Origin of the sequence: Sorangium sp. So ce1335 (assembly GCF_051521615.1) — a bacterium.
Classification (GTDB): Bacteria; Myxococcota_A; Polyangia; order Polyangiales; family Polyangiaceae; genus Sorangium.
The window spans coordinates 7983931-8214616 of the sequence record NZ_CP150363.1 but is presented as its reverse complement, the minus strand read 5'-3'; the positions used below and the strand labels follow the sequence as shown (position 1 = coordinate 8214616).

Sequence of the window (230686 nt, the reverse complement as noted above, 5' to 3'; positions counted from 1 at the left end):
CCCGAGCTCTTCTCGGGAGGTCAGCTCGGACCTCGCGCGGACGTGTACGGCTTCGGCACGGTCATGTACGAGCTCTTGTGCAAACGCGCCCTCTCGCCGTGGGCCCGCCCGCCGAGCTTTCCCAGCGGGATCCCTCCGGTGCTTCAGGCGATGATGCAAAGGGCCCTCGAGGAGGACCCCGATCGACGACAGCCGTGCATCGACACGATGCTCTCTGTCCTGATTCCCTTTGCCCGCGCGTGGGAAGAGCATGGCGCACCGCCGGGCCCTGCCCACGCGGACATCTTCGCCGAGCCGTCCGGCGCTCGGCACAAGCCGGACGAGGTCGCGCCCGTCCTCGTGGAGCACGAGGCGAGCGCGTTCGCCTCGGGCGAAGAGGGAGGGCGAGCTGGAGAGCTCCCCACGCCGCGCCCTTCCGACGTTCCCGACTCGGTCAGGAGCGTGCCGCCGCGGGACACGGCGGACAGCGCCAACGACGTGTCTCCGGTCGCCATGCGGTGCCCTCCCGACACGCCCGCCACCCTCAGGAGCGCGATCCCGCCGCGGCACGCGCGGGATGACGTCACGCACGCGCCTGCGGTCGCGCTGCGGTCGCCTCCAGCGCCCGAGGTACCGGACCTCGAACCGATGCTGCCGGTTCCGCCGGTGCCCTCGACGCCTCCGCATTCTCCGGTGCTGCCCGTACCGCCGCTGCCATCGAGCCCGCCGCGTTCGAGCCGCACCCCGGGGCGACGCTCCCCCCCGCGCTGGTTCGGCGCGGTGCTCGCGCTGGCGTTCGTGGCGGGGAGCGTGGCCGCGGTGCTGAGGTGGGAGCCCCCGCGCCACGCAGTCCCGCGCGTGGGGCCAGCGGTCCAGGCCGCGGCGCGTCGAGCCATCCCGCCGCCCTCAGCTCGACCGATCGAGCGATGTCCTGAACCGATGCCAGAGGCCTCCCCCCCGCCCGTCGCGGCGCGGCCACGCACGAGCCGGCCCGCCGCTCCCACACCGCAGACCAGGAAGACGCCGGCGCAGGAGCCCGATCTCTGTGATGGTCTGCTCCCCTGTCAAAACGTCTTTTACTGAGCAGCGCGAGGGGGCCTCATGCGGTCGACATCTTGTTTTGCCTTCAGCATGGCTGCGCTGCTCGGTTGCGGGGAGGACCTCGAGATCCCCACGCCCCGGACCGATGACAACCCGGTGTTGCTGTGGGTGGGCGACACGCCAGATTTGCCCATCTGTCCGGGAGGTCGGCTCGACTACTGGGAGGGATGGGCCGCTGTGAGCACCGACCCTCAGTACCAGAACGAATGCGGGACGTGCGCGTGCAGCCCTGCGGCATGCGTCCTGCCGGACAGCGTGAACACGCACGAGGCGCCTCTCTGCGCTGACGAAGGGGTCAAGGCTCACTTCGCCGGTGCAGCCGACCCGCCGGGGCACTGCGTCAAGACCTCGCCCCTTGTCCCTGGCGACGCGTTCGCCTCGGTCACCATCAAGCCACCTACAATGGCTCCCAGTTGCGATCCCTCGAAGCAGCTCACTCCACCGCCCCTCAGCGGGCGCTTCGCACGAGCTTGCCCGTGGACCGGTGAGTACGTTGCCTCCTTCGATGGGCTAGTGTGTATCGCACCCGAGCACGACGGCTCGTGCCGGCCGGGCTTCTCCGCGCGCTTCGAATTTCAGGAGAAGATCAGAGACGCTCGTACCTGCACGCCATGCGAGTGCGGCGCCCCCGTCGGTGGAAGCTGCGTGGCGGATGTGCTGCTCTTCAGCGACACGAGCTGCTCGGACATGCTGATCTCGATCAATGGAATCGGTACAGAAGAGGAAATCTGCTACGGCGCACCTGCTGATTCGCCTCTGGCGGGCGTGCGCGTGGTGTTCGCACACGACGAACCGGGCACGTGCTCGCCAACAACTACCGTCTCTTTGGTGAACGGCACGATTGAGAGCGGCGAGACCCGAACATTCTTGCCAGTTCGCAGCCTCATGGGGCCACCTGACGGCGTTTTTCGCAGGGTCATGGGGCCACCCCAATCGCAGGAGGATGGGGCCACCCGCGCGGGGGCGTGACCCGGTTTTCGCAGGGTCATGGGGCCAGCTTCCGAGGTTTTTCGCAGCCTCATGGGGCCAGCTCGGGACGCCGCGGTCGGGATCTGAGACGGGCTCCTTCCGACGACGGCGCGGGTCGCCGTCGGAAGGAGGCCGATGCCCTACCGAGAGCTGATCATGGTTGACATCAAGGAAATGCTCCGCCGTCGTGCGGCGGGGCAGAGCGCGCGTCATGTGGCGCGCGAGACGGGGTTCGATCGCAAGACGGTCGGCAGGTACTTCGAGGCCGCAGCGACCCTGCCACTGCCACGCGACCGCGAGCCGACGGACGAGGAGGTTCACGCGATCGCCCAGCGCGTGCAGGCGCGCCCGGTGCCTGATGCGAGCGATGAGTGGAGGCAGGTCGACGCGCATCGAGCACGTATCGAGGCCTGGCTAGCCCAATCTCGCCCGCTGAAGCTGCGGAAGATCCACACGCTGCTCACGCGCGACTACGGCGTCACCGCGAGCTACGACACGCTCTGGCGTTTCGCCAGGGAGGAGCTCGCGTGGCGCAAGAAGATGCCGACGGTTCGCGTCGCGGACACCGAGCCCGGCGAGGTCGCGCAGATCGACTTCGGCCTGATGGGTAAGCTGTTCGACCCAGCGACACAGCGGGTTCGTAACCTGTGGGTGCTCGTGGTGACGCTCGCGTACAGCCGCTACCAGTTCGTGTGGCCGTCGTTCGAGCAGACCACCGCGGCGGTGTGCGCAGGCCTGGATGCGGCGTGGAGGTTCTTCGGCGCGATGGCGCGCGTGATCCTCCCGGACAACACGAAGGCCATCGTGCTTCGCGCTGACGAGCTCGCGCCCGTGCTCGTGCCGGCGTTCCTCGACTACACGCAGACGCGCGGGCTGTTCGTGGATGCCGCGCGAGTCAGGTCGCCAAAAGACAAGGCGCGTGTCGAGAATCAGGTCGCGTACGTGCGCGAGAGCTGGTTCGACGGCGAGTCGTTCACCAGCCTCGACGAGGCGCGCGCGTCCGCTGAGCGGTGGTGTCGCGACGTCGCCGGTGCGCGTGTCCACGGCACGACGCGCGAAGTGCCGCGCGAGGTGTTCGAGACGCGCGAGAGGAGCGCCATGAAGCCGGCGCCGACAGCGCCGTTCGACGTACCGCACTGGACTGACGCGAAGGTGCACCCCGACCATCACGTGCAGGTCCTCCGGTCGCTCTACAGCGTGCCGACGCGCTACGTCGGCAGCACGGTGCGCGTTCGCGCCGACAGCGTGTCCGTGAGGATCTACGCCGGCACGCAGCTCGTGAAGGTGCACGCGCGCGTTGCGCCGGGCAAGCGCTCCACCGACCCGAGCGACTACCCCGTGGGCAAGGACATCGCGGCCGAGCGCGATGTGGCTTCGCTCATCGCGAGCGCGAAGAAGTGCGGCGTGCACGTCGGCATCTACGCCGAGCGGCTGCTCGATGTGCCGCTACCGTGGACGCGCATGCGGCTCGTCTATGCGCTGCTGCGGCTGTGCAACAAGTTCGGCAACGGGCGCGTCGAGGCGATCTGCCAGAGCGCGCTCGCGTTCGATGTCGTCGACGTGCAGCGCGTGACGCGCATGCTCGAGACGGCGAAGACGCCCGCGTCACCGCCCACGGATGAGCGCAAGGTCGTTGCGCTCCCCACGCCGCGGTTCGCGCGCAGCACCGAGCACTTCGCGACACGCACGCTGGCGGCTGCCGCGACGAAGGAGGAGGCGTGATGAGCTCGAGCGAAGTCGACCCCGCGCTCGTCACGGCGCTCAAGCGCCTGCGCCTCGGCCGCATCGCAGCGACGTTGCGTGAGCGGCTGCTGCTGGCCGAGAAGCAGTCGATGGGGCACGAGGAGATGTTGCTCATGCTGCTCACCGACGAGATCGCGCGCCGCGAGGCGAGCGCGACGGAGAGCCGCGTACGCGACGCCGGGCTCGATCCCAACATGCGCCTGGAGCTCTGGGACAAGACCGCGAAGGTCAGCTTCGACAAGCGTCTGCTCGGTGGGTTCACGAGCCTGCGCTTCCTCGAAGAGCACAAGCACATCGTCATCCTCGGCTCGGTCGGCGTGGGCAAGACCTTCCTCGCGAACGCGCTCGGACACCTCGCGTGCCAGCACGGCTACAGCGTGCGTTTCCTGCGCGCCGACGCGATGCTGCGCAGGCTGCGCCAGAGCAGGCTCGACAACTCACGCGACGCCGAGATGGTCGCGCTCACGACCGTCGACCTGCTCATCCTCGACGACTTCGCGCTCGAGGCGATGAGCAAGGAAGAGAGCCGCGACGTCTACCAGCTCTTCCTCGAGCGCACGGGTCACGCGTCGATGATCGTCACGAGCAATCGCGACACGGCCGAGTGGCTCGCGATGTTCGACGACGTGCTGCTCGCGCAGAGCGCCGTCGATCGGTTCAAGAACGCGGCGTTCGACTTCATCGTCGAGGGCGAGTCGTACAGGCCACGGCTCAAGCCGAAGCTCGACGAGAGCAACACGGCCGCGCCGGTTCCCGCGCGCAGCAAGCCGCCCAGCCATCCACGCAGCAAACGGCGATGACCGCTGCCGCCCCGGCGAGGACGTCGATCCCGGGGCCGCGCCGCTGACCCCCTCGCTCCACTCGGCGCGCCTCGCCCACCCTCGTCAACGTGACCGTGAGGGGCGCCGGGGGCGGGGTGGACGTTCCTGCTGCTGAGCGTCGCGATCCCTGCGCCGGAGCTCTCAGGGGGCCCGGGTGGCCCCATGACCCTGCGAAAAGAGAGACGTCGCCGGTCGCTGCGCGCCCGGCTCCGGGGACCTCGACACGCTTCGCGGTCTCGGGCATGGTCGAGGCCGATCACGTCGTCTCCCCCTGGCCCCATGACCCTGCGACGGGGTGGCCCCATGACCCTGCGACGTGGCAATTCTGCTGCTCCAGCGCGGACGTGGTGGAGGTGATTCATGGCAATGCTGACGATTGACCAGGGCCGTGGGGTAGCTGCCGTGATGCGCTGGGTTGCACCCTCCGTGCTGGCCGCATGTGTGCTCATTGGCTGCTCTTCGCCGGTGCCCGACGACCTGCCAGATCCAGATCCAAGCCAGCTCATCCTGCTCTACGGCGGTCAACCGGAGTACGCTCCACGATGCGAGGGCAAGGTCTTGTGGGAAGGGTGGGCGGGGACGCCCGGGCCGGTCGAATGCGAGCCTTGCGAGTGTAGCCCATCCTCCTGCGTGCTCCCGCAGAGGGTGCTCCTGCACTCCTCGTCCCGTTGCTCCAGTAGCGACCTCGTCGATACGATCGATGCGGGCAGCAGCTGGGATGGGACATGCTTCCCTCTTACCCACCCCATTCCCAGCGATTCCTACGCTTTTGTGACGATCGAGCCGCCGCCGGTAAGTCACTGTGAGCCTGTCTCTCCGGTGCCTGCACTGCGGCGGACCAACATGGAATTCATCCGGGCGTGTGAACCGGATCTAGACTTCGTCCCCACGGCGTTCCTTTACTGTTACCCCCCGCAGGCGAACGGAGAATGCTGGGACTCCTACCGGAGGCGGCGGGAGATCCCCCTCTACAACGACACGCGCACGTGCAGCCCGTGCTCCTGTAGCGAGCCGAGCCGCGACAAGTGCCGCGTACAGACCACGGTGTACTATCAGGCAGACTGCTCCGAAGAGCTCGGAGCCGTTTTCATTTCCGGGCTGGATGGCCCGCTCTGCACGGATACGATCGACGGACAGATCGGTGCGATTCGGTCTATCCTCGTGAAGGACGAGCCTACCTGCACCCCCTCGACCGACTCCAAGGTGGTGAGCGGCGAGCTGGAGCCCGGCGACACGCACGTGCTCTGCTGCAACCGTTAGGACCGCCCCCTACTTCTGGACCCGGACGTTCACGTGACGGGGAAGCGGCCGAACCTGCGCTCGCGGTCCTCGTCGTCGGGGCCGCGACCGAGCTCGGCGAGGTGTAAACGGCGGCCGCGCCCGCGTGACGAGCACGGCGATCGCGCCGAGCTCGCGCGCTTCGAGCTCGCCCAGGTTGCCCGCCAGCGATGTGAGCGCTTGTACTTGGAGGAGACGACCCCTGGCCGAGGGGCGCCCCCATGGCGCGCCCCGTGCCGTAGGCGCCGAGCGCTCCGCGCTCGGCCAGCCTAGGGACTGCCGCTTTTCAGCCGATTCGCCAGGAAGCTCAAGCTCCAAGCGACCATGGATGCCGGCGGCTCGCCTTCACCGTCCCACGAAGCGGCCAGCGCTTCGAGCTCGCGCCTGGCAGCTTCGAGCTCGCGCCCGGCAGCGATGCCGCGGGGAGTCTTCAGCGATTCAATTTGCGGCCGAGCACTCGCAAGCGTCTCCAACAAATCTTCCTTGCGCAGCACGCCATCAACTGTCGCCACGAAGAAACCGCCCTGCCTCTCTCGATCCAGAATCGAAGGAGCGCACGCGATGTGGCAGAGCGCCGCAAGCACAGCAAGCACCGCAATGAACGGTTCTGTCAGGCTACTCGCATCGATCTTCACGCCAGGCGTACCCACCTCACACGGCGAAGGACGCATCCACTCAGAGCTGTCTGTGAACAGGCAGTCACACAATCTAGCGTTCCCGAGAGTACGCAGGTTCACTGCCACGTCCGGCACGAGCACGAGCCCGACCTCTGTCGGCATGCGTTCGCAACCGAAGGTCGTTTCGATGTCGCGCACGACCCACTCTGCGTATGGCGCCTCGTCGGCCGACAGATCGAAGTTGACACACGCCTCCGTGAACGTGGCATTGTTTAGCCTGTCATCGCACGGGTTGAGCAGAAACTTCGGATCGCGCGGACTTCCGGTAATATGAAAATGGACGCCGCCGAAATCAACCATGAATCGCTCTGGCCGCCTCACGACCTGAGCCAGGCGCCAGCTGTATACCCAGTAGTATGGGACCAGGAAGCCAATGTGAAACCACAGCGTTCGACTGTCGGCCACATCCGGCAGAGAGATCGAGAACGAATAGCAGGCGTCCAGGGATCCCGAAGGAAGATAAAGCGAGCCGTTCATCACCATCGACGAGAATCGATCATACATTCGTTGCAGCAGGGCATGCCAGCGCTCGTCCTTAGCCGCGCTCCGCCGCGCGGCTACCAGCCGGGCGTATTCTTCGGATTCATTGTAGCGATCGATATCAGCCTGTTCAATGAGATCGATCCCACGCGGATAATACCTGTAGACGACGTCCAGCAGCTCTTTGACGCTGTGCTTCATCGATTCATGATCCTCGCGCCCCGCCTCATGAGCGCCTGTTCCTGCCGCGACAGCTCCACCGGCGGCGACCATCGTTCCATCCGTGCACCTCCGGAAGCGGACGGGACCATGAACCGGCGAGACCGTCGAGCCTTACATCGGAGCGCCATGAATTGTCACAAAATCAACGTAAACGATGCTTACACCGGTTCCACCCAAGTCCAGACGCCCGAGAAGAGGCACACGTAGATCGTCGCCTCGCCCATCGACGCCCAGTCCATGGCCACATCCGGCACCACCTCGTTCCCGAGTTCCGGCGGGATCGACTGGTAGCCGGGGTACGTCGCCTCGATCTCCCGAGCGATCTCGCGCGCCACCGGCTCCTCCTCGGAGAGGCCGGGGAGGTGGATCCCATAGTATGGCCCGAGCAGGGACACGTGGAAGCTGAGCGCCGTTTCGTCGGTAAGCCAGATGCGGGCAGAGTACGCGGGGTCGCCCCCCCCCGACAACAGGTGGAGCGACTCGTTCTGAAGGCGGTATCGATCCCCCAGGCGGCGGATCATCATTTTCCACGTCGGGTACTCCGCCCGGCCGCGGTTTGCGGCTTCCACCAAGCGGCGGTGCTCCTCCGTGTCGTCGTAGAAGGGCTCATTGGGAGGTACGTGAACGCGCGCGAAGTTATGCACGCCCCGCGGGTAGAATCGGTAGACGACGTCGAGCAGCTCGGAGCGAGTTACCATCGTCATTTCGTCACCGTGGCCCCGAGCCCCTTGTACTTGGACTTGAACGCCGCCCGCGCCGCGAGGATGAACCTTTCGCAGAAGATCCCCGGCGGTAGCTCGTAATCCATGCGGTTTGCGACCTCCTCCGTAACATCCTCGCTGAAGCTGGCTGCAAGGCTTGGATCGATTCGCCCCATCAACACGGTCCGGAGCGGCATGCCGATGGTAAAAGCACAGGACCAGCTCGCGACCTTATGCGGGATATTGAGGCTCTTGAACTTCAACTTAGCTCTAGCCTCTTGCCACCCGCCGCCCTCATCCTGGCCGTCATCCTTGATAGTCGTGACAAAGTTGAAGTCCGACGGAACAAAATCTACGTAGATAAAGTGGGCCATTCCAGGCTTCGGGCACTTCGAGCTACATGCGCCGCTACAGCTCAAGAAGGTCGCTCCGTCTCCGGCGATGTCGCCGACTCCGGGACACTGGTCTCGCGGGCTCTCCGGGCTAGTTGTCGTCGGGGTCCCCGAGCTGTCGCTCGGTCTCTCCTCTTTGTCTTCGAGCTCCCACTCGTTGCAGGCGATCTTGCGCTCGCTGCCGTCGTTCGGGCCGTCCGGCGGCTCCGCCCCGAAGTCACCGGATCCCGCGGAGGTGTAGACCGGGCGGGGCTCCGAGCCTGGACCGGCACCTGCACCCGAAGTTCTTTCCCCGACGGGGTAGCAGTCTCCGATCGTCCAGTTGCACGCCGCCAACGCCCAGACCGATATTGCCACGATCAACAACAGAAATCTTTTCGCGTTCATTTAGCACTCCATCGAAGCACAGGGCCAGCGACAACGACGACGGACACGTAGCCCGGGAGCACCAGACTGCCCCGACCGACCCAATCCACGTTGGCGCTCACCGACACCCCCAGCGGTCCAGCAACGTACGCGTTGGTCTGCGCGTGGCCGCCTACGGTCAAGCCACCGACGCGGCCGCACAAGGTGGTGCCGCACGCCGGCATGAAGTAGAACGCGACCGAGGGCCCCGCGCTGACGTTGCCGTCCTCCCACGCGTACCCGAGATCAACCGAGGTCTGGTTGTAGAGCCCGGGCCCGTCCTCCTGGATCGGGGGTAGGATCGTGCACAGGTCGTGCACCGTGAACAGGACGTCTCGCTGGATGGGCCACGCGATGCCCGCGTGCGGCCCCACCGCGAGGCGCGGAACGGTACCGGCCTGGAGCCACCCGAGGCTCACACCGGCGCTCAGCTCGTACGCTTCTACGCGCCCCGGAACAACAAGGAGCGGGAGGACAACCCCTGCTGCCCATGAGATCCGCCGCTGTGACGCCCTCACCGTCTCCCCCCGGTTGGAAACCTTCGGCCGCTGCGCGATGAGCGCTGAGCACCGCGAGCCATTTCTCTGAGCGTGATGTGGGCGTCAAAGACAAATTTCGCGATGAAACCGGAATGTATGCGGGTCGCCCGTCCCGGGCGTGCGCAGGGGAGCACGCGGTTGCACGGCGCGGGGGGTCGCCAACGAACCGGTCGATGGCGGCCGGCCACCGGCGCCCGATGCATCCCTCGACCTTCGCGGCCGCGCCGCGCCCCGGCAAAGGTGACAACGACGGCCCCGCTGAGCGCCGGTGTCCAGTCACCAGGGCCCGACGTCGGCTCGAGCGCGAACGCCCGCTGACGGCCCGTCGAGAGCCCGGGCGCGCGTTCGCGCGTTTCGCGCGCTCAAGGGTCGGATCGATGGACACGGACGCTGCCCCCTTGCGTTCGGAGCGGCCGGGAACAAGGGAGAGGCCGTGGGCCTGGAGGATAGAAGATAGAACCGCCGTGTGAGCCCGCTGGTACGCGGGCGCTTCACAGGACCTGGCTCGGCGGTGCCCCTGGATTCGATGGGCCCAGAAACAAGGAATCGCGATGAACTTTCCGGATCGCTCCCTTCTCCCGGAGAACCAGGACAAGCTCGTCATCTCGGTGGCGCCGTACGGGCCGGAATGGGAGCCGGCCGATTATCCGGAAGACATCGCGGTGACGATGGAAGAACAGATCCAGAAGGCGGTGGACTGTTATTCCGCGGGCGCCACCGTGCTGCACGTGCACGCGCGCGAGGCGGACGGCAAGGGGTCCAAGCGGCTGTCCAGGTTCAACGAGCTCCTGGCGGGGCTGCGCGACGCGGTGCCCGAGATGATCCTGCAGGTCGGCGGCTCGATCTCCTTTTCTCCGGAGGGCGAGGGGGCGCAGGCCAAGTGGCTGAGCGACGACACGCGCCACATGCTGGCCGAGCTCTCGCCGAAGCCCGACCAGGTCACGATCGCCATCAACACCACCCAGATGAACGTCGTCGAGCTGATGACCGAGGACGACTATGCCGGCAGCTCGTTCGCGCGGCCGGAAGTCTACGAGGCGTACCGCGAGATGACCGTGCCGGCCGGCCCCGCCTGGGTCGAGGAGCACCTGAGGCGTCTGTCGGCAGCGGGCATCCAGCCCCACTTCCAGCTCGCGAACGTCCCCCAGCTCGAGACCGTGGAGCGCCTGATCCGCCGCGGCGTCTACACCGGACCGCTCAACCTCACGTGGGTCGCCATCGGCGGCGGGTTCGACGGGCCGAGCCCCTACAGCATGATGGAGTTCGTCCGCCGCGTGCCCGACGGCGCCTGCCTGACGGTGGAGTCCCTCATGCGCAACGTGCTGCCGATCAACACGATGGCGATCGCGATGGGGCTCCACGCCCGCTGCGGCATCGAGGACACGCTGTGGGGACGCAAGGGGCAGCACATGACCTCGGTGCAGCAGATCGAGCAGCTCGTCCGCATCGCGCGCGAGCTCGGCCGCGACGTGGCGGACGGCAGGGAGGCCCGCCGCATCTACAAGATCGGCGAGACGTACCGGGACGCCGACGAGACGCTGTCGAAGCTCGGTTACGCGCCCAACCGCAAGGCGGGCGAGCGCGGCGCCCCGCGGCGCGAGGCGGCCTAGCGCCGGCATGGGATCAGGGGGAATTCGATGGCACAGGTGATCCGGTTTCACCGGACCGGCGGGCCGGAGGTGCTGCGCCGGGAAGAGGCCGACGTCGGCAGCCCGGGTCCTGGCCAGGCGCGGGTCCGTCACGTCGCCGTCGGGCTCAACTTCGCCGACACCTATTTTCGCACCGGGCTCTATCCCGTGCCGCTCCCCAGCGGCATCGGGGTCGAGGCGGCCGGCGTGGTGGAGGCGGTCGGTGAGGGCGTGACGAGCGTCGCGCCGGGCGACCGGGTGACGTACACCGGCTTCCTGGACACGCTCGGGGCGTACTCCACCGAGCGGATCCTGCCCGCGGCGCCGCTGATCCGGCTGCCGGAGGGCATCGGCTGCGAGACCGCCGCGGCGATGACCATGCGGGGCCTCACGTCGGCCTACCTGCTGCGCCGCATCTGGCCTTTGAGGGCCGGCGACGGCATCCTGGTGCACGCGGCGGCGGGCGGCGTGGGCCTCATCCTGTCGCAGTGGGCGAAGCTCCTCGGCCTCACGGTGATCGGCACGGTGTCGACCGATGCCAAGGGGGACATCGCCCGCGCCCACGGCTGCGACCACATCATCCATCACGGCCGCGAGGACGTGGCCAGGCGCGTGCGCGAGCTGACGGGCGGAGCTGGCGTGGCGGTCGTCTACGACAGCATCGGCAGGGACACGTTCGCCGGCTCGCTCGGCTCGCTGAGGCGGCGCGGGCTGCTCGTGTGCATGGGCACGGCCTCAGGCCCGGTCCCGCCGCTCGACGTGGCAGCGCTCGCGGCCAGGGGATCGGTGTTCGTCACGCGCCCGGCGCTCGCCGACTACATCGCCGATCCAGCGGAGAAGGCCGAGCTCGCAGGCGAGCTGTTCGGCCACGTCGCCGCGGGGCGCATCCGCGTCGAGATCCACCAGCGCTACAGGCTCGAGGACGCGGCGCAGGCGCACCGTGATCTCGAGTCGCGCAGGACGACCGGCTCGTCGATCTTCGTCGTCTAGGGCGCGAGATCGGCCACAGCGCGCCGCTCCTGTGGCGGCGCAGCCAGGAGGACCAGAAGAATGACCAGCGCAGCACCTGCCCGATCGACGGCCGCCCGCGCGCCGACGCGCGGCTCCATCCAGGTCGAGCCGCTCACCTGCACCATCGGCGCCGAGCTCGGCGGCGTGAGCCTGGCCGACGCCGCGCGCGACAACGCGCTCTTCGCCGAGATCAAGGCGCTCTTGTTGAAGCACAGGGTCGTGTTCCTGCGCGACCAGGACATCTCGCGCGCGGATCACGTCGCCTTCGCGAGGCGCTGGGGCGAGCTCGAGGACCACCCCATGGCCGGCAGCGATCCCGATCATCCGGGGCTGGTGCGCATCTACAGGGATCTGAACAGCCCGCCGGAGCACTACGAGAACTCGTATCACTGCGACGCGACCTGGCGCGAGGCGCCGCCGATGGCCTGCGTCCTGCGCTGCGTGGAGACGCCGGAGGTCGGCGGCGACACGATCTGGGTCAACATGGTCGAGGCGTACAGCCGCCTGCCCGAGCACATCCAGCAGCGGATCGCCGGGCTCCGCGCGAGGCACAGCCTCGAGGCCACCTTCGGCGGCGGGATGGCGATGGAGAAGCGCCGCGCGCTCAGGGCCAGCTATCCCGACGCGGAGCACCCGGTCGTGCGCACCCATCCGGAGACCGGCGAGAAGATCCTGTTCGTCAACGCCTTCACCACGCACTTCGTCAACTTCCACACGCCGGACAACGTGCGCGTGGGCCAGGACTTCACGCCCGGCGCGAGCCACCTCCTGAGCTACCTGATCAGCCAGGCGGCGATCCCCGAGTACCAGGTGCGCTTTCGCTGGAAGAAGAACAGCGTCGCGATCTGGGACAACCGCTGCACCCAGCACTACGCTGTCCAGGATTACTGGCCTGCGGTGCGCAAGATGGAGCGCGCCACGATCGTCGGCGACCCGCCCTGCTGACGGGCTCGCGGCGACCGCGGCCCGCCCGGCTCAGCGCAGGATCAGGACATCCGACAGGTCATCGACGATCCCGAGGGCGTCGCCGACCTCGAGGTTGACGAGCACGGTGACGGAAGCGCCGCTGTCGACCGCGTGATAGGACGAGGACGTGAATCCCCAGATGCCGCCGTCGTGCCCGTACGCGGTGCCGAGCCGGGAGCGACGGCGGGACAGCCCGAGACCGTATCCGGTGCCCCCGCCCGGCCTCTCGTCCACCCAGGTGGTCATCTCCGCGAGCTCGGCCGGGTCGAGCAGCTCGCCGTCGAGCACCTTGCGGTAGAAGCGCGTGAGGTCATCGGTCGTCGAGACAAGGGCGCCCGCGGTGCCGGCCGCCGACGGATCCGCAGCGGAGGTCGTGTCGACGAGCTCCCCCCTGTCGATCCCGTAGCCGCGCACGAGGCCCGGCACGGCCGCCTGGGCGCCGTCGAGGTAGGTGTGCGCGAGCCCTGCCGGCTCGAGGATCCGCGCGCGGAGCAGCTCGCCGACGGGCTCCCCCGACGCGGCTTCGAGGATCAGACCGGCGATGATGTAGTTGGTGTTGGAGTAAGCGAAGCCCTGCCCGGGCTCGAAATAGGGCGGCTGCGACGCGGCGACCTCGATGAGCTCCCGGGGCGTCCACGCGCGCTCTGGATCGGAGAGGGCCGCGGACCAGAACGCGTCGCTCTGCGTGAAATCGTAGATACCGCTCGTGTGATTCAGGATCTGCCGGACGGAGATCTGCTCGCCGCCGGGGACGCCCTCCACGTACCTGGAGACGCCGACGTCGAGCGACAGGCGGCCCTCGGCGCGCAGCATCAGCGCCAGCGTGGCCATGAAGGTCTTCGTGATGCTCCCTACCCGAAAGAGGTCATCCGGTCGCAGGGGGACCTTCGCCCCTGCGTCCGCCATCCCGGAGGCGCCGCGCCAGCTGCACGCGCCGAGGCTCACGGCGGCGACTGCGCCGGGGAGCCGCTGATCCTCCACGGCCGCGTCGAGCGCGGCCTGGAGCTCGGCCGAGACTGCGTCGCAATCGACGCTCGTCCCGCCGCCCGCGCCCCCGGCGCCGGCCGTCGCCACGTCACCGCTCTCGATTCCATCGCTCCCGCCGCCATCTCCCACCGCGCTGGCCTCTGCCTGAAGCGACGCGGGCGAGGCGCTGCCGCACCCGGCGAGCAGAAAGGCCCCGGCGCAGGCGAACGAAGCGGTCCGCTGCAAGACACGGCTCATTTGTTCGATCTCCAAGATCCCCAACGAAGTTCACTGCTGCGCTCCGCCGTGCTGCTCCCGAGATCGCCTCAGGGCGGCCCTGCGAAGGGCGCGCATCAACGCGCAGGTGGTCCGAGGGTGTCAACGCGCGCGGACAGCGGCGGTGCTCTCCCCGACACGATCACAGCAATGCCAGCCGCGAGCGGCCTCGCCGCGGTAGGCCGCGTCACCTGGACGTCAATCCTCGTCCGCCGCGCCGCCCGCCAGCACCGTCTCTCCACCGTCCTTGTCGAGCTCGATGACCCGACAGGGCGTCGCCTTCCGGATCCGCTCTGCCAGCGGGCGGGAGTGCGTCGTGATCCACAGCTGACTCCGGGATGCCGCGTGCACAAGGAGATCCCCGAGCGGCCCGAGCAGATCCGGGTGCAGGCTCGTCTCCGGCTCGTTCAGCGCCATCAGCAGCGGAGGCCTCGGGCTCAGCAGCGCCGCCAGCAGGCAGAGATAGCGCGCCGTGCCGTCCGAGAACTCGCGGGCGTCGAGCGGCCGCGACATGCCTGGCAACGCGAGCTCGACGCGGAACCGCCCCTGCGCCGAGGAGACCTCGAGCGACGCGCCCGGGAACGCGCTGGCGACGGCGTCCTTCAAGGCGCCCCTGTCGCCGATATCGAGGATCGTCGCCAGCGCGGCGGCGAGATCGTGGCCATCGGTGCTGAGCACCGGCGTCCTCACCCCGACCTGCTCGACCCGGAGCGGCGCGCCCGCGTCCGTGCGGAAGTGGTGATAGAACCGGAAGTTCATCAGCTGTTGCCGCACCACCGACAGCAACGGAAAGCGGTGCGGCTCCACCACCTGCGACAGCACCGACTCCGAGCCCCAGAGCGAGAAGGGGAAGGTCACGCGGTGGCCGTCCACGTCGCGCGCGAAGGCCGAGCCCGCGGCCCGCTCCAGCATCGGCAGGCGGCGGCGCTTGTCGAGGAGCCAGAGATTCTCTTCCTTGATGTCCGGGTCCAGCGCGAACGGCCCCGCCGGCGGCGGCGTCAGCCCGCACTGAAGCTCGTAGACGAGCTGATCCAGCCGCACCCGCAGCGTCATCCGCACCGGGCCTTTGCTGCGCTGGCCGGCCCAGAGCACAGACGGCATCCCCCCCTCGTCGGCCAGGGTGCGCGCAAAGCTCCCGCTCGCCGCGGCGCCGAGCAGCACCATGGTGCGATAGAGGTTCGTCTTGCCGACGCCGTTCGGTCCGACGATGACATTGACCTGCGCGAGGGGGAGGGTCAGCTCGCGGATCGAGCGATATCCCGCGACGTGGAGCTCCTGGACCGTCATCCCGCCCAGGATAGCCCATCGCGGTCATCCGCCCTACGCGCCGCGATCAGGGGGCGCGGCAGCACGTGCGACGCCAGCGCGATCGCGCGCTTGCCGGCGCCCACTGCCGCTCCGCGGGCCGTGGCGCCCGTCGCCTCGGGGAGAGGTCGTGGGGGACTTCGGCCGAAGGTCGGGTCTCTCGAACCGCCAAGACGCCAGGAGACGCCAAGAAAACACAAACATCGTGGCGTCTTCTGGCGCCTTGGCGGTTCCATCATTCCGGCAGGGTGGGGGAACTCCCCCACCACCCGGGGAGAGCTCCTCGGCCGTCAACCCGGGCCATCCGGAAGGGGTCGCCCGGCTGGCGCCTTTCACCAGGATGTTTCAGGTTGCCCGCCCTGCCGAGGTCTCCATCCGGCGATCCCTGCGCTGGCCTTGCGGAAACCATCAACGTGGACAAAGCGTCCGAGATGCTCCGCCGGTCACGCCGGGCGGAATCGATCCCATCGAATGGACGTGACCTCTCCGAAGTACGAGCGCGACGCAGCGCGGCGCGGGATGGATCCACAGTTCCGCCTGCTCGCCGAGAGCATCCCTCAGCTCGTATGGGCCGCCTGCTGCGACGGCTCGCTCGAGTACGTCAACCGTCGGTTCCGCGAGTACACAGGCCTCTCCGCCGAGCAGGCGAGGCGGCTCGGGCTGGCCGGCGTCCTCCACCCGGAGGACGCGGCGCGGTACGCCGCGGCGTGGCGGGCGGCCGTCGCGGGGGGCGCGGCGCTCGAGCTGGAGGTCCGGCTGCGGCGGCATGATGGCGTCTACGGCTGGTTCCTCGGTCGCGCCGAGCCCAGCGAGGACGCCGGCGGCCGCGGAGAGCGCTGGATAGGCACGGCCACCGACATCGATGAGCGGAGGCGACGGGAAGGCGCGCCGCGCCGGCAGGTCGAGGGCGCGCCGCGCCGGCCGGTCGAGGGCGCGCCGCGCCGGCCGGTCGAGGGCGCGCCGCTCGCGAGGGGCGGGCGCAGGCGGCGGGTCCTGGAGACGGCGCGCGACATCACCGTCCGCAGGCGCGCCGAGGAGCGCCTGCGCCAGAGCGAGGCGCGCCTGCGGCTGGCCCTCGCGGGCGGCCAGCTCGGCGTCTGGGAGTGGGAGCTGGCGAGCAGCCGCCTCTTCCTGTCGAGCGAGGCGCTCGAGTGCGCGGGCCTCAGCGCGGCGCAATTCAGCGGCTCCCTGGACGATTTCGTGGGCCTCGTGCACCCCGACGACAGGGAGGCGGTCTGGGCGCGCGTCGAGAGCGCGCAGCGCGGCGAGACGGACTATTCCATGGAGTTCCGCCTCCTCCACGCCGACGGGCAGGTGCGCTGGGTCCACGCGCGCGCGATGGTGCTGCGGGATCGCGACGGGTGGCCGCTCCGGATGGTGGGCGTGGTCGGGGACATCACCGCCCGCAAGCTCGCCGAGCTGGCCCTCCGGGAGAGCGAGGCGCGCTTCCGCAAGATGGCCGATCAAGCGCCCGTGATGATCTGGGTCACGGGCCCCGACGGGCGCGCCACGTACGGGAACCGGCTGTGGTTGGAGTTCTCGGGCCAGGTCGAGGCCACCGCCGTGGGCCTCGGCTGGCTCGACGCGCTGCACCCCGAGGATCGTCTCGCGACCCTGCAGACGTTCCAGCGGGTCGAGGCGCGGCGCGAGCCCTTCCGGCTGGAGTACCGCCTGCGCCGGCAGGACGGCGCGTACCGCTGGTGCATCGCCTCGGGCACCCCCCGGCTCGGCCCGGACGGAGAGTTCCTTGGCTACGTCGGCTCGGTCATCGACATCACCGAGCGCAAGCAGGCGGAGCTCCTTGTGCAGGAGAGCGAGGAGCGATTCCGCCGCGCCGTGATGGCGACCCCGTTCCCCGTCATGATCCACGCCGACGACGGCCAGGTCGTCTGCGTCAACCGCGCGTGGACCGACATCGCCGGCTACGCTCCCGCGGACCTCCCCACCGTCGAGGCGTGGGTCGGCATGGCGCACGGGGCGAAGAAGGCCGAGGTCCTCGCCAGGATCAAGGCCCTGTACGCGCTGGAGGTGCCCACCAACGACGAGCTCGAGGCCACCATCACCACGGCGACCGGCGAGCCGCGCACGTGGCTGTTCCGCGGGGCGCCGCTCGGGAAGGACGCGGCCGGCAGGCGGCTCGCCGTCACCATCGCCCACGACATCACCGAGAGGAAGCGGGCCGACGACGCGCTCCGGGAGAGCGAGGCGAAGTTCCGGACGCTGGCCGACGCCATGCCGCAGATGAGCTGGACGTCTCGCCCCGACGGCAGCGTCGAGTACTACAACCGCAAGTGGTACGAGTTCACCACGGTGCGGGAGGGCGAGGCGACCGCCGAGACCTGGATATCCTTCCTGCACGAGGACGATCGCGGGCCGTGCGTGGACGCGTGGCGCCGCGCCGTCGCGACAGGCGAGCCCTGGGAGATCGAGTACCGCTTCTTCAGCCCTGCTGCGCGCGAGCACCGCTGGTTCCTCGGCCGCGCGCTGCCGGTCCGCGGGCCGTCGGGCGAGATCGTGCAGTGGTGTGGCACCGCCACGGACATCCACGATCAGAAGTGCGCGGAGGCGGCGCTGAAGGAGGCGGATCGGCGAAAGGACGAGTTCCTGGCGATGCTCGCCCACGAGCTGCGCAACCCGCTCGGGCCGCTCCGCAACGCCGCCGAGATCCTCCGGCGGTCCGGGCTGGAGCAGCCGTGGGCGGCGCAGGCGTGCGGCGTGCTCGAGCGGCAGGTCGCGCACATGGCCCGGCTCGTGGACGACCTGCTCGACGTCTCGCGCGTCGCCCGCGGCAGGATCACGCTGCGCAGGGAGCGCTGCGATCTGACGCAGGTGCTCCGGCACACCGCCGAGGACTACCGCAGCACGCTCGAGGCGAACGGCCTCGCGCTCGCGCTGGAGATCCCGGCCGAGCCGCTGTGGGTCCACGCCGACCCGACCCGCCTGTCGCAGGCCATCAGCAACGTGCTGCACAACGCGAACAAGTTCACCGACGCCGGCGGCCGGGTGACGGTCTCGCTGGCGGCGACGCCGGAGGGCTCCGCCGAGATCCGCGTCAGCGACACGGGTATCGGCATGGATGCGGCGATGCTGGCCCGCGCCTTCGACCCGTTCACCCAGGCCGACCGCAGCCTCGACCGCAGCCGGGGCGGGCTCGGGCTGGGCCTTGCGCTCGTGAGGGGCCTCGTCGAGATGCACGGCGGCGCCGTCTCGGCCGAGAGCGCGGGCATCGGCCGCGGGACGGCGGTGGTCGTCCGCCTCCCGCTGGAGCGCGGCGTCGCGCCGTCGGCCGCGCGCCCGGCGCCGGCGTCGGACGTCGCCGCGCGATCGCTGCGCATCCTTGTCATCGAGGACAACGAGGACGCCGCGGCGATGTTGCAGGCGCTGCTCACGATGGAGGGCTACCGGGTCGAGGTGGCCCTGTCCGGGCCCGCCGGCGTCGATGCGGCCCGCTCGTTCCTGCCGGAGGTGATCCTCTGCGACATCGGCCTCCCCGGCGGGATGGATGGGTACGGCGTGGCGCGGGCCCTGAAGGGCGGCGCGGGCGCCGCCCCCTGGCTCCTCGTCGCGCTGACCGGCTACGGCCGGGAGGAAGATCGCCGCCGGGCCCAGGAAGCCGGCTTCGACATGCACTTCACGAAGCCGATCGAGCCGAGCTCCCTGGAGAGCCTCCTCGCGTCCATCGCGGCGCGGGGGTGAGGCTCCGGCGGGCGCGGCCGGCCGCGCGGCGTGGCCCGGCGGCCGTGCGATGTGGCCCGCTCGCAGCGCGCGCGTTTCGGTTGACCGATCGACGGCGCTTTCGGCAGGCTGGCGTCGTCGCGCATGTCGAGGAAGCGATGAACGTCTCCATCATTGACGCATGGCGCACGCCGGAAGCGCGTGAGTTCTTCCGGAACGTCTGGCCGATGTACGTCCACGAGATCTCCGGCTTCGATACGAGCTTCTACGCTCTGGACGAGGCCGGTCGATGGCAGCCGGACATCGTCGACGACTGGATCTCCGGCGTGACGCCGCCCGGCAACCTGCGGTCTCCGCGGTCGGAGCAGGACCCGATGCAGCCGTTCCAGCGAGCGCACGTCATCACGAGCGACACCCGACCGGTCGGGTTCGCGTGCGTCGGCATGCGACCGTTCAGGTACATGCCGGACGACGTCGATTTCAGCATCGAGGAGCTCTTCTTGATCCACGGGAGCCGTGGCACCGGCGCGGGCCGTCATGCGCTCGAGCTGCTGCTCCATCGGTATCCAGGGCGGTGGCACCTCCGCGCCATCCATGACAACGCTCGAGCGATCCGATTCTGGACCAAGACGCTGCCGCTCCTCGGCGTGCGAGATCTCGAAGCACGGCGCGAGGGCGGCGATGTGGCGTGGCGGTTCGTGGCGGAGAGTTGAGATGCGCTGCCGTGTCGCGCCGCGCCGCAGGGCTACAAGCCCGTGTGCGTCCCCGTGATCCAGACGGTCGCGTGGGAGCCGTCGGGCTGCGTGGCCCAGGTGCGGACGCGGTACCTGTTCGTGGCGACCTGCTGCGCGGTCCCGTAGTTCTCGTGGAAGTAGGTGAACCTCGGCGTCGAGCAGTGCCCGCGGCCGGTCAGCGGGTTGTCCCAGACCCACGCGCCCGCCTGCTCCTTGTACGTGAGCTGCACGAGCTCGTTCGTGGCTGCGTCCCAGCGCTGCACGCGCGTGGCCATCTTGGTGTTCGCGCAGTCGCTCATCGCCTGCGACGCGTCGCTCCACGAGGTGGACGAGGAGCCCCAGAAGGAAGGCTGAACGTCGAAGCGGTAGGTCTCCGGGGTCTGGTGCTGGTAATAGCCGGGCACGGGGAAATCCACGATCGTCGTCGCTCGATCCTGCCCGATGTCCGGACAGATGCCGTCGATCCACTGGTAGGCACGGACGTAGCTCTCGCTTGCTCCGACCGCGGTGAGCTGCGCGCTCGTGAAGTTCGGGGCGGTCCCCATCGCGCAGGGGTCGGGGTTTCCCCCGAGCGCCTCGGCGCTCTCCGCCGTGTCTTCCTCGCCGGAGCTGCCGTCATCCGCCGCCAGGCAGCCCGTGACCATCGAGAGCGTGATGAGACCGAGACCGAGATGATATGCAGCGATCTTCATGATGCGACTCCCCTTGGTATGCCGGCCCCTCAGGCCGCGCTCGCGCCCGCACTCGCATTCAATGAAGAGCAGGGAGCATGCCCACGACGATCCCCTGAGCTCTCCTGTGCCTTCAACGTCCTCGCAGCGCAGAATCACGACGCCCGCCCCGGGGCCGACGCCCGTTCGCCCCGGCGATGGAGGCGGCAGCCTCCGCCATGGGCAGGGCGATGGAGGCTCGTGGCTCCACCTCGGCGCGCGAGCTGCTCGATGCTCGCGAGCTGAAGCCATCCGCCGAAGCTCGCGACCCGGCCGCCGGGCGGGCACGACGTTCTTCGCGGCGTGCGGACCGACGGCTCGGGCGCCTGTCTCCGCGGCGGTGGCGGGTGCTTCGGTGAGGTCGGCCCGTTCGTGCCGATCGAGCCGGCGCTCGATCCCGGCTGGTGAGCCTCGGCGCCGCGCTCGTGGCAACGGCGCGCGGGGGCGGCGGCGGCGTCAAGCCGTGAGCGCCGTCGCGCCCGGCCAGCGCACGAGCTCGGCCATTCGAGTGCCAGCGCATTCCATCGGGCGGTGGAGGGGCCTGGCCCCCGGCGCCGTGACCACCGGCGACGGCGCCTCGCCGCCGGCCAGGGGGCGGGGCTCCGCGCGGCGACGGGCCGGGGGCCGCCCGCGCAGCGCCAGCCAGCGCGCGCGAGGTCCGGCGTCGCCGGCCGGCGCGGGCGCGCGCCCGCAGGAATTCACCGGAACCGAAGGCGCACACGTGCTACGCACCGCGCCCCTGAGATGATCACGCTCGAAAAGCTCACCAAGCGGTATGGTCCAAAAATTCTCTTCGAGAACGTCTCGATGCGCTTCGATCCCGGCAAGCGCTACGTGCTCGTGGGCGCGAACGGCGCGGGGAAGTCGACGCTCCTCAAGGTCATCTCCGGCGAGGAGGAGTCGGATCAGGGCACGGTCGAGATCCCGAGGCAGCTCCGGGTCGGGGTGCTCAAGCAGGACCACTTCGCCTACGAGTCCTGCCGCATCATCGACACGGTCCTGATGGGCAACCGCGCCCTCTGGGACGCGATGCAAGAGCGCGACCGGCTGTACGAGGTCGAGATGACCGACGAGGTCGGCATGCGGCTGGCCGAGCTCGAGGGCACGATCGGCGAGGAGGACGGCTACACCGCCGAGGCGCGCGCGGCCGAGATCCTCGAGGGGCTCGGGATCGCGACCGCCCGGCACACGAGCGCGGTGAGCACGCTGGCGGGCGGGTACAAGCTCCGCGTCCTCATCGCCCAGACGCTCTTCGGGGGCGCCGACGTCCTGCTCCTCGACGAGCCGACGAACCACCTCGACCTCGACTCGATCCGCTGGCTCGAGGCGTACCTCACCGACACCTTCCGCGGCACGCTCCTCGTCGTGAGCCACGACCGGCACTTCATGAACGCGATCGCGACCCACGTCGCCGACGTGGACTACCAGACGGTCACGCTCTACACCGGCGACTACGACGACTTCATCGAGCAGAAGACGACGGGCAAGCGCCAGTCGGACGCCGACGCCGCGCAGAAGAAGAAGAAGATCGCGGAGCTCAAGGACTTCGTCGCCCGCTTCGGCGCGAGCGCGAGCCGGTCGAGCCAGGCGCAGTCGCGCGTGAAGGAGATCGAGAAGCTCGAGGCAGGCATCCAGGTGCGGCGCTCCAGCGTCGTCCGGCCCTACATCAAGTTCGAGATCGAGAAGCCCTCCGGCCGCGACGTGCTGCGCGTCGAGGGCCTCGCCAAGAGCTTCGGCGATCTGCGCGTCATCCAGAAGCTCGACTTCAACCTGAACCGCGGCGACAAGCTCGCCGTGATCGGGCCGAGCGGCATCGGCAAATCGACGCTGCTGAAGCTGCTCGTCGGCGAGCTGACGCCCGACGCCGGCAAGGTCACGTGGGGCCACGACACGAGCGTCGGCTACTTCGCGCAGGACCACCACGAGGCGATCGAGCCGGGGTACACGGCCTACGACTGGCTGTACCGCTTCGACCCGACGGCGCCGAAGGAGCACGTCCGCTCGGTGCTCGGCAAGCTGCTCTTCAGCGGCGAGGCCGGGCTCAAGAAGACGGAGAACCTCTCCGGCGGCGAGGCGGCGCGCCTGTTCCTCGCGAAGCTCATCCTGGTGAAGAACAACGTGGTTGTGCTCGACGAGCCGACGAACCACCTCGACGTGGAGAGCATCGACGCGCTGCTTCAGGCGCTCATCGAGTACAAGGGGACGGTCATCGTCACGAGCCACGACCGGCACTTCGTGGGCAAGCTCGGCACCCGCGTGCTCGAGCTGTCGTCCCGCGGGCCGCAGCTCTTCAACGGGACGTACGACGAGTACCTCGAGGGGCCGGGCAGGCCGGACGCCCAGCAGCAGGGCGCGAGGGCGTCGTAGCGCCGCGCCCGGCGGGGGCGCGGCGCCTCGGGGGGGGGGGCCGGGCCGCGACAGTCGATGATGGGCTCGCGTTACGCCGGTTCTGGGCGCGATATTACCCGACGCCAGGCAACTCCTCGAGATCGCCCGGACCGAGCTTCGCGCCGAGCTGCCGCCCCGGGCCGCCCACGGCCCGCGCGAGCGCCTGCTCGTGCAAGTGCCGCCGCTCTTCCGGCAGGCGGGCGCAGAGGCGCGCCTTGACCGTCGCGAGCTCGCTCTCCGGGTACGAGCGCTCGATCAGCGCAACGAGCGACCGCCCGGCGGCAGCGTGGCGCACCTCGTCGCGCAGCAGCGACTCGAAGGTCCGCCGGATCGAGGGCTCCCCGGCGGCGCGCACGTAGGCGCGCAGCGTCATCACCGATGCTTCTTCGACGAGCACGAGCTCGCGAGCGGCGATCTCGAGCGCCCTGGCCGCGGGAGGTTCGTCGGTGCGCGGCATCCGCTGTCCCCCGAGATCGAGGTGGAGCGACTCCCATCCTCCAAGCCAGCCAACGACCTCTGCGCACAGACGGGTGTGGCGGAGCTCGTCTCCGATGATCCGGTGGACGGCCGCGAGCGCCGGGTACGGCGCCTCCGCCTCGACGAGGGCCGAGAGGAGCTCGGTGTAGATCACCACCCCGCGGTACTCGCCCATGACACGGTGGCTCCAGGCGAGCTGGGCGTGCTCGATGTCCTCCGCGGTGAAGCGACCGAGATCGGGTCTCGCGCCGGGCCCGTCCTCGACACCGATCGAGGCCTGTGCGTCGAGATCGCGCGCGAAGCGGGCGAGGATCGGATCGTCCGTGGCGAGATCGATCATCTCTTCTCGAACCGGTTGTGCGCGCCCAGGGTGAAGAAGGCGCCCATGTGCTTGAAGTGGGGTCGGAGCTGCACGTCGAGCCTGTACCAGTCGCTCTCGTGCTCGGTGTTCAGGATGCACACCTTCACCTTGCGCAGGGGTCTCCGGGCGCGCGACGCCGCGGTCACCACGTCCCGATCCGCAACGTACTGAGCCAGCCAGTCGTTCAGCTCCTTCTCGGCCTCCTCCGGCGTCTCGAAGGCATGCTGGTAGGAACGATAGATGACCTTGAGGTAATGAACAATGCGGGCGACGATGAAGAAATAGGGGAGGCGGGTCCCGAGCATGTAATTCATCTCGGCGGCCCTGCCTTCCTCCGTGTCGCCGAAGGATCGGGGCGCACGGAGGGAGCTCGCCGAGAAGAAGCACGCTTGCCCGGGAGCGACCGCAACGAGCGGGATCAGCCCGCGCTCCGCGATCGCGGCCTCCTGGGAGAGGGACAGCCCCACCTCGGTTGGGGCTTCCATCACGCCCTCGCGCTCGGGCCGCGGCAGCCCCTCGATCAGCCCGCCACCGCCGGGACCGATGATGTTAGGACACCACCGGTAACGCGCGAAGCTGTCGGTGAGCCGCGTGGCGAAGGCGAAGATCGCGTTGCCCCAGCAGTAGCTCTCGTGGCCTTCGGTGCTCTCCTCGTACGCGAAGCTCGCCTCGGTGCGCTCGCCGCGCCCGAACGGCGCGCGCAGCAGGAAGCGGGGCAGAACCAGCCCGAGCGCGCGTGCGCCCTCTTCTTCGCGCAGCCGCTGCAGCACGTCGGGCTCCTGGCCACCGTCCGCGGCGCCGAGCGCGCGATAGCTCTCTATCCCGAGGAGACGCGGCGAGGCCGCCGCCACGAAGGGCGCCTGCGCGAGCAGCGCCACCGCCGCGCATCGCTGGAGCATGGCCATTTCCTCCGGCTCCGGGCCGAACTCGAAATTCGCGAGGATCGCTCCATAGGGCTCGTGCCCGCTCCCGATCGCGCTCGTGTAGACGATCGCGTGAAGCCCGCCCTTGTCGGCTGGGCCCGCGGCCTCGAGATCCACCCGCAGGTCCTCCTTGGAACAGTTGAGCAGGTCGATACGGATGTTCTCGTCGAAGAGCGTCCTCTCGACGACGAACCAGAGCCCGCGCCAGGCCCGCTCGAGCCGCTGAAAGAGCGGGTGATGGAGGATCAAGTCCACCTGCTCCGCGATACGCCGGTCGATGCCTGCGATTACGTCGTCGAGCCTCTCCGGGAGCAGCTGGAGGATCCGATCGTCGTCGATGGCGCGGTGAGGCATCGTGGGCATGGTGAACGAGTAGAGCCGCCTCCGTCGCGATCCGCAAGCGCGTGCTGGCGATCCGGGCGTGCTGGCGCCCTGCCTCCTCGGCGCCGTGGTGGCCGTCCGGGAGGGGCGCTACCGGCCGTCGCCGGGGCTCGATGCGAGGTACGCGCTCCAGCGCTCGCTGGTGGGTATCGCCAGCCACCAGGCTGCGAAGCACCACCAGAAGGCATACCGCCGAGGGAGATGGACGCACTTTGATCCGCACGATTTCGTGGCGGAGCAGGAGCGGTGCTTGCGGGCGTGGCAGGCGATTCTTCAGGTGACGAGGGAAGCACCAGGGACTTTTGGGCAGCAGTAGATAGCCTAGGTAGCCCACCAGCCTGATGGCGGCGAAGCTGCGTCTTGACGAGAGGAGCGCGTCAGACGAGCGCGAGCAGCTCGCCGAGGTCGTCGATCGCCGTGTGGGCGGCCTCCGGGGGTGGGAAGTGCGGCGTGCGGAGCCAGACGGCGTGGAGCCCGGCGTCGCGGGCGCCCTGCGCGTCCTTCATCGGGTGATCGCCCACGTAGCAGGCCTGCTCTGCGCGCACGCCGAGCCGCTCGAGCGCCCGGCGGAAGATCGCCGGGTCCGGCTTCCGGAGCTGCTCGCGCTCGGAGATGAGCACCACGTCGAGCGCGCCGAGGAGGTCGAGGGCGCGCAGCTTCCCCTCCTGCACGCGCACCCTGCCGTTCGTGACGACCCCCAGCCGACGGCCTCGGGCGCGCAGCGCGGCGAGGGTCGCGCGCGCGCCGGGCATCGCCGGCGCCACCTGCGCGTACGCGTCCCAGAAGTGCGCGTGGAGGCGCGCGGCGAGCGGCTCGGGCAGCCCGAGCTCCCGGACCAGGCGCGGGTAGATCTCCGATTTGTCGCCGTAGCCGTGCGCGTCGAGCTCCAGCATGCGGCCGACGAACCGCTCCCGCGTCACCCCGTCGAGCTCGCCCGAGAAGGCCGCGTGCTGGCCCGCGACGACCTCCCGCACCGCCGTCTCCCGGTCGAACAGCGTGCCGTCGAGATCGAACAGGACGGCCTGGATGTCCCGGAGACGCGGCGAGGTCATCGACAGGCTCCCGATCGCTGGCGGCGGAGCATCGCGGATCGCTGCCGGCGCAGCAAAGGGCGGCCGCCGCGTCAGCGGGCCGGCGGCGGGGCGAGGCGATCGATCTGCTGGAGCTCGTCCGCGGTCAGCCGCCAACCCACGGCCGCGGCGTTCGCGCGCACCTGCTCGGGCGACGTCGCGCCGGCGATCACGGAGGCGACCGCGGGCCGGCCGGCGAGCCACGAGAAGGCGAGCTCCAGCAGGGTGTGGCCCCGGGACGACGCGAAGGCGGCGAGCGCGGCGGCGGCGCTGCGGTTCTGGTCGGTGAGGAAGCGCGCGGTCAGCGGCGCGTCGGGCGTCGAGAGCCGCGAGCCGGCGGGGGCGGGGCCGTCGGGGAGGTACTTCCCGGAGAGCAGCCCGCTGGCGAGCGGGAAGTAGGGCAGGAAGGCGAGCCCGAGGCGCTCGCTCGTTGCGAGCACCTCTCGCTCCGGCTCGCGCTGGAGCAGGCTGTACTCGTTCTGGACGCTGACGAAGCGCGCCGCCCCCGGGCGCGTGGCCTCCGCGGCGCCGCGGAGCTGGGAGGCCGAGAAATTGGAGCTGCCGATCTCGCGCACCTTCCCGGCCCGGACCAGCGCGTCGAGCGCCTCCAGCGTCTCGCCGATCGGCGTCTCGGGATCGGGGCGGTGGATCTGGTAGAGGTCGATCCGGTCGGTGCCGAGCCGCCGCAGGCTGTCCTCCACGGCGCGCTGGATGTACGCCGGCTTGGCGCCGCCCTTGCGCTCGTCGTCGAGCGGGATACCGAACTTCGTCGCGATGATCACCCGGCTGCGCCGGCCGCCGAGCGCCCGGCCGAGCAGCTCCTCGCTGCGCGTGCCGCCGTAGACGTCGGCCGTATCGAAGAAGTTGATGCCCGCGTCGAGCGCCGCGTCGACGACCGCCGCCGTCCGCTGCTCGTCGATGCGCCCGCCGAAGTTGTTGCAGCCGATGCCGACGACCGACACCTCGAGCGAACCGATCCGTCTCTTCTCCATGGGGTCATCCTTCCATCCGAGAGATCATGAGTGCTCCGGCGGGCCGCCGGCGCCGCAGCCGGCGCGGGCGCTGCGGCGCGGTGAGGCGACGAGGGGCGCCGGCACGATGAGGGACAGCGCGCACTGCAGCGCGCGGGATCGCCGCGCGATGGCCAGCGACGCGTGCACGGCCTGTGCCGGCGCCGGCCGGCGGCGCGCCTGCGCGACGCCGGCCGGGGCGCAGCGAAAGGAGGGCCGCGCTGGCCGCCGCGCAACACAAGGGCAGCAGCGCTGCTCGTCCAGGAGCAGCGGTGAGCGCGAGCCGCCGAGCGGCTCGCCCGTCCGGCAGCTCCGCGCACTCGCCATGACCTGGTGGTCTGATGTGGTGGGCATTGCAGCCCTCGCGCCGCGCGCCGCGGGGCGCCCGGTCGAGGGGGTCGACGGCCCGCGGCGGAGGTGATAGCCATGCTCTTCACCATGCCTGAAGCCTCTCGGATCGACGACCTCGACCGCTTCTTCGAGCTCTCCGTCGACCTGGTGGGGATCGCCGGATTCGACGGCTACTTCAAGCGCGTCGGCCGGGCGTGGGAGCAGACGCTCGGCTTCTCGCGCGAAGAGATCCTGGCCAGGCCGTTCCTCGACTTCGTCCATCCCGAAGATCGCGAGCGCACGGTGACCGAATCGGCGAAGCTGCTGTCCGGCGACGACACCGCGACGTTCGTGAACCGATATCTGTGCCGTGACGGATCGTATCTGTGGATCGAGTGGAACTCGGCAATCTATCCGGACGCCGAGCTCGTCTATTTCGTCGCGCGCAACATCACCGATCGCAAGCGCGCCGAGGAGGCGCTCGTCGCGGCCGAGTCGCGGTACCGGGCGGCGATCGACGGGAGCCTCGACGGCTTCTGCGTGCTGCGCCGCACGGTCGGCGAGCCGGGGGAGGCCGTTGATTTCGTGTTCACCGAGGCCAACCTGCTGGTGAGCCAGGTGACGTCGATTCCGCGCGAGGCGATCATCGGCCGTCGGCTCGTCGATGTCTTTCCCACGGCTCGCGATCTCGGGCTCCTCGAGAAATACGAGCGCGCCTTTCAGACGCGCGAGCGGCTCCTCGACGAGGCGGAGACCGTGGTGCCCGGGGGCGGGACCCTGTGGCTGCAATACCAGATCATCCCGCTCGACGACGGCGTCGCGGTGACGGTCAAGGACGTCACGGCGTCCAGGCGGCTGGAGGCGGAGCTCCGGGAGGCGCTCCAGCGCCGGGAGCGCGACGCCGAGGAGCTCCAGCGGAAGAACCGCCAGCTCGCCGAGGAGAACGCCGAGCGCGAGCGCGCCGAGGCGCTGCTGCGGCAGCAGCAGGAGACGATGCTCGCGATGTCCACGCCGATCATCCAGGCGTGGGAGGGCGTGCTCGTGCTGCCGGTCATCGGCACCGTGGACACGGCGAGGGCGGCGCAGATCATGGAGCGGCTGCTCCCCGAGATCGTCCGGACACAGGCGCGCTTCGCCGTCCTCGACCTGACCGGCGTCAGCGCGGTGGACGCCTCGACCGTGTCGCACCTGCTCGCCGTGGTGCGCGCGGCGAGCCTCCTCGGCAGCCAGTGCCTCGTCTCCGGGATCTCGCCGGCGATCGCCCGGACGATGACCGAGATCGGCGTCACGGAGGGTGCGTTCCTGACGTTCGGGCTGCTCCAGAACGCCCTCCGCCACGCGCTCTCCCGCTGCGCCGCCTAGGTCTCGTGGGCGCGGCGCAGCAGCGGGTCAGCAGCGCTGCTGGTCCAGCAGCAGGCCGCGCGCCGTGGCGCGCCGGCGCCGAGCGGCCGCCCCGCGCCGCGGCCCGGCCGATCGCCGGGGTTCCGGCGCGGCACGGCCTCTGCTCGAACGGCCCCCATGACGACCATCAGCCTCGCGCTCGACACCCCGGAGCTCGCCCAGGCCTACGAGCACGGCAGCGACCGGCAGTTCAACCATGGCAAGCTCCTCATCGAAGCGCTGGGCGTGCGCCCCGGCCAGCGCGTGCTCGACGTGGGCGCGGGCACCGGCCGGCTCGCGGCGCACGTCGCGGAGATCGTCGGCCCGGAGGGCAGCGTCGTGGCCATCGATCCTCTGCCCTTGCGCGTGGACATCGCCCGGAAAAAGGCCCGCGACAACCTCACCACCGCCGTCGGCCACGCCGAGGACCTCTCCGCCTTCGCCGCGAGGAGCTTCGACGTCGTTTACCTGAACAGCGTCCTTCACTGGCTGGATGATCGCCAGAAGCGGCGCGCCCTGGGCGAGGCGGCGCGGGTGCTGAAGCCCGGCGGCCAGGTGGGGTTCAGCACCGGATCGCGCGAGAGGCCGCACCAGCTCGATCCGATCCAGCGCAAGGTGCTCGCCGAGCTCGGGAAAGAGGCGCCGGGGGGCGCGCCCTACAATCACAAGGTGACCATCGACGAGGCGCGGAGGCTGCTCGAGCGCGCCGGGTTCATCGTGAACACGCTGGAGATCCGCACCTTCGTCGACCACGCCGCGGACGTCGACGAGATCTTGCGGCAGACCCGGTCCGGGTCGTTCGGCAACCACCTCTCGCACCTGAGCCCCGAGGAGCAGCGCGAGGTGCGCGATCGGCTGGCGAAGGAGCTCGAGGCGTGGCGCACGCCGCAGGGGATCCGGCTCGAGCGGAACCTCATCTTCGCGATCGCCCACACGGCGGGCAACTAGCCTCGACGAGCGCTCCTCGCGCGTCTCTCTCCATCGCGCCGCCCCGTCAGCCAGCCCAGCCGCCGCCTGCCGGCGCGCCGTCTGGTAGGGTTGGGGCATGTTCTCCGCGAGGGCTCCTGGTCTCACCGCCGCCGAGCGCGCCCGCTTCGAGCGCGACGGCTTCCTCGCCGTCGAGGGCTTCGTGCTCCCGGCGCAGTGCGACGCCCTCAGGGCGCGCGCGGCCGAGCTCGTCGAGGGGTTCGAGCCGGCGGAGGTCTCCATCTTCTCGACGAAGGATCAGGCGCGCTCCACCGACGCCTATTTCCTCGGCTCCGGCGACGCGATCCGGTTCTTCTTCGAGGAGGAGGCGTTCTCGCCCGACGGCTCGCTGCGGCAGGCGAAGGCCTCGTCGATCAACAAGATCGGGCACGCGCTCCACGATCTCGATCCGGTCTTCGCCCGCTTCTCGCGGGCGCCGGCCCTCGCGTCCGTGGTCTCCGATCTCGGGCTCTCGCGCCCGCTCCTCCTCCAGTCGATGTACATCTTCAAGAACCCGTTCATCGGCGGCGACGTGGCCTGCCACCAGGACGCGACGTTCCTCTACACGGAGCCGGTCAGCGTGATCGGGCTATGGTTCGCGCTGGAGGACGCCACCGTGGACAACGGCTGCATGTGGGCCCTGCCCGGCGGCCACCGCGGCCCCCTGCGCCGGCGCTTCGCGCGCGACGGCGACGGCACGAGGATGATCGCGATGGACGACACCCCGCTCCCGGCGGTCGCGCCGCGCGCTCCCTACGCGCCGATCGAGGCGCCGAAAGGCACCCTGGTGCTCCTCCACGGCCTCCTGCCTCACTGGAGCGGCGCGAACCGGTCCGAGCGCTCCCGCCACGCCTACGCGATCCACGTGGTGGACGGCGCGTGCCGCTACCCCGACGACAACTGGCTGCGACGCGCCCCCGACCGCCCGGCGCGCGGGTTCGACACGTAGCGCGGCCTTCGCCGGGATGGGCGCCGGAGGGGCGCAGCCATCGCCTCTCGCGCCCGCCCGCGGGCCTCGCGGGTCCCCCTCCTGCCGGCGCGAGGCGCCGCGCTCGCCAGGATCGCCGGGATCGCCCCCGCCGGCTCGACTCTTCGCCCTCGGAGCGACGCTGTTCATCCGGGCAACGCGGAAGACTCCCACGTCTCTCGACTCCGTATCCCCACCTGAACAGGAAGGCGTCGGCACATCGCGCGCAGCGTCGCGTTCGAGCGCGAGCAGCGCGCATGTCAAGTCGGGCTGGCTCGCCGTTTCGCGCGCGTCGCCCCTCCGGCCCGGCGCGAGCGCCTCGAGCGGCTCATGGCGTTTGTTGAGCCCGCGTGCCACATACGGTGAGGGGTGACGCGCTGCGAGCGCCGCGATGCGACGCCGTGGCGCGTCGCTGGCAGTCCCGATACCGAGGATCCAGCGATCCGGTGATCACGAGCGCTCGTGAAGATCAGGCGCCGGAGGCCTCGATCCGCGCGAGCGCCGCGAGATCCCCGGTTGTCTCGGGAATCGCGCTCGGCATCGGCTCCGGCGCTCATCTGTCGCTCTCGCTGGTCAGTCCAGGTGTGGTTCCGTTGTTGAAGGGGAAGGACGATGGCTACAAAGACGAATCCCATCATCTCGCGCGGCCTCCTGTTGCCGATAGGCCTCCTGGCCCTCGCGGGCTGCAAGAAGCCCGCGCCGCGGCCGGGGCACGTCCTCGACGAAGCGCAGCGCGCTGGCCGGACAGCCGAGTCGTTCGTCGCCGCGGACGAGGACTATTTCCATGACATGGATGGCGGGATCGACCTGACGACGGCCGAGGCCAGGGGGCGCAACACCTGGATGGTCTGGTCGGCGGGCAACGACCGCATGTGGGACACCCTCGCGACGCTCAGCAAGGGCAACCTCGATTTCCTGAAGATCGTCTCGTCCCACCCGAGCCTCGAGTTCAGCCACGGCAACCGCTGGCGCTACCTCGGTGTTGTCAACGAGCCCTGCTTCGAGCGGGCGACGGGCCCCGATCCGGAGCGCTACGGATTATGGCTGGACAGGCGGCGCGCGGACTGCCCACCCGATCCGTTCGAGAACGCGGCGAAGTACCCGGGCGTGGCCATCGGCGCGCGCGGCAAGGGCGCCCACCCCGTCGGCTCCTTCTACGGCTATGCCACCGGCATCGTCGGCCTGCGGCTCTTTCCCAACCCCGACTTCGACGAGAAGGCCGCAAAGAACTGGGATCCGGTCCGCTATTACGAGGATCCGGACTATTACTATTCCAAGGACCTCGTGAGGCCCTACCGCGTCGGCATGTCGTGCGCGTTCTGCCACATCGGCCCGAGCCCGACCAACCCGCCCGCCGATCCAGAGAGCCCGGCGTGGGAGAACCTCAGCGCCATCGTCGGCTCGCAGTATTTCTGGTGGGACCGGATCTTTACCTGGAACGTGGAGCCGACGAGCTTCGTCTACCAGGTGTTCCACGCGTCGCCGCCGGGGACGCTGGACACCTCGCTCGTCTCCACGGACTACATCACGAACCCGCGCACGATGAACGCCATCTACGAGCTCGGCCCGCGCCTCGCGCAGGCCAGGCGCTGGGGCAAGGAGCACCTGGTCGGCGGCGAGCAGGACAACAAGCAGCTGAACGACTTCGTGAAGGAGGGGCCGCTGACCCAGTTCTACGTGCCGCCCGCCACCGTCTGGACGCCGCGCGTGCTCAAGGACGGCTCCGACGGCGTCGGCCCGCTCGGCGCGCTCAACCGCGTGTACCTGAACATCGGCGAGTTCAGCGAGGAGTGGCTGCTGCACTTCAATCCGCTCGTCGGCGGCAAGCCCAACTCCCCGCTCCACATCGCGGTCGCGCGGAAGAACTCGGCGTACTGGAGGGCGACCGAGCAGCAGACGTTCGATATGGCGCTGTACTTCCTCAAGAGCACCGCGCCGCACAAGCTGAAGGACGCGCCGGGCGGCGCGAGGTACCTGACCGGCGACGAGGCGACGCTCTGGCGCGGCAAGGAGGTGTTTGCCGATCGCTGCGCCAGGTGCCACTCGAGCAAGCTCCCCGCGCGGGCGCCGGGGCTGGACCCGCACGGCTGCGCCGGCCCCAATTACCTCGACTGCTTCAACGAGTACTGGGAGTGGACGAAGACCGACGCCTTCAAGAAGGAGATGCGCGCGATCGTCCTCCAGGACGACTTCCTCGAGGGCAACTACCTCTCGAGCGATCTGCGCATCCCCGTCACGCTGCTCCAGACGAACGCGTGCAGCCCGCTCGCGACGAACGCGCTCAAGGGCAACGTCTGGGAGGACTTCTCGTCGCAGTCGTACAAGCAGCTGCCCTCCGTCGGCACGATCAAGGTGCACCACCCGGTCACGGGCGAGGAGCGCGACTTCAAGATGCCCGCCGGCGGCCGGGGCTACGCGCGCGTTCCCTCGCTGATCAGCCTGTGGTCGACGGCGCCGTTCCTCCTGAACAACACCGTGGGCAAGTTCAACGAGCAGCCCTCGGTCGAGGCCCGGATGGACTCCTTCCAGGACTCGATCGAGCAGATGCTCTGGCCCGAGAGGCGCAAGATGGACAAGATCCTCGGCAACAAGGTGCCGGGCTACATCCACCGCACCAACGACAGGAGCTACCTCCGGGTGCCCGCGGGCTACCTGCCCGATGCGCTGCAGCCGCTCCTCGGCCCGCTCGAGCGCATCGCGCCCTGGCTCGTGGGCGAGGGCGGGATCGAGATCGGCCCCATCCCCGAGGATACGCCGGTGAGCCTGCTGGCCAACCTGGCCCTGCACTCGGAGAGCGAGAGCCCTGCGGAGCGCCTCGCCCACAGCAAGAAGCTCCTCGCCGTGCTGCTCAGGATCAATCGCGATCTGAAGTCCTTGCCCGAGAACGCGAGCGACGAGGAGGCGCGCCGGGTGTTCATGAACGTCGTGGAGCCCCTGATCGAGCTCAGCCAGTGCCCCGACTACGTGGTCAACCGCGGCCACTACTTCGGCACCTCGTGGTTCGATCAGGAGCCCGGGCTGAGCGATGAGGACAAGCGCGCGCTGATCGAGTTCCTGAAGACCCTCTGACGGTTCCACCAGAGAGACGGCCATCTGGCGCGCAGGGGCCCGGCTCATCGCGGCCGGGCCTCCGCGCGCGGCGAGAGAGGAGGGGGAGATGAACGGTCAACAGGCTGCTCGGATCGACTGCGAATATGTGGTCGTTGGCTCCGGGGCGGGGGGCGGGACGGTCGCGGCGCGCCTGGCCGAGGCGGGGCACACGGTGGTCCTGCTCGAGGCCGGGGGCGACCCGCGCGAGCTCACGGGCGGCAACCCCTACGAGCCCGACAAGAACCGCCTGCCCGACGACTACGACGTGCCCGTGTTCCACGCCCTGGCGTCGGAGAACGAGGCGCTCCGGTGGGATTTCTTCGTGCGCCATTACGAGGACGAGAAGCAGCAGCGGCGCGACATCAAGTACCGCGAGACCTGGCGAGGCAGGCCGACCCGCGGCGTGCTCTACCCCCGGGCGGGGACGCTGGGTGGCTGCACCGCGCACCACGCGATGATCCTCGTCTATCCGCACAACGCCGACTGGGACCACATCGCCGAGCTCACGGGCGATCCCTCGTGGCGGGCGGACAACATGCGCGGCTACTTCGAGCGCCTGGAGAACTGCCATCACCGGCCGCTGCACCGGCTGCTCAGCTACCTCGGGATCAACAGGACGCGGCACGGGTTCCGCGGCTGGCTGCACACGGAGAAGGCGATCCCGAGGGCGGGGCTGCGGGACAGGGATCTCGTGCGGTTCATCCTCGACTCGGCGCACTGGGCGTCCCACGAGGTGAACACGCCCGTGGAGCGGGTGCACAGCGTGCTCCAGAGCAAGGCCGATCCGAACGACTGGCGATCGGTGGAGGAGAGCGCGGTGGGGGTGCGCTACATCCCGCTCGCGACCCGCAACCACCAGCGGATGGGCCCCCGCGAGCGCGTCCTCGACGTCGCGCGGCGCTACCCCGACCGGCTCAGGATCGAGCTCAACGCGCTCGCGACGCGCGTGCTGTTCGACGAGCAGAACCGGGCGGTCGGCGTCGAGTACCAGAAGGGCGACAGGCTCTACCGCGCCGGCAGCAACCCCGCGGCGCAGGACGGCGAGCTGCGCGCGGTGCGCGCGTCGCGCGAGGTGATCCTGGCGGGCGGCGCGTTCAACACGCCGCAGCTGCTCATGCTCTCCGGCGTCGGCCCGCGCGACACCCTCACGCGCCACGGCATCGCGGTGCGCGTCGACCTGCCGGGCGTGGGCAAGAACCTGCAGGATCGCTACGAGGTGGGCGTCGTTCACCGCATGAACTTCGACCACTGGGACGTGCTCGAGGGGGCCCGCTTCTCCCCCGGCGACCCCCATTACGAGCAGTGGGCGGCCACGCGGACCGGCACGTACACGACGAACGCCTCGGTTCTCGCGATCATCAACCGATCGGCCCCCGAGCGACAGCTCCCCGACCTCTTCTACTTCGCCCTCCTGGGGAAGTTCTACGGCTACTTCCCGGGCTACTCGGCGGAGTTCCCGGAGCACCTCAACTACCTGACCTGGGCGATCCTCAAGGCGCACACGCAGAACCGGGCCGGCGAGGTGACGCTGCGCTCGGCCGATCCGCGCGACACCCCGGCGATCAACTTCCGCTATTTCGAGGAGGGCGACGACAAGGCGGGAGAGGATCTCGACTCCATGGTCGCGGGCATCCGGTTCGTCCGTCGCATGACGGAGCGCCTCAAGCAGGAGAAGCTCATCGCCCGGGAGGAGCTCCCGGGCGACGATCTCCAGTCGGACGAGGAGCTGAGGACCTTCGTCCGCGACAACGCCTGGGGCCACCACGCGTCGTGCACCTGTCCGATCGGGGCTCCGGACCAGGGCGGCGTCCTCACGAGCGATTTCCGGGTCCACGGGACGCAGGGGCTGCGCGTCGTGGACGCGTCGGTCTTCCCGCGGATCCCGGGGTTCTTCATCGTCAGCGCGATCTTCATGATCGCCGAGAAGGCCGCCGACGTCATCCTCGCGGACGCCGCCTGCGGCTGAACCGGCATCGCCGTCGACCGGGCTCCTCGCCGCGCTACTGGTTGGCCGTATCGCCGGAGCAGATGACGAACTGCGTCGCGCCGTCCAGCGCTTCCCCCTCGCCCGTGAACCGGATCTGCCGGCGCTCCGTGGACGGGCACATGGCGACGACCTCGTCCCGGCCGATGCCGAGCCCCGGATCGACATAGCACCACCCGTGGACCCGCTCCCCGCCCACCTCGACCGGCGCCGGCGGCACCGTGTCCTGGCAGGCCTTGAGCTCTTCGGGGTCGCTGAGCTGCTCGACCTCGCAGACGCAGTTCCAGCCGTTCGCCTTCGCGACCGGATCCTTCTGCACCATGTTCTTCGCGCCGAGGTGCTGCGGGGGGACCTCACGCCGCGCCGTGCCCTCATCGCACTTGCACTGGCCCTCGGGCACGCTGCGCGCCTCCAGGACCAGGCAGCTCACCTGGCCGCTGTCGGTGGGCTGGAGGGCGCGGGGCAGGCACTGCCCGCCGAGCCTCGTCTTCAGGCGATCGACGATCGCGCCGATCGCCGGCCGGTAGCCGAAGTCGGAGTCGCCCGGCCCCGCGTTCTTCGTCTGCGCCGGGCACACCGAGCCGACGATGCCCTGCTCCCCCAGGTCGCGGATGAGCTGGAGCTGGCGCAGGCCCGGATAGGCCTTCGCCTTGAGCTGGATGTTGCTGTCGGTGCCGTCGGGCCTGTCCTCGCACAGCGGGCTGTTCCGATCCGCCGGGTCTTCCGCCTTGTTGCAGTCCCCGTTCGTCACGCTCTCCCGCAGCGGAAACACGCAGGCGAACTGGAGATCTCCGAAGTCCGGCTTGGGGTTCCACTCGTGGCCGTTGATGACGTTGGCGTCGTCCGGCGAGTCCGGCCCGGCGATGCGCGTCCCGGTGATCGGGTTCTCGCCCTCCCGGGGGACCGGCGATTCGATCATGTGAGGATCCGCCGGAGGACGGCGCGTCTTTGGATCTCCGAGGATGATGTCCCAGGTGCTCGCGAAGCCGGCGATCTGGGCGCTCAGCTCCTCGGCGCTCTTGAAGCCGCCGACGGGGTTGCCGTCCTTGTCCTTGCCGCCCAGGAGGTCGGGCTGGCCCGCGTCGTTCTGGCGCGCGATGTCCTGCCAGGGGACGCCGACGAGCCCGGCGAAGAACACGAGCTCCGGCGTCCGCACGGTCTTGAGCTCGTCGGTCGGGTCGAGATCCGAGAAGATGGGGTTGTCGACGAGATGGCCCTCGTGATCCTCGATCCGCGGCTCCGTGAGCGCCTGCGTGTAGCGGCGGATCGGGTACAGCAGGTCGGCCCCGAACCGCCGCTTCTGGTCCCAGCAGCGCAGGTTGGGCGGGTCCTCCTCCACGGTGAGCAGCTCGATCGCGCCCGTGCCGCACGTCTCGTCGACCGGGCACTCGCCACGATCGACGGAGCACGACTTGCAGCACGGATCGTCCGGGCCCTTCTCCGCGCACTCCTTGCGCGGCCGGTAGAGCCGGCTCGGCTGCGCCGCCAGGTAGGTCCTCCCGCCCTCGCGGATGGAACAGTCGTTCTCGTCCGACAGCATGATGATCGCGAGGAGCGAGTCCGGCCGAAGGAACGCCTTCCGCTGCTCCAGCAGCTTCGTGTCGATGCCCCTCCGGACCGCCTGTTCGTCCACCAGCTCGATGGTCTCGTACGGCGCGGGATCCACGAGGAACCGGTACCAGCTCTCGAGCTGCGACTCGAAGCCGCACCCGGCGTCGCCCACGCCCTTCACCATGTTCGTCAGCGTCGGCACGAGGCCGCCGCCCTGTCGGTCGTCGAGGATCGACTCGCCGGCGGGGTTCAGCTTCTGCTCCGGGTCCCAGGCGAGGAACCCCTTCTGGTTGTAGGTCGGCGGGTCGTTGTCCTCGACGTTGTTGTCGTCCTCATGGCTGCGGGCGACGAGGTGACCCCGGTCGTTGTTGGAGAAGTGGGTGGTCGTCGGGCATGCGTTCGCGCCGTGGGCGCCGATGCTCGTGCTGATGATGCCGATGTGGATGTCGAGGACAGGCTCGAATTCGCGCTCCATGCCGCTCTGGCAGGGCTCGCTCGGCGACGTCGGCGTGGACGACCGCAGGGGATCCAGCGGGTCGATGCAGCGGGGGTTGACGAGGCGCTCTACGAGGTCGGGCACGGCCAGCGCGAGGATGTCCTGCTTGTCCTTCATCGACGCCGAGTTGTCGATCGTCAGCAGGAGATCGATCTTGTCGACGCGCTTCGTGAGCCGCTCGACGACGGTGCCCGTCGTGCGCGTATCCTGGCGTTCGATGGGACGGCTCAGGCACCCCGAGACGAGCGATGTCCCGACCACGACGAGAGAGCACATGATCGACGCGGCTGCGCGAGCAGCGCGGGACGGAGGGCGATCGGCCATGGATCCTTCCTTGCGCGAGAGATGGAGTGGGCCCGTTCGCGCGTCGCGAGCGACGCGCGCGCTGCGCCGGCGCGCCTGTCTCGCGCGGAGTGGATGACAGGCCGCCTGGCTATCGCGTATCAGACGCCCAGAGGGGGTGTTCTCTTGGCTGCGTGGCAGGATCGGCGCGGCGCCATCACAGAAAACGCACGACCGACGGAGTGCGCGGCGCGGCGGTCGCGTCGCACAGGTGCGGCGCGGCCGCCGGGGGCGACGACGGCGCGGGATCGCCTCGAGCGGAGGCGGCGCGGTATCGCCTCGAGGGGAGACGGCGCGGCATCGTCTCGAGCGGAGGCGGCGCGGCCGCAGGGGGCGAGGACGGCGCGGCGTCGTCTCGAGCGGAGGCGGCGCGGCATCGTCTCGAGCGGAGACGGCTCGCGCCGGCTTGCTACATCATCGTAAAATTACGGTGAAAAAGAATTCGAGGCGGGCTGGGCCAGGATGAGGACAGGCCGGGCGCCGTGGGGGCGCGCCATCCGACGGCGCGCCGGCGGCCAGCGCTCAGCTCTCGGCGGCGGCGGTCTCGGCGCCGGCGACGAGCGGCGCGTACTGCGTCAGGAACTTGTTCCAGCGCTTTGTCTTGCGGCCGGGCTTGCGGGAGCTCTGGGCGCTCCGCTCCTGCTTCTGGGTGACTTTGATGGTGAGGTGCTGGTGCTGGCGCGTAGGGCGATGCATGGCGGCGGATGCTGCTCGAAGCCGCCGCGGTCCGCAAGCCTCAACGCGAGGGCGCCCGCGCCCGCTCGTCGCGCTCAGGCCCCAGCCGGCCGAAGCTGTGGATGCCGTAGATGAGCATCAGGAGCGCGAGCACCGTGAGCCCCATGCCCGCGTCCGACGGCCCGACGCCCACGAGCGCGAGCCCGGCCACGAGGAGCATCCCCCCGCCGCCGAGCGCGCGGCGCGCCCGGGCCTCGGCCTCGCCCCGCTTGCTCGCCTTGCGCTTGCCCGGATCGCCTGCGCTCACTGGAACTTCTGCGTCCGCGCGTACGTGATGAAGTCCTGCACGTCGCGCGTGAGCTGGCGCTCGGCGCTGATCGTCGTGCGCTCGTGCGACTCGCCGACCAGGTCGTCGTAGCGGTAGTTGTTCTGGTAGAGGAGCACGATGCGGATCGACCCGTCCGCCCCGCCGCGGACGATGCGGAGCTTCTCGTCCTGGCCGTTCGGGGGCGGGATCGCGGCGCCGAGCGCCTGGGCGTCCTCCTCGGTCACGTAGGCGACGCCGTACGTGCGGTTCCGCACGCCGACGTCGATGCGCACCTTCCGCCCGCTGACGAGATCGACCTCGCGCCCGGGCACCGGCTGCGCCCCCTCCAGCACCATCGCCCGGCGGATCACCTCGATCGCCCTGCGCTCGTCGAGGGCGCGGGTCGGGTTCGGCGCGCGCGCCTCGCCGCCGCTGCAGCCGGCGAGCGCGAGCGCCGCGACCGCGACGCCGAGCGCGGCGCGCGCCGACTCACGCACGCCGGCGAGCGGACGGCGCGCGCTGCGGGCGTCGCCGGGCGCGCCCTCTGAAGGCCGATGCTGAAGGGGACCGCGAAGGCGGGGCCCCGACCCGCGAAGAAGCTTCCTCCACATGAGCGGGCATGAGAGTAGCCAACCGCCCGGAGCTTCGCTACTTCTGCCGACATGGCGCGGCTCGCAGCGATCGATATCGGCTCCAACGCGATACGTCTTCGCATCGTCGACGTCGACCCTCCGGCCCTCGGGGCGTTCGGCGCCGGCTGGGATCCGGCGCTCGCCGCGGGCTCGACAGGCGCGCCCGACGCGCCGCGCTTCCACCCGTTCCGCGACGTTCACGCGGATCGCGCGTCCGTGCGTCTCGGGCATGACGTGTTCACGAAGGGCCGGCTCGAGCCGGGGGTCATCGGCGCCGCGTGCGAGGCGCTCCGGCGCTTCCGCACGGCGATGGACGCGGCCAAGGTCGACCGCTACCGCGCCGTGGCGACGAGCGCCGCGCGCGAGGCGCAGAACGGCGACCTCTTCATCGAGCGGGCCGCGCGCGAGGCCGGCGTCCACATCGAGGTCATCGAGGGCGTCGAGGAGGCGCGCCTCGTCCAGATCGCCGTGCGCGAGCGCGTCCCGCTCGGCGATCGGACGGCGCTGCTCGTCGACATCGGCGGCGGCTCCACCGAGCTCACGCTGCTCCGCGGGCGCGAGGCGGTCTTCTCGCGCTCGCTCCCCGTGGGGACGGTGCGGATGGTCGAGACCTTCCTCGAGGAGCGCCGCCCCATGGACGCGGGGCACCGGCGGCTCATCGAGGAGTACGTCGACCGCGTCATGGTCGAGGCCACGCGCGAGATCGTCGAGCTGCTCGGCGAGCGCGCGGGCTCGGGCGTCGACCTGCTCGTCGGCACGGGCGGCAACATCGAGACGCTCGCGGAGCTCTGCCCCGTGCCGGGCGCGTCCGCGGAGGGGCGGGCGATCGACGTCGGCGCGATGTCCCGCCTGCTCGACGACATGGCGCCGAAGACGCCCGAGGAGCGCGCGCAGATCTACGGCCTGCGCCCGGATCGCGCCGACACGATCGTCCCCGCCGCGACGGTCCTGTGCCGCATCGCGCGGGCGTTCGCGCAGCCGCTCATCGTCGCGCCCGGGGTCGGGCTCAAGGAGGGCGTGCTCGTCGATCTCGCCCACACCCACTTCCTCGGGCCCGACTTCCGCGGCGAGGCCGCCGCCGTCAGCGACGCCTGCACGCGGCTCGGCCGCCGCTACCACTTCGACGAGCAGCACGGCGCGCTCGTGGCGCGCTTCGCCGAGCGGCTCTTCGACGACCTCGCGCCGCGCCACCGGCTCGGCCAGCGCGACCGGATCCTGCTGCGCGCGGCGGCCCTCCTCCACGACATCGGCGATTTCGTCCGGTACGAGGGGCACCACAAGCACAGCTACTACATCATCATCCACAGCGACCTCATGGGCCTCACCCCCGAGGAGCGCGCGATCGTCGCGAACATCGCGCGCTACCACCGGAAGTCGCCGCCGAGCATGGACCACGACAATTTCCGCGCGCTCTCGCGCGACGCGCGCGCCAAGGTGAAGGCGATGGCGTCGATCCTCCGCGTCGCCGACGCGCTCGATCGCGAGCACCGGGCCAAGGTCGCGGAGGTGACCGGCCGCATCGAGGGCGACACGCTGGTGCTCGAGGTGCAGGGCCGGGAGGACCGCTCGCTCGAGGAGTGGACGGTCGTCGCGAAGGCGGGGATGCTGCGCGACGCCCTCGGCCTGGACGTGCGGATGGTCGACGCCACGCCGCGATCGCTGCCGCCCCCAGCGGCGGCGTGAGCCGCGGCTGGGGTGTCGGGAGACGCGGCGTGAGCCGCGGCTGGGATGTCGGGAGACGCGGCGTGAGCCGCGGCTGGGATGTCGGGAGACGCGGCGTGAGCCGCGGCTGACACGGCGTGAGCCGCGGCTGACGCGGCGTGCGCCGCGGCTGACACGCCAGCGGACGCCGCGTCGGCAAGGGGCTGAAGGCCCGAAAAAGTCGCCTCGGCCTTTGCGCCGAGCCCTGCGCGCCACCATGAACCTCAGCACGGGGGCAGGTGCGCCTCCGTGGAGGAGCGCGGCGAGCCCGTGCCAGCGAACGCGGCCGTGCCGCGAGCGAGGCCGGCCGCGGCGCTGCGGAAAAGGAGGCGAGCGACCGTTGACGCTGAAATCGCCAAAGCTGATGGAGGCCCGCCGCGCCGCCGCAATCCTGGAGTCCGCCCTGCGTGGGCACACCGGCGATCTGACGCTCGCCGACGCGTCGGCGAAGAGCGGCCTGCCGCTGCGCGACGCCGAGAGCGGGCTGCACCTGCTCGTCAGCGAGTACCGCGGGCACCTCAAGGCGACGTCCGAGGGCGAGCTGCTCTTCCGCTTCCCGCACGGCTTCACGAAGCCGTGGGAGACCCGCACGCGCGTCGAGCGCGCGCTCGGGGCCGTCCTCCGCGGGCTCGCCGGCGTGGCCCGCTTCGTCGTGCGCGCGTGGATCGCGATCGTGCTGATCGCGTACGTCGTGATCTTCGTGGGGATCCTGATCGCCCAGCTCTTCGCCCGATCGAGCAGCGACTCGCGCGACCACGGCGGCTTCTCCGGATCGTTCGCTGGCTACGTCATGTTCCGCGTGGTCCTCGACGCCATCTTCTGGACGTTTCACCCCTTCTCGCCGTTCGTGTGGACGCCCGACCCGCCGTGGTCGTCGTCGCACGACCGCCGCGGGGCGTACGGGCAGGCGTACGGGCAGCGCCGCGACGAGACGCCGTTCTACGAGAAGGTGAACCGGTTCTTCTTCGGCCCGACGCCGGCGCCGCGCGACCCGCTCGAGAACGAGAAGCTCGTCCTCGCCGAGATCCGCGCGCAGCGGGGCCGGATCGGGCTCGCCGACGTGATGCGCGTGACGGGGCTGCCGCGCGACGAGGCCGATCCGCTGATGGCGCGGCTGATGCTCGACTACGACGGCACGGTCGACGTGTCGGAGGAGGGGGGCCTCGTGTACCGGTTCGAGGCGATCCGGCGGACCGCGGGCGAGGCGCCGCCGCGCGCGCCGGCGCCGGTCTGGGCGAAGCGCGAGGAGCTGCCGCCGCTCACCGGCAACGGCGCCGGGGTGAACGCGCTCATCGTGGCGCTCAACGGGTTCAACCTGATGATGAGCCTCTACGCGCTCGGCGCGCACCTCACGCTGGACAACCTCGGCCTGCTGGCCCGCGGGGTGCCGATGGCGGAGCTGCCCCCCACGGGCACGGCGATCGCGCTCGGGGTGGTGCCGCTCGTCTTCTCGCTCGCGCTCTTCGCGCTTCCCCTTGGCCGCGCGCTCCTGCGCCCGCTGAAGCGGCGCCGGCTCGCCCGCCGGAACGCCCGGCGGGCCGTGCTGCGGGCGATCCTTACCCGCGTCGGGGCGCGGCAGGGCCGCGAGCCGATCACGGAGGAGGCGCTCCAGCGGGCCTGGCAGGACGCCGCGGGCGAGCCGCCGCGCTCGCAGGAGATCACCCGCGAGGTGGTCGCGCTCGGCGGCGACGTCGACCTGGAGGCCGGCGAGGGCATCCGCTACCGCTTCCCCGATCTGGAGACCGAGGCGAAGGCGCTGGAGGCCGAGCGGGAGGCGGCCTCCGAGGAAGAGACGCGGGCCGGGAAGGTCATCTTCTCGTCGGACGCGTGAGCGCCGCGCGCGTCCGACGACGCGTCCGACGAGACATGAGCCGTCTCGGGCGGCCTCGTGTCTCCTGATGCGCTCGCCGACAAAACGTCGTCGACGTGTGCGCGCGTACGGGGCCACACCGCAAGGATTCGTCGTTGATTGACGCGCTCTGGCTCAAACGTCTACGGTAGGTTTAATTTCGCTCATGTACTCCGTTGACAACAAAGCCGGTCGACTCATCGAGGTGAGGCTCGCATCACCGCTCCCGGCTGGCGAGGTCGACGCGTGCATCGCCCGGATTCAGGGCATCGTGACCCAGAACCGGCACGGGGCTGTGATCTGCATCGAGCTGCTCCAGGTCGACGTGCTCGCGCCCGAGAGCGCGGAGAAGTTCCTGGAGATGATGCGCGTCCAGAACGCGACGGTGCACCGGACGGCCTACCTGCTGCCGGTGACGAACGCGATCCTGGGACTCCAGGTCGAGCGGTTGATCCGGGACGCGCACAACTCGAGCCGAAAGGCCTTTCGCGACACCACCTCGCTCGAGGCCTGGCTCGTCCCGGTGATGACGATGGTGGAGGCGCAGCAGCTCCGGAAGTTCCTTTCACAGCTCGGCTGAGGCGTCCGCTCACCGCCGCTCCGCGCGCCGCCCGCCCGATTCCAACCCTGCGGGTGGCCTCATGGTATAGAGGCGCGATGGGACGTATTGCCATCGTCGGGGCCGGCCTGGCCGGGTGCGTCGTCGCGTTCCGGCGGGCGGCGGCGGGCGACCGGGTGACGCTCGTCGAGGCGTCGCCGCGGCTCGGCGGGCAGCTCTGGACCGAGCGGGCCGACGGCTTCGTCGTGGAGCACGGCGCCGAGGGGTTCATCGCGCGGAGCGAGGCGGTCCCCGCGCTCGCGGGCGCGCTCGGCATCGCGGGCGATCTCGTCGGCCAGGAGACGCTGCGGTCGTTGGGCTTCGACGGCGCGCTGCGGGAGCTCGCGCCGGGCGAGGCGGCGTCGTTCCTCGGCTTCCAGGTGCCGCGCGACGAGCTCGGCAAGGGGATCCGGACCTTCCGCCTCGGGATGGCGCAGCTCACCGACGCGCTCGCGGGCGCGCTCGAGGCGGGCGGCCGCGTCGACGTGCGCCTCTCCGCCGCGGCCGCGTCGCTCGCGCGGGCGGGCGGCGGGCTGCGGCTCTCGCTCGCCGGCGGGGGCGAGATCGACGCCGACGCGGTGGTGATCGCCACGCACGCCGCCGGCGCGGCCGCGCTGCTCGGCGAGCCGGCGCGGCCGCTCCGCGAGGCCGAGACGCTCTCCAGCGTGACCGTCTCGCTGGCGTACCCGCGCGCCGCGATCGAGCACCCGCTCGACGGCACCGGCTTCATCGTCGCCGCCGCGCACCAGGCGCACGGCTTCCGCGCGTGTACCTTCACGACCTCGAAGTTCGCGGGCCGCGCCCCGGCCGGCCACGTCGCGCTCCGCCTCTTCTTCCGCCCCGCGCCGGCGGATCTCGCGGCGCTGGACGACGCCGCCTGGACGGCGCGCGCCGAGGCGTCGCTCGCGCGCGTGCTGCCCGTGCGCGGGCCCGCGGAGCGCGCGTGGGTCTCGCGCTGGCCGAGCGCGCTCCCGGTCTCCACCCCCGCCCACGCGGCGCGCGTGCGCGAGGTCGAGCAGGCGCTCGCCGGCAGCGGCGTGCTCCTCGCCGGCTCGGCGTTCCACGGCTCCGGGATCGACGCCGCCGTGCGCTCGGCCGAGGCGACGGCAGAGCGGATCGGCGCCCTGTAGTGCCCTGTCGGACCATGGACGACGCCTGCAGATCGCGCGCCCCGGGGGCGCGTATCCTCCTCGGCATCGCGGGCATCGCGGCGGCGTGCGCCGTCGCGGGGTGCCGCCGCGACGAGCCGCCGAGGCCGACCGCGGACGCCGCGCCGGCCGCCGCAGCGAGCTCGCCCGGCGCCGTCGCCTCCGCTGGCGCCGTCGCCTCCGCGAGCGGCGCCGCGCCGCCGCCGTCGGTGGGGCCGGCGTCGCCGTCCCCGACGGCGGCGGCGCGGCCGCTCGCGGAGAAGGAGAAGCAGGCGCTCGCCGCGTACAGGGCCGCTTTGGCGAGGGGCCGGCTCGCGACCCGGGAGCGGAGGTACCCCGCGGCCATCCAGGCGTTCACCGACGCCCTCGCCGTGGATCCGATCGACGCGCGGGCGCTCGCGGAGCGGGGCTTCGCGCACCTGGGCGACGGCAACAGCGACGCCGCGGAGGGCGATTTCACCGCGGCGCTGGCGGGCGCGGGCGACCCCGAGCTCCGCTCGCAGATCTGGTTCAACCTCGGGCTCCTCCGAGACAAGGCCAAGGACCCGGAGGCCGCCCGGGTCGCCTACGCGAACGCGCACGCGCTCAGGCCCTCCTCCGCGACGCGCGGCAAGCTCGCCGGCAGGTCGATGTGCGCCGTCGAGATCCGCAAGAGCGACATCGAGGGCGCCGTCGCCGTGCCGAGCTGGGTCGAGCTCCTCGCGCTCGTCGGCCCGGACAGGGAGGAGCCCGGCCCGCCGCCCGAGGTGACGAGCGAGGCCGCCGCGAGGGCGCGCGTGTGCGGCCCCGACGGGATGAGCGTGAGCGACCGCCCGTGCACCGGTGACCCGCCGTGGGTCTTCCCGCGCGAGTACGGGTCGTACACCTACTTCCGCAACCACGTGGTCTTCCCCCGCAAGCCCGCGGGGTTCGTCGTCGCCGACGGCGGTCACTCGGGCGGCTGGCCCGCGCGCTGCCAGGGGATCCGCAGCGTGAGCGGCTCGACCGAGGGGGCGCTGCTCGTTGTCGACGCCTACTTCAGCGGCGCCGGCGCGGTCTTCGACGGCGAGCCCAACGAGGAGCAGCGCTGCCGCGACGGCGTGAGCCACCGTGAGCGCACGTTCTACGACGCGCGCACCGGCCGCGCGATCGTGGCGCTGCGCTGGCCGGAGGGGAGCGCCTTCGACGTGAAGGTGGAGGGGGGCCACGTGGTGGTCTCCGGCGCCGAGTGCAACGAGCGATTCCGGCTCGACACCCACGCCCGATAGGGCACGAGGTGTGCTTCGCGCAGCCCCCCTTCCGCCGCCGTGCCCCACGACTCGTGGTCATCTGGCCGCCCCCGCCCGCGGCGACTCCCGGGCAGATCACCGGAAAGCCGCAGGATTCCTCGATTGCGCTGACCAGCGCCGGGGCCTGAAGCGCTCCGGAATCGTACGTGGCGAGGTGGCGGGATGGCGAGGTGGCGAGATGGCGAGAGGCGAGGTGGTAAAAAAGAATCGACTCGAGGAACTTTTCTGTTGCACGACCCGTCCAAGGGGAGTACTCATTCGGCACTCAAGGATTCGTTATGTTCAGCCGCCCCGACACCATGCAGCTCATCGCCATCCAGCCCAAGGCGGGTACGCCCGGCGCGGTCGTGGGATGGGGGCATCTGCTGGGTGGCGAATCCTTGGAGTACAATCCCGGCCATTCCTGCGGCCTCCGCCCGTCGCGGAAGCTCGGAAACCCGGAAGATAGCGCCTAGAGGCAGCCAAGCTCGCGTCGATCGACGACGTTTGCGAAGGCCGCCTCGGGAAACCCAGGCGGCCTTCGGCGTTCTGGGGATCCGTGAGCCGGTTGCCCGTTGTGGGCGGCAGGCCGCTGGTGGGCTGTACGCCCGTTGTGGGCGGCAGATCGGTGATGGGCCGTGCGCACCTCGCGGGCTGCGGGTTGCTGCTGGGTCGCAGGTGGATGGTGGGCTGTACGCCCCTCATTGGCTGTCGCCTCGCGGTGGGGTGCGGACAGCAGGGGTGTCGGGAGGTGGATTTTCTTGCTTGTCGCGCGCGACGATGTCGTCGCGTGAAGCGGGAGAGTTGCGCCCGGAGAAAGGAGGCGCAGTAGGCATGCACTGGAAGCATTCGAGTCGGAAGCGAATGGCCGCGGCCTGCATTCTCGGCGCCGGCGACGCGCGGCGCGGGACGGTCGGTCTGCATTGCGCCTGCCGGGCGCCGCGGCGCCTCTCCCCGTGCGCGCTGATGTCGCTCCGCATTCGCGGGGGCAAGGCGATCGTGCGGTGGAGGAGCAACCCCGGAGTCCCCCTCTCGCCGCGGCGGTGAGGCGCGGAGGCCGCCCGTGGGGGGCGGGCGGCCTCCGCTGGGTCGAGGGGGATGGCGCGCGCTCGTCGGGGCGCGTTCGGGATTCGTGTGTGTGGGCTCCGTCATGGGAGCCCGAGCGGCCGTGGTGGCGCGCTCTTTCGACAGGGAGGTTCGAGCGATCGAGATCAGGACGGCCTGCCCACGCGGCAGGCGATGCGGAGGTACGCCCTCCGCGCGGACCCGTAGCTCAAATGGTCAGAGCAGCCGCTTCTTGAGCGGACGGCTGGAGGTTCGACTCCTCCCGGATCCACCCGGCGCACCGGTCTCCTGAAGCGCCGCCCTCTCCACCCGGAGCGGGCGCGCGGGGAGGGGACCCCTGCGCCGACCCCCCGCCTGCGCCCGCAGCGCCGGCGGAGGGGTCGCTCGCTCTGTGACAACCCGGGTTGTGCAATGTAGATGGAGGCGCGCTGCGCCTTCATGTTCCGGTGTAGCTCAATGGTAGAGCGCCCGCCTGTTAAGCGGTTGGTTGGAGGTTCGATCCCTCCCGCCGGAGCCGGTCCCCGCCATTCCGGCGGTGGCTTGCGTGGGTGTTACTCTTCTGGTGAAGAGGGCAGGTTGTGACCCTGCGGAGACGGGTTCGATCCCCGTACGCCCACCCGGGACGGGTCGAAAGCGCTCGGTTATCTTGGGTAGATCAACCCGAGCGCGGTCTCTTTATCCGTCCTCTTTTTGCCCGGTTCCTCGGGCCGGAGGTGGTGTCATGGCCAATTATCTGAAGCACTTCGCCGCGCTGCTCACCCCGCAGCGGCAGCGGGCCCGCGCCGACCAGGTGAAGAACAGCGCCGGTGGCCACGCCTTCGCCCTCGACGAGTGGGCGAGGCTCGACCGCTGGCTCATCCTCGGCGCCGAGGGCGGGACGTACTACGCCACCGAGCGGAAGCTCACGGTGGAGAACGCCCGCGCCGTCGAGGCCTGCCTCGCCGCGGACGGCCCCCGCGCCGTGCAGCGCATCGCCGACGTCAGCGCCTCGGGGCGAGCGCCGAAGAACGCGCCTGCGATCTTCGCGCTCGCCATCGCCGCGGCCGACGCGAAGCTCGAGACCCGGAGGGCCGCCCTCGGGGCCTTGCCCGCGGTCTGCCGCACGGGGACGGATCTCTTCCACTTCGCCCGAGACGTGCAGGGGTTCCGCCGGTGGGGCCGCGCGCTCCGGTCCGCGATCGCTGCCTGGTACAACGAGAAGCCCGCCGACAGGCTCGCGGTTCAGGCGATCAAGTACCGGCAGCGCGACGGCTTCAGCCACCGCGACCTGCTCCGGCTCGCGCATCCTGTCGCGCCGAGCCCGCAGCACGACGCCCTGTACCGCTGGATCGTCGGCGGCACCGAGGCGCTCGGCAAGGAGTCGGCGCGCGGCAAGGCGCTGTCTCCGGAGGCGCTGCCCGAGGCGGTGCGCGGCTTCGAGTCGCTGCGCGCGGCGACGAACCGCAAGCAGGTCACGGCGCTGATCCGGCAGCACCGCTTCACGCACGAGATGCTCCAGACCGAGTGGAAGAACGACCCTGCGGTCTGGGAGGCGTTGCTCGAGCACATGCCCCAGACGGCGCTCCTCCGGAACCTGGGCAAGATGACCGCGGTCGGCCTGTTCGCGCCGATGAGCGACGCGTCCCGCAGGGCGGCGCGGCAGCTCACCGACGCGGCGCGCCTCGCCGCGGCCCGGGTCCACCCGGTCGCCGTGCTCTCGGCCCTCAAGGTCTACGAGCAGGGCCACGGCGAGCGCGCTCGTCGGCGCGAGAACGCGCTCTCGTGGACTCCGGTCCGCGAGATCGTCGACGCGCTGAACGAGGCGTTCCACCTCGCGTTCCGGGCTGTCGAGCCGACCGGGAAGAAGCACCTCCTGGCGCTCGACGTCTCCGGGTCGATGACGGGGGGCCAGATCGCCGGCGTCCCTGGCCTGACGCCGCGCGTGGCGAGCGCGGCCATGGCCATGGCGACGGCGAGGCTCGAGCGCGAGTACGCGGTCGTCGCCTTCACGTCGGCCGCCTCCGGCGGGAGCGGCGGCAGGTGGGGCGGGGGAGCTCCCGGCCTCACGCCGCTGTCGGTCTCGCCGAAGCAGCGGCTCGACGACGTGCTGCGCGCTGTGGATGGCCTTCCCTTCGGCGGCACGGACTGCGCTCTGCCGATGATCTGGGCGAAGCGGAACCGGGTAGAGGTCGACACGTTCGTCATCTACACGGACAACGAGACCTGGGCGGGGGACGTTCACCCGTTTCAGGCGCTCAGGGATTACCGGCAAGCGATGGGCCGGCCGGCCAGGCTCGTCGTCGTCGGCATGACGTCGACGGGCTTCTCGATCGCCGACCCGACGGACCCCGGCATGCTCGACGTCGTGGGGTTCGACGCGGCGGCCCCCCAGGTGATGGCGGACTTCACCCGGGGTGTTGCGTGACAGACAGCGTGACGGACGGGCTCCGCCGGCCCGTCCGTCACGCCCGGGGTCTCGCGCGGGGCCCCGTTTGCGGGACGTCGCCGAGATGTCCCCACCCGCCGCTGTAGCTCAGCCTGGTAGAGCACCTACACACCGTTCTCCACCCCTTTGCCCGTTCCGGGCCGAAGGAGGACGGTTATCCACCCTGGGATGACGCGGGTTCGAATCCCGTCAGCGGCTCTGTCGTTGCCCTCGTATGCATCTGGTGAGGCAGCCTGATTGTCGATCAGGTGAGGGGAGTTCGATCCTCCTCGGGGGCGCCCTGGCTCGTTCTTGAAGGAGAATGAGAAGAATTTTGAACCACAGAGGGCACAGAGGGCACAGAGGGGAGAGAAGAAAGAACAAGATTTGTTGATTTATTCTCTCTCTCTCTCTCCTCTGTGCCCTCTGTGCCTCTGTGGTTCATTTCTCTCATGAAATCAGGGGCGAGCCTTCGCGGCGCGGTGCCAGGGTCATGGCGGCCGCGAAGAAAATGATCAATCGAAGCCAATGTGATCGATGGACGGCCGTCCAAAGGTCGAGGAGATCGTGATGAAGATCTGACGCGCGCATCGTGGGTCGGGGCGATGGTTCAACCGGGAGAACACTGCCCTCGCCGGGCAGGGATCGAGGTTCGACCCCTCGTCGCCCCCCCGAACGGGCCGAAGACCGTGGGTTACCACCCTTGAACTGGACCCCCCACGGCGCTCCTTGTCCGTTCGTTTGTCTCGTTGCCGGGGCGGGCCGCCGTCCGGCGAGCCGCACGTCGTGCGGCCGCGCGGCGCCCGGCGGCCCGCCCCCTTTTTTCTGGTTCACGTCCCCATCTCGCTAGCGGCCCAGGCGGCCGGATTTTCGCTCCGGAGACGCGGGTTCGAATCCCGCTGGGGACACCGGGCCGCTCCGCTCGCCTGCGTGCTGCTTCGGGAGCCCGCGCCCGAGCGGGCGAGCCTGCCATCTTCGACCAGCGACCGTCGTCCCAGCACGGAGGTACCACCAGCAGAAACCCGACAGATCATCGAGAGAACCTGGGTGTGGCTCAACCTGGTAGAGCACCGGCTTCGGGAGCCGGGGACTGGGGGTTCGAATCCCCCCACCCAGACCGCGGCGAGGCGACGCCTCCGCCGCGACGCGCGACGAAGACCCTCTGGGTGTGGCTCAACCTGGTAGAGCACCGGCTCGGGGAGCCGGGGGGTGGAGGTTCGAATCCTCCCATCCAGACCGCGACGCGCGATCGTCACCGTGACGGAACGGCAACCGCGGCAGGCTGCGATCCTGCGCCCTTCGGGGCATGTGGGTTCGAGTCCCACCGGTGACACCCTGCCCGGGTGGCGAAATGGCAAACGCTGCTGGCTTAGAACCAGCCCACTGGGGGTTCGAGTCCCTCCCCGGGCACCGGTCGAACGTACGAGTCGAATGTGCGCGCCGCGCGCACCGGTCGCGCGTTCTGGGCGCGCGTTCCGGGCGAATGATTGCACGCAACCTGGAGTCACATCATGAAGAGAAAGAGACGTTCGAGGTGAGCCATGACCGCGCAGACGCTGCTCCTGACGCCATGGATGGTGCCCCACAAGATCATCCCGTGGCAGACCGCTGTCACGATGAGCTTCCTTGGCAAGGTGGAGGTCATCGAGGAATACGACGACGTCATCCGGTCGCCGTCGCTCTCCATCAGGGCGCCCGCGGTGGTGCGGCTGAAGCGGCCGACGCTGCAGATGAAGCGCGGGGTGCGGTTCACGAGGACCAACGTCCTCCTGCGCGATGGCTTTCGTTGCCAGTACTGCGGCGTGAAGAAGGAGGCCCGCGAGCTCAACTACGATCACGTCATCCCCCGCGTGCAGGGCGGCAAGACCGTCTGGGACAACATCGTCGCCTCCTGCTACGCGTGCAACGCGACGAAGCGGGGGCGGACGCCGGAGCAGGCCGGCATGAAGCTGCTCCGCGCGCCGGTGAAGCCGAAGTGGCTGCCGCCGGCGCCCGTCCTCGGTCTGAGCGAGCGGCGCATCCCGGAGGCGTGGGTGGGCTACTGCCCGGCCCCGGGATGAGCTGAGCACCGCGCGCGCCGGCGCGCCGAGGACCCACCCGCGTGGAGGTGGGCCGGCGCGCCGGCGCGCGTCGGGGGCCGGCGCGCCGGCGCGCGTCGGGGGCCGGCGCGCCGGCGCGCGTCGGGGCTTCCGCCGGCGGACCGGCGGGTGCAGGATGGCCGCGCATGGTCATGCATCCGGCCAGCGACGGCATCGAGGGCGAGCCCGCGCCGCTCCCGTCGGTCCTGCGCGGATGGCTGATCGAGGGCGAGCTCGGACGCGGCGGCATGGGGCGCGTGTTCCGGGCGCGGCACCCGAAGACGCGCGCGCGGGCGGCGATCAAGGTGCTGCTCGGCGACTACGCCCGCCGGCCGGACGTCGTGGCCCGCTTCCGGCAAGAGGCGATCGCCGTCAACATCATCAACCACCCCGGCATCGTCCGCGTCTTCGACTCCGGCGAGCTCGAGGACGGCTCTCCGTACATCGTGATGGAGTACCTCGACGGGCGCGGCCTTCGCGAGTGGGTGCATGCGGTGCCCGCCGCGGAGCGGCCGCGGCAGGTCGTGCGGCTCGGCTACCAGATCGCCTCGGCCATGGCCGCGGCCCACGCGTCCAGGGTCGTCCACCGCGATCTCAAGCCGGAGAACATCATGGTGGTCGACGACGAGCTCGCGCCCGGAGGCAGCCGCGTCAAGATCCTCGATTTCGGCATCGCGAAGGTCCTCTGGGGCGGCCTCCCCGAGGTCGTGGAGCTGGACGCGAGCGGCCCGGTCGCCTCCGTGTCCGCGACCGCGATCCGCACCGAGCTCTCGGCGCAGCCGGCGCCGACGATGGCGGCCGAGAGCGGCGTCGGGACCGCCCTGGCCGGCATCGACCCGCGCGCGGACGACGCGCTCCGGAGCCTGCCGCTCGTGAGCCTCGGCAGGCCCGCGATCCACCCCGCGCCCGTGGAGCTCCCGCCCGAGGCCGCGTCCTTCGCGGCGCGCGCGTCCGTCGAGCCTTGCGCGCCCGCGCCGCGCAGCGAGGGCGCGGGACAGCCCACGATGCCGTTCACGCAGGAGGGCGTGTGGGGGCTCGGCACGCGGAGCTACATGGCGCCCGAGCAGGAGCGCCACTCCGGCAGCGTCGACGTCAAGGCGGACGTCTACTCGCTCGGCGTCATCCTGTACGAGCTGCTCGAGGGAGAGACGCCCGACGCGTCGCGCGGGGCGTGGCCGCCGCCGATGAGCGCCGCGACGCCGCCGGATCTCGTGGCCCTCGTCCACGCGGTGCTGGCGTTCGATCCCGAGGCGCGGCCGCGCATGGCGGAGGTCGCGGCCGCGCTGCACCGGCTCGGCCGGGCGAAGCGGGAGTTCGACGAGGCGCTCTCGAGGTGGGCCCTCGGCGGTAAGGCGCCGAGGCTCCTGCCGCGCGGCAAGGCGCTGCACGAGCTGTCCGCGTGGGCGCGCGACATCGACGACCTCTCCGGCGTGGAGCGCAGCTTCCTCGACGCGGCCACCGCGGCGGAGGCGCGCCGCGAGCGCCTCACGCGGGCGCTCCTCGCGCTCGGCGTCGTCGTGCTGATGGGCATGGTCGCGACGAGCACCGTGTTCTGGATGCACGCGACGCGCGCGCGGAAGACGGCCGAGGCCGCGGAGCGCGCTGCGCGGGAGCACAGCCGGCTCGAGGCGTCCGCGAACGCGTCCGCGCAGGAGGCGCTCGCGAAGATGACCGAGGCGCAGCGCGCCACCGAGGAGGCGCTCGCCCTCGCGATGAGGGCGAGCGACGACGCGCGGAGCGCCAACTCCGCGAGGGACGCGATGACCGAGGCGAAGCTCCTGGCCGAGGGCGCCGAGCTCCGCGCCCGGCGCGCCGCCCAGGCCGCGTCCGCCGCGAAGGCGGAGGCGGACGCGCGCTACGAGCAGTCGAAGAGCGCCCTGGAGCGCGAGATCGCCGGCCTCCAGAGCGACCGCGAGCGCCTGCTCGCGCGGATCGAGCGGGCCGAGTGGGACGGCGAGCGGGCGAGGGCAGCCCTCCGCTCGAGAGAGGACGAGCTCAGGGCCGCGCTCTCGGAGCTGCGGCGCGAATCCGCGCGCGTGGGCTCGCTCGAGCGCAGGCTCGAGGCGGCCGCCGAGCGGATCGACGAGCTGAAGGAAGGGCGCGCGGCGTGCGAGGCAGAGCGCGCGTCGTGCGAGGCGAGGCGGCGCCGGGCGCCCCGGCAGCCCGAGCTCCCGGCGGACGGGAGCGAGGTCCCTGCCCGGGACGACGAGGAGAGCGCGACGCCGCCGGACGAGCCCCCGGCGGACCGGAGGCGACGGCGGCCGTGGCCCTTCCCGATGTCGCCTCGCGGCACGACGATATGAGCAGGGCGCCGCGCGTACCGCTGCGCGGCGCCCCGCCTCGTGCGCGAGGCTGCCTCGACTAGCTGAGGGTCGGGATCTCCTCGCGGCCGCGGTTGCCGCCGCGCGCGTCCACGATCCGCACCGTGCTCGCCTGAGGCCCCTTGTCGCCGTCCTCCTCGGTGTAGGCGACGCCCATGCCGATCTTCAGCTCGGAGAACGGGGCCGAGATCATGCTGCGCTCGTGGAAATAGATCTCCCGACCGTCGATCGTCGTGATGAAGCCGTAGTCGCTGAACAGCTTCGTGATCACGCCGGACGTGTCCTGCGCCGGGTGCGCCTTCACCTCGCTCCGCTGCTCGCTCGCGAGCTTCTTGAGCTGGCGACCCGCGCGCTGGAACACGTCGCGCACCGCCGTCGCCAGCATGTTCCTGGCGGCGCGCTCCTCGCTCACGATCTCCTGCTTGCCGGCCACGTGAAGGTCGACGCGCACGCGGTACTCTCCCCCCGTGCCCTGGCTCGCGTGGTCGCGCTCGACCACGACAGCGCAGCTGTTGATGTGGTCATTGAAGCGCTGAATCTTGTTCGCTTGCTCCCGGATCAGCTCCTCGAGCGAAGGGCTTTTGTCGATGTGTCGGAACGTGAGCTCCAGTTGCATTCTGGCTCCTTTCATCCCGCGTCGCTGGGACGCATCACTGCAGTCGCTGCGGGTCGCTGACCCGTACCAGCCGATTCCAGGCCAGTTGCGGTACGTGGGACCTGGGATCGGGTACTGTCCCGACCTCGCGACCCGCTGCGCGGCGGCCCGGAACGGGCCCCGCCCCGGGCTCGCCAGGTCGACGTGGACGGCATCCTGCAGCAGCCGGGCCACCTCCGGCAGAGCCGGGATCGCCCGCGGTTCGCCCGGGGTGGAACCCTGACGCCGGCACGTCAAACCGTTGATATCCGACCCGAATTTGACGCTCGGCTCCAGGGTGGAGGGGCCGCCCCCGAGGTTCTGCCCGGCCATGTGGTTCGGGTTCGAGTCTCGCTGTGCCTCATCAGGGTGCTTCTGGTTCGCCTCCGGCGCAGGTTCTGCGTGGTTGTCCTTCGCGACCATGAGACCCTCGTGTGTGCCCGCAAGAACGGTAGCAATTTCGCTGCCATGGTCGTTCTGCAGCACGACAGACACGGGCGCCCGCCGCTGCGGACGAGCGGCGCCGGGAGGAGAGGGGCGACGCGCGACGCGAGGGAAGGGCAGGAACTTTCGTCCTTTGCGAGTCTTCCTCCAGGCCACGGCGGTGCGGGGAGCGGCGGGGTGGCCTCGGATGAGGCATTTTGCGACACGCGGGGCGTCCCGCCATTCCGAGGGGGTCTTCGGGCCGGTGGCCCGCGGGAGCGGCGCAGCCGGCGACGGGCCGAGCTCCGCCGCGAGGGGGCAGGGGAGACGGTCGGCGACCGCGGCAGGCCTCCGCGCCGCTGTGCCGGGGGCTGCGCGCCGGCCGCCGCCGTGACGATCGGGAGCAGGTGCGCAGGGCGCGGGCCACCCAGCGGAGGACGGCGAGGGCGGCGCGAGCGCGGGGGGCCGATCGCGGCGGCGCGTCACCCCACACGTCCACGGCTGGCTCTCATCACGGTCGGCGCGGTCCATTCATGAGCTCGCCCTCGGGTCATCCCTGGGGGGATTCCTCTCGAGCTCGCCTCGCCGTCTCGCCGCCGCGCCGCCGCGCCGCCGCGCCGTCTCGCCGCCGCGCCGTCGCGCCGCCGCGCCGTCGCGCCGCCGCGCCGCCGCGCGCTGCATCGTGCTGTTTCGTCCGCGGCAGCTCTCGGCGCTTCGGCGCTGCGGCGCTGCGCGCTCCGTGACATAGCGCCTCGTTCCCGGGTCGCTGCCGGCGCGCTGGACCTGCGCCGGCCACGAGGGCGCAGGGCGCGCCGGCAGCAGGACCGACGCGCGCGGCGCTCTCGGAGCGCACGGCGCCCGCGTCGGGCGCGCGCACCCCTGCCGGACCGGGCGCCGCTTCAGCGGATATCGAAGACGTAATCCGTGTCGTAGGTGCGGACGAAGAGCTTGCCTTCCTTCTCGACGAGAAACTCAGGCCCGCTCTTGAGCGGGAGCTTCGAGACGACCTTGCCGGTGGCGCGCTCGAGGACATAGAGGAAATCGGGCTCCGCCGTGAAGCCGTATCCGCAGAGGAGGTGATCTCCGCGCAGCACGAAGTTCTCTGCATTGCAGACGAGCGGCGCGCTCTGCCAGAGGAGCTGCCCCGAGGCGAGATCGATGGCCGAGAGGAAGGCGTTCTTGCCCTTCGACGAGGCCGCGTACGTCCTGTGGCCCGACGAGACGTAGAGCACACCGTCCCTGGCGATGGCCCAGCCGACGTGCCCCCGCACGAACTCGGCCTCTCCGGGCGCGATGTCGGGCGGCGTGAGGAAGCTCGTGAAATCGAAGAACGCGACGACCTTGCGCGCGGCATCGACGATCGCGACGAAGCGCTCGTCGTCCAAGTCTTTTCCGTAGAACAGCGCGAGGTGATCGCCGTGATCGATCGCCTTGACGAGCGCATGAGCGCGGTAGCGGGTGGGAACGAAGGAGGGGAGGGCGCCGGCGTCGCTCTCGGGAGCGCCCGGCACCTGGAGGATCGGCAGCGACAGGCTGTTCCTGGCGAACCATGCCTCCGTGTCGGTGATCTCGTTCTTCTGCTCGGCGACCTTCACGAGGCGGGGCGCTGCCGAGCCTCCGGCCGGCGCGGGACGGACGAGCGTCTGGCCGAACGGCGGCGGCGCGAGCTTCACGGGAGGCCTTCGGTCGAGCGCGAGGCCGGCGGCGCCGTCGTCTGCGGCCGCCTGCGGCGGCTGGGCGGCGCTGTCGCCGCGGGGCGGCGGCGCGGGCTGCGGCGCCGGCCCGGCGGCGTCGCGGGCCGCGGGGGCGGCGTCGGCCGCGCTGGAGGGCGGCGGCGCGGCGTCCGGGGTGCGCGCGGGCGGCGCGCACGCCGGCTGGCAGGCGCACGCGGCGAGCGCCGCGGCGGCGAGCAGGAGCTTGCGGGGTGACGAGCGACGTGGGGGAGGGGCGGTGAGCACGCGCGCAGCGTAGCTCATCCGCGCTGGCGGGAGGGCGCACCAGGGCGCCGGGAGGCGGCGCCGGGGCTCAGGGGGCGGGCGTGAAGGCGAGGTTGAGCGTGTACGGTCCAGCGTCTGTCGTCCGGTACGTGTCGACGAAGATGAACAGGGGCGCGCCGCCGTCGACGTCGAGCGAGAGCGTCTCGTTGCGGCCGCCGCTGTAGCTGTCCGCGCACGCGAGCTGGGAGTCCTTGTCCGCGCAGCTCGTCCGTGCGTAGAGCCCGAGGTCGGTCTCGGAGGACAGCGTCACGATCAGCCTGCCGTCGCTCGGCGGCGTGAACGCGTGGATCCTCTCCGGCATTCCGCGGCTGACGCAGGAGCCATCGAACAACGTCGTGCCGGATGACGTGTTGCCCCGGTTGTCGCCGAGGACGGCCGGCAGCGCGGCGGCGCAGGCGTCGTCGAGCTCGAGGGTGCACTCGGCGGAGCAGCCGTCGCCGCCCGCGGTGTTGCCGTCGTCGCACTCCTCGGGCTTGCTGACGGCCCCGTCGCCGCAGATGGCCGGCACGAACACGAAGTCGAGCGTGTACGGCCCGGCGTCGAACGGGGTGTAGGCGTCGACGAAGATCGGCACCACCTCGCCCCTGTGCACGACGAGCTCGAGCTCCTCCTCCTCGAGCAGGGTGCTCGAGGCGGCGGATTCGTCGATGCAGGCGATCTCGGTGAGGCTGTCGGTGCACGCCGAGCGGGAGTAGAGGCCGTGATCGCTCTCCGACTGGAGCACGACGAGGAGCGTGCCCGACTGGCCGGCGGGCGGCGTGAACACGTGGAGTTGCTCCGGCCCGTGGCCCGTGCAGCTCGCCTCGAACAGGCTCGTGCCGCGCGACGTGTCGCCCGCGACCGTCGTCGTGGTCATGGGCGCGGCGCCCGCGCAGGCCGCGCTGGCGAGCGGGGCGCAGGTGGCGTTGCAGTCGTTGTCCGAGCAATCGGTGCGGCCGTCGCCCTCGTTGTCCACGCCGTCCGTACACTCCAGCTCGCCCATCTTGCAGAAACCGTCGGACGGGTCGCACACGCCGAGCTGGGTGCACTGCGCATTGGTGGTGCACGCCGGGGTACACGCCGTGACCCCGTCGCCGATGTCGCTGCACGTGTAGCCGTCGCGGCACTCGTCCGAGCTGCTGCACCGGAGGATGCACAGGCCGTGGCCCTCGCCGAAATCGACGCAGACGCCGCCCTCGGAGCACCCGCCGACGGCGGGATCACAGAGGCCCGAGCAGGAGCCGGACGGCCCTCCCCCCTCGGCCTCCGTGAGGCAGTACTCGCCGGGGCAGGCCTCATGGTCGGAGCACGCCGCGCCGTAAATGCTGGAGGTGCCTCCGCCGGAGCCGCCGGAGCCGGCGGTGGGGTCGGCGCCGCCGGCGCCGGTGGGGGCTGCGCCGCCGGAGCCGCCGGTGGGGTCGGCACCGCCGGAGCCGCCGGCGGGCGCTGCGCCGCCGGAGCCGCCGGCGGGCGGTGCGCCGCCGGAGCCGCCGGTGGGCTCAGCGCCGCCGGAGCCGGTGGGCTCAGCGCCACCAGTGCCGGTGGGCCCCGCGCCGCCGGAGCCGGTGGGCTCAGCGCCGCCAGTGCCGGTGGGCTCAGCGCCGCCGGAGCCGGTGGGCTCAGCGCCGCCAGTGCCGGTGGGCTCAGCGCCGCCGGAGCCGGTGGGCTCAGCGCCGCCGGAGCCGGTGGGCGCAGCGCCGCCAGTGCCGGTGGGCTCAGCGCCGCCAGTGCCCGTGGGCGCAGCGCCGCCGGAGCCGGTGGGCTCAGCGCCGCCAGTGCCCGTGGGCGCAGCGCCGCCGGTGCCGGTGGGCTCAGCGCCGCCAGTGCCGGTGGGCTCTGCGCCGCCAGTACCAGTGGGCTCAGCGCCGCCAGTGCCCGTGGGCGCAGCGCCGCCGGTGCCGGTGGGCTCAGCGCCGCCAGTGCCGGTGGGCTCTGCGCCGCCAGTGCCGGTGGGCTCTGCGCCGCCAGTGCCCGTGGGCGCAGCGCCGCCGGTGCCGGTGGGCTCAGCGCCGCCAGTGCCGGTGGGCGCAGCGCCACCGCTGCTGCACGTGCTGGTCGCGTCCGAGCCGCCGGTGCCGCTGCCCGTCACGCCGATACCGCCGGCACCGCCGGAGCCGTCACTGCCACCTTCGCCGCCATCGTCACCACACCCGGCGGTCGTCGAGAGCGCGAGCACAAAGAGACCTGCCACGAGTCGCACGTTCATCCACCCGCTCCACCAGAAAGAGATTGTCGAGACGCGAGGTGGACCCCACCCCACGGCGCAGCGCCACGCCATCTTCGGCGCAACAGCAGCGCTTGCCAATCCCTCTGTCGTGTCATCCACCATGGCATCCGCGCTCCCGCATCCGCGCCGCTCGCCGCCGTCAGCGCCGGGAGCTCGTGGAGAGCCGGTGCGCCGAGCGCGCCAGCGGACGCGGCCGAGGCAGCTGGCGCACCGTCGCGCTCGATGGAGCCCGAGAAAATACCGCTCCTCTCCCGGTCCGATGTGGCCTTCGCGGCGCACGGCTGCGGTGAGGCCTCGATGTCGCTGAAGGTGTACCTGGGGCTCCGGACCACGACGTCGATCTCCGTGCGACGCCGGCCTACGTCGACGGCTCACCCGGGGTGACGTGGGTCAACTCCCACCCGCGCGGGGACGGCGCTCGGCTGCTTCGCCAGAGCGCGGCCCGCTACGGCGTCCGCGCGCACCGGACGCCGATGCTGTAGTAGACGGTCGAGGGCGAGACGCTGACGCGCTCGGACGACAGCAGGTAGTTCGGCTCGGCAAAGGTGCTTCCGCCGCGAACCACCCGTTCCGCGGTGTCCGTCAAGTTCGCGCAATCGACGCACGGACTCGGGTAGGCGCCGAACCCGTCCAGCAGCCACTCCCGCATGCTCCCGCCGAGATCCGCCTGCGTCCACCGCCCGTCGCCCTTCGGCGACCGGGACCCGACAGGCACGATGTCCGAGAAGTCGCTCTGGAACGTGCACCCCGGCCCCGCGCTCTCCCTGCAATCGTACGACGCGTAGCTCGCGTCGATCTCCGTCGATTCCGGCGGGCTCGACCACGGATACTGCCGCTGCTCGCTCCCTCCTGCCGCCGCGTGGTTCCACTCGGCCTCCGTCGACAGCCGTCCGCCGTCCCACGCGCAGAACGCGACGGCGACGTACCAGCTCACGCAGTTCATCGGCAGGTGCTCGTGCGCGCCCGGCTCATCGGTCCACGCGGGCATGTCCGGGTTGTCCGGGCATTTGACCGCGGCCCGCAGCGCCGCCGCGTCCGCAGGCAGCTCGCCGCCCCAGGCGGGGTTCCACCCGCTCCCCGGGATGCCCGGGTGCGCTCCCGCGCCCGCGGCAGGCTGGCTCCCGGGATAGGCCTCCACGAACTTCCTGAACCTCCCCACGGTCGCCTCGAAGCGATCCAGCAAGAAGGCGCTCACCGTCGCAGGAGACGCCGGATCGTTGCTGCGGTGGAAGCTCCCCCCGGGCACCATCGCTGTCGCACAGCAGCTCTCGGCGCTCGCCGGCCCGCACGTGGAGGGCAGTCCATCGCAGCTCGGCGGCGCCGCGCACGTCCCGCCGCGGCACACGGGCGCCTCTGCTGGGCACGGCTCCGGCGGCTCCCACTCCCCGGGGTCGCTGCACCGCTGCACCTGGTTGTCCGCGCACCGCGCCTCGTCGGGCGTACACGCGCCGCCGCCGTGGCCGGCGGCGCCGGCACCCGGGCTATCGCCGCCGGAGCCGCCGCCGTCGCCGCCGTCGCCGCCGTCGCCGCCGCTGGAGCCGCTGGAGCCGCTGGAGCCGCTGGAGCCGCTGGAGCCGCCCGCGCTCTCCAGCGGATGATAGTCCTTGTCGAGCCCCACGAGCGCTGTACACCCGCTGGCCATGAAGGCCAGCGCCGCCCACCACCCTGCAGCGCGCTTGCTGAGCATGCCGATCACTCCTACAGCCGCCCGACGGGCGCTGTCCACAGCGCCGCGTCCGCGCGGCGCCACGGGCACGGGTGCGACGCCAGGCGCGGGAGGTCGAGCAGGTGAAGGAGCGCGAGCCGCCCTGGATGGGCGAGGAGCGCTGTTGTTCGTGGCGCTTCACATGCCGTCGTGGCTGCACGGCGGCGGGCGCTGGAGCCGGTCGCGCCCGGCTGTGGCTGCGTGGGGCCATCGGCGTTTCAGTTCTGTGGATCGCGGCCATGCAGTTGCGGGACGAGCCGGTGCCGTTCCTTGTCGCGCGCTCGGGACGGCCCCTGGGCTCCGAGCGCCCGCTCTCGCGCACTTGCGCGCAGGTACGCGAATCCATCTCTCTTTTTATCTATCGTGCAGAGCGATTGTTGGGCGTGCGTCACCGTGGGGGAGCTGATATCAACGCCGCCGCGGGCAAGCTGGACGGGTTCGCGAAGCTGACCTTCGCCGAGGTGACCCCGAGCGTCACTGCCGGCTCCGCCGCATGGCACCGGCCGCCCACATCCGCGGATCCGATCGGGGACGAGCGACGGTGAGATCCGCCATCCCGGGATCGCCCGCCGTCCGACTCGTGGGCTCGCGGGAGGCGGAGGCGGCGCCCCCCGGAGGCCAGCGTCAGAAGCGCCCTCTCGCGCCGATCATCGCCCCTTCAGGCCCGGCTTCCAGCACGCCCGCGCTGATCCACCTCGGGCTCGCGCTGACCGCCGGGGTGGTGGGCTTCGGCTCGGTGAGGTAGAGCGCCGCCGCCGTCCCGAGCCCGGCCAGCCCCACCGCGAACCCGATGGTGCTCACCGTAGCCAGCGTGATCGCGTTGGTCCCGGCGTCGTGCCCCGTCGTGTCACAGCCCCTCGGGTCCACGGCCCGGATCCCGCTGCCGCAGTGCTCGTCGATGGTGGCCTTCTTGCCGAGCACGAGCGCGCCCGTGACGCCGCCCAGCACGAGCCCCGCCGCGCCGAGCCCGCCCGCCACGTACGTGGCCGTCCGGCGGCCTCCCGGGCTCGCCGGGCTGTCCGGTCCGGCCGACGCGGGCGCCGGCACGAGCTCGGGCGCCGTCGCCAGCGGGGCGGCCGGCGGCGGCGCGGGCGCTGCCGGCGCGGGCGTCGGCGCTTCCTTCAGCGCCAGCGTGAGCTCCTTTGTCTCGCCCGCGGCGATGGTGATCCGCTGTTCCTGGAGGGGGCCTCCCGGGGGCTCGATCGAGACCACGTGCTCTCCCGGGTCCACCGGGAGCGCGACCCCCAGCGCGGCCTCGCCCTGCACCTGGCCGTCGCGCCTCACCACCGTCCCCGCCGGCGCTCCCGGAGGCAGGGAGAGCGCGAGCTTCGGGACCTGGGGCGAGAGCCTGTCGCGCTCCTGCCTCGCGACCCTCGACCGCTCGGCTTGACGGGCCCTCTCCGCCGGGGGCATCTGATCGAGCTGCGCCAGGTAGTCCTTGAAGTGCGCCACCGCGGTGGCGATCCGGCCCCATTGCGCCTCGCAGAAGGCCAGCGTGAAGAGCGTGCCGGGCTGAGGGTCGAGGCGCTCGCTCTCGGCGAGGGCCTTGCAGCCTGTCTCGTAACGGCCCGCCTGCATGTCGGCGAGCCCTCGCTCGAAGAGCGCCTCGGCGGCCGCGATGTCCTGCGCCGCCGCGGGGACGGAGAGGGAGAGCAGGCCAACGGCGGCGAGGAGCGGGGTGGCGCGGTGGAAACATGAATGGAACATGCTCTGTCACTCAGCAGGTAAGAGGAGCTCGGGATACGGGCGCTCGGGGGCGAGCAGGCGAGCGAACCGCGAGGGCGGCGCGATGACTTGCCCGTCCGCTCTCGTGCGCCTCGCCGGGCCGCAGCTCAGGCCACACGCGGTATCGGTGGGGAGCAAGGCGGGGTGATGATGGACACTCCAACGGACCCCCGGTTCATTTGCGTCCGAACAGCTCGGCGGGTATCGGCCGCGGCGACGGCGGCGGTTTCCTCTCGGTCGAAGACGGCCTGGACCCGGCCGGCCCGGGTGTGCGCGCGGCGCCCTGGGAGGTTGCGCTCGGGTAGCGCTCGGCGGGCGAGGAGGCCGTGGCGGCCCCGGCCCCCGGAGCGGCCGTTGCCCCGGAGCCGGAGGGAGAGGGCGCGGGCGGAGGCACGGCGTCCGGCGCCGCGACCGAGGGGAGCGGCTCCGGCGGGGCTGGTGGTGGTGCTGCCTGCGTCGCCTGCGGCGCCGGTAAGGGCGGCTCTGGCGCTGCCAGGACGGCGGCGGCGTCGAGGGCCACCGCCTGCTCGGCCGTGTGCCGGGGGCGCTGCGCGAGCCGGACCGAGGCGCCCAGCATCGCGCCGAGGCCCAGCAGGGCCACCCCGGCGACGAGCGGCGCCCGGCGGCGCCGCGCCGGGCCCGCCGGTACGGCGGACACCGCGGCGCCGGTCGAGGTGCCCGCGAGCCCCAGGCCGGACGGGCGCCCGTCCCGCGCCGGGACCGGGCTCCCGGCCAGCGCGGGCTCCGGCGCCGCGGGGCCGGGGGGCAGCGCCGTGGCGGCGGGGACGACGCCAGGCGAGGACGACGCGCTCAGAAACGTCCCCCGGCCGGCGGCGACGGGGACGCCGAGCACCTCGCCGAGGGCCTGCACCGCCTCGGTGGCCCGGCGGAACCGCGCCGCGGGATCGCCCGCCGTGGCCCGGGCGAACCACGCGTCGAAGCCGGGCGGCAGCGCCACGCCCATGGATCGCGCCCGCTGCACCGGCGGCTCCTCGGGGCCGCGGGCCGCCACCATCGCGAAGGCGAGCACGCTCTCCGCGCCGCTCGCCTCGGGGTGCCAGTATGAACCGCCAACGAGCAGCGTGTAGGCCAGCATGCCGAGCGCGAAGATGTCCGCGGCGCCGGTGAGCCTGGTGCCGCCGAGGAACTGCTCGGGCGGCATGTAGATCGGCGTGCCGAGGCTGCTCGTGGCGCCCGCCGCGGTGGCGCCCTCGGCGACGAGCTTGGCGACGCCGAAGTCGAGGATCTTCACGCGGACCGAGCCGTCGTCGCGCCAGGAGAGGAAGATGTTCGCGGGCTTGAGGTCGCGGTGCACGATGTTCGCCGCGTGGGTGCGGTCGAGGGCCAGCGCTGCCTGGTGGAGGTAGGTCATCGCCTCGGCCGGCGGGAGGCGGCCGACGCGCTTGAGGCGCTCGCCGAGCTCCTCGCCGCGGAGCAGCTCCATGACCAGGAAGGGCATACCGGTCGCCTCGTCGACGCCCGCGTCGAAGACATCGACGATGTGCTCGCTCTCGACCTTCGCCGCGATGCGCGCCTCGCGCTTGAAGCGCTCGCGCATCTCCTCACTCTGGAAGAGGTGCGGGTGCATGACCTTGAGCGCCCGGTGCCGCTCGGTCTCGAGGTGGACAACCTCGTGGACGGCGCCCATCGCGCCGGCGGCGATGAGGCGCACCACGCGATAGCGGCGCGCGAAGACGGTCCCCTCGGCGAGCACGACGGCCGACACGGGAGGACGGTCGGGCCGCGGGCCGGCGGCGTCAAGCATCTGCGAGGCGTGCGAGACCGCCGGCGAACGGCGGCGACCGCGTGTTGCCGGAGCGGGCCCGCGCTGGAGCTCGACGAGGAGCGGGCCAGGTCCTACGGCGATGTCGTGCTGAATGCCCTGGACGACTCGGCTCGGCGGGCGCTGGAGGCGATGATGAAGGGCTACGAGTACCAGAGCGATTTCGCCAAGAAGTACGTCGCGCAGGGTCGCCGGGAAGGTCGCCGAGAGGGAGAGCGTGCCATGCTGCTGCGGCAACTGCGCGCTCGTTTTGGCGAGCTGCCAGAAGCCGCCGTGGCCTGCGTCGAGGGGGCCGAGAGCGCGGTGCTCGAGCAGTGGGCCGCGCGGGTGCCCGGCGCGAAGACGCTCGCCGCGCTTGTCGCGGCGGTAGGAAGCCTCGATGAGGCGCTCGGTGACCTTGAGGCAGGCGTGGAGGAGGCGATCGCAGACTGTGAAGCGGTGATCGCGGGGAACTTGGCTGCGCGCTCGGCGACCCAGGCGAGCCGCGTTTCCATCCCGACGGCGATCACTGGCGCTGCAGTCGGTCCGGGGGCCGACCCCGGACACCGGCTCCCTGCGTTCCGGTTGCTGTCGCCCGACGTCGGCGACGATTCTTGTGTGCTTAAGGGTTCAAGGATCAAGTTTCAAGCGAAGTGCGTCGTGTGCGCAACAAATGTTCTATGCTACTGCAGCGCCCTCGCGCACCGGACCCCGATGCTGTAGTAGCGGGCCGACGGATCGTAGCTGCCGCGGCGGAAAGAGAGCAGGAACGACGCACCGTTGTTCCAGCTCCCGCCCCGGGCCAACCGGACTGAGCCGCTGGTTGATTCGGCACAATTGTGACAATTGTCTGGATAGGCTGCGTACCAGTCCAGGACCCATTCCCACATATTCCCGGCCAGGTCCGCGTGCCCCCACCTCCCATCTCCCTTCGTCGACCGCGATCCAACCGGCTGGATATCATCGAATGTACACGAGCCGGCAGGCTCACCGCCAGCGCAGTCATACACAGTGTAAGTGCCATCGATTGTGGTCGCGTCTGCCGGATTGGACCACGGATAGGCGCGCTGCTCTTTTCCTCCCGCCGCTGCGTAGTGCCACTCCGCCTCCGTCGGCAGCCGGCCCCCATCCCACGCGCAGAACGCAAATGCCACATACCAGCTCAGGCAGTTCATCGGCAAGTGCTCGGTACCTTCGTCTGTATCCCTCCATGTTTGCCAGGTTCCACTGCACTTCACCGCCGCCTTCAGCTCCGCCGTTCCCGCAGGTAGTTCGCTGTCCCACTTATCATTCCAGTCGCTTCTCTTGATCAGCGGGTGCCGCCCCGCGCCCGGTGAGGGCTTGCTCCCGGGGTACGCCTCGACGAACTTCCGGAACCGACCCACCGTCACCTCGAACCGATCCAGCACGAAATCATCCACCGTGGCTGGGTAGTCCTTGTTGCCGTCCCGACGCGTGAAACTCCCTCCGCGCACCGCCTCCGCTGTCGCGCAGCAGCTCTCATCCTCTCCAGGGCCGCACGTCGCAACCAGCCCGACACAGCTCGGCGGTGTCATGCACATACCCTCGCTGCACACCGGCGCCTCCTTCGGACACGGCGCCGCGTCCTGCCACTGCCCGCGCTCATCGCACCACTGCGGGCGGTTGTCCGAGCAGCGCACGTCCTCCGGGCCGCACTCCCCGGTGCACTTTCCCTCCACGCACGTCTGCCCGGCGCACTCCGTTCCCCCCGGCGTGCACTCTGCGTCACCGCCGCCGCCACCGGTTCCGCCACCGGCCTCTCCTCCGGTGCCAGCATCCCCTCCGGTCCCTGTCGTGGTGCCGCCGGCTTCCCCACCGGTTCCGGTCCCGCCGCTGCCTCCTGGCACCACGTAATAATCGTCCTCCAGCCCCGCCAGCGCCGCGCATCCGCCCGCGGTGAGCGCCCACGCCGCCCACAGCCATCTCGCGCGCTCCCCGTTCCTCTTCTCCATGTCTTCCCCTAGGCCGCCGCGCAGCCGCTGTCCACCGCCGCGCGTGACCGCGATCTCCCCCTGGCTGCGCGCGCCGGCGGCGCGCCCTCCCGCGGCGCGGCTTCCAGGGACCCGCGGCATGGCCGCCTCTCCGGCGCCCAGCAGGTCGGCCGGCCCGACGGCGCCCGCTCCGTCGTGGGCGTCCGTCGCGCGGCTTGAGGGCGCTCCGCGGCCGCTCCCTCGTGTCGAGCGGACCGAGCGTCGAGAATACCCGCGAGGCAATTCCGGAAGCACCGCTGGCCGGACGATCCGCCCGGCAGCAGGACGCGCAGACTCTCACCATTACACGCGAGCTGCCACAATCGTGTCTCCATTTCTGCTGCGTAGGGTCGATAATTCGAATGCTCTCCTCCCGGAGCGCTGATATCGCTCTGCCGTGGGGAACCTCGACGGGGGCGCGAAGCCGCCTTCGCCGAGAAGCCCCCGCGCACTCCTGGACTCGACCGCCTGCGAGCAACGTCGCGATGCCCTCCATGGCCCACGAGATCCTCGTGGATCTCTTCAAGAACCGCCCCTCGCTCGCCGCCGAGCTCCTCGTCGAGGCGCTGGGCGTCCCGCTGCCGCCCTACTCGGGAGCGCGCCTCACCTCGATCGACCTGACCGAGATCCAGCCTGCCGAGTACCGCGCCGACCTCGTCGTCGTCCTGCTCGACGTCGACGCGCCGATATGGGTGCTCATCGTCGAGGTCCAGCTCGGCATCGATCCGCGAAAGCGCTATAGCTGGCCCGACTACACCATGGGCGCGCGCGCCGCGCACCGCTGCCAGGTGGGCCTGCTCGTCGTCGCGCCCGACCCCGGCGTCGCCGCCTGGTGCGCAGCGCCCATCGAGACCGGCATCCCCGGCTTCGTGCTGCGCCCGCCGGTGCTCGGGCGCGAGGCGGTTCCGGTCGTGACGGACCCCGCGGAGGCGGCCCGCCGGCCCGAGCTGGCCGTGCTCTCCGCCATGGCGCACGGCAGCAGCGAGCGGGGGGCGAGCATCGCCGCCGCGGTGCTGCCCGCGATGCGGGAGCTCGACGAGGACAGGGCCAGGTTCTACGGCGATGTCGTGCTAAATTCCCTGAACGACGCGGCGCGCAGGGCGCTGGAGGCGATGATGAAGGGCTACGAGTACCAGAGCGATTTCGCCAAGAAGTACGTCGCGCAGGGACGCGATCTGGGGCGCCGGGAAGGCGAGCGTGCCATTCTGCTGCGGCTTTTGCGTGCTCGTTTCGGCGAGCTGCCGGATGCCGCCCTGGCCCGCGTCGAGGGGGCCGAGACCGCTGCTCTCGAGCGGTGGGCCGACCGGGTGCTCAGCGCGGAGACCCTCGCCGACGTGCTGGACGAGCCGAGCTGAGGAGGCCGCCCGGCGCCCATGGCCGCGCCACCGCCACGGATCGTGTCCTCGATCCGAGCGTCGGCCGCTTCGATGGCGGCGCGGGCATCCTCGCCTGCTGGCGCGGTCGCGCCGGCGTCGGTGACGGCCGTCGCCGCGCGGGCGGCGGGACCGGGCGCAGCGGCGCTGGCCATTGATTGAAGGGCGAGCACGGCCGTCGTTGCACCCTCTCTCCCTGTCGCCTCGGCTCGCGCCAGTCGCGTCATCACGAGCATGCCGCCGGATAGTGTCTCTATATCTGCCAGGTAGAGCGGTCATTGGCCATGCATCGCTGCTGGCGAGCTGGTCAGCTCTTCGACGTGGAGGTGCTCCTGCCGGCGCCCCGCGCGGCCGAGCCGCCGCGCTCGGGCCCCGCGCAGGTCGCCACCGACGCCTACCGCGCGAACTGGGAGGCGATCTTCGGCCCGCGCGAGGAAAACAAGCTCGTCGACTGAGCCGCTCTCGGCGGCGGCCGCCGGACGCCGCGCTCGCGAGCCGCGACGTGTCGCACGAGCTCGCCAGCCGGGCCGCGCTCAGCGCGGCTTGTCGCGGGACGCCACGCTCGTCAGCCGCGGCGCCTCGCCGGTCCTCCGGATCGCGTACTGCCTGGCGTGCTCCGAGCGCGCCGGTCGACGGTCCCTCGCTTGCCAGGGCTCGCGTCCGCCGCGCAGAGGGCGAGCGTGCAGGGCGCTGCCGCTGTCCGCGACCGACGACGAGACGCTCGCGCGCGCCGCGGCGCAGGGGTACCCCGGCGCGGCGCCTGTCGTCTGGCAGCGGTTCGCGCCGCTCGTGCGCCGCATCCTGAAGCGCACCCTGGGGCCGGGCGACGAGGTGGACGACCACGTGCAGGACACGTTCCTTCGCTTCTTCCGTATGGCGAAGGACCTGCGCGACCCGTCGCTGCTCTCGAGCTTCATCGTCGGCATCGCGGTGCGCGTGGCGCGCGCCGGGCCGCGGCGCGTAGGTAAAAGAAGCCGGATCGCAGCGCGAGGAAGTGCAGCGCGGCAAACCGAAAGGGGTGGGACCGCGAGCGTCGAGATGGCTCGGTCCTGGGTCGAAAGAGCGTGGTCCGGGCGTCTCGCGGTCCTGCGTGCGTCCTCCGCGTTGCGCGGCGGAGTAGGGCGCTCGGGGCCGGGGCCGGCGCGCCGCCACGCCACGCTCCACTGCACGGAGGCCGCGTACGAGGCCGAGGGCGCCGCCGCCCCGACGAGCGCCGAGAGAACCCGATCGGTAGAATGGCCATCAATCAGAGAGAGGGCACTGCTCGTAGCAGCGCCAGACCTCCGTGCTGCGGTCCGTGCCGCCGGCGAAAGACGCCTTGATCTCGTCGCAGGGCGCGTCGAGCACGCACGACGCGCGACACGCCTCGTGTTCGGAGCAGCCGGCGAGGTCGTCCTCGAGCTCGAGGTCGTCGACCCCGCAGGCAGCGGCGTGCTCGACGGCATCCGCGCATTTCCCCGTCTTGCAGCCGGCCGTGAGGAGCGCGGTCGCAATGAAAATCGACGCCATGAGATAACTCTTGCGCATAATCCAGCTCTGCACCTCGCAACGTGTGGATGGAGGGGAGCCGGCCGGCCCATGCAGCGCGGCGCCCCGGAAGCGGACCGCCGTTGCCGCTGGCCCCTTCACCCGATGGAGAACGTGGGGGAGCCGGTTTGGGCACGGGCCGATGTCGGTTTTTGGCTTCCAATCTTGCTGGAATCTGGCGAAGGTTGAACCGGGGGATCGGCCCGCTCGGATGGGAAGTGATCGCGTCTCGCGACGTTCGGCCGGGCGCATCGCGTACCGGCTCAAGTACCCGACGCGGGGCGCCCCCCACCGGATCATGACGCCGGTAAATTCATTGCTCGACCTGCCGCATTGATTCCTCCGCCTCGGCATCTATTGACGGGATACAGCAGCGCGCTCGCACCGCGCTCGAAACGGCACGGCGCCGTGACACCACGCGTCCCTTCGATACCACGGAAGGGCAACTCGGCAGCTACCCGGAGCGCCTGCGCGACCGCCCGGACCTCTGGCGCGACGCCCTGACGCCGCGCTCACGGGGGGTCGCAGGTGACCGAGTTCGTCCACCTGCATCGCTGGCCGGTGTTCAACGTCGCCGACATGGCTCAGCAATCACCGGAGCGTTGGAGCATCAGTCCTCTTCGCCATGGTAGACCACGAGCTCCTCGGCCCCGTCGCGTCGGATTCCACCTGTGCTTTGAGTGTGAGAGGCCTGCCACCCGATGACGTGGCCTTCAGGATGACGCGCCGACGGCCTACGTCGTCGGTTCCATCGTCGAACACTTCAGACGCCCGCCCAACGGTCGTTCGCAGTTCCTCCTCGGGCTCGGTCCAGGCTCGAAAACCAGTATGCCGCACCGCGTCGAGCAAAGCTGCCCGCGCCGTGTCACGGCAAGTTGGCGTCCATCCAGGCGAGTCGGGCCAGGAGGAAGTCGTGCATCACCTGGAGCTGCCCCTCCCACGTGGGCGCGGTGGGGCCGCCGAGGAAGCCGGTGCTCGACCTGATGATGCTCGACACCGGCCATCTGGCGAAATCGCGGACCACGGCCCGCCCGAGCGGCGCGCTCAGGGTATCCATGCGATGCTCGATCGCGGCATCGGACAGGAGCGTCTCGCGGAGCGCCGTGTAGCGCGTCCGCACCCGCGCCATGAACGCCGGGTCTCCGGTGAGCTTCTGATACCAGTTGTTGACGTTCCTCTGGCCGCTGAAGCGCCAGCCGGTGTCGCTCGCCGATTGCGGCGTCGCGCTCTGGGCGCCCACGCCGCCGAGCGCGAAGTTGTAGTCCCACAGCGGGCCGGCCTTGAGCTTCTCATCGCGATCCTTGTGGTAATAGGCGCTCCGCACGTAAGCGTCCACGTTGAGCGTCAGCTCGTTGATGATCAGGTAATCGATGAACGACGGCACGTCGATGTACGCCGCGTAATCACCGATGGGCGTCTGATGCAGGCCGTCGTGGAACTGCTGGATGTACTGCGTCAGCCAGGTCGCCTGCTCGGCGTTCAGCGGATCGGGATCCACCACCTCGAGATCGACCCAGCACGTGCCGACCGGACGACCGCCGCCGCCGAAGCCGAACCCCGGGAGGGGATCCGAGCCCGTGCACGTGAGCTTCGGCTCCTCGGCGGCCGCCTGGTCGAACTTGAAGATGTAGCCGCCGCTGATGTCGGGCAGCTCCCGGTCCTCCTCCTCGAGCTGCTTGAGATCGGTCCGGACCTTGTTGTTCTTGATCGTCTCCGAGACCCAGTAGATGCCCTGGTAATCCGCCTCGCCGATCGCGTGCGCCTCGTAGTTCAGGTAGACCTCGGCGAACTCGTTGCGCGGCGCCTGGAGGCCCATCTCCCGGCCGAGCGCGTAGGTGAACGGATTGCGGATCAGCGTGCGGTCGTAGTAGGGCGGGATGAGCGCCCAGTCCGAGTCGGCGGGCATGCCCAGCACCGCGTAGTCGAGGTCCTTGCCGCGGTTGTCCCACAGCTCGAGCTTGTACGGCGTCTGCGGAAAGGACCGCGACGACTGGCCACGCACGTGGTAGCCCGCGCGCATCGCCATCGTGGGCAGCGAGGCCATCGAGGCGACGCCGTCGACCGGCTCCCAGATCATCACCGCCGCGTCGAAGTAGACTTCTTTATCGGTCGGCTTGCCCTTGCCGTAACCGTCCACGACCATGATGGGAATGTCGGACGTCGCGTCGATGGTGCGCGCGATGTAGAGGCCCGTGCTCACCGAGCCGGCCGCGGCGCCCCCCACGAACGGCTGCGCGCGAACCTGCGTGGTGGCCGTGAGGATCACCGGTTCGCCCGTGTACAGCGTGGATTCCGCGGTCGGCAGCTGCCCGTCCACCGTGTAGCGGATCTCGGCCCCCTCGATGGTCGTGGTCATCCCGACCTGGATCTGGTCCCTGAATGTCTGGCTCGGCGTGGAAAACGCGACATCCCCGATCAAAGGATCAGTCTCTGACGGGGTATCCTCGCCACCCGAGCCGCCGGTCCCGGTCGTCGCGCCGCCCGAGCCGCCGGTCCCGGTCGTCGCGCCGCCCGAGCCGCCGGTCCCGGTCGTCGCGCCGCCCGAGCCGCCGGTCCCGGTCGCCTCACCGCCCGAGCCGCCGGTCCCGGTCGCCTCACCGCCCGAGCCGCCGGTCCCGGTCGTCTCGCCGCCCGAGCCGCCGGTTCCGGTCGCCTCACCGCCCGAGCCGCCGGTCCCGGTCGCCTCACCGCCCGAGCCGCCGGTCCCGGTCGTCTCGCCGGTCCCCGTCACACCCCCGCCGCCCGGGCCGCCAGCCGACGCGGAGCCGCCACCCACCGCGCCCGAGGCGCTCGATGAGCTTGCCACCGTCGCGCCTCCGGCGCCGTCCTGCGGTATTGCCTCCGGTGCTGGGGCACATGCAATGCCCAGCGCGAGGATCGCAACCGCGATGGATCCGTGAAGCCCGGCAAACCGCGCGCGTCTCACCAAGATGATATTTTCCACAGTTGGCCTCATCCAAATTTCAAGATCTCGTCATCCTACTGACGCACAGGGTTCCAGCGCTACCCGTTTCTCGCCCAGCGCAGGACGTGGCTGCTTCAATGCACGGAGAGTTATGGATACAGCGTCGCTTTCCCAGGAGGACGGAGAAACTCCCCTGCCGCCGGGCGAACGCGGGCGCAGGCGCCTGATGGCGCAGGCGCCTGATGGCGCAGGCGCCTGATGGCGGGAGGCTGGCCGAGGGCGCGTCCAGGATGCTTGTCGCCCTCAGCTCGGCTTCATGGGGAGGCGGGCCCATTCCGGGAACGTCGTGAAGCCGCCGGGGACGAGCGCGTTCGCCGCGGCGATGTGCGCCTCCCGATCCGGGCCGAGGTAGGTGCAAGGTTCTGGCGGCGGCAGCGCGCCTCTTCTGAGGTGGGCGTGCCCTTCGATCCCGGCGCTTGCGACGGAGAGCTCCTCCTCGAGTACCGCGCCGACCTCGTCGTCGTCCTGCTCGACGGCGACGCGCCGAGCTGGGTGCTCATCGTCGAGGTCCAGCTCGGAACGCTGAGACGGTACCCGCCGAGAAACGCCGCCCGGCAGCAGGACACGCAGACTCACGCCGTTACGCGCGAGCTGCCACGATCGTGTCTCTATTTCTGTTGTGCAGCGTCGATTGTTCGAATGCCGCTCCTCCCGGAGCGCTGATATCGCCGCCGCCGTGGGCGAGCTCGACGGGTGCGCCAAGCAGACCGCCCGCCGGGCGGAGGCGATGATGAAGGTCTACGAGCACTTGCGCGCAGGCTCGCGAATCGATCTCTCTTTATCTGCCATGCAGAGCGCTTATTCGAAGTGCATCGCCGCAGGTGAGCTGATATCAACACCGCCGTGGGCAAGCTGGACGGGTTCGCGAAGCTGACCTTCGCCGAGGTGACCCAGGGCGTCACCGCCGGCTCCGCCGCATGGCACCGGCCACCCGAGGTCCGGCTCGAGCGCGTCCAGGCCGACGGCCACCTCCGCGTGTTGCGGCCCGAAGGCCTCGCTCCGCTCGCCCATCCCTGGCCGGAGGCGTGCGACCATGACGAGGTGCTCGTCGAGATCAAGATGGCCGGCGACCATGTCGACATCGTGGAGCTCAAGCGCGCCACGCTCCGCCGGCTGGCGCGTGAGATCGAGCGCATCGAGGAGCGCTCTCCGCCGTGGATGGGCGAGGAGCCGCTCTGGGTCGTCGCTCCCCACCTGCCGTCGTGGTTGCACACGGTGCGGGCGCTGGAGCGGCTCGCCCCCGGTTGTTACCGCGTTGGTCCCTCGCCGTTTCAGTTCCTCTGGATCGCGGCCAACGAGCTGCCGCTGCGCGACGAGCTCGTGCCGTTCCTGACTGCTCGAGCAGGACAGGCCCTCGATGAGTTCGCCCGGTGGGTCGCACCGCGGCGGGATGTGGAATGGGTGATCTCCATGCTAGAATACCTGCCGATGTCACTGAAGACCCGTGAGGACTTGCTGCGACGGTTCGCCCGCGTCGACGACCCGGAGATCGAGGCGCGCAGGCAGTGGATCCTCCAGGCCCTGCTCGACCACAGTCCGGAGGTCAAGGCGGAGCTCATCGAGCAAGGCGTCGAGAAGGGGATCGAGAAGGGGATCGAGAAGGGCCAGCTCACCGAGGCGCGCGCGCTGCTGCGCAGGTTGCTGGCTCGCCGCGGCTTCGCGCCGACCGCGGCGATGGAGGCCCAGATCGACGCCTGCTCCGAGCTGGACACCCTGCACCGGTGGCTGGACCAGGCCATGACCGCGGACAGCGCAGAAGAGGCGCTGGCGTAGACGCCACGCGCGGCCTGCGGGCCTCCCTGCCGTCGCTCCGTCCCCGTCCGGCGGGCCAACGACGCCTCCGCCATGGGCTCGCCCGGAGGCGCATGAGCCTGCCGCCTTCGGCGACTCGCCCGCCCATGACCGCGCCGCCGCCGCGGATCGTGTCCTCGACCTGAGCGTCGGCCGCTTCGATGGCGGCGCGGGATCATGGCCTGCTGGCGCGGTCGCGCGGGCGTCGGTGACGGCCGTCGCCGCGCGGGCGTCGGAGCCGGGCGCGGCGGCGCAGGCCCGTGGCTGAAGGGTGAGCACGGCCGTCGTTGCACCCTCTCTCTATCTGGCGTCTCCGCCCGCGCCGGTCGCGCCATTACGAGCGCGCCGCTGGAATCGTGTCTCTATATCTGCCAGGCAGAGCGATTATTGGCCATGCATCGCTGCTGGCGAGCTGGTACCAGAGCGGCATGGGAAAGCTGGACGGGTTTCTGAAGCGGGCGTTCGCCGCGGCGACGGCGCACGTGGACGCCAGGCACGTCGCTCGGCAGGATACGCTCGCGCTGTGGCGTGAGCGCATGCAGGCCACCGGCTATCTGCAGGTGTCGCGGCCCGAAGGCCTGGCGCCCCTGGCGGCGCCCTGGCCGGAGGCTCGGGATCACGAGGAAGTGCTTGTCGAGCTGAAGCTCGCCGGCGATGTCGTCGACGTGGTGGCGGTCAAGAGGGCCCTGCTCCGGCGGCAGGTGCGCGAGGTCGAGCGCGTCGAGGAGCGCGAGCCGCCCTGGATGGGCGAGGAGCCGCTGTGGTTCGTCGCTCCCGACGTGCCATCGTGGCTGCACAGTGTGCGGGTGCTGGAGCGCTTCGCGCCTGGTTGCTACCGAGTCGGGCCCTCGCCGTTTCCGTTTCTGTGGATCGCCGCCAACGAGCTGCCCTTGTGCGACGACCTGATGCCCTTCCTGGTGGCGCGCTCGGGACAGGCCCTGGACGACTTCGCCCGGTGGGTCGCACCGCGGCGGGAAATGGAATGGGTGCTCAACATGGTACAGCACATGCCGATATCACCGGAGACACGTGAAGAGTTGATGCGCAAGTTCGGTCGCTCTGACGACCCGGAGATCGAGGCGCGCAGGCAGTGGATCCTCCAGGCCCTTCTCGCCGACAGCCCGGAGGTCAAGGACCAGCTCATCGAGAAAGGCCAGCTCACCGAGGCGCGCGCGGTGCTGCGCAGGGTGCTGGCTCGCCGCGGCTTCGCGCCGACCGCGGCGATCGAGACCCGGATCGACGCCTGCTCCGACTTGGACACCCTGCACCGATGGCTGGACCAGGCGGTGACCGCGGCCAGCGCAGAAAACGCGCTGGCATAATCCTCAGGCCGTTCGCGCCTTGCGGCCACCTGCGAGGTGTGCCGTGCCGTCGCCGTCCGGCATTGAAACGCGCTGGCATGATCCTCAGGCCGTTCGCGCCTTACGGCCACCTGCGAGGCGCGCCGCGCCGTCGCCGTCCGGCATCGCCCCCTCACGCCCTCACGGGGCCGGGCAACCTCGGAGCTGCCCTATACCGCCAGGAACTCCCTCGCGATCTCGTCGTCGAACTCCTCCACCTTCCCCCGCCGCACGATCCCCCCGTTATCCATGATGGAGTACTCGCTCGCCGTCGAGAGCGCGAAATCCAGGAACTGCTCCACGAGCAGGATCGCCATGTCCCCCTTCTTCCCGAGCCCTTTGATGACCTCCCCGATCTCCTGCATGATCGACGGCTGGATCCCCTCCGTCGGCTCGTCCAGCAAGAGGAGCTTCGGCTTCCTCAGCAGCACGCGCGCGAGCGAGAGCTGCTGTTGCTGCCCGCCGCTCAGCGTCCCCGCCGCCCGCGCCTGGAACTTCTTGAGGATGGGGAACATCCCCATCACCTCCTCCAGCGCCGCCGGGCTCGGCGTGGGGTCGCTCTTCGCCTCGAAGCCCATCAGCAGGTTCTCTCGCACGGTCAGGTACGGGAAGATCCCTCGCCCCTGCGGCACATAGCCGATCCCCGCGCGCGCCCTGTCGCTCGGCGACCTCGTCGTGAGGTCCGTCCCGTCGAGCGTCACCTTCCCGCGCCGCGGCTTCAGCACGCCCATGATCGCCTTGAGCAGCGTCGTCTTGCCGACCCCGTTGCGGCCCAGCAGGCACGACACCCGGCCGGGCGCGACGTCCAGGCTGACCTGCGACAGGATGCAGCTCTCCTCGTAATAGACCGCGAGATCCTCGACGACAAGCATGCTCTCTACCGCTCCTCCGCCGCAGCCGTGGCCGCCGCACCACCGCGCCCGCGCCCCGCGTCGTGCGCCCGACCGAGGTACACCTCGATCACCTTCGCGTTGCTCTGGACCTCCTCGACAGGCCCCTCGCACAGCCGCCTTCCCGCGTGCAGCACCGTCACCGTGCTCGCGTAGCGACGCACGAACTCCATGTCGTGCTCCACCACGAGCACCGACCGGTGCCGCGCGATCTCCTGCACGAGCTCCCCCGTCCGGTCCCGCTCACGCCGCGTCATCCCCGCCACCGGCTCGTCGAGCAGGAGCAGCTTCGGCTGCTGCACGAGCAGCATGCCGATCTCCAGCCACTGCCGCTCCCCGTGCGCCAGCACCGCCGCCCGCACGTCCGCGCGCCGCCGGAGCCCGATGCGGTCGAGCGTCTCCGAGATCTCCTTCTCCTGCGCCGACGACAGCCCGCGGAGCAGCCCCGGCGCGCTCTCCCTGAAGCCCAGCGCCGCCTCGAGGTTCTCCAGCACCGTGAGGCTGCCGAACACCGCCGGCGTCTGGAACTTCCGCCCGATCCCGAGCCGGACCAGCGCGTGCTCCGGCAGCCGATGCGCCTCGACAGCCTCGCTCCCGGACTCCCCACCTCCGTGGAACATCACCCGTCCGCTCGACGGCCGCGTCCTGCCGGTAAGGATGTCGAGCAGCGTCGTCTTCCCGGCGCCGTTCGGGCCGATCAGGAACCTGAGCTCTCCGCGCTGGATCGAGAAGTCGAGCCCGTCCAGCACCTTGAAGCCGTCGAAGCTCACCGTCACCTGCTGGACCTCGACGATGTTGCCGCGGCTCATCGGTTCGCTCCTCGCGTCGCCCCTCGCATGATTCCCGCTCATCTGCGCTCGTCTCCGCTCATGTTCCGCTCATGTTCCGCTCATGTGCCCATGTTCCGCAGGCCCCGCGCGTTCCGCTCAGCGCCCCGTCGTCGCCGGCGCCTCGGAGCGCCCCGCGTCGACCTCGGCCGCGGCCGCCGGCCCGGCCGCCGCGGCGTCGCCCCGCGCGGCCTCGCCGCCCGCGCCGCGGCGCGCCAGCCGCGCGGCGTGGCGCCGCAGGAAGCCGGCCACGCCCGTCGGGAGCAGCATCACCGACGCCGCGAACAGCGCGCCGAAGCCGAGCTGCCACACCTCGGGGTACGACTCGCTCAGCGCGCTCTTGCCGAGGCTCACGAGGATCGCCCCAAGGATCGCGCCGATCAGCGTGCCGCGCCCGCCGACGGCCACCCACGTCACCATCTCGACCGACGGGATCACCCCCATCGACGAGGGCGAGATGAGCCCGACCTGGCAGACGAACAGCGCCCCCGCGACGCCGGCCATGCCCGCCGACAGCGCGAACACGAGCGTCTTCAGGGTGACCGGGTTGTAGCCGAGGAAGCGCACCCGGTTCTCGTCGTCGCGCATCGCCACGAGCAGGCGCCCGAACCGCGACTGCGTGAGCCGCCGGCACAGGAGGTAGAGCGCCCCCAGGCAGAACAGCGTCACGAAGTAGAGCACCGTCTGCGTCGAGGCGCTCCCCCGCGCGAAGCCGAAGATCGTCTTCAGGTTCGTGATCCCGTTCGTGCCGCCGGTGATCGCCTGCTGGCCGATGAAGAGGATCGACGCGATCAGCGTGAGCCCCTGCGTGATCAGCGAGAAATACACCCCCTGGACGCGGCTCCGGAACACGAGGTATCCGACCGCCGCCGCGATCGCCATCGGTACGATCACGACGGCGCACAGCGCCACGACCGGCGAGCGGAACGGCTCCCAGAAGAGCGGCAGCGCCGTGAGGCCGCTCCAGCTCATGAAGTCGGGCAGCTTCGCGCCCGACGTCTCCAGCTTGAGGTACATCGCCATCGCGTAGCCGCCGAGCCCGAAGAAGAGCCCCTGGCCGAGGCTCAGCATGCCGCCGTAGCCCCAGATGAGGTCGAGCCCGAGCGCGACGATGGCGAACGTGAGGAACTTGCCGAGCAGGTTCAGGCGGAAATCCGAGAGCACGAGCGGCGCGGCGAGCAGCGGCAGCGCCAGCGCGAGGGGCGCTCCCCAGGTCCAGAGGAGGTGGCGAAGGGTGGAGTCTCGAGGGGCCATGTCCGTTTCCTCTTCTATCGGGTGCGCAGGGCGAGCAGGCCTGTCGGCCGCCATTGCAAGAAGGCGATCACCAGCGCGAACACGAGCGCCTTGCCGAGCGACGCCGTCGTCGAGAGCTCGAGCAGCGTGTTCGCCACGCCGATCACGAGCGCCGCCACCACCGTGCCGGGCAGCCGCCCGAGGCCCCCGAGGATGACCACCATGAAGGCGTCGACGATGTAGTTCGTCCCGAGCGACGGGCCGATCGAGCCGAGCTGCGTCAGCGCGCACCCCGCCACCCCGGCGAGCCCCGCGCCGAGCGCGAACGTCGCCGCGTCGACCCGGCGCGCGCGCACGCCGAGGCACGAGGCCATCTCCCGGTTCTGCATCACCGCCCGCAGCCGCCGGCCGCCGGCGGAGCGGTGCAGGTACGTGTAGACCGCGACGATGCACGCGATCACGAGCGCGATGAGGAAGACGCGCTTGTAGGGGAACTGCACCCCGTCCGAGAGCGCGACGCCGCCGCGCAGCCACGACGGGCTCGACACCTGCACGTTGGACGCGCCGAACAGGCTGCGCGCCGCCTGCTGCAGCACGAGCCCGACGCCCCACGTGGCGAGCAGCGTGTCGAGCGGCCTGCCGTAGAGGAAGCGCACGATCGAGAGCTCGAGCGCCAGCCCGAGCACGCCGGCCACGAGGAACGAGGCCGGCAGCGCAAGGAGGAACCAGACCCCGGCGTCCGTCCCCCCGACGAGCGGCGCAAGGTGCTGCCCGATGACGTACGTCGTGTAGGCCCCGGCCATGATGAACTCGCCGTGGGCCATGTTGATCACGTTCATCAGCCCGAACGAGAACGCGAGGCCCATCGAGATGAGCAGGAGGATCGAGCCCAGGCTCAGACCGTTGAAGGCGTGGAGGAGAACTTCGTTCATCGGGAGCACCGACCGTCGAGAGGCCTCGCCGCCGCGCTACTTCGCGGCCAGCTCCTTCGCCCAGGGGAACGCGGTGAGGTACGGGTCCGGCTGGACCGGCTTGCCCGTGCTCCACACCTCGTCGATGAGGCCGTCCTGCCGCACCTTGCCGATGCGCACCGTCTTCCAGGTGTGCTGGGTCTTGCCGTCGAGCCGGACGAGGCCCTCGGGCGCGGCGTGCTCGATGCCGCCGCCCTGCACGGCCTCCTTCACCTTGGCGACGTCGGTCGACTTCGCCTTCTCGACGGCCATCTTCCACAGGAAGACCCCGAAATAGCCCGCCTCGATGGGATCGTCCGTGACGCGCGCGGCGCCGTACTTGGCCTTGTACGCCTCGACGAACCTCTTGTTCTCGGGGGTGTCCGTCGTCTGGTAGTAGTTCCACGAGACGAGGTGTCCGGCGATGTTGTCGGCGCCGATGCCGCGCACCTCCTCCTCGGCGACGCTCACCGAGAGGACCGGCAGCTTGTCGGCGGTGTAGCCGGCGTCCTTGAACTGCTTGAAGAACGCCACGTTGCTGTCGCCGTTCAGCGTGTTGAAGATCGCGTCCGGCTTGGCCGCGCCGATCTTGCTGATGATGGTGCTGACCTCGGTCCCGCCGAGCGGCAGGTACTCCTCGCCGGCGAGCTCGCCGCCCTTCGACGCGAGCTGGGCCTTGATGATCTTGTTCGCCGTGCGCGGAAATACGTAGTCGGAGCCGAGCAGGTAAATGCGCTTCTTTCCCTGCTCGAGCAGGTAGTCGACCGCGGGGACGATCTGCTGGCTCGGCTCGGCGCCGGTGTAGAAGATGTTGGGCGACTGCTCGAGGCCCTCGTACTGGACGGGGTAGAACAGGAGGCCGTTCAGCTCCTCGAACGAGGGCAGCATCGCCTTGCGGCTCGCGCTCGTCCACCCGCCGAAGACGACCGCAACGCCGTCCTGCTGGATGAGCTTTCTGGCCTTCTCGTTGAACGTCGGCCAGTCGCTGGCGCCGTCCTCGACGACGGGCGTGATCTGCTTGCCGAGCACGCCGCCCGCCTTGTTGATCTCCTCGATCGCGAGGAGCGTCGCGTCCTTGACGGCCACCTCGCTGATCGACATGGTGCCGCTCAGCGAGTGGAGCACGCCGACCTTGATGGTGGCGCCGTCCGCCGCGGCCGCCGCGGGCGTCCCGGGCGAGGCCCCCGGCGCCGGCGCCTCCTCGCCCTCCTTGTCGCACGCGGAGAGCAGGGCCGCGCCGGCGAGGGCCGCCGCGATGCAGAGCGCCCGCCGTCTCGAGGAGCCCGCCGCCGGCCGCTCCTCAACAACGTCCATCCCAGACGTGAACTTGTTCAACGCATCCTCCTTGGGTGCCGGGAGCCCGTTCAATGCCCTGCATCGACGCGGCGCGGCGAACCGACTGCACAAGAGCCGTGATGAAGCTCGGGAGTCAGCGACAGCGCTGGAAGACTCCCGGCTGGACGCCGAAGGCGCGCTCTGCCCAGCAGAGATCGGCCCTCGGACACGGGGCCAACGACACGACGTCGTGGTGAAATGTCTTATGCCGAGCGCCATGTTTCCTCGAGGTTTCGTCGAGGTGAAATGTCGACCGGCCGGGCGGCGCCGCGCGCTTTCCGGGGGCTGTCTGGATTCCCGATCACAAAGCGCGTGTCGCGCTCCGTCGTCGTCGCCTCGACGTCGCTGTGCGCGGCGCCAGCCCGAGCTCCGTCCACGGCGCGGCGCGGGCGCGAGGCCGCGCAGGTCGCGCGCGGGGCGCGCCCGGACAGGAGCAGCGGAAGCGTCGTGTTGGTCGCGTCGCTCGCGGCGCGCCGGTGTGGGGAGCTCTCCCCGCCGCGCGCACGAGCGCTGAGCCCTCCGGCGCTGTCGTGACGAGGTGTGCTCTCCAGTGCTGCGAAAAACTTGTATCTGGGGCGGGAGATGCCGAGTAGAGTGGTGGATGCTGTCTGTGTCCTGTGCTGGGTCGGCACGGAGGGCAGGCGGGGTGGAGCGTATGGGAAGCACGAGTCATCTGCCCGGTGAGACGGATCGGCGATCTTCGGGGAACGGCGGCGGCGCGGCGCCGAGCGGCGCGGCGGCCGGGCCCCGGGACGAGAATTCGGTGGTGATCTCCCTGAGCGCGCTGCTCGCGGTGGAGGCGGCCGCCGAGAAGGGGGCCGACGCGCGGGCCGATCGCGGCGCGACGGGCTCCGGAATGGTGGATATCCACGGGCTGGCCTCCGGCGAGGGACAGGAGCGCAGCAGCTACCTGGATCTCTTCCCGTTCGGCGCCCCCGGCGCGGAGCTGCCCGCGTTCAGGCCACCCGAGCTCACGCCCGTGCCGTCCGAGGTCCCGATCGACCTGCGCCCCCCGCGCGCGCGGCGGGCAGCGGTCGTGCGGTATGGCGTGATGGGCCTCGTCGGCGCCGCCGTCGTCGCCAGCGCGGCGTGGCTCGGCGCCCCGCGCGAGACGCTCCGCGCCGCCGCGCAGGCTGGCGTGGGGCACGCTGCGGGCGCGGCGCTGGCGCAGCTGCCGAAGGCGGAGGCGAAGCCCGCGGCCCCGGAGCCGCCGCCGGCCAGGCAGGCCGACAAGGCGCGCGACGGCGCCGCGCGCGGCGCCAAGGCCAGGCCCGCCGCGCCCTCGGGCGGGGACAGGGCGGCCGCGAAGCGCCCCGCGGCGGTCCGCGCGGCGGCGGCGCCCGCGGCCGCCGCCGCGCCGCCGCCGGGCCAGGGCGGCGCGCGGGCGGCGGGCGACCCGTGCAAAGGCGATCTCGACTGCGCCATGCGGCGCGCCCTCGGCGGCTCGTAGCCGCCGCCACGAAGGCTCGTCACATCTCCTGTCGAGTTCGCCCCGGCGAGCTCTGCCGCTCAACGCCTCTCTTCTCGACCCAGGTCGTCGAGCGCGCCTGAGCTCGCCAGTCCCCTCGAGAGAGCAAGTACTCCGCGCAGCAGCGCTTGATCCCGCGCGAAACCGCTGTTGTGATGTCTGCTCCTGCTGCAAAAAGCCGCTGGTGAGAGAACTGTGTGCGCGCGCCTACCTCACGCACAGCTTGCGTGAACGTGCGCTCTTCGTGTCTCCCGGGCTGCACCTGGGCGAGGCGGTGAGCACGCAGCAGATACCATCACGAAAATTTATGGTGTAGGAACAGCACCCGGCGCCCATGGCGGCGCTGAAGTGCAGGGGAAGGGCTGCCGGGCGGCGTCGCTCGCCAGGCCCTTCATCACGAGCAGCGCAACCTTCTTGGTTGGAGGATGATCTCATGAAGATTCTTGGTTTCGCGTCGATCCTGGTCAGCGTGTGCGCGATGGCGGCCTGTACGGTCACGGACGGCAGCGGCGATGGCGGCGCCGGCGGCGAGGGCGGCGAGGGCGGCTCGGATACGACCACCACCACCTCCTCCTCCTCGGGCGGCGGTGAGGGCGGTGGCACGGGCGGCGAGGGCGGCGGGGACGTGACCAATGAGTGCTCCGAGCTGGAGTTCCAGGCGTGCGCGGACTGCTGTGCCGAGGCGAATCCCAGCGAGGCGGAGGCGTTCAAGAAGCTGACTTTCTTGCACTGCGGCTGCGACGCAGCAATCCGGTGCGCCGACATCTGCGACACCACGGATCCGACGACCGACGTCTGCGGGGAGGACGGGGAGGTCAACCTGGAGGTGAACAACCCCGACTGCGAGCTGTGCGTCGCCGAGGAGTCGAGCGGCTCGTGCTACGACGACGCGTACGACGCCTGCGCGGCCGCCGAGGACTGCCAGGCGCTCACCACGTGCTCCGACACCTGCGAGTGATCTCCCGCTCTCCGGCCTGACCGGGCACGACAGGCGGCCTCTCGCAGGTCGCCTGTCGCGCTTTGTGGGCCCGACCCGGAGGCGGCTCCGGGCTCCGCCGCCCTCCTGCGCGACCTGTCGGCGTGCTCCACGCTCCGGGGCCTCACGGCGCCAGCCGGACCAGCAGGACGTCGGCCGCCGCCGACCGCGCGACGACGCCGTCGAGATCGACGCTCCCCTCCACCGTCCCCGCGAGCACGACATGGCCGCGGTCGGCGGGGGCGCCAGGGTCAACGAACGCCGCCACGCCCGCCGCGGACCGGCTCCCCCCGGTCTCCCCGGCGCCCGGACCGAGCCGCTTGCTCCACACGTGGCGCCCCTCGGCGTCGAGCCGCGCCACGACGATGTCGCTGCCGCCGCCGGCGCCGCCGAGCGGGCCGCCGCCGAGGTCGGTCGGCCCCATCACGTCGCCGGCGAGGACGAGCCCGCCGTCGGCGGCGAACGCGACGCGCGGCGGCCGCTCCGCCGGGTAGGACCGGCTGAAGCGGTGCTCCCGCGCGGCCCCGAGCTCGACGACGAACGCCGACACGCCGTCCGAGAACAGCGTGCTGCTGCCCAGATCGAGCAGCCCCTCGAACGTCCCGGTCAGCGCGATCTCGCCGCCCGGCCCGGCCTCGATATCGCCCCCGTGCTGCTGGCGGCCGTCGCCGAAGGCCACCGACGCGACGTGATCGCCGCCCTCGTCGAGCTTGACGAGGAACACGTCGCTCATGCCCGCCGACGAGAGCCGGGGCGCCTCCTCGCCGAACTGGAGCTCTCCCTCGAAGCTCCCCGTCAGGACCACGTCCCCGCGCGCGTCCACGACGACGCCTGTCGGCTCCTGCGTTCCCGGGCCCCCGAACGCCCGGATCCAGAGCAGCTCGCCCGCCGCGTTGAGCCGGGTCACCGCCACGTCGCTCCCGCCGGGCTCGGCCACCGCGAGCGCCACGACGACGTCGCCCGCCGCCGAGAGCGCGATGTCCTGCGGCCTGCCGGGGGGGAGCACCGCGCTCCAGCGCAGCGCGCCCGACGCGGCGTCCAGCTTGAGCACGAACCCGCGCGGCGCGGACGCGGTGAGCCCGGCGTCGCTCATCACGCCCTCGAGCTCGCCCGCGACGGCGATCTCGCCCTCGAGGTCCACCGCGATCCCCCGCAGCCAGCCTTGCCCCTCGTCGACGAGCCGCCGCGCCCACGTCACGGCGCCGTCCGCCTCGACGCGCGCGATGAAGACGTCGCGGTCGGCGCCGGTCGCGATCGGCCCCGCGCCGAGGTCGAGGGAGCCCTGGAACTCGCCGCCGAGGATGGCGAACGCCCCGTTGCCGGCGATGAGCGCCCGCGCCCACTCCTGGCCGGCGCCGCCGAGGAGCCCGCCGCCGGGCGCGCCGGGGAGCACCGCGCCGCAGTCCCCTCCGCCGCTGCAGTCCTCGTCGGCCGGCGTCGCGCAGTCCTCGGCGCGCGGCGTGACCTCGCCGGCGCACGCGCCCCACCGGCCGTCGGCCCCGCACGTCCGCTGCCCGGCGCTGCACACGCCGACGCCGACGGTCCCCGGCGGCCCGCCGTAGGGGCACGCCTCGACCGCGCCGGGCGCGCAGGCGCAGACCTCGCCGCCATCGGCCGCGGCGCCGCTGCTGCCGGCGTCCGGCTCGTCCACCGCGCCGTCGCAGTCGTCGTCGGCCGCGTTGCCGCAGCGCTCCGGCGCGGGCGTTACCTCTCCCTCGCAGGGGCCGTAGCCGTCGCCGGCGGCGTTGCAGCGCCGGAGGCCGGTCAGGCAGGCGCCGACGCCCTCGGTCGCCGGCGGCCCGCTGTAGCAGACGACGGCGGAGAGCGGCTCGCAGGGCTCCTTCACGAGGATGCCGTCCTCGAGCCCGAGGAGCGCGTTGCACCCGGCGCAGCCGAGCGCCACGAGCGAGAGCTGCCTTCCCATCCGGAGCGGGCCGCGGGCGCGCATGTCAGTAGCTCCCCTTCACGACGAGCGAGAACGCGCCGGGGCCGACCGAGGCCGAGGCCGTGGCGCTGCGCGCGGGCGCGCCGGCGGGCCTCGACGGCGCGGTCCAGAACAGCACGCCGGCCGCGAGCAGCGCGGCGGCGCCGGCCGAGAACGCGATCGTCGACGCGTGGCCGGCCGCCTGCGCGTCCGCGCGCAGCGCGACGCCGGCCGCGTCGCAGCGGTTCTGCGCGTCGCAGTGGGACCTGTTCGAGGCGTCCCGGCGGGAGATCGCCTGCACGCCGAACACGGCGCCGAGGCCGAGCCCCACGAGGCCCGCGCCGCCGGTCGCCAGCGCGAGCACCCGCTGCCCGCGGCCGACGCCGTCGCCGCGATCGCCGCCGGCCTGGCCGGCGATCGCGACGACCGCGGGCGCTTGCTTCCGGGGGACCGGCGGCGCCGCGGCGAGCGCGCGCGGGGGCGGCTCCGGCTCGAGGGCGGGCACGTCGACGACGACGCGCGCCCCGTCCGGCGGCACGGCGCGCGCGAGCGACCAGCGCCTCCGGCCGGGGGCGCGGGCCTCTATCGTGTGCGTCCCGGGGTCGACCGGGAGCGCCTGCCCCCACTGCGCGGGCAGGACGAGCACGCCGTCGCGCCGGATCTCCAGCCCCGGCGCCGCCCCCGCGGCGGGCACCGCGATCTCCATCCGCGAGAGCCGCGGCTCGAGCGCCCCCGCGAGCGCTGCCGCGCGCGCGGCGCGGGGGTCGCCCGCGCTCTTCGCGATGGCCGCGGCCTCGCTGAAGACGTTCCAGGCGCTGGCGCTCCTGCCCGCGCGCGCAAGGCAGTCGCCGAGCCGCAGGAGGAGGTTGATCGCCGTGGGATCGAGCGTCCGCCCCTGCTCGAGCACGGCGCACGCCTCGGCGACGCGCCCCGAATCGAGCAGCTGCGTCGCGACCTGGTAGAGCGCGAGCACCTGCTCCTTGTGCCCCGCGCCGGGCGGCGTCGCGCCGGGCTCGCCGTGCGCCGCGCCGGGCGGCGCCGCGCCGGGCTCGCCGGCGGCGCCGCTCGCCGGCGCGACGGACAGCGATAGCGCCGCGAGGGCGCAGGCGATCCCGCGCGGGAGCGAGCAGCGGACCTTCGTTCGAGCTCGTCGGCGCATGGCGATCACCAGGGGCTGTCCGACGTGCCCGTCGGGGCGGCCTCCGCGCTGCGGCCGGGCGCGTCGACGGGCGCCGCGGTGCCGCCGGCGCGCGCCGCCGGCGACGCCGCGACCGCCGGCGCCGCTCCGGCCGCCGCCGCGGCGGCGACCGGGGCCTGCGAGGGAGCCTCCTGCGGCGCAGGGCGCCTCGGGGGCTCCTGGCGGGCCGCGATGGCCGCCGTGGGCGCGCCGCCCGCCGCGGGCGCGGGGCGCTCCGGCCCACCCGGCCCACCCGGCCCACCCGGCCCACCCGGCCCACCCGGCCCACCCGGCCGCGCCGGTCGCCCCCGCGGCGCCTCCGCCGCTCCCTGCGATGCCCCCGACGCGAGCGACGCGCGCGCTGGCGTGCGCGGCGTCCGCTCGGAGGCCGCCCGCGCGGGCTGCGCGGCCATCGCCGGCCGCACGAGGCCCGCCGTGTCGCACGCCGCCGCGGGCGCCTCCCCGGCGGCGGCCCCGAGGGGCGCGCCGACCGCGCTGCCGGCGCCGCTGTGCTGCGCGTCGCGGGACGCGAGCGGCCCGGCGGCGAGCGCCTGCGGCTCCCCGGCGAGCGCCTGCGGCTCCTCGGCGAGCGCCTGCGGCACCCCGGCGAGGCGATGCGCGCCGGCGCCGTCGACCCAGGTGGACCCGGCGCCGCCCGGCCACCCGGACGGCAGCACCGCCGCGGCCAGCGCGGCGCTCGCGGAGAAGGCGCCCGCAGCGGCCGCGACCCACGCCCGCCGCGGGCGGCGGGTCTCGGGCCGCTTCGTCTCGGGCGGCTCGGCCGGCCGGACGGCGGTCGGCGGCGCCTCCTCCAGCCACGTGAACGTCGGCTGGCTCCGGTGGACCGCCGTGGGCAGCGTCGCGTCGGGCGCCCCGCACAGCGCGAACGGCGCGAGCGCCGCGGCGAGCTCGCGGGCCGAGGCCGGGCGGCGGGCCCGGTTCTTCTCGAGGCAGCCCATCACGATCTCCTCGAACCCCTCGGGCAGATCGGCGCGCGCGCTCCGGAGCGGCCGCGGCGCCTGCTCCGTCACGACCAGCACGAGCTGCTCCAGCGTCTCCGCGCCGAACGGCAGCGCGCCGCTGACGAGCTGGTAGAGCACGACCCCGAGCGCCCAGAGATCCGCGCGCAGGTCGACGTCCTTGGGCGTGAGCATCTGCTCGGGCGCCATGTAGCGGCGCGAGCCCATGACCGACCGCGCCGTCGTCATCTCGAGCCCGTCGTCCTCGGGCCTCGCGGACGTGAACTTCGCGACGCCGAAGTCGAGCACCTTGACGAGCGGCGTGCCGTCGGTCCGGTACGTCAGGAACAGGTTCGCGGGCTTCAGGTCCCGGTGCACCATCCCGAGCGCGTGCGCCTCGGTGAGCGCCACGCACGCCTGACGGACGTACTCCGCCGCCTCGTCGATCGGGAGCCGCCCGCGGCGCTCCACGATCGAGCGCAGATCGTTGCCGGACAGGTGCTCCATCACGATGAACGGCACCGGCAGCCCGACCCCGTGCCGCGGCGGGAGCGCGCCCAGGTCGTAGACCCGCGGCACGTGCTCGGTCTTCAGCCGGAACATCCCGCGCGCTTCGCGCTGGAACCGACGGAGGAGCGCCGCGTTGTTGCAGTACTCCGCCCGCATGAACTTGATGGCCACGAGCTCGCCCAGCGACAGGTGCCGCGCCGCGACGACGGCCCCCATCCCGCCGATCCCGAGCAGCCGCTCGACCCGGTAGCGGTCCGCGATGACCTCGCCGCAGTGCACCGGCACCACTCCCTCTTCATCGCTCACCACGCGCCCCCCAACTCCGTCGCTCAGAGATTGCAGATCGGCCAGGCCACGATCTCGAACCGGATGTTCCTTGCAGGGCCACGCTCGACGCGCTTGCCGCAGGTGTCTGGCGAGATTCGATTCTCCGGACAGGCAAGGCGTCGCGTCGCCTGTCGAATTTTCCGGCGCTCCTGTGGGCGCGTGGAGGTGCCCTCCGTTCGTCGAGGGCGCTCCGCAGGGCGCCCCCGCCGCGCGCGTGCGGGTTTCTTTTCGGCATGCGCTGCGATAGAGGCGTGCCGTGTCCGCCTCTCCCGCCCTGGTCTGCCGCGGTCTGGTCAAGCGCTACGGCGACGTCGTGGCCGTGAACGGCCTCGACCTCGAGGTGCGGCGCGGCGAGTGCTTCGGCCTGCTCGGCCCGAACGGCGCGGGCAAGACGACCACGGTGGAGATCCTCGAGGGGCTCACGCGCCCCGACGCGGGCGAGGTCGAGGTGCTCGGCGAGCGCTGGGTCGGCGACGGGATCGCGCTGCGCCGGCGGCTCGGCATCCAGCTCCAGGAGACGCGCTTCCCGGACAAGCTGCGGGTGGGCGAGGTGATCGCCCTCTTCCGCAGCTTCTACCCGCGCGGGCTCGATCCGGCCGAGGCGCTGCGCTGCGTTTCCTTGCAGGAGAAGGCGGGCGCGTACGTGCGCGGGCTGTCGGGCGGGCAGAAGCAGCGGCTGTCGCTCGCGTGCGCGCTCGCCGGCGACCCGGAGGTGCTCTTCCTCGACGAGCCGAGCACCGGCCTCGACCCGGCGTCGCGCCGCGAGATCTGGGGCATCGTCGAGGACCTGAAGGCGCGCGGCCGCACCATCCTGCTGACGACGCACTACATGGAAGAAGCCGCGCGCCTCTGCGATCGGGTCGCGATCGTCGATCGCGGGCGGCTGCTCTCGCTCGGCACGCCGGCGTCGCTCGTCTCCTCGCTGGGCGCCGAGCACGTCGTGGAGGTCGAGGTGGACCGGGAGATCGCCGAGGCGGAGCTCGCGGAGCTGCCCGGGGTGGAGGCGGCGCGCGCCGCGCAGGGGACGCTCCGGCTCACGGTGCGCGACGTGGCGCGCGTGCTCCCGCCGCTGCTCGCGCTGTGCGCGGCGCGCGGGGTCGAGGTGAAGCGGCTCACGACGCAGCACGCGAGCCTGGAGGACGTGTTCATGGCGCTCGCCGGGCGGCGGCTCGAGGGCGAGGAGGCGGCGTGATGGAGTGGCTCCGTTCCCTGCGCGCGGCGCCGCTCGCGCTCCTCATCCGGGCGCGCGTCGTGGAGTTCCTGCGCGAGCCCGAGGCGCTCTTCTGGATGCTCGTGTTCCCGATCCTGATGTCGTCGGCGCTGGCCGTCGCGTTCAGGAGCCAGCCGGCGGAGCCGGTGCTGGTGGGCGTCGAGGCGGGGGCCCACGCCGAGCCGCGGCGCGCGGCCCTCGAGGCCGGCGGGCAGGTGGACGCCCGCGTGATCCCGCGGGATGAGGCGCACAAGGAGCTCCGGGCCGGCAAGGTGGCGCTCGTCGTGCTCGCCACGGATCCGCCCACGTACTGGTACGATCCGACGCGGCCGGAGAGCCGCATGGCGCGGCTCGAGGTGGACCAGGCGCTCCAGCGCGCGGCGGGGCGCGCGGACGCGTTCCAGCCGGCGGCGCTCGAGATGACCGAGAGGGGGTCGCGCTACATCGACTTCCTGGTGCCCGGGCTGCTCGGCATGAACCTGATGATGACCGGGCTCTGGGCGATCGGCTTCGCGATCGTGCAGCAGCGCATCGGCAAGCTCATGAAGCTGTTCGCCGCGGCGCCGGTGCGGCGCTGGCACCTGCTCGTGACGCACCTCGGGGCGCGGCTCGTGTTCCTTGCGATCGAGGTCGTGGCCCTGCTCCTGTTCGCGTGCCTCGTGCTCGGCGTCCCGATCGCCGGCTCGATCGCCGTGCTCGGGGTCGTCGTCGTCGTCGGGGCGCTGTCGTTCGTCGGCATGGGCCTGCTCATCGCGGCGCGGCCGCGCACCCTCGAGGGCGTCTCGGGGCTGACGAACCTGGCGCAGTTCCCGATGTGGATCTTCTCCGGCATCTTCTTCTCGACCGAGCGCTTCCCGGACGCGATCCAGCCGTTCATCCAGGCGCTGCCCCTCACCGCGCTGAACGACGCGCTCCGCGGCGTGATGCTCGAGGGCGCGACGCTCGCCGCGCTCGCGCCCGAGCTCGGGGTGATGGTCGCCTGGGGCGTCGTCTCCTTCGCGCTCGCGCTGAAGCTCTTCCGCTGGCAGTAGCCCGGCCTCGCCGGGGGGCGGCGGGCGCGCACCGAGGTCGCGGGGGCGCGCGCGGCGGGTGCTTCCCTGCCAGCACCGCGCCCGCAGCGCCGGCGCCCCGCTGCTGCCCTCGCAGCACGCCGCGCGCGGGGTGAAGGGGCGCACCGCCTGCGAGGGAGGGGCACGCCGCCCGCCGGGAAGGCGCGCGCCGCTGCGCCGGCAGGCGAGGTGCCTCGATCGCGGCCGCTGCGCCCCGCGGCTCCGCCGCCGGGCACGGCGCTTGCGGTCACGGCGGCGCGCGGAGCGAGCGGGGCGCGCCATGTCGACCGGCGGCGCGCCCTGCGCTGACGCGAGCACCGAGATCTGAGGACATCCATGAGCGACAAGCAGCGGAAGATCCGCCTGGGCGCCTTCTTGCCCGGCGCGGGACACCACGTGGCGGCCTGGCGGCACCCGGAGGCGCAGGCGGACGGCGGCATCAACTTCGGGCATTACAGGCGCATCACCCAGACGGCGGAGCGGGCCGGGTTCGACGCCGTGTTCCTCGCGGACGGGCTCGCGCTGCAGAGCCGGCCGGGGGCGAAGGGCCGCACCGCGTACGGGGCCAGCTTCGAGCCGGTCACGCTCTTCTCCGCGCTCGCGGCCGTCACCGAGCGCATCGGCTTCATCGCCACGGCGTCCACCACCTACGAGGAGCCCTACCTGCTGGCCCGCAAGTTCGCGTCGCTCGACCACCTCAGCCAGGGGCGGGCCGGGTGGAACGTCGTCACGACGGGCGGGGGCGAGGCGGCGGGGAACTTCGGCCTCGACGCCCACCCCGACCACGCGCAGCGGTACGCCCGGGCGCGCGAGTTCGTCGACGTTGTCTCCGGCCTCTGGGATAGCTGGGAGGACGACGCCTTCCTCCGCGACAAGGCGTCGGGGGTCTATTACAACCCGGAGAAGCTGCACACGCTCGATCACAAGGGGAAGTTCTTCTCCGTCCGGGGGCCGCTCAACATCCCGCGCCCGCCGCAGGGCCACCCGGTGATCGTGCAGGCGGGATCGTCGGAGGCGGGCAGGGAGCTCGCGGCGGAGACCGCGGAGGTGATCTTCACCGCGCAGCAGACGCTGGAGGACGCGCAGGCGTTCTACGCGGACGTCAAGGGCCGGATGGCCAGGTACGGTCGCCACCCCGACCAGCTCAAGATCATGCCGGGCGTGTTCCCGGTCGTGGCGAGGACCGAATCCGAGGCCAGGGCGAAGTACCAGCAGCTCCAGGACCTCATCTTGCCGGAGGTCGGCCTGTCGCTGCTCTCGGGGCTGGCGGGTGGGGTCGACCTGTCCGCGTATCCGGTGGACGGGCCGCTGCCCGATCTGCCGGAGACAAACAACAACAAGAGCCGTCAGGCGCTGATGTTCGACATCGCCCGCAAGCGCAACCTCACCATCCGGGAGCTCTACCTCTGGGTGGCCGGGGCGCGCGGCCACTGGACGATCGTGGGCTCGGCGGAGCAGATCGCGGACGAGCTCGAGGCCTGGTTCACGCAGGGCGGCGCCGACGGGTTCAACGTGATGCCGCCGTGGCTCCCGGGCGGGCTCGACGACTTCGTGGAGCTCGTGATCCCGGAGCTGCGGCGTCGCGGCCTGTTCCGTACGGAGTACGAGGGCCGCACGCTCCGGGAGAACCTCGGGCTGGCGCGACCGGAGAACCGCCACGCGCGCAGGGCGAGGCCGCGGGCGTCGGCGGCCTGACGATGATGCGGCCGGCAGCGCCGCCTCCGAGGCGGCGCTGCTCGACCGTGCGAGCTACCTCGGATCGGCCGCGGCGGTGCGCAGGCGCTCCTTGATGTCGTCGGACAGGCACATCCTCGAGACGAGGTCCTCGAACGTGTCGCGCCGCCGGATGAGCCGGCTCCGGCCGCCGTCGACGAGCACCTCGGCGGGCCGCAGCCTGCCGTTGTAGTCGTAGCTCATCACATGGCCGTACGCGCCGGCGTCCATCAGCACGACGACATCCCCCTCGGCGACGTCCGCGGGGAACTCGCGCTCGCTGATCCACATATCGGTGTTCTCGCAGACCTGGCCCGTCATCGCCATCGGCGCGGTCCGGCCGCGGCGGCCGTTGATCCGCACCTCGTGGTAAGCGCCGTACATCACCGGGCGCGCCATCGTGTTCATCGAGATGTCCGTGCCGATGATCGTCCTGTATCCCTGCTTGATCGAGATCACCCGCCCGAGCACGTAGCCCGCGTCGCCGACGAAGTACCGCCCCGGCTCCATCACGAGGCGAGGCGCCTTCAGGCCGTGCTCGGCGCACTTCTTCTGGACGACCGCGGCGATCGCGCGCGCGACGGCCTCCACGTCGAGCGGCGGCAGCTCCCGGCGGTAAGGGATGCCGAGCCCGCCGCCGATGTCCAGGAACGCGAGGTCGAAGCCGAGCTTCCGCGCCACCGGCCCGATCAGATCGAGCAGCTTGCCGGTGACGTGCGCGAAGCTCTCCGGCTTGTTCGCCTGCGAGTGAGGCATCATGTGCACCCCGAGCCGCTCCACCCCGTTCTCGAGCGCGGTGCGGTAGGCGTCCTCCACGTAGCGCGGGTGGATCCCGAACTTCGCCGACGGGCCCGCGAACGGCTTCAGATCAGGCGTGGCGATGTCCTCGCCGCTCGGGTTGATCCGGAACGACATACAGCGCGGCCGCCCGAGCGCGAACAGGCGCTTCAGGATCCCGTGGTCGTCCACGTTGAAGATGACCCCGGCGCGCAGCCCCGCGGCCAGGTCCTCGTCCGAGAGGCTGTTGCCCGTGTAGATGATCTGCTCGCCCGAGAGCCCGAGCGCCTGCGCCAGGCGGATCTCGTTCGGGCTCGCGGCGTCCACCCCCGAGCCCTGCTCGACGAGGAGCTTGGCGATCTCCAGGTTGTTGCACGCCTTGATGGCGTAGAAGACGGACACCTCCGGATAGCTGCTGCGGAGCGCCCGCGTGAGGCGACGGAAGTTCTCCCGGATGCGCTCGGCATCGTAGGCATAGAGCGGCGTCCCGTACTGCTCCGCGAGCTCGCGGACCGAAATGCCCCCGATCGTGATCTCTGCCTCTTGCATACTCCTCGTCGCGTCGACGCTCCAGCGTGAGAGACAACCTCGAGGAGCCATGTCGCCCGTCCTCGGTCGTGTCTCGGTCGCTCTCGTCAGGTATTCTCAATCATTCCGGGTCGTTCTCGGTCGTGCCGAGTGCACTAGCATACCATGTGCCACCGTCGTCCCGCAACGGCGGGGGCGGCGGGCCTCGCGCCCTCGGTCGGCGTCCCGCGCATCCCGCGCATCCCGCGCATCCCGCGCGTCCCGCGCGTCCCGCGCGGCGGGACGGCTCCCGCGGCGCTACTTCTCGGCGGCCCGGCTGCTGCTGCTGAAGAGGTGGCGCCAGAGCACGCCGAGGCCGCCCACGAAGAGCGAGCCGTGGCGCCTGTCGATGTCCTCGACCGCGGCGGGGTCGAACGGGAGCGCGTGCGGGTCGATGACCTCGAGCAGGACGCGCTCGTCCGCGGTGGGCGACGGGTGGATCCGCAGCCGGCACGAGGCCCCGGGCGCGCGCGGGCCGGTGGGGGGGCTCGCCATCGCGTCGAGGTACGCAACGAGGTCGTCCGCCCGATCGAACTCGAGATCGCCCAGGTGCTCGCCGATGAGCGACGCGCGCGCCCGCCGGATCGAGCGGCCGAGCGCGTCGTCCGGATCGTCGGCCTCGACCGAGGCGTTGATCTCCGTGTCGATCGAGAGGCTGCGGTTCGTCAGGTTGGCCGAGCCGATCGTGAGGAAGCGGTCGTCGACGATCATCACCTTCGAGTGGATGTACGTGGCGCGCTCGGCCGTCTCGTCCTCGCCGCACGCCGGCAGGGTGTAGTAGACGCCGAGGCGGTGGCCTGTCTCGGCCGCCGCCGCGCGCACCTGGGCGAGCACCTTGGCCTGGGAGAGGCCGACGGCGATCTGCTCCTTCATCGTCTCGGCCTCCATGTTCAGGATGAGCACGACGTCGATCAGCGGCCGGCCCTCGGCGCGCATCCGCCGCTCGATCCCGTCGGCGATGACCTTGGAGCTGAAATACTGTGTCTCGATGTAGATGAAGCGCTCGGCGGCGTCGATGGCGTCGAGGTAGAGGTCGCGGATCTCCGTGCAGTGCGGGGCGCCGGTGGGCGCGCCGTGCGGATCGGTGCGGCTCAGCGCGACGTGCTTCGCCGCGAGCGGGGTGCCCCCCTCGGGCCGGTAGTCGGCGAACGTCGGCTCGAGCCCCTCGACGTCCGGCAGCACCATGGGCGCGCCGCCGGCGCGCCGCCACCGGTCGGTGAAGATGTCGGTCAGCGCCCGGGCGACCTCGCGGCCGCGCAGGTAGGCCTGCACGTCGTGAAACGGCTTGTGCGGCTCGCCGCGGCTCACGCGGAACGGGTTCTTGTTCGTGTGGCTGCGATCGTCCCAGCGGTGGTCGCAGAGGTCGAGGCCGCCGAGGAACGAGAGCTCGCCGTCCGCGACGACGAACTTCTGGTGGTGCGAGGCGCGCTCGACGTGGGTCGAGTCGAACAGGAAGTGCAGCCGGTGGTTCGTCCACTCGAAGACGAGCTGCTGGAGCCACTCGCGCTCGAGCGCGAACACGAGGTGGAAGTCCCAGGCGAGGATGTAGATCTGGAGCTCCGGCTTGAGCTCGCAGAGGTGGTCCAGGAACTTGAGCAGCGTGATCGGGCTCGACACCTGCGCTTCCCTGCCGCCCCGGAGCAGGGCGACGTCGCTGTCGAACTGCCAGCCGGCGAGGAGCAGGTATCGCCGCGCCATGGACGCGACCCGGTAGAACTCGGGGTAGTACTCGTCGGCATCGATCAGCAGGCCGATGTCGTCCACCGGGGTGTCGCACCACGTGTGGCGTCGAGGGTCGATGATCTTCGCCATCGTCTACAATTCCGGATCCGATCTTTGCGTTCGTGGAAGTCGTGGCATCCGTGTCGCCTTGTCGGTCCTTCCGTCAGGAGGCTCCCCGAGACGCCCGCTGGCGCGCGTGCTCCTCGATGAGGCGCTTCAGGCTGGCCACGTCCGGCCGGGTGCCGCTCGCTTCACCGATCGTGGCGAGCCGCTCCGCCTCGTCCGTCGGGAGATCGGGGCATATCCACTCCAGCAATGCCGCCCAGTCCGGCTCACCGTCGCAGCTATAGCAGTCATCGGGGATCGGCGTATTGTCGGGGAAATCCCGGAAAACAAGGTACGGCATCGTAGCTAGTGTCGCTCCAGGTGACAGGTGAAGGTGTCGCTTCGGGTGAAGGTGCAGGCCGCCATCACGGCCGCGCCCCCGGCGCGGCCCCTGATCGCGGCTGTGGACGTGTCGCGCCTCGCGCTCGCTTCATGGTCTCTCGTCTCTCGTATCTCGTAGGTTTCCACGCGCGGCTCGATGGGCATGCCACGCCCACGCCGGCGCGCCCGGGGCCGCGGCGCGCCGGCCGCCTCGGCTATGGAGCCGGCGGCCCGGGGGGGCAAGCGCGCTCGTGGCCTCGGCGCCGCTTCCCGGCGATCGCGCCGGCGGGCGGCGGCGGAGCGGGCTCGTCGCGCCCCGGCGTCTGAGGGGCCGGCGGCGGCGCGTCGAGGACGGTGAATAAAAGCGCCGCGCGTGGCATCTCAGGTCGACAGCCCCCCTGCCGGCGGCGCGCGGCCCCGGCGGACGCCGGTGGACCCTGGGAAGAAAATTCCACCAGGCGCCCTCCGGCGGTCTGGGCCTCGATTTCTGGGCTTGTCCGCCGCGCTGTGCTGGGCTGAAACTCGACGCGACGATGAACCCTCTTGACTTGAAACGACTTGCTGCGTGCGCCGTGCTGACGCTGACCGCGGGCCTCGCGGCGGCGAGCTGTCAGCTCGTCTCGGGCATCGACGGGATGAGCGTCGACGTCGCGGCGGACGGCGTCGTCGCCTGGTGCGGTCCGGCCGGCACCCCGTGCGGCGGGACGTGCGAGGACGGCAAGCACACCCCGCCGGGCGTCTGCACGGAGGACGGCACGTGCTCCGCCCAGCCGAGGGACTGCGGGCTCTACGACTGCGACCCGAGCGGGACGGCGTGCGCCACGAGCTGCTTGCCGTCCGGCGCCGGCTGCATCGACAGCGCTGTTTGCCACACGCCCTCCGCGACGTGCGCGAAGTGCGACTCGGGCCCCGAGCAGGACGGCGACTGCAGCGGCAACAACAGCTTCCTCATCAGCAGCAGCGGCGAGAGGTCCCGCTGCGACTGCAACGGGCAGAGATGCGAGCTGACGTGCGACGCCGAGGGCGGGTGCGCCGGGCCCGTGCTCCTCGACACGCTGAAGTCCCCCGTGCTGCTCGAGTGCGGCGATCAGTGCAACGGCGCCGTCGTGACCTGCATGGGGCCCTATCCGTGCGAGGTCGTCTGCAACAGCGGCGGCTGCCGGGACCTGACGCTGCGGTGCAGCCAGGATGGCAGCTGCCTGCTCATGTGCAATGGCTCGGGGTGCTCGGGCAACGTCAAGGTTGAATGTGGGACGAATTTTTGCGCTGTCGCTTGCGGCGTCTCCAACGAATCCATCCACCAGGAGTGCGGGAGCTCGTGCCTCTGCAGGGACATCGGCTGCAAGTGATCTCCGCGCGCGGCGCGCGCGCCGCCCGAGCGCGCCGCGGCGACGCGGGGCGGGGAGGCCTCGGAGCGGCAGGGGGTAGCCAGGACCACGCGGGCCCGATACTCTCGGGCTTTGCATGACGACTTGCCCCGCGTGGGGCAGCAGGACCACGCGACCCCTTGCTTCATTGGCTCTGTATGGCGACGTGCCCCCGGTGTGGTGCGGTGTACGATGAGGACGTGGCTTCGTGCGCGGCGGACGGGACTCCGCTGTTGCCCGCGGAGATGTGCCTCCCCGCCGAGCCGCTCCTCGCGGCGAACACGATGGTGGGCGAGTACCGCATCGCGCGGAAGCTCGGGGCGGGCACGTTCGGAGAGGTGTATGCGGGGGAGCACCCGCTGATCGGCAAGAAGGTCGCGATCAAGGTGCTGAACCGGCGGTTCGCCGCCCAGCCGGAGGCGATCGCGCGGTTCGTCGCGGAGGCGCGCGCGGTGAACAGGATCCGCCAGCGCAACATCATCGATATCTTCGCCTTCGGCGTGCTGCCGGGGCTGCAGCGGCACTACTTCGTGATGGAGCTGCTCGACGGCATGACGCTGGGCGAGCTGTGCCGGCGGAGGCGGCGGCTGCCGTTTCCGACCATCGTCCCCATCGTGCGCGGCATCGCCGACGCGCTCGACGCCGTCCACGAGGCGGGGATCACGCACCGGGATCTGAAGCCCGACAACGTCTTCCTCGCGGCGGAGCGCGACGGGACGTGGTTCCCGAAGCTCCTCGACTTCGGGATCGCGAAGCTCGCGGACAGCGAGGGCTCGCACGTGACGAGCACGGGTGTCGTGCTGGGCACGCCGCAGTACATGGCGCCCGAGCAGGCGCGCGGCCAGAGGACCGGGCCGCCCGCGGACATCTACGCGCTGGGCGTGATGATCCACCGGATGCTGACCGGAAGGCCCCTGTTCACCGGGGCGTCCGCGGTGGATGTGATGTGCAAGCACTCCGCCGACCCGCCGCCGCGGATGTCGAGCGTCTGCCCCGACCTGCCGCGCGAGCTCGACCTGCCGGTGCTGGCGATGCTCGAGAAGCGCGCGGGCGACAGGCCGCCGAGCGCGAGCAAGGCGGTGGCCGATCTGCTGGAGGTCGCGCGGCGTGTCGGCCTCGCGCGGACCGGCCCGCAGGACGAGCCCGAAGCGGCGGCCGCGAGCGCGGCGCGGGCGTCGGGGCAGATGACGCTGGCGACGGGCGACGAGGGGCCCGCGAGCGCGGCGCGGGCGTCGGGGCAGATGACGCTGGCGACGGGCGACGAGGGGCCCGCGAGCGCGGCGCGGGCGTCGGGGCAGATGACGCTGGCGACGGGCGACGAGGGGCCCGCGAGCGCGGCGCGGGCGTCGGGGCAGATGACGCTGGCGACGGGCGACGAGGGGCCCGTGAGCGCGACGTGGACCCCCGGGCGGGTGAGCTTTGCAAGAGAGGACCCGGCCACCCTGACGATGGACTCCGCCATCGCGGCCGGGCCCGGGGCGACCGGGGAGAGCTGGGCTGCAGACCGCCGTTCGGACCCCGGCGCGGGCCCCGCGTCGGAGCCGTCGGGCGCGCCTCCGAGCTCCACCGTACCGGACACCGAGCGCGCGCCCGCGCCCGCGAGCGCTGGAGACGCGTCGACGGCGCCGTGGTCCGGGCCGCCCGCGGGCGCTGGAGACGCGCCGACGGCGTCGTGGTCCGGGCCGCCCGCGGGCGCTGGAGACGCGTCGACGGCGTCGTGGTCCGGGCCGCCCGCGGGCGCTGGAGACGCGTCGACGGCGCCGTGGTCCGGGCCGCCCGCGAGCGACGTGGGCGCGGGGCGCGGATCGGACGCGGACGGCCGGGCGTCCATGCGCGGGCTGGCCGCGATCGAGGCGCCCGGCGCGCGGGTGGCGGCGAGGCGACGGAAGCTGCTGATCGCGGCCGCCGCGGGGCTCCTCGCGGCGACGTCGATGTGGGCGGTCGGCCGTCCCTCGGGGCTCCGGCTGCTCGGCGGCACGGGCGCCGTGGCGCTCGCCTCCGCCCCCGCCGCGTCGCCGCCGCGCGAGGCGCCCCAGGGGCCCGCGGCCTCCCCGCCGCCCGCCGCGTCGAAGGAGCCGCTGCCGCCTGCGCCGGCGGAGACGGTCGCCGTGCGGCTCACGACCCGCCCCGCGGACGCGAGCGTCTGGATCGGCGACAGGAGGGTCGGGAGCTCCAGCGAGCCGATCGCGCTGCCGCGCGGGAGCGCTCCGGTCGAGCTGGTCCTGAGAAAGCCGGGCTTCGAGAATGCGAGCATCCACCTCATCCCGGACCGAGATCGCGAGATCGAGGTGAGCCTGCCGGCGTTGCCGGCGGCGCTGCGGCGCGGCGGCGCGGTGGCGAGCGGTCCTGCCGGCGCGGCGACCAGCGGCCCCGCCGGCGCGGCGGCGAGCGGCCCCGCCGGCGCGGCGGCGAGCGGCCCCGCCGGCGCGGCGGCGAGCGGCCCCGCCGGCGCGGCGGCGAGTGGCCCCGCCGGCGCGGCGGCGAGCGGCCCCGCCGGCGCGGCGGCGAGCGGCCCCGCCGGCGCGGCGGCGAGCGGCCCCGCCGGCGCGGCGGGGGGCGACGCGGGCGACGCGGCGCTGACCCAGGACCACGTGGACAGGATCCTCGATCAGCGGGAGTGAGTCCGACGTGGATGAGTCATGGAGATGAGGCGAGGGCTCCTGTTCCTCGGCGCCGGCGCGCTGCTCGGGGCCGTCACGCTCTCCGGCGCGGCGTCCGCGCAGCGCGCCCAGGACGCGGTGAAGCCCATGGCCGAGGCGCTCTTCTGGCAGGGGCGCGACCTCTTCAAGCGGGGGCAGTACCCCGAGGCCTGCGACAAGTTCGAGGAGAGCCAGCGCCTCGAGCCGAAGCCCGGGACCCTCCTCAACCTCGCCGTCTGTCACGAGCAGGTGGGGAAGCTCGCGACCGCCTGGGCCGAGCTCGGCTCGGTGGAGGAGGTCGCGCGGCGCGAGGGCCCGGCGGAGCGCGAGGCCTTCGCGCGCGCGCGGCGCGAGGCGCTGGAGCAGCGGCTCGCGCGGATCGAGATCAGGATGGATGCGCCCCCCGCGAGCCTGCGCCTCACGATCGACGGCGAGCCGCTGAACGGCGCCGCCCTGAGCGCGCCGTTCCCCATTGATCCGGGCCGACACCGCGTCGCTGCGGCGGCGCCGGGGAAGAAGGCGTGGTCCACGGCGGTCGATGTGCCGCCCGAGCGGGCCGCGATCGTCGTCACCATTCCGGCGCTGGAGGACGCGCCGCCGGCCACGGGGGCGCCGGCCACGGGGGCGCCGGCCACGGGGGCGCCGGCCACGGGGGCGCCGCTGGCCGCGCCGCGGGCCGCTGGGGCGCCGCAGCCGCAGGCCGCGCCCGCGGGGGTGCCGGCGGGGGCGCTCGCGCCGCGCGCGACGGGGGCGCCCCAGCGGCCGGAACCGCCGGCGGACGGCGCCGGGAAGGTGCTGATGGCGATGGGGTTCAGCGTCGGCGCGGTCGGCCTCATGGTCGGCGCTGTCGCGGGGGCCCTGACGCTCTCGCGGTCCGGCGCGCTCGCGGAGGTGTGCGAGAACGACCGCTGCCCTCCGAGCCGGCGCGGCGATCTGAGCACCGCCAAGGCGCTGGCCAACGTCTCCAATGCCGGCTTCGCGGTCCTCGCCGTCGGCGCCGGCGTCGGCGTCGCCGGTCTGCTGATGTTGCCCTCGCGGGCCGCGGCGGCGGGCCCGCGCGCGGCGCTGACCCCCGCGCTGGGCGCGGGGATCATGGGCCTCCAGGTCAGCTTCTAGAGCAACAAACGGGTTGAACCCGTCTGAAGCGAGCAGAGCTTGGAACCGCCAAGACACCAAGGACGCCAAGATATTGTCTTCTTCTTGGCGTCCTTGGCGTCTTGGCGGTTCATTTCTCGCTCGCTCAACGCGATCGTTGTTCTGGAGGGCGCGGCGATCGGGTGAGGAGGGTCGAGAGCCGCCAGGACGCCGTCGGCGCGCCGGCGCCCGGGCGCGTCAGGGGACGCAGCCGATCCGCTCCGGCGCGACCGCGACGTCGTCGTACCACATCGACCGCGCGGGGCCGTGGAAGCCGAGGTAGCCGAAGCTGAACGTCTTGAAGTCGAGCTTGTCCCAGCCGGTCTTGTCGATGATCTTGGTGCCGTTGGCGTAGACTTGGACGTCGCCTTGGGTGCCGTCGAAATAGGCCTCCATGCAGTGCCACTGGTCCTTCGGGAGGTTCGCGCCGCCGCTGCCGCACCGGAAGTCGCCGCCCTCGGGCAGGACGACGTCGTCATGAAGGTTCAGGACGATCTGGCAGTACTGCTCGGCGACCTCGACGTTGTGGCCCTCGTTCGGCTCGCCGCTGCCCGTCATCGCCTGGAAGTAAGCGTTGTGCTCGGACTGGCCGATATCCACGCTGCTGCGCACGTAGAGCCGGACCCAGAACTTCGGCCCGGGCGCCGGGACGGAGAGCATCCGCCAGTCGTAGCCGCCGCCGCCGGGCTTCACGTGCAGCGAGCTCGAGCCGGAGTGGAAGGTCGACGTGTCGATCTCCATGTTGTTCAAGGCGTCTGCCGCCTGGTACGACGGGCGGTACGTCGCGCCCTCGGGGAGCCCCGCTCCCTCGAAGTCCGAGCAGAACGTCGCGTCGGGCGGGCACGCGCCCGTCGGCGTCCCGGCGCCGGTGCTCGACGTGGCGCTCGTGCTGGGCGTGCCGGTGCTGGTGGTGCCGGAGTCGCCGCTGCTGGTGCTGGGATTGCCGCTGCTGCTGCCGGAGACGGGGGTGCCCGCGCCCGAGCTCACGCTCGAGGCGCCGCCGGTCCCCGCGCCGCTGCCGCCGGCGCCCCCCGGGTCCGAAGGGTCCTCCGCGCTGCCAGGGCAGCCCGCCGTCGCGGCGGCGAGCGCCAGGCAGGAGATCCCGACCAGAGCGAAGCGTGCGGTCTCGCGATGAAACGTCATGTTGACACTCTAGGGTAATCGGCCCGTTCGCCGGCGCTGCGCGCTGTCGCCGCGCCGTGGGTAGGCCTGTAATCTAAGAACATGCCGCTCGCGCCGGGGCGCGAAGGGCGCTCGGCGCAGCCGGCTCCTTCTAGCAGAACTCGCCGGGCCCCGGGAGCCGTTCTTCCGGGGCCAGGCTGCCTGCAGACTGGCCGGCTGTCAGCGCAGCGGGATCTCGCGCCGATCGCTCACGCGGCGAACGCGGCGTCGTGGCCTGCGTGGGTCTTGATGACAGCGTCGATCCAGCGGAGCAGCGCCGCGACGGGCGGCAGCGTCTGCGCCTCGCGGTGCCAGAGATCGAGCGTCGTCGGGCCTCGAGGTGTTGTCGCGGTGATGTGGAGAAAGCTCTCGCCGGGGATGCCCATGCGGGTCGAGCGCCGGGAAGGCAGCGAGGAGAGGCCATCGAGGGCGCTGGCGAGCGCGTGCCGCTCGCCGGGCGAGAGCGGCGCGGAGCCAGGCGCCACGTCGCGTCCGAGCACCTGACCGGCTATCGAGAGCGCCCCCGTCGCGTCGACGGTGACGGTCCACGCGCCGAAGATGCCGTTGGGGCCGTGGGCAGCGCCTCCCTCGAAGCGGAGGATGCAAGCCTCCGGCGATGTCTCGTTCACGCCGGCCAGCATAGCAGGCCCGGGGCGGCGCTGCGGATCCGCGCGCGGTCAGCCGGTCAGGGGAGCAGCGGCCCGGGGAGCGCGCGGCGCCTGCTCGCGTCGCGCAGGGCCTCGCGGACGCGCGTCATCGCGCGCTCGTGCTCGGGCGAGCGCGAAAGCGGCGCGGGGCGCGCCAGCCGCTCCGCGTCCGGTTCGCCCTCCCAGGCGTCCTCCGTGCCGAGATAGGCGGCGCTCAGGCCCGGATCGACGCTGAAATCCAGGGGCAGGATCCGCTCCGTGCACGACGTGTCGAGGGGCGCCTCGGGATCGGTGATGAACTGGAGCAGGAGCTCCATGTCGCACGAGCCGCCCTCGGCGTCGGTCGGGCTCCCGAGGGTGTGGGGGGCCCGCGGCAGCATCACGAAGGTCTGGTTCGGACCGGTGAAGTGACTCTCGACGGCCTCCGGTATCGCGCTCGGGATGAAGTCGAGCTCCCCGTGGAGGAGCAGCAGGGGGACGCTCGTCGTGGCCCACTGCCCCGCGTACGCGTCGGGGGTGTAGCGCGGCCAGCTCTCGTGGAGCGCGGCGGCGTCGTCCGTCAGCCCGAGGGCCACGTTGGCCTGCGCGAGGAACTCCTGCACCTCGGACACGGGCGGAGACGGGTCGGCCCAGAGCTCCGACAGCATGATGTTGTTGCGGAGCACCGTGGAGTTGAACCGCAGGGGCGGCGGGAGCGGCTCGGGGAGGGGCGCGAGCAGGACCCCCGCGAGGTGGGTGAAGGCGGCGACGTCGGCGGGAGAGCACCGGTCCAGCCGGTAGATCAGCGCCGGGATGAGCGGCCGCGGCGCCCATTGATAGAGGAACTGCGCGAACAGCGCCTGGAAGACCTGCCGCTCATAGCCGAGCGCGGCCACCTCCGGGCAGGCGCCTTCCTCGAACGCTTCAAGGGCCGCCGTCATCGTCGCCCACGGGTCGGCGCCGAGCTTGTCCGAGCAGGACGGGTCGGCGCCGCAGAGGCCCATGAACCGCTCGCCGAGGTCGTTGAGCCAGCGATCGATGTCCGAGAGGAGCGAGTTGACGGCCAGCCCGGTGAGCGACACGGCCGTCGGCTGGTCGGGGTAGAGCTGGAGGTAGCGGTGGCCCCAGATCGATCCGTAGGAGCCGCCGAAGACCATGACCTCGCCGCCCGGGGCGCGCGTCCGCGCGATGGTCTCGCCGACGTCGCGCGCGGCGTTCGTCACGGTGAACCCCTTCATGTCGTCCCCGAGCTCGGCCTTGATCGCCGGCAGGCAGGCGGCCAGCTCGGCGTCGGTGAGGTAGCTGCCGCCCTCGCTCTCCGGCGTCTCGCCGTCCGGGCAGCCGAGGCGGCTCGAGCGGCCCGTGCCGCGGTGATCCGGCATGTACATGTCGAGCGTCGGATCGATGGCGCTGAGGGCCTGCACGAGCGGCTCGAAATCGGCGCCCGAGCCCCCCGGCCCGCCGTTCAGGAGCCAGAGCTGCGCGCGGCTCGGCTGCGTCGCGGCGAGCTTCCGCTTGACGAAGAAGGTGATGGCCTTGCCTTCCGGCTGGTCCCAGTGGAGCGGGACGGGGATCTCGGCGCACTCGGCGTCCTCGCCGGTGCCGTCGGTGAGGAGCGGGCAGGGCGTCCACGCGATGGCGTCACCGCTGCCGCCATGGCCGCCGTCGCCGCCATGGCCGCCGTCGCCGTCATCGCCGCCGTCGCCGTCATCGCCGCCGTCGCCGCCATGGCCGCCGTCGCCGCCGCCACTGCCCGCCGAGGAGCTCGACGACGCCGTTGCACCGGGATCCGCATCATCACCGCACCCCAGCATGCCCTGGGCAAGCAAGATGAATATCGCTCCGCAAGCCAGACTCGATCTCATGCGCAACACCTCTGAAGGATGCATGCAGCCCTGCACGTCACGTGAAGGGCAACCGTTAACTTCTCGACACGCCACGGCGGCTCTGCCACCGGGCGGCCGCGTCGTAAGCAAGAACCGGTGCATCCGATGCGGCGCCGCGCTCGCGTCCTGCGGCCAGGATCTCCGCAGCGACAGCGCGCTGACGCGCGGCGTGTGAACTGGCGGCGACCGCGATCTGTAACGGACGACGGCTGCGCGACGGCTGCGCGACGACCGAGCGGCGACGGAACGACGCCATGACGGCGCGCCGGCGACGTGGCATGTACGCTGCGGCTCCGCCGCGGACGATCCCGGGCGGCACACAGCGAACCAAGGCACCCCCGTGCGAGCCCAACGCCCGAGCCTCACCGCCTCCCTCGTCGCTGCCCTGCGGGCGCTCTACACCGAGATGCCCGAGCCCTACCGCGTGGCGCCGGACCCGCTCGCGGCCCGCCTCGTCCCGTGGCCGCTCGCGCTCCCGGCGCGCGCGCTCGCGCGGGCGGCCGGCGTACCCGCCGCCGCCCGCGCCGTCCACCACGGGCTCGGCCGCGCCCTGTTCGGCCTGAGCTACCACGTCGCGCTCCGCACCCGCGCGATCGACGACGCCCTCCGGGAGGCCGTCGCGCGGGGCACGTCCCAGCTCGTCGTGCTCGGCGCCGGCCTGGACAGCCGCGCGATGCGCCTCCCGGAGCTCGCGGGCGTCCAGGTCTTCGAGGTCGATCACCCGGCCACGCAGCGTCACAAGGTCGAGCGGCTCGCATCGCTCGCGCGCCCCGGCGGCGGCGCTGCGACCGCGGCGCCCGGCGCGGTCGCGCCGTCGCTGAAGGCCGGCGGGCTCGCGCACGTCGGGGTGGACTTCGAGCGAGACCGGCTCGACGACGCGCTCCTCTCGGCCGGCTTCCGGCCCGCCGAGCCCGCGTTCTGGATCTGGGAGGGCGTGATCCCGTACCTCTCGCGCGACGCCGTCGAGGGAACATTGCGCCTCGTGGCGGCGCTCTCGGCGCCTGGCAGCCGCATCGCGCTCACCTACGGGATGTTCCCCGACGACCCTGTCCCCGCCTGGAAAGAGCGCCTGATGAGGCGCTCCTTTCGCTCGCTGGGCGAGCCCATCCGCGCGCCGCTCACCCGGGACGCCATGCACGAGCTCCTCGCGCGCGCCGGCTTCCGCGTGCTCTCCGATGAATCGGCGGTGGACTGGGCCGCGCGCTACTGGCCCCCGCAGCGCGGCGTCCGCGCCGTCGAGCGGCTCGCCCTCGCGGAGCGCTGACGCGGCCTCACCGAGGACGCCGGGCCACGCGACGCCGGATGCCCGGATGCGCTGGCCTCGAGTCAGCTCTTCTCGCCACCCTCCCTCCGGATCCCGAGCTTCCGCATCTTGCTCTGCAGCGTCGTCGGCTTCAGCCCGAGCGCCGCGGCCGCGCCGTCCTCCCCGTAGATCTTCCCGCCCGAGGCCCGCAGCGCCTCCTCGATGCAGCGCTGCGCCGCCTCCCGGTACGTCAGCACGCGCCCGGCCGCGCGGGGCGCCGCGGAGAGCGGCGCCGACAGGACGAGCTCGTCCCCGGTCGACATCACCATCGACCGCTCGATCACGTTCTCCAGCTCCCGCACGTTGCCCGGCCAGTCGTGCGCCCGGAGGCGCGCCATCGTCGCCGCGCTCACCCGCGGCGGCGCCCGGCCGAAGCTCGCCGCGACCTTGTCCACGATGACGCGCGTGAGCGTCTCCAGGTCCTCGGGCCGCTCCCGCAGCGGGGGGACGACGATCGGAAACACCTGCAACCGGTAGTACAGGTCCTCGCGGAACGCCCCGCGCGCCACCATGTCCTCGAGCGGCCGGTGCGTCGCGGCGATCACCCGCACCGAGACCCGCACCGTTCCCTCGCCGCCGACGCGCTCGACCTCGCCCTCCTGGAGCACGCGCAGGAGCTTCGCCTGCGCGGCCCTGGGCAGCTCGCCGACCTCGTCGAGCAGCAGCGTCCCGCCGCTCGCGCGCTCGAACATCCCGAGGTGCCGCGCCGCCGCGCCCGTGAACGCGCCGCGCTCGTGGCCGAAGAGCGCGCTCTCGACGAGCCCCTCGGGCAGCGCGCCGCAGTTCACCGCCAGGAACTGCCGCTCTGCGCGGCGCGAGAGCGCGTGGACGCGGCGCGCGATCACCTCCTTGCCCGTCCCCGTCTCGCCGCGCACCAGCACCGTCGTGTCCTGCCGGGCGACGAGCGGCACCATCTCGTGGAAGATCGCCCGCATCGCGGGGCTCGCCGCGACGACCCCCCGCGGCAGCGCGACGCGATCGAGCTCCTCCCGGAGCGCCCGCTTCTCGCCCTGCGCGCGGCGCGCGATCGCCGCGACGCGCCCGAGGACCTGCACCTGCCGGAGCGCCACGGCGAGCAGGCGGCCGATCGCCTCGATCAGGGCTGGCGACAGGTCGAGCGCCGCGCCCTCGCCGATCGCCATCGTGGCGCAGCCGACGGCGCCCTCCGCGTCGCGGAGCGCGAAGACGGCGACCGCCTCGCCGCCCGCGCCGCGCCGGACCTCCGGCGCGCCCGGCGCGCCCGCGCCGCGGCGCAGATCGAGCCGCCGGAGCGGGAGGTGGCGCGCGAGCACGGCGCTGACCGCGGGGACGAGCGTCGCCTCCGTGTGCGCGCGCGCCGAGGCCTCGCCGAGGTCGGCGAGCAGGAGCAGGGCGCGATCGGCGGGGGCGGTCATCGTGAGGAGCGAGGCCACCGAGATGGCGTTGCGCGGCACCGTAGGAGCGTTGCCGGGGCCGCACAAGGGTCGCGCGAGCGCCGGAAAACGCCGCTCCGGCCGCGGGCATGCGCCGTGCTGAGGCCCCGGTGACGACCGGACGTCGAGCGCCGGAACCCGAAGAGGAAGAAGCGGAAGGAGCGCGGCGACGACCGCGCCGCGGAAAGGAACCCTCATGGCCCATGTCATCGCCGAGCCCTGCGTCGCCACGTGCGACACCGCCTGCGTCTCCGTCTGCCCCGTGGAGTGCATCCACGGGCCGCTCCCGGTCGACGAGATCGCGCGCATCCCCGAGGGCGAGCGGAAGACGCGGCTCGCGCGCCTCCAGCTCTACATCGATCCGGAGTCGTGCATCGGCTGCGGCGCCTGCGAGAACGAGTGCCCGGTGGACGCCATCTTCGACGAGGACGAGCTGCCGGACGCGTGGCGTCACTACCGGGAGATCAACGCCCGCTTCTTCGCGCAGCCAGGCTGAGGCGCCGGGCGACCTCCTCGCGACAGCGCGCCTCGTGCGACCGGAGGCTTGACTTTTCCCCTCGCGGCTCACCTTGCTGCGCGCATGCGCCAACGCCCTGCGCGCCGCTTCGAGCCGGACGACCTCCTGTCCTTCAAGCTCGTCTCCGAGATGGTCCTCTCGCCCGACGGCCGCTGGATCGCCTATGTCCTCGAGGAGGTCGACCCCGGGGCGGACACCTACGTGTCCAACCTGTGGCTGATCCCGGCCGGCGGCGGCGCGCCCCGGCAGATCACGTTCGGCTCGGACAGGAACGAGAGCCCCCGCTTCTCTCCCGACGCTTCCCGGATCGCCTTCCTTTCGGACAGGGGCGGCGGGCCGGCGCAGCTCCACGTGATCCGGATCGACGGCGGCGAGGCGCGGCGGCTGACCGATCTCGAGTCCGGCGCCGGTCTGCCCGCCTGGTCGCCCGACGGCAGCGCCCTCGTCTTCCCGGCGCCTGTCGCCTCCGGCGCGTCGCCGGGGGCTCCCCGGGTGGTCACGAGGGCGCTGTACAAGAGCGACGGGGAGGGGTTCGTGCTGGACCGGCCGACGCACCTCTTCCTCGTCCCCGCCGAGGGGGGCGAGGCGCGGCAGATCACGCGCGGCGACGCGAACGAGAGCGACCCGGCGTGGTCACCCGACGGGCGCCACGTCGCGTTCAGCCGGACGCGGACGGGCCCGCGCGACGCCCACCGGAGCGACCTCTGGGTGATCGAGCCGTCGGGCGGAGGGCTGCGGCAGGTGACGCGGAGCTGCCCGCTGGCCACCATGCCCTCGTGGTCGCCCGACGGCCGGACGATCGCGTTCTACAGCCCGCGCGAGGACGGCGGCTCGCGGAGGCACGTCTGGATCGTCGGCGCGGCCGGCGCGCAGGAGCCGCGCATGATCAGCTCGGAGGACACGGAGGTCGCCGACTTCCCGCTCGGCAAGGCGATGCCCCCGGCATGGTCCGCGGACGGCCGCGAGCTCGCCGTCGTGCTCGCGACCGAGAGCACCTCGGAGGCGGCGCTCGTCTCCGTCGAGGGGGGCGCGCTCCGCAAGGTCCTCTCCGACGACCGGCAGATCACGCAGATCAGCGCGGCGCCCGCCGCCGGCACCCTCGCGTTCCTGTGGAGCACCATGCGCCTCTGCGGCCTCCTCGGGAGCGCCCGCTGGGACGGGTCGGGGGCGCAGCTCCTGATCGACGTCAACGAGGCGTGGGGCGAGGATCGCGCATGGCCCGAGGTGTCGCTGCGCGAGTTCCGCGGGGCCTCGGGGATGAGGAACGCCGGCCTGCTGATGCTGCCGCCGGGGCACAGGGGCGGGCCCGTGCCGCTGCTCATCAACGTGCACGGGGGCCCGCACGCGTACGTCGAGTTCGGCTTCACGTACCGGCCGTACTGGTACGTGCTGGTCTCCCGCGGCTGGGCCGTGCTCTCGCTCAACCCGGTCGGCTCGGGCGGGTACGGCAAGGACTTCGCCGATCGCCTGCGGGGGCGCTGGGGCGAGCGCGACCTCCCGGAGCACCTCGCCGCCATCGACGAGCTGGTCGCCGAGGGCATCGTCGACGGCGACCGCGTCGCCATCGCCGGCAAGTCGTACGGCGGGTTCATGGCGGCCTGGGCCATCGGCAAGACGAAGCGCTTCCGCGCCTCCGTCGCGAGCGCGCCGGTCGCGAACCTCGAATCGCATTTCGGGACGTCCGACACCGGCTATTACGTCGACCCGCACGACATGCGAGGAGAGCCGTTCGACAAGCGCGAGCTCTACCGCAAGCTCTCGCCCGTGTCCTGGGCCGGCGAGGCAACGACACCCACGTTGATCCTGTGCGGCGAGGACGACCATCGCTGTCCGATCGGCCAGTCCGAAGAGCTCTTCGCCGCGCTCGTGCGATCGGGCAAGGCGCCCGTCGAGTTCATCCGATTCCCCGGCGGCGACCACCACCTCGCCGAGCGCGGCAAGCCGAGCCACCGGGTGTTCTACAACGACCGCCTCGTCGCGTGGGTCGAGCGCTACTGCGCGGAGGAGAACGCGACGGAGGGGGCCTGACCGCGGCGGCGCGGTGGTAGGATGCGCCTCCCATCCCGGGAGGAGGCATCCATGAAGGCCGCGGCCGCGCTGGTGAAGGACATTCGCGAGGAGCTCCGGAGCATCGACGACGCGCTGAGGGCTCACCCCTATCCGCACGCCATCGAGCGGGGCGAGATCCCGGTCGAGGGGCTGAGGGCCTTTCCGGGCCACCAGCACCACGTGGCGCTCAGCGATCTGCGCTCGATGGCGATGATGCTCCAGCGCTTTGCGGACACGCCCTGGCGCGATTTCTGGAGCGGCGTCCTCCAAGGCGAGCTCGCGGCGCCGGGCGGGATCGCCGCCATGGGCCAGAAGCTCGGCATGACAAGGGACGATCTCGACCGGTACGAGGTCACCCCGGAGGGGTTCGCCTACGCCACGCAGATGGCCTGGGCGGCGGCCAACGCCTCTGCGGCCGAGATCGCGTGCGCCCTGCTCATCAACTTCCCTGCCTGGGGGTTCAACTGCGGCAGGATGGCGAGAGCGCTCCGCGAGCGGTACGGCTTCGGCGCGGAGCACACCGCCTTTCTGGACGCGTTCGCGGCGCTGCCCTCGTTCGAGGACACCGCGATCGCGATCGTGCAGGACGGGCTCGACCGCGGCGTGGAGCCCCGGGCGATCCGCCGCACGACGAGGCTCTTTCAGGCCTATGAAAAGATGTTCTGGGACGCCATGATGGCGCTCGGAGCGCGCAAGGCGAGCGCCTAGGGCCGCGCCGGCGTTGAGGAGCATCTCGAGGTGTCCGAGCGCCACCCCGGCCTTCGGCTGGACGACGTGAGCGTGGTTGTTCACCCAGAGCCTCCCGCGCGCCGGGAACGCCACCGCGCTGGTCCTCGACAGCAGGTTCGCGCCGTCCTCGGCGATGAGCAGGTAGTCTCCCTCGAACAGGTAACCGTCGACCGAGTCGATGATCCCCGACGTAGATCTCCCCGAGCACGGCGGGCGCCGCGTCGAGAGCCCGGAGGACCTCGGCGTGGCGGTCGAGCAGCGCCTGCCCGCTGGCCGCGCGCAGCGCAGGCCAGGAGCAGCCGGCCGCCTCGACAGCGCCGTCGGGCGTCCTGCGCTCGACGCGCGAGAGGTCGAGGCCCCGCTCGGCGGCCATCTTCAGGAAGAGCAGGTACGTGATCTGCTCGATGTCGTCCCCGTGGTCGATGCCGTCGTGGCGGAGCGTGTGGCAGAACCCCCAGAGCTTCCCAGCGACGTCGGTCATGCGGCGATGGTTCTTCGGGTCGCTTCGGGTCGTGGAGGTCGCCGACGCGCGGGAGGAGCCGCCCTGCGGCGGAGCCGCCTTACCACGGCCGGGCCCCTCGCTGCTCGCCGCGCGCCTCCACGGCGCTGGGACGCGCTGCCGCCGATGTACTACGCTCGGGGCCGTGCCGCGCGCCCTCACCTCGCTGCTCGCGCTCCTCGTGCCGCTCACCGGCCTCGCGTGCGCGTCGTCCTCGCTCCCCGACCCGAAGGAGGCGGTGCGGGCCTACGCCGACGCGGCGGCGCGCGGCGACGCCGACGCCATCTACGGAATGCTCAGCGAGCGCAGCCGCACCGCGATGTCGCGCGACGAGGTGCGGCGGCGCGTGGCCGAGGCGCGCGCCGAGCTGGCCGAGCAGGCCCGGAGCGTCACGGCGCCCGGGGTCGTCATCAAGACGCGCGCCCGCGTCCGCTACCCCGACGGCGAGATCGCGACGCTCGAGCTTGACGACCGCGAGCGCGCCTTCCGGATCTCGGCCGCCGACGCGCTGCCCGCGGGCGGCCGCACCCCCGAGCAGGCTCTGGAGCAGCTCCGCCGCGTCCTCGCGCGCCGCAGCTACGCCGGCCTGCTGCGCGTGCTCACGCCGGCCACGCGCAGCGCCATCGAGAGCGACCTCCGCTCCCTCGTCGAGGGGCTCGAGCAGCCCGAGGGCCTCGAGGTCAAGATTGCCGGCGACACGGCGACGGTTCAGATCCCTGGCGGGCACGAGGTGAAGCTCCGGCGCGAGGCGGGCGTATGGCGGGTCGAGGACTTCGATTGAACCTCTGGGTTGGCCGCGCGAGCGCGCTCCGGCCGCGCGGCCCCGGCGCCGCGTTGGCCTTCCGGCCGCGCCGCCTCGGCGCCGCGGCGCTCGTCGTTGTCGCGGCGCTGCTCCTCTCGGCGATCCCGCGCCCCGTGCGCGCGTTCGGCGAGGAGGGGGCGTGGAACCCGCGCCCGCTGCTCACGGGCAACGCGCGCTGGGAGGGCGTGCGCGCCACGGCGCCGGCGCGCTGGTCGTTCGAGCTGGAGCGCCGCACGAGCGCGCCCGCGCGCCGCAGCCCGACGACGGTGCGCGCCGACGACCCGGCGCTGCTCGCCGAGCCGTTCGCGCTCTGGGGCGGCGAGGGCGACATCCCGCCGCTCACCGAGCGCGAAGTCTTCGGCCTGCGCCGCTTCCTCGCGCTCGGCGGCGTCCTTTTCGTCGACGACTTCGCCCCGGGGAGCGGCGCGTTCGGCCGCGCCGCGCGGCGCGAGCTCGCCCGCGTCCTGCCGGAGGGCTCGCCGATCCCGATCGGCACGGAGAACGTCGTCTTCCGCTCGTTTTACCTCCTCCCGCGCGCCGTCGGCCGCGTCGAGGGGCCGACGAAGCTCTCGGCGATCGTGCGCGGCGGCCTGCCGCAGGTGATCTTCTCCGACCACGATCTCGCCGGCGCGCTGGCCCGCTCCGATGGCGGCGGCCCGAGCGTCGAGGTCACGCCCGGGGGCGAGGCGCAGCGCGAGCGCGCGTTCCGCCTCGCGGTCAACATCGCGATGTACGTGCTCTGCTCGAACTACAAGGACGACCAGGTCCACGCGCCGTTCCTGATGCGCCGCCGCGCCATGGACGACGCGCGGCCCCGTTCCGCGCCCGCGCTCCCCGGACCGCGGTGAGCCGACATGCCGGGTCGCCTCTCGCCCACGCCGAAGCTCGCCCCCGCGCCGAGGCCGGTCTGGCAGAACGACCATTACACGGTCCTTGTCGACGAGGTGATATCGTCTGGAAAGCTACCGCGTGGCTGCATCCTTGTCGCTGATTGATGATGAGGAAGAAGAGGAACCACAGAGGCACAGAGGGCACAGAGGGGAGAAGAGAGAAGGATTCTACTCTCTTCCTGTCTCCCCTCTCTCCTCTGTGCCCTCTGTGCCTCTGTGGTTCCCTCTCTCCTCTGTGCCCTCTGTGCCTCTGTGGTTCCCTCTCTCATGAATCCAGGGACAACCGGGCTCCCGACACGCGAGCTACCGCCCGGCGTGACGGAGCGCGTAGGCGATGCCGCTCTGGAGCGTGCTCAGCGTCGTGATGCCGGAGAGGTCCACGCCGAGCGTGACGAGCGTCTGCGCCACCTCGGGGCGGACGCCGGTCAGCACCACGCGCGTGCCGAGGAGCTGGGCCGCGCGCGCCGTCCGCGTCAGCGCGTTGGCGACGAGCGTGTCGACCGAGCGCACGCCGGTGATGTCGAGGATGGCGGTGTGAGCGCTCTGGCTGCTGATGCCGGCCAGCAGCGTCTCCATGATGAGCTCCGCGCGCGCGCCGTCGATCGCCCCCACCAGCGGCATCGCCACCACCCGATCGGCGAGCGGGATGAGCGGCGTGGACAGCTCCCGGAGGGCGGCCTGCTGCGCGGCGATGATCTCCTCCTGCAGCGCGGCCCGCTCGGCCTCCGTGCGCCGCAGCGTCGTGATCTCCGTCACGATGCCGCCCAGGCCGATCGGCTCGCCGCGCTCGTCGTGGATCGGGAATTTGACCGTGAAAAAATGATGGTGAACGCCGTCGACCGGCACCACCTCCTCGAACTGCATCACCTTCCCGCCCGCGATCACCTCTCGCTCTTTCGCCACGAGCATCTCGGCGACCCCGCGTTCCAGGGTGCTCAGCTCGATCTCATCCCTGCCGATGATCTCGATGACGTGCATCTCCATCGCCTGCGCGTGCGCGCGGTTGGCGAAGACGTAGCGCCCGGCGATGTCCTTGATGAAGATGTTGCTGAGCGCGTTGTCCACGAGCTGCAGGAGCATCTGGTACCGCCCCTGCACCGTCTGCTCTCGTCGCCGGCGGTCGCTCGTGTCGTCGACGATCGCCGCGATCTCGCTCGCCTCGCCGCGATCGTCGCGGAGCACGGCGTACGACCACCGGCAGACGAGCGCGTGCCCTTCCTTCGTCCTGCTCTCGCTCGTCCTCGTGGCGAACCGGCTCTCCAGGCGGGCGAAGTTGAACTCCCGCACCGCCCCGGGGGGCACGGGGTCCGCGGCCACGAGATCGGCCAGCTTGCGGCCGACCGCCTCGCTCGCGCGCCAGCCGAACAGGCGCTCCGCGGCGTCGTTCCAGCGCGTCACCGTGCCGTCCGGCCGCCAGTAGACGACCGCCGGCACCGCCGTCGGCAGCCACTCGGGCGCGGCGTCCCCGCCCGCATCCGGCGCGGCGCCGTTCTGCGCGCCTGTCGGCGCGGCGCCGTTCTGCGCGCCTGTCGGCGCGGCGCCGTTCTGCGCGCCTGTCGGCGCGGCGCCGTTCTGCGCGCCTGTCGGCGCGGCGCCGTCGAGGACGCGTAGCGGCGTCGCGCCGTCCAGCTGGCGCACCGGCGTCGCGCCGTCGGCCACGTCGCGCGCCGCGGCGCGGTCCGGATCCGGCGCGCGGCCGTCGGACCGGCTCGCCAGCGCCTTCTCCAGGGCCTCGACGCGGGCGCGCAGCGCCGCGTTCTCTGCCCTCAACCGATCCGCCTCCGTCTCACCCAGCTCTTCGCGCACCATGGGCCAGGTAACCGAGCGTACGCGGAGCGCTCTCGATGTTTCAAGGTTGCTGACCGGCCTGTCCAGGGTCGTCCGACGGTCGCAGAGACGGCGCTTTGCTGGGACAAGCGGCCCCGATGTGCCGAGTGAGCGCCGGGGTGGGACTCCCCGCCTCGATGTACTAGGCTCCGGCCCGTGCCGCGCGCCCTCGACTCGCTTCTCGCGCTGTTGCTCTCCCGCTCCGGCGCGGCCGGCGGGCGTCCCTCGTCTCCCTCGTTCCCTCCTGCTCCCGTACCCCCGGAGCGGCCGTGACCCGGAGCTTCGCGCCCTCGGGCGATCTCTCCTCGCCGCTCGTCGCCGTCGCGTGCGTCGTCGCGGCGCTGAGCTTCGGGCTGCTCGTGCTCGAGCTCGTCCGCGCGCGCGGACGCGCCGCCTCCGGGGCGGGCGCCGTGTCCGCGCGCGCGGCGCTCGGCACGGCGCTCACGGGCGCGCTCGCGGTGCTCGGCCTGCTCGCCGCCATCCTCCGCCCGGTCGCCGTCACCTCGCGCGGCAGCCTCGTCGGCCCGAAGGTCGTGGTGCTCGTCGACGGCTCCCGATCCATGGACCTGCCCGGCGTCGCGGGCACCCGCCGCGACAGCGCCGAGCAGGCGCTCGCCGAGCTCGGCAAGCGCGCCGACGTGCGGCTCTCGCGTTACCTGTTCGGCGAGGGCGCGCCTGTCCCGGCCGACGCTCAGACGCCGGACGAGTCCGCCGCGCCCGCGCCGGGCGCGAGCGCGGCGCCGGGCGCGACCGCTGCGCCGGGCTCGGGTGCAGCGGCGGCGCCGGCCGGGGGCGCGGACGCAGGCGCCGCGGCGCCCGCCGCGGCGCCGCCGCCGGCGCGGGCCCGCGCGCAGCGCCGCTCCGACCTCAGCGCCGCGCTCGAGGCGCTCGCCCGCGCCGCCGACGAGCGCCCGTCGGCGTTCGTCGTCGTCTCGGATGGCCGCCTCGACCGCCCGGGCCCCGACGACACCGCCGCGGCGACGCGGGCCGCGCTCGAGGGGCTCGACGTCCCGGTGCACACCGTCGCGGTGGCCACCGAGTCCGTGCGCGACGCCGGCGTCCGCGCGGTCCGCACCTCCGGCGCCGCGGTCGCCCACCAGCCGCTCTCGCTCCGTATCGACATCGGCTGCAGCGGCGGCCTCGAGTGCGACGCGGTCCCGGTCGTGGCCCGCGAGCTGCGCGAGCAGGGCGCGCCCACGACGCTCGCGACGGGCACGGCGCACGTCGAGGGCGGCGTCGGCACCGTCGAGCTCGGCGTGACGCTCGACCGCGCGGGCACGCGCATCCTGGAGGTCGCGATCGACGCGCCCGACGGCGACGAGCTCCCCGAGAACGACGTGCGGTACATCGCGCTCGACGTCGCGCGCGAGCGCATCCGCGTGCTCCACGTCGCGGGCCGGCCGACGTACGACGTGCGCGCGCTCCGGATGTGGCTCAAGGCTGACGCCTCGGTCGACGTCGTGGCGTTCTTCATCCTGCGCACGCCGGGCGACGAGGTGAACGCGGCCTCCGACGAGCTCGCGCTGATCCCTTTCCCGGTGGACGAGCTCTTCAGCGTCCACCTGTCGAGCTTCGACGCGGTGGTCCTCCAGGACTTCGACGCCGCGCCGTACGGCCTGACGAAGCACCTCCCGGCGCTGGCCCAGTACGTCGACAAGGGCGGGGGGCTCATCATGGTGGGCGGCCCGAACGCCTTCGTGCAGGGCAACTACGCGCGCACGCGGCTCGCCCGGGTGCTGCCGGTCGACCTCGACATCGGCCGCTCGCCCGCCGTGGATCTCGGCGCCTTCGCGCCGCGCATCACCGCCGCGGGCCGCGCGGCGCCGGTGCTCGCGCCGCTGCTCGCGCTGATCGGCGACGGGATGCCGGAGATGCCGGGCACCAACGTCGTCGGCGATCCGATGCCCGGGGCGACGGTGCTGATGACGCACCCGACGCGCACGACGGCCTCGGGCGCGCCCATGCCGGTGCTCGCGCTGGGCGAGCACGAGAGCGGCCGGACGATCGCGCTGACCATCGACGGCAGCCACCGCCTGCTGTTCAGCGCGTTCGCCTCGAGCTCCGCGGGGCGCGCGCACGGCGCGTTCTGGGACGCCCTGCTCGGCTGGCTCATGCGCGATCCGCGCTTCGAGCCCGCGTCGATCGAGGCGCGCGGCGGTTGCCTCGCGGGCGAGGAGACGACGCTCGTGCTGCGCCCGCTCGCCGGCCAGGCGGGCGAGGCCCGGGTGACGATCGCGCGCCTCGGCAGCGGCACGGTCGTGCGCACGCTCAAGGCCCGCGTCGGCGATGGCGGCGAGCCGGTCGAGCTCGCGGCCGGCCGCTTCGAGCCCGGCGGCTATGCGGCCACGGTGGAGATCGTCCCTGCGGAGGGCGCCGCCGGCGACGTGAAGGGGGCGACGACGCGGCGCGATTTCGCGTGCGAGCGCGGCGGCGACGAGTGGGCCGATCCGCGCCCCGACGTCGCCCGCCTCGAGGAGATCGCCCGTGCGACGGGCGGCGCGTCGGTCCTGCCGTCGGCCGCCGGCTCGCTGCCGCTGCCGGCCGCGACGCAGGTGGCGGCCGAGCGTCACGTCGCGCCGCTCCTGCCCCCGTGGGCCTGGACGCTGGCGGCGGCCGTGGCGCTCGGCGCGCACTGGATCGTGCGCCGGCGCGGCGGCCTCGCCTGAGGGCGGGCCGCCGTCCCTCCGGCGAAGCCGCCGCCGTTCGCGAGCTCACGCGCTCGCGGGCGGCGCGTCAGGGGAGCTTCAGGGGAGCCACGGCTTCTCGAGCGGATCCGCCTCGTCGCCGACGCGGACCTTGAGCACCGCGAAGTTGTCCGGGTTCCCGCTGAGGAGCGCGTGATTGACGATGAGCAGCGTGTCCTTCGCGTCGTTGAAGGCGACGTTGGCGGGGGCGTCGAGGGGAATCTCGTCGCACGGGGAGCTCTCGATGCGCGACGCCTCGCCCCCGTCCTCATCGAGCACCGAGATCGCGTTGGCGCCGGCGAGCGTCACATACAGCTTCCCCGACTTGCCGAACGCGAACCCGTCGGGCGCCTGGCCGCCGGCGTACTCGTGGACCAGCTCCAGATCGGCCTCCTCCGGCGCCTCGACGAGCGGGATCCGGTAGATGGCCCCCACGCTCGGATCCGCCAGCGAGAAGGTCACCGCGACGTAGACGTGCTCGCGCATCGGGTCGAGCCGGATCCCGTTCGCGCCGAACGGCTGGGGTCCTCCCCCGGCGAGCGCCTCGCTCTGGAACCAGATCTCCGGCGCCCCGCCTCCGGGCGCATAGCGGAAGATCGTCGCCTGGAACGAGTCTGTCACGTAGGCATAGCCGTCTTCGTCGAAGGCGATATCGTTCGGGATCGGCGGTAGATCGATGGGCGTCGGCGAGCACGCCTCTCCGGGCGCGGCCGCCGCGCACGTCGGCAGGTCCGGCAGCGGAGCGCCATAGCTCTCCTGGACATAGGTGTGTCCAGCCCTCGTGAAGCGCAGCAGCCCGAGCTGCGTGCTGAGCGCGTAGACCCGACCCGGGCCGTCGACCGCGATGCAGCTCAGCGCATGCTCGGCGTCGAGCGCCTCGCCCGCGACCGTGATCGTGCTCTTCAGGTCCTCGCTGTTCGTGCCATACACGAAGATCTTCGACGGGCCCTTGCCCGCGGTGCCGAAGGTCGCCGGGCCAGACACGTAGACGCGATTGCCGTGGACCGCGATCCCCTCAGGGAACCCGGGATCGGCCGGGGTCCTGGCGAATGTCCGGATCCCGCCGTGGCCGCTCCCCTCTGCCGGAGCCGGATGCGCGATCAGCATCGAGGTGGCGGAGAGGAGCACCAGGGCGCCTTGAACAAGCCCCTTTCCGCTGGAGTGCGACAGTTTTGACATCACGGAATGCAGCATCGATCCCTCCTGTGTCCGCGGTGCGCGGACCGGGGTTGCCGAAATGAACGTTGTTGGAGGCCAAGGTGCGAGTGTCTCGCCTCATCAAGCTCAAGCTGTGTTCGTGAGGGTGGGAGTATATGCCAATGAGTTAGTTAACTGTCGAGACAAATCACCCTGGCTCGCGAAAACCCCACGAGGATGTCGGCGCGCGCGGTTCGTGCCCGTGAATTGCGGTGTCCTGTCGCCTGGCCTCCAGCCTGCGTCCTTGTCGGATCGCGTATCGACACCCTGCTGGAGCGCGCGGCGGCGCGCTTGTTGCTCGGTTGTTGACATTCGTTTGTAACAGGCGGGGGCCGCCCTTTCATGGATCGTCATTGAAGCGCGCGCGGAACGGTGCTTGTCGCCGGCCGCGGGCTCGGCGCACCGGCGCGACCGCGCCGGGCGCCGGCGCGATCTCGCGCGCGCGTCGGCCGATCAGGAGAGCGGGAGCGCCGCCCCGAGCCTGGCCAGCTTGTCGGGATTGCGCATGATCCAGACCGCGTCGACGCCGGCGGGCGAGACGTCCAGGCCCATCGCGGTCACGAGCCGTGTCCCCTCGTAGACGAGGAGCGCAGGCCCGCCGTTGACCGACGCGATCCGGGTGGTCGCGCCAGCGCCCTTCTGGAAGAGGCCGATGAAGTAGCGCGTGACGCGCTCGCGGCCGCTCAGCACCCGGCGCGCCGCGCTGGCCTTGCCGCCGGAGTCGGGCGTCGCGCTCGCGCCCTCGGCGAGCATCGCGGCGAGCGCGCCGGCGTCGCCGCGCGCCGCGGCCTCGAGGAACGCCCCGAACAGACGCTGGCGCTCGGCCTCCGTCGCGCGGAACCTCGGCTGGCGCGCGGCCACGTGATCGCGCGCCCGGTGCACGAGCTGACGGCACGCCGCGGGCGAGCGGCCGAGCGCCGCCGCGATGGCGCCGAACTCCCAGTCGAACACGTCGCGCAGGATCAGCGCGGCCCGCTCGAGCGGCGACAGGCTCTCGAGCACGACGAGGAACGCCATCGAGATCGACTCGACCCGATCCATGCGCGCCGCCGGGCTCTCCACGCCTCCGAGCGCGCCGGGGTACTCCGCCGCGGCCCCGTCGAGCAGATCGGCGGTCGCCACGGGCTCGGGGAGCCACGGCCCCACGTACGTCTCGCGCCGCGCGCGCGCTGACTTGAGCACGTCGAGGCACAGGCGCGTCACGATCGTGGCGAGGTACGCCGCCGGCGCGTCGGGCGGCTCCGCGGCGGCGCGCGCGCGCAGGTAGGCCTCCTGGACCACGTCCTCGGCCTCGGCCGCGCTGCCGAGCATCCGGTAGGCCAGGCCGAACAGCGACCGCCGGTGCGCCGTGAAGCACTCGGCGCTCACCCCCGCCGCGGCGCTCATGTTGCCGCGCCGGACGGGAGCCGCTCGCCGTCCCCGGCGTCGAGGGCGCGGCGCGGCCGCGGCGCCTGCGCGGGCGAGCCGCCGCGGTGCGGGCGGAGCTGCTCGAAGCGGAGCGCCGCGATCGTGTAGCGGCAGACGAGCTCCTTCACCCACGCGCCGACGCGGCCGGTGAGCGCGCGCTCGATGGGGCGGTCCCTCGGATCGACGCGCTGGATGAGCCCGCGCCGCCGGCCGAGGCTGATGCACTGGACGGCGAACGCGAAGCGGAACGGCGGCGGCGGCGCGTCGCCGGCCAGGGCGGCGACGACGCTGTCCGCCGCGTACGCCGCCTGCGGCAACGCGGTGGCGCACCCCATGCGGAGCGGCGCGCCGTCGCCGTCGAGCGCGGCCGCGGCGTCGCCGGCGCCCCAGATCTCCGGGTGCGCGGGCGCGCGGAGCCGCCGGTCGACGGCGAGCCGTCCTCCGGCGACGGTGGCGAGCCCTGAGCTCCCGGCGAGCGCGGCCGGCCGGAAGCCCGCGGCGAGGACGACGAGGTCGGCGGCGAAGCGCTCCGGCGACGCCGCCCGCTCGACCGCACCGGCGCCGCGCGCGGCCGCCTCGCCGCCCTCGGGGGCGACGAGGAGGCCATGCGCGTCGACCCGGCTCGCGCGTGTGCGCTCGAGGGTCGTCACGCCGAGCTCGCGGAGCGCCCGGGCGACGTACGCGCGCCCGCGCTCGGACAGCCCCTCGCCGACGCGCCCGCGCGTCACGAGCGCGACGCGCAGCGCGGGGAACGCCTCGGCGATCTCCGCCGCTGCCTCGATCGCGGTGAGCCCGCCGCCGACAACGGCGACGGTGCCGCCGGGGCGCGCCGCGCGCAGCCGATCGCGCAGCGCCAGCGCGCTCGCGGCGTCCGCCACCGAGAGCGCGTGCTCGCCGCCGCCGGGCACGATCTCCGGGGCGGCGGCGCTGCCCGGCGCGTACACGAGCGCGTCGTAGTCGAGCCGCCGCGTCCTCGCCGCCGCGTCGGCCGCGGCGGCGCCCTGCGCGTCCGCCGCCAGCGCCGCCTCCTCGCCGGCGAGCTCCACCTCGACCGCCCGCGCCGCCGCGTCGATCCTTCGGGCCCGGCCGACCACGAGCTCGACCCTGCGCGCCCCGAGGAGCCGCGCGAGCTCGAGCCGGCGCGGCGCCCTGCCGGCGGCGAGCTCGTGCAACCGGATCCGCTCGACGAAGAGCGGCGACGGGTTCACCAGCGCGACCGACACCGGCACGCGCCGCCGCGCCGCCTTGCCGGCGATCCGGAGCGCCGCCGCCACGCCCGCGTACCCGCCGCCGATCACCACGACCCGGGCGCGACGGGGACCTTGTGCCCGCTCTGCTTCCTCTCGTCCATGAACGCCTCCCGCCCCGGAGCCGGGGCTCGGCGACAGGACGAGGTGGCCGCCCCGGTTGTGACATCGTCCTCGGGCAATACTTACTGCCGCGCCGGCCAGGCGACGGGCGTCGGCAGCAGCCGCGCCTCGACGGTCCCGTCGCCCAGCTCGCCGTTCCGGTTGTCGCCCCAGCAGAGCATCTCGCCCGTGCGCTTGAGCGCGCAGCCGTGGTCGTCGCCGAGCGCCAGCTCGACGACGTCGGCCAGCCCGATCGGCTGCGGGGTGAAGCCGGTATCCTGCGTCCCGTTGCCGAGCTGCCCCTTCGCGTTGTCGCCCCACAGGAGCGCCTCGCCGCTGGCCAGCACCGCGCCGGAGTGCCTCGCGCCGAGCGCGAGCCAGCGCACGTCCACGAGCTCGGGGATCTGCCGCGGCACCGCCTCGGTGTTCACGACGCCCGTGCCGAGGCGGTACTGCGCCCCCTTGCCCCAGCAGGACGCCACGCCCTGCGCCGGCGCAGCGCAGGTGTGCAAGGCGCCCGCCGCCGTCAGCGCGACGCTGGTGAGGCCCTGCACGGCCGTCGGGACGGCCACGGACTGGAAGCCGCCGACCCCGAGCTGGCCGTCCTGGTTATAGCCCCAGCAGCTCACGCGCTTGCCCTCCCGCTCGGTCCTGCCCGCGCAGGTGTGCGAGAGCCCGGCGCTCACCGACGCCACGTCGCCGAGGACCACCGCGGGCACGAACACATCGGCCTCGTCGCCGTACCCGAGCTGGCCGGAGCTGCCCTCGCCCCAGCACCAGAGCGCGTGCGATGCCGTCACCGCGCACGTGTGGGTCCCGCCGACGGCGACCTGCGTCGCGCCCGTGAGGTCCCGCGCGAGCACCGGGGTGAGGGCGTTCTCTGCCTCGCCATCGCCGAGCTGCCCGCTGTTGCCCGCGCCCCAGCAGGCCACCCCGCCGTCCGTCAGCACCGCGCAGGTGTGCGTGCGCGCCGACGAGAGGCTCGCCGCGACCCTCTCGGCGCCGCTGAGGCCGATCACCTGCCGCGGGAGCGGCCGATCTTGCTGGAGCGTGCCGTCGCCGAGGTTGCCCCAGGTGTTCCTGCCCCAGCACCAGACCGTGCCGTCGCTGAGCACCGCGCACGTGTAGTCCGTGCCGGCCGCGATGTGCTTCGGCACGACGCACGCGCCCTGCACGCACTGGCCGCTGCACGGCTTGTCGCAGCTCCCGCAGTGCGCGGTGCTCGTCAGGACGTCCACCTCGCAGCCGTTCTCCGGATCCTTGTCGCAGTCGCCGCGGTTCGCCTCGCACGCCGGCGACTGGCAGACGCCGGCGAGGCAGCTCGGCGCGCCGCCGAACGTCGAGCAGGCGACGTCGCACGCGCCGCAGTGCTCCGCGTCCGTCATCACGTCGACGCACGCCCCGTCGCACGCCACCTCGCCGCCCGGGCACCCGCCGCCGCTGCCGCCGCTGCCGCCGCTGCCGCCGCTGCCGCCGCCGCCGCCGGCGCTCGAGCTCGTCGACGTCGCGCCCGGCGGGCGGACCGTGAACTCGTCGCCGCACGCGCCGGAGGCGACGGCGCCGGCGACGGCGGCGGCCACGTACGCCGCCGCGATCGGCAGCGAGGCGAACGGGAGCCGGCTGGCCCGGCGTCGATGCGTGAAAGCCATGAAGGCGTTCTTCCCTGGGTTGTGGCGCGGCAGCGCCGTGGGCGCGCGACGGCGCGGGCCGCATTCTAGACGAATTCGCGCGGCGGGATCCCTCGCCCGCGCTCCCCGCGCCGCCCGCCCGCTGCCTCGATCACTGCGCGGCGACGAGCAGCTCGTCGATCGGCGGCGACTTCTCGAGCACGCCGAGATCCACGAGCTGCTTCGCCAGCGTCTCCCAGCGCTCGCGGGTCATCACGCCGAGCCCCTTCTCCTTGACCTCCGCGGTCTCGATGAGCGGCCGCTGCGCCTCCGCCGCGGCGACGAAGGTCTCCGCGTCCATCGACGTGTTGAGCTTCGCCATGACCGCGTTGGCCCGGGCGGGGTCCTGGAGGTACGCGCGCCAGCCCTCCCGCGTCGCGCGGATGAACGCGCGGACGCGCTCCGGGTTCTCCTTCCAGAGCGCCGCGCGCGTGATCACCACCACGACGTACGGGTTGAACCCCTCGTCGGCCACGAGGAACGTGGCGGGATCGCTCCCCTTGCGCCTCGCCGCGATCGGCTCGGCGGTGATGAAGCACTGCTGCGAGAAGTCCTTGTCGGCGACGAAGCGCGCGACGCCGCCGTCGTACGGCACGACCTTCACCTTGTCGAAGCCGTACTTCTTCTTGAGGTACGCGGCGTACGGCAGCCCCGGCTCGATGGCGAGCGTGCCCGACTTGAGGACGTCGGCGATGCCCTTCGCGCCGCGGCTCTCGTGGGTCATGATGGCCTGCGGCGAGGTCTGGAACACGGCGAACAGCGGGAGCACGTCCGCCCCGCGGGCGCGGGCGGTGAGCACCTCGTCGGCGCCGGAGAGGCCGAAGTCGACCTGCCCGCCGGCCACCATCTGGACGACCGGCACGCCGGCGCCGCCGCCGAGGATCTCGACGTCGAGCCCCTCCTTCGCGTACGCGCCCGACTCGCGCGCGGCGTAGAACCCGCCGAACTCGGGCTCCGGGACCCAGTTGAGGGCGAGCTTCACCTTCGCCGCCGGCGCGCCGTCCGCCGGCGCGCCGGGCGCGCCCTGGGCAGGCGTGGCCGGCGCGGAGGCGGCGGAGGCGGCCGGGGCGCGCCCGTCGCCTTCCGGGGCCTGCGAGCGCGAGCAGGCCGGGGCGAGGAGGGGGACGGCGACGAGCGAGGCGAGGCGCTGGAGGAACAGCCGGCGACTGTCGGTGGAGTGCATCAGCGATTGATCTCCGAAGGATGCCAGCGCCGCAAGAGCCGCTTGCCGGCGAGGTCGACGGCGCCGAACAGCGCGAGGCCGAGCCCGGAGGCGAGCAGCACGGCGGCGAAGAGCAGGTCGGTGCGAAGCTGGCGGTACGCCGAGAGCACCAGGATGCCGAGGCCGGCGGCGTCCTCCGAGAAGCCGGCGACGAACTCCCCGACGATGGCGCCGATGACGGCGAGGCCCGCCGCGATCCGGAGCCCCGTCACGATGTGGGGGAGCGCCGACGGCAGCTCGAGCTTGCGGAGCGTGGCGAGGCGCCGTGCGCCGTAGAGCCGGAAGAGGTCGCGCAGCGCGGGCTCGACGGAGCGCAGGCCGGTGAGCGTGTTCGCGATGACCGGGAACACGGAGACGATGAACGCCGAGACAGCGACCGCGCGCAGGCCGGGCCCGCACCAGAGCACGAGCAGCGGGGCGATGGCGACGATCGGGACGGTCTGGAGGAAGACGGTGTACGGATAGAGCGCCCGCTCGAGCGGGCGCGATGAGGCGAGCGCGATCGCCGCGAGCACGCCGACAGCGGCGCTGAGGCAGAAGCCGGCGAGCGCGGCCTTCGCCGTCGTGAGGGCGCCGGCGAGCAGGGTGGCGGCGTCGCCCGCGCCCGCGCGCGCCACGTCCGAGGGCGGCGGCAGGAGGTAGGCCGGGATGCTCAGGGCGCGGGCGAGCGCCTCCCAGAGCGCGAGCAGAAGGACGAGCGCGGCGAGCGGCGGCGCGACGGTCTGGAGGGGCGTGGATCGCACGGCTCGGGCCTTGTAGCGCGAGGCCGCCGCGCCAGGAAGGTGGGAGAGGCGCCGCGCGCGGCGGCGTCGGGACTGGCTACTTGCCCTTCTTCGCGGGCGCGGCCGGAGCCGGCGACGCCTTGGCGGTCGCGGCTGCCTTCTTCTGGTTCTTCTCCGCCGCGTCCTGCTTCTTCTGTCGCTCTTTGGCCTTCGGAGATTTGTCACCCATGGGAGCACCGCCTCGGTGGATGCGTCTGGTAAAAATCCACCTTGAGGGAGGCTATCACCACCTCCGGCGGCGAAGTCACGAACTTTGTGCTGCGCGATCGACGATACCTCGCCTCTCGCTCGCCGGCGACGGGCAGGGAATCGCGACCTCGGCGCGGTCCGCGTGATGTCCTGGGCGTTGCGAGTCCACGCGCCCGTGCGGCTGTCCACGGCGTGGACATGGATCGCCCACCGGCTGGGCGGCGACGGGGGCCAGGCCAGCCAAAGCCGCTGAAATCACGGCCTTTCCAGCCGGCATCGGCCTTGCTGAACGGACGGAGCGAAGGGCCCGGGAGGCCGCCGAGGTCTGCCGTCGTTCACGCCATTCGCGTCGTTCACGTCATTCACGTCATTCACGTCATTCACGTCATTCACGTCATTCACCGGGCCGAGAGGGAACCCGCCATGAAAGCCACGTACCGAAACGATGAGGACGTCGCCCGTTACCATATCGAGTCGCTCCTCGCGGGCCACCGAGAGCGCATCGAGGCCATTCAGGGGCGACTCGGGCGGATCTATGTCCGCCGCGCGGCCCGGTCGCTCGCCGGCCAGGTCGCCCTGGGCGGCGCCGCCCTCGTCGCCGTGGGCGCAGCGGCGACCGCGCCGTCCATCGTCGGCGCCCTCCATTTCGGCATCGCCACGACGGCGCTGCTCGGCGCGTGGGCGATGGCCGCTCTCGCGTACGTCGCGGGCCGTCGGCTCGCCGTCGCGCGCCTCCAGCGCGCGCTCTCGCGCGAGGTCGAGCGCAGCGGCGACGTGCACGCAGACCGCGCGCGGCTCGAGGCCGCCGCGCCCGAGGCGCGCGTGCGCGCCATGATCGACGCGGAGGAGCGCCGCAGCGTCGCGCTCCCGCTCGCCGGCTTCGCGGTGCTCGCGCCGCTCACGCTGCACTTCGCCGTTTACTGCGTGGCCCTCGGCGGGTCCCTCGAGTGGAGCGCGCGGATCGAGCTCTTCGACCGCTGGATCCGCATGAGCCTGGGCATCGTGGGCCACGTGCACGTCGTCGTCGCGTACCTGGCCTTCCGCTACGCGCGGAGGCTCCACGAGACGCCGACGCGCGTCCTCGTCGCCGATCCTCCGCCGGGCGCCCTGCGCGCGCTCGGCTACGCGACGCTCGCGAGCTTGATCCCGGGCGCGACCCTCTTCATGCTCCCGCCGATCGTCGTCGCCGTGACGGGCGCCTTCGTCGTGCCCTCGTTCGTCCTCGCCCGCCATCGCCTCCTCGAGGAGCGGCGCTCGCTCGACGCCTAGCCTCTCCCGCCTCGCTCATCCGCCGCGCGCTTGCCGGCGCGGAGGGGCGACGCTACGAAGGCTCCCGCCGTGTTCAAGGCCATCCTCTGGGACAACGACGGCGTCCTCGTCGACACCGAAGGTCTCTACTTCCAGGCCACGCGCGAGACGATCGCGTCGGTCGGGGTCGCGCTGACCGTCGAGGACTACCGCCGGCTGTTCCTCGTCGAGTCGCGCGGCGCCTGGCACCTCGCCAGCGCCCGCGGCGTCGACGAGGCCGGGCTGCGGGCCCTGGCCGACGCGAGGGATCGCCGCTACCTCGAGCTCATCGCGAGCAGCGACCCCCTGCTGCCCGGCGCGCGCGAGGTCGTCGCCGCGCTCGGCGCGCGCTTCCGCATGGCCATCGTCACGAGCAGCAAGCCCGAGCCCTTCCACCGCGCGCACGCGACCACGGGCCTCCTCCGGTGGTTCGAGTTCGCGCTCACGCGCGAGCAGTACGCGCGCGCCAAGCCCGATCCCGAGCCGTACACCGTCGCTCGCGAGCGGCTCGGGCTCGCCGCGGAGGACGTCCTCGTCATCGAGGACTCCGAGCGCGGGCTCCGCTCGGCCAAGGCGGCAGGCCTGACGTGCTGGGTGGTCCCGTCGCCGCTCACCGCGCCGTCGAACTTCACCGGCGCCGACGCGCAGCTCGGGTCGCTGCGCGACGTGCTCGCGCGGCTGGACGACACCCGGACGTGACCTCGGTCACCCGGACGCGAAGGGGGTGGCTCACGGCGCAGCGCTCGATCGCCGCGCGCCGCGCGATTTTTACACCGCCCGGGGCGCGGCGATGCAGGTGCGTCTGGCGGCGCAAGCACGGTTCGTGGCAACTTCGGCGCGTGGCTTCCGGTGGCGGCATCTCGTTCATCGAGCTCGTCGTCCTCGGTTGGTCCTCGGCCGCCGCGGCGCCGGCGCCGATCCCCGTGCGCATCGACTTCGACGCTCCGCGGGATTGCTCGACGGCGGAGCAGCTCTTCCAGGGCATCCGCGCCCGGTCCGATCGCGTGCAGATGGCGGCGGAGGGCCAGGAAGGCTGGGAGGTCCGCGTCCGGTTGAGGCGCGTCGGGACCCGCGTCCGCGGCGAGCTGCGCATCATCCACGAGCGCGGCGCCACGGACGTCCGGACCGTCGAGGGCAGCTCGTGCGACACCGTGGTCCAGGCGCTCTCGTTCACGGCGGCGCTCGCGCTCGACAAGGTCGCCGAGGAGACAGAGCCGGCTCCGCCGCCGACGGCCCCAGTCGTCCCCCCACCGTCGCCAACGGCGCCCCCGCGGCCGCCTCCGCCGCCCGCGGTCGTCACGCCGCCGCCGCCGTTCCGGTTCGAGCTCGGCGCGCAGATCCTGCTGACGCAGGTCGTCTCGCCCGGCGCGAACCTCGGCGGCGCGCTCGTCGCCCGGCTGACCCAGCGCACGGGCAGCGCGCTGAGCCCTTCCATCGGCCTGTCGCTGAGCCACGCGCGGGACGGCGTGCTTCCGGGCGCGGACCAGGCATCCGTCCAGTGGACGGCCGTCACGCTCACCGGCTGCCCGCTGCGCTGGGACATCGCCGAGGCCCTCAGCGCGGCGCCGTGCGTCACCGCGACCGGCGGCTGGCTCGCGGCGACGGGAGAGGGCGTCACCAGCCCGATGTCCGCCGTGCGATCGTGGTGGAGCGCCGGAATCCTCGCGCGCGCCGCCGTGTCGCTCGGCGCGAGCACGGCGCTCGAGATCGAGGCGGGCGCCAGTTTTCCACTCGTTCACCGGCGCTTCACCATCGCGCTTCCGGAGGTGACGGCCGCCGAAACTCCTGTGATCTCGCCGCTCACGAGCGTCGGGATCGTGCACACCTTCTGAGCCGGGCTCCCGGTGATCACTTTGACGCGGGCCGGGAATCTTAACGCATCATGGACGGCACCCCGACGCAGGGCCGCAAGCGCGATGACCCTCACGAACCACGGCATCCGCGCGGCTCTGGCTTTTGCTGGTCATTTTGCACTAAGATCCCTTGTTTCTCGATGTCATGCCCCGCCTCATGGTGAGCGGGTGCATGGGCGTCGGGGTGATGACGGCGGCTGCTTTGCCTGACACGGATCCGGCGGACAAGGCCCCATCGGCCGCGCGCGCGAGCCAGCGAGACGCGCGTCTGCGGCGGATGGTGGACGCTCATCTCGATTTCATCGGCCGGGTGCTCCGCAACGCGGGGACCCCCGCCGCCGAGATCGATGATGCGGTGCAGCGCACCTTCATCGCCGCCGCCCAGCGGCTGGATGACGTCCGGCCGGGTGCGGAGAAGAGTTTTCTGCTCCAGACGGCGCTCAACGTGGCCGCCCATGCCCGGCGGAGCGCGGCGCGCCGTCGGGAGGTCCCGGCGGCGGAGCCGCCGGAGGTCGTGGACGCTGCGACACCCGAGCAGCTCACGAGCCAGAAGCGGGCACGACAGATGCTAGATCAGGTCCTCGACCAGATGGAGCCGGACCTGCGGACGGTGTTCGTGCTGTATGAGTTCGAGGAGATGAGCATGGTGGAGATCGCCGGCGTGATCGGGATCCCGCAGGGCACCGTGGCCTCGCGGCTGCGGAGGGCCAGAGCAGATTTTCGCGAGCGCGTACGCGCGCTCGAGCTCGTCACGACGAGCGAGGTGAGACGATGACCGAACCACGTCGCCTGCTGGAAGAGAGCGACAGCCCGCTTGAGCGGGCGTTGCTGAGCGCCGGCACGTCCTATCCCACATCGCCGGAGACGCGCGCCAAGACGCTGGCCGCCCTGGGCCTCGCCGGCGCGGCTGCGCTGTCGAGCGCCGCGGCGCCCGCGGCGCTCTCCGCGGCGGGGACGGCCGCGGCGTCGTCCTCCTCGGTCGTCGCGAAGGTCGGCTGGAGCAAGATCCTCGTCGCGCTCTCGACGGTGGGCGCGCTCGCCGGGATCCCGGCCGGGTACCTCGCCTGGCGCGGGTACCAGGCGCCGCCGCCGGCCTCTGTCGATCGCTTCGCCGCCGCGCTCACGGGCCCGATCGAAAGGGCGGTGCCCGAGCCGCCGCCGCCGGCGGCCGTGGAGGCTGCCGCGGCGCCGAGCGAGGCCCCTGAGGCGCCGCGCAACGTCCGCGCCGCCGCCAGGAAGCCGGGCGCGCCGCCGTCCGAGGAGAGCGCGGCCCTCCAGGCCGAGCTCGACGCGCTCGACGCGGCGCGCTCGACGCTCTCCAGCGGGAACGCACAGAGTGCGCTGTCGCTGCTGGACGCCTACATGCGGGAGCACCCGCGCGGCCGGCTGAGGCTCGAGGCCGAGGTCCTGCGGATTGACGCGCTCGCGAAGAGCGGCCGGAGCGATGCCGCAGCGCAGCGCGCCGAGGCTTTTCTACGCAGGCACCCAAACAGCGTGCTTGCCTCCCGGGTTCGACGCTATGTAATCGATTAAGATTCGGGTCATGCGCTGCCCCGTTCCCCTCCGTCGGCTCCTCGGAGCATCCCGCATCGGCTGTGCGTGTGCGGCGCTCTGCGCGCTGCCGGCGTGCGGAATGTCGGTGGACTGGCTCGGCGGCAACGCCGCCGACGTCGCCGGCGGCGGCCTCGGCGGCAACGCAGCCGAGGCCGCCGCCGGCAGCGGGGGCAACGGCGGCAGCGGGGGCGACTCGAGCAGCGACGATCTTCGCCCGCTGACCGGACCGGAGACGTACCCCAACCCGCTTCGCGACGTGCTCCTCAAGACGGACGAGGAGATCGCGGCGAAGATCGAGGACAGGTTCAATCAGCTCTTCTACGGCGATCCGTACACCGAGGCGATCTACTACCCGTCGCACGGCGCTGCCGATCAGTCCTACATCTGGGATGTGCTGCACACGGATGTGCGCACCGAGGGCCTCGGCCTCGCGATGATCATCACGGTCCAGCTCAACAAACGCGTGGAGTTCGACCGGCTCTGGCGGTACGCCAAAACGGTGCACCGTTCCCGCTCCGGGCCCAACGAGGGCTACCTCACGTCGTGGTGCGACAACCCGGAGGGCAAGGCGTTCTGCGTCGACCCGTTCGGCCAGCAGCAGGCCGCGATGGCGCTGCTCTTCGCTCATGGCCGGTGGGGGAGCGATGGCGCGGACATCGATTACGGCGCGGAGGCGCTCGCCCTGCTCGACGTGATGCGGAACAAGGAGGAGCAGAACGGGGGCGTCGTCGCCGGCGTGACGAACACCTTCGACCCGGAGACGAAGCTCGTCTTCGACATTCCGCACACCTCCGCGGCGAACACCACCCGTCCTTCCATCCTGATGCCCGCGTACTACGAGCTCTGGGCGCAGGCCACGGGGGACCCGTTCTGGTCCGAGGCCGCGGCGAGCGCGCGCGCGTACTGGAAGCTCGTCGCCCACCCGCGCACCGGGCTCATGCCGGTGCGCGCCGACTTCGACGGAAAGCCGCTGCCCGGCTCGGACGACTTCGGGGCGGAGGCCTACCGGACGCCGCTGAACATGGCGCTCGACCACGTCTGGTTCGGGGTCGATCCGTGGCAGGTGGAGGAGGCGGACCGGCTGCTGGCGTTCTTCTCGGAGCAGGGCATCGACACCTACGGCGGGGCGTACACGCTCGACGGCGAGGCATCCAGCGAGCCCATGACCCGAGAGGCGGCGCTCATCGTCATGAACGGCGTCACGGGGCTCGTCGCGCAGAACGAAGAGCGCGCCGAGTTCATCGAGGCGGCGTGGTCGATGCCGCCGTCGGTCGGCATGCCGCGCTACTACTCGGGGCTGCTCCAGCTCCTGTCGCTGCTGACGCTCAGCGGGCAGTTCCGCGTGTACTGAGCTCATGCGCCCGCGCTCGCCGCGGCGCTCATTCGAAGCGGAGGTGGAGGATCGACGGCGCGTGCGCGCCGCGGAGCAGGCGCGACACCCGGCTCATGCCGCGCAGCGCGCGCTCCAGCGCCGGTGTCACCTCGCCGTCGCCGACCGGCCGTAGCCGCGGGTAGCGCGCCACGGCCCCGTCCGCCGCCGGGATCTCCAGGCACGCGCGCAGCCGAGGCGGCGTGCGCAGCGGCGGGTGCACCTCGTGATCGAGGATGAGCTCGGTTCCCTTCGCCAGGCGCGCGGAGGCGCGCGTGAAGAAGGCGTCGACGAGCTCGGGGGGCTCCCGCTCGAGCGCGCCCTCGGCGATGAGGAGCGTGGGCACGTCGCCGGCGCCGCGCAGGCAATCCATCCAGCCCGTGCAGGCGATCGAGCAGCACCGCGCGATCGCGTGGCGGTCGGACATCTGCCAGAGGCGGTGCGCGCACTTGAACTCGGCCACGTGCGGCGGATCGATGTCCACCCAGCGGAGCCTCCCGTTGTCGACGCGCGAGAAGCGCGTGCACAGCCCGGCGTTGAGCGCGATGGCGAGGCCGTCCGGGTTGCGCTCGAAGTAGTGCCTGACGAGCCCGTCGACGACCATGGTGCGCACCGTCGAGCTCCGGAGCGCGCGGTCGTCGAAGCCCTCCGGGTCGACGTCGAGCGTGGCCAGCATCGCCTCGGCCCACGGGTCGGCGAAGCCGAGATCGGGGAACCGCACGCGCGCCTCGGCGCGCCCGACGAGCGAGAGCACCGCGTCCCTGGGGACGGTCCTCGAGCTCGCGCTCCCTCCCTGCGGCGCGGGGCTCGAGGCCGCGCCGGCGAGCGCGTGGCCCGGCAGCCGGCGCGTCACGACGGCACCCCGCCGCTGCCTCGAACGACGTCGGCGATGAGCGCGCGCTCGAGGCGCAGCACAGCGGACGCGTCCGGGAGCCTCGCCGCGAACAGCCCGCCGAGGAGCGCCGCGAGCTTGTCGTAATCCGGCGCCTGCGCCTTCCAGTTCGCGATCGGGTACGCCTCGTAGAGCCCGCGCGTGAGCCGCGAGGGCGTCAGCACCGAGACGCGCGCCTCCGGGTGCCAGAGCTGGAGGTGCCAGAAGCCTCGCGCGACGAAGTACTCGAACTTCCGCCCGCCGAAGAGGCGCACCTCCCACCCCGCGACGACGAGCGCGAGCTCGCGCTCGCGGGGATCGTGCGGCGGCGGCGGCCAGCCGTCCTCGCGTGCAGGCTCGGCACGACGCGCGCGATCGGGCCGCGGCGCGGCATCCACGGGCAGAATTGTGCGCGAGCTCACGAGGCGTCTTCCTTGTGGACGGCGGACCAGGGGAGGGCGGCGAGCGCTGCGCCGCACGACGGGCTCGGGGCAGGGGGCATGGTTCGGCTCACTGGGTTCCGTTGTTGATATTGAAAGTGATGTTCAACTTCGATACGTGGGGCTCCTGGGGGAGTCAAGGGAAAACGGCGCGCAGGCGAGCGGCCTGGGCATTGGAGGACGTAGATAAGTCGGGCGCCGCCGGCGGGGCGAGCGCGGCCGGGGGTAGAATGCGCGTCCCATGAAGCCTCCTCGTGCGCTGTCTCCGCTCGCCGTCTCGCCGGGATCCGCCGCGGCCTTCCTCCTCGCGCTAGCGACGGTGAGCTGCGGTGTGGCGGACAGCGCGCCGAGCCCCGGCGTCGCGCAGGACGGCACGGGCGGCGGGAGCCCCGCCGGCGGCAGGACGGGGGGCGGCGGCTCAGGGGCGGACGGCGGCGTGGGCGGCGGCGCCGCGGGCCTGGGCGGCGTCGTCGGCTCCGCCGACGTGGGCAGCGTTGTCGACGCCCCCGCGCTGGATCTTCGCGTGATCCGGATCATCGCCATCGGCGACACCGGCGAGGGCAACGCCGCGCAGCACCAGGTCGCCGACCGGATGAGCGAGAAATGCATCGAGGTCGGGGGCTGCCACGCCGTGATGATGAACGGCGACAACTTCTATGATCACGGCGTCGTCGACACCAGCGATGCGCAGTGGGGGCCGAAATTCGAGCAGCCGTACGACAGACCGGGCCTGAACGGCCTGCCTTTCTATGCGGTGCTCGGCAACCACGATCACGGCCCGAGCAGCAGCGGCGTACGGCAGGCGCAGATCGACTACTCGCGGCTGCTCGTCGGAGGCGGGCCGGGCATGCGGGTGAGCGACAAGTGGCACATGCCCGCCTCGTACTACGATGTTCGCATCCGCCATGTTCACCTGTTCGGGATCGACACCGTCGACTTCACCTCCAGTGAACAGGCAGACGACATGAGCGCGCGGGTCGCCGCCTCGGACGCCACATGGAAGATCGTCTTCGGCCATCACCCCCGCTTCACGTCGGGAGCTCACTTCAGCGACAACGAGGTGATCGGGGGGGCAGGGATGTTCGCCATGCAGGAGGCGATCTACTGCGGGGCCGACATGTACATGGCCGGCCACGATCACCACCTCGAGCTCATCGACAAGGGGCGCGACGCGCGCTGCCCGGACACGTATTTCGCCATCAGCGGCGCCGGCTCGAAGACCCGGCCGGCGTCCGCCTTCGTCCCGCGCGACCCGCGGCAGCTCTTCTACACGGACGCGACCGAGGGCTTTGTCTACCTGCAGTTCGAGGGCGACAGGCTGCTCCTCCAGTTCATCGACAAGCACGGCGCGGTGCTCTACGCGAAGGGGATCACCAAGTAACCGAGCGTGAACCAGCGTGACGGCGTGTGACCGACCGCCGCGCGCAGGGCGCCCGGCCGGCGGGGGTCAGCGCCGCTCGGGGTCGCCGGGCCGCCTGCCGAACGAGATCGCGGGCTCGGCGCCGGCGAGCATCCGCCGGATGTTCGGGATGTGCTTGAGCCAGATGAAGGCGCCGAGGAGCACCGAGAGGCAGAGGACCGGAGCCTGCCGCTCGCCGAGCAGCCAGAGGAAGGCCGGCAGGGCGAGCGCGCCGGCGAGCGAGCCCGCGGAGACCCAGCGGGTCGCCCGCACGACGACCGCGAAGACCGCCAGCGCGGCGAGCGTGGACCGCGGCGCCAGCACGAGCAGCACGCCGCAGGACGTCGCGACGCCCTTGCCGCCCCGCATGCCGAGGAACACCGTGTAGTCGTGGCCGAGCACCGCGGCGAGGCCGCCGGCCGCCGCGACCCACCCGCCCGGCGCGGCGGTCAGCCACGACGCGAGCGGCCCGGCGACGAGCGCGCCCTTCGCCACGTCCGCGGCCAGGACGGCCAGGCCGGGCTTCCAGCCGAAGGCGCGAAGGACGTTCGTGGCGCCGATGTTGCCGGAGCCCACGGTGCGGATATCGAGCCCTTTGACGAAGCGCGCAAAGAGGTAGCCTGTCGGGATCGCTCCGAGGAGGTAGGCAAGGACGAGATAGATTGCCGTCATCGGGCGCCTCCGTGCCCGCGCGCACGGTGGATGTAGCATGGCGCCGCGCGAGGCGGCCAGAGCGCCCGCGTGCTCGCGAGGCCGCGCTCGAGAGAGCGACCATGGTACTCTGCGAGCATGGCCCACCTTCCGCCCGCTTCGACCCGGAACGGCCGCGCCCCCAAGATCGCGCTCGTGCTCGCCGGCGGCGCTGCCCGCGGCGCCTACGAGGTCGGCGTCGTGCAGCACATCCTCGAGGAGGTCTCTCGCGACATCGGCCGCGAGGTGCCGCTCGACATCCTGTGCGGCACCTCGGTCGGCGCCATCAACGTCTGCGGCCTCGCGGCGTTCGCGGACGAGGCGCGCAGCCGCGCCCGCCGGCTCGCCGCGGTGTGGACGCGCCTGCGGATCGACGACCTCGTGCGGCTCGACGTGCGCGGCGTGCTCGCGGTCGGGCACGATCTGCTCCGCGGCGGCGGGGCGAGCGCGCCCGCGAGCGGCGTCCGCGCCGCGCTCCTCGACACGTCCGGCCTCGAGCGGCAGATCGCGGAGGCCGTGCCGTTCGAGCGCATCGACGGCCACCTCGATCGGGGGCTCCTGTCGGCGGTGACCGTGTCGACGACCCTCGTGAAGAGCGGCCGCACGGTCGTCTTCGTCCACCGCCGCGAGCCCGGGCTGCCGCCCTGGAGCCACGATCCGACGATCTCCCCGCGCGCCACGGCGCTCCGCGCCCAGCACGCGCTCGCCTCGTCGGCGGTCCCCATCCTGTTCCGGCCGGTGAGCATCGACGGCGAGCTCTACTGCGACGGCGGGCTGCGCCAGAACGTCCCGCTGTCGCCGGCGCGGCGCCTCGGGGCCGACGGCGTGATCGTCGTCAACCCGCGGTACATCGAGCCCGCGTCGTCCACGGCCGATCGCGAGGCGCCGGGCCTCCCCGGGCCGCTGTTCCTGCTCGGAAAGACGCTGAACGCGCTGATGCTCGACCGGATCGACAACGACCTCGCGCGCCTCGAGAGCATCAACGGCATCCTCGAGGCGGGGCGGCGTCGGTACGGCGAGGGCTTCGTCGACGAGCTGAACGACGAGCTCGGACTCCCGCCGGGGCGCACGCTGCGGCCGCTCCGGTCGCTGCTCATCCGCGCTTCCAAGGACATCGGCAGCCTGGCGGCGGAGTTCGTGCGGTCCCCGGCCTTCCGCGCGCGGACGACGAGCGTGCTCGGCCGCGTGATGCGGCGCCTCGCCGAGGGGGACGAGCGGCGCGAGGCGGACTTCCTGTCGTATCTGCTGTTCGACGGGGAGTTCGCCGGAGCGCTCATCGAGATAGGACGCGCGGACGCGCGGGCGCGGCACGAGGAGCTGTGCGCGTTCTTCGAGAAGGCGCTGAGCCCGGGGGGGTTCGAGGCGCGGGCGCCGTGAGGGGGCCGAGAGACTCATCCGTCCATCTATCCATCGCGCTTTTCCGGGGCGCCCAGAGGCGTCCGGAGCTCGGGAGTCGAGATTGCCGGGCTCTCCGCGGCAACGCGCGAAAGACATGTTGGACGGGTTGCGAGCGTGCCTGCGGCGAAGGTCGATGATGGACGGGCGGCCGGCGGTGTAGACTCGCGCCGCGAGCATGGCACCTTCGGATCCCTTCGGCTGGGTGGGCGCGACGATCGGCGGCAAGTACCGGATCGACGCCGTGGTCGGGGAGGGGGGATTCGGCGTCGTCTACCGCGGCCATCACCTCGGCCTCGACGAGCCGGTCGCGGTCAAGTGCCTGAAGCAGCTCGGCTCCCTCGCGCCGGCCGAGCGCGCGTCGTTCCAGCGGATGCTCCTCGACGAGGGCAGGCTCCTCCACCGCCTCTCGCGGGCGAACGCCGGGATCGTGCAGGCGCTCGACGCGGGCGCCGGCGTGTCGCCGTCGGGCGAGTGGACGCCGTACCTCGTGCTCGAGTGGCTCGACGGCGCGCCGCTCGACCGCGACATCGCCGAGCGGCGCGCCCGCTGCGACGCGGCGCGGCCGCTCGCCGAGGCGGTCGCGCTGCTCGCGCCCGCGGCGCACGCGCTCGAGGCCGCGCACGCGCAGGGCGTCGCCCACCGCGACATCAAGCCGGCCAACCTGTTCCTCGCGGAGATCGGCGGCCGGCGCACGATGAAGGTCCTCGACTTCGGCATCGCCAAGGTGCTCGGCGAGCTCTCGAGCATGACCCAGGCGATGGCCCAGACGGGGAGCACGCTCCGGGCCTTCACGGTGCACTACGGCGCGCCGGAGCAGTTCCACCACCGCTTCGGGGCGACCGGGCCGTGGACCGATGTCTTCGCGCTCGCCCTGGTGCTCATCGAGGTCGCGTCGGGCAACCGCGCCCTGCTCGGGAGCGACGTCACGCAGCTCTACATCGCCGCGACCGACCCGGCCTTCCGCCCGAGCCTGCGCGCCGCGGGCGCGAGCGCGCCGGAGGCGGTCGAGGCGGTTGTGCGCCGCGCGCTCGCGGTCGACCCGCGCGAGCGCTACCGCACGGCGGGCGAGCTCTGGGCGGCGCTCGAGGCCGCGATGGCGGCGGCGTCCGCCGGCGACGCCGTCGCGGTGGGCGATCCGCCGGTCGGCCAGGCGCCGCCTGCGCCCGCGCCATCCCTCACGACCATGCGCGGCCTCACCGCGAGCGCCCCGCCCCCCGCAGCGTTGCCCCCGGCGCCGCCCCCGTCCGCGCACGCGGCCGTCGCGGGCGCTCCGCGGCGGCGCCTGCTGCTCGCGCTCGGCTCGGCGGCCGCGCTGGCCGCCGCCGGCGGGGCGGCCGTCGCGCTCGTCCGCCCCCAGGCTCAGGAAGCCGCGCTGCCGGCGCGCGCGCACGGCGGCCCGGCCGCGACGCCGGACGAGCCGGCGCCCTCGCCCGACATGGTGCGGATGCCGGCGGGCCGGTTCACGATGGGCAGCGCCAAGGGCGGCAAGTCCGAGCGACCGCCGCACGAGGTGACGCTGACGCGCGCCTTCGATCTCGACCGCACCGAGGTGACGGTCGCCGCATACGAGCGCTGCGTCGAGGCGGGCCGGTGCTCGCCGAGCGGCCTGCACGGCCCCCGCGCGACCGCCGCCGACGTCGCGCAGCGCGGCGCGCTCTGCACCGCAGCAGATCCCGCGAAGGCGCGGCACCCGGTCTCGTGCGTCGATCAGGCGCAGGCGGCGGCGTACTGCGCGTTCGTCGGCAAGCGGCTCCCGACCGAGGCCGAGTGGGAGTACGCCGCGCGCGGCACCGACGGCCGCGAGTACCCGTGGGGCAACGATCCACCGGGGTGCGCGCACGCCGTGGTGTCGCGGCCCGCCGGACAGGGCTGCGGCGCGCGCGGCACGCAGGACGTCGGCTCGGCGAAGGCCGGGGCGAGCCCGTCGGGCGCGCTCGACATGGCGGGCAACGTCTGGGAGTGGGTCGCCGACGGCTGGGACCCGGGCGCGTACGTGAAGGGCGCCCGGACCGATCCCCTCATCCCGGCGACCGGCAGCAAGGGCGTGCTCCGCGGCGGCTCGTGGGACTTCTCGGCGAGCTCCGCCCGGTCGACCTACCGGCTGGCGTTCGATAGCGAGGCAGGTGACGTCTCGACCGGCTTCCGCTGCGCTCGCTCGGTGGACTGATCGCAACCGAGCGCAACCGAGCGCAACCGAGCGCGAGCGAGCGCAACCGAGTGCAACCGAGCGCAACCGAGCGCGAGCGAGCGCAACCGAGCGCAACCAGCGCGAACGAGCGCAAACAGCGCGAGCGAGCGCGAGCCCCGGCCGAGAGGCCATCTTCCTGTCGCGCCGGGGATAGGCTATCTATAGGATCTTGGTCGAACGTGGAAACACACAGGTTGCTGCCACGTAGGATACCGAGGAGAAGTGTAGTCGCGCGTCCTGGCGCACGAGGTCGGATCTCACGAGCACGCCCCGGCGCGCAGGCCGCCCGTGATGGTGAGGCCGAGCCTGGGTCAGGGACAGCGCACCGAGCTCTCCCGGTCAACCCCCGCTGAGCGCACAGAAAGCCCATGCAAGAACCCGAGAACAAGATCGCTGTCGAGGAGAGCCGAATGCAGCGCGTCATCAACGCGGTCGCGCTCGCCTCCGCGGGAGAGATCGAGCTTGCCCTGAAGCACCTCGACGGTGTCGAGCAGGACTCCTTCGGGGTGGTCGAGGAGGCGCTGCGCGTCTTCCTCTCCGAGCTCTCCGAGGCGATGCTGCAGAGCTCCCAGGCGCTCACCGCGCTCGCCGCCTCCAAGCGCGAGCTCGAGAGCCAGCTCGACACGATCCAGCGCCAGGAGCGCGCGATCCGGGAGCTCTCCGTGCCGATCATCGACATCTGGCACGGCATCCTCACGCTCCCGCTCGTCGGGCTGTTCGACTCGATGCGGGCCGTCGAGGTCACCGAGCGGCTCCTCGCGCGCGTCGCGGACGACAGCGACGTCGAGTGGGTGATCCTCGACCTCACCGGCGTGACCGTCGTCGACACGATGACCGCGCAGCACCTCGTCAAGCTCGCGCAGGCCGTGCAGCTCCTCGGCGCGCGCTGCATCCTCACGGGGCTCGGCGGTCACGTCGCGGGCACGCTCGTCACGATCGGCGTCTCGCTCGACGAGCTGAGCCCGATGCGCAGCCTCCGGGAGGGGCTCAGGTTCTGCCTGGCGCAGCGCAAGACGTACGACCTCACCGAGGTGATCCGCCGGAGCGCCGAGCGGATGGACGCCTCGCGCGAGACGGACTCCTGACGGCGCAGACGTCCGATCGATAGCGCGCGCGCCGTGAGCGACACAACCGCTCACGCGCGCGCGGGCTCGTACCACCGCGCGCGGCGCGTCGCGGCTTTGCCGAACGCTGGCCGTGTGCCAAGGGATTCGACATCGCCGCATGAAGAACCCCACGATCCCTGCTCGTTTTCAGGACACCGCGGAGGCCCGCCGTCGCTTCGGCGACCAGCTCGATCGGCTGGCGCCCTTCCTGCGCCGCGTCGATCCCGTCGCCGACGCCGTCGTGGACGCGTTCGCGTCGATGCCGCCGGGCCAGGGGTTCCGCCAGCTCGAGGCCGCCCTCGCGCGCGGCATCGACGCGGTGCCCGACGCCCCGGCCGCGCTGCGCGCGCTCTTCGCGTCGGTCGATCACGTGCCGCTCTGGGTCGACTGGGACGCCGTGAACCGCGGCGGGACGACGTTCCTGCGCACGGGTATGCTCGGCGGCATCCTGCTCGCGATGCAGGCGCTCATCCTCGGCTACGCCTCGCCGGGCGGAAACAAGCCGCTCGTCTTCTCGGGGAGGCTCCGCGAGCAGGCCCCGCGCCGCCTCGGCGAGACGAGCCGGTTCGTCCACGCCGTGAGCCTCGTGGGCGGGATGCGCCGCTCCGGCGAGGGCTTCGCGATCACCGTGAAGGTGCGCATCATGCACGCGCAGGTGCGGCGCCTCATCCGCGCGAGCGGCCGGTGGAAGGCCGAGCTCTGGGGCGAGCCGATCAACCAGCACGACATGGTCGCGACGGCGCTGCTCTTCTCGGTCGCCGTGCTCGACGGCTTCGACAAGCTCGGCTACCACATCCCGCCCGCGCAGAAGGAGGACCTCGTCCACCTCTGGCGCTACGTTGCGTACGTCATCGGCGTCGAGCAGGAGCTCATCCCCGGGTCGTACGCCGACGCGAGGCGCCTGGCCGAGATGATCTTCGCCACGCAGGGCGCCCCGGACAACGACTCGCGCCTGCTCGTCAACGCGCTGCTCTCCCACGGCATCAACGGCTCGTGGACCGAGCGCCAGCGCCGGCGCGCCGAGCAGCTCCTGTCCGTCTTCTGCTGCGTCTCCCGCAGCGTGCTGGGCGAAGAGCTCGCCGACCAGCTCGGGGTGCCGAGGCAGAGCTCGCTCCTCACCGTCCCGCTCCTCCGCGCCATCGCCGCGGCCTCCAGCCGCGCGCACGCGCTGCCGTCCCTCCAGGACTTCGCGCTCGATCTCGGCGATCGCTACTGGCAGCGCTCCGTCGCGATTGCCCTGGGCGGCCGCCCCGCCGACTTCGCGCCTCCGGAGGGCTTCGCCGGCAGGAGGACGTGACGGATCGGCCGCTTCCCGGCCGGCCGAGCGCGAGGCGGATCCTCCCGAGGCCGCGTCCCGGGAGCGCGCCACGGGCGGTCGGGGTTGAAGCGCGCTCCGGTTCTGCGGTACGGACCACCGTCATGGAGATCATCCCTTACGGCGGTTGGAAGCGCGCTGCCCGGCTCGTCTGCGGCGACACCGAGGTCGTCGTCACGCTCGACATCGGCCCGCGGATCATCCGGTATGGCGTCATCGGCGGTCCGAACGAGCTCTTCGAGATCCCCGAGGACATGGGCGCGGTCGGCGGGGACAAGTACAGGTTCTATGGCGGCCACCGGCTGTGGATCGGCCCGGAGGACGCGAAGCGGACGCTGCAGCCCGACAACGATCCCGTGGAGCACCGGGAGGAGAACGGCGCGCACGTGTTCCGGTCCCCGCCGGACAGGCACGGAATGCAGAAGGAGATCCGCATCACGGCCGATCCCGCGGCGGGCAGGTTCGTCCTCGATCACGCGATCGAGAACCGCGGCGCCTTTGCGGTGGAGTTCACGCCGTGGGCGCTCACCGTGATGGCGGGCGGCGGCGAGTGCCTGTTCCCGCACGCCCCGTTCTTCCCGCACCCCGACCGCCTCCTGCCCGCGCGGCCCCTCGTGCTGTGGCCGTACACCGACATGGCCGACCCCCGGTGGACCTGGGGCAAGCGCGTGCTCCGCCTGCGGCAGGTCGCCGGCAAGGCCCCGCAGAAGGTGGGGATGCTCGTGAGCCAGGGCTACGCGGCGTACGCGAACCACGGCAACGTGTTCCTGAAGCGGTTCCCGTACGTCGAGGGCGCCACCTACCCGGACATGGGGGTCAATTTCGAGACCTTCACGAACCAGGACATGCTCGAGGTGGAGTCGCTCGGCCCGCTCCAGCGCGTGGAGCCCGGCGCCCGCGCGCAGCACCGCGAGGCGTGGTATCTCCTGAAGGGCGTGCAGCCGCCCGCCGAGGACGGCGCGTGCGCGGACTGGCTCGAGGCAACGGCGAAGGACAGGCCGCTTTGATCCACGCGAGGTGAGCCCGCCGCCGGCGGGCCCACCTCGGCTCAGCTCAGCGCCGCTCGGCGATCTTCACGTCGCCGAACATCACGCTCCGGGTCATCGGCCGCGCCAGGAAATCGTGCGGGAAGCCGAGCTCGACGGCGCTGGCCCGCTCGAGCCGGGCGCGCTGGCCGTCCGTCAGCCGCACGTCGAGGGCACCCAGGTTGTCCTCGAGCTGCTTCAGGGTCCGCGCGCCCAGGATGGGCGCGGTCACGGCCGGGTGGAGCAGCGTCCAGGCGAGCGCGATCTGCGCCGGCGTCTTGCCGCTCTCGGTCGCGACCGCCTTTACCACCTCGGCGATGCCGAGGCCCCGCTCCGTCAGCGCGCCGTTGGCGGCGGCGACGTTCTTGCGCGTGCCGGAGGCGTCGGCCGTCCCGCCGCCGGCCTCCAGGTCGGCCCTCGTGTACTTGCCGGTGAGCACGCCGCTGCCGAGCGGCGACCACGGGATGACCCCGAGGCCCATCTCCTGCGCCATCGGGATGAGCTCCCGCTCGACGGTGCGCTCGATCAGGCTGTATTCGATCTGCAGCGCGACGAGCGGCGCCCACCCGCGCAGATCGGCGATCGCCTGCATGCGGGCGACCTGCCAGGCGGGCGTGTCGGAGATGCCGACATAGAGCACCTTCCCCGCGCGGACGAGATCATCCATCGCGCGAAGGATCTCCTCCACGGGCGTGGTCCCGTCCCAGGCGTGCAGGTACAGGAGATCGATGTAATCGGTCCTCAGCCGCTCGAGGCTCGCCTCGACCGAGCGCACCATGCTCTTGCGGTGGTTGCCGCCCGAGTTCGGGTCTCCGGGGCGCATGGTGAGCGTGTACTTCGTTGCGATCACGAGGCGCTCGCGCCGGTCGCCGGCGAGCTCGCCGACGAGCCGCTCCGAGGTGCCGTTCGTGTACTTGTTGGCCGTGTCGATGAAGTTTCCGCCGCGGTCGAGGTAGGCATCGACGATGCGCCTCGTCTCGTCGCGGTCGCTGCCCCAGCCCCAGTCGGTGCCGAACGTCATCGCGCCGAGGGCGAGCGGGGAGACGCGCAGGCCCGAGCGGCCCAGCAGGCGGTAGGTGTCGAGAGAGAGGGCGTTGGTCATGGTGGCCTCCACAGGTGCGGCGGGCGCGTCGGGCGCCCTGCCTGGAACCGGACCTTACGGCGCTGGCGCTCCTCGCAAAATCCGACATGATCCAATCAACCTGTTTAGCCAGGGGTACACAATGCGCGGGAGAGATTTCGCCGACCTGAAGGCGTTCGCGGCCATCGTGGAGCACGGGAGCTTCGCCCGCGCCGCGGCGCACCTGCGCGTCTCGCCGTCGGCCCTGAGCCAGACGATCCGGGGGCTGGAGGAGCGGCTCGGCGTGCGCCTCCTGAACCGCACGACGCGCAGCGTGGCGCCGAGCGAGGCGGGGGCGCGGCTGCTCTCCCGGCTGGCCCCGGCGCTGACGGAGCTGGAGGCGGCGGTCGCCGACGTGAAGGCGCTGGGCGACAGGCCCGCGGGCGTGCTCCGGATCAACACGGCGCGGATCGCCGCGCTCTGGGCGCTCGCCCCGCTGTTCGGCCGGTTCCTCGAGGCGCACCCGGACATCGTGCTCGACGTGGTGGTCGAGGACGCGATCGCCGACATCGTCGCGCGCCGCTTCGACGCCGGCGTCCGGCTGGGCGAGCGCCTCGAGAAGGACATGGTGGCCGTGAAGCTGAGCGGCGATCTCTCGATGATGGCGGTCGCCTCGCCGGGCTACCTGGCGCGCCACGGGGTCCCCGCGACCCCGCGCGATCTGCACCGGCACCGCTGCATCAACACGCGCTGGCCGACGGACGGCAGCCTCTATCGATGGGAGTTCGAGAAGGGGAAGCAGTCGCTTGAGGTCGCCGTCGACGGCCCGCTCATCGTCAACGACGTGGACCTGGCGCTGCGCGCCGCGGTCGACGGCGTGGGCATCGCCTACGTGTTCGACCAGCAGGCGAGGCCGCTCGTCGAGGCCGGGAAGCTGACGCAGGTCCTCGCGTCGTGGTCGCCGTCGTTCCCCGGCTTCTATCTGTATTATCCGAGCCGCCGGCAGACGCCGCCGCCGCTGCGCGCCTTCGTCGACTTCGTCCGCCGCGCGGGCCCGCCGGAGGCGAGGGCGCGGCGCGCCCGCCCCGCCGCCGCGTCGAAGGGGTAGATGGACACAGACCGTCAGGCCCGAGGGAGCCGGCACCAGGATTCCGCGCGGCGGTGGACCGCGCCGGCGCGGCGGTGATAGGAGAGGACATGGGGAAGAGGCGCGCAGCGTGGGTGTGGGCGGCGTGGACGCTCGCAGCCGGCGGGTGCACGACGCTCGCGGGGCTGGACGACACCTATCACCCGGTGGAAGGAGCGGGCGGCGCGTCCGGCGCGACGGGCGGCGCGTCGTCGGCCACGGCCAGCGCGGGGCCGGGCGGCGGCGGGCCGGTCGTCCCCGCGGACGTCGAGCTGATCGACGACATGGAGGACGGTAACGGCGCCATCGAGGAGGCGGGGGGCAGGGTCGGCTACTGGTACAGCTTCAATGATGGAACGGGCACGCAGGCTCCCCCGGTCTACACGGAGGAGATGCCTGTCGGGTTCCTCCCCGAGGAGCTCATGCCTCCGCGCGGTCAGAGCACGATGGCGGTGCACACGCTCGGGTCCGGCTTCACGCAGTGGGGCGCCGGGGTCCGCTTCTCGCTGAACCGCCCCGACACGGCCGTGCTCCCCTACGACGCGTCGGCGTACGCCGGTATCGTGTTCTGGGCAAAGCTCGGCGACGCGGGCGCGGTGCCGACCATGACGGTCAGCATCTCGGACACGGTCTCGCAGCCCGCGGGCGGGATCTGCGACGAGTCGGCGGGAGAGGGCGATCCCGATCGGTGCTTCGACCACTGGTCCCACGTCGCGAGCCTCGGCGCGGAGTGGTCCCAGGTCGTGATCCCCTTCGAGGGGCTCGCGCGCGAGGGCTGGGGCGCCGAGCCCGCCGCGCAGGCCATCGACCTCGCGGCGCTCTACGCGATCGAGTTCCGGTTCGGGCAGGGCGAGGTCTTCGACGTCTACATCGACGATATCGGCTTCTACAGGTGACCGCCTGAGACCGGCCTCGAGCCGACGCCGCGCCCGGTCAGGGGGAGAAGCGGGCGATCACGTTCGCGAACTCCTGCGCGACCACCTGGCTCAGCGGATCGAAGGAGACCCCTTCCGACATGCGGAAGTTCCGCACCCAGACGAGCTCCGTGCGGTTGCCGCAGGCGCGGAGCGTCAATGTGGATTCGAGCTCCTCGATCCCGAGGGACGGCTCGATCAGCCGATACTCGAACCGGTGCTCGTGATGGTCGCGCGTCACGACGAGCAGCCGGATCAGGCCACCATCGAGGATGAAATTCAGCTCGTCGCCCACCGACTTGCCGTTGCCAACGACCCACTGCAGGTCCGTGGCATTCGGCAGCGCGATCTCGAAGAAGCGCTCGAGAGAGCCCAGCTTGGCCCAGACCTTCCCGACCGGAGCGTCGAGCAGGACCTGCTGCTCGGAACGATAGCGGTCCGGCCCGGTGACGGTGATGACCGATTGGGTGGGCACGTCGCAGTCGCACCCGAGCGCGAGCGACTGTTCAGCCGTCTCCTCCGCGGTCGCCTCCAGGGCGCACCCCGCGACAAGCAAGCTCCCGCCCACGATGCCCGCCACGCAAGCGGCGTTCTTCAGTCGTGAAATCACTGTGGTACTCCCTTCGATAGCGAGCCCCGGCGCCATCGTGCCCGCAAGGGTCACGCGTGCGCTCGTAGAGGGCACGACCCCTGGCCACATCGCGCGCCGACCGATGGCGAAGCGTGTGGACCGAGGTTTCCTGGATGTTCAAGAATCGGGTGAGAACGGTAACATATGGAAAGTATTGCGCAATAGCTGAACGTCTGCTCGGCGGTCCTCCTCCGGCTCCGGGCGCATGCGCGACAGCCGATCTCACGGCGGCGTCGGATTCGTGCCTGTCGAGGCGCCGTGACGCGCCATGGAGCGCCCGGACCGTCGGGCGCAGCGCTCCCCGGTCGAGCGGCCGGCGCGGCCGCCCCCGCCGGCGCGGTCGCCCGCAGGCAGGGGCGCGCGCCGGCGCGGCAGGCGGCGCGCCCCCGGCGCCTCGCGCGGGGCTTTGCTCGTCGGGCGCGCTCGACTATTGCGGAGGCCATGGCGCTCCACCCCCTCGCTGGCCGTAAAGCCCCGCCCGATGTGCTGATCGATCCCGACAAGCTGCGCGCGCAGTACTACAGCGAGCGCCCCGACCCGAGCGACCCGCAGCAGCGCGTCGCCTTCGGCACCTCCGGCCACCGCGGCTCGGCCGCGCGGCGCAGCTTCAACGAGGCGCACGTCCTCGCGGTGGCCCAGGCCATCTGCGAATACCGCGCGAAGCAGGGCACGACGGGCTCGCTCTACCTCGGCATGGACACGCACGCTCTCTCGGAGCCGGCGCAGCGCTCCGTCATCGAGGTCCTCGCGGCCAACGGCGTCGACGTCCTCATCGCCGAGCGCGACGGCGTCACGCCGACGCCGGTCATCTCGCACGCGATCCTCACCCAGAACCGCGGGCGCACCTCGGGGCTCGCGGACGGCGTGGTGATCACGCCCTCGCACAACCCGCCCGACGACGGCGGCATCAAGTACAACCCGCCGAACGGCGGGCCCGCCGACACCGCCGTCACCGGCTGGATCGAGGACCGCGCCAACGAGCTGCTCCGCGGCGGCAACGCAGACGTGAAGCGCATGCCCTACGAGGCCGCGCTCCGGGCGCCGACGACCCACCCGTACGACTACATCGGCTCCTACGTCGCCGACCTCGGCAACGTCGTCGATCTCGAGGCCGTGCGCGGCGCGAAGCTGCGCCTCGGCGTCGACCCGCTCGGCGGCTCGAACATCGCGTACTGGGGCCCGATCGCCGAGAAGTTCGGGCTCGATCTGACGGTGGTGAACCAGGCCGTCGACCCCACCTTCGGCTTCATGCCCCTCGATCACGACGGCAAGATCCGCATGGACTGCTCGTCGCCCCACGCGATGGCGAACCTCATCGCGCTCAAGGACGACTACGACATCGCCTTCGGCAACGACGCCGACTCGGATCGCCACGGCATCGTCACGCGCAGCGCCGGGCTGATGAACCCGAATCATTACCTCTCCGTGGCAATTTTTTATCTCTACCAGAACCGCCCGCACTGGCGGTCCGACGCGGCGGTGGGCAAGACGCTCGTGTCGAGCAGCATGATCGACCGGGTGGCGAAGCACCTCGGCCGGCCGCTGCGCGAGGTGCCGGTCGGCTTCAAGTGGTTCGTCGACGGGCTGCTCGACGGCTCGCTCGGCTTCGGCGGCGAGGAGAGCGCGGGGGCCTCGTTCCTGCGGCGCAACGGGCAGGTGTGGTCGACGGACAAGGACGGCATCATCCTCGACCTGCTCGCCGCCGAGATCCTCGCGCGCACGGGCCGCGACCCCGCGGAGCACTACCGCGACCTGACGGCGCGCTTCGGCGCGCCGCTCTACACGCGCATCGACGCGCCGGCCACGCCGGCCGAGAAGAGCGTGCTCAAGAAGCTCTCTCCCGACGCCGTGCGCGCCACGACGCTCGCGGGCGAGCCGATCGTCGCGAAGCTCACGCGCGCGCCCGGCAACGGCGGCGAGATCGGCGGGCTCAAGGTCGTCGCCGAGAACGGCTGGTTCGCCGCGCGGCCCTCGGGCACCGAGGACGTCTACAAGATCTACGCGGAGAGCTTCAAGGACCAGGCGCACCTCGACCGCGTGCTCGACGAGGCGCGCGCGATGGTCGCCGACGCGCTGTCGGCGAAGTGAGCGCGGGCGCGCCAGCGCGGCGCCGCGTGCGCCACGTGCGCCACGTGCGCCACGTGCGCCACGTCAAAAGCGCACCGCGCTGACGTGGCGCCGGCGCGGCGCGCTCAGAAGCGCTTGCCGAGCCCGGCGAGCGGCCGCACGGCGAACGCGGCGCGGATCGAGCCGCCCCCCTCGGCCCCGCGCTGCGCGCGCTGGAAGAAGTAGGTCTGGGCGTCGACCTGGCCGAGCAGATAGAACCCCGAAGGGAGATCGGCCGACAGGCCGAGCCCGGTGCCGAGGAAGCCCACGATGCTCGTCCGCGGCGCCGCGACGCCCCGCGTCTCGAACGCCTGGTGAAAGATCCCCGCGCCGGCGCCCACGCCGAGATCCAGGGTCACCCCGGGGAAGTCCCACGCGTGGGCGACCCGGACCTCGACGTCGAGCTGATCGCGGCGCGCCCGCAGCGCCTCGTTCTCGAAGCCGCCGCGGCAGGCGCTCAGGCGCGGCATCACGCTGAGCTGGCGGAGCTCCAGCGTGTAGCCCGCGAAGACCCCGTGACAGGGCGACTCGCCCTCGTCGAACGCCGTGCGCAGCCGGTAGCCCGCCTGCACGCCGTGCGCGGCGTCCGCGCCCTCCTGGCCCTTGCGCACGAGGCGCGCGTACTCCGCCCTGGAGAGCATCCCGTCCTCCACACGAAGGGTCTTTCCCGCCTCGACCGCGACCTCGCCCTCGAGGAGGAAATCCTGCCCGCGCCCCCGCACGAAATAGCGCCCTGACTTCACGCTGAGCCGGCGCGACACGTCGGTCGCTGCGACCTCGGCCACGACAGGGCCGTGGCTGCCGCCCGCCATGAGCAGGTACGTCCTGCCGGCGGGCAGCTCGATCGTGCCGCGGTGCGCGGCGCGCGCGGGCAGCGCGGTGAGGGCGAGCTTGCCCTGGCCGCGCAGCTCGTACCGGAACGTCGGGTGCTGCGTCCCGGCCAGCGTCCGGCTCGTCGCGCGGATGGTGGCCTCCGAGACGTGCCGATAGGCCTCGTCCAGCGTGACAACCTCGTTGCCGTCGTCGTCGGCCGCGCCCAGCAGCCCCGACGTGAGGTAGTGCGTGAAGAACGATCCTCCGAGCGCGTCCGACTCCTGCGCATCCTCGTTCGCCGAGCTGGAGGTCAAGAACACGACCCCCTCGCCGGCGAGGCGCGCCTCGGTCCTGACCGTCAACGGCGGCGCGACCGTCCCGCCCTTGACGCGCGTCAGGGCGCCCGAGCGGCAGGCGTCGAGGATGACGAGCCGGAAGTGCGCCGCCGAGCCGCGCGCGAGCTGCTCCAGCTCCGGAAGATCCATGAGCGTGTTGCCCAGGTGGAGCGCGCGGGCGTCGCCGTGGCCCGAGTAATAGACGACCAGCACCGCCTCGACGCCCCCGCCGGTGATGTCCTGGCGAATCCGGCTGTTCATCGAGATCAGGGCGCGGCGCAGCGCCCCGGCGTTGCCGCCGCGCAGGAGCGTCACGTTCGACGGCGGAAAGCCGCCGAGCCCCACGAGGACGTCGTGCATCTTGAGCGCGTCGGCCTCGGCATACCGCAGCTCGACCTCGCCCCGGAGGCCGGCGTTGTTGCCGGCGATGACCGCATACCGCTCGACGCGCGCGAGCGCGGGAGACGCCGCGAGCAGCGCCGCGCAGGCGAGGGCGAAGGCGACGAGCCTCGACGCGAGGGCGCGGATCACGGGGCCGCCCGCTTGTCGAGCGAGACGCGATCGACGCGGCAGCCCGCGGGCGCGGGCGGGCGCTCCGGCGCGGACTCCAGCGCGGCGCGGAGGGGCTCGAGGGCGACCGGGGCGTCGCAGAACAGGCCATAGAGGACCTCTGCGCCGAGCGTCCCGTCGAGCACGACGCTGCTCGGCAAAGGCACGCCCTCGCCGGGCTGGATCGGCGCCGCGACGTCGCCCGCCGGGTAGTAGATGCTCCCTTTGCCGGCGCCGTCGACGCTGAGCAGGGCGAAATACCCGGCCTCCGCGGCGGAGTAGGTGAACTGGAGCCGGTCATCCGGGTGGACCACCTCGCCCGGCCCGCCCGGCGAAACGACCTCTCCCCGCGCGACGTAGAACCCGATCCGGCCGCCGGCCCCCTTGGTGCGCGTGCCCTGCTCCGCGGGCGCGAGCGTGGCGCCCGGGGCGTCGCCGCGCGGCGGCGCGGGCGGCGCGGGCGGCTGATGGACGAACAGGGCGGCCGCGAGGACGGCCGCGGCGCCGAGCGCCGCCGTGACGGCAGGGAAAAGGGACCGCGCGAGGGGCCGCCGGGCCGCGGGCGCTGCCGCGGGGAGGCGCAGCGGGGGAGGATCGGCGAGGAACGCGGCGCGCCCCGCCTCGAGCGCGGCGAAGCGCGCGGCGCACCGCGCGCAGCCGTCGAGGTGCGCGCGCGTGGCTTGCTGCTCGGCCGACTCGAGCTCCCCGGCGAGCAGCCGGTCGAGGCGCAGGTCCGACGGACAGCCTTCGGGGCGAGATCTCTCGAAGGGGATCATGCAGGCCTCTTTACGTGGGATTCCGGGGCTTCCAGCGCTTCCGCCCACCGCTTCACGCGCGCGAGGAGGTCGCCCACATGCCGCCGCGAACAGCCCATGATCGTCGCGATCTCCTCGTGGGTGCTCTCATCGATGTAGTAGTAGATCGCCGCCTGAGCCAGCTCGTCCGGGAGCTCGGCGAGGAGCCGCGCGGCCTGCACGGTCTGCTCCGCGCGCGGGGCGTCGACGTCGCGCGGCGGCATGCCCGACCCGAGCAGGCGCGCGCGGTTCTTGCGGTCGCGGATGCGGTTGAGGCAGCGGTGCGTCGTGGCGCTGTAAAGCCATGTCGCCGGCGAGCTCCGCTGCTCGAACTGCCCGGGGGACTGGACGAGCGACAGGAACACCTCCTGCAGCACGTCGCGCGACTCCTCCTCCGAGCCGAGCAGCATGCGGGCCCTGCGGAGCACGTGGTGCCCGTGGGCCCGGTAAAGCCGCTCGACGTCCAGCCCGCTCTGCACGGCGGCCGACGCTACCATCGAAACCACATCCGCGACATGGCCTGACGCGCTGGGCGCTCACCAGAGGTTCGCGGCGGTGAACTGTCTGGGCGGCGCTATCCTGATGGTCACCTCGGAGTCGAACTCCTCCGGGTTGGGCACGAGGCGGTCGTCTGCGTCTCCGCCTTCTGCGACTCCGCAGCTCCTCGGGTCTGGCGTCGCCTTGCAGTCGTCGTAGGCCTGCAGCTCGGCCTCGGTCATGGGGGCCCACTTCATCAGGTGGTATCCGGCCGAGAGCGCGCCGCCAAGGAACCGCTCCGACTGGGTCCCCGGCTGGACGTCGGTCTCGACATAGACCAGCATGTACTCCTCGGCGAGGCCGGCAATGGAGGCGGGGTCGACGTTCGGGTCCAGGCCCTCCTTGACGACGGCGATGTACCCGGTGCTGAACCGGCTCTCCGAAGGCCGCGCGCCACCCAGCGTGAAGTCGTTCAGCACCTCGGCGGGGGGCGGCACGTTGAGGTCGATCCTGAACTCCGCTGGAAAGCTCCCGATCACGGGCGCGATGTCGATGTGCGAGAAGTCGTTGACCAGGAAGTTGTAGTTGAGGATGGCCGTGTACAGACCGCTCGTGTCCACGCCGCCCTCGTCGACGATGGCGCCCTGGATCGTGGCGAGCGGCTCGCCGCGGTACTCGGGATCGACCTGCGCATCGCAGGCCAGGAGAAGGAACGACGAGGCGGCGACGGCGGAGACGAAAGGCAACCTGTTCATGCTGGGACTCCCTTGTTGAAGGACCGCCGTTGGGACCGTGAGCCCCCCGTTTCGGGCACGCGGCGCGCGTCGAAATCTTGCTCCCCGCGCCGGCGGGGTTCCATCACCGCTGCAATATTTTAGCCCGGCTCGCCTCGTAGGCGCAGCGCCGGCTCAGAACAGCGAGAGCTGCCGCTTCGCGCCGGTCATCGCGTCGAAGTCGGGCCCGCCGAGCCACCGCAGCACCGAGTCCGCGATCGGCTTGAGCTGCTGCGACACGTAATGGTCGTAGTCCGGCGGCGCCGTCGTCTGGCCGACCGGCTCGGGGCCCGCGCGCGTGATCACGTACGCCACGATCCGCCCCGCCTCGCCGATCAGCTTGCGGGCCGCCTTCACGTGCGGCGGCGTCGTCTTCGTGTAGGCGCCGAGCGGCTTCCGCAGCGCCTTCTTGTAGACGAGCTCCGCGTCGAAGCGGCCCGCGCGCAGATCCGCCACGAAGGTCCGCACGAAGCCCTCGACCGGGCGGTCGTGGAACACGAGGTCGAGCAGCTCCCGCTGGAAGCGCCGCGCCACGGCGCTCGCGTCGCGCCGCACCGCCTCGAGCCCGACGATCTCGAGCTTGCCGCCGCCGTCCCCGGCGACCAGGCCCGCATACCGCTTCTTGCTGCCCTGCGCGGCGCCGCGCAGCTCGGGCAGGAGGAAGCGCGCGTAGACCTTCTCGAACTCGAGCTCCAGCCGGCTCTCGCACCCGAAGGTCCTCGCGATCTCGGCGGCGACGGACGCCGAGACGGCGTCGCGGAGCTCCTCGGCGCGGGCGACGGCGCGCGCGGCGTCCGGCTCGCCGATGTCGACGAAGAGCGAGTCGGTGTCCCCGTAGAGGACGCGGTGTCCGGCCTTGCGCACCGTCTCCGCCGTCAGCCGGATGACGTGCTGGCCGGCGCTCGTGATCGCGTTCGCGACGGCCGGGGAGAACAGGCGCGACGCCTGGGAGCCGAGCACGCCGAAGAGCGAGTTCATGAGGATCTTGATGGCCATCGCGCCCCGCTCGTCGCCCGCGCGCCGCGCCTCGGCCCGCTCGTCCCAGAGCCGCGCGACGAGCTCGGGGAGGATGCCCGGCTCGCCGCGCCGGAACGCCGCGCCCCCCGGCGTCACGATGAGCGCCTCGGGCGGCGCGCCGTCCCCGGCGACGAACGTCAGCGGGTCGATGTTGAAGGTGCGGATCAGGCTCGGATAGAGGCTCTTGTAATCGTAGACGACGATGTTCCGGTACAGCCCCGGCGCCGGATCGAGCACGAGGCCGCCGGCGATCTCGACCTCTCCGTCCGGCGCCTCGCTCGACACCGAGGGCGCCACCTTGCCGCGGGCGCGGAGCGCCGGCAGGTACAGCGAGTCGATCGCGGCGATCTGCGCGCCCACGCGGTCGAGCTGCATGCCCGTGAGCAGGCTCCTCCGCACCGAGAGCTCGACGAGGCCGGTCTTCTCCAGCAGATCCCGGACGAGGCGGGCGTCCTCGAGGTTGTACGCCGCGAGCAGCGCCGGGTCGTCGCGGTACGACGCCTCGATCTGCGCGCCCCGGTCGTCGGACCCGAACAGCTTGCCGCGCCCGAGGATCGTCTGCGCGGCGGTCTCCAGCCGGTAATCCTCGAGCCGCATGAAGGCGCTGCGGAGGAGCGCGAGCCCGTCGAGCACCACGCGCCCCGGGAGGATGGCGCGCGCCTCGCGCGTGAAGCCCGGATCGCGCAGGATCGCGATCTCGTCGGGGCCCCGCCCGAGCGCGCAGGGGAGCCCGGCGCGGCGGCAGTAGCGCTGGAGCGCGGGCAGATCGAAGTCCGGGATGTTCCAGCCGGTGAGGACGTCGGGATCCGCCTCGGCGACGTGCTCGAGGAACCGCTCGAGGACGGCCCGCTCGTCGGGGAGCTGCTCGACGTAGTCGGGCAGGCCGCCGGGCACGGGCTCGTCGCGGACGAGGAGGCAGCGCTCGCCGCCTGCGCCCGCGAGGCCGATGCAGAAGAGCTGCTCGCCGTCGAGGCTCGTCTCGATGTCGAGCGACAGCACGCGCAGCTCCGGTACGAACGTGGCGGGGGCGATCTCGGGGTTACGGTAGACGCGCCCGACGCCGGGGCGGAGCTCGAACGGCCCGGAGACCGCGAACGCCCCGCGGATGCCGCGATCGATGAGGAAGCGGTAGGCGAAGCGCACGTCCGCCTCGAGGCAGTCGGCGCCGGCCTCGGCCAGCCGGTCGCGCAGCGCCGCGGCGTCCCGGGGCAGCGCGACATCGATGCGCAGCACCGGCTCTCCGTCGAGCGTCGCGAGCGCGGCGGGGGAGACCCGGTTGCCCGCGATCCGCCGCGCGATCTCCTCGTCGCTCTCGCGCACGAAGAAGTACGGCCTGAACCTGTCCTCGATGACGAGCGCCGGTGTCCCGTCCTCCATCACCGCGTGGAGATGGATTTCCGGGCATCCGGCGACGACCCGGGTTGTGGGCGTGAGGATGAAGCCGCGGTCAGGCATGGTCGAGCGCGCGAGGGCCTCCGGACGAGCTCATCGCCAGCGCGCGGGGCGGACCGCACCGCGCCGAGCCGCACTTGACCACCGGGGCCGGCCTCCCGCAAGCCCTCCCGCCCCCGCGCGCGGGATTTCCGGAGGCGCGCGCGGCGCAGGTGGGCGGCGCCTGCGCCTCGCGTGCATCGTCGCGTGCCGGGATGAGCAGCGGGGTCCCGCCGATTCCGTCGAGAGCGGGTCCGTCGATTGCTTCACAGCTCCGACGTAGTGACCCGCGGGCGTCCATGGATTGCTCCGTGAAGCGCGCCGCGGAAACCAGGGAAGGGAAGCAACGATGATGCGCCATGATTTCAAGCATCGTGTCGCGGTGATCGCCGCGCTTGCCGCGAGCGTCGTCGGCAGCGCTGCGCACGCGTCCGGCCGGGGTGGGCACGCGCAGCAGATCGCGCAGTTCTCGCCGCAGCAGCAGGTGAGCCAGCAGCAGGTGAGCCAGCAGCAGGTGAGCCAGCAGCAGGTGAGCCAGCAGCAGGTGAGCCAGCAGCAGGTGAGCCAGCAGCAGGTGAGCCAGCAGCAGGTGAGCCAGCAGCAGGTGAGCCAGCAGGGCCAGGAAACCCAGGTGTCCGACGGCGCCCTGGCGGCGGTGATCTCGGCCTCCAACCAGCTCGAGATCACGCAGGCGATGATCGGGCGCAGGCAGGCGCGGTCGCGCGAGGTCAAGGATTTCGCGCGGGAGATGCTGGAGTCTCACAGTCAATCGGAGCGCCGCCTGGGCGCGCTCCTGGTGCGCCTCCGGATCAAGATGGAGTCGACGCGGGTGAGCTCGATGCTCGTCGACCATTCGTCCCTTGTTGCCGCCTATCTCCGCCGGCAGTCCGCCAGGAAGTTCGACGAGGCGTTCATGGCCACGCAGGTCACGACGCACCGATACACCCTGCGAATCCTGGACGAGCGCCTCATCCCGAATGCGAAGGATGGGGCCCTGAAGCAGGAGTTCCAGCGCATCCGCGGCGAGGTGGCCGGCCACCTGGAGCGCGCCCTGGCGATCCAGGCCTCCCTGGCCAAGCAGCAGACCTCCCTCGAGCAAGGCCGCTAGAGCAACAAACGGGTCGAGCCCGCCTGAAACGAGCAGCGCTTCGAACCGCCAAGGCGCCAAGGACGCCGAGATATCGTCTCCTTCTTGGCGTCCTTGGCGCCTTGGCGGTTCATTTCTCGCTCGATCAACGCAATCGTCGTTCTGGCCGCCACGTCCCCCTTTGATCCATCAATCACCGTAGGCCCCCGGCGAGGGACGTCGCCGAGGGCCGGGCGGCCTCAGGGGGCGAACACCGCCCGCATGCACCCCTCTGCGCGCTCCTCGAACAGCCGGTACCCTCGCGGCCCGTCGTCCAGGCACATCCGGTGCGTCAGGAGGTACGACGGATCGACGTCCCCCCGCTGCATCAGATCGAGCATCCTCGGGATGTACCGCGGCCCGTGCTGCTGCCCGGTCCTCACGACGAGCGCCTTGTTCATGAGCGCGCCGAGCGGGATCTTGTCGGCGAACCCGGAATAGACTCCGATGATCGACACCGTACCTCCCTTGCGGCACGCCATGATCGCCTCGCGAAGCACGAGCGGCCGGTCGTTCTGCAGCCGGAGCGCCTGCTTCACCCGGTCGTACGCGTACTGGAGCCCCGCCCCGTCGGCCTCCATCCCCACCGCGTCGATGCAGGCGTCCGGCCCGCGCCCGCCCGTCATCTCGGCGAGCGCCTCCAGGACGTCGACCTCGTCGTAGTTCAGGACCTCGGCCCCGCCGTGCGCCCTCGCCATCGCCAGGCGATCCGGGATCCGGTCGATCGCGATGACGCGCTCTGCCCCGAGCAGATAGGCGCTCTTGATCGCCATCTGACCCACGCCGCCGCACCCCCAGACGGCCACCACCTGACCCGGCCTGATATCGCAGAGCTCCGCCCCCATGAAGCCCGTCGTGAGCGCGTCGGACGCGAACAGCGCGCTCTCGTCGCGCACCCCGTCGGGCACCTTGAACCCGACGTGCTCCGCGAACGGCACGCGCACGTACTCCGCGTGACTCCCCGCGAACCCGCCGAACGCGTGCGAGTAGCCGAAGATCGCCGCCGTCGTGTCCCCGAAGACCCGATCCTCCACCGCGTGGTTCGGGTTCGAGTTGTCGCAGAGCGACCACAGCTCGCTCTGACAGTACACGCACTGCCCACAGCCGATGATCGACGACACCACGACCCGGTCGCCCCGCCGCAGCTTCTTCACCTCCGCGCCGGTCTCCACGACCTCGCCGAGGAACTCGTGACCGAGGATGTCGCCCGCCCTCATCGTCGGGACATACCCGTGGAGCAGGTGCAGGTCCGAGCCGCAGACCGACGACAGCGACACGCGGACGATGGCGTCGTGCGGGCTGAGGATCCTCGGCTCGGGCACCGACTCCACGACGACGTCATTCACCCCGTTCCAGCAGATCGCGCGCATGATCACGTCCTTTCACGGCCTGTCCGGCCGGACGGCTGCCCCACCGTCGTCGGGAGCTCGCCCACCTCGATCCATTGCCTCAGCCGCCGCAGGTCGCCCCGCAGCCGCCGCCTCGGCAGCTCGGAGAGGAGCCTCGCGGCGAGGCGCGCGAGCCGGCCCCTCGGCCGCGCGCCGGGCAGGACCGCCGTGACCTCCGTGCCCCGCTCTCCCGGCGCGGGCGTGAGCGACACGATGCCTTTCCTCGCGCGCGCCCGCCCGCCCGGGCCCGCCGCCCACAGCACCGTCGCGTCCCCCTCGCCCGCGCCCGCCTCCGCGCGATCCACGCCCTGCACGGCGCCCTGCATGAGGCGCCGGACGCCCTCGGCGTCGTGCAGCGCGCACAGCACCGCCGCGCGCTGCCTGCTCACCGTCACGCTGCTCGCGACCCGCGGCTCCGGCACCCCGAGCGCCCGCAGCACCGGCGCCGCGAGCTCCACCCCGAGCGCCGGCCGCTCCTCCGTCAGCCCGGTGAGCCGCTCGTAAACGCGGTAGGCCGCCGTCTCCGCCCGGCTCCAGAGCCGCCGCGCGATTGCCCTGCTCCTCGGCCGCGGCGCGCACGCCGCGCGCTGCCCGGCCGAGGAGCCCTGTCCTCCAGGCGAAGCCGCCTCCGGCTCCGCCGGCGGCGCGCCCTCGCCCCGCGCCCGGTCCGCGGCCTGCTCGCCCCGCTGCGCCGCCGCGCGCGCGCGCAGGTTCGCCTTCGCTCTTCCCATCTTTCCTCCTTCGAGCCTCGCCCCGAGTGCCCGCGGAGGCGTGTTGCAAGCAGGCGGCCAGTCGCGATGATCCAGCCGCTCACGTCGCTCACGCCGCTCACGCCGTTCACGCCGCTCACGCCCAACGATGCTCCGCGCCCTCCATCGCCGCTGCGAGCGGCCACAACGAGGACTTCGCGGCGAAGGCGCGCCCCACGGCACACGAGGAGCGAGATGGATTGCAGTGAGGAGAGAAGATCATTGCGGTGTCTGAACTTCCAGGCGATACTCCGCGCGCCAGGACGTTCTTCAACCCAGATCACATGATGTCCGGCATAAGGCGATACCTGATTAGCCTACGTGTACATACGGAGATGCGAACGTATGAAGACTAGAATTTTCCTGCATGGCTTGAACTTGGTGGTGTGTGGTCTGGCGGTCGCGGCGTTCGCCGCGTGCGGCGACGACGGCGACGGGGGAGCCGGCGGCGCGGGCGGCGGCACCGGCGCCGCCACCTCGGGCTCCGGGAGCCCGACGTCGACGTCCTCGGGGACGACGGACCCTGCCGGCTCGACCTCCGCGTCGACGAGCGCGTCGACCTCGGCCTCGGCGACGACGGGCGCGGGCGGCGGCCCTCAGTCGCTCGACATGATCGACGACATGGAGGACAACGACAACGCGATCAACGCCACCGACGGCAGGGTCGGCTACTGGTACACCTTCAATGACGGGACGGAGGGCGCCACGCAGGAGCCGCCGCCCGATCCGGAGGGCACCGGTGAGACGCCGTTCACGATGACGGCGCTGGAGCCGGCGCGCGGGCAGAGCATGTACGCGGCGCGCTCGTCGGGGTCCGGCTTCGAGGAGTGGGGCGCCGGGTTCGGCTTCGATCTGAACAGCCCCGAGGGGGAGAAGGCCACGTATGACGCCTCGGCGTACACGGGCATCACGTTCTGGGCCAAGGGCAACGCGCGGGGCGCGACCGTCATGATCTCGGACCCGGCCACGGACCCGGCCGGCGGCACCTGCACGGAGTGCGACAAGTGGGCAAAGTCGCTGACCCTCACCGAGGAGTGGCAGCAGTTCACCATTCCCTTCGCGGACCTGAAGCAGGGCGGCTGGGGCGATCCGGCGGGCACGGCGCAGATCGACGCGTCGAAGCTCTACGCGATCCAGTTCCAGGTCGGCATCGCGCCCGAGTTCGACTTCTACGTCGACGATCTCGCCTTCTACAACTGAGCGCCCTCGCGCCGGCCCCCCGAGGGCCCTCTCCCTGAGGGCCCTCATCGACCGAGGGCCCTCGCGTGACGGCCCTCATCCACTCGGGGGCCCTCGCCGTGAGGGCCCTCTTCCACTCTGCGCCTGCGGTCTCCCCGAGGCCGCTCGAGCGGCCGCCCGGGCCGCGCGGCTCCGCTGCGCCAGTGAAATAAGTGCTTGCATCTCGGGCGCGCCCCGGGCAAACGTGGCCGCGCGTCGCACCTCTGCCCAGGACAATGTCTCTCCTCGAGCTCGCATCGATAACGAAGCAGTTCCCGGGCGTGAAGGCCCTCGACGGCGTGTCGTTCGACCTCCGGGAGGGCGAGATTCACGCCCTCTGCGGCGAGAACGGCGCGGGCAAGAGCACGCTCATCAAGACCCTGTGCGGTTACTACCCGGCGGGCACCTACGGCGGCGAGATCCGCTTGAACGGCCGTGTCGTCGAGTTCAGCAACATGCGCAGCGCCGAGGAGCACCGGATCGCGCTCATCGCGCAGGAGCTCGCGCTCGTCCCCGAGCTCACCATCGCCGAGAACCTGATGCTCGGCCGCGAGCCGGTCCGCGGGGGGCTCATCGACTGGGACGCGGTGCGGAGCGAGGCGCGCAAGGCGCTCGATCGCGTGGGGCTCGACGTCGATCCCGAGCGCCCGATCAAGGACCTCGGCATCGGCCAGCAGCAGATGGTCGAGATCGCGAAGGCGCTGCTCAAGGACGCGAAGATCCTCGTCCTCGACGAGCCCACGGCGGCGCTCACCGACTCCGGCGTGAGGACGCTGCTCCGCCTGCTCGACGACCTCCGCGCCCGCGGCGTCTCCTGCATCTACATCAGCCACCGCCTCGAGGAGGTGTTCGAGATCGCCGACCGCATCACGGTGCTCCGCGACGGGCGGTCGATCACGACGCAGCCAAGGACCGACCTCACGCCCGACAAGGTGATCTCGTTCATGGTCGGCCGCGAGGTGACGAACCTCTACCCGTGCCCGCCGCCGCCGGAGGGCCCTGTCGCGCTCTCCGTCGAGCGCTGGTCGGTCGAGGACGCGGGCCACCCCGGGCGGTTCGTTCTTCGCGACGTGAGCTTCCAGGTGCGCGCCGGCGAGGTGCTGGGCATCGGCGGCCTCATGGGCGCCGGGCGCACCGCGCTCGTCTCGACGCTCTTCGGCGCGGCCACGAGCCGCGTCACGGGCTCGCTCTCCGTCCGCGGGGGGCCCCCCACGGCGCCGTTCAGGTCGCCCGCCGAGGCGATCGCCGCGGGCATCGCGCTCGTCAGCGAGGATCGCAAGCGGTTCGGCCTCGTCCTCGAGTCGACGCTCCTCGACAACATCACGCTCGCGACCCTGCGGCGGTTCGTGAAGGGGCTCTTCCTCGATCACGCCGAGCGGGAGGCCACGGCGGTCGAGCAGATGAGGGCGCTCAGGACGAAGACGCCGGGCCCGCTCGCGCTCGCCAACCAGCTCTCCGGCGGCAACCAGCAGAAGATCGTGATCGGCAAATGGCTGATGGCCGGGCCGCGCGTGCTCCTCCTGGACGAGCCGACGCGGGGTATCGACGTCGGCGCGAAGGCCGAGATCTATCAGCTCATCAACAAGCTCGCGATGGACGGGCTCGCGGTGGTGCTCGTCTCCTCCGATCTGCCGGAGCTGCTCGGCATGAGCCACCGCGTGCTGGTGCTCACCCAGGGAAGGATGACCGCCTGCCTCGATCGGCAGGACGCCACGGCCGAGCGCGTGATGGCCGCAGCAACGAGGAAGGTGACGGAATGAGCGAGGCGAAGCTTCGCGTGCGTATCCCCTGGCGTGCCCTCTCGATGGTGGGCTCCCTCATCGCGATCTGGGTCGCCTTCTCCATCACGACGGACGGGACGTTCGTGACGCCGCGCAACCTGACGTTGCTCGCGCGGCAGATGTCGGTGACCTCGATCCTGGCCGTCGGCATGGTGATGGTCATCGTCGCGGGGCAGATCGATCTCTCCGTCGGCGCGCTGGCCGGCCTGCTCGGCGGCGCGTCGGCCATGATCTACGTGAACCTCGGCTGGCCGCTGCCGGCCGCCTTCATCCTGCCGCTCGCGCTCGGCGCGCTGCTCGGGTTCGTGCAGGGCACGCTCGTGGCGCGGCTGCGCATTCCCCCCTTCATCGTCACGCTGGGCGGGATGCTCATCTTCCAGGGCGCGATGCTCGGCACGACGGGCGGCGTGTCCATCTCGCCGGCGCGTCCTTACCTGTTCGTCGGTCAGGCCTACGTGCCGCACGCGCTCGGCTGGGCCGGCGCCGGCCTCCTCTGCCTGGTGCTGCTCTACAAGGCCGCGCGCGCGAAGGGCCCTGCGCGTTTCCCCTGGATCGGGCTCGCCGCGTTCACCATCGCGTTTGCCGCCCTGATGAACTCGTACCAGGGTGTCCCGTTCCCTGTGCTCCTCGTGCTCGTGCTCGCGACAGCGTTCACGGTGCTGGCGAAGCACACGGCGTTCGGCCGGCACCTCTACGCGATCGGCGGCAACCGCGAGGCGGCCTTCTACTCCGGCATCAACATCAACCGTCACCTCATCGCCGTGTTCACGCTGATGGGCGTGATGTCGGCCATCGCGGGCATCGTCCTCACCGCCCGCGTCGGCTCGGCGACCTCGGACGCCGGCCGCATGATGGAGCTCGACGCCATCGCCGCCGCCGTCATCGGCGGCACGTCGCTCCTCGGCGGCCAGGGCACGATCTGGGGCGCGCTGCTCGGCGCGCTGGTGATGGCCTCGCTCGACAACGGCATGAGCCTCATGAACACCGAGAGCTTCTGGCAGCCGATCATCAAGGGCATCATCCTCATCCTCGCCGTCGGCATCGACATGGCGAGCCGCAAGACCCGCGGCCACTGAGCCACCGGGCCACCGCCGCCGGGGCGTCGGTGGGCCCCGGCGGAGGAGCGCGGTCTAGAGCTCGATGCCCGAGTTGATGGTGACCGTGTAGATGCCGTACTTGCCGAGCCCGAAGCCCATCGGCTGGTCGATCGCGAAGAGCACGCCGACGCGCACGAACATGGTGAATTCGACCGGATCGAGGTTGAAGAAGGGCTCCAGGGCGACCTGGGCCTTGTCCGGCTCGGTGAGGAGGAAGGCCTCCTGGACGCGCAGCCCGATGCCGACGCCCTGGTAGCCCACCTGCAGCTCGTTCCCCTGCTCGATGACCAGCTCGCTCGAGTCGCTGCTGAGCGAGAGCGCGAGCGACGCCGTCAGATCGCTGCGTATCTGGACTATCTCCTCGAACTCCATCTCGAGGCCGCCGCGGGCGCGCAGCGGCAGGTGGTTCAGGAATGTTCGGTGCGTATCGAAGAACGCCCGGGCCAGCAGGGAGATGTCCGAGATCTCGAGATCCCGCGCGTCGGGCCACCAGGTGAGCGGCAGCGACACCGACCCCCCGACATACGCGACGAGCCAGGGGCTCAGCTCCCGCGCGGCGTGGCCGCCGACCGTCAGGTTGGCCGCCACGAGCTCCTGTCGGGTGTCCGGGGTGGTCTGCCCGTACCTCAGCAGGGGCGCATAGCCGAGGATCACAGGGATCTCCATGTCGAGGTGGTATCCCTTCGTGAACTCGAACTGGCTGCCGAAGCTGATGATCTGGAGCAGGTGCCGCGGCTGTTCCTCGGTGAGCCCGCGGCTGCGCAGCCGGTTCAGGATGTCGAACCCGAAGGCGGCCCGGCTCGTCATCGATTTCGCCCAGTGTCCCTCGGTGCCCGACAGGCCCCGCTGGGCGTGCGCTTCCGGGCTGGCGGAGAGCGTGACGACGAGGGCCGCGACGGCGGCCGCTGCGGTGCGCATGTGCCGAGCGTATCCGCTTTTCCGGGCCGAGTCCCGCGACGCGCGCCCCCCTGATGCATCCAATCGCCACCTGCGCACGGCGGGAGCCGGCAGGTGGATGGGGAGGACGCATGGCCGAACAAGGCAAGAAGGGCGCGAGCCCGGGAAGCGGCGCGCATGACAAGGTCGAGAGCCTGGAGCCTCACCGCGAGGATCTGACGGGCACGGTCCTCTCGACCGACCAGGGCATCCGGATCGACAGCACCGACGACTCGCTCAAGGCGGGGGCCCGGGGGCCGACGCTGCTCGAGGACTTCCATCTTCGCGAAAAGATTACGCATTTCGACCACGAGCGCATCCCCGAGCGCGTCGTCCACGCGCGCGGCTCGGGGGCGCACGGTTACTTCCAGGTCTACGAGTCGATGGCCGAGTACACGAGGGCGGCGTTCCTGCAGGACCCGAGCGTCAAGACGCCGGTCTTCGTGCGGTTCTCCACCGTGGTCGGCTCGCGCGGGTCGGCGGACACGGTCCGCGACGTGCGCGGCTTCGCGACGAAGTTCTACACCCCGGAGGGCAATTTCGACCTCGTCGGCAACAACATCCCCGTCTTCTTCATTCAGGACGGCATCAAGTTCCCGGACGTCATCCACGCGATCAAGCCGGAGCCGGACCGCGAGATCCCACAGGCCTCGTCCGCGCACGACACCTTCTGGGACTTCATCTCGCTCATGCCGGAGTCGACCCACATGGCCATGTGGGTGCTGTCGGATCGCGCGATCCCGCGGAGCTTCCGCATGATGGAGGGCTTCGGCGTCCACACCTTCCGCTTCGTCAACGCGCAGGGCAAATCGCGCTTCGTCAAGCTGCACTGGAAGCCGCTGCTCGGCGTGCACGCCCACGTCTGGGACGAGGCGCAGCAGCTCGCCGGCAGGGATCCGGACTACCACCGTCGCGATCTCTGGGACGCGATCGAGCGGGGGGATTACCCCGAGTACGAGCTGGGCGTGCAGATCATCGAGGAAGAGGACGAGTTCGCCTTCGATTTCGATCTGCTCGACGCGACGAAGATCGTGCCCGAGGAGCTCGTGCCGGTGCGCCGCATCGGCAAGCTGACGCTGAACCGCAACCCGGACAACTTCTTCGCCGAGACCGAGCAGGTCGCGTTCCACACGGCCAACGTCGTGCCCGGGATCGACTTCACCGACGATCCGCTGCTCCACGTCCGGAACTTCTCGTACCTCGACACGCAGCTCTTGCGGCTCGGCGGCCCGAACTTCCCGCAGATCCCCATCAACCGCCCGCTGGCCCCGGTGCACAACCAGAACCGGGACGGCTTCATGCAGCAGCGGATCAAGCAGGGGCGCGCGCACTACGTCCCGAACTCGCTCGCCGGCGGCTGTCCGGTGATGGCGTCGTGGGAGGCCGGCGCCTTCGTTCACCACGCCCAGCGCGTCCTCGGGCTCAAGGCGCGAGAGCGGAGCGACACCTTCAAGGATCACATCACCCAGGCGAGGCTCTTCTGGAACAGCCTCTCGGCGCCCGAGAAGAAGCACCTGGTCCGCGCGGCGTGCTTCGAGCTCGGCAACGTCGCGACCCGGCACGTCCGCGAGCGCATGGCCGCGCGGCTCGCGGAGGTCGACAGCGATCTCGGCAGGCTCGTCGCCGAGGGAATCGGCGTCGCCCCGCCGGGGGTCCGGCCTCAGGTGCCCTCGAAGGGCAAGGCGGCGGGAAAGCGCTCGGTGGACGCCTCCCCGGCGCTCAGCATGGAGAACACGGTGAAGGACACGGTGAAGAGCCGGCTCATCGCCATCCTCGCGGCCGACGGCTTCAGCGGCGCCGAGCTCGCGGCGGTGAGGTCGGCGTTCGAGGCGGCCGGTGCGCACGCGCAGGTGGTGTCGACGCGCCTCGGACCGATCTCCGGCGACGACGGCAGCGCGGTGGAGGCGGACAGGACGCTGCTCACGGCGAAGTCCGTCATGTTCGACGCGGTCTACGTCCCCGGCGGGCGCGCCAGCGTCGAGGCGCTCTCTTCGATGGGCGAGGCGGTGCATTTCGTCAACGAGGCCTTCAAGCATTGCAAGGCGATCGGGGCGACGGGCGATGGCGTCGCGCTCCTCTCGTCGTCGCTCCTCCGGGGCGTCGCGCTGGCCGACGCGCAGTCCGCGGCGCCGCTCCAGTCCGACAAGGGCGTCGTCACGCTGCGCGATCCCGCGGGGCTCGCGCCGTTCAGCCAGGAGCTCCTCCGGGCGATCGCGCAGCACCGCCACTGGGACCGCGAGGACATCGCGCAGATCCCCGCCTGAAGGCGAGCGCGGCGGGGCCCCTCTAGGAGGGCGCCCCGAGCTCCGCGATCTCCTGCTCGAGCTGCTCCCACTCCGCCATGAGCGCGTCGATCCGCGGCCCGAGCCCCTCCTCCTCGGCCTTCAGCGCCGCGATCTCCGCCTTGCCCGTGCGCTCGAAGAACCCGTCGCTGCAATACATCTCGTGGATCGCCTTCTTCCGCGCCTCCGCCGCCTCGATGGCCGCGAGCACCTTGTCGCGCCGCGCGGGCAGCTCCTTCTGCCGGTTGCGCCGCCGCTTCTGCTCCTCCCACGAGCCGCCCGCCTCCGGCGCCGCCGCCGCCTTCTGGTGCTCGCGCTTCGCCTTGAGCACCACGGTGTCCGCGTCGAGGTGGTCGTCGCCGCAGCCGGCCAGGTACTCCTCGTACGTGCCGGGGAAATCGCGCGGCCCCGCAGGCGTGACCTCGAGGATGCGCGTCGCCAGCTCGGACACGAAGAAGCGGTCGTGCGAGACGAAGATCACCGTCCCCTCGAACGCCTTGAGCCCCTCGACGAGCCCGTGGATCGCCTCGAGATCGAGGTGGTTCGTCGGCTCGTCGAGCACGAGCACGTTGGGCCGCTCCACGATGATCCGGCAGAAGATGAGCCGCGCCGCCTCGCCGCCGGACAGCGAGCCGACGCTCTTCTCCACGTCGTCCCCCGAGAAGAGCGCCTTGCCGAGCTGGCCGCGCACGTAGCTCGGCGACTCGTCCGGGCACGCCGCCCACAGGAAGGAGAGCGGCGTCATCGCCCCGTCGACGAGCAGCTCGCGGTGGTCCTGCGCGAAGTAGCCGACGCGGACCTCGTGCCCCCACGACGCCCCGCCGGCGTCGGCCGAAAGCCGCCCCACGAGGATCTTGAGCAACGTCGACTTGCCGAGCCCGTTCGGCCCGATGACGGCGACCCGCTCGCCCCGCCGCACCGACAGCGACACGTCGCGCAGCACCTGCTTGTCGCCGTACGACTTCGAGATCCCCCGCGCCTCCAGCACGTCGCGCCCGCTCGGCCGCTGGATCGCGAACCGGAACGCCGGCGTGCGCCGCGACGTGTCGGCGAGCTCCTCGACCTCGATCTTCTCGATCTGCTTGAGCCGGCTCTGCGCCTGGCGCGCCTTCGTCGCCTTGGCGCCGAACCGCTCCACGAACGCGCGCTTGTCGGCGATGATCTTCTCCGCCCGCGCGATCTCGGCCTGCTTGCGCTCGCGGATCGCCTGCTTCTCGACGACGAAGGCGGCGTAGTTGCCCGTGTAGAGCGTGATGGTCTCGTAGTCGACGTCGAGGATGTGCGTGGCGACGTTGTCGAGGAAGCGCTGGTCGTGCGAGATGACCACCGCGCACCCCTTGTAGCCGGCGAGGAACTTCTCGAGCCAGCGGATCGACAGGATGTCGAGGTGGTTCGTCGGCTCGTCGAGCAGGAGCACGTCCGAGCCGCCGAGGAGCACCTGCGCGAGCAGCACGCGCAGCTTGAAGCCGCCCGACAGCGTGGAGAGCGGCCGCCGGTGCGCCTCCACCGGGATGCCGAGCCCCTCGAGGACGGCGCTCGCGCGCGCCTCGAGCGTGTAGCCGTCGTGGGCGCGGATGCGGTCCTCGAGGTCGGCGACCCGGCCGGGGTCGCCGCCGCCGTCCTCGGCGAGGCGGCGCGACTCGACGAGCGCCTCCCACACGACGCGATCGCCCATCATCGCGAGATCCAGGATGATCTGGTCGTCGCTGAGGAACCGGTCCTGCCGGAGCACGCCGACGCGGGCGTCCTTCGGCAGGCTGACGTTCCCGTCGGTCGGGGGCTCGTCGCCGGCCACGATCTTGAGGAACGTCGTCTTTCCCGAGCCGTTGGCGCCCACGAGGCCGTAGCGGGAGCCCGCGTTCAGCCTGAGCGAGACGCCCTCGAAGAGGGTCCGATCACCGAAGGATTTCGAGAGGTTCGATGTTCCGAGCATGGCGCTGTGGGGGGCTCTTGCCGCGCGCCGCGAGGGGGGGCGGCGCGCGGCACATGCATAGCACCGGCGCCCCCGGCGAGCGCCGGCGTTCGCGCGCGGCGCGGGGCGCAGGCATGGCACCGGCGCCCCCGGCGAGCGCCGGCGTTCGCGCGCGGCGCGGGGCACAGGCATGGCACCGGCGCCCCCGGCGAGCGCCGGCGTTCGCGCGCGGCCGCGGCGTCAGGGGCGCCGCCGGCGCGTCAGTTGATGCGCTGGCAGATGACCTTGTCCGAGGCGGCGTCCTCGTTGTTCCCGTCGTTGCACTCGTCGATCGCGCCGTCCGGGTCGACCACGCCGTAGATCAGGATCGACAGGTTCCACGGGAACTCGTCGATGGTGGGGGTGACGTCCACGCTCTCTCCCGGCGCGATCGGCCCCGGGACGACCTCCTCGTGGAGCACCGTCCCGCCCTGGCCCGGGTCGCCGGCGTAGTAGCGGACGCGCACGTCGCTGGCCGGCGCGGAGCCCACGTTGAGGATCGTCGTCGGGACGTCGACCTCCCGCATCTGGCACTTCACGTCGGTCACGCGGCCGATCTCGATCTGGAGGTCCGGCCGCGCGCTGCCCGCGTCGAGCGGCAGCGTGAGCTCGTTGTTGCCCTCCTCGCACTCGCGCTCGACGGCGCCCTCGTCGACGACCGCGCGCACGCGGGTGGGCAACGTCCCCTGCGGGTTGTTCGCGGCGCTGTAGCTCACCGTGAGGAGCAGCGAGCTGTGCGGCTCGATGCTCGCCTGGAGGACCGCCTGGAGCGGGTCGAGCGCCGCGTCGTAGAGCGGCTCGGAGACGGCCGGCGAGTCCCACTCCCCGTAGAAGCCGATGACGACGCCGGGGCCCACGCGGAGGTCGCCGAGGTTGTCGACGCGCACCGTGATGTCGACGTTGTCGGTGAGCTCGCCGCAGGCCGCGTCGGGCGACGAGACCTGGATGCCGCTCAGCGCGAGGTCCGGCGCGATCCCGTACGACCGCGGGTTCGAGCGGTAGGTGTTGTAGCCGCGGCCGCCGTACGTCTTCCAGCTCTCGGGCTCCCGCGCGGGGATGCCGCCGCTCTCGAGCACGTTCGTCACGTGGTAGCTGTGCTGGTTCCAGATGCGGCGGGCCGAGACCCAGAGGTCGTTCTGCGCGCCCCAGACCTCGAGGCCGTTGTTGTAGTCGGTGCCCGCCGAGCAGAAGGTCGACTCGTTGGACGTGGCGAACACGATCTCCGCGTTGCCGTCGTTGTCGACGTCGGCGACGATCGGGTACTCGGACCGGGTGCGGCTCGGCGAGTTCTCCCTGAACAGGACGCCGCCCGTCACGCCGTCGTAGATGCGGAAGTAGCACTCGTCGTTGTAGATGACCTCGGCGGCGCCGTCGCCGTTGAAGTCGAACACGCTCGATCCGGTGGCGCGGCTGGAGTTGTCCTCGGTCTCGCGCTGCCAGCCGTTGTGGTAGCAGACGCAGGTGTGCGCCTGCTGGTTGCACGTCGCCGCGCCGGGGGCGCCGCAGTCCTCGTCGGTCACGCAGGGCACCCCGTTCGGCGTCCGCGCGGGGTTCGGCGTCCCCGTACCGGCGTCGTTGAGCGGGTTGGGCCACGCGGGGCACGCCGCGGTGGGCTCCTGGAGGTCGAGCATCACGTAGCGAAGGCCGAACGCCGTGCCGATCTCGGGGAAGCCGTCGCCGTCGAAGTCGTCCACGTTCGGCGCCCCGCCGTCGCGCGTGGCGCCCGTGCCCATCACCGTGCGGCGCAGGATCGTGCCGTCCTGCCCGTTGAGCACGAAGAAGTACCCGTTGTTGAAGAGGATCACCTCCGGCTTCTCATCGAGCTCGTTGCCCGGGCCCGGCGCGGCCGTCTGGTCGGCGCCGAGCACGTCGGCCACGGCGCAGAACCCGTCGCGGCGTTCGTTCGGGATCTGGGCCGCGCCGTTGACGGTCTGCCCGTCCCAGACCACGCGGAGCTCCCCGTTGCAGAACGCCGTCGCCTCCTCGTCGTCGTAGGGGGGCGCGCACTCGGCCCGCTTCGTCACGCCGTCGGGCGGGCGGGGCAGGGCGTACGCGGTGCTGCCCGCGACGATCTCCAGCCGCTGGTCGTCGTTGAGGTTGGCGACGCACGTGATGGGCCCGAGCCGGTTCAGCGGGTTCATCGGGTCGATCCCCTGGATCCCGTGCATCAAGCTGCCCTTGAAGTGGTCGAGGATCGAGAGCGCGCGGGTCTCCGCGTCGACCTGGAGCGTGAGCACGTTCGCCCCGACGACGATCTCCGGGAGCCCCTGGCCGTCGATGTTGGCGATCGACGGCGACGGCTCGGTGTAACCGCTCCAGAGGTTGTTCGCGAGGAGCCGGGTCTCGCCCGTGTTGCTGAAGATCTGGAGCCCCTGCGACTCGGTGATCGCGACGATCTCCGGGACGCCGTCGTCGTCGAGATCGCCGATGGCGAGGCCGGCGGTCGGCATCAGCGTCGCGTCGTTGCAGCGGTAGGCCACGTCGGTGGCCTCGCCTTCGTGCCAGACCTGATCGCCGAGCACCGCGAAGTAGTCGCGCCCCTTGTTGGGTCCGCCGCCGTGGATCGCGCGGAGGACGCCGCTGTTGCTGTACGTCGAGCCGCAGAACGTCGTGAAGATGATCTCGGGGAAGTCGAGCTCGTTGATGCGCCCGTCGCCGTTGTCGTCGTCGAGGTTGGCGACGAGCGGCGTCATGACGGTCTGCGCCGAGGTCGGGAACGGGCTGCCGGCGGCGCTCGAGTTGGCGCGGTTCTGCCCGCCCCACTGGATCTCGATGTGCGGCAGGACGTTCGCGAACGGCTCTGGCTCCAGCAGGCACGTGGGCGCGGCGCCGGTGCCGGAGCAGGAGCCGACCTCGCACGCGGCGTGGGTGGGGCAGTCCCAGTCGTCCTCGCAGGGGCAGCTGGCGTTGCCCATGCCGTCGTCGGTGCACGTGCTCTCGTAGTAAGCCGCTCCGCCGCACGTGAAGAGCTCGCGCGAGTCGCTGCCGTTCGAGACGCACACGAGGAGGCTGTTGCCGTCGCAGGTGCGCTCGCCGGCGGTGCAGGTATCGGCGACGCAGAGGGTGCCATTGCAATGCCGGTCGATGGGACACTCGAGATCGCTGCGGCAGCCGATATCGACGCAGATGGCGCCCCCCTCCGGGGTCGTCTGGCATTCCTCGGTGGGGCCGCAGGAGAGGTCGTCGCACGTGTTGTCGACGCAGGTGGCCTGTCCGTCTTGCAGCTCACAGCGCTGGTCTGGCCGGCAGTCCGCGTCGCCACAGGCGTTGTCGACGCCGCCCGCGCCGCCCGAGCCGACCGTCGTGCCGACGAACACCCCGACGCTCTCGCTGGTGCTGCCGCCTTCCCCGCCCCCGCCGCCCTCTCCTGGGCGCGTCACGATCTCCGGATTGCTGCAGGCCGCTGCAGCGAGCAAAAGCGAAGGGAGTGCGAGGGGAAGCAACCGCCGGGGGCGCATGGGCATGGTGCGATTGTACGGGGGCGCAGTCGCCATGGAAGCGCGTTCGCGCGCGGCATCGTGCGCCGAGTGGGAGCTCTGCGCACGATGGGCGTCGCGCGCGGCGGAGGTCAGCGGCGAAGGGGAGGGGCCGCGCGGAATGGGCGCGGCGGGCAGGGGACGGGCTCAGCGGGCGTCGTGCTGGCGCGGTGCCCTCGCGCGGTCGGCGCCGCGCCTCGCGCGGTCGGCGCCGCGCTCGCGCCCGTGGTTCGGGGCGAGGCGGCCCGCTCGAGGAGGTGGACACCTCGGGGAGGCTGCTGGAGGGAGGCCGGCGCGAGCGGCGCGACGCGCGCGCTGGCGCGGCAGGGCTTCCTTCGCGGAGGTGTTCCTCCTACGCTTTTGCGCATGGCGGTGACCCTGCAGGACCTCGAGAACGAGCTCGCGCAGCTCAGCGACGCCGAGAAGGCGCAGCTCGCACGCACGCTGTTCCCCGCCATCACACGTGCGTTTGCCGGCATCGAGAAGAGGCCGGGCGTCTGCGGTGGCGACGCCTGCATCGTGCGCACCCGCATTCCCGTGTGGACGCTTGAACGGTATCGCCGTCTGGGCTGGAGCGAGGCCCGGATCCTGGACAACTTTCCGACCCTGCGCGCCGCGGATCTGGTGAATGCCTGGTCTTATGCCGACGCGCATCCGCAGGAGATCGAGAGGTCCATCCAGGAGCAGGAGAACGAGGACGCCTGATTCATGGCATCGTTTCATGCAAACGAGAACTTCCCGTGTCAGGTCGTGGAGGGGCTCCGGGCGCTGGGCCACGACGTGCTGACGACCCAGGAGGCAGGGAATGCGGGACAGGCCATCCCTGACGAGATGGTGCTCGAGTTCGCGACGCGCGCGGAGCGCGCCGTGCTCACGCTGAACCGCCGGGACTTCATCCGCCGCCACCGGCAGCGCGCCGACCACGCCGGCATCGTCGTGTGCGCCGAGGACCCGGACACCGATCGTCAGATCGCGCGTATCCACGATGCGATAGCGCCGCTCCCGTCGCTCGCAGGGCAGCTCGTCCGGGTCAACCGGCCCTGGCAGCCGTGACGCCCGAGCGGCGGTCGTGCCCTGCGAGGCGCGGCATCGCTGGACGCCCTGCCGCCCGTCCCGCGCCTCACGCCCCGCCGCTCTCCAGCGCCTCCTGCAGGGCGCGCACCTCGCGCGCGAACGCCGGCTCGGTGCGCAGCGCGGCCGTCCGCTCGTCCGGCAGCGCCAGCGCGCGGTCGGCGACGATGCGCGCCGGCCGCGGGGACAGCACGACGGCGCGCTGGGCGAGGTAGGCGGCCTCGGTGATCGAGTGGGTCACGAAGAGCACCGTCATGCCGAGCTCGGCCCACAGGCCGCGGAGCTGGTCGTCGAGGCGGCTCCTCGTGAGCTCGTCGAGCGCGGCGAACGGCTCGTCGAGCAGGAGCAGCCGCGGCCGCGTGATCATCGCGCGGGCCAGCGACACGCGCATGCGCATGCCGCCGGAGAGCTCGGCCGGGTACCGGCCGCCCGCGTCACCGAGGCCGACCTGGACGAGCGCGGCCCGCGCCGCGGCGTGGCGCTCCTCGAGCGGCGCGCCGGCGAGCTCGAGCGGCAGGGCGGCGTTCTCGAGGACGCTCCGCCAGGGCAGGAGGTGCGCGTCCTGGAAGACGTACGCAATCGGCGCGCGCGCGCGCGCGCGCGCGCCGCCCGGGCCGCCCGGCCCCTCGTCGGCCTCGACGACCGCCGCGCCGGCGTCGGCGCGGTCCAGCCCGGCGACGAGGCGCAGCAACGTCGATTTGCCGCACCCGGAGGGCCCGAGCAGCGCGACGAACGCGCCCGGCGCGATGTCGAGATCGATGCCGTCGAGCGCGACGACGCCGGCGCCCCCGCGCGCGCGGCCCGCGTCGTCGAGCACGGGGAAGACGCGCCGGATGCCGGTCAGCCGCACGCGGACGCCGCCGCTCGCCGTGGCCTTCTTCATCTGCGCCGGCGGTTCTATCCGCGCCGCCGCGGGTTGGCCAGGCGTTCGTGAGCCTCCGCCGCCGCGCCTGCGCCGCGCCGCCGCGCCTGCGCCGCGCCGCCGCGCCTGCGCCGCGCCGCCGCGCCCGCGAGCCGCGCCGCCACACCTGCGCCGCGCCGAGCCGCCGCGCCCGCGCCGCTCAGCTCGACGACGCCGTGCGCACGCAGCGGAAGCCGCCGTCGGCGAAGCGGTAGTGCGCCTCGAAGCTCGTGCGCGCCCAGGTGCGCAGCGACTGCGCGCCGTACATCCACGAGCCGCCGCGCATCACGAGCAGCGGCCTGTCCGGGGGCCGGGTGTTGCGCGGGTTGTGCGTCGGGCCGTCCGCGTAGAACAGCGCGTCGTCGTAGTCCTCGCACCACTCCCAGACGTTGCCGGCGAGGTCCAGGATGCCGTAGGGCGAGGCGCCCCCCGGCAGCGAGCCGACGGGCACCGTCCCGCCGTCGCGGTTGTCGTAGTTCGCGCGCGTGGGCCCCGGCTCGGCGCGCCCCCAGGGGTACTTGCGGCCGTCGGTGCCGCGCGCGGCCTTCTCCCACTCGGCCTCGGTCGGCAGGCGCTTGCCGGCCCAGTTGGCGTAGGCCCGCGCGTCGTCCCACGACACGTACACGACCGGGTGGTCCTCGAGCCCCGCGGGGATCTCGCCCCGCCGGAAGTGGGAGAGGAACCGGCTCGCGTCGGCGTCGTCGGGCCGGTACCCCGTCACGTCGACGAACGCCTTGAACTGCCGGTTCGTGACCGGCGTGCGGTCCATGTAGAACGCGTCGACGTGGACCCGCCGGCGCTGCTGCCCGCTGAGGAACGGCCCGCCGGGGACGAGGATCATCTGCTCGCCGGTCTTCTCGCGCACGGTCGGCGCGAGCTCGCGCGCGTCGGACGCGGGCCCCGCCGGAGCGGGCGAGAACGCCGCGAGCGCCTCGTCGAGCCGCGCCCGGAACTCCGCGCACGACGCCGGCCTCGCGGCCGGATCCTTCGCGAGCGCGTCCAGGATGAGCCGGTCGAGCGCCGGCGGCAGGTCGGGGCGGAGCGACGACGGCGGCGCCGGCGGATCGGCGACGTGGGCCATCATCACGGCGAAGTGGTTGGGGCTGTCGAACGGCACCTTCCCTGTCGACAGCTTGTAGAGCGTCACGCCGAGAGAGTAGATGTCCGAGCGCCGGTCGGCGGCGTGCGGGCTCTTCACCTGCTCGGGCGACATGTAACAGCAGGTCCCGAGGAACGCGCCGCTCAGGGTGTACGTCGTTCCCTCGAGGATCTTGGCGATGCCGAAGTCGACGATCTTGGGCGTCAGCCCGTCCTTGCCGGTCGTGACGAGGATGTTGTCGGGCTTGAGGTCGCGGTGGATGATGCCCATCCGGTGCCCCTCGTCCATGGCGTCGAGCACCCCGCCGAACAGCGCGCGGATCTCCTGGAACGGGATGCGCCCGCGCCACCGCTCGAGGTGCCGCACGAGCGTCGATCCGTCGACGTACTCCATGACGATCGCGAGCAGGTGATCGCGCTCGACGAAGTCGAAGACGGAGACGACGTTCTCGTGGCTCCAGGAGCGGAGCACCCGCGCTTCGCGCGCGAACCGCCGCCGGATCTCCGGGTTGCCGCAGAGGTTCGAGTGGAGGCATTTGACGGCCACGACGCGATCGCGCGCGCGGTCGTGGGCGCGGTAGACGACGCCCATGCCGCCCTCGCCGAGCGTCGACTCGATGCGATAGACGCTGATCTCCGTCCCCGGCAGGAGCCGCACGGGCGGCAGCGGTATCGAGGGCGGCGGCTGCCCCCCGGCGCCGAGCTGCGTCGGGGGGAACGCCGTCGGCGCGAAGCCGGGGCCGACCTCGGTGACGAGCTGGCCGCACGAGGGGCAGAAGCGGGCGTTCTCCGGGAGCGGAGCGCTGCAGCCGGCGCACCGGGGAGAGGTGTCCTGGCCCATCGGTCGCGGGGAGTCTCGCACAGGTCGGGGCGGCGGTGGGCGGCGATCTTGCGGCGCGTCGCCCGATGTGCTCGCGCGTGGTACGGTCGCGCCCACGGGCCGTGGGGGACGACGACATCGAGCCGCGCATGGGCGCGATTCACGCGGCGCTCGTCGCCGAGGGCGCGATCGAGCCGCTGGCGATGGACGACGCGGACACGCGCCTGTGGATGGACTGCGAGCTCGCGTCGCTCGTCGAGGGCCGCTTCTTCGAGCGCGTCGACCCTGCGGCGCGCGGCGCCGAGCTCCGCGCCGTGTGGGGGCCGCGGGCGACGCGCGACGGCATCCAGCTCGGCTCGCCTCACGCGGGCGCGCGCTACGTGGCCCCGTACTGGCTCGTGCGCGACGGCCGTCGGGTCGGGACCGTCGCGCTGTCGACGGGCGGCCTCGGCGGCGCGCTGCTGGAGGTCTCGAGCCTCTACGTGCTGCCCGCCCACCGCGGGCGCGGCGTCGCGGGCGCCGCGCTCCGCCGCGCGGACGGCGTCGCGCGCGCCCACGGCGCGCCCGGCCTGCGCGTGCGGACCCCGTGGGCGTGGCAGGGCGCGGTGCGGTTCTACCTCGGCCTGCGCCTGTGGGTCGCCGGCTGGGCGGACGCCATCGAGCTCACGTGGCGCCGCGGGCTGCCCGCGCACGACATCGCGATCGGCGACGCCGAGGCGACGTTCAGCGTCGTCGTCGACGGCCGGAAGGAGCTCCTCCTCCGCGCCTCGCGCGAGGGCGACCGGCTCGGATGGGCGGAGTCGCCGCGGATGGAGGCCCATCGCGGCGAGCGCTCCGACGTCGCGCGCCTCGCCCCGGCGACGTTCGCCGTCGCCCTGGCCACGCGCGGCTTCCCCCTCGTCCGCTCGGAAGACCGCTGGCGAGCGCGCCGCGCCCCCTCGTTCGCCGGCGAGCCCGAGGGGCTCGCGCGCGCGATCGAGCGCTTCGAGGCGGCCGACCGCAGCTTCGGGTTCGACGTGCGCACGCCGCGCATCCCGGGCCTGCGCTACCGAGCGCACGAGGACATCGACTGAGCTGGTGTAGGATCGCGCGCATGGACGACTGGCTCCACCGCGCGCCGGCCGCGTTCCGCGGCAAGCGCATCTTCCGGCTCGGCCTCGCGGCGAACTACGGCATCGACGAGGGCGGCGTGCGCGCGGCGATGGATCGCGGCGTCAACCTGTTCCTCTGGACGATGCGGTCCGGCGGGCTCGGCAACCCGCTTCGCCAGGCGCTGAAGCAGCGCCGCGACAGCGTGGCGGTGGTCGGCTTCGCGCAGGCCGGCTGGTTCGGCTGGGGCGTGCGCCGGGGGGCGGAGAAGCTCCTGCGCGAGCTCGGGACCGATCACCTCGACGTGTACCTGCTCGGCTGGCTCGGCGTCGGGTCCGCGTGGACGAGCGCGACCGAGCGCGAGCTCTTGCACCTGCGCGAGAGCGGCAAGGTGCGCGCGCTCGGCGTGAGCATCCACGACCGCCCGCGGGCGGGCGGGCTCGCGGCGTCGTCGCCGCTCGACCTGCTCATGATCCGCTACAACGCCGCGCACCCCGGGGCGGAGCGGGACATCTTCCCGCACGTGCAGGGCGGGAGGCCGAGCGTCCTCGCCTACACGGCGACGGCGTGGCGGCGCCTCTTGAAGAGGCCGAAGGGCTGGGACGGCCCGGCGATGACGGCGGGCGACTGCTATCGATTCCAGCTCTCGAGCCCGCACGTGGACATCGCGCTGACGGGGCCGAAGAGCCGCGTCGAGGTGGAGGCGAACCTCGACGCGCTCGCGAGGGGGCCGCTCACCGCGGAGGAGCAGACATGGATGCGCGATTTCGGGCGGGCGGTGCACGGATGAGCGGGGCGCCTGTGGGCCGGGTCGTCGTCGCCTGCACGATGGCGTTCCCTGCGGAGGCGGAGCGCCTGCTCGCCGCGGGCGTCGCGCCGCACGAGCTCGCGCTGGCCGGCGCGCGCTCGGCGGAGAACCTCGCCGTCGTCGGGCGCGACGAGGTGGTGCGGGGCGCCGACGTCGTCTTCGGCCAGCCGCACCCGGACGACGTGTGCGCGGCCCCGCGCCTGCGCTGGGTGCACCTCAGCACCGCGGGCTACACCCGTTACGACGTGCCGGCCGTGCGCGCGGCGCTCGCCGCCCGCGGCGCGGTCCTCACGACGAGCAGCGCCGTCTACGCCGACCCCTGCGCGGAGCACGCGCTCGCCTTCCTGCTGGCCGCGTCGCGGCGGCTGCCCGAGTGCCTCGACAACCAGCGGGGCGCGCGCGGCTGGCCCGACGCGCCGGTGCGGTCGCGGAGCGCGCTCCTCCGCGGCCGGCGGGTGCTCCTGCTCGGCTTCGGCGCCATCGGCCGCCGCCTCGCCGAGCTGCTCGCCCCGTTCGAGGTGGAGCTCTGCATCCTGCGCGCCCGCCCGCGCGGCGACGAGCCGGGGCGCGTCGTCGCGCCCGAGGCGCTCGGCGACGCGTTCGCGTGGGCGGATCACGTGGTCTCGAGCCTGCCCGCGGCCGAGGGCACGCGGGGCCTCGTGTCGCGCGCGCTGCTCGCGCGGATGCGGCCCGACGCGTGGTTCTTCAACGTCGGCCGGGGCGCCACGGTCGACCAGGCCGCGCTGCTCGAGGCGCTGGAGGCGAGGCGCCTCGGGGGCGCGTACCTCGACGTGACGGACCCCGAGCCGCTGCCGCCCGAACACCCGCTCTGGCGCGCGCCGGGCTGCTTCATCACGCCGCACACGGCCGGCGGGCGGCGCGAGGAGCCGGTGGCGCAGGTCGAGCATTTCCTGGCGAACCTGCGGCGGTTCGAGCGGGGGGAGGCGCTCGCGGACCGGGTGATCTGAGGCGGGCGGCGCAGGCCGGGCTGCCGGAGGGGCCACGAGCTCTCCAGGTCCTCACGTCCCCCCAGCAGCACCCGAACGGAGACGATTCGCCCGCATGACGGTCGGATCCGAACTCGGCGGGGCAGGGCTCCCGATGCGCCGCTCCGCTCGGAGCGGACCGCGAAGCGCCGTGCGGTACAGGGCCGCGCGCGCGCGGGGCCGCCGCTGGCTTCGGACCTTGTGCAACGCCCACGGGGACGTCGTTCGGTCAGCTCTCTGCGCCTGCCACACGCCGTCCGCGCCGTGAAGTTCGCCCCCGCGGGGCCCCGTCACCCGTCTCAAGGCTTGAAACGCCCAGCTCGGCCGCCCAGCCGGCGATTTCAAGCTTTGCAACGGCCCTCTGGGCCGCCCAGCCGGCCGTCTCAAGCCTTGATCCGCCCCGCTGCGCCCCCGAGTCGGCGGTCTCAAGCCTTGAAACGGCCGACTCGGTCCCCGAGACGCCCGTTGCAACGCTTGCATCAAGCGTTGCAACGGGACCGCCGCCTCACGCGTCCGGCGCGGCCGCCGGCGTGACCGGTGCGGGCGGCGCGGCCGCAGGCGCCCCCGGCGCGCCTGCCGGCGCGGCCGGCGCGGCCGGCGCGGCCGGCGCGGCCGGCGCGGCAGGCTGCCCCGGCGGGAGCGCGTCGCTCACGCCGCTCGCGCGGTGCACCTCGGCCAGGTCGTCGAAGATGAGCGGCAGCAGTTCGGGCTTGCCCAGGTGGGCGAGCAGCCCGCGCACGAGGGTCTTGTTGGCGTTGTAGACGGCCAGCCACGCCTCGCGCGCCGTCGACACCTCGGGGCCGAGCTCGATCCGCTCGACGCGCGTGGCGCGCTGCTGCCGCTCGACGATCCCGAGCTTCTCGTGCACCTCCCTGAGCTCGGCGAGCCACATCTCCGCGCCCCGGACCTTCTCGCGCTGCCTCTCGAGCTCGTCGGCGATGTGCCCGACCGCGGCGGTGAGCTTCGTGATCCGCCGGCGCGCGAGCACGCTCGGCGTCTCCCCGCGGAAGAACACCTTGGGATCGACCGGCCTGCCCTTCAGCGAGTCGAGGTACGAGGCGAACCGCACGATGACGTCCCGCGCCTCCTCGAGCACCGCGCCGCTGTCGAGCTCCGGCGCGGGCTTGGGCTGGCGATCCAGCACATCGGACATCGCCTGATCGGCCACGAGCTGCTTGCCGATCGCGAAATCCACCATGCCGTCGAGCGGCGGGAGCTTGCCCATCAGGACCGCGGCCATCTGCTCGCGCGCGAACTTGCCGTAAATCTTCGTCTCGAAAGGATCGATGTAGGGGTCTGCCACAGGCGCCTCCTTGGGTTGAGCAAAACGGGCCGATGTTGGCAGGGATCGGGCGACCATGGCAATGTCGGACGGCTTGAGCGGGCCGGAATGGCACGAATCGGGCGCCCTGCAGGCATGAGCAGCCCATTCGTTCCTCCATCGATGCTGATCTCTTTCTGCCTTCTTGTTGCGCCATCGCGCTCTGCGCTGCGCCGCTCACTGCGATCGTGACGGAATGCGGGCCACCGGCCCGGGTCGGTGTCCACCGCGGCCCACGTCCGCTCGCAGCCGCCGCAGGAGCTCCTCGCGGTCTCCTGCGTAGGCGCCTCGCGGGAAGTCGCGCTGGTGCCGCTCGAGCAGGCGCCGCGCGTCGACGGTTCGACCGGTGGCGAGCGTCGCGATGGCCTGCCGCATCAGCCGCTGCTCGGGCGTCGTTCGGGCGCCGTCGCCCCGAAGCCGCGCGGACGGAGGCCGCGCCATCGCCCGGTCATGGCTCGCCATGAAAACCCTGCCGCTCCACGTAGCGGCGAATGGCCTCCTGGTGCTCGGCCATGATCGCCTCCAGGGTGAGCGGTGTTCCCTCGGCGGTCTCGTCGATCTTGCGCGATGGTTTCCCCATACAAGTCCAGTTACCTGGCGCCAGCTCGACATTTGAAAAAGGTCGCGCCGGTTCGCGCCGAACCACGTCCGCAGTGATCGCGTGCGCGCGCCCTCTGCATCAGGCCGCGTCGGAGGTGGCGGAGCATTCCGGAATGCCATCGAAATTGCCTGGCAAATGCATCGACTTCGTTGCTCCCTCGGGGCCAAGGCGGCTTGACCATATCGGGCCTCCCCCGTAGGGTGCCGGAGAGATGGGCTCCACGGGCAGGTTGCTCCTCGCGGTGGCCGCCGCATCCGTCGTGTGGAGTCTCGCGGCGGTGTCTGCCGGCGAAGACTCCCCTGCTGGACCGTCCGGAGCGGCCGTGGCGCGCTCCGCCGAGGCGGACGAGGCGTTCGCGCGGGGCGAGAGGGCGCGGCGCGCCGGGCGGTGGGAGGAAGCCGAGGCGTCGTATCGCGCGGCGTGGGAGGCGGATCCGCGGCCGGAGCTCGCGGGGGAGCTCGGGCTGTGCGAGCTCGCGCTCGGGCGGTTCCGGGATGCGGCGGAGCACCTGAGGGAGTCGCTGCTGTACAAGGAGACGCTCGCACCGGCCGCGCGGCGGCGCTTCTCCGAGGGGCTGGCGCGGGCAGAGCGCGAGATCTCGTCCGCGACCATCGCCGTGAGCCGGCCAGAGGCCGAGGTGTTCATCGACGGCCGGCGGATCGGCCGCGGGCAGGCCATGTACTTCGTTCATCTCGATCCCGGTCGGCACGAGGCGCGCGCCAGGCTCGACGGGTATCTCGACGAGGTCTATCCGTTCGAGGCGCAGCGGGGCCGGGAGTCGATGATCGGCCTTCACCTGGAGCCCAGGCCCGCGCCGCGGGCTGCGGCGCCTGTCGCGCCGGTGCGGGCCGCTGCTGCGCCCGCACCCGCGAGCGGCCCGGCGGCGGGAACGGTGTTCCGCATTGGCGGGCTCGCGCTGGCGGTGGCCGGGGTCGCGCTGGGCGTGGGCCTCTCGATCGAGGCGTCGGCGCGCGGCGATGAGGCGTCGGCGCTCGCGGCGGAGACCCGCCGTCGCGGCGGGCCTGCGGCGTGCCTGTACCACGAGCACGCAGCGGCGTGCGGGGTGCTTGGCGACAGGCACCGCGAGCGCGACACGCTGGAAGCCGTTGCCTTGGCGAGCTTCGCGAGCGCCGGCGTCGTCGGCGCGGTCGCGCTGTCGTCGTTCTGGTGGGCCCCGGCGCCGGGCACGCGCGCCGTGCGCGCGGTGCCGCTCGCGACAGCGCAGGGCGGGGGCGTCCTTGTGATCGGCGCCTGGTAGGGCTGTGAGGGGGACCGGTGAGGAGGGGAGGATCATGAGAGGCATGCAGGGCTTGCTGTCGGGGCTCTTGCTCCTCGGCGCGGGCGGGCTGGCGGCGGTGGGCGGGTGCGGCGGCGGCGGGGAGCTCGGCTGTGCGGAGGACCTCGTCTGCGAGATCGTCGACGACGACGGCACGAGCAACGGGCACTGCTGGGGCCGGTGCGTGCCCGAGGCGCCCGAAGGACTGCCCGAGCCGGAGCTCGTCTGGACGGGGGCCGAGCCGCTGGCGCCGTCGTGCGACGATCTCGTCTGGGTCGTCCCCGGGACGGCGGGCGAGGTGGTGCGGCTCGCGTCCGAGCCCGCCGCGTTCCGGGGGCGGACGCTGCCGAGCGAGGCCCACGCGTGTCCTGTGTGCGCGTGCTCCCAGCCGTCCTGCGCGCTGCCGTCCGACGTGACGGCGAGCTCGCTGTACATGTGCGGGGAGGGGCCCGAGGAGACGCGGACGCCGTTCGCGCCCCCGGCAGGCTGGGACGGCGCGTGCGTGTCGCCGGGCTGGGTGGGGCCGGAGCAGCTCGGCTCGCTGGCGATCGGTCCGACCCGCGCGCAGCCGTGCGCGCCGGTGGTCGAGGAGGCGCCGGTGCCCCGCGATGCACCCGTTGTCGAGGTCGCTGTCGCGTGCCGGGGGCGGCTCGTCCATGACCTGTGCGCGCAACCCCGCCAGCTCTGCATGCTCTACCAGCAGCAGGAGCACCTGCCCGACGGGTGGCGACACTGCCGCCGCGTGCCGGGGGACGATGTCCCGTGCGAGGCGCCCGCGGCGCCGGGGGACCCCTGGCCGACCTACTCGGAGAAGCTCGGGGTGTTCTACGCCGAGGTGAACGACACGCGCGACTGCACGCCGTGCACCTGCAAGGCGGAGGAGGGCCGGTGCGAGGCGTTCGTGTCGGCGTACGAGGACCGCGCGTGCAGCGACATGCTCGTCGGCATCAGCGTTCTCCAGGCAGGGATCTGCGTGGATCCTGAGCCGGGTTCCACGCTCGGCAGCCTGAGCGCGACGTGGCTCGTCAACGAGCCCGGGCGGTGCGTGCCGGAGGGCGGCGTGAACGTGGGCGAGCTGAAGGGCGAGCGGGCGGAGACGATCTGCTGCCTGCCAGGCGAACGATGAACGAGAGATGCCGGGACGACTGCTCACCTCACCCGAATCGAGGTTCTGGGTCACGTGCTACACCGATGCCTCGTTCGGTCCTTCCGGCGCAGGCTGGGCTGTATGGGCCCGCTGCGTGGAAGGGCGCGTCGTCCGTCGTGGAGCCTGCCCGGCGTACGTGACCAGCTCGCTGGAGGCCGAGCTGGCGGCCATCTTCGCCGGCGTCTTCGTCGCATACCGGACCTGGGGGGCGCGGATCCGCGGCGTGGTCGTGCGCACGGACTGCCAGGCGGCGATTCACCTCCTGACGACCGACGCCGTGAGGCCACGCACGCAGAAGCGGTGGCCAGGCGCGATGCGCCTCCGGGAGAAGATCCTCGCCCTCGTCAAGGAGCGCGGCATCGGCCTCGATCTGCGGTGGGTCATGGGCCATCAGGCGAGCAACAGCGTCCAGGCCTACCTGAACCGCGCCTGCGACAAGCTCGCCGCGAAGGCGCGCAAGGGCGCCGGGGCGCCTGTGCACCCCCCGGCGTCCCCGGAGCCGACGGCGGCCGCGCCTCCGCGGCGAGCTCGTCGCAGGCGCAGGGCCTGAGCTAGAGCGGGCGGCCGATCCGGGCGCGGATCTGCGCCTGCACTCCCTCTGGAAGGGACCGGAGATAGTCGTCGGGCAGCAGCCGCAACGCCTCGTCGGGCGCGAGGAGGAGCCGCTGCTCGGGCGGCAGCCCGGCGAGCCGCTGCTCGGGCGGCAGCCCGGCGAGCCGCTGCTCGGGCGCCAGACCGGCGAGCCGCTGCTCGGGCGCCAGACCGGCGAGCCGCTGCTCGGGCGGGAGCGCCGCGACCAGCTCCTCCACCGGCAGCGCTGGCAGCAATGTCTCGATCGGCAGCTTCGTCAGCACCGTCCGCAACACCTCGTCAAAGCCTTCCAGCTCGCGCATCGCCATCGCGATCTCCTCTGCACCGACCTGCTCGGCCAACCACCGGCGGGCCTCGACCGTCCGCGCCTCGCCGTGACCAAGCAAGTGTAGCAGATCGTCGTCCTTGTCCTCGGCCACCGTGGCGAGCTCGACCACGTACAGCGCGAACGCTCCTCCCCGGAGCTGCCAGTAGCCGCCGGCGAGGTCGAGCCAGGCCAGCCCGAGCGCCGCGGCATCGGCGTCGAGGGAGCGGGTGCGCGACGGCAGCAGCACCACGCCGGCCAGGTCGGCGCGCGGGCCGAGCCGCCTCGCGGCGCCCGCGTAGTGCAGCGACAGGTAGCCCCAGAGCCGGTCGAGGTCGCGGCTGCGGTAGGTGCGCCGGACGCTCTTGAACTCGACGATCGTCTCCCTCGGCAAAAGCGGCCAGAGCCTACGCAACGTGCCGGCCGGCTCGCGGGCCTCGCCCGGCGCGTCGTTGCGCAGCAGGAGGTGATCGGCGCGGGGCGGCTCGGCCGAGAGGGGCACCTCGCTCTGGATCTGGAAGTGGCGCGGGCGGCGCTGGCGCAGCAGCGCCGTGAGCAGCACGTGCCAGGCGGTCCGGGTGGAGCCCATGACGCCCCTGTACTCGATGGCTCCGGCGCAGGACAAGAGAACAAGAGCTCTCGAGGCCCATGTTCTATCGCATTACGAAGATGCGTGATATTTCGTCTCGCAATCTTCAGGAGCAGGTGAGTCGTGTCGGCACCGGGCCGCGCGGGACCCTAGAACGTCACGAGGAGCTCGCCGCCGGCCGTGGCGTTGTTGCCCTCGAGGAGCTCGGGAACTCCGCCGTAGGCGTCCACGATGGCGCCGAGCGTGTAGGTGTCCACGGGGACATAGGCGTCGGCGGGGACGGCGAGGCTTTCGCACTGGCCGGCATCGAGGTTCGGCAGCCAGGTGCCCCCGGCGATGAAGTCGTCGGTCGTGATCGTCGCATCGGGGGACAGCACGACCTCCACGCCGGCATGGCTCGGGGCTGTCCCCTGATTGCAGACGGTGATCGAGGCGTCGAAGCGGCCGCCCGACGCGGCGCTCGGCGGGCCACTGACCGCCGAGACGACGAGATCGGGGCCGTGGCCGATGGCGATCGGGTCGCCGGTGGCGGCGTTGTTGGTCTCGATGAGCTCCTGGACCGAGCCGTTCAGGTCCACGAGCGCGCCGAGGTGGTAGACGCCGTCGGGGGCGTAGGCGCTGGCGGCCACGGTGAGGTGTTCGCACTGGCCAGGGCTCAGCCCGGGGACATCGCCGATGCCAACATGGATATCGGAGGGGGTGACGGACCGGTCCGACGACAGCAGCACATCGACGTTCGCGCCGCCGCTCGGAGCCGTGCCCTGGTTGCACACGGTGACGACGGCGTCGAAGCTGCTGCCCGGCATGGCGGTCGGTGGGCCGCTCACGACGGACACGAGGAGATCCGGCAGGTCGCCGACCCCGAACATGCTGCTCGAGGTGGCGTTGTTGGTCTCGATGAGCTCCGGCGTCCAGCCGTGGGGGTCCACGACGGCGCCGAAGTGATAGACGCCGTCGGGCACCGCGAAGTGGGTGGGGACGGTCACGACCGTGCACTGGCCAGGATTCAGGTACGGCACCGGCGCGCCCCCGGCGAGGAGACCGGTGCTGCCCGCCTGGTCGATGGACGCAAGGCGCAGCTCCACGTCGCTGCCGTAGCTCGGCTGCGTGCCCTGGTTGCAGACGGTGACCTGAGCGTCGAAGCTGCTGCCAGGCAGGGCGCTGGGCGGGCTGTCCACCGCGGAGACGATGAGGTCCGGTCGATGGCCGACGCCGAGCAGGGAGCCTGCCCCGGCGTTGTTCGTCTCGATGAGCTCGGGGACCCCGCCGTACGGATCGACGATCGCGCCCAGGTGATAGGCGCCTTCGGGCACGTAAGCGCTCGCCAGGAAGGTCACGGTGACGGTGGCGCACTGGCCCGGCGCCAGGTACGGCGCCGGGCCGTTGCCGGCGGACAAGTCGGCCGTCGTGACGGTCGCGTCGGAGGAGAGGTACAGCGCGATGTCGCCTCCATAGCTCGGCTGCGTGCCCTGGTTGCAGACGGTGACCGAGGCGTCGACGTTGTAGCCAAAGGCGGAGCTCGGCGGTCCGATCACGGTGGTGACGATGAGGTCCGGCCCAAAGCCGACGCCGATCACGCTGCCCGCCGAGGCGTTGTTGCTCTCGAGGAGCTCGGCGACGGAGTCGCCCGGGTCCACGATCGCGCCGAGGTGATATGCGCCGTCGGGCACATAGGCGCTCGCGGGCACGGCGACGGAGGCGCACTCACCAGGGCTCAGGCCGGGCACATGGCCGCTGCCGGCGTGGACGTCCGAGGGCGTGATCTCCTCGTCGCTCGACAGGAGCAGAGCGACGTCGGCGCCGTAGCTCGGGGTCGTGCCCTGGTTGCAGACGGTGACCTCGGCGCCGAAGCCGCTGCCCGGCGGGGCGCTGGGCGGACCGGCGACCGCCGAGACGACGAGGTCCGGTCGAGCGCCGACGCCGAGCAGGGGCCCCGACATGGCGTTGTTGGACTCGAACAGCTCTTCCCACTCGTCGTACGCATCGACGATCGCGCCGAGGCGATAGGTGCCGTCGGGAAGATAGAGCGTTGCGACGAAGGGCACCGCGGCGCACTGCCCAGGGCCCAGGTAGGGGACCACGGCGCCGCCGGCGGGCGTGTCCTCCACCGTGATCGCGGCGTCGGCGGACAGGTAGAGATGGACGACGCTGACGTGGCTCGGGGTCGTGCCCTGGTTGCAGACGGTGACGGCAGCGTTGAAGCCGGCGCCTGGTAGGACGCTGGGCGGGCCGCTCACCGAGGAGACGATGAGGTCGGGCGAGGAGCCGATGCCGATCACGGCGCTGGCCTCGGCGTTGTTCGTCTCGATGAGCTCGGGGACCCAGCCGTACCCGTCGACGATCGCGCCCAGGTGGTAGGCGCCGTCGGGCGCGTAGGCGGTCGACGGAAAGGTCACGGTGGCGCACTGGCCCGGATCCAGGTCCGGCACCGGACCGCCGCCGGCCGGGGAGTCGGCCGTCGTGAGGGTCGCGTCCGCGGACAGGAACAGCTCCACGTTGGTGCCATAGCTCGTCTGCGTGCCCTGGTTGCAGACCGTGACCGACGCGTCGAAGGGGCCGCCGGGGAGAACGCTCGGCGGCCCGCTCACGGCGGAGACGACGAGATCCGGCGCATGGCCGACGCCGATCGCGCGGCCCGCCGAGGCGTTGTTGGTCTCGATGAGCTCGGCGAGCGAGCCGCCCGGATCCACGATCGCGCCGAGGTGATAAGCGCCGTCGGGCACATAGGCGCTCGCGGGCACGGCGACGGAGGCGCACTGTCCGGGGCTCAGGCCGGGGACATAGGCGTTCCCGGCATGGAACTCCGAGGGCGCGATCGCCCCGTCGCTCGACAGGAGCAGAGCGACGTCGACGCCATAGCTCGGGGTCGTGCCCTGATTGCAGACGGTGACGGAGGCGTCGAAGCCGCTGCCGGGCATGAGGCTCGGCGGTCCGCTCACGGCGGAGATGATAAGGTCGGGCCGGCTGCCGATGCCGATCAGGTCGCCGGCGGTGGCATTGTTGGTCTCGATCAACTCCGGCTGTGAGCCGTACGGATCGACGATCGCGCCGAGGTGATAAGCGCCGTCGGCCACGTAGGCGCTCGCGTGGATGGTCACGGCCGCGCACTCGCCGGGATCCAGGTACGGCGCCTCGGCGCTGCCCGCGAGCGCATCGGCCGCCGTGCTCGCCGCGTCGGCGGACAGGCGCAGCTCCACCATGCTGGAGCCCGGGTTCGTGCCCTGGTTGCAGACGGTGACCTCCGCGTCGAAGCCGCTGCCCGGCAGGACGCTGGGCGGACCGCTGGCCGCGGAGATGATGAGATCGGGCCAGTAGCCGATGCCGAGCAGAGAGCCTGCCCCGGCGTTGTTGGTCTCGATGAGCTCGGGGACCCCGCCGTACGGATCGACGATCGCGCCCAGGTGGTAGGCGCCGTCGGGCACGTAAACGCTTGCCGGGAAGGTCACGGTGGCGCACTGGCCCGGATCGAGGTACGGCGCAGGGCCGCCGCCGGCGAGGAAGTCGGCCGTCGTGACGGTCGCGTCCGCGGAGAGGCGCAGCTCCACGTGGGTGCCATAGCTCGCCTGCGTGCCCTGGTTGCAGACGGTGACCGACGCGTCGAGGCCGCCGCCGGGGAAGGCGCTCGGCGGCCCGCTCACGGCGGAGACGATGAGGTCGGGCCCAAAGCCGACGCCGATTGCGCTGCCCGCCGAGGCGTTGTTGGCCTCGATGAGCTCGACGAGCGAGCCGGCCGGGTCGACGATCGCGCCGAGGTGATAGGCGCCGTCGGGCACGTAGGCGCTTGCGGGCACGGCGACGGAGGCGCACTGCCCGGGGCTCAGATCGGGCACGTGGCCGCTCCCGGCGGGCCCGTCGAGCGGCGTGATCGCCTGATCGGTCGAGAGCACCACGTCGACGCCGCTGCCGTAGCTCGGGGTCGTGCCCTGGTTGCAGACGGTGACGGAGGCGCTGAATCCGCTGCCCGGCACGAGGGTCGGCGGCCCGCTCACGGCCGAGACGACGAGATCCGGCGCGTGGCCGACGCCGAGGAGCCCGCCGGCCCGCGCGTTGTTGGACGTGATGAGCTCCTCGTTCCAGCCGTTCTCATGCGCGATCGCGCCGAGATAATAGACGCCTTCGGCGACATGGGCGCTGACCGGCACGGTGACCGGCGCGCACCCGCCAGGGTTCAACCAGGGAACCGGGGCGCCGCCGAAGAGGAGCTGATCGGAGGGCTCGATGGTGGTGTCCGGCGAGAGCAGCACATCCACGAGCGTGGTCTGATTCGGCGTCGTGCCCTGGTTGCACACCGTGACCTGGACGCCGAAGCCGCCACCGGGGAGCGCGCTCGGCGGGCCGCTCACGGCCGAGACGATGAGATCGGGGCCGTAGCCGATGCCGATGTCGCTTCCAGCAGCCGCGTTGTTGGTCTCCGAGAGCTCGATCTCCTCCTCGAACGCGTCGACCACGGCGCCGAGCGTGTACGTGCCGTCGGGCACGGCTGCGGCGGTCTCGACGCCGAGCTCCGCGCATTGCCCCGCGTCGAGGTATCCCAGCACGGCGAAGCCGGTGATGGGGTCCGACGGTGTGAAGACCCCGTCGTTCAACAGGCTCACCTCGACGTGGGTGCTGTAGCTCGCCGAGTTGCCCTGATTGCACACGGTGACGGTCGTCGTGAAATAGCCTCCCGGCAGGGCGCTCGGGGGCCCGCTGACGCTCGAGATGACGAGATCGGGCTCGTCGCCCGTGAGCGCCTCGGTCGCGGCCCCGAGAGGCTCGGGTTCGCCAGGGGCTCCGCCGCTCCCGCATCCCACGGGCATCGCAACCATGCAGAACACGAAGCACACCCATTGCACCAGGGATACTCTTGGTCCGAGCATAGAAAATCAGGAGAAGGTGGCGCCGCATCCACGTCAAGGAGGTCGCGATTCCCGCTGAATATCGGCGGGATAGGGGCCTTGCACGGCGCGGTTCACGCGGTGCGCGCCAAGCACGTTCACCTGGGAACATGCTTGAACATGCGCGAGAGGTGGTGGACGTTCATGCCCGCCGCGTCGGCGAGCTCGACCGCGTCGGCGTTGCGCTCCATGCCCTCGTGGAGCAGCTCAGCGCGCGTCGCTCGCGGTGAGCCACGCGGCGCCCAGGCGCCACGTGGCTCGCTGCCCGCCTACCGCGCGAACGTCGACCCGTTCCAGACGTACCGCACCGGCTGCGCTCCGCCCCAGGGCAGGAGCAGCGGCTCGAAGCCGCCGACAGGCCCCTTGTCCTGGTTGAACGGGTACGTCTGCTCCGTCCACTCGACGGCCCGCCCGGGGGCGAGCTCGATCCCCGGCTTGTCGCCCACGCGCACGAACCTGAGCTCGCCGGCGATCTTCTTGTCGCCGATGCTGCGCCCGACCTCGGCCGCGAAGGCGCGCTGGATGCTCTCGCCCTCCAGCCGGAAGATCAGCACCACGTCGCGGTCCACCGTCCCGCCGCCCGCCTCCTTGGGGGCCGCCGCGCGGACGGCGCCGTGGACGATGATCTCCGCCTTGCCGTCGCCGGTGAGATCGAGCGCGCGCACCGAGCGGATGTCGGCCGGGGACGCGAACTGCGCGAGCGTCATGAACGCGTACCCCGCGCCGCCCCGGAAGCCCTTGCCGAACACGACGATGTCGCGGTCGTGCAGGAGCACCCGCTCGGGCTCGCGGCCGCCGGCCACGTCGGCGCCGAGGTCGAACCGCGGCTTGCTCGACGACGCCCCGCGGTCGCGCCGGTAGAGCGCGTAGACCTTGTCGAGCATCTCGGCCGGCGAGAGCGCGGGCTTCGCCGCGGCCCGCGGCTCCTCGGCCCTCGCCGCCGCCGGGCGCGGCCCCGCGGTCGCCGCCTGCCGCTCCTCGCTGGCCTTCGTGAACGCGCCCCCGTTCAGCTTGTAGAGCTGCGACTTGATCGACCCCCACGGCAGGAGCAGCGGGTCGTACGTCTGCTCCACCGCCTCCGCGTAGTTGCTCGCGTCGTACCGGGTCGCCTTGCCCGGCTTCACGCGGATCGCCGTCTTGCCGCCGTCGGAGACGAAGTCGACCTCGTTGACGATCGAGCCCTTGTCGGTCGCGATCGCGACCTCGTGCTGGAAGATCGGCCGCGGCGTGTCGCCGGCGCCGAACTGCAGGACGTGCAGCACCTCGCGGTACCTGGCGCCGGTGCCCGTGCGCTTCCTCAGGATGAGCTCGGCCTGGCCGTCGCCCGTCAGGTCGCGCGCCGTGAGCGACGGGAGCATCCCCTGGCTGGCGTCGACCCCGAGGTCCTCGAAGTAGTACTGCGCGCCCTTCCGGAACCCGGGGCCGAGCACGACGAGGTACCGCTCGTACACGGTCACCCGCTCCCGCATCGCGTCGCCGGCGACGTCGGCGACGAGGTCGTACCTCGGGGCGCCGCGGATGCCCTTGCTCCTCAGCAGGCCGTCGATGACCGCGAGCTCGGGCTCTGTCGCGAGCGGCGACAGCGACCCGTACGCCTCCGAGGCGGCGCTGCCGACGACCGCGTCGACCCCGCCGCCGCCGTCGGCGTCGTGGACGAAGAGCCCCGCCCGCAGCCCGACCCGCGTCGTCGCCGCCTCGGGGAACGCCGACCACGGGATGCTCGCCTCCAGCGTGTAGCCGCCGCCGCGGGGCGCCTCGACCACCCTGGCCCCGGCCGCCGCCTTGCCGCCCGGGAGCCGGGCGCTCCCCGCGGTCTTGCCCGGCTCGCCGGGGTACAGCGCGACCTCCTGGACCTTGCCGCCCGGGAAGCCGAGGACGAGCTTCACGTGATCCGCCCCGCCGCGCAGCGCGTCGTCGGTCACGTCGGCCGCCACGTAGACCCGCGCCTCGTCGTACGCGATGGCCGCCTGCGCGGAGAGGTCGGCCTTGCCCGGCTTGCCCTTCACCCGGGTGCCCAGGGCGGTGAGCGCCACCGGCCACTCCTTCGGGACCCCGTCGAGCTTGAGCGACTTCGCCTCGACGAGCGGCGCCGCGAGCGGCGTCCCGGCGGCGAGGGCGGGGGAGGGCGCGGCGGCGGTCGTCAGCGCGGCCAGCACGGCCGGCGCGAGCGCGGCGAGGCGGGAACCGAGGGCGGTGGCCCCCGGCGCACGGAGGTAGGGGGTTCGAGGTCTCATGAGCTCGGGTTTGGACGCCTCTCCGCGCCCGCTTGTTCTTACCACGACCACTTTGTTTCCGGATCGTCCCGCGTGAGCGCGCCCTCCGCGGGCACGACGCGGTCACGGCGCGCCGCGGCGGCGCCCCGAGCGCGGCCGGGGGGGACACCTCGGCGCGGCGGAGGGAGGGCCGGCGACGCCGGCCCCCATCGGGCGGGTCAGCGGGGCTGAGCGGACGTGGTGAGGCGGGCGGGACCGCCGTCGGAGCGGATCCGGCGGTACACGAGCTTCGCGATCTCGACGGCCGGCACGATCATCGCCGACAGGACGAGCAGGAGCATCCACTCGTTCGACGACATCTCGTAGGTGCGGAAGACCGGGCGCAGCGCGGGCACGAGCAGCGCGATCAGGTGGATCGCCGCGCTCGCCGCGACGGCGAGGAGGAGCGGCAGGCTCACGAGCGGCTTCGACCCGAAGAGCGAGACCACAGGGCTCCGGCAGCTCCAGGCGTGGAAGAGCGGCGACAGCGCGAGCAGCGAGAAGGCGACGGCGCGCGTGCGGAGCAGCGCGTCCTCGGTCTGCTCGGACGTCGCGTAGAGCGCCACGGCCGCGAGCCCCATGAACGCGCCGACGTACAGGATGCCCAGGTAGTCGCGCTTCACGAGCAGGCCCTCGTCGCGCGGGCGCGGCGCCTCCTCCATGAGCTTCGGATCCGGCGGATCGATCCCGAGCGCGAGCGCCGGCAGGCCGTTCGTCACGAGGTTGATCCAGAGGATCATGAGCGGCGTCAGCGGGGGCCACTTGCCGAAGAACGAGACGACGAACACCGCCACGAGCAGGCCCATGTTCGACGAGAGCAGGAAGAAGATGAACTTCTGGATGTTGCGGTAGATGGCGCGCCCCTCGCGCACCGCCTCGACGATGGTCGCGAAGTTGTCGTCCGCCAGCACGAGGTCCGCCGCCTGCCGCGCCACGTCGGTGCCGCCGCGCCCCATCGCCACGCCGATGTGCGCCTCGCGGAGCGCGGGCGCGTCGTTCACGCCGTCGCCCGTCATCGCCACGATGTGGCCGTGCGCCTTGAACGCCCGCACGAGCCGGAGCTTCTGCTCCGCCGTCGTCCGGGCGAAGACGCGCAGGTGCATGATCCGCCGCGCGAGCTCCTCGTCGCTCATCGCCGCGAGCTCCGCGCCGCTGAGCGCCTCGTCGCCCTCGTCCCAGAGCCCGATCTCCTTCGCGATCGCCGTCGCCGTGAGCCGGTGGTCGCCGGTGATCATGACCGCGCGGATGCCGGCGCGGCGGCACTCGGCCACCGCCTCCTTCACCCCCTGCCGCGGCGGGTCCATCATCCCGACGAGGCCGAGGAACGTGAGCTCGCGCTCGACGTCGTCCTCGTCGCGGCTGACCCGCACGCGGCGGCAGATCGCGAGCACGCGCAGCGCCTGCTCGCTCATGCGGTCGGCCTCGGCGATGATCGCGCTCCGGTCGTCGTCGGTCAGGGCCCGCACGCCGGCGTCGGCGGCGAACTTCACGCAGAGCGGGAGGAGCACGTCGACGCTCCCCTTCACGTGCGCGATCTCGCGGCCGCGCTCGTCGCGCGTGATCACCGTCATCCGCTTGCGGTCGCTGTCGAAGGGCAGCTCGTGCACGAACGCGTGCGACGGCGCGACCGACTCGCGCGACTGGCCGCCCTTGGCGGCGAGCGTCAGCAGCGCGCCCTCGGTCGGGTCGCCGACGATGTTCCAGCGGCCCGCCGCCCGGTCCTCGTTGAGCGACGCGTTGTTGCAGAGCGCGACCGTCGCGAGCAGGTAGTTGAGCGGCGCCGACGGCTCGACGACCTCCGCGCCGCGCTCGTCGCGCAGCGCGCCGGCCGGGTTGTACCCCTCGCCGCTCACCGTGAACCGGTGGCCGCCCGCGTAGACGTTCCGGACGGTCATCTCGTTCTGCGTGAGCGTGCCCGTCTTGTCCGACGCGATGATCGTCGCGGCGCCGAGCGTCTCGACCGCGGGCAGCTTGCGCACGATGGCGCCGCGCTTCGCCATGCGCTGCATCCCGAGCGCGAGCGTGATCGTCGTGATCGCGGGCAGGCCCTCGGGGATGGCCGCGACGGCGAGGCTCACGCCCTCGAGCAGCAGCTCGTGCCACGGCCGCCCGCCCCGGATGAACCCCCAGCCGAGGAGCACCGCGGACAGCGCCAGGCACACCCGCAGGATGATCGCGCCGAAGCGGTCGAGGCGCTCCTCGAGCGGCGTCTTCTGCTCGCCGACCGAGCGGATCATCTCGCCGATGCGGCCGAGCTCGGTGTGCACGCCGGTCGCGGTCACGACGGCGCGCCCCTTGCCGCGCACGACGCTCGTGCCGGTGAAGACCATCGTGACCCGGTCGCCGAGCGGCGCGTCGCGCGCGACCGGGGAGAGGGCGTCCTTGACCGCGGCCGCGCTCTCGCCGGTCAGCGCCGCCTCCTCGGTGGCGAAGCTGATCGTCTGCACGAGCCGCGCGTCGGCCGGGACCGAGTCGCCCGCCTCGAGCTCGAGGATGTCGCCGGGCGCGACGTCCTCGGCGGCGATGACGATGGTCTTGCCGCCGCGGCGCACGCGCGCGTTCGGCGCGCTGAGCTTCTGGAGGGCCTCGAGGGCCGCCTCCGCGCGCCGCTCCTGGTAGTACCCGAGGAACGCGTTGAGGATCACGATCAGCAGGATCGCGATCGCGTCGCCGAACCGGTGGAGGAAGCTCTCCGTCTTGTCGGCGGTGAAGCCCACGACCACGGCGATCGCCGCGGCGGCGAGCAGCGTGAGCACGAGCGGGTTCGCGAACTGCTCGAGGATCCGGACGAGCGCGCTCTTCTTCTTCGTCTCGGGCAGGCGGTTCTTCCCGTGCTCGGCGAGGCGCCTCTGCGCCTCGTCCTCGGAGAGCCCGCCGGACGAGCTCACCCCGACGCGCTCGAGGAACGCGCCGACCTCTTCGGCGTGCACGGGGATGGGGGAGGAGGGGGGAGCGGCGTTCGACTCGGTCCGGCGGAGCGCCGTGGCAGCTTGGCTCATGGGCGGGCGTGCTCTAGCGCTTCATCCGGGCCTGTTCACGTTGTTCTTCGGCCTCGAGCTCCGCGATGGCCGCCGCGAGCTCGTCCTGCTCGGCCTGGGGCATGCCGGTCGGCGCGCCGCCCGTCCCGGCCACGCGCACCTGCTGCGGCGGCGGCGCGGGCGGCGGCTCGGGCGGCAGCACGCCCATCTTCCGCTTCAGCGCGAGCAGCTCGTCGTCCGCGCCTGCGGTCGCCTCGAGCTGCCCGAACCGCTGCGCCAGCGTGTCGCCCGTGTACTGCTCGGCGATCTCCCCCGCGGCCTCGGCCTCGGCCTCGATCTGGTCGATCTTGTTCGCCATCCGGTCGAACGTCTCGAACGCGGAGGCGTTGTTGAGACCGCTCATGGTCTCCTGGATCGCCTTCTGCGCCTCGGCCCGCTTCTTCCGGGCGATGAGCACGTTCTTCTTGCGCTTCGCCTCCTCGATCTTGTTGTTCAGGAGGCGCAGCGCCGTCTTGAGCTGGTCGACCGCCTGCTTCTGCTTCTGCCACTGGTCCTTGTAGGTGGCGGCGAGCTGGTCGTGCTCCTTCTTGCGGTTCAGCGCCTCCTTGGCGAGCGCGTCGTCCCCGGCCTTGATCGCGAGCATCGCCCTGCGCTCCCACTCGGCGGCGTTGGCGGCCTCCTGCTCGGCCTGCTTGGCCAGCCGCTTCTCGTCGGCGATCGAGACGGCGACCTGCTTCTTCGCCTCGATCAGCTGGTTCGACATGTCGATGACGACCTGGTTCAGCATCTTCTCGGGGTCCTCCGAGCGGCTGATGAGGTCGTTCAGGTTCGACTTGATGAGGGTCGCAAGGCGCGCGAAAATTCCCATAGATCAGCTCCAACTCTCGGGTAGCGCAGGGGTCGAGGGCGCGGCAGGTCTACTCAGCTCAGCGCGAGATCGTGCAGCACGGGGACGTGGCGGGCGAGCGCGAGATCGATGTCGCTGAGGATCGCCTCGAGCTCGTTCATGTCGAGGTTCTCGAGCTCCAGCGCCGCCGACAGGACGACGGTGCCCGCCTCGATCCCGTACGAGGCGTGCATGAGATCCGTCGCGTTGTACTCCAGCAGGCGGCGGAAGAGCCTGGTCTGGTGGGCGTCGTCCTTGGGCACGGGGCCGATCGTGACGCGCACCGCGACGATCGGCGGATCGACGCGGATCGCGATCGGCGGCGCGTCGGGGCCCCCCGAGACGAGGTAGGTACCGGCGTCGTTGTCGAACCGGCGATCGAGCTGCAGGAGGTAGGTTTCGACGTCCTCGGCTGTACGCGGCATGGCGCCGCGAGCCTACAGAATGATGCCGCCTCGGGCTAGTGCCGCGGCCCCGTCGTCCCGCGGTCCGGCACGTTCCTCCCGGGATTCCTCGTCGTGACGCAGACCACGGTCGCGCGATCACGACCCCGCGCCGCCTCGCGCGCGGCGCGCGTTGCCGTTCCCTCCGCGTCGCCCGCGTCGCCCGCGTCGCCCGCGTCGCCCGCGCCGCCCGCCGCCCGCCGCCCGCCGCCCGCCGCCCGCCGTGAGCGCGACGCGCCTCGCCGCCAGCGGCGCGCGCCTCTGAAGATCTCGGCTTTTGCCGGCGCTCTCGCTTTTTTCTCACCCGTTCGAAGATGGCGGTGGTACGGTCCCGATCCAGGTTACGTGGCGATCCACCCGGGCGACCTTGTTGCTGGCTACCGCGTCACCCGCCTGCTCGGGCGGGGCGGGATGGGCGAAGTCTGGGCCGCGACACGGGAATCGGACATGCAGCCGGTGGCCATCAAGGTGCTGCTCGCGCGCGCCGCGATGAAGCCGGACCTCGTGCGGCGCTTCGACCGGGAGGCGAAGATCGCCTCGGCCATCAAGAGCCCGTACGTCTGTCAGCTCCTCGAGGTCGGCGAGACGGAGGACGGCGCGCACCTGCTCGTGTTCGAGCAGCTCGACGGCGAGTCGCTGGCCGATCGGCTGAAGCGCGAGCAGTACCTGCCGTTCAGCGAGGTCGGCCCGATCATCGACGACGTGCTCCAGGGGCTCGTGGCCGCGCACGAGGCGGGCGTCATCCACCGCGACCTCAAGCCGGGCAACATCTACCTGGAGCACCTCGGCCTGCCCGACCGGCGCGAGCGCGCGAAGATCCTCGACTTCGGCATCTCCAAGCTCACGCGGCGCGAGAAGGAGGAGCCGACGCTCACCGCCTTCGACGCGACGCTCGGCTCGTTCGCGTACATGGCGCCGGAGCAGGTGCGGGGCGCGGCGCGGGCCGACGAGCGGGCCGACATCTACGCGGTCGGCGCGGTGGCCTTCCGGGCGCTGTCCGGGCGGCTGCCGTTCGAGGGCGCGACGGCCGCGGTGCTCGTCGCGATGAAGCTCGACCGACCGGCGCCGTCGCTCGCCGAGGCGACGGGCGAGAAGTGGCCGGTGGGCATCGAGCGCTTCCTCGAGCGGGCGCTCGATCGCCGGCGCGAGCGGCGCTTCAGCTCCGCGGCGGAGGCGCTCACGAGCTGGCGCGCCATCCAGCCGGCGAACATCACGCGCGCGGTGCGCCGCTCGCAGCGGAGCCGTCTCCCCTCGGAGCTGCCCGAGGCGTTCCTCGAGGACAACCCCACGGTGGTCGACGGTCCCCCGACGATGACCGAGAACGGCGGCTTCTCCGACGCCGCCCCGAGCGTGCCGCCGCCGCCGAGCCGGACGAGCGGCGCGCCGCCGCCGCCGCCGAGCCGGACGAGCGTGACGCCGCCGCCGCCGAGCCGGACGGGCGGCGCGCCGCCGCCGCCGCCGCCGAGCCGGACGAGCGTGACGCCGCCGCCGCCGAGCCGGACGGGCGGCGCGCCGCCGCCGCCGCCGAGCCGGACGAGCGTGACGCCGCCGCCGCCGAGCCGGACGGGCGGCCTGACACCGACGCCGGCGAGCCGGACGGGCGGCGCGCCGCCGCCGCCGCCGAGCCGGGCGGGCGTCGCCCCCCCGCCGCCGCCGAGCCGGGCGGGCGTCGCCCCCCCGCCGCCGCCGAGCCGGGCGGGCGTCGCCCCCCCGCCGCCGCCGAGCCGGGCGGGCGGCGTCCCCCCGCCGTTGCCGAGCAGGACGGGCGGCGTCCCCCCGCCGCCGCCCAGCAGGTCCGGCGCAGAGATCCCCCGGCCGGAGGGCCCCCCTTCGCGCCGCAAGACAGAGAGGCACTGAGTTGCTCGACGCCACGGTAGGCACGAAGAACAGGGTCGAGGTGCGTGGCGGGCGCATTCGCCCGACGAAGTCGTCGCCCGCGCGCGGCGGCGGCGGGTGGCTGGAGATCGGCACCGACCCCGTCATCGTGGGCCGCAACGCGGCCTGCCAGCTCGTGCTCGACGACGCCAAGGTGAGCGCGGTGCACGCCGAGTTCGTCGCGACCGAGCAGGGCGTGCGCGTGCGCGATCTCGACAGCAGGAACGGCACCTTCGTCGGCGGCGTTCGGGTCGGCGACATCTACCTGCTCACGAGCACGAAGCTCCGGCTCGGCGAGACGGAGATCCAGTTCGAGCCGCTGCGCCCCGAGCGCATCACGGTCTCGGCCATCCCCTCGTTCGGCCCGCTCGTGGCGAGCAGCGCCGGGATGCGCGCCATCTTCGAGCGCCTCTCCAAGATGGCGCCGACCGATCTCACGGTGCTCATCACGGGCGAGACAGGCACGGGCAAGGAGCTCGTCGCCCAGGCGCTGCACCTCGCGAGCGCCCGCTCGAAGAAGCCGTTCGTCGTCGTCGACTGCGGCTCGATCCCGCCGACCCTGGCCGAGGCGACGCTGTTCGGCCACGAGCGCGGCGCGTTCACCGGCGCGGTCGACAAGCGCCTCTCGCCGTTCATCGAGGCCGACGGCGGGACGATCTTCCTCGACGAGCTCGGCGAGCTGCCGCTCGAGGTGCAGCCGAAGCTCCTCCGCGCGCTCGCCGAGCGCCGCATCAAGAGCGTCGGCGGATCGAGCTACCGCGAGGTCGACGTGCGCGTGCTCGCGGCGACGCGCCGCGACCTCGTGCGGGCCGTCAACGCCGGGAACTTCCGGAGCGACCTCTACTTCCGCGTCGCGCAGATCAAGATCGAGCTGCCGGCGCTCCGGCAGCGCGTCGAGGACATCCCGGTGCTCGTCCGCCGGATGCTGAAGGATCTCGGCGACGAGAGCGCGTACGAGCGCGTCTCGAACAGCACGCTCGAGCGGCTGATGCGGCACGACTGGCCGGGCAACGTCCGCGAGCTGAGGAACGCGGTCGCCGTCGCGTTCGCGCTGGCGGGCGAGGGCGAGGAGATCGACATCGCGGCGCACCTCGGCGCGCTCACCGAGACGCCGGTGCACGGCAACTCGTCGCCGCCCATCGCCGCGGGCGGGGGCGGCGGCGGGGGCGGCAGCTTCAACGGGTCGTTCGCGTCGCTGAAGGGCCGGCAGTTCCAGGAGGCGAAGCGCGACGTGCTCGCGCGGTTCGAGCGCGACTACTTCGCCGCCCTGTCCGAGGAGGCGAAGGGCAACGTGAGCGAGATGGCGCGCCGCGCGGGCATGGAGCGGGCGCACGTCCGGGCGTACCTGCGCCGCCACGGCATCGGCGCGAAGCAAGAACCGGAGTGACCGGCGCGGCCCCGTGATAAGTACGATCTGCCATGCAGATCGAGCTCATCGCCACGGCAAGCGAAGATTCCGCCTACCTGCCCCGGGTGGGGCTCGGCACGCTCGCGGCGCTCACGCCCCCCGAGGACGAGGTCATCTACACCGATGACGTCGTGCAGCCGTTCGATCTCCAGCGCGACGTGAAGGACGTCGACCTCGTCGGCATCAGCGTCGACAGCAAGACCGCGCGCCGGAGCTACGATATCGCCGCCGCCTACCGCAGGCGCGGCGTGAAGGTGGTGCTCGGGGGCATCCACCCCACCGCGTGCCCGGACGAGGCGATGCAGCACGCGGACGCCGTCGTCGTCGGCGAGGCCGAGGACGCGTGGCCCGCCCTGCTCGCGGACGTGAAGCGCGGCGAGCTCAAGCCCATCTACCGCCCCGAGCTGCCGAACCTCGCGGGCCGCCCCGCCCCGCGGCGCGACCTGTTCACCTCGAAGAAGTACATCCCGTTCCAGGTCGTGCAGACGATGCGCGGCTGCCCGTATCCGTGCGAGTTCTGCAGCGTGTCGACGGCCAACGGCACCACGATGCGGTTCCGCCCGACCGACGAGGTGCTCGCCGAGCTGAGGTCGCTCGGCAAGCTCATCATGTTCGCGGACGACAACGTGATGATCCACCGGGCCTACTCGAAGGAGCTGTTCACCCGGATGGTCCCGCTGAAGAAGCACTGGATAGGCCAGTGCTCGCTCGCCGCGGTCAAGCGCCTCGAGAACGTCAAGCTCATGGCCGAGAGCGGGTGCAAGGCGCTCTTCATCGGCTTCGAGAGCATCGACGACGAGACCGTCAAGTTCACCGGCAAGCGGCAGAACCGTCCGTCCCAGTACAAGGAGACGATGGCGATGCTCCACGATCACGGGATCTCCGTCTGGGGGAGCTTCGTCTTCGGTTTCGATACGGACGATCCCGAGGTGTTCGATCGCACCGTGGAGTTCGGTATCGAGATGAAGCTGACGATGGCGCTGTACGCCATCCTGACCCCGTATCCGGCGACGCAGCTCTACCGCCGCCTCAAGGCGGAGGGGCGCCTCACCGACGAGCGCTGGTGGCTGCGCCGCGACCACGACGCCGGCTCACCCTACTTCGTGCCCAAGCAGATGTCCCGGGAGCGGCTCCGGGAGGGGTGGGTGTCCGCGTGGACGAAATTCTATTCGCCGTCGTCGATATGGCGTCGGTTCACCCTGACCCGGCAGTCGAGCTGGGTTCAGCTCGCCGGCTTCTTCCCGCTGAACTTCATGCAGCACACGCTGGCGCACCGCAAGATCGCGGGCGGCGAGCAGCGCTTCCGGTCCGGCGTCTACATCGAGGAGACGGCCTCTCCGCCCGCGGTGCAAGCGCAGGCGGAGCCGCCGCAGCCGGTGAAGGCCAGCGGCGGAAGGCATCTGCCGATCGTCGGTTGAAGCGCGCCGACCTCCGGGGCGCGCGCCCGCGTCGGCGGGCGTCGGCTGTGCGCTGCGGCGGGGCGCGCGACGTGGGCGCGCGCCCCGCCGGCCCGCGGTGACGCGGTGTTCTGCCGCACCGCACCTCGCCGCACGGCGCCCCGCGTCGGCGGTCAAAACCACGCAGCGCGCCGGGCAGGGCCCGCCATCGATCGCGCTCGGATCGGTCGCTGCGCCCGCGCGCGGGGCGCGCTCGCCCACCGCTACAGTACCGCTGTCTCTTGACGATTTTGCTACACTGGCAGGCGCTCCTGGAAGATGCCTGGGGGTGTCGGGCGGGGGGGTGAACCGGTTTTGTCCCCGCGTCGAGGTCCCTCGAAATGGAGGTCTCATGCGTCGACTTCGTTTCTCCTCCTCGCTCCTCCTCTTCGCGGGCGCTGCGGCGTCCAGCGCCGGCGTCGCGGCGAGCTGCAGCGCGACGGGCACGCCGGGCCCGTTCAACGTCGGCGGAGGTGGCAATGCCGGAGCTGGGGCGGGGGGCGAGAACGAGGCGGGAGGGCCGGGCGGCCTCCCCAACCCCGACGGCGGGCAGGAGCCGGCGGACGACGTGACCGTGAACCCGTGCGGCAGCGGGTGCGGCCGCGAAGAGCTGTGCACCGCGGCCCACCTCGGCCTCGACGACGACTGCGACGGCGAGATCGACGAGGAGTGCCCCTGCGTCCCGGGCCAGGCGCACTCGTGCTTCCGCGGCGACCCGTCGTTCCGGGACAGCGAGGGCTGCTTCCCCGGCACCCAGCTCTGCGACGAGACGGGCACGTGGGGCCCGTGCCTCGGCGGCGTTCACGCCGACGAGACCTGTTACGTGAACAGCTCCGTCGCCTGCCACCCCATCCAGGCGCTGCCCTTCGCCAGCGTCGACCTCAAGGCGGGCACCGGCATCTTCAGCGCGGATGCCGTCGCGGGCTCCGAGCGCTGGACGGTGGCCTGCCCGGACGGCGTCGACCCGTGCCCCGCCGTGAGCGGGTCGAACCCCGCGGACGATTTCAGGCCGCTGCAATCGGGCGAGTACATCGTCACGTACACGAAGCGCGTCGCGGGCGGCGAGACCCAAAGCTGCAAGTACCCGCTGTTCGTCGGCGCCGGCGGGCTGCGCGTCGAGCTCGAGTGGGAGCACGACTTCGGCCGGGTCGATCTCGACCTCCACCTCCACAAGCCGAACAACACGCAGCCCTGGAGCATGACGGGCTCTGCGGTGGACTGCGGCTGGAACAACTGCACCATCGCGCAGTTCGCGATCCCCTCCGAGCGCCAGGTCCGCTGGTTCAGCGACAGCGGGGAGCCGCCCGATCCGGTGAACTGGTTCCTGGATCCGGTGGACAGCAACAACACCTGCTTCTTTGCCCCCCGGGGCGTCGGGGACGCCTGGCGGGCGAACCGCATGGGCTGCCACAACCCGCGGCTCGACCTCGACAACAGGAGCTGCGACGCCGAGGTGACCGACCCCGAGCGCGAGGATTTCTGCGCGCCCGAGAACATCAACATCGACTTCCCGCCGAAGCGCCAGTGGATGCGCGTCGGCGTGCATTACTATGGTCACGGCGGGGTGCTGCCTGACGACGTCCACCCGCGGGTCAAGATCTACTGCAACAGCGCCCTGGGGGCCGATCTCGGGCCCACGGGGTTCTACAGCCCCGAGCGGCCCGTCGCCTTTGCCCCCGGGGACGCCGGCGACCGGTTCTGGCTCGTCGCCGACGTGCTCTTCCCCGAGCCCGACGAGTGCGGCCAGGCGACCTGCATCGTGCAGCCGATCTACGACAACCCCGACACGAAGACGCCCCTGCTCACCACGAGGGACCACGTCGAGACCGATTTCGGTCCCGCCTACCCGCCGCTCCCCTGACCGCGCGCGCGGCGCGCCCGCGCCGCCTTCCACCGCCGCGGCCGCTCGCGCCCTCGGGACGGCGCCGGCGGTCGGCGACACCCGCGCGCGGCGACACCCGCGCGCGGCGCGCCCGCCCTCCGGCAGGTAGAGAATCTGTAGTGATTTACCTGATGGTGGTTCGCCTGACTCCGTTTCTCGGGAACACGCGCATTGCGGGCGCGCGGCCGTCCGTTATCGACGGCGCCGGACGGCAGCCGTGCTAGGGAGTTCGGCGTAGCTCCCTGTTGAACCTGCAAATTCGTTTTGCCTCTTACCCATTGAGGGTTCGAGGCCCGGTGTCCTGCCATCCCGGCGCGCGGCCTCACGCGGACGCGCGCGTCGCGGGGCCGCAGCGCCGCCGTTTTGCTAAGCTAGGTGCGCTCCGCCGTGGCGCTGAGCGGAGGGGAGCTCGCCGCAACCTGCGCCGAGCCCCCTCACGTGGAGGTATCATGTTTCGTCTTCGTGTCCTGTCCGTGTTCCCTGTCGTGATCGCTGCCGCGTCGTCGGGCGCCGTCATCGCGGCCGGCTGCAGCGCCGAGGGCAAGCGGTTCGATCTTGTCGATCTGGCGACGGGCAGCGGCGCCGGGGTCGGCGGCTCGGGCGGCCTCGTCGGGTCGGGCGGCGCCGACGTGCCGGGGGCCGGGCCCGAGGCGCCCGGCGGCCCCGAGGACGACGGCTTCGGCGGCAACCTCAACATCGACGCAGGGCCGGCCGAGGAGACACCCGACGTGGCGGTCAACCCGTGCGGGAGCGCCTGCGGTCCGGAGGAGCTGTGCGGCGTGGATGAGTTCGGCGTCGACCACGACGGTCTGGACGACAACTGCAACGGCATGATCGACGAGACCTGCGCGTGCATCGCCGGCCAGGCCCACTCCTGCTTTCGCGGGGACCCGTCGTTCCGGCAGAGCGAGGGGTGCTTTCCCGGGACGCAGCTCTGCGACGAGACGGGCACGTGGGGCCCGTGCGTCGGCGGCGTGCACGCGGACCAGAACTGCCACATGAGCGACACGGCGGGCTGCCACCCCATCCAGTCGGCGCCCTTCGCCAAGGTCGATCTCAAGGAAGGGACGGGCACGTTCAGCGCGGATGCCGTCGCGGGCTCCGAGGAGTGGACGGTGGCCTGCCCCGCGGGCGTCGCCCCGTGCCCCGCGGTGGGCGGGACGGAACCGAAGGACGATTTCAAGCCGCTGCAGTCGGGCGAGTATACGGTCACGTACTCGAAGCGCGTGGAGGGCGGCGAGACGAAGACCTGCGTCTACCCGCTGTTCGTCGGCGCGCGGGGTCTGCGCGTCGAGCTCGAGTGGGAGCACGAGCCGCGCAGCGTCGACCTGGACCTCTACCTCCACAAGCCGAACAACACGCAGCCCTGGACGATCGGCGGCTCGAACGTCGTGTGCGGCTACCGCAACTGCACGATCAACACCCTCGCGGATGACGATGAGCCGAGCATCACCTGGTTCAGCGACACGGCGACGCCGCCCGACCCGGTGAACTGGTACCTGGATCCGGTGGATACAAACAACACCTGCTTCTACGCGCCCCGCGAGGTGGGGAACCGGTGGCGGCTCAACCGCAAAGGCTGCCACAACCCGCGGCTCGACCTCGACAACATCTCGTGCGCTGCCCGGGTGACCGATCCCGACGATTCGTCGTTCTGCGCGCCGGAGAACATCAACGTCGATTTCCCGCCGAAGTCCGGGTGGATGCGGATCGCCGTCCATTATTTCGGCGGCGCCGCGTCGTTCGACGTGCACCCGCGGGTCAAGGTCTACTGCAACGGCGAGCTCGGGGCCGACCTCGGGCCCACCGGGTTCTACGACCCGGAGGAGCCCGTGGCGTTCACCGAGGAGGACTCGGGCGAGCGGTTCTGGCTCGTCGCCGACGTGGCCTTCCCCGATCCGGGGGAGTGCGGAAGCAACAGGTGCATCGTCCAGCCGCTCTACGAGGACGCGACGATGAAGACGCCGGTCCTCGTGAACCAGCGGTCGGCCAGCAGGGACTTCGGCCCGCCCTACCCCAGGCTGCCGTCGCCCTGACGGGGCGGCGCAGGCGGCGCGGCAGAAGCGCCCGTCACGCCTCGACGCCGGCTCGCCTGAGGAAGGCGAGCGCCGGTCCGAGCGCGTAGGCGGGCGCTTTGCCGAGGCGGAGCTGCTCGCCGGTCGACAGGTGAAGGAGCAGCCACCGCGGCGCGAGGCCCGGCTCGTCGACCTCGACGTCCAGCGCCGGCGGGGTCGAGACGCGGGCGATCGACTGTACTGGAAAAATCCGCCGAAAGCCGCGACCTTCCTGCACGATCTCGGCGCGCTCGAAGTCGAGGCGGAAGAGGCCGTGGAGGCGGCGGCGCCGGCGGACGAACAGCAGCGCGGCGGTGGCGCCTGCGGTCCACATCGCCGCGATGAAGACGATGGGGAACGGGGCCGCGCGGGCGGCGACGATGCCCGCGATGATGAGCGAGGCGACCAGGGCGAAGGTGGCGACGCGGCGCACCGCGAGGTCGAGGCTGTCGCCGGGGCAGTCGCAGACGAGCACGTTGGGGCCGTGCGCCAGGATGGTGCCGTCGGCGTTCGAGAGCAGGACGTCTCCTTCAGGCACTGCGTTCCTCCCGATGGGGTGGGGTTCGATACCTCAATCCGGGGGGAGAGGCCGCTGATCTCGGGAGCGGGGCGCGGGGACGGGAGCGGAGGGCGGGGGGACGGGAAGGGGGCGAAGAGGGGAGGGGCGGGCGTCCCGAGCTGCCCGGCCCCCGGCGAGGGGGCTCGTGGGGCGGGGTGCCGCCTCGACCAGGGCAAATGGGGATAGCCCGTCAGTCTCCTAACGCTCTCCTGACGCTCGGGCGCGCGGCGCGGTCGAGCGAGGGGCGCAAGAGACCGCAAATGCAATGGATTCAGCGGCGGAGATGGGGAATGGCAGCGGTGGCACGCGATGTGCCGCTGTCGCGGGGGACAATCCGACACGCCGTTCGCGCGCGTGACGGTCTTCAGATCGCATGGGGACGCCGAGGTTCCCATGCGGGCATGCGCGCTCGTGACCGCGCCATGGGAGGACTCTGCGATGAGGTGGATTGGGAGAGCTGCAGGGCTCGCGACAGCCTTGTGCCTGGCCGCGGGCTGCGCCCAGGAACGGGCGGAGATCAACCAGGTCCAGGCAAACGCGCTGATGAAATCGTTCTTCGTCGGCGCCGATCTGCAGAGCAAGGAGGATGATCCGGAGTTCTGGGCGCGGACGACCGTCATCGACGTGGGGTACGGGGCGGCGCAGGACGGGCTCTTCTCGTCCTCGTACGCCCAGGCCGACGTCGCGCGCATCAAGTGGGTCATCCAGGAAGATCTCCTGATCGGACGGCTCACCTACGAGCGCGTGAACGACACCGACGGGAAGGGGGCCGGCAACGCCACGGACGATGGCGTCGTGGCCGCGGCATACAAGATCGTCTCGCACTTCGACATCCAGCGCGACTACAACCCGGCGACGGGGGAGCAGAGCAACGTCGTCGTCGAAAACACGACCGACCGCCCCTGGTACGAGCGGGAGTTCATGCGGGTCGACTGGTCGAAGAACCTGAACGTCGACTCGTACGACTTCGACACGCTGTCGCTGATCGGCGTCTACGGCGGCGTGCAGTACGAGCCGCTCGCCTACACGATCAACGACCCTGGGCACCCCGACGCGCCGCACTTCGACCCCGACGAGGGATATTTCGACGTCACCAACAAGGCGTTCGCGGTGCCCCAGCTCGTCGATCTGAGCCACCTCGGGTGGGGCATCGACCGCTTCCCGGCCTGCATGCTCGACGCGGATTTCTCGGGCGGCACGGCGCCGGTCGGGTCGTGCAACCCGGTCGAGATCACGCTGCGGCAGTCGTTCCGCCGCGTCGTCGACAGGGACTACGAGCCGGCGGAGTGGGACGGATACAGGTTCCAGGCCTACGGGCCCTTCCTGCGCGAGCGCCTCGGCTACGCCCGCAACTACGGCATGAGCGACGCCAGGTGGCACCGCATGATCAGCCGCTACAACCTCTGGGAACGCAGCCACTACTACGCCGATCCGGCGAGCATGACGGGCGAGATCCGGTGCTTCACGCCGGAGACCACGCCGTTCGGCGCGGATCCGCACCGCGATGAGGACGGGAACGGGACCGAGGACGAGTGCGAGGCCGTCACCGAGGCGACGCTCGCGGCAGAGGGCGGCGAGGTGAAGGTGGGCCCGGGATCCCGGTGCGACACCTTCAAGCAGCGATGCACCCTGCCGTACCAGCGGCGAAAGGTCGTGCCACAGCCGTGGTACGTGACGTCGAACAGCCACCCCGAGTATTTCGACGCCACCGACTGGGCTGCCCACGAGTGGGACGTCGCCCTGCGCAGCGCCGTCGTCACGGCCAGGTACGTCGAGTGTCGGCGGACGACGGGCACGACGGGCGACGCGGCGGGCTGCAGCGCGGCGTTCCCCGTCTACGACGGGCAGATGGACGACAACGCGGACGCCATCGCGCTCGCGCGCGAGGTCGACGCGTGCCGGCGCGGCAAGGCGCACGAGGGGCGGGACTGCAGCGCCGTCGCCGACGAGATCGGCGCGCGGCGCGGGTACGCGCCGGGCGTGGTGGCGCTCGCGAAGATGCCCGAGATGGTCGTGCTCTGCCATAGCCCGGTCGAGGCGGACGATCCGGAGGCGTGCGGCGGCCCGCGGCTGCCCGCCGGCGTGACGGCCAGGATGTGCGGCGACGAGCGCCGCAAGGACGCAGGGCGCGACGAGGCGCTGATGAGGGAATGCGGCGCGGCGCTGAGCGCGCGGATCGGCGACCTGCGCTACCACCAGATCAACAACTTCGAGGCGCCGCAGTCGCCCTCGGCGTGGGGCATCTACAGCGACGCGGAGGACCCGCTCACCGGCGAGAAGGTCGCGGCGAGCATCAACGTCTGGACGCACGTGAACGACCTGTGGAGCCAGGGCGTCGTCGACACGGCCCGCTACATCAAGGGAGAGCTCAGGACCGAGGACGTGACCGACGGCGACCACGTGCGCGACTGGGCCCAGGCGAGCGAGGGCGCGTCGAAGGGCGGCGCGCTGCCGCGGCTCACGCGGGAGGAGCTCGCCCGGCGCGTCGCCCGGGCGGCCGGGGGGGACGGCGACGCCGCCGCGGTTGGAGACCAGCTCGCGCGCGATCCCGGCCTGCGCGAGAGCCTGCGGCGGCTCGCGAAGGAGGTGCGCGCGATCGCGGCCGACGCGAAGGCGCCGGACAGCATGCGCGCGATCTACGAGGCGCGCCGCAGGGCCGCGGCGGGCACCGAGCTCGAGGCCGAGCTCACGACGAAGCGGATGCAGGAGCTCGCCGGCGTGGAGGGGCTGCCGCTCACGGACGAGGTGATGCGCTTCGCCTCGCCGCTCCGCGGGGCGAACCCGAGCGTGCAGCGCGAGCTCAGGAACCTGAGGGAGGTCGCGCTGGCCGAGCGCGGGGCGTGCGTGATGCACGAGGCGCCGGCGCCGCTCGCGACAGCCAACCTGGCGGACATCCTCGAGGAGAAATTCGCGGACGAGCACGGGCGGTTCGGCGAAGGGGACGCCAGCCAGAAGGCGCGGCGCGCCGAGGCCATGCGGCGCTACCTCGCGCAGCGGGCCCATTACGCGGTGGTCCTGCACGAGATGGGCCACTCCGTCGGCCTGCGCCACAACTTCGTGAGCTCGTCGGACGCATGGGGGTACCGGCCGCAATACTGGCAGCTCCGCACGAACAACGGCCGGGTCAAGGCGCTGTGCGAGACGCTCTCGGACGACGGCGCGTCGTGCGTCGGGCCTCGCTATTACGACCCGATGACCGAGGACGAGCAGAAGAACCTGCTCTGGATGTTCATGCAGTCGTCGACGATGGACTACGCTGGCGAGCCCACGCAGGACCTCATCGGGCTCGGCGCCTACGACTTCGCCGCGGTGCGCATGTTCTACGGGGACGCCGTCGCGGTGCACGCGGACCCAAGCTACAAGGCGACGACGCCGCGCGGCAAGGGGATGCTCGCCAAGGTCGACGACTTCGGCGGCGTCCTCGGCTTCCAGCCCGAGCACGGCGACGACGACATCCACTACTCCGACCTGCAGAACAAATACGCCCTGATCCGGCCGGAGAGCTGCGTCGAGGTCGACCCGAGCGCGTACAGGCCGTCGGACTGGAACGACGAGCGCGACGGCGTCTGGCACCCCGTGCTCGACGGCCAGATCGTGCCGATCGACGGGAAGTACACGCGCTGCCGGCAGCAGAAGGTCGATCATGTCGCGTGGCGCTCGCTCAGCACGCCGAAGGGCGCGAAGGGGCCCTCGGTGGACCCGGCGGGGCGCACCCGCGTGCCGTACGGCTTCGCGACGGACCGGTGGGCGGACCTCGGCAACCTGAGCGTGTACCGGCACGACAACGGCGCGGACGCCTACGAGCTCTTCAATTTCTTCATCACGCAGCAGGAGGTGAACCACATCTTCGACAACTACCGGCGCGGCCGGCAGTCCTTCAGCGTGCGCGCGGCCTCGGAGCGGACCCTGAACCGCTACAACGCGAAGATGCGCGACGCCGCCAAGGGCCTCGGGCTGCTCACGAACGTCTACCGCGAGTTCGCGCTGGAGCGCGGTTACGACTTCGACACCCTCTGGACGCAGGTCGCAGGCAGCCTCTTCAAGGAGAACATCCTCGCGGCCGGGGTCGCGTTCGATCACTTCGCGCTCCAGATGGCGCGCCCGCAGCCGGGGGATCACTACCTGCCGAAGGGGGACACGGTCCTCCGGTCGTCCGCGGATGTCTTCGGCGACGCCGGGGACACGCTGGTCGTCGTGCCGAACGGCGCGACCGGATATTTCGGCGACATCGCGGTGGGCGGCAAGCCGCTCGAGAACGCGCTCGCGGAGGACAAGGGCGAGTTCGACTCGTCGTACACGATGAACGTCGGGTCCTATTACGACAAGGCGTGGGTGGCGATGCTGATGACCGAATCCGTCGACAACTTCATCAGCGACTCGCGCCACGATTTCCTCGACGCGCGCTACCGCGCTGTCTCGCTCGCCGACGTCTTCCCGGAAGGATACCGCCGCTGGCTGGCCAACAACCTCACGGGGGACGACGCCATCAAGGGCGTGCGCATCGAGGCGGACCAGAGCGGCAAGCCCGTCAAGGACCGGAGCGGATACCCGGCCAGGGCCCTCGGCTGGACGTCATGGTGGAGCAGGAGCGGACCGGAGAGCTGCTTCCCCGGAGAGGGCAGCATCGTTTGCAGCGCCTACGGCGCGGTCGACAGCGCGCCGTGGAGCCCGCGGGCGCCGGCCAAGGTCGCCATCCTCGACCCGCAGATCGGCTGGGAACAGCAGAAGTTCCTCATCGCCTGGACGCTCCTCTACCTGCCCGAGAACCAGAAGCAGAAATGGTTGGACATGATGCACATCTGGGAGACGGGGGCAGACACAGATCCCAGCTTCCCGGGCCGGATCGAGCTCCACCATCCGTCCGGCAAGGTGTTCGTGGCCAAGGCGTACGGGACAGAGACCATCTTCGGCAAGGTCGTTCAGAAGGGCATCGGCGCGCGCGTCCTGGAATACGGAAATGAGCTCCTGGCCAGGGCCTATGTCACCGAGCCCGGTCCGGATCTCGACAGCGACGGCAAGGCGGACTGGCACAAGGTGAAGCTGAGCCCGGACAACGGGCAGCCGATCGTGCGGTGGGATCCGTCCATCGCCTCCATCGCGCCGGACGGCGAGGTCGAGCGCGAGGGCGTGCCCGGCTGCGAGGCCGACCCGGACGCGGACGACGACGACTTCAGCGCGTTCGCCAGGTGCACGTGCTCGTCGAACCGCGCCTGCGTGGCGCTCGAGAGTTACGTCTCGGTGCCGGTGTTCATTCGCCAGGCGCTGTCGGCGTTCGAGCTGGGTGATCCGAGCATGAGGGGCCTCCAGTGATCCGGCGGCGCCGCGTGGCGCGGCGCGGCGCAGAGGACAGGCGCCCACCTCTCATCCCCACACCCTGGGGTGCGAAGCCGCCTTCGCCGCACCGGAGAACACGAGAGCGCCGGGCTCATCGAGGAAGGCGCTGATATCCCCACGGACGATCCGGCGGCCATCCCGGGAAGAGCAGACAGGAGCAGACGCCTCCCGGAGGCGCGATGGTCGGGGCATCTTGCCGCAGGGGGGCGATTCGCCCCATGCGCTCACCCCATCTCGCCGCGTCGCCGGAGCGGGCCGGCGTGGCGCGGCTCTTGCTGAACTTTTCCAGTGAAATGACGTGCCGTTGGAGCTCACCCGCCCAGGTGTCTGCTGCGTCGACGACGCGGGGTGGCAGGGCAGGTCGCGGCTCCGACGAGCTGCCCCCTCAGCTTGCCATCGTGGAGCGCCGATCCGGCCGTGGCGCCGATACCGGGACACCGGGAGCGTCAAGAAGAGAGCCTTCCCTCGCGTGGTGAGCGCTGGAAGGTCGGTTGCCCGAGGGCACGGAAAGAGCCAGCCATGGACTTCGAGAACGGTACGCACGTCCAGAGAGCGCAGGCACGCGTGGGAACGGTGCTGAACGGCGCGTGGCGGCTGGATGCGTTGATCGGCCTCGGGGGGATGGCCGCCGTGTATGCGGCGACGCACCGCGGTGGCGCGCGGGTGGCGATCAAGCTGCTGCACCCGGAGCGGGCGAGGGACAAGGTCGATCGGGCGCGGTTCCTCCGCGAGAAGGCGATCGCGAACACCGTCAACCACCCCGGGATCGCCGCGGTGCTCGCGGACGACGTGACAGAGGACGGGTCGCCGTTCCTCGTGATGGATCTCCTCGAGGGGGAGACGCTCCTCCAGCGCTGGAAGGCGCAGCGGGGCCCGCTCCCGCCCGCCGAGGTGCTGTCGCTGAGCGAGCAGATCCTGGACGTGCTCGCCGCCGCGCACGAGAGGGGGGTCGTCCACCGGGACCTGAAGCCCGACAACATCTTCCTGACGCGCGATCGCGGGGTGAAGCTCCTCGATTTCGGCATCGCGCGGCTGCGGCTCCCCTCGGGGCAGACGTCGCTTGCGGGGCTTCGCGCGATGGGGACGCCGGCGTACATGCCGCCCGAGCAGGCCCGCGCGCGCTGGGATCTCGTCGACGCGCGGACGGACATCTGGGCGCTCGGCGCGACGATGTTCTCGCTGCTCACGAACCGGTATGTGCAGGAGGCGCCGACGGTCAACGAGCTCTTCTTCCTGAGGATGACGTGCCCGATCGCGTCGCTTGCGCGGGTCGAGCCGTCGATGCCCCCGGCCGTCGTGCGGGTGGTCGACCGCGCGCTCGAGTTCGCGCAGGCGGACCGCTGGCCGGACGCGCGAGCGATGCAGGCGGCCGTGCGCGAGGCGCTGGCCCTTGTGGCGGTCGCGCCGCCGCCGCCGCGGAGCACGCTGCATCCGCCGCCGCGGAGCACGCTGCATCCGCCGCCGCGGAGCACGGTGGCGCCGCCGCCGCCGCGGAGCGCGCTGGCGTCGCCGTCCACGCCACCGCCGCGGAGCACGCTGGTGCCGTCGAGGGACGTTCGCGAGCTCGGCGCGCTCGATGGACGGTCGCCCTCCGGGCGTCCTCAGACGCGGCCTTCCCGGACATCGGGGCTGACGGCGCCGGCGTCGCTCGCCACGATCCCCCGCGCAATCTCGACGATCCCTCGCGCGCCGTGAGGCGAGCGCCGCACGCCGACGGACCGCGCCCGCACGCCGACGGACCGCGCCCGCACGCCGACGGACCGCGCCCGCACGCCACGGCGGTCCGGCCGCGGCGCTCGAGCGCCGGAACCGCAAAAGCGCGGAGGGCGCAGAGATCGGGGGCGTTCTCTGCGTCTTCCGCGCTCTCGCGGTCCACGTCGATCCGGGGGCGCCGGGCGTGCAGGCGACCCGCGCGCGGCGGCCTCGCGCCGGTTATGCGTTGAAGCCGGCGAGCAGCTCGCTCGGCCGCAGGACGCCGCGGCGAGCCGACTCGCGCCGGGCGAGGAGCGCCTCGTAGATGTCCATGTAGCTCGCCATCATCCGCTCCGCGGAGTAACGCCCCAGCGCGAGCTTGCGGCCCTGCTTGCCCATCGCCCTCGCTTGCTCGGGATCCGCCTTGAGGGTGGCGAGCTTCGCGGCGAGCGCGTCGACGTCGCCCGACGGGACGAGGAAGCCCGTCTCCCCGTCGGCCACGAGGGCCGGGATGCCGCCCACGGCGGTCGAGATCACGGGCAGACCGGTGGCCATGGCCTCGACCATGGAGAGCGGCAGCCCCTCGGAGTCCGACGACAGGACGAAGACGTCGCTCGAGGAGAGCAGCTCCGGCACGTCGTGCCGCTCGCCGGCGAACACGACGCGATCGCGGATGCCGAGCTCCTCGGCGAGGGCGCGCAGCGGCGCGGCCTCCGGGCCGTCGCCGACGAGGAGGAGGCGCCCGTCGTCCGACAGCACCCCGGCCGCCGCGGCCGCGCGGAGCAGGAGCGCGTGGTTCTTCACCTGCGACAGGCGGCCGACCGCCCCGGCGACCCACGCGTCCTGGGGGATCCCGAGCTCGGCGCGGATGCGCGCCCGAGCGGCGGCGTCCGGCCTGAACCGGGAGAGGTCGATCCCGTTCAGCACCACGTGGAGCTTCGAGCGCGGGACCTCCTTGTGCTTCAGCATGAAATCGGCCGTCGACTGCGACACGGCCACGTGCGCGTCGGCGAGCTTGGCCGCCGCGTGCCGCAGCCACGCCCTGCGCCCCTGATCGAACATGGCGCCGTGCAGCGTGTGGCACACGGGCACGCGATGGAGCCGGCCCGCGGCCGTCGCGTAGATGAGCGGGAGCTGGTTGTGCGAGTGCACGATGGAGACGCCATGCTTCGCGAAGAACGCCGCCAGCTTGCCGGGGAGCTTGAGATCGAACCCGGGCCGCTTCGGCACCATGTGGACCGCGACGCCGCGCGCCCGGAGCTGGTCCGCGCGCGGGCCGTCGGGGTTCATGTCGATGCCCACGACCACCACCTCATGCCCCGCCTCGCGCTGCAGCCCGGCCAGATCCACGACGACCTGCTCGGCGCCTCCCACCTGAAAGGAGTTCAGCACGTGGGCGATCACCAGATGCCTCTGGTGCCCTCGGGTCATCGGTGCGTGTTCGCTGGTGTTCATAGCGTGATGGATCGTCATGGTTCCCCTCTAGGGTGCGCCCGGAGGCATGTAGTCTGACCTGAGAGAAACCCCTCCTTCGTGTTCTCGTCCCAAGGGGAATTTACCACAGAGGCCAGGGGCCAAGGAGATTTCTGTGAGGCTCTCCTCAATATGCCTCTTACCTCTGGGTTGAAGTGAGGGGGCGCCTTCACGGGCCGGTCTGTTGACCACGTGGAGTGACCGCTGTGGCACATGGCGACAGATGTGACAAATCGCGACGGCCAGGGCCGGACCCGCCGCGCTGTCTCAACGGGAACAACAGCCAGAGCGGCCCCGCGTTCCGGTGAAAGCAACGCAGACCGCGCAATCTTTTCGGCACCGTGGAAGAGCCCAGTGTTCACGAGGTCACCGCCCCCGCGCCTTGCGAGAATCGTGCGAGCCGTGTCGCGGCCGGGGAGGGGCTGCGTCGTCGTGCTCTCGCGAGGCGAAAGCGGCCACCTTGTGGGTCGCGGTTCCCGGGGGACGCACATCCCTGATCGTGCGCTTGGACACGTGCCGGTCCGTCGCGCTCACGACGTGTACGGCGTACGGCGACGGGGCTGCGCGCTCGTCGCTGGCGGCGGCGGGCGCCGTGGCGTGAGGGCCCCGGCGGCGCGAAGGGCTCGATTCATGGGCGAAATGGCGTGCGCAGCTCGGCTCCCGTGCGTGATGGCGTGCGCTGTCGGTGTAAAATGGTGATCGGGGTGAGCGCGCGTCCGTGCTCTTTGACGGCGTGGTCCCGCCGGGCTGAGCGCGGGGGCGCCGGATGGCGGCGACGCGTCTGGCGCCGTGCGGACGTGCGGTGTGCGGGGAGCCAGGATGAGGCTTCGAGTCAGCGGTCCCCTGTCCTCGGGGTCATGGTGGGAGGCCCAGGGGACCGCTGGTGGGGAGAGGGGCTCACGAGATCACGTGAGCCTGGCGCTGCTGTCGTTCGGGCTCAGCGCTCGGGCAGCTGGGCGCAGACGGCGTAGGTGGTCAGCGTGACGGACGTCGCCTTCTTGCCGTATCCACTCTCGAACACGGCGGTCGACGTCCAGCCCGCGCGGCCCTCCTCGGCGTCGTACGGCGAGTTCTCGACGACCCGGCTTGTCGCCTGCGCGCCGCCGGAGACCGCGAATCCGCCGCTGATCACGATCTCACCCGCGTTGCAGAGCGCCTTCACGTTGATGAACGAGCTGGTCGGCCCTGCCTCGCGCGTGACGGAGATCACGCGGATCTTGGTCAGCCCCGCCGGCCCCTGAGCACCGCGCTCGCCCCTGGGGCCCGCCGGCCCCTGGAGGCCCTGGGGGCCGCGCTCGCCCTTGGGCCCGGCCGGCCCCTGGGGACCCATCTCGCCCTTGGGGCCAGCGGGACCGCGCGCGCCGTCGGCGCCCTTGAGGCCCTGGGGACCCATCTCGCCCTTGGGACCCTGGAGACCCCTGGCACCGTCGGTGCCCTTGAGCCCCTGCGGGCCGACGAGCCCGACCGCTCCCGGCTCACCCTTCTCGCCCTTGGGCCCCTGCGGGCCTGCCGGTCCGCGCTCGCCCTTGGGACCCGCCGGCCCCTGGAGGCCCTGAGGACCGCGCTCGCCCTTGAGGCCCTGGGGACCCATCTCGCCCTTGAGGCCCTGCGGGCCGATGTCGCCCTTGGGACCCTGGAGACCCCTGGCACCGTCGGTGCCCTTGAGCCCCTGCGGGCCGACGAGCCCGACCGCTCCCGGCTCACCCTTCTCGCCCTTGGGCCCCTGCGGGCCTGCCGGTCCGCGCTCGCCCTTGGGACCCGCCGGCCCCTGGAGGCCCTGAGGACCGCGCTCGCCCTTGAGGCCCTGGGGACCCATCTCGCCCTTGAGGCCCTGCGGGCCGATGTCGCCCTTGGGACCCTGGAGACCCCTGGCACCGTCGGTGCCCTTGAGCCCCTGCGGGCCGACGAGCCCGACCGCTCCCGGCTCACCCTTCTCGCCCTTGGGCCCCTGCGGGCCTGCCGGTCCGCGCTCGCCCTTGGGGCCCGCCGGCCCCTGGAGGCCCTGAGGACCGCGCTCGCCCTTGATGCCCTGGGGACCCATCTCGCCCTTGATGCCCTGGAGACCCCTGGCACCGTCAGCGCCCTTGAGCCCCTGCGGGCCGACGAGCCCGACCGCTCCCGGCTCACCCTTCTCGCCCTTGGGCCCCTGCGGGCCTGCCGGTCCGCGCTCGCCCTTCGGACCCGCCGGCCCCTGCGGCCCCTGGAGGCCCTGAGGACCGCGCTCGCCCTTGTGGCCCTGCGGCCCCTGGAGGCCCTGGGGACCCATCTCGCCCTTGAGGCCCTGGGGACCCATCTCGCCCTTGAGGCCCTGGGGACCCATCTCGCCCTTGAGGCCCTGGGGACCCATCTCGCCCTTGAGGCCCTGGGGACCCATCTCGCCCTTGATGCCCTGGAGACCCCTGGCACCGTCAGCGCCCTTCAGCCCTTGCGGACCGACGAGCCCCGCCGTTCCCGGCTCACCCTTCTCGCCCTTGTCGCCCTTGGGCCCCTGCGGCCCCTGGAGGCCCTGGGGACCGCGCTCGCCCTTGGGTCCCTGCGGCCCCTGGAGGCCCTGGGGACCGCGCTCGCCCCTGGGCCCCTGAGGCCCCTGGAGGCCCTGGGGACCAGGCTCGCCCTTGAAGCCCTGGGGTCCGATCTCGCCCTTGGGACCCTGGAGACCCTTGGCGCCGTCGATGCCCTTCAGACCCTGAGGTCCGACGAGCCCCGCCGGCCCCGGCTCGCCCTTGGGCCCCTGCGGGCCCACCGGCCCCTGGGGACCGCGCTCGCCCCTGGGCCCCTGAGGCCCCTGGAGGCCCTGGGGACCAGGCTCGCCCTTGAAGCCCTGGGGCCCGATCTCGCCCTTGGGACCCTGGAGACCCTTGGCGCCGTCGATGCCCTTCAGACCCTGAGGTCCGACGAGCCCCGCCGTTCCCGGCTCGCCCTTGGGCCCCTGCGGGCCCGCCGGTCCCTGGGGTCCGCGCTCGCCCTTGGGCCCCTGCAGCCCTTGCGGTCCGCGCTCGCCCTTGGGCCCCTGCAGCCCTTGCGGTCCGCGCTCGCCCTTGGGCCCCTGCAGCCCTTGCGGTCCGCGCTCGCCCTTGTAGCCCTGCTGCGTCACGAATCCTTTGCTCACCTCGGCGCCAGGCTTGGCCTGATCTGCATCGGCAGCCCAGACCACACCTGCGCTGGCCATCACGCCCGCGAACCCGGCGAGGATTCCAGCAGAAACCGCGCTTGCTCGATACTTCCGCATGTGACTCCACCTTTCTCCCGATTCCGAGCTTCGATGAGCCCGTTTTCGCAAACAGTCGTGTTCAGACGAGGTGGAGCCCGGGAGGCGAGTTGTTCGGGCGAGGGCGACCTCGGGACAGAGCTCCCCCCGCGCCCCGTCCCGCCTCGCTCGACGAGAGTCCCACCAATTTCCGGCACGAAAAGCCAGGTCCAGGCGCCGATGCGACACCCGAAGAACCGCGCCACGACGCGGGCGCAGCCGGACGCCGCGAGAGCTCGAAGGCCCTGTCGCCAATTCGCTGTGTCTGGAGCGATCCTAGGTTGATGGGGGCGGTTCACCAAGCCCCATGTTGAGGGGTTGACAGACGCGATGGATGGCGGCCCTCCGCCGTCCATCGGGAGAGCGCCGTAGCCGCCGCGCCGCCCGCGACGAGAGGCTGACGCCACGCGTCCGGCGAGCGTCACCCGGGCTCGCCGGGGGCTTCACGAGATGAGATGAGAGAAGGAACCACAGAGGCGCAGAGGGCGCAGAGGAGAGAAGGGAATGAATGAGAGCTCGCCTGGGGCTTCATGAGACGAGAGAAGAGAAAGAACCACAGAGGCGCAGGGGCACAGAAGAGAGGAAGGGGATGGGCAAGAGATCGCCGAGGGCGTCGTGAGACGAGAGGAGAGAAGGAGCCACGGAGGCGCAGGGGCGCAGAAGAGAGGAAGGGATGAATGAAAACTCTCTGTTCTCGCTCTGTCCTCTGTGCCCTCTGTGCCTCTGTGGTTCGTCTTCTCCCCCGTCATGCTCGTCACGTCCCCGGTCACGGAAGCAGGACAGGGACACCGCGATGCGTCGGCGGCGTGGAGCGCGGCCGCGTCCGTCAGGGCGATGGCATCAAGAAAAACACCAGGAAGCCAGGGACGCCGGGAGGAGCCGGAGGGTTGAATCCCTGGCGTCCTCGGCGTCCCTGGCGCCCTGGCGGCGCGCCTCGATGTCGTCCGGGCGCCGCGCCGGAGCGGCGCGTTTCAGGACGACACGCGACAGGTCAAATTCGAGCCGGCGGGGGCGACGCGGCGAGCGCCTCGGCGAAGTGCCGCGTGAGCGTCCGCGACGCCTGCTCGTCGGGCAGCCCGGCGCAGAGCACGAGCTCCCTGTCGACGTCGCGGCGCGCGCCTTCCTCGAGGCCGGCGAGGGCTTCGCGCCGCGCCTCGTCCACGCGCCGCCGCTCGGCGGGCGAGAGCCGCGGGCGCAGCCAGGCGTCGAGCGCCCACGAGAGCTTCGCGTGCCGCGCCTCGTCGCGGGCAATGCGCGCCATCACGCGCCGGACGAGGGGATCCCGCGCGCAGCGCCCCTGCCACATGCCGACGAGCGCGCCGTAGGTCTCCCGCACGCACCCCTCCGCCGCATTGTCGATCGCGAGCTCCTCCAGCGAGCGGACCGGCCTCGGCTCGATCTGCGGCGGCTCCCAGCGGCCGCCGTGGCGCGCCGAGAGGCGCCGCATCAGCCGCGCGTGACGCACCTCGTCGCGGCCGGCGAGGCGCGCCCGCTCCACGAGCGGACGCGGCGCGCGGTGCTGCGCGAGCTCGCGCCCGAGCGCCTCGAACGCCCAGACGCTCGCCGCCTCGAGCTGCGCCACGCTCGCGAAGTAGGCGCCGACCCGCGTCGCGCCGCGGCCCGCCGTCCGCCCCAGCCCCGCCGGCCTCCGGCCGATGCAGACGCCAGGCTCCGACGCGATCACCTCGGACTCCAGCTCCTGCACGTCGCCGCCCGCGCCGACCGCGAGGACATAGAGCGTGCGCTCGACGGGATCACAGATCTGCGTATACCTCGTCGCGAGCACCTCGTACGCACCCCCGGAGGGCCGGACGCCGCCCTCGTCGGGGCGGTCGCACGGGACGGTGTACCCGTCGAGCGACGCGGCGAGCACCGCGTCTGCAGGCGTGTCCACAGGGCCGAGCCACGCCCTCACCTCGTCGCGCGTGTCGAGGACGAGCACCTCGTCGCGCGTGTTCACGATGAGGACGTGCGACGGGCAGAAATCGACGCAATTGCCCAGCGAGAACCCGCCGCCCGACGTGGCCGCCGCGATCTTCTGCTCGCACGCCGGCCTGTCCGCCGCCCCGGCGCACCTCACCCCCACGGACTCGCGCGTGCGCGTCGCCGTGCCCGCCGGACCCGTCAGCTCCCGCAGCTCGACGTAGTCGGCCGGATCCCTGGGAGCGATCCCCGAGAGGTACGGGGCGCCGCCGGCCCCCGCGCACGCGACGGCGGTGAAGCCGTCGGTGTCGATGCCGCACGCGCCGACGAGCGGCGCCAGCGAGAGCGACAGGACATGATGCAGGATCTCGTCAATCGGATTGAAAGAGGCCATGAGCGCCCGCACGAGACAAGTTCTATGCCGCTTCGAACAGCGCGCGTCGGTGGCGCGCTCCGCGCGGCAGCGGGCGCGCCGTGCCTGTCACCGCCGTCGCACCCGTGAACCTGGCGGCACAGCCCGACGCGGGCGGACGCCGCCGCGCCGCGCGATACCTCGCGCGCGAGCCGGCGGATCCGCTAGAATCGGAGGATGCCTGGCCCTGAAATGAAAGACATCGATGAGGCGGCCGCCGTCCTCTCGACAGAGCGCCTGAGCCTCCGCCCCCATCGGCCCTCCGACGTCCCGTTCATGATGGATCTGAACTCGGACCCGGAGGTGATCCGCTACACGGGGGATCCTGCGTTCGGGAGCGAGGGAGAGGCGCGCGCCGTGGTCGACCGGCTGATGCACCAGTTCCAGGCCTTCCGGATGGGTCGGTTCGTCGTCACCAGCCGGCAGACAGGGGAGAAGCTCGGGTGGTGCGGGCTGAGGTGGCACGAGGACCTCGCGTGCGCCGATCTCGGATACCGCTTCTTCCGGAAGCACTGGGGCAAGGGGTACGCCACCGAGGCGGGCGCGGCGTGCGTCTGCTATGCCTTCGAGGAGCTCGGGCTCCCGCGCCTCGTGGCGCACGCGATGCTCGAGAACGCGGGGTCGGTCCGGGTGCTGGAGAAGCTCGGATTCCGGCGGACGGGGCCGACCGTGTTCAAGGGGTTCGCGGCCGAGGGGTTCGAGCTCGCGAGGGCAGCGCCGCAGTCCGGCTGAGACAGGCTCACCCGGGGAGCAGGTAGTCGAACGGCTCTCCGACGTTGCCCACCCAGTCGGTCGGGCGCACGCAGAACCGGGCCGGCAGCTCGCTCGGGTCGAGGAAGATGGGGAACCGCCTGTACCGCTGCCACGCGGCGGCCGGATCGTCGCAGTCGGTCGTCTCCGGCGGGCCGAAGCGGTACTCGAAGTCGGCGTGCTCCGGCAGGGAGAAGATCGGCTCGACGCGCATGCCTTCCATCGCGTCGCCGCCGCGCGAGAGCTCGGGGCGGCGCGTGGGCGGGGTCGTGTCGATCGTCGTGAGGACGACCGTGGGGAGCGCGAGCGGCTGCCACGCGGCGTCCGGCGTCCCGGTCGGGCCGGCGACGACGCAGAGCAGGTGGACCCCTTCGAGCTCGGGCAGCGGCAGGCCGGACAGGTCCTGGGTGTCGAGCTTCATCGGCGTGGAATAGCCCTCCTGACGGCGGCAGTCGACCTCGCCGGCGCGCCCGAGCTTGTAGCGGAAGAACCTGAGCCCGTCCCGCTCGCCCAGCGTGACAGCCCAGGTGTTCGTAACGCCGGTCGCCGGATCGCTCGGCCGCTCGCGGGGCGCGGGGTAGGTGAGCACGTCGAGCGCCCGGCCGGCGTCGAGCGGGCAGCCCTCGCGATCGAGCGCGAAGCGGCCGTCGTCCCCGAAGCAGGCGCCCACGCCGGTCACGTCGACAGCGTAGCTCGCGCCCTCGGCCGACGCGCCGGGGGGCGCGCCGATCTCGCACGGCCTGCCGAGGAAGCAGTCGCCGTCCGGGGGGCTCCCGAGGGTCGTCGTGTTGACGACCGCATAGACCCGCTGCGCGTCGTCGAGCACCGGCGAGCCCGAGCTGCCGTTCGCGATGTCGGCGCAGCGATTCCGGTGCGCGCCGAACCAGTGCCAGCGGTACTCGACGAGCTCGAAGGTGCCCTCCTCGCTGCAGCGGGCGCGCCGCAGGAACTCGACGTCGAGCTGCGGGGCGCCCACCACCGACACGGGCGCTCCGGGGGGCGGCGCCGAGGGCGCCAGGCCGAGCGCGACGACGCCGCGCTCGGCGAGGGCGCCGACCGTGGCGTCGAGCTCGACCACCGCGAGGTCGGTGCCCTTCATCGTCGCGTAGCGGATGGTCTTCGCCGGGACGATCACCTGCGCGTCCTCGGTGTCGCCGAAGTAGTTGAAGATCATCTGCAGCTCCGGGGTCGCCGCGGTGTCGAGGTGCACCGCGTTGGCCGCGACCTCGACGGCCCAGTCGTGGGTGCAATGGGCGTTCGTCAGCACGTGCGCCGGCGCCTCGGGCCGCCCCGCCGGGTCGATGAGGAACGCCGTGCAGGCCCCGGAGCCGAGGCCGCCGCTCAGCCGGCCCACCGCCCGGAGGGGCGCGCTGGCCTCGTCGAGCCCGCGGAGGAGCTCGGACGCCCCCGGCTCCGGCTCACCGCCGCCGGCGCCGCCTCCGCCGGCGGAGGTGCCTGCGCCGCCGCCGGCGGTGCCTGCGCCGCCGCCGCCGTCCTCCGCACCGCCCGCACCGCCCGCGCCGCCTGTACCGCCCCCGTCGCCGCCGCCGGCCCCGGCGCCGCCGGCGCCACCCTGCCCGCCGGCGCCGGCCGGGGGCGACGACGGCCCGCAGGACGCGGTGGCGAGACCCGCGCAGGAGAGCAGCCCTGCGATCATCAGCGAGTGGAAACGCGGCGTCATCGATCGAGCTCCTTGGATGGCGAGGCACCGTAGTTTACCCGCCGCGCGCGCAACTCGCCCGGCACGATCCCGCCGCGAGCGCCGCGAGCCCTGCTTGACGGGCGGACGAGCCCGGTTCATAAGTTGGTTGTACGACCAACCAAAAAAACCGGCGGACCAGCAACGAAGGAACGGCAGCATGCCTCGCCCCTCCAACACCGCGGAACGTCGAGCCCAGATCGCGCGCGCTCTCCTGAAGGTCATGGCGGAGCGCGGGTACGAGGGCGCCTCCATCGCGGCCATCGCCGAGGCGGCGCGCATCGCGCCGGGGCTCGTGCATTATCACTTCGAGAGCAAGCGAGAGATCCTGCTCGCCGCCGTCGCGCTGCTCGCGCAGGACCACGGCGACAGGCTCGATCGGCTGCTCGCGGCGGCGGGGGACGACCCGGCGGCCGGGCTTCGCGCGTTCGTCGACGCGCACCTGCGGGTGGGCGCGCAGGCCGACCCCCAGGCGCTCGCCTGCTGGATCTGCGTGGGCGGCGAGGCGCTCCGGGACGACGGGGTGCGCGAGGCGTTCGCGGGGGCGCTCGAGGGCGCGGTGCGGCGGCTCGCGGCCATCGCGCGGCGCGGCGCGCGAGCGCGGGTGTTCTGCCTGCCGCGCGCGGAGATCGACGCCGCGGCGGCGGCCGTCGTCGCCACGATTCAGGGCTATTTCGTGCTCGCGGCCACGGCGCGCCACCTCATCCCCCCGGGGTCGGCCGCCGACGCGGCGTGGGCGATGGCGTCGGGGCTCTTCGGCCTCTCCCCGGCGACGAGGAAGGCAAGCCGATGACGCGCTTTTCCCACCTGTCCTGGCGGCGGCTCGGGCTCCTCGGGTCGCTCTACATGTGCCAGGGGCTCCCGTTCGGCTTCTTCACGCAGGCGCTCCCGGTCCTGCTCCGCAGACAGGGGATATCGCTCGAGGGGATCGGGCTCTCCTCGCTGCTCGCGCTCCCCTGGGCGCTCAAGTTCCTCTGGGCGCCGCTCGTCGATCGCTACTTTTTCCCGCGGCTCGGGCGCCGCCGCTCGTGGATCCTCCCCTTGCAGGGGCTCACGACGCTGGCGCTCGGGCTCCTGGCGCTGCGGGAGCCCGGCGAGGGGCTCTCCTCGGTGCTCGTGGCGGTGCTGATCGTCAACCTGCTCTCGGCGACCCAGGACATCGCGACGGACGGCCTGGCGGTCGACGTGCTGGAGCCCGGGGAGCGGGGCTGGGCCAACGGGATCCAGGTGGCCGGCTACCGGGCGGGGATGATCGTGGGCGGAGGAGTGTTGCTCGTCGCCTTCGACCGGCTGGGCTGGGGGCTCACGTTCTCGCTCATGGCGCTGCTCGTCGCGGTCCTGAGCGTCCCCACGCTGCTCGCCCGCGAGGCGGGGCGCGTGGTCGAGGCGGAGCGCGCCGCCTCGGTCGGGGCCATCGCCGTGTCGTTCTGGAGGCGTCCCCAGGCGAGGCAGGTGCTCGCGCTGCTCGTCGTGTACAAGCTCGGCGACGCCTTCGCGGTCGGGATGTTGCGGCCGTTCCTCAGCGATCTCGGCCTCTCCCTGTCGGACATCGGCTGGCTCCTCGGGACGGTGGGCTTCGTGGCGGGGCTCGTCGGCGCGCTTGTCGGCGGGGCGCTCGTGCCGCGGCTCGGGCGGCGAACGGCGCTCGTCGGCTTCGCGATGCTCCAGGCGGTGAGCGTGCTCGGGTATGCCTACGTCGCGCGCGTTCCGTCGGGGAGCTCGCTGCTGACGGCGCTCTGCGCGTTCGAGCACTTCGCGGGGGGCATGGCCACGGCTGCGCTGTTCACCTGCATGATGGACTGGGCCGATCGGCGGACGGCCGCCACGGACTACACGATCCAGGCGAGCGCGGTCGTCATCGCCACGGGGGTGGCCTCGGCCGCCAGCGGCTTCTCCGCGGGCAAGCTCGGCTATCCGCTGCACTTCGGTCTCGCGGCGGCGATGGCGGCGCTCTCGCCGATCCTGGCTTACCTGCTGTACCCGGGCGCGCGGCTCTCGGCGGAGCTCGCGATCGAGCAGGCGAGCTAGGGCGACGAGCGGGCGGAAAGGCGAGGAGAGAGCGAGAGTTCAACGCAGAGGCGCAAAGGCGCAAAGGCGCAAAAAAGAAAGATGTATTTATTGCGTCTTTGCGCCTTTGCGTCGATCTCCGGGCTTCCGGGCTGAGCGGTGTACTGGAGGAACGTCACTGCCCGGTGTACGCGATGCGGTAGATGACGCCGCTCGTGTCGTCGCTCACGAGGAGCGAGCCGTCCGGCAGCTGCACGAGGCCGGCGGGGCGGCCGAAGACGGCGCGGCCGTCCTCGATGAGCCAGCCGGTGACGAAATCCTCGAAGCCCTTCGGCTTGCGCGTCTCCTCGTCGAACAGGACGCGCACCACCTTGTAGCCGACCGGCGGATAACGGTTCCACGAGCCGCGCATCGCGACGAACGCGTCGTTCTTGTACTCGGCAGGGAACTGATCGCCCGTGTAGAAGCGGAAATCGATGGGCGCGCTGTGCGCGTCATAAATGAGCTCCGCGGGCTCGGTGGTCTCGGCGTAAGCCTCCTTCGTCGTTCCGGGGGGATCGTCCATGATCGGGTCGATCCCCCGCTCGCCCGGGGCGCTCGAGTAGACGTAAGGCCAGCCGTAATCGTTGCCGGCGACGAGCCGGTTGAGCTCCTCGGGCGGCACCACGTTGCCGCGCTGATCGCTGCCGTGATCCATGCCCCAGAGCTCGTCGGTGCCCGGGTACCAGTCGAAGCCGATCGTGTTGCGAAGGCCGCTGGCGAACACGGAGCGCTCCTTCTGCGTCTGCGGCCCGAGCGACGGGTCGATGAGCAGGATGGCGGCGTGCTCGGGGTTCGTCTCCGCGCACGCATTGCAGCTGCTGCCCACCGAGAAGAGGAGCGATTGACCGTCGGGGGCGAAGCGCATCGTGCGCTTGCCGTGCTGGCCGCCGTCGGGCAGATCGGTGATCAGCGCCGACGGGTCGCCGAGGCTGCCGTCCTCGTTGATGGGAGCCGCGTAAAGGGCCGTCGCCGTCGCCAGGTACATGGTGTCGCCGCCGGCGCTCAGCGCGATGCCGTGCAGGGTCTCGAAGCCCGCGCCCCCGGCGAACACCGTCGCCATCTCGTTCGCCACCCCGTCGTCGTCGGTGTCGCGCAGGAGCAGCACGTCGCCGGGGGTCGGCCTCGTGACGTACACGCCGCCGCTCGGGGCGAGCTCCATCATGCGCGCATTGCCGACGCCCCTCGCGAACCTGCTGATCGTGAACCCGGGCTTCGTCTCGAGCCGCTCGAGCAGCTCGTCGGAGAACGGCCGCTCCTCCGGCCTGAAGGTGTTGTCGTCCTCCGGGGTAAAGCCGCCTCCCCCCGCGCCGCCGGCGCCGTCGCCCTGGCCACCACCGGCCTCGCCCTGGCCACCGCCGCCCGATTGCGTTGTCTGGTCGTCCGGGGGCGCGCCGCCGCCCCCGGAGCCGGCCGTCGAGCCGGCGGGGCGCACGCCGCTTTCATCGGAGCACGAGGGGACGAGGGCGAGAAGGAGCAAGGTCGCAAGGTGTCGTCGCATGCGTGCGCTCAAGGCACGCGGCATACCGGCGCGCATTGCATTGAAACCGGTGCGCCTGGAGGCGCGCACGACGCGCCGCGCGCTGTAGCACAACGCGACGCGCGCCTTCCGGTGCGTGGCAGGATGGCGCCGGAGTGAGCGCGCCGCTATTCGGTCTCCGGCGGGCGCAGCGGGAGCTCCACGACGAACGTGGCGCCCGCGCCGGGCTTGCTCTCGACGCGGATGGCGCCGCCGTGCGCGGCGACGATCCAGCGCACGATGTAGAGCCCGAGGCCGAGGCCGCCGAAGTTCCGGACCGACACCGCGCGCTCGAAGCGCTCGAAGATCCGCGCCTGGTCGGACTCCGGGATGCCGATGCCGTGATCGCGGACGACGAGGATCGCGCGATCGGCCTGCCTGCGCACGCCGACGTGAATGAGGCTCCCCGCGCCGTACTTGGCCGCGTTCGACACGAGGTTGATGAGCACCTGCTCCACGCGGGACGGGTCCCAGTGCCCGACAACGGGCTCGTCCAGCGCGAGCTCGGTCGGGCAGCCGGCGTTCGTCAGCTGCTGGCTCATGCGCTCGACGACCTCGCGCGCCAGGGCCGCCAGATCGACCGGCGCGCGCGCGAGCGTCAGCCGGCCGGCGCTCATCCGGGTCACGTCGAGCAGCTCGTCGACGAGGCGCCCGAGCCGCGCGAGCTGGCGGTTCAGGACCTGAATCGTCCCCTCCAGCCGCTCGGGGGAGAGCTCCGCGCGCTCGCGGCGGCGGAGCTGCCGCTCGAGGAGCTGCGCCTGCATGAGCAGCGAGGTCAGCGGCGTCTTGAGCTCGTGGGAGGCGACGAGGAGGAACTCGTCCCGCCGCGCGATGGCCGCCTGCGCCTCGGCGTACAGGCGGGCGTTGTCGAGCGCGTAGGCCGCGCGGCGGCCGAGCTCCTCGGCCTGCCGCAGCTCGGCGGGGCCGTAGCGGCGGAGGGGCGCTGTCGCGAGCAGGGTCATGGCCCCGAAGTACCGCTCGCGCGCGAGGAGCGGGACCCGGAGGAACGCGTGGACGCCGAGCTGCTGCAGGGCGGGCACGGCGCGGCCGTCGCCCACCTCGGGTCGGGCCGGCGACGCCGACGCGAGGGAGCGCAGCGCGCTCTTCACCGCCTCGAGGCGATCGGCGGGCACGCCAGCGACGGCCGGGTCGCCCGGCCGGCCGTCGTCGAGGGGCGCGTCGACGACGCACTCGTCGGCCAGCTCGGGCACGACGAGCTGCGCCACGCTCTCGAGGGTGGCGCTGTAGCCCATCGTCATCAGCTTGCGGCTCGCGTCGGCCAGGAAGCGCTCGGCCTGCTCGGCCCGCTTGCGCTCGGTGATGTCGGTGGAGATGCCACAGAGGACGCCTGGCATCACGGCCTCGCCGAGCGGGAACTTGACCGACAGGAAGGTGTGCGGCCCGTCGTCCACCAGCACCTCCTCCTCGCACTCCAGCGGCTCGCCCGCGTCGAGCACCCGCCGATCGTTTCCCTGGAGGGTCTCGACGGTCGGCGCAGGGAAGCACTCGGCGTCGGTCCTTCCGATGAGCTCATGGCCCGACACGCCCAGGAGGCGGCCCGCCTGCCGGTTGGCGAGCAGGTACCGGCCCTCGCGATCCTTGAGGTAGATGGCCGTCGCCGAGTTGTCGACGATCGCCTGGAGCGTCGCCTGGTTGGTCCGGAGCTCCCGCTCCGCCCGCCGCCGCTCGGCGTTCTCCTGCTCGATCTCGGCGTACAGCATCGCGTTCTCCAGCGAGATCGCCGACTGCGAGGCGATCAGCTCGAGCACGCTGAGCCGCGCCGGGGTGAAGGCCCCCGTGACGAGCTTGTTCTCGAGGTAGAGCAGGCCGAGCAGCCGGGCCTGCCGCACGATGGGGAGGCACAGCACCGACCGCGACGTCCCCTGCTTGAAGTACGCGTCCTCCTGGAACGGGTGCCTGGCCGAGGCGTCGTCGAGGAGCACGCGCTCCTGGCTCCGGCGGACGTAGTTGAGGATCGTTCGCGGCAGCGCGGCCGCCGAGGCCTCCTCGGCGCCGAGCAGCCGCGCCACCCCGCCGCGCGCCGTGACCGCCGCCGCCGTCGACAGGCGATCCTCCCGGACGAGGAGCACATACCCCTCCTCGGCGCCCGCGTGCTCGACGACGATGCGCAGCAGCATCTCGAGGAGGCGCGGGAGCTTGAGCTCACCGGAGATGCTCTGGGCGGCCTTGACCACCGACAGGACGTCGAACTGCTCGGCCCGCACGGCGAAGGTGACGGTGGGGGCCATCGGCCTGCGCTCGACGAGGTCGGGGTGGCGCTGGTCGAGCTGCTCCACCTTGGCGTGGGCGCCCCAGCGGAAATAGCCGGCGCGCGCCTTCTGCAGGTAGGTGTCGGCGGGCGTCGTGAGGCCCCGCGCGCGGTAGAACCCCGCGGCGAGCTCGCAGGCGATCGCCTCGTGCTGGACGAAGCCGCCCTCCCGCGCCGACGAGATGGCCTGCTCGTAGAGCCGGATGGCCTCGGGCTCCTGCCCTCGGAGCCGGGCGATCTCCGCGCGGACAAGGAGGTTCTTGTGGAGGAAGTTGTCGGGGCAGCTCTCGGCCCACTCGCCGAGCTGCCGCTCGCACGCCTCGCACTCTTGCAGCCCGTCGGCGCGCGCCCGCTCCGGCGAGGGCGGCGCCTCGCCGGCGAGGGCGGCGAGCGCGAGCGCGCGGTAATAGACGCTCTCGGCGGTCAGCGCGTGCGCGTCGAACTTCCAGCGGCGGTCGACGAGCACGCGGTCCGTCGCCGCGAGCGCCTCGCGCGGCGACCCGAGCACGAAGAGGCCCTGCGCCTTCAGGCCGTTGTACAGGCCGTGAATGCCCCCGGCCTCCCCCGGCGGGAGGCGGGCCTCGAACTCCGTCTGGTCCAGCTCGGAGCCATCCAGCATCGAGAACCGGACCGGCCGCCCGCGCAGCGTCTGGACGAGGTGCCGGAGGCCGAGGAGGGTGTCGTGAGCGAACGCGTACCCGGCCTTGCGCACGAAGCCGAGGCGATCCTCGGTCTGGCGGAGCACGTCCTCCAGCGGCTCACCGCAGAGCAGCGGGAACAGCGGTGACCAGATGCAGTTGTAACAGGCGTTGTTCCAGTCGCCGCACTCCACGGTGGCGTTGAAGCCGATGCGAGCATAGGGAGCGGTCTCCCTGTAGTGGCGCGTCCAGAAGACGATCTGCTGTCCGAACAGGTTGTACACCGGACCCTTCGTGGTGAGGGTCTGGCTCCTGTCCGCCAGCTCGCAGGCGAGCTTGCCGAAGAGGTATGCCTCCTTGTACCGCCCGAACGACGGGCCGAGCACCCGCGCGAAGGCGGTGTACGCCTGGGCAGAGACCTCGGCGTTGCCGTGGCGCAGGCTGAGCCTGACCATGCGCGCGACGAGCAGGTAATGCAGGTTCTGATCCACGAAGTACGCAGGGATGGACACGCCCCGGAGGACGCTCATCGCGACCTTGATCTCCGGGTTCGTCGCGGGGGGCAGGTCGATCAGCTCCTCGAGCTTCCGGTCGCCAAGGGCCTGGAAGACGCCCTCGGTCTCCTCCTGGAGCTGCGCCTCGGTGACCGGGAGCGGCAGGTCGATGTCCCAGGCGCGCAGCCACGAGAGCCCGATCTCCACGGCGCGGTCGCACTGCCCGCGGGTCACGTTCAGCGCGACGGCGAGCTCCACGGCCAAGGCCCGCTCGATCGGGGTCCTCGCCCGCTCCATGAGCTCTCCGAGCAGTTGCTCGGCCTCGTCGAAGCTGCCGATGACGTATGTGGAGTGCGCGCGCTCGAAGGTCAGGCTGTAGGCGAGATCGTACTGCGCCTCCCAGCGATCGGGCGCGAGCAAGGCCATGCCGGTGGCGAAGAGGGCGGCGGCGGACTCGAAGGCCGCCGCCGCCTTGGCCCTCCTGCCGGCGCGGAGGTTCAGCGCGGCGAGCTCGTCCCGCTCCGCCGGTGAGCGGAGGAGCGCGGCGCCGCGGTTGAGGTGGTCCACGACGTCGAAGAGCGCCTCGTCGCGCTCGTCCCCGCGCCGCCCCTTGAGGAGCAGCCGGCCGATGCAGAGGTGCACCTCGGGGAGCTGCGCCGGCGGGATGAGCGCGTACGCGGCCTGCCGCACCCGGTCGTGGAGGAACTGGTAGGCGCCGTCCCGGCGGAGGAGCAGCCCCTCCTGCACGGCCTCGGCGAGCGCCTCGCCGAGCTCCTGGACCGGGCGGCTCGCGACCGTCGCGAGGGTGTCGACGGCGAGGCTGCCGCCGAGGCACGCGGCGAGCTTGAGCGCGTCCTGCGCGGCGGCCGAGAGCCGCTTCAGCTTGCCCGCCATCAGGTCGACGACGTTGTCGCTGAAGCCCTTCCGGCGGATCGCGTCGATGTCGTGGCGGAAGGTGCCGCGCTCCGCGTCGAAGGTGATGAGCCCCTCCTGGTGCAGCTCGATCAGGAACTGGAGCACGAAGAACGGGTTCCCGCCGGTCTTCTCGTGGACGAGCGCGGCGAGCGGCTCGACCTCCTCGGGCCGGGCGCGGACGGCCTCCGCGACGAGCGCGCCGACGTGGGCGGTGGAGAGCGGCGCGAGGACGATATCGGAGATCACGGCGCCGCGCTTGCGCGCGTCGTCGAGGAGCAGCGAGAGCGGGTGCGTCGGGCCGACCTCGTTGTCCCGGTAGGTGCCCACGAGCAGGAGGTGCCCGGCCTCGGTGTAGGTGACGAGCTGCTCGAGGAGCTGGAGGCTGCCGGCGTCGGCCCACTGGAGATCGTCGAGGAAGAGCACGACGGGGTGCTCCCGCTGGACGCACGCGGCGACGAAGCGCTGGAGCGTGGCGTGGAACCGGTGCCGGGCCTCGGCGGCCGGGAGCTCGGGCACGGGGGGCTGCGGCCCGACGAGCAGCTCGATCTCGGGGAGCACGTCGACGAGCAGCCGGCCGTTCGGGCCGAGGGCGTCGCAGAGGCGCTGCTTCCAGCGCGCGATCTGCTCCTCGCTCACGCAGAGGATCTCCTGCACGAGCCCCCGGAACGCCTGGAGGAACGCGAGGTACGGGACGTCGCGCCGGAGCTGATCGAACTTGCCGGACAGGAAGAAGCCGCGCTCCCGCGCCACCGGCCCGCGCAGCTCGGCGACGAGCGACGACTTGCCGATGCCCGAGTAGCCCGACACGAGCACGAGCTCCGGCCGGCCCTGCGCGACCACCCGGCCGAGCGCGGCGAGCAGCGCCTGCACCTCGCGCTCGCGCCCGTGGAGCCGCTGCGGGACCTGGAACCGGTCGGAGACGTCGCGCTGGCCGAGCGCGAACGGCTCGACGGCGCCGTCCTCCCGCCACCGGGCGAAGCACCGCTCCAGATCGTGCCGCAGGCCGCGCGCGCTCTGGTAGCGCTCGTCGGCGTCCTTGGCGAGCAGCTTGAGCACGATCTCGGACAGGAGCGGAGGGATCGAGGGCACGAGCGCCCGCGGCGGGCGCGGCCTCTGCGCGATGTGGCAATGCACCCACTCCACGGGATCACTGGCCTGGAAAGGCAGGGTGCCCGTCAGCATCTCGTAGAAGGTCACGCCGAGCGAGTACAGGTCGGCGCGCTCGTCGACCCAGCGGTTCATGCGGCCTGTCTGCTCGGGCGCCATGTACGCGAGCGTCCCCTCGATGAGCGCGTCGTGGGCGACCTCGCGCGCCGCGCGGGGCGCCAGGCAGGCGATCCCGAGATCGGTGATCTTCACCTCCCCGGTCTCGGGGTTGTAGATCAGGTTCTGAGGCTTGATGTCCTTGTGAATGACGTGCTGGCGGTGCAGCTCGGCGAGCGCGCCGGCGAGGCGGATGGCGAGGGGGAAGAATCGATCGAGCGGCGTCGGGCCGTCGAGGAGCTCGTCGAGCGAGCGGCCGCCAAAATCCTCGAGGATCAGCGCCACCTGGTCGCCGAACGCCTCGATGGCGTGGGGCTTCACGATGGCCGGCGTGTCGAGCGCTCCGGCGATCTCGTGCTCGTGGCGCAGCCGGCGGAGGGCGCGCGGGCTCGCGTGATCGCGCCGCAGCACCTTGAGCACCACCGGCCGACCGTCCTGCCGTTGCCGAGCTCGGTAGAGGACCGTGTCGGCCCCCTCGTGGAGGACCTCCAGGTCGACGTAAGTTGAACGGCCGGGCATACCGGTATCTCTGGACGACGTCGACGCGGTTTCCAATGAGTACGCGACAAGGGGTCATGTTGCCAAGCCCCCTGCGCTTCGCCAAGCTCAAATGGGCTTGCGCCCTCGCGTCGGGTCGCCTGTCGCGGCGCGCGCTGCGCCGAGGGCGAGCGGATCACCGGCGCGGCGCCGATCGCGCTCTGCCGCGGATCGAGCCTGTCTGCCCGCCGGCAGCGAGGGGGCGTGGACGATGTCGTGTCTGGACAGAATGCCAACCGTGCGAACCCGTGGAATTGCGCCCACAGGACATGTGGAGAAAGCCCTCTGAAGCAGGGTGTGGACGTCCAGGTTGTTCAGTCCAGGGACAGCGGCGCGGGTCGTCGGGATCAGCGCGACGGGAATCAGCGCGCCGGGAAGAGGACGCGCGCGCCGCGAGCGAGCGTCACGCCGTCCACGTGGCCCGTCAGCGGCCGCTCGGCCAGGACGACATGGAAGTGTGTGTTCGACCCCATGTGCGTGAAGACGCCGTGGTGGCGCTTCGAGAAGAAGCCCACGAGCGTCCCTTCGGCGGTGGGGAGCGTCCCGCTCACGGACACCCGGACGTGGTCCGCATGTCCGCCGCCGGGAGCGAGCTTTCTGCCGTCGATGACATGCCAGCTCAGATCGCGGAAGCTCCCGCGCACCTGGACCGGGACGGGGCCCTCCGCGTCGAGCCCGCGCTCCCGCAGCAGGGCCTCGATGCGCGCGTCGATCTGCCCGTCCGGCACGTCGGCGTCGAGCGTCGCTTCCTGCCATCGGGCGACGTTCGCCACCACGAAGAGCGCGGCCTGCTCCTCCGCCCCGGCGCGGCGGACATCGACGGTCCCGTCGTCGCGCGGATACGACGTCCAGATCGCGTCATCGACGACGGTCACCTCGCCGCGCAGCGCGCTGAGCGCGCCGACGCCGAACGCGTGCGGGCCCGGGACGACGTCGCCGATGCGCACGGCGGGCCCCGTCTGGCCCTCGTGCATGATCGCGCGGAGCGCGCCGAACGAGCGGACGTCCGCTGCCGCCGGCGCGCTCGGCGCGGGCTGCGTGGAGGCCTCTCCCGAGGGCGCGCAGGCGGCGAGCGACGACATGAGGAGGGCCAGGGCGGCAAGGCTAGAGAGCATCGCTTGAATCGCTCGCATGAGAAGGCTCCTCGGTCGCGCGCCGGAGCGCGCTGTTCAAGACGTGCAGGGCGCGCACCACGGCGGCGCGCTCCGCGCAGGGAATGGCGTCCAGGATCGCCTGGAACCGCAGCAGGCTCCGCTCTTCCAGCCGGCCCGCCAGGCGGCGCCCGGCCGCGGTGAGCCGCAGGCGGCGGACCCGCCCGTCCTCCTCGCTGACGTCCTGCGCCACGCGGCCATCGTCGCGGAGGCGCTGGATCAGCCGGGTGACGTTGCTCTTGTCGACCCCGAGCGCCCGCCGCAGGTCGCTCTGCGTGAGCGCGACGCCGGCCTGCTCGGCCTCCGCGAGGATCGCCAGCGCGTGCGCCTCGCGCGGCGCCACCTGGACGCCGCACGGCGTGCGCTGATCGTCGAGGAGGCCGAACGCGCGCACGAAGGCGCGGACCTCGG

General features: G+C 72.1%; 167 protein-coding genes and 11 tRNA genes (2 of these 178 running past the window's edge). 97 read left to right on the top strand and 81 right to left on the bottom strand.

Features of this window, described 5'->3' with window-relative positions:
* From WMF24_RS30250 to WMF24_RS30230, 5 genes are all read left to right on the top strand, one after another.
* On the top strand, nt 1-1062 hold the 3' portion of the coding sequence (locus WMF24_RS30250) for a protein kinase domain-containing protein (protein WP_437730883.1). The gene continues 513 nt to the left of window position 1, outside the view; 1062 of the gene's 1575 nt are visible here — the last part of the coding sequence; its start codon lies off the left edge, out of view; it ends in the stop codon at nt 1060-1062.
* A gap of 663 nt (nt 1063-1725) precedes the next feature.
* Complete coding sequence (locus WMF24_RS30245) at nt 1726-2049, top strand: hypothetical protein (RefSeq protein WP_437730882.1); 324 nt, start codon at nt 1726-1728, stop codon at nt 2047-2049.
* 156 nt (nt 2050-2205) lie between these two features.
* On the top strand, nt 2206-3771 hold the full coding sequence (gene istA / locus WMF24_RS30240; protein ID WP_437730881.1) for an IS21 family transposase: 1566 nt from the start codon (nt 2206-2208) through the stop codon (nt 3769-3771).
* Entirely contained in the window at nt 3771-4592 is an 822-nt protein-coding gene (locus WMF24_RS30235; protein WP_437730880.1) for an ATP-binding protein, read from the top strand. Before istA ends, WMF24_RS30235 begins: the two co-directional genes overlap by 1 nt.
* Before the next feature lie 864 nt (nt 4593-5456).
* Nucleotides 5457-5873 (top strand): hypothetical protein, encoded by a 417-nt coding sequence (locus tag WMF24_RS30230; protein ID WP_437730879.1) that lies wholly within the window; start codon nt 5457-5459, stop codon nt 5871-5873.
* 287 nt (nt 5874-6160) lie between these two features.
* Here WMF24_RS30230 and WMF24_RS30225 read toward each other — a convergent pair whose 3' ends face one another.
* From WMF24_RS30225 to WMF24_RS30210, 4 genes are all read right to left on the bottom strand, one after another.
* On the bottom strand, nt 6161-7249 hold the full coding sequence (locus tag WMF24_RS30225; RefSeq protein ID WP_437730878.1) for a hypothetical protein: 1089 nt from the start codon (nt 7247-7249) through the stop codon (nt 6161-6163).
* A gap of 179 nt (nt 7250-7428) precedes the next feature.
* Nucleotides 7429-7974: a hypothetical protein gene (locus tag WMF24_RS30220; protein WP_437730877.1), complete on the bottom strand. Its 546-nt coding sequence runs from the start codon at nt 7972-7974 to the stop codon at nt 7429-7431.
* The gene (locus tag WMF24_RS30215) at nt 7971-8750 is read right to left on the bottom strand and encodes a hypothetical protein (protein WP_437730876.1); all 780 of its coding nucleotides are present in this window, start codon (nt 8748-8750) and stop codon (nt 7971-7973) included. The genes WMF24_RS30220 and WMF24_RS30215 overlap by 4 nt, the downstream gene beginning before the upstream one ends.
* A complete protein-coding gene (locus WMF24_RS30210; protein WP_437730875.1) occupies nt 8747-9187 on the bottom strand; it encodes a hypothetical protein in 441 nt (146 codons plus the stop codon). Before WMF24_RS30210 ends, WMF24_RS30215 begins: the two co-directional genes overlap by 4 nt.
* Nucleotides 9188-9858: 671 nt before the next feature.
* On the opposite strand from WMF24_RS30210, the gene WMF24_RS30205 reads away from it, so the two are divergent.
* Genes WMF24_RS30205 through WMF24_RS30195 form a run of 3 tightly spaced genes read left to right on the top strand, consistent with a single transcriptional unit; the run spans nt 9859 to nt 12891 of the window.
* A complete protein-coding gene (locus WMF24_RS30205) occupies nt 9859-10917 on the top strand; it encodes a 3-keto-5-aminohexanoate cleavage protein (RefSeq protein WP_437730874.1) in 1059 nt (352 codons plus the stop codon).
* Between the two features lie 27 nt (nt 10918-10944).
* Nucleotides 10945-11925, top strand: coding sequence for a quinone oxidoreductase family protein (locus tag WMF24_RS30200; protein ID WP_437730873.1), 981 nt, complete (start codon nt 10945-10947; stop codon nt 11923-11925).
* A gap of 60 nt (nt 11926-11985) precedes the next feature.
* Nucleotides 11986-12891 carry a TauD/TfdA dioxygenase family protein gene (locus tag WMF24_RS30195; protein ID WP_437730872.1) on the top strand — a complete coding sequence of 302 codons (906 nt, stop codon included), beginning with the start codon at nt 11986-11988 and terminating at the stop codon, nt 12889-12891.
* A gap of 30 nt (nt 12892-12921) precedes the next feature.
* Here WMF24_RS30195 and WMF24_RS30190 read toward each other — a convergent pair whose 3' ends face one another.
* Nucleotides 12922-14136, bottom strand: coding sequence for a serine hydrolase domain-containing protein (locus WMF24_RS30190; protein ID WP_437730871.1), 1215 nt, complete (start codon nt 14134-14136; stop codon nt 12922-12924).
* A 216-nt stretch (nt 14137-14352) separates the two neighbouring features.
* Nucleotides 14353-15441, bottom strand: coding sequence for an AAA family ATPase (locus tag WMF24_RS30185; RefSeq protein ID WP_437730870.1), 1089 nt, complete (start codon nt 15439-15441; stop codon nt 14353-14355).
* Between the two features lie 489 nt (nt 15442-15930).
* Between WMF24_RS30185 and WMF24_RS30180 the strand changes: the two genes are divergently transcribed.
* On the top strand, nt 15931-19155 hold the full coding sequence (locus tag WMF24_RS30180; RefSeq protein WP_437730869.1) for a PAS domain S-box protein: 3225 nt from the start codon (nt 15931-15933) through the stop codon (nt 19153-19155).
* 137 nt (nt 19156-19292) lie between these two features.
* A complete protein-coding gene (locus WMF24_RS30175; protein ID WP_437730868.1) occupies nt 19293-19847 on the top strand; it encodes a GNAT family N-acetyltransferase in 555 nt (184 codons plus the stop codon).
* Nucleotides 19848-19879: 32 nt separating this feature from the next.
* Here the strand turns inward: WMF24_RS30175 and WMF24_RS30170 are convergent, their stop codons facing one another.
* Nucleotides 19880-20560: a hypothetical protein gene (locus WMF24_RS30170; RefSeq protein ID WP_437730867.1), complete on the bottom strand. Its 681-nt coding sequence runs from the start codon at nt 20558-20560 to the stop codon at nt 19880-19882.
* A 762-nt stretch (nt 20561-21322) separates the two neighbouring features.
* Here WMF24_RS30170 and WMF24_RS30165 point away from each other — a divergent pair.
* The gene (locus WMF24_RS30165) at nt 21323-22945 is read left to right on the top strand and encodes an ABC-F family ATP-binding cassette domain-containing protein (RefSeq protein ID WP_437730866.1); all 1623 of its coding nucleotides are present in this window, start codon (nt 21323-21325) and stop codon (nt 22943-22945) included.
* Nucleotides 22946-23039: 94 nt separating this feature from the next.
* On the opposite strand, the gene WMF24_RS30160 is transcribed toward WMF24_RS30165, so the two are convergent.
* The 4 genes from WMF24_RS30160 to WMF24_RS30145 form a co-directional block, all read right to left on the bottom strand.
* A complete protein-coding gene (locus WMF24_RS30160) occupies nt 23040-23783 on the bottom strand; it encodes a ferritin-like domain-containing protein (protein ID WP_437730865.1) in 744 nt (247 codons plus the stop codon).
* Nucleotides 23780-25090, bottom strand: coding sequence for a type VI secretion system contractile sheath large subunit (tssC, locus tag WMF24_RS30155; RefSeq protein WP_437730864.1), 1311 nt, complete (start codon nt 25088-25090; stop codon nt 23780-23782). Before tssC ends, WMF24_RS30160 begins: the two co-directional genes overlap by 4 nt.
* 395 nt (nt 25091-25485) lie before the next feature.
* Nucleotides 25486-26160, bottom strand: coding sequence for an HAD family hydrolase (locus tag WMF24_RS30150; RefSeq protein ID WP_437730863.1), 675 nt, complete (start codon nt 26158-26160; stop codon nt 25486-25488).
* Between the two features lie 71 nt (nt 26161-26231).
* On the bottom strand, nt 26232-27170 hold the full coding sequence (locus WMF24_RS30145; RefSeq protein ID WP_437730862.1) for an aldo/keto reductase: 939 nt from the start codon (nt 27168-27170) through the stop codon (nt 26232-26234).
* 456 nt (nt 27171-27626) lie between these two features.
* Here WMF24_RS30145 and WMF24_RS30140 point away from each other — a divergent pair, with 456 nt between their 5' ends.
* The 5 genes from WMF24_RS30140 to WMF24_RS30120 all read left to right on the top strand — a co-directional run bounded on the left by WMF24_RS30140 (nt 27627) and on the right by WMF24_RS30120 (nt 35887).
* The gene (locus WMF24_RS30140) at nt 27627-28880 is read left to right on the top strand and encodes a PAS domain S-box protein (RefSeq protein WP_437730861.1); all 1254 of its coding nucleotides are present in this window, start codon (nt 27627-27629) and stop codon (nt 28878-28880) included.
* A 156-nt stretch (nt 28881-29036) separates the two neighbouring features.
* The gene (locus tag WMF24_RS30135) at nt 29037-29846 is read left to right on the top strand and encodes a class I SAM-dependent methyltransferase (protein ID WP_437730860.1); all 810 of its coding nucleotides are present in this window, start codon (nt 29037-29039) and stop codon (nt 29844-29846) included.
* Between the two features lie 97 nt (nt 29847-29943).
* Complete coding sequence (locus tag WMF24_RS30130) at nt 29944-30813, top strand: phytanoyl-CoA dioxygenase family protein (protein ID WP_437730859.1); 870 nt, start codon at nt 29944-29946, stop codon at nt 30811-30813.
* Nucleotides 30814-31443: 630 nt separating this feature from the next.
* On the top strand, nt 31444-33900 hold the full coding sequence (locus WMF24_RS30125) for a hypothetical protein (protein ID WP_437730858.1): 2457 nt from the start codon (nt 31444-31446) through the stop codon (nt 33898-33900).
* A gap of 88 nt (nt 33901-33988) precedes the next feature.
* A complete protein-coding gene (locus tag WMF24_RS30120) occupies nt 33989-35887 on the top strand; it encodes a GMC family oxidoreductase (RefSeq protein ID WP_437730857.1) in 1899 nt (632 codons plus the stop codon).
* A gap of 34 nt (nt 35888-35921) precedes the next feature.
* Here the strand turns inward: WMF24_RS30120 and WMF24_RS30115 are convergent, their stop codons facing one another.
* The 4 genes from WMF24_RS30115 to WMF24_RS30100 form a co-directional block, all read right to left on the bottom strand.
* A complete protein-coding gene (locus WMF24_RS30115; RefSeq protein ID WP_437730856.1) occupies nt 35922-38276 on the bottom strand; it encodes a hypothetical protein in 2355 nt (784 codons plus the stop codon).
* A gap of 540 nt (nt 38277-38816) precedes the next feature.
* Entirely contained in the window at nt 38817-38990 is a 174-nt protein-coding gene (locus WMF24_RS30110) for a hypothetical protein (RefSeq protein ID WP_437730855.1), read from the bottom strand.
* Nucleotides 38991-39030: 40 nt separating this feature from the next.
* Complete coding sequence (locus tag WMF24_RS30105) at nt 39031-39276, bottom strand: hypothetical protein (protein ID WP_437730854.1); 246 nt, start codon at nt 39274-39276, stop codon at nt 39031-39033.
* Nucleotides 39273-39773 (bottom strand): hypothetical protein, encoded by a 501-nt coding sequence (locus WMF24_RS30100; protein WP_437730853.1) that lies wholly within the window; start codon nt 39771-39773, stop codon nt 39273-39275. The genes WMF24_RS30105 and WMF24_RS30100 overlap by 4 nt, the downstream gene beginning before the upstream one ends.
* 165 nt (nt 39774-39938) lie before the next feature.
* On the opposite strand from WMF24_RS30100, the gene WMF24_RS30095 reads away from it, so the two are divergent.
* The 19 genes from WMF24_RS30095 to WMF24_RS30005 all read left to right on the top strand — a co-directional run bounded on the left by WMF24_RS30095 (nt 39939) and on the right by WMF24_RS30005 (nt 54301).
* Nucleotides 39939-41591: a Ppx/GppA phosphatase family protein gene (locus WMF24_RS30095; RefSeq protein WP_437730852.1), complete on the top strand. Its 1653-nt coding sequence runs from the start codon at nt 39939-39941 to the stop codon at nt 41589-41591.
* A 358-nt stretch (nt 41592-41949) separates the two neighbouring features.
* Entirely contained in the window at nt 41950-43440 is a 1491-nt protein-coding gene (locus tag WMF24_RS30090; RefSeq protein WP_437730851.1) for a hypothetical protein, read from the top strand.
* Between the two features lie 184 nt (nt 43441-43624).
* Nucleotides 43625-44038, top strand: coding sequence for a hypothetical protein (locus WMF24_RS30085; protein WP_437730850.1), 414 nt, complete (start codon nt 43625-43627; stop codon nt 44036-44038).
* A 77-nt stretch (nt 44039-44115) separates the two neighbouring features.
* Nucleotides 44116-45186: a protoporphyrinogen/coproporphyrinogen oxidase gene (locus WMF24_RS30080; RefSeq protein WP_437730849.1), complete on the top strand. Its 1071-nt coding sequence runs from the start codon at nt 44116-44118 to the stop codon at nt 45184-45186.
* Nucleotides 45187-45200: 14 nt separating this feature from the next.
* Nucleotides 45201-46451 (top strand): tetratricopeptide repeat protein, encoded by a 1251-nt coding sequence (locus WMF24_RS30075; RefSeq protein WP_437730848.1) that lies wholly within the window; start codon nt 45201-45203, stop codon nt 46449-46451.
* Between the two features lie 1262 nt (nt 46452-47713).
* Nucleotides 47714-47787, top strand: a tRNA-Lys gene (locus WMF24_RS30070).
* Between the two features lie 171 nt (nt 47788-47958).
* A tRNA-Asn gene (locus WMF24_RS30065) sits at nt 47959-48030 on the top strand.
* A gap of 31 nt (nt 48031-48061) precedes the next feature.
* A tRNA-His gene (locus WMF24_RS30060) sits at nt 48062-48133 on the top strand.
* 104 nt (nt 48134-48237) lie between these two features.
* On the top strand, nt 48238-49920 hold the full coding sequence (locus WMF24_RS30055) for a TROVE domain-containing protein (protein WP_437730847.1): 1683 nt from the start codon (nt 48238-48240) through the stop codon (nt 49918-49920).
* A gap of 97 nt (nt 49921-50017) precedes the next feature.
* Nucleotides 50018-50139, top strand: a tRNA-OTHER gene (locus WMF24_RS30050).
* Nucleotides 50140-50147: 8 nt separating this feature from the next.
* A tRNA-Asp gene (locus tag WMF24_RS30045) sits at nt 50148-50219 on the top strand.
* A gap of 300 nt (nt 50220-50519) precedes the next feature.
* Nucleotides 50520-50591, top strand: a tRNA-Ala gene (locus tag WMF24_RS30040).
* Nucleotides 50592-50754: 163 nt separating this feature from the next.
* Nucleotides 50755-50828: transfer RNA gene (locus WMF24_RS30035), tRNA-Glu, on the top strand.
* Nucleotides 50829-50963: 135 nt separating this feature from the next.
* Nucleotides 50964-51037, top strand: a tRNA-Pro gene (locus WMF24_RS30030).
* A gap of 45 nt (nt 51038-51082) precedes the next feature.
* A tRNA-Pro gene (locus tag WMF24_RS30025) sits at nt 51083-51156 on the top strand.
* A gap of 15 nt (nt 51157-51171) precedes the next feature.
* Nucleotides 51172-51253: transfer RNA gene (locus WMF24_RS30020), tRNA-Arg, on the top strand.
* A gap of 4 nt (nt 51254-51257) precedes the next feature.
* Nucleotides 51258-51330, top strand: a tRNA-Leu gene (locus WMF24_RS30015).
* 131 nt (nt 51331-51461) lie between these two features.
* Nucleotides 51462-51980, top strand: coding sequence for an HNH endonuclease (locus WMF24_RS30010; protein WP_437730846.1), 519 nt, complete (start codon nt 51462-51464; stop codon nt 51978-51980).
* Nucleotides 51981-52144: 164 nt separating this feature from the next.
* A complete protein-coding gene (locus tag WMF24_RS30005; protein WP_437730845.1) occupies nt 52145-54301 on the top strand; it encodes a protein kinase domain-containing protein in 2157 nt (718 codons plus the stop codon).
* Between the two features lie 58 nt (nt 54302-54359).
* Here WMF24_RS30005 and WMF24_RS30000 read toward each other — a convergent pair whose 3' ends face one another.
* From WMF24_RS30000 to WMF24_RS29985, 4 genes are all read right to left on the bottom strand, one after another.
* Nucleotides 54360-54935, bottom strand: coding sequence for an HPF/RaiA family ribosome-associated protein (locus WMF24_RS30000; RefSeq protein ID WP_437730844.1), 576 nt, complete (start codon nt 54933-54935; stop codon nt 54360-54362).
* Nucleotides 54936-56275: 1340 nt separating this feature from the next.
* Nucleotides 56276-57334: a hypothetical protein gene (locus WMF24_RS29995; protein WP_437730843.1), complete on the bottom strand. Its 1059-nt coding sequence runs from the start codon at nt 57332-57334 to the stop codon at nt 56276-56278.
* A 67-nt stretch (nt 57335-57401) separates the two neighbouring features.
* Complete coding sequence (locus WMF24_RS29990) at nt 57402-59543, bottom strand: DUF4215 domain-containing protein (protein ID WP_437730842.1); 2142 nt, start codon at nt 59541-59543, stop codon at nt 57402-57404.
* Nucleotides 59544-60024: 481 nt separating this feature from the next.
* Nucleotides 60025-61266: a formylglycine-generating enzyme family protein gene (locus WMF24_RS29985; protein WP_437730841.1), complete on the bottom strand. Its 1242-nt coding sequence runs from the start codon at nt 61264-61266 to the stop codon at nt 60025-60027.
* A 101-nt stretch (nt 61267-61367) separates the two neighbouring features.
* On the opposite strand from WMF24_RS29985, the gene WMF24_RS29980 reads away from it, so the two are divergent.
* Nucleotides 61368-61829 carry a hypothetical protein gene (locus WMF24_RS29980; protein WP_437730840.1) on the top strand — a complete coding sequence of 154 codons (462 nt, stop codon included), beginning with the start codon at nt 61368-61370 and terminating at the stop codon, nt 61827-61829.
* 79 nt (nt 61830-61908) lie between these two features.
* Here the strand turns inward: WMF24_RS29980 and WMF24_RS29975 are convergent, their stop codons facing one another.
* Together WMF24_RS29975 and WMF24_RS29970 are read right to left on the bottom strand one after the other, a co-directional pair.
* The gene (locus WMF24_RS29975; protein WP_437730839.1) at nt 61909-62991 is read right to left on the bottom strand and encodes a hypothetical protein; all 1083 of its coding nucleotides are present in this window, start codon (nt 62989-62991) and stop codon (nt 61909-61911) included.
* Nucleotides 62992-63184: 193 nt separating this feature from the next.
* On the bottom strand, nt 63185-64735 hold the full coding sequence (locus WMF24_RS29970) for a serine/threonine-protein kinase (protein ID WP_437730838.1): 1551 nt from the start codon (nt 64733-64735) through the stop codon (nt 63185-63187).
* Nucleotides 64736-64879: 144 nt separating this feature from the next.
* Here WMF24_RS29970 and WMF24_RS29965 point away from each other — a divergent pair, with 144 nt between their 5' ends.
* Nucleotides 64880-65494: a DUF4351 domain-containing protein gene (locus WMF24_RS29965; RefSeq protein ID WP_437730837.1), complete on the top strand. Its 615-nt coding sequence runs from the start codon at nt 64880-64882 to the stop codon at nt 65492-65494.
* Here the strand turns inward: WMF24_RS29965 and WMF24_RS29960 are convergent.
* On the bottom strand, nt 65455-66744 hold the full coding sequence (locus tag WMF24_RS29960) for a formylglycine-generating enzyme family protein (RefSeq protein ID WP_437730836.1): 1290 nt from the start codon (nt 66742-66744) through the stop codon (nt 65455-65457). The two genes, WMF24_RS29965 and WMF24_RS29960, sit on opposite strands and share 40 nt — an antisense overlap.
* A gap of 512 nt (nt 66745-67256) precedes the next feature.
* Between WMF24_RS29960 and WMF24_RS29955 the strand changes: the two genes are divergently transcribed.
* Nucleotides 67257-68117, top strand: coding sequence for a DUF4351 domain-containing protein (locus WMF24_RS29955; RefSeq protein WP_437730835.1), 861 nt, complete (start codon nt 67257-67259; stop codon nt 68115-68117).
* A 302-nt stretch (nt 68118-68419) separates the two neighbouring features.
* The gene (locus tag WMF24_RS29950; protein WP_437730834.1) at nt 68420-68590 is read left to right on the top strand and encodes a hypothetical protein; all 171 of its coding nucleotides are present in this window, start codon (nt 68420-68422) and stop codon (nt 68588-68590) included.
* A 78-nt stretch (nt 68591-68668) separates the two neighbouring features.
* Here the strand turns inward: WMF24_RS29950 and WMF24_RS29945 are convergent, their stop codons facing one another.
* Entirely contained in the window at nt 68669-69052 is a 384-nt protein-coding gene (locus WMF24_RS29945; RefSeq protein ID WP_437738956.1) for a hypothetical protein, read from the bottom strand.
* Here WMF24_RS29945 and WMF24_RS29940 point away from each other — a divergent pair.
* Nucleotides 68967-69851 (top strand): hypothetical protein, encoded by an 885-nt coding sequence (locus WMF24_RS29940; protein WP_437738874.1) that lies wholly within the window; start codon nt 68967-68969, stop codon nt 69849-69851. The two genes, WMF24_RS29945 and WMF24_RS29940, sit on opposite strands and share 86 nt — an antisense overlap.
* 676 nt (nt 69852-70527) lie before the next feature.
* Here the strand turns inward: WMF24_RS29940 and WMF24_RS29935 are convergent.
* Complete coding sequence (locus WMF24_RS29935) at nt 70528-72468, bottom strand: CotH kinase family protein (RefSeq protein ID WP_437730833.1); 1941 nt, start codon at nt 72466-72468, stop codon at nt 70528-70530.
* Between the two features lie 555 nt (nt 72469-73023).
* Here WMF24_RS29935 and WMF24_RS29930 point away from each other — a divergent pair.
* The 4 genes from WMF24_RS29930 to WMF24_RS29915 all read left to right on the top strand — a co-directional run bounded on the left by WMF24_RS29930 (nt 73024) and on the right by WMF24_RS29915 (nt 75740).
* Nucleotides 73024-73290: a hypothetical protein gene (locus WMF24_RS29930; RefSeq protein WP_437730832.1), complete on the top strand. Its 267-nt coding sequence runs from the start codon at nt 73024-73026 to the stop codon at nt 73288-73290.
* A 13-nt stretch (nt 73291-73303) separates the two neighbouring features.
* Complete coding sequence (locus tag WMF24_RS29925) at nt 73304-73501, top strand: hypothetical protein (protein ID WP_437730831.1); 198 nt, start codon at nt 73304-73306, stop codon at nt 73499-73501.
* Complete coding sequence (locus WMF24_RS29920; protein ID WP_437730830.1) at nt 73471-74400, top strand: hypothetical protein; 930 nt, start codon at nt 73471-73473, stop codon at nt 74398-74400. The genes WMF24_RS29925 and WMF24_RS29920 overlap by 31 nt, the downstream gene beginning before the upstream one ends.
* A gap of 446 nt (nt 74401-74846) precedes the next feature.
* Nucleotides 74847-75740, top strand: coding sequence for a hypothetical protein (locus WMF24_RS29915; RefSeq protein ID WP_437730829.1), 894 nt, complete (start codon nt 74847-74849; stop codon nt 75738-75740).
* A 188-nt stretch (nt 75741-75928) separates the two neighbouring features.
* Here WMF24_RS29915 and urtE read toward each other — a convergent pair whose 3' ends face one another.
* The 5 genes from urtE to urtA all read right to left on the bottom strand — a co-directional run bounded on the left by urtE (nt 75929) and on the right by urtA (nt 80972).
* Nucleotides 75929-76630: an urea ABC transporter ATP-binding subunit UrtE gene (gene urtE / locus WMF24_RS29910; RefSeq protein WP_437730828.1), complete on the bottom strand. Its 702-nt coding sequence runs from the start codon at nt 76628-76630 to the stop codon at nt 75929-75931.
* A 5-nt stretch (nt 76631-76635) separates the two neighbouring features.
* Nucleotides 76636-77457, bottom strand: coding sequence for an urea ABC transporter ATP-binding protein UrtD (gene urtD, locus WMF24_RS29905; protein WP_437730827.1), 822 nt, complete (start codon nt 77455-77457; stop codon nt 76636-76638).
* A 117-nt stretch (nt 77458-77574) separates the two neighbouring features.
* Nucleotides 77575-78729, bottom strand: a complete 1155-nt coding sequence (urtC, locus tag WMF24_RS29900) for an urea ABC transporter permease subunit UrtC (protein WP_437730826.1) — start codon at nt 78727-78729, stop codon at nt 77575-77577.
* 14 nt (nt 78730-78743) lie between these two features.
* Nucleotides 78744-79640: an urea ABC transporter permease subunit UrtB gene (gene urtB / locus WMF24_RS29895; protein ID WP_437730825.1), complete on the bottom strand. Its 897-nt coding sequence runs from the start codon at nt 79638-79640 to the stop codon at nt 78744-78746.
* 36 nt (nt 79641-79676) lie between these two features.
* Nucleotides 79677-80972: an urea ABC transporter substrate-binding protein gene (urtA, locus tag WMF24_RS29890; RefSeq protein WP_437730824.1), complete on the bottom strand. Its 1296-nt coding sequence runs from the start codon at nt 80970-80972 to the stop codon at nt 79677-79679.
* A gap of 787 nt (nt 80973-81759) precedes the next feature.
* On the opposite strand from urtA, the gene WMF24_RS29885 reads away from it, so the two are divergent.
* Together WMF24_RS29885 and WMF24_RS29880 are read left to right on the top strand one after the other, a co-directional pair.
* On the top strand, nt 81760-82443 hold the full coding sequence (locus WMF24_RS29885; RefSeq protein WP_437730823.1) for a hypothetical protein: 684 nt from the start codon (nt 81760-81762) through the stop codon (nt 82441-82443).
* A 451-nt stretch (nt 82444-82894) separates the two neighbouring features.
* Nucleotides 82895-83419, top strand: a complete 525-nt coding sequence (locus WMF24_RS29880) for a hypothetical protein (protein WP_437730822.1) — start codon at nt 82895-82897, stop codon at nt 83417-83419.
* Between the two features lie 142 nt (nt 83420-83561).
* On the opposite strand, the gene WMF24_RS29875 is transcribed toward WMF24_RS29880, so the two are convergent.
* The 3 genes from WMF24_RS29875 to WMF24_RS29865 are packed head-to-tail and all read right to left on the bottom strand — an operon-like array spanning nt 83562 to nt 88313.
* Nucleotides 83562-85385, bottom strand: coding sequence for a hypothetical protein (locus WMF24_RS29875; RefSeq protein WP_437730821.1), 1824 nt, complete (start codon nt 85383-85385; stop codon nt 83562-83564).
* 1 nt (nt 85386) lies between these two features.
* The gene (locus WMF24_RS29870) at nt 85387-86520 is read right to left on the bottom strand and encodes a tetratricopeptide repeat protein (RefSeq protein ID WP_437730820.1); all 1134 of its coding nucleotides are present in this window, start codon (nt 86518-86520) and stop codon (nt 85387-85389) included.
* Nucleotides 86521-86525: 5 nt separating this feature from the next.
* Complete coding sequence (locus WMF24_RS29865; protein WP_437730819.1) at nt 86526-88313, bottom strand: protein kinase domain-containing protein; 1788 nt, start codon at nt 88311-88313, stop codon at nt 86526-86528.
* A 277-nt stretch (nt 88314-88590) separates the two neighbouring features.
* Between WMF24_RS29865 and WMF24_RS29860 the strand changes: the two genes are divergently transcribed.
* The 3 genes from WMF24_RS29860 to WMF24_RS29850 all read left to right on the top strand — a co-directional run bounded on the left by WMF24_RS29860 (nt 88591) and on the right by WMF24_RS29850 (nt 92288).
* Nucleotides 88591-89526 carry an ATP-binding cassette domain-containing protein gene (locus WMF24_RS29860; RefSeq protein WP_437730818.1) on the top strand — a complete coding sequence of 312 codons (936 nt, stop codon included), beginning with the start codon at nt 88591-88593 and terminating at the stop codon, nt 89524-89526.
* Nucleotides 89526-90575, top strand: coding sequence for an ABC transporter permease (locus WMF24_RS29855; RefSeq protein WP_437738873.1), 1050 nt, complete (start codon nt 89526-89528; stop codon nt 90573-90575). The genes WMF24_RS29860 and WMF24_RS29855 overlap by 1 nt, the downstream gene beginning before the upstream one ends.
* A gap of 354 nt (nt 90576-90929) precedes the next feature.
* Nucleotides 90930-92288: an LLM class flavin-dependent oxidoreductase gene (locus WMF24_RS29850; protein WP_437730817.1), complete on the top strand. Its 1359-nt coding sequence runs from the start codon at nt 90930-90932 to the stop codon at nt 92286-92288.
* A 54-nt stretch (nt 92289-92342) separates the two neighbouring features.
* Here WMF24_RS29850 and lysA read toward each other — a convergent pair whose 3' ends face one another.
* The 3 genes from lysA to WMF24_RS29835 all read right to left on the bottom strand — a co-directional run bounded on the left by lysA (nt 92343) and on the right by WMF24_RS29835 (nt 95778).
* Nucleotides 92343-93632 carry a diaminopimelate decarboxylase gene (gene lysA, locus WMF24_RS29845; RefSeq protein ID WP_437730816.1) on the bottom strand — a complete coding sequence of 430 codons (1290 nt, stop codon included), beginning with the start codon at nt 93630-93632 and terminating at the stop codon, nt 92343-92345.
* Nucleotides 93633-93908: 276 nt separating this feature from the next.
* Entirely contained in the window at nt 93909-95462 is a 1554-nt protein-coding gene (locus WMF24_RS29840) for a phospholipase D-like domain-containing protein (protein ID WP_437730815.1), read from the bottom strand.
* A 73-nt stretch (nt 95463-95535) separates the two neighbouring features.
* Nucleotides 95536-95778 (bottom strand): hypothetical protein, encoded by a 243-nt coding sequence (locus tag WMF24_RS29835; RefSeq protein WP_437730814.1) that lies wholly within the window; start codon nt 95776-95778, stop codon nt 95536-95538.
* 568 nt (nt 95779-96346) lie between these two features.
* Here WMF24_RS29835 and WMF24_RS29830 point away from each other — a divergent pair.
* From WMF24_RS29830 to WMF24_RS29820, 3 genes are all read left to right on the top strand, one after another.
* Complete coding sequence (locus tag WMF24_RS29830) at nt 96347-97147, top strand: hypothetical protein (RefSeq protein WP_437730813.1); 801 nt, start codon at nt 96347-96349, stop codon at nt 97145-97147.
* A gap of 218 nt (nt 97148-97365) precedes the next feature.
* Complete coding sequence (locus WMF24_RS29825) at nt 97366-99786, top strand: protein kinase domain-containing protein (RefSeq protein ID WP_437730812.1); 2421 nt, start codon at nt 97366-97368, stop codon at nt 99784-99786.
* Nucleotides 99787-99804: 18 nt separating this feature from the next.
* Nucleotides 99805-100920, top strand: a complete 1116-nt coding sequence (locus WMF24_RS29820; RefSeq protein WP_437730811.1) for a tetratricopeptide repeat protein — start codon at nt 99805-99807, stop codon at nt 100918-100920.
* A 216-nt stretch (nt 100921-101136) separates the two neighbouring features.
* Here the strand turns inward: WMF24_RS29820 and WMF24_RS29815 are convergent, their stop codons facing one another.
* From WMF24_RS29815 to WMF24_RS29805, 3 genes are all read right to left on the bottom strand, one after another.
* Nucleotides 101137-102081, bottom strand: coding sequence for a hypothetical protein (locus tag WMF24_RS29815; RefSeq protein WP_437730810.1), 945 nt, complete (start codon nt 102079-102081; stop codon nt 101137-101139).
* A gap of 227 nt (nt 102082-102308) precedes the next feature.
* Nucleotides 102309-102728, bottom strand: a complete 420-nt coding sequence (locus WMF24_RS29810; protein ID WP_437730809.1) for a hypothetical protein — start codon at nt 102726-102728, stop codon at nt 102309-102311.
* A gap of 56 nt (nt 102729-102784) precedes the next feature.
* Nucleotides 102785-104590, bottom strand: coding sequence for an alpha/beta hydrolase (locus tag WMF24_RS29805; protein ID WP_437730808.1), 1806 nt, complete (start codon nt 104588-104590; stop codon nt 102785-102787).
* A 361-nt stretch (nt 104591-104951) separates the two neighbouring features.
* On the opposite strand from WMF24_RS29805, the gene WMF24_RS29800 reads away from it, so the two are divergent.
* Nucleotides 104952-105875, top strand: coding sequence for a class I SAM-dependent methyltransferase (locus tag WMF24_RS29800; protein ID WP_437730807.1), 924 nt, complete (start codon nt 104952-104954; stop codon nt 105873-105875).
* Nucleotides 105876-105937: 62 nt separating this feature from the next.
* Here the strand turns inward: WMF24_RS29800 and WMF24_RS29795 are convergent, their stop codons facing one another.
* Entirely contained in the window at nt 105938-107347 is a 1410-nt protein-coding gene (locus WMF24_RS29795) for a sigma-54 interaction domain-containing protein (protein WP_437730806.1), read from the bottom strand.
* A gap of 175 nt (nt 107348-107522) precedes the next feature.
* Between WMF24_RS29795 and WMF24_RS29790 the strand changes: the two genes are divergently transcribed.
* The 5 genes from WMF24_RS29790 (at nt 107523) to WMF24_RS29770 (ending at nt 112770) form a co-directional block, all read left to right on the top strand.
* The gene (locus WMF24_RS29790; protein ID WP_437730805.1) at nt 107523-107822 is read left to right on the top strand and encodes a 4Fe-4S dicluster domain-containing protein; all 300 of its coding nucleotides are present in this window, start codon (nt 107523-107525) and stop codon (nt 107820-107822) included.
* 84 nt (nt 107823-107906) lie between these two features.
* Nucleotides 107907-109871, top strand: a complete 1965-nt coding sequence (locus tag WMF24_RS29785; protein ID WP_437730804.1) for a S9 family peptidase — start codon at nt 107907-107909, stop codon at nt 109869-109871.
* Nucleotides 109872-109922: 51 nt separating this feature from the next.
* Nucleotides 109923-110600 carry a hypothetical protein gene (locus WMF24_RS29780; RefSeq protein ID WP_437730803.1) on the top strand — a complete coding sequence of 226 codons (678 nt, stop codon included), beginning with the start codon at nt 109923-109925 and terminating at the stop codon, nt 110598-110600.
* Between the two features lie 413 nt (nt 110601-111013).
* The gene (locus WMF24_RS29775) at nt 111014-111901 is read left to right on the top strand and encodes a hypothetical protein (protein WP_437730802.1); all 888 of its coding nucleotides are present in this window, start codon (nt 111014-111016) and stop codon (nt 111899-111901) included.
* Nucleotides 111898-112770, top strand: a complete 873-nt coding sequence (locus WMF24_RS29770) for a DUF4159 domain-containing protein (RefSeq protein WP_437730801.1) — start codon at nt 111898-111900, stop codon at nt 112768-112770. The genes WMF24_RS29775 and WMF24_RS29770 overlap by 4 nt, the downstream gene beginning before the upstream one ends.
* Before the next feature lie 345 nt (nt 112771-113115).
* On the opposite strand, the gene WMF24_RS29765 is transcribed toward WMF24_RS29770, so the two are convergent.
* Nucleotides 113116-114582, bottom strand: a complete 1467-nt coding sequence (locus WMF24_RS29765) for a PAS domain-containing protein (protein WP_437730800.1) — start codon at nt 114580-114582, stop codon at nt 113116-113118.
* Between the two features lie 326 nt (nt 114583-114908).
* On the opposite strand from WMF24_RS29765, the gene WMF24_RS29760 reads away from it, so the two are divergent.
* On the top strand, nt 114909-117305 hold the full coding sequence (locus WMF24_RS29760) for a glutamine amidotransferase (protein WP_437730799.1): 2397 nt from the start codon (nt 114909-114911) through the stop codon (nt 117303-117305).
* 78 nt (nt 117306-117383) lie between these two features.
* On the opposite strand, the gene WMF24_RS29755 is transcribed toward WMF24_RS29760, so the two are convergent.
* The 7 genes from WMF24_RS29755 to WMF24_RS29725 form a co-directional block, all read right to left on the bottom strand.
* Nucleotides 117384-118517, bottom strand: coding sequence for an SMP-30/gluconolactonase/LRE family protein (locus WMF24_RS29755; protein WP_437730798.1), 1134 nt, complete (start codon nt 118515-118517; stop codon nt 117384-117386).
* Nucleotides 118518-118973: 456 nt separating this feature from the next.
* Nucleotides 118974-119906: an RNA polymerase sigma factor SigJ gene (gene sigJ, locus WMF24_RS29750; RefSeq protein WP_437730797.1), complete on the bottom strand. Its 933-nt coding sequence runs from the start codon at nt 119904-119906 to the stop codon at nt 118974-118976.
* Nucleotides 119903-121228 (bottom strand): FAD-dependent oxidoreductase, encoded by a 1326-nt coding sequence (locus WMF24_RS29745; RefSeq protein ID WP_437730796.1) that lies wholly within the window; start codon nt 121226-121228, stop codon nt 119903-119905. Before WMF24_RS29745 ends, sigJ begins: the two co-directional genes overlap by 4 nt.
* Before the next feature lie 131 nt (nt 121229-121359).
* Complete coding sequence (locus WMF24_RS29740; RefSeq protein ID WP_437730795.1) at nt 121360-122925, bottom strand: hypothetical protein; 1566 nt, start codon at nt 122923-122925, stop codon at nt 121360-121362.
* Between the two features lie 130 nt (nt 122926-123055).
* On the bottom strand, nt 123056-124126 hold the full coding sequence (locus WMF24_RS29735; protein ID WP_437730794.1) for an ABC transporter substrate-binding protein: 1071 nt from the start codon (nt 124124-124126) through the stop codon (nt 123056-123058).
* Nucleotides 124126-124908 (bottom strand): ABC transporter permease, encoded by a 783-nt coding sequence (locus tag WMF24_RS29730; protein WP_437730793.1) that lies wholly within the window; start codon nt 124906-124908, stop codon nt 124126-124128. The genes WMF24_RS29735 and WMF24_RS29730 overlap by 1 nt, the downstream gene beginning before the upstream one ends.
* 76 nt (nt 124909-124984) lie before the next feature.
* Entirely contained in the window at nt 124985-125116 is a 132-nt protein-coding gene (locus tag WMF24_RS29725; RefSeq protein WP_437630619.1) for a hypothetical protein, read from the bottom strand.
* A gap of 443 nt (nt 125117-125559) precedes the next feature.
* Between WMF24_RS29725 and WMF24_RS29720 the strand changes: the two genes are divergently transcribed.
* From WMF24_RS29720 to WMF24_RS29695, 6 genes are all read left to right on the top strand, one after another.
* The gene (locus tag WMF24_RS29720; protein ID WP_437730792.1) at nt 125560-126405 is read left to right on the top strand and encodes a hypothetical protein; all 846 of its coding nucleotides are present in this window, start codon (nt 125560-125562) and stop codon (nt 126403-126405) included.
* A gap of 69 nt (nt 126406-126474) precedes the next feature.
* Nucleotides 126475-127122, top strand: a complete 648-nt coding sequence (locus tag WMF24_RS29715) for an HAD family hydrolase (protein ID WP_437730791.1) — start codon at nt 126475-126477, stop codon at nt 127120-127122.
* 140 nt (nt 127123-127262) lie between these two features.
* Entirely contained in the window at nt 127263-128255 is a 993-nt protein-coding gene (locus WMF24_RS29710) for a hypothetical protein (RefSeq protein WP_437730790.1), read from the top strand.
* Between the two features lie 298 nt (nt 128256-128553).
* Nucleotides 128554-129051, top strand: a complete 498-nt coding sequence (locus WMF24_RS29705) for an RNA polymerase sigma factor (RefSeq protein ID WP_437686142.1) — start codon at nt 128554-128556, stop codon at nt 129049-129051.
* Nucleotides 129048-129809: a hypothetical protein gene (locus WMF24_RS29700; RefSeq protein WP_437730789.1), complete on the top strand. Its 762-nt coding sequence runs from the start codon at nt 129048-129050 to the stop codon at nt 129807-129809. Before WMF24_RS29705 ends, WMF24_RS29700 begins: the two co-directional genes overlap by 4 nt.
* A 100-nt stretch (nt 129810-129909) precedes the next feature.
* Nucleotides 129910-131181: a glycosyl hydrolase family 8 gene (locus tag WMF24_RS29695; protein ID WP_437730788.1), complete on the top strand. Its 1272-nt coding sequence runs from the start codon at nt 129910-129912 to the stop codon at nt 131179-131181.
* Between the two features lie 28 nt (nt 131182-131209).
* Here WMF24_RS29695 and WMF24_RS29690 read toward each other — a convergent pair whose 3' ends face one another.
* Nucleotides 131210-132052, bottom strand: coding sequence for a class I SAM-dependent methyltransferase (locus WMF24_RS29690; RefSeq protein WP_437730787.1), 843 nt, complete (start codon nt 132050-132052; stop codon nt 131210-131212).
* Nucleotides 132049-132492: a hypothetical protein gene (locus tag WMF24_RS29685; protein ID WP_437730786.1), complete on the bottom strand. Its 444-nt coding sequence runs from the start codon at nt 132490-132492 to the stop codon at nt 132049-132051. The genes WMF24_RS29690 and WMF24_RS29685 overlap by 4 nt, the downstream gene beginning before the upstream one ends.
* Nucleotides 132493-132751: 259 nt before the next feature.
* Here WMF24_RS29685 and WMF24_RS29680 point away from each other — a divergent pair, with 259 nt between their 5' ends.
* The gene (locus WMF24_RS29680; protein WP_437730785.1) at nt 132752-133891 is read left to right on the top strand and encodes a metallophosphoesterase; all 1140 of its coding nucleotides are present in this window, start codon (nt 132752-132754) and stop codon (nt 133889-133891) included.
* 66 nt (nt 133892-133957) lie between these two features.
* On the opposite strand, the gene plsY is transcribed toward WMF24_RS29680, so the two are convergent.
* Nucleotides 133958-134581 (bottom strand): glycerol-3-phosphate 1-O-acyltransferase PlsY, encoded by a 624-nt coding sequence (gene plsY, locus WMF24_RS29675; RefSeq protein ID WP_437730784.1) that lies wholly within the window; start codon nt 134579-134581, stop codon nt 133958-133960.
* Between the two features lie 117 nt (nt 134582-134698).
* Between plsY and WMF24_RS29670 the strand changes: the two genes are divergently transcribed.
* From WMF24_RS29670 to WMF24_RS29650, 5 genes are all read left to right on the top strand, one after another.
* On the top strand, nt 134699-135976 hold the full coding sequence (locus tag WMF24_RS29670; RefSeq protein WP_437730783.1) for a patatin-like phospholipase family protein: 1278 nt from the start codon (nt 134699-134701) through the stop codon (nt 135974-135976).
* 196 nt (nt 135977-136172) lie between these two features.
* Nucleotides 136173-138164, top strand: coding sequence for an SUMF1/EgtB/PvdO family nonheme iron enzyme (locus WMF24_RS29665; RefSeq protein WP_437730782.1), 1992 nt, complete (start codon nt 136173-136175; stop codon nt 138162-138164).
* Nucleotides 138165-138553: 389 nt separating this feature from the next.
* Nucleotides 138554-139270 carry an STAS domain-containing protein gene (locus WMF24_RS29660; RefSeq protein ID WP_437730781.1) on the top strand — a complete coding sequence of 239 codons (717 nt, stop codon included), beginning with the start codon at nt 138554-138556 and terminating at the stop codon, nt 139268-139270.
* 139 nt (nt 139271-139409) lie between these two features.
* Nucleotides 139410-140588, top strand: a complete 1179-nt coding sequence (locus WMF24_RS29655; protein WP_437730780.1) for an oxygenase MpaB family protein — start codon at nt 139410-139412, stop codon at nt 140586-140588.
* 122 nt (nt 140589-140710) lie between these two features.
* Nucleotides 140711-141613 carry a hypothetical protein gene (locus tag WMF24_RS29650; RefSeq protein WP_437730779.1) on the top strand — a complete coding sequence of 301 codons (903 nt, stop codon included), beginning with the start codon at nt 140711-140713 and terminating at the stop codon, nt 141611-141613.
* Nucleotides 141614-141659: 46 nt separating this feature from the next.
* Here the strand turns inward: WMF24_RS29650 and WMF24_RS29645 are convergent, their stop codons facing one another.
* On the bottom strand, nt 141660-142733 hold the full coding sequence (locus WMF24_RS29645) for an aldo/keto reductase (protein WP_437730778.1): 1074 nt from the start codon (nt 142731-142733) through the stop codon (nt 141660-141662).
* Between the two features lie 121 nt (nt 142734-142854).
* Between WMF24_RS29645 and WMF24_RS29640 the strand changes: the two genes are divergently transcribed.
* Complete coding sequence (locus tag WMF24_RS29640; RefSeq protein WP_437730777.1) at nt 142855-143799, top strand: LysR family transcriptional regulator; 945 nt, start codon at nt 142855-142857, stop codon at nt 143797-143799.
* An 89-nt stretch (nt 143800-143888) separates the two neighbouring features.
* Entirely contained in the window at nt 143889-144713 is an 825-nt protein-coding gene (locus tag WMF24_RS29635) for a hypothetical protein (protein ID WP_437730776.1), read from the top strand.
* Nucleotides 144714-144750: 37 nt separating this feature from the next.
* Here the strand turns inward: WMF24_RS29635 and WMF24_RS29630 are convergent, their stop codons facing one another.
* Nucleotides 144751-145395: an SRPBCC family protein gene (locus WMF24_RS29630; RefSeq protein WP_437730775.1), complete on the bottom strand. Its 645-nt coding sequence runs from the start codon at nt 145393-145395 to the stop codon at nt 144751-144753.
* Between the two features lie 408 nt (nt 145396-145803).
* Here WMF24_RS29630 and pgm point away from each other — a divergent pair, with 408 nt between their 5' ends.
* Nucleotides 145804-147450, top strand: coding sequence for a phosphoglucomutase (alpha-D-glucose-1,6-bisphosphate-dependent) (gene pgm, locus WMF24_RS29625; RefSeq protein WP_437730774.1), 1647 nt, complete (start codon nt 145804-145806; stop codon nt 147448-147450).
* Between the two features lie 104 nt (nt 147451-147554).
* On the opposite strand, the gene WMF24_RS29620 is transcribed toward pgm, so the two are convergent.
* From WMF24_RS29620 to WMF24_RS29600, 5 genes are all read right to left on the bottom strand, one after another.
* Complete coding sequence (locus tag WMF24_RS29620; RefSeq protein WP_437730773.1) at nt 147555-149147, bottom strand: caspase family protein; 1593 nt, start codon at nt 149145-149147, stop codon at nt 147555-147557.
* Complete coding sequence (locus WMF24_RS29615; protein ID WP_437730772.1) at nt 149144-149941, bottom strand: DUF4384 domain-containing protein; 798 nt, start codon at nt 149939-149941, stop codon at nt 149144-149146. Before WMF24_RS29615 ends, WMF24_RS29620 begins: the two co-directional genes overlap by 4 nt.
* Complete coding sequence (locus WMF24_RS29610; RefSeq protein WP_437730771.1) at nt 149938-150456, bottom strand: RNA polymerase sigma factor; 519 nt, start codon at nt 150454-150456, stop codon at nt 149938-149940. Before WMF24_RS29610 ends, WMF24_RS29615 begins: the two co-directional genes overlap by 4 nt.
* Before the next feature lie 39 nt (nt 150457-150495).
* Complete coding sequence (locus WMF24_RS29605) at nt 150496-151191, bottom strand: hypothetical protein (protein WP_437730770.1); 696 nt, start codon at nt 151189-151191, stop codon at nt 150496-150498.
* 153 nt (nt 151192-151344) lie between these two features.
* Complete coding sequence (locus WMF24_RS29600) at nt 151345-153681, bottom strand: DNA polymerase II (protein WP_437730769.1); 2337 nt, start codon at nt 153679-153681, stop codon at nt 151345-151347.
* Nucleotides 153682-154006: 325 nt separating this feature from the next.
* Here WMF24_RS29600 and WMF24_RS29595 point away from each other — a divergent pair, with 325 nt between their 5' ends.
* Entirely contained in the window at nt 154007-154765 is a 759-nt protein-coding gene (locus WMF24_RS29595; protein ID WP_437730768.1) for a DUF4142 domain-containing protein, read from the top strand.
* Between the two features lie 218 nt (nt 154766-154983).
* Here WMF24_RS29595 and WMF24_RS29590 read toward each other — a convergent pair whose 3' ends face one another.
* Nucleotides 154984-156153 carry a zinc-dependent alcohol dehydrogenase gene (locus WMF24_RS29590; protein ID WP_437730767.1) on the bottom strand — a complete coding sequence of 390 codons (1170 nt, stop codon included), beginning with the start codon at nt 156151-156153 and terminating at the stop codon, nt 154984-154986.
* 2 nt (nt 156154-156155) lie between these two features.
* Entirely contained in the window at nt 156156-156902 is a 747-nt protein-coding gene (locus WMF24_RS29585; protein ID WP_437730766.1) for a hypothetical protein, read from the bottom strand.
* Nucleotides 156903-157265: 363 nt separating this feature from the next.
* Between WMF24_RS29585 and WMF24_RS29580 the strand changes: the two genes are divergently transcribed.
* From WMF24_RS29580 to WMF24_RS29570, 3 genes are all read left to right on the top strand, one after another.
* Nucleotides 157266-158120: a CIA30 family protein gene (locus WMF24_RS29580; RefSeq protein WP_437730765.1), complete on the top strand. Its 855-nt coding sequence runs from the start codon at nt 157266-157268 to the stop codon at nt 158118-158120.
* A 254-nt stretch (nt 158121-158374) separates the two neighbouring features.
* Complete coding sequence (locus WMF24_RS29575) at nt 158375-159898, top strand: sugar ABC transporter ATP-binding protein (RefSeq protein ID WP_437730764.1); 1524 nt, start codon at nt 158375-158377, stop codon at nt 159896-159898.
* Nucleotides 159895-160995, top strand: a complete 1101-nt coding sequence (locus WMF24_RS29570; protein WP_437730763.1) for a sugar ABC transporter permease — start codon at nt 159895-159897, stop codon at nt 160993-160995. The genes WMF24_RS29575 and WMF24_RS29570 overlap by 4 nt, the downstream gene beginning before the upstream one ends.
* A gap of 54 nt (nt 160996-161049) precedes the next feature.
* Here WMF24_RS29570 and WMF24_RS29565 read toward each other — a convergent pair whose 3' ends face one another.
* A complete protein-coding gene (locus WMF24_RS29565; RefSeq protein WP_437730762.1) occupies nt 161050-161934 on the bottom strand; it encodes a hypothetical protein in 885 nt (294 codons plus the stop codon).
* A gap of 110 nt (nt 161935-162044) precedes the next feature.
* Here WMF24_RS29565 and WMF24_RS29560 point away from each other — a divergent pair, with 110 nt between their 5' ends.
* Complete coding sequence (locus tag WMF24_RS29560; protein WP_437730761.1) at nt 162045-164216, top strand: catalase; 2172 nt, start codon at nt 162045-162047, stop codon at nt 164214-164216.
* Between the two features lie 22 nt (nt 164217-164238).
* On the opposite strand, the gene WMF24_RS29555 is transcribed toward WMF24_RS29560, so the two are convergent.
* Together WMF24_RS29555 and WMF24_RS29550 are read right to left on the bottom strand one after the other, a co-directional pair.
* Nucleotides 164239-166167, bottom strand: coding sequence for an ABC-F family ATP-binding cassette domain-containing protein (locus WMF24_RS29555; RefSeq protein WP_437730760.1), 1929 nt, complete (start codon nt 166165-166167; stop codon nt 164239-164241).
* 239 nt (nt 166168-166406) lie between these two features.
* The gene (locus WMF24_RS29550; RefSeq protein WP_437730759.1) at nt 166407-169565 is read right to left on the bottom strand and encodes a CARDB domain-containing protein; all 3159 of its coding nucleotides are present in this window, start codon (nt 169563-169565) and stop codon (nt 166407-166409) included.
* A gap of 462 nt (nt 169566-170027) precedes the next feature.
* On the opposite strand from WMF24_RS29550, the gene WMF24_RS29545 reads away from it, so the two are divergent.
* Together WMF24_RS29545 and WMF24_RS29540 are read left to right on the top strand one after the other, a co-directional pair.
* On the top strand, nt 170028-170366 hold the full coding sequence (locus WMF24_RS29545; protein WP_437730758.1) for a DUF433 domain-containing protein: 339 nt from the start codon (nt 170028-170030) through the stop codon (nt 170364-170366).
* Nucleotides 170367-170369: 3 nt separating this feature from the next.
* Entirely contained in the window at nt 170370-170714 is a 345-nt protein-coding gene (locus WMF24_RS29540) for a DUF5615 family PIN-like protein (RefSeq protein ID WP_437730757.1), read from the top strand.
* Nucleotides 170715-170781: 67 nt separating this feature from the next.
* Here the strand turns inward: WMF24_RS29540 and WMF24_RS29535 are convergent, their stop codons facing one another.
* Complete coding sequence (locus tag WMF24_RS29535) at nt 170782-171615, bottom strand: ABC transporter ATP-binding protein (RefSeq protein WP_437730756.1); 834 nt, start codon at nt 171613-171615, stop codon at nt 170782-170784.
* A gap of 178 nt (nt 171616-171793) precedes the next feature.
* Nucleotides 171794-173572, bottom strand: a complete 1779-nt coding sequence (locus WMF24_RS29530; protein ID WP_437730755.1) for an SUMF1/EgtB/PvdO family nonheme iron enzyme — start codon at nt 173570-173572, stop codon at nt 171794-171796.
* A 128-nt stretch (nt 173573-173700) separates the two neighbouring features.
* On the opposite strand from WMF24_RS29530, the gene WMF24_RS29525 reads away from it, so the two are divergent.
* The 3 genes from WMF24_RS29525 to WMF24_RS29515 are packed head-to-tail and all read left to right on the top strand — an operon-like array spanning nt 173701 to nt 176416.
* Nucleotides 173701-174624, top strand: a complete 924-nt coding sequence (locus WMF24_RS29525; protein WP_437730754.1) for a GNAT family N-acetyltransferase — start codon at nt 173701-173703, stop codon at nt 174622-174624.
* Between the two features lie 20 nt (nt 174625-174644).
* Nucleotides 174645-175430: an aldo/keto reductase gene (locus WMF24_RS29520; RefSeq protein ID WP_437730753.1), complete on the top strand. Its 786-nt coding sequence runs from the start codon at nt 174645-174647 to the stop codon at nt 175428-175430.
* Nucleotides 175427-176416, top strand: coding sequence for an NAD(P)-dependent oxidoreductase (locus tag WMF24_RS29515; RefSeq protein WP_437738872.1), 990 nt, complete (start codon nt 175427-175429; stop codon nt 176414-176416). The genes WMF24_RS29520 and WMF24_RS29515 overlap by 4 nt, the downstream gene beginning before the upstream one ends.
* A gap of 523 nt (nt 176417-176939) precedes the next feature.
* On the opposite strand, the gene WMF24_RS29510 is transcribed toward WMF24_RS29515, so the two are convergent.
* Nucleotides 176940-177737 (bottom strand): hypothetical protein, encoded by a 798-nt coding sequence (locus WMF24_RS29510; protein WP_437730752.1) that lies wholly within the window; start codon nt 177735-177737, stop codon nt 176940-176942.
* 466 nt (nt 177738-178203) lie between these two features.
* Entirely contained in the window at nt 178204-178335 is a 132-nt protein-coding gene (locus WMF24_RS29505; RefSeq protein WP_437730751.1) for a hypothetical protein, read from the bottom strand.
* A 298-nt stretch (nt 178336-178633) separates the two neighbouring features.
* Between WMF24_RS29505 and WMF24_RS29500 the strand changes: the two genes are divergently transcribed.
* The 3 genes from WMF24_RS29500 to WMF24_RS29490 are packed head-to-tail and all read left to right on the top strand — an operon-like array spanning nt 178634 to nt 181329.
* Complete coding sequence (locus tag WMF24_RS29500; RefSeq protein WP_437730750.1) at nt 178634-179614, top strand: hypothetical protein; 981 nt, start codon at nt 178634-178636, stop codon at nt 179612-179614.
* Between the two features lie 34 nt (nt 179615-179648).
* A complete protein-coding gene (locus tag WMF24_RS29495) occupies nt 179649-180758 on the top strand; it encodes a hypothetical protein (protein WP_437730749.1) in 1110 nt (369 codons plus the stop codon).
* Between the two features lie 7 nt (nt 180759-180765).
* Nucleotides 180766-181329 (top strand): RNase H family protein, encoded by a 564-nt coding sequence (locus WMF24_RS29490; protein WP_437730748.1) that lies wholly within the window; start codon nt 180766-180768, stop codon nt 181327-181329.
* Nucleotide 181330: 1 nt separating this feature from the next.
* Here WMF24_RS29490 and WMF24_RS29485 read toward each other — a convergent pair whose 3' ends face one another.
* The 6 genes from WMF24_RS29485 to WMF24_RS29460 all read right to left on the bottom strand — a co-directional run bounded on the left by WMF24_RS29485 (nt 181331) and on the right by WMF24_RS29460 (nt 193681).
* On the bottom strand, nt 181331-182263 hold the full coding sequence (locus WMF24_RS29485) for a hypothetical protein (RefSeq protein WP_437730747.1): 933 nt from the start codon (nt 182261-182263) through the stop codon (nt 181331-181333).
* Nucleotides 182264-182412: 149 nt separating this feature from the next.
* A complete protein-coding gene (locus WMF24_RS29480; protein WP_437730746.1) occupies nt 182413-187062 on the bottom strand; it encodes a CARDB domain-containing protein in 4650 nt (1549 codons plus the stop codon).
* A 347-nt stretch (nt 187063-187409) separates the two neighbouring features.
* Nucleotides 187410-189374 (bottom strand): hypothetical protein, encoded by a 1965-nt coding sequence (locus WMF24_RS29475; RefSeq protein ID WP_437730745.1) that lies wholly within the window; start codon nt 189372-189374, stop codon nt 187410-187412.
* 197 nt (nt 189375-189571) lie between these two features.
* Complete coding sequence (locus tag WMF24_RS29470) at nt 189572-192391, bottom strand: cation-translocating P-type ATPase (RefSeq protein ID WP_437730744.1); 2820 nt, start codon at nt 192389-192391, stop codon at nt 189572-189574.
* Between the two features lie 13 nt (nt 192392-192404).
* Nucleotides 192405-193238, bottom strand: a complete 834-nt coding sequence (locus WMF24_RS29465) for a PspA/IM30 family protein (protein ID WP_437730743.1) — start codon at nt 193236-193238, stop codon at nt 192405-192407.
* 53 nt (nt 193239-193291) lie between these two features.
* Nucleotides 193292-193681, bottom strand: a complete 390-nt coding sequence (locus tag WMF24_RS29460) for a hypothetical protein (RefSeq protein WP_437730742.1) — start codon at nt 193679-193681, stop codon at nt 193292-193294.
* Between the two features lie 363 nt (nt 193682-194044).
* Between WMF24_RS29460 and WMF24_RS29455 the strand changes: the two genes are divergently transcribed.
* From WMF24_RS29455 to WMF24_RS29435, 5 genes are all read left to right on the top strand, one after another.
* Nucleotides 194045-195556 carry a protein kinase domain-containing protein gene (locus WMF24_RS29455; protein WP_437730741.1) on the top strand — a complete coding sequence of 504 codons (1512 nt, stop codon included), beginning with the start codon at nt 194045-194047 and terminating at the stop codon, nt 195554-195556.
* A gap of 1 nt (nt 195557) precedes the next feature.
* A complete protein-coding gene (locus WMF24_RS29450; RefSeq protein WP_437730740.1) occupies nt 195558-196961 on the top strand; it encodes a sigma 54-interacting transcriptional regulator in 1404 nt (467 codons plus the stop codon).
* Nucleotides 196962-196993: 32 nt separating this feature from the next.
* Entirely contained in the window at nt 196994-198400 is a 1407-nt protein-coding gene (locus WMF24_RS29445) for a B12-binding domain-containing radical SAM protein (RefSeq protein ID WP_437730739.1), read from the top strand.
* Between the two features lie 370 nt (nt 198401-198770).
* Nucleotides 198771-200279 (top strand): hypothetical protein, encoded by a 1509-nt coding sequence (locus WMF24_RS29440; RefSeq protein ID WP_437730738.1) that lies wholly within the window; start codon nt 198771-198773, stop codon nt 200277-200279.
* A 470-nt stretch (nt 200280-200749) separates the two neighbouring features.
* On the top strand, nt 200750-202336 hold the full coding sequence (locus tag WMF24_RS29435; protein WP_437730737.1) for a hypothetical protein: 1587 nt from the start codon (nt 200750-200752) through the stop codon (nt 202334-202336).
* Nucleotides 202337-202370: 34 nt separating this feature from the next.
* Here WMF24_RS29435 and WMF24_RS29430 read toward each other — a convergent pair whose 3' ends face one another.
* Entirely contained in the window at nt 202371-202892 is a 522-nt protein-coding gene (locus WMF24_RS29430; protein WP_437730736.1) for a hypothetical protein, read from the bottom strand.
* Nucleotides 202893-203351: 459 nt separating this feature from the next.
* Between WMF24_RS29430 and WMF24_RS29425 the strand changes: the two genes are divergently transcribed.
* Together WMF24_RS29425 and WMF24_RS29420 are read left to right on the top strand one after the other, a co-directional pair.
* Nucleotides 203352-208223 (top strand): hypothetical protein, encoded by a 4872-nt coding sequence (locus WMF24_RS29425; protein ID WP_437730735.1) that lies wholly within the window; start codon nt 203352-203354, stop codon nt 208221-208223.
* A gap of 543 nt (nt 208224-208766) precedes the next feature.
* Nucleotides 208767-209942 carry a protein kinase domain-containing protein gene (locus WMF24_RS29420; RefSeq protein ID WP_437730734.1) on the top strand — a complete coding sequence of 392 codons (1176 nt, stop codon included), beginning with the start codon at nt 208767-208769 and terminating at the stop codon, nt 209940-209942.
* 237 nt (nt 209943-210179) lie between these two features.
* Here WMF24_RS29420 and WMF24_RS29415 read toward each other — a convergent pair whose 3' ends face one another.
* From WMF24_RS29415 to WMF24_RS29405, 3 genes are all read right to left on the bottom strand, one after another.
* Nucleotides 210180-211343 carry a glycosyltransferase gene (locus WMF24_RS29415; protein ID WP_437730733.1) on the bottom strand — a complete coding sequence of 388 codons (1164 nt, stop codon included), beginning with the start codon at nt 211341-211343 and terminating at the stop codon, nt 210180-210182.
* Nucleotides 211344-212349: 1006 nt separating this feature from the next.
* Nucleotides 212350-214521 (bottom strand): collagen-like protein, encoded by a 2172-nt coding sequence (locus tag WMF24_RS29410; RefSeq protein ID WP_437730732.1) that lies wholly within the window; start codon nt 214519-214521, stop codon nt 212350-212352.
* 1129 nt (nt 214522-215650) lie between these two features.
* A complete protein-coding gene (locus WMF24_RS29405; protein ID WP_437730731.1) occupies nt 215651-216976 on the bottom strand; it encodes a ferritin-like domain-containing protein in 1326 nt (441 codons plus the stop codon).
* 210 nt (nt 216977-217186) lie between these two features.
* On the opposite strand from WMF24_RS29405, the gene WMF24_RS29400 reads away from it, so the two are divergent.
* The gene (locus tag WMF24_RS29400; protein ID WP_437730730.1) at nt 217187-217726 is read left to right on the top strand and encodes a GNAT family N-acetyltransferase; all 540 of its coding nucleotides are present in this window, start codon (nt 217187-217189) and stop codon (nt 217724-217726) included.
* 7 nt (nt 217727-217733) lie between these two features.
* Here WMF24_RS29400 and WMF24_RS29395 read toward each other — a convergent pair whose 3' ends face one another.
* Complete coding sequence (locus tag WMF24_RS29395) at nt 217734-219425, bottom strand: trypsin-like serine peptidase (RefSeq protein WP_437730729.1); 1692 nt, start codon at nt 219423-219425, stop codon at nt 217734-217736.
* Nucleotides 219426-219603: 178 nt separating this feature from the next.
* Between WMF24_RS29395 and WMF24_RS29390 the strand changes: the two genes are divergently transcribed.
* A complete protein-coding gene (locus WMF24_RS29390) occupies nt 219604-220236 on the top strand; it encodes a TetR family transcriptional regulator (protein ID WP_437730728.1) in 633 nt (210 codons plus the stop codon).
* On the top strand, nt 220233-221471 hold the full coding sequence (locus WMF24_RS29385; protein ID WP_437730727.1) for an MFS transporter: 1239 nt from the start codon (nt 220233-220235) through the stop codon (nt 221469-221471). Before WMF24_RS29390 ends, WMF24_RS29385 begins: the two co-directional genes overlap by 4 nt.
* A gap of 154 nt (nt 221472-221625) precedes the next feature.
* On the opposite strand, the gene WMF24_RS29380 is transcribed toward WMF24_RS29385, so the two are convergent.
* The 4 genes from WMF24_RS29380 to WMF24_RS29365 all read right to left on the bottom strand — a co-directional run.
* Nucleotides 221626-222990: a PQQ-dependent sugar dehydrogenase gene (locus tag WMF24_RS29380; RefSeq protein ID WP_437730726.1), complete on the bottom strand. Its 1365-nt coding sequence runs from the start codon at nt 222988-222990 to the stop codon at nt 221626-221628.
* A 146-nt stretch (nt 222991-223136) separates the two neighbouring features.
* Nucleotides 223137-229106, bottom strand: a complete 5970-nt coding sequence (locus WMF24_RS29375; protein WP_437730725.1) for an AAA family ATPase — start codon at nt 229104-229106, stop codon at nt 223137-223139.
* Between the two features lie 380 nt (nt 229107-229486).
* The gene (locus WMF24_RS29370) at nt 229487-230257 is read right to left on the bottom strand and encodes an acetolactate decarboxylase (RefSeq protein WP_437730724.1); all 771 of its coding nucleotides are present in this window, start codon (nt 230255-230257) and stop codon (nt 229487-229489) included.
* Nucleotides 230229-230686: the 3' portion of a MarR family winged helix-turn-helix transcriptional regulator gene (locus WMF24_RS29365; RefSeq protein ID WP_437730723.1), read on the bottom strand. The gene runs 22 nt beyond the window's last position; 458 of the gene's 480 nt are visible here — the last part of the coding sequence; the start codon falls outside the window, past its right edge — the gene reads right to left on this strand; it ends in the stop codon at nt 230229-230231. Before WMF24_RS29365 ends, WMF24_RS29370 begins: the two co-directional genes overlap by 29 nt.

Bases quoted from the DNA above. Each gene is read 5' to 3' on its own strand.
- WMF24_RS29780 (WP_437730803.1), top strand. From the start codon at position 109,923: ATGAAGGCCGCGGCCGCGCTGGTGAAGGACATTCGCGAGGAGCTCCGG.
- WMF24_RS30160 (WP_437730865.1), bottom strand. From the start codon at position 23,783: ATGATCGATCTCGCCACGGACGATCCGATCCTCGCCCGCTTCGCGCGC.
- urtD (WP_437730827.1), bottom strand. From the start codon at position 77,457: ATGAGCCGCGGCAACATCGTCGAGGTCCAGCAGGTGACGGTGAGCTTC.
- WMF24_RS30130 (WP_437730859.1), top strand. From the start codon at position 29,944: ATGTTCTCCGCGAGGGCTCCTGGTCTCACCGCCGCCGAGCGCGCCCGC.
- WMF24_RS30115 (WP_437730856.1), bottom strand. From the start codon at position 38,276: ATGGCCGATCGCCCTCCGTCCCGCGCTGCTCGCGCAGCCGCGTCGATC.
- WMF24_RS30200 (WP_437730873.1), top strand. From the start codon at position 10,945: ATGGCACAGGTGATCCGGTTTCACCGGACCGGCGGGCCGGAGGTGCTG.
- WMF24_RS29945 (WP_437738956.1), bottom strand. From the start codon at position 69,052: ATGAAGCTCGAGAGCAGCGACGGGTCGCGCAGGTCCTTCGCCATACGG.
- WMF24_RS30145 (WP_437730862.1), bottom strand. From the start codon at position 27,170: ATGGAGAAGAGACGGATCGGTTCGCTCGAGGTGTCGGTCGTCGGCATC.
- WMF24_RS29785 (WP_437730804.1), top strand. From the start codon at position 107,907: ATGCGCCAACGCCCTGCGCGCCGCTTCGAGCCGGACGACCTCCTGTCC.
- WMF24_RS30000 (WP_437730844.1), bottom strand. From the start codon at position 54,935: ATGCAACTGGAGCTCACGTTCCGACACATCGACAAAAGCCCTTCGCTC.
- WMF24_RS29545 (WP_437730758.1), top strand. From the start codon at position 170,028: ATGGCGGTGACCCTGCAGGACCTCGAGAACGAGCTCGCGCAGCTCAGC.
- WMF24_RS29595 (WP_437730768.1), top strand. From the start codon at position 154,007: ATGATGCGCCATGATTTCAAGCATCGTGTCGCGGTGATCGCCGCGCTT.
- WMF24_RS29985 (WP_437730841.1), bottom strand. From the start codon at position 61,266: ATGCTCAGCAAGCGCGCTGCAGGGTGGTGGGCGGCGCTGGCCTTCATG.
- WMF24_RS29480 (WP_437730746.1), bottom strand. From the start codon at position 187,062: ATGCCCGTGGGATGCGGGAGCGGCGGAGCCCCTGGCGAACCCGAGCCT.
- WMF24_RS29565 (WP_437730762.1), bottom strand. From the start codon at position 161,934: ATGCGCACCGCAGCGGCCGCCGTCGCGGCCCTCGTCGTCACGCTCTCC.
- urtE (WP_437730828.1), bottom strand. From the start codon at position 76,630: ATGCTTGTCGTCGAGGATCTCGCGGTCTATTACGAGGAGAGCTGCATC.
- WMF24_RS29440 (WP_437730738.1), top strand. From the start codon at position 198,771: ATGCGTCGACTTCGTTTCTCCTCCTCGCTCCTCCTCTTCGCGGGCGCT.
- WMF24_RS29815 (WP_437730810.1), bottom strand. From the start codon at position 102,081: ATGACGTTTCATCGCGAGACCGCACGCTTCGCTCTGGTCGGGATCTCC.
- WMF24_RS29525 (WP_437730754.1), top strand. From the start codon at position 173,701: ATGGGCGCGATTCACGCGGCGCTCGTCGCCGAGGGCGCGATCGAGCCG.
- WMF24_RS29755 (WP_437730798.1), bottom strand. From the start codon at position 118,517: ATGCTGCATTCCGTGATGTCAAAACTGTCGCACTCCAGCGGAAAGGGG.
- WMF24_RS30080 (WP_437730849.1), top strand. From the start codon at position 44,116: ATGGGACGTATTGCCATCGTCGGGGCCGGCCTGGCCGGGTGCGTCGTC.
- WMF24_RS29705 (WP_437686142.1), top strand. From the start codon at position 128,554: ATGGTGGACGCTCATCTCGATTTCATCGGCCGGGTGCTCCGCAACGCG.
- WMF24_RS30095 (WP_437730852.1), top strand. From the start codon at position 39,939: ATGGCGCGGCTCGCAGCGATCGATATCGGCTCCAACGCGATACGTCTT.
- WMF24_RS30190 (WP_437730871.1), bottom strand. From the start codon at position 14,136: ATGAGCCGTGTCTTGCAGCGGACCGCTTCGTTCGCCTGCGCCGGGGCC.
- WMF24_RS29585 (WP_437730766.1), bottom strand. From the start codon at position 156,902: ATGGGAAGAGCGAAGGCGAACCTGCGCGCGCGCGCGGCGGCGCAGCGG.
- WMF24_RS29700 (WP_437730789.1), top strand. From the start codon at position 129,048: ATGACCGAACCACGTCGCCTGCTGGAAGAGAGCGACAGCCCGCTTGAG.
- WMF24_RS29395 (WP_437730729.1), bottom strand. From the start codon at position 219,425: ATGACGCCGCGTTTCCACTCGCTGATGATCGCAGGGCTGCTCTCCTGC.
- WMF24_RS29725 (WP_437630619.1), bottom strand. From the start codon at position 125,116: ATGGGTGACAAATCTCCGAAGGCCAAAGAGCGACAGAAGAAGCAGGAC.
- WMF24_RS30180 (WP_437730869.1), top strand. From the start codon at position 15,931: ATGGACGTGACCTCTCCGAAGTACGAGCGCGACGCAGCGCGGCGCGGG.
- WMF24_RS29635 (WP_437730776.1), top strand. From the start codon at position 143,889: ATGGGGAAGAGGCGCGCAGCGTGGGTGTGGGCGGCGTGGACGCTCGCA.
- WMF24_RS30185 (WP_437730870.1), bottom strand. From the start codon at position 15,441: ATGACGGTCCAGGAGCTCCACGTCGCGGGATATCGCTCGATCCGCGAG.
- WMF24_RS29665 (WP_437730782.1), top strand. From the start codon at position 136,173: ATGGCACCTTCGGATCCCTTCGGCTGGGTGGGCGCGACGATCGGCGGC.
- WMF24_RS29840 (WP_437730815.1), bottom strand. From the start codon at position 95,462: ATGGCGAAGATCATCGACCCTCGACGCCACACGTGGTGCGACACCCCG.
- WMF24_RS29720 (WP_437730792.1), top strand. From the start codon at position 125,560: ATGAAAGCCACGTACCGAAACGATGAGGACGTCGCCCGTTACCATATC.
- WMF24_RS29425 (WP_437730735.1), top strand. From the start codon at position 203,352: ATGAGGTGGATTGGGAGAGCTGCAGGGCTCGCGACAGCCTTGTGCCTG.
- WMF24_RS29530 (WP_437730755.1), bottom strand. From the start codon at position 173,572: ATGGGCCAGGACACCTCTCCCCGGTGCGCCGGCTGCAGCGCTCCGCTC.
- WMF24_RS30120 (WP_437730857.1), top strand. From the start codon at position 33,989: ATGAACGGTCAACAGGCTGCTCGGATCGACTGCGAATATGTGGTCGTT.
- WMF24_RS29590 (WP_437730767.1), bottom strand. From the start codon at position 156,153: ATGCGCGCGATCTGCTGGAACGGGGTGAATGACGTCGTCGTGGAGTCG.
- lysA (WP_437730816.1), bottom strand. From the start codon at position 93,632: ATGCAAGAGGCAGAGATCACGATCGGGGGCATTTCGGTCCGCGAGCTC.
- WMF24_RS29380 (WP_437730726.1), bottom strand. From the start codon at position 222,990: ATGCGACGACACCTTGCGACCTTGCTCCTTCTCGCCCTCGTCCCCTCG.
- WMF24_RS29605 (WP_437730770.1), bottom strand. From the start codon at position 151,191: ATGAACAGGTTGCCTTTCGTCTCCGCCGTCGCCGCCTCGTCGTTCCTT.
- WMF24_RS29655 (WP_437730780.1), top strand. From the start codon at position 139,410: ATGAAGAACCCCACGATCCCTGCTCGTTTTCAGGACACCGCGGAGGCC.
- WMF24_RS29375 (WP_437730725.1), bottom strand. From the start codon at position 229,106: ATGCCCGGCCGTTCAACTTACGTCGACCTGGAGGTCCTCCACGAGGGG.
- WMF24_RS29505 (WP_437730751.1), bottom strand. From the start codon at position 178,335: ATGGGGAAACCATCGCGCAAGATCGACGAGACCGCCGAGGGAACACCG.
- WMF24_RS29870 (WP_437730820.1), bottom strand. From the start codon at position 86,520: ATGCGCCGACGAGCTCGAACGAAGGTCCGCTGCTCGCTCCCGCGCGGG.
- WMF24_RS29805 (WP_437730808.1), bottom strand. From the start codon at position 104,590: ATGAGATCGAGTCTGGCTTGCGGAGCGATATTCATCTTGCTTGCCCAG.
- WMF24_RS29850 (WP_437730817.1), top strand. From the start codon at position 90,930: ATGAGCGACAAGCAGCGGAAGATCCGCCTGGGCGCCTTCTTGCCCGGC.
- WMF24_RS29670 (WP_437730783.1), top strand. From the start codon at position 134,699: ATGGCCCACCTTCCGCCCGCTTCGACCCGGAACGGCCGCGCCCCCAAG.
- urtA (WP_437730824.1), bottom strand. From the start codon at position 80,972: ATGGACGTTGTTGAGGAGCGGCCGGCGGCGGGCTCCTCGAGACGGCGG.
- WMF24_RS29580 (WP_437730765.1), top strand. From the start codon at position 157,266: ATGAAGACTAGAATTTTCCTGCATGGCTTGAACTTGGTGGTGTGTGGT.
- WMF24_RS29370 (WP_437730724.1), bottom strand. From the start codon at position 230,257: ATGCGAGCGATTCAAGCGATGCTCTCTAGCCTTGCCGCCCTGGCCCTC.
- WMF24_RS29610 (WP_437730771.1), bottom strand. From the start codon at position 150,456: ATGGTAGCGTCGGCCGCCGTGCAGAGCGGGCTGGACGTCGAGCGGCTT.
- WMF24_RS30175 (WP_437730868.1), top strand. From the start codon at position 19,293: ATGAACGTCTCCATCATTGACGCATGGCGCACGCCGGAAGCGCGTGAG.
- WMF24_RS29465 (WP_437730743.1), bottom strand. From the start codon at position 193,238: ATGGGAATTTTCGCGCGCCTTGCGACCCTCATCAAGTCGAACCTGAAC.
- pgm (WP_437730774.1), top strand. From the start codon at position 145,804: ATGGCGCTCCACCCCCTCGCTGGCCGTAAAGCCCCGCCCGATGTGCTG.
- WMF24_RS29475 (WP_437730745.1), bottom strand. From the start codon at position 189,374: ATGAGACCTCGAACCCCCTACCTCCGTGCGCCGGGGGCCACCGCCCTC.
- WMF24_RS29695 (WP_437730788.1), top strand. From the start codon at position 129,910: ATGTCGGTGGACTGGCTCGGCGGCAACGCCGCCGACGTCGCCGGCGGC.
- WMF24_RS30125 (WP_437730858.1), top strand. From the start codon at position 31,444: ATGGCTACAAAGACGAATCCCATCATCTCGCGCGGCCTCCTGTTGCCG.
- WMF24_RS29515 (WP_437738872.1), top strand. From the start codon at position 175,427: ATGAGCGGGGCGCCTGTGGGCCGGGTCGTCGTCGCCTGCACGATGGCG.
- WMF24_RS29875 (WP_437730821.1), bottom strand. From the start codon at position 85,385: ATGCGCGCCCGCGGCCCGCTCCGGATGGGAAGGCAGCTCTCGCTCGTG.
- WMF24_RS29820 (WP_437730811.1), top strand. From the start codon at position 99,805: ATGGAGATGAGGCGAGGGCTCCTGTTCCTCGGCGCCGGCGCGCTGCTC.
- WMF24_RS29680 (WP_437730785.1), top strand. From the start codon at position 132,752: ATGAAGCCTCCTCGTGCGCTGTCTCCGCTCGCCGTCTCGCCGGGATCC.
- WMF24_RS29915 (WP_437730829.1), top strand. From the start codon at position 74,847: ATGGGAAAGCTGGACGGGTTTCTGAAGCGGGCGTTCGCCGCGGCGACG.
- WMF24_RS30235 (WP_437730880.1), top strand. From the start codon at position 3,771: ATGAGCTCGAGCGAAGTCGACCCCGCGCTCGTCACGGCGCTCAAGCGC.
- sigJ (WP_437730797.1), bottom strand. From the start codon at position 119,906: ATGAGCGCCGCGGCGGGGGTGAGCGCCGAGTGCTTCACGGCGCACCGG.
- WMF24_RS29645 (WP_437730778.1), bottom strand. From the start codon at position 142,733: ATGACCAACGCCCTCTCTCTCGACACCTACCGCCTGCTGGGCCGCTCG.
- WMF24_RS30055 (WP_437730847.1), top strand. From the start codon at position 48,238: ATGGCCAATTATCTGAAGCACTTCGCCGCGCTGCTCACCCCGCAGCGG.
- WMF24_RS30005 (WP_437730845.1), top strand. From the start codon at position 52,145: ATGGTCATGCATCCGGCCAGCGACGGCATCGAGGGCGAGCCCGCGCCG.
- WMF24_RS29735 (WP_437730794.1), bottom strand. From the start codon at position 124,126: ATGCACTCCACCGACAGTCGCCGGCTGTTCCTCCAGCGCCTCGCCTCG.
- WMF24_RS29485 (WP_437730747.1), bottom strand. From the start codon at position 182,263: ATGGGCTCCACCCGGACCGCCTGGCACGTGCTGCTCACGGCGCTGCTG.
- WMF24_RS29435 (WP_437730737.1), top strand. From the start codon at position 200,750: ATGTTTCGTCTTCGTGTCCTGTCCGTGTTCCCTGTCGTGATCGCTGCC.
- WMF24_RS29555 (WP_437730760.1), bottom strand. From the start codon at position 166,167: ATGCTCGGAACATCGAACCTCTCGAAATCCTTCGGTGATCGGACCCTC.
- istA (WP_437730881.1), top strand. From the start codon at position 2,206: ATGGTTGACATCAAGGAAATGCTCCGCCGTCGTGCGGCGGGGCAGAGC.
- WMF24_RS29950 (WP_437730834.1), top strand. From the start codon at position 68,420: ATGCATCGCTGCTGGCGAGCTGGTCAGCTCTTCGACGTGGAGGTGCTC.
- WMF24_RS29540 (WP_437730757.1), top strand. From the start codon at position 170,370: ATGGCATCGTTTCATGCAAACGAGAACTTCCCGTGTCAGGTCGTGGAG.
- WMF24_RS29835 (WP_437730814.1), bottom strand. From the start codon at position 95,778: ATGCCGTACCTTGTTTTCCGGGATTTCCCCGACAATACGCCGATCCCC.
- WMF24_RS30195 (WP_437730872.1), top strand. From the start codon at position 11,986: ATGACCAGCGCAGCACCTGCCCGATCGACGGCCGCCCGCGCGCCGACG.
- WMF24_RS29955 (WP_437730835.1), top strand. From the start codon at position 67,257: ATGGCCCACGAGATCCTCGTGGATCTCTTCAAGAACCGCCCCTCGCTC.
- WMF24_RS29390 (WP_437730728.1), top strand. From the start codon at position 219,604: ATGCCTCGCCCCTCCAACACCGCGGAACGTCGAGCCCAGATCGCGCGC.
- WMF24_RS29640 (WP_437730777.1), top strand. From the start codon at position 142,855: ATGCGCGGGAGAGATTTCGCCGACCTGAAGGCGTTCGCGGCCATCGTG.
- WMF24_RS29445 (WP_437730739.1), top strand. From the start codon at position 196,994: ATGCAGATCGAGCTCATCGCCACGGCAAGCGAAGATTCCGCCTACCTG.
- WMF24_RS29405 (WP_437730731.1), bottom strand. From the start codon at position 216,976: ATGGCCTCTTTCAATCCGATTGACGAGATCCTGCATCATGTCCTGTCG.
- WMF24_RS29490 (WP_437730748.1), top strand. From the start codon at position 180,766: ATGCCGGGACGACTGCTCACCTCACCCGAATCGAGGTTCTGGGTCACG.
- WMF24_RS29575 (WP_437730764.1), top strand. From the start codon at position 158,375: ATGTCTCTCCTCGAGCTCGCATCGATAACGAAGCAGTTCCCGGGCGTG.
- urtC (WP_437730826.1), bottom strand. From the start codon at position 78,729: ATGGCCCCTCGAGACTCCACCCTTCGCCACCTCCTCTGGACCTGGGGA.
- WMF24_RS30230 (WP_437730879.1), top strand. From the start codon at position 5,457: ATGGAATTCATCCGGGCGTGTGAACCGGATCTAGACTTCGTCCCCACG.
- WMF24_RS30110 (WP_437730855.1), bottom strand. From the start codon at position 38,990: ATGCATCGCCCTACGCGCCAGCACCAGCACCTCACCATCAAAGTCACC.
- WMF24_RS29560 (WP_437730761.1), top strand. From the start codon at position 162,045: ATGGCCGAACAAGGCAAGAAGGGCGCGAGCCCGGGAAGCGGCGCGCAT.
- WMF24_RS29615 (WP_437730772.1), bottom strand. From the start codon at position 149,941: ATGATCCCCTTCGAGAGATCTCGCCCCGAAGGCTGTCCGTCGGACCTG.
- WMF24_RS29420 (WP_437730734.1), top strand. From the start codon at position 208,767: ATGGACTTCGAGAACGGTACGCACGTCCAGAGAGCGCAGGCACGCGTG.
- WMF24_RS30165 (WP_437730866.1), top strand. From the start codon at position 21,323: ATGATCACGCTCGAAAAGCTCACCAAGCGGTATGGTCCAAAAATTCTC.
- tssC (WP_437730864.1), bottom strand. From the start codon at position 25,090: ATGCCCACGATGCCTCACCGCGCCATCGACGACGATCGGATCCTCCAG.
- WMF24_RS29400 (WP_437730730.1), top strand. From the start codon at position 217,187: ATGAAAGACATCGATGAGGCGGCCGCCGTCCTCTCGACAGAGCGCCTG.
- WMF24_RS29470 (WP_437730744.1), bottom strand. From the start codon at position 192,391: ATGAGCCAAGCTGCCACGGCGCTCCGCCGGACCGAGTCGAACGCCGCT.
- WMF24_RS30205 (WP_437730874.1), top strand. From the start codon at position 9,859: ATGAACTTTCCGGATCGCTCCCTTCTCCCGGAGAACCAGGACAAGCTC.
- WMF24_RS29460 (WP_437730742.1), bottom strand. From the start codon at position 193,681: ATGCCGCGTACAGCCGAGGACGTCGAAACCTACCTCCTGCAGCTCGAT.
- WMF24_RS30170 (WP_437730867.1), bottom strand. From the start codon at position 20,560: ATGAAGATCGCTGCATATCATCTCGGTCTCGGTCTCATCACGCTCTCG.
- WMF24_RS29600 (WP_437730769.1), bottom strand. From the start codon at position 153,681: ATGCCTGACCGCGGCTTCATCCTCACGCCCACAACCCGGGTCGTCGCC.
- WMF24_RS29660 (WP_437730781.1), top strand. From the start codon at position 138,554: ATGCAAGAACCCGAGAACAAGATCGCTGTCGAGGAGAGCCGAATGCAG.
- plsY (WP_437730784.1), bottom strand. From the start codon at position 134,581: ATGACGGCAATCTATCTCGTCCTTGCCTACCTCCTCGGAGCGATCCCG.
- WMF24_RS30215 (WP_437730876.1), bottom strand. From the start codon at position 8,750: ATGAACGCGAAAAGATTTCTGTTGTTGATCGTGGCAATATCGGTCTGG.
- WMF24_RS30135 (WP_437730860.1), top strand. From the start codon at position 29,037: ATGACGACCATCAGCCTCGCGCTCGACACCCCGGAGCTCGCCCAGGCC.
- WMF24_RS29740 (WP_437730795.1), bottom strand. From the start codon at position 122,925: ATGGCTTTCACGCATCGACGCCGGGCCAGCCGGCTCCCGTTCGCCTCG.
- WMF24_RS29975 (WP_437730839.1), bottom strand. From the start codon at position 62,991: ATGTTCCATTCATGTTTCCACCGCGCCACCCCGCTCCTCGCCGCCGTT.
- WMF24_RS30140 (WP_437730861.1), top strand. From the start codon at position 27,627: ATGCCTGAAGCCTCTCGGATCGACGACCTCGACCGCTTCTTCGAGCTC.
- WMF24_RS30075 (WP_437730848.1), top strand. From the start codon at position 45,201: ATGGACGACGCCTGCAGATCGCGCGCCCCGGGGGCGCGTATCCTCCTC.
- WMF24_RS29960 (WP_437730836.1), bottom strand. From the start codon at position 66,744: ATGGAGAAGAGGAACGGGGAGCGCGCGAGATGGCTGTGGGCGGCGTGG.
- WMF24_RS29535 (WP_437730756.1), bottom strand. From the start codon at position 171,615: ATGAAGAAGGCCACGGCGAGCGGCGGCGTCCGCGTGCGGCTGACCGGC.
- WMF24_RS30220 (WP_437730877.1), bottom strand. From the start codon at position 7,974: ATGACGATGGTAACTCGCTCCGAGCTGCTCGACGTCGTCTACCGATTC.
- WMF24_RS29385 (WP_437730727.1), top strand. From the start codon at position 220,233: ATGACGCGCTTTTCCCACCTGTCCTGGCGGCGGCTCGGGCTCCTCGGG.
- WMF24_RS29520 (WP_437730753.1), top strand. From the start codon at position 174,645: ATGGACGACTGGCTCCACCGCGCGCCGGCCGCGTTCCGCGGCAAGCGC.
- WMF24_RS29855 (WP_437738873.1), top strand. From the start codon at position 89,526: ATGGAGTGGCTCCGTTCCCTGCGCGCGGCGCCGCTCGCGCTCCTCATC.
- WMF24_RS29880 (WP_437730822.1), top strand. From the start codon at position 82,895: ATGAAGATTCTTGGTTTCGCGTCGATCCTGGTCAGCGTGTGCGCGATG.
- urtB (WP_437730825.1), bottom strand. From the start codon at position 79,640: ATGAACGAAGTTCTCCTCCACGCCTTCAACGGTCTGAGCCTGGGCTCG.
- WMF24_RS29570 (WP_437730763.1), top strand. From the start codon at position 159,895: ATGAGCGAGGCGAAGCTTCGCGTGCGTATCCCCTGGCGTGCCCTCTCG.
- WMF24_RS29790 (WP_437730805.1), top strand. From the start codon at position 107,523: ATGGCCCATGTCATCGCCGAGCCCTGCGTCGCCACGTGCGACACCGCC.
- WMF24_RS30085 (WP_437730850.1), top strand. From the start codon at position 43,625: ATGTACTCCGTTGACAACAAAGCCGGTCGACTCATCGAGGTGAGGCTC.
- WMF24_RS29495 (WP_437730749.1), top strand. From the start codon at position 179,649: ATGAGAGGCATGCAGGGCTTGCTGTCGGGGCTCTTGCTCCTCGGCGCG.
- WMF24_RS30225 (WP_437730878.1), bottom strand. From the start codon at position 7,249: ATGAAGCACAGCGTCAAAGAGCTGCTGGACGTCGTCTACAGGTATTAT.
- WMF24_RS30150 (WP_437730863.1), bottom strand. From the start codon at position 26,160: ATGACCTCGCCGCGTCTCCGGGACATCCAGGCCGTCCTGTTCGATCTC.
- WMF24_RS30010 (WP_437730846.1), top strand. From the start codon at position 51,462: ATGACCGCGCAGACGCTGCTCCTGACGCCATGGATGGTGCCCCACAAG.
- WMF24_RS29650 (WP_437730779.1), top strand. From the start codon at position 140,711: ATGGAGATCATCCCTTACGGCGGTTGGAAGCGCGCTGCCCGGCTCGTC.